The 230686-nt window shown below is 36.0% G+C and carries 208 protein-coding genes, 1 tRNA gene and 1 pseudogene (2 of these 210 cut by a window edge); 64 read left to right on the plus strand and 146 right to left on the minus strand.

The annotated features are described in order from the left end of the window. Window positions 1-139, plus strand: partial view of a YggS family pyridoxal phosphate-dependent enzyme gene (locus tag CLU97_RS12290; RefSeq protein ID WP_121488182.1) — the 3' end only. Its footprint begins 596 nt before the window's first position; only the last 139 of its 735 coding nucleotides appear in the window; its start codon lies beyond the left edge, outside the window; its stop codon occupies window positions 137-139. Window positions 140-604: 465 nt separating this feature from the next. Here CLU97_RS12290 and gcvP read toward each other — a convergent pair whose 3' ends face one another. Then, window positions 605-3463, minus strand: coding sequence for an aminomethyl-transferring glycine dehydrogenase (gene gcvP / locus CLU97_RS12295; RefSeq protein ID WP_121488183.1), 2859 nt, complete (start codon window positions 3461-3463; stop codon window positions 605-607). 429 nt (window positions 3464-3892) lie between these two features. Between gcvP and CLU97_RS12300 the strand changes: the two genes are divergently transcribed. Continuing rightward, entirely contained in the window at window positions 3893-5071 is a 1179-nt protein-coding gene (locus CLU97_RS12300) for a DcaP family trimeric outer membrane transporter (RefSeq protein ID WP_121488184.1), read from the plus strand. Window positions 5072-5309: 238 nt separating this feature from the next. Here CLU97_RS12300 and CLU97_RS12305 read toward each other — a convergent pair whose 3' ends face one another. The 25 genes from CLU97_RS12305 to tpx (CLU97_RS12425) all read right to left on the minus strand — a co-directional run bounded on the left by CLU97_RS12305 (window position 5310) and on the right by tpx (CLU97_RS12425) (window position 23434). Next, window positions 5310-5957, minus strand: coding sequence for a J domain-containing protein (locus tag CLU97_RS12305; protein WP_121488185.1), 648 nt, complete (start codon window positions 5955-5957; stop codon window positions 5310-5312). Window positions 5958-6365: 408 nt separating this feature from the next. Continuing rightward, complete coding sequence (locus tag CLU97_RS12310) at window positions 6366-6623, minus strand: hypothetical protein (RefSeq protein WP_121488186.1); 258 nt, start codon at window positions 6621-6623, stop codon at window positions 6366-6368. 91 nt (window positions 6624-6714) lie between these two features. After that, window positions 6715-7047 (minus strand): hypothetical protein, encoded by a 333-nt coding sequence (locus tag CLU97_RS12315; RefSeq protein WP_121488187.1) that lies wholly within the window; start codon window positions 7045-7047, stop codon window positions 6715-6717. A gap of 11 nt (window positions 7048-7058) precedes the next feature. After that, window positions 7059-7613 carry an RNA polymerase sigma factor gene (locus tag CLU97_RS12320; protein WP_185145132.1) on the minus strand — a complete coding sequence of 185 codons (555 nt, stop codon included), beginning with the start codon at window positions 7611-7613 and terminating at the stop codon, window positions 7059-7061. 443 nt (window positions 7614-8056) lie between these two features. Further along, a complete protein-coding gene (locus CLU97_RS12325; protein ID WP_121488188.1) occupies window positions 8057-10060 on the minus strand; it encodes an alpha/beta hydrolase family protein in 2004 nt (667 codons plus the stop codon). Window positions 10061-10236: 176 nt separating this feature from the next. Continuing rightward, window positions 10237-10695, minus strand: a complete 459-nt coding sequence (locus CLU97_RS12330) for a DoxX family protein (protein ID WP_121488189.1) — start codon at window positions 10693-10695, stop codon at window positions 10237-10239. A gap of 100 nt (window positions 10696-10795) precedes the next feature. Next, window positions 10796-11254 carry an SRPBCC family protein gene (locus CLU97_RS12335; protein ID WP_121488190.1) on the minus strand — a complete coding sequence of 153 codons (459 nt, stop codon included), beginning with the start codon at window positions 11252-11254 and terminating at the stop codon, window positions 10796-10798. A 25-nt stretch (window positions 11255-11279) separates the two neighbouring features. After that, window positions 11280-11708 carry an SRPBCC domain-containing protein gene (locus tag CLU97_RS12340; RefSeq protein ID WP_121488191.1) on the minus strand — a complete coding sequence of 143 codons (429 nt, stop codon included), beginning with the start codon at window positions 11706-11708 and terminating at the stop codon, window positions 11280-11282. A 140-nt stretch (window positions 11709-11848) separates the two neighbouring features. Then, window positions 11849-12682 (minus strand): SDR family oxidoreductase, encoded by an 834-nt coding sequence (locus CLU97_RS12345; RefSeq protein ID WP_121488192.1) that lies wholly within the window; start codon window positions 12680-12682, stop codon window positions 11849-11851. Window positions 12683-12730: 48 nt separating this feature from the next. After that, window positions 12731-13597, minus strand: a complete 867-nt coding sequence (locus CLU97_RS12350) for a VOC family protein (RefSeq protein ID WP_121488193.1) — start codon at window positions 13595-13597, stop codon at window positions 12731-12733. A 138-nt stretch (window positions 13598-13735) separates the two neighbouring features. After that, window positions 13736-13978, minus strand: a complete 243-nt coding sequence (locus tag CLU97_RS12355) for a hypothetical protein (protein WP_228437680.1) — start codon at window positions 13976-13978, stop codon at window positions 13736-13738. Between the two features lie 37 nt (window positions 13979-14015). Further along, window positions 14016-14429, minus strand: coding sequence for an SRPBCC family protein (locus CLU97_RS12360; protein WP_121488194.1), 414 nt, complete (start codon window positions 14427-14429; stop codon window positions 14016-14018). Window positions 14430-14507: 78 nt separating this feature from the next. Further along, window positions 14508-14939: a VOC family protein gene (locus CLU97_RS12365; RefSeq protein WP_121488195.1), complete on the minus strand. Its 432-nt coding sequence runs from the start codon at window positions 14937-14939 to the stop codon at window positions 14508-14510. Window positions 14940-15028: 89 nt separating this feature from the next. Further along, window positions 15029-15805, minus strand: coding sequence for an alpha/beta fold hydrolase (locus tag CLU97_RS12370; protein ID WP_121488196.1), 777 nt, complete (start codon window positions 15803-15805; stop codon window positions 15029-15031). Window positions 15806-15807: 2 nt separating this feature from the next. After that, the gene (locus CLU97_RS12375; RefSeq protein WP_121488197.1) at window positions 15808-16332 is read right to left on the minus strand and encodes a DinB family protein; all 525 of its coding nucleotides are present in this window, start codon (window positions 16330-16332) and stop codon (window positions 15808-15810) included. Between the two features lie 194 nt (window positions 16333-16526). Next, window positions 16527-16988, minus strand: a complete 462-nt coding sequence (locus CLU97_RS12380) for a hypothetical protein (protein WP_121489734.1) — start codon at window positions 16986-16988, stop codon at window positions 16527-16529. 25 nt (window positions 16989-17013) lie between these two features. Beyond that, window positions 17014-17424, minus strand: a complete 411-nt coding sequence (locus CLU97_RS12385; RefSeq protein WP_121488198.1) for a VOC family protein — start codon at window positions 17422-17424, stop codon at window positions 17014-17016. Window positions 17425-17459: 35 nt separating this feature from the next. Next, the gene (locus tag CLU97_RS12390) at window positions 17460-17867 is read right to left on the minus strand and encodes a VOC family protein (protein WP_121488199.1); all 408 of its coding nucleotides are present in this window, start codon (window positions 17865-17867) and stop codon (window positions 17460-17462) included. 77 nt (window positions 17868-17944) lie between these two features. After that, window positions 17945-18535 (minus strand): Crp/Fnr family transcriptional regulator, encoded by a 591-nt coding sequence (locus CLU97_RS12395; protein ID WP_121488200.1) that lies wholly within the window; start codon window positions 18533-18535, stop codon window positions 17945-17947. Window positions 18536-18779: 244 nt separating this feature from the next. After that, window positions 18780-19994 (minus strand): DUF763 domain-containing protein, encoded by a 1215-nt coding sequence (locus tag CLU97_RS12400; protein WP_121488201.1) that lies wholly within the window; start codon window positions 19992-19994, stop codon window positions 18780-18782. Window positions 19995-20077: 83 nt separating this feature from the next. Further along, window positions 20078-21208 (minus strand): FAD-dependent oxidoreductase, encoded by a 1131-nt coding sequence (locus tag CLU97_RS12405; protein WP_121488202.1) that lies wholly within the window; start codon window positions 21206-21208, stop codon window positions 20078-20080. 47 nt (window positions 21209-21255) lie between these two features. Then, window positions 21256-22089 (minus strand): helix-turn-helix domain-containing protein, encoded by an 834-nt coding sequence (locus CLU97_RS12410; protein ID WP_121488203.1) that lies wholly within the window; start codon window positions 22087-22089, stop codon window positions 21256-21258. Between the two features lie 7 nt (window positions 22090-22096). After that, the gene (locus CLU97_RS12415) at window positions 22097-22501 is read right to left on the minus strand and encodes a glyoxalase superfamily protein (RefSeq protein ID WP_121488204.1); all 405 of its coding nucleotides are present in this window, start codon (window positions 22499-22501) and stop codon (window positions 22097-22099) included. A gap of 11 nt (window positions 22502-22512) precedes the next feature. Further along, entirely contained in the window at window positions 22513-22860 is a 348-nt protein-coding gene (locus CLU97_RS12420; RefSeq protein ID WP_121488205.1) for a VOC family protein, read from the minus strand. A 73-nt stretch (window positions 22861-22933) separates the two neighbouring features. Then, window positions 22934-23434, minus strand: coding sequence for a thiol peroxidase (tpx, locus tag CLU97_RS12425; RefSeq protein ID WP_121488206.1), 501 nt, complete (start codon window positions 23432-23434; stop codon window positions 22934-22936). Window positions 23435-23792: 358 nt separating this feature from the next. On the opposite strand from tpx (CLU97_RS12425), the gene CLU97_RS12430 reads away from it, so the two are divergent. Then, window positions 23793-26012 (plus strand): NADP-dependent isocitrate dehydrogenase, encoded by a 2220-nt coding sequence (locus CLU97_RS12430; RefSeq protein WP_121488207.1) that lies wholly within the window; start codon window positions 23793-23795, stop codon window positions 26010-26012. A gap of 163 nt (window positions 26013-26175) precedes the next feature. On the opposite strand, the gene CLU97_RS12435 is transcribed toward CLU97_RS12430, so the two are convergent. Further along, window positions 26176-26535: a winged helix-turn-helix transcriptional regulator gene (locus CLU97_RS12435; RefSeq protein ID WP_228437682.1), complete on the minus strand. Its 360-nt coding sequence runs from the start codon at window positions 26533-26535 to the stop codon at window positions 26176-26178. Window positions 26536-26613: 78 nt separating this feature from the next. Between CLU97_RS12435 and CLU97_RS12440 the strand changes: the two genes are divergently transcribed. From CLU97_RS12440 to CLU97_RS12475, 8 genes are all read left to right on the plus strand, one after another. Beyond that, window positions 26614-27360, plus strand: a complete 747-nt coding sequence (locus CLU97_RS12440; protein WP_183084562.1) for an SDR family oxidoreductase — start codon at window positions 26614-26616, stop codon at window positions 27358-27360. A 172-nt stretch (window positions 27361-27532) separates the two neighbouring features. Then, a complete protein-coding gene (locus tag CLU97_RS24035; protein ID WP_228437684.1) occupies window positions 27533-28111 on the plus strand; it encodes a heme-binding domain-containing protein in 579 nt (192 codons plus the stop codon). Continuing rightward, window positions 28108-28506, plus strand: a complete 399-nt coding sequence (locus CLU97_RS24040; RefSeq protein WP_262690094.1) for a cytochrome P460 family protein — start codon at window positions 28108-28110, stop codon at window positions 28504-28506. Before CLU97_RS24035 ends, CLU97_RS24040 begins: the two co-directional genes overlap by 4 nt. Next, complete coding sequence (locus CLU97_RS12450; RefSeq protein WP_121488208.1) at window positions 28503-28946, plus strand: hypothetical protein; 444 nt, start codon at window positions 28503-28505, stop codon at window positions 28944-28946. Before CLU97_RS24040 ends, CLU97_RS12450 begins: the two co-directional genes overlap by 4 nt. A gap of 80 nt (window positions 28947-29026) precedes the next feature. Continuing rightward, a complete protein-coding gene (locus CLU97_RS12455; protein ID WP_121488209.1) occupies window positions 29027-30040 on the plus strand; it encodes a sensor histidine kinase in 1014 nt (337 codons plus the stop codon). After that, window positions 30021-30779, plus strand: coding sequence for a LytR/AlgR family response regulator transcription factor (locus CLU97_RS12460; protein ID WP_121488210.1), 759 nt, complete (start codon window positions 30021-30023; stop codon window positions 30777-30779). The genes CLU97_RS12455 and CLU97_RS12460 overlap by 20 nt, the downstream gene beginning before the upstream one ends. Before the next feature lie 334 nt (window positions 30780-31113). Next, window positions 31114-31887 (plus strand): DUF1223 domain-containing protein, encoded by a 774-nt coding sequence (locus CLU97_RS12470; RefSeq protein ID WP_121488212.1) that lies wholly within the window; start codon window positions 31114-31116, stop codon window positions 31885-31887. A gap of 22 nt (window positions 31888-31909) precedes the next feature. Beyond that, entirely contained in the window at window positions 31910-32311 is a 402-nt protein-coding gene (locus CLU97_RS12475) for a DoxX family protein (protein ID WP_121488213.1), read from the plus strand. Between the two features lie 305 nt (window positions 32312-32616). Here CLU97_RS12475 and CLU97_RS12480 read toward each other — a convergent pair whose 3' ends face one another. The 4 genes from CLU97_RS12480 to CLU97_RS12495 all read right to left on the minus strand — a co-directional run bounded on the left by CLU97_RS12480 (window position 32617) and on the right by CLU97_RS12495 (window position 36249). Further along, entirely contained in the window at window positions 32617-33609 is a 993-nt protein-coding gene (locus tag CLU97_RS12480) for an MBL fold metallo-hydrolase (RefSeq protein ID WP_121488214.1), read from the minus strand. Window positions 33610-33692: 83 nt separating this feature from the next. Beyond that, entirely contained in the window at window positions 33693-34694 is a 1002-nt protein-coding gene (locus tag CLU97_RS12485) for an aldo/keto reductase (protein WP_121488215.1), read from the minus strand. A gap of 86 nt (window positions 34695-34780) precedes the next feature. Then, window positions 34781-35686 carry a helix-turn-helix domain-containing protein gene (locus CLU97_RS12490; RefSeq protein WP_121488216.1) on the minus strand — a complete coding sequence of 302 codons (906 nt, stop codon included), beginning with the start codon at window positions 35684-35686 and terminating at the stop codon, window positions 34781-34783. A 113-nt stretch (window positions 35687-35799) separates the two neighbouring features. Further along, a complete protein-coding gene (locus CLU97_RS12495) occupies window positions 35800-36249 on the minus strand; it encodes a hypothetical protein (RefSeq protein ID WP_121489736.1) in 450 nt (149 codons plus the stop codon). 338 nt (window positions 36250-36587) lie between these two features. On the opposite strand from CLU97_RS12495, the gene CLU97_RS12500 reads away from it, so the two are divergent. Continuing rightward, window positions 36588-36875 carry a GNAT family N-acetyltransferase gene (locus CLU97_RS12500; protein ID WP_121488217.1) on the plus strand — a complete coding sequence of 96 codons (288 nt, stop codon included), beginning with the start codon at window positions 36588-36590 and terminating at the stop codon, window positions 36873-36875. Here CLU97_RS12500 and CLU97_RS12505 read toward each other — a convergent pair whose 3' ends face one another. Then, the gene (locus CLU97_RS12505; protein WP_121488218.1) at window positions 36876-37973 is read right to left on the minus strand and encodes an MBL fold metallo-hydrolase; all 1098 of its coding nucleotides are present in this window, start codon (window positions 37971-37973) and stop codon (window positions 36876-36878) included. A 172-nt stretch (window positions 37974-38145) separates the two neighbouring features. Between CLU97_RS12505 and CLU97_RS12510 the strand changes: the two genes are divergently transcribed. Beyond that, complete coding sequence (locus CLU97_RS12510; protein WP_121488219.1) at window positions 38146-39684, plus strand: S41 family peptidase; 1539 nt, start codon at window positions 38146-38148, stop codon at window positions 39682-39684. A gap of 42 nt (window positions 39685-39726) precedes the next feature. Here CLU97_RS12510 and CLU97_RS12515 read toward each other — a convergent pair whose 3' ends face one another. From CLU97_RS12515 to CLU97_RS12540, 6 genes are all read right to left on the minus strand, one after another. Then, complete coding sequence (locus tag CLU97_RS12515; RefSeq protein WP_121488220.1) at window positions 39727-40317, minus strand: hypothetical protein; 591 nt, start codon at window positions 40315-40317, stop codon at window positions 39727-39729. 13 nt (window positions 40318-40330) lie between these two features. Beyond that, window positions 40331-40840 (minus strand): RNA polymerase sigma factor, encoded by a 510-nt coding sequence (locus CLU97_RS12520; RefSeq protein ID WP_121488221.1) that lies wholly within the window; start codon window positions 40838-40840, stop codon window positions 40331-40333. 267 nt (window positions 40841-41107) lie between these two features. Beyond that, window positions 41108-43105, minus strand: coding sequence for a M4 family metallopeptidase (locus CLU97_RS12525; RefSeq protein WP_121488222.1), 1998 nt, complete (start codon window positions 43103-43105; stop codon window positions 41108-41110). 111 nt (window positions 43106-43216) lie between these two features. Further along, window positions 43217-44032, minus strand: a complete 816-nt coding sequence (locus CLU97_RS12530; RefSeq protein WP_121488223.1) for a hypothetical protein — start codon at window positions 44030-44032, stop codon at window positions 43217-43219. A gap of 11 nt (window positions 44033-44043) precedes the next feature. Further along, the gene (locus CLU97_RS12535; RefSeq protein ID WP_121488224.1) at window positions 44044-44553 is read right to left on the minus strand and encodes an RNA polymerase sigma factor; all 510 of its coding nucleotides are present in this window, start codon (window positions 44551-44553) and stop codon (window positions 44044-44046) included. Window positions 44554-44704: 151 nt separating this feature from the next. Continuing rightward, window positions 44705-46333 (minus strand): NADP-dependent glyceraldehyde-3-phosphate dehydrogenase, encoded by a 1629-nt coding sequence (locus CLU97_RS12540; RefSeq protein ID WP_121489737.1) that lies wholly within the window; start codon window positions 46331-46333, stop codon window positions 44705-44707. A 220-nt stretch (window positions 46334-46553) separates the two neighbouring features. Here CLU97_RS12540 and tpx (CLU97_RS12545) point away from each other — a divergent pair, with 220 nt between their 5' ends. Next, window positions 46554-47123, plus strand: a complete 570-nt coding sequence (gene tpx / locus CLU97_RS12545) for a thiol peroxidase (protein ID WP_183084563.1) — start codon at window positions 46554-46556, stop codon at window positions 47121-47123. Between the two features lie 524 nt (window positions 47124-47647). Here the strand turns inward: tpx (CLU97_RS12545) and CLU97_RS12550 are convergent. The 3 genes from CLU97_RS12550 to CLU97_RS12560 are packed head-to-tail and all read right to left on the minus strand — an operon-like array spanning window position 47648 to window position 49209. Continuing rightward, window positions 47648-47896 carry a hypothetical protein gene (locus CLU97_RS12550; RefSeq protein ID WP_121488226.1) on the minus strand — a complete coding sequence of 83 codons (249 nt, stop codon included), beginning with the start codon at window positions 47894-47896 and terminating at the stop codon, window positions 47648-47650. A 5-nt stretch (window positions 47897-47901) separates the two neighbouring features. After that, complete coding sequence (locus CLU97_RS12555; RefSeq protein WP_147436477.1) at window positions 47902-48468, minus strand: hypothetical protein; 567 nt, start codon at window positions 48466-48468, stop codon at window positions 47902-47904. A gap of 27 nt (window positions 48469-48495) precedes the next feature. Continuing rightward, window positions 48496-49209: a TonB-dependent receptor plug domain-containing protein gene (locus tag CLU97_RS12560; protein WP_183084564.1), complete on the minus strand. Its 714-nt coding sequence runs from the start codon at window positions 49207-49209 to the stop codon at window positions 48496-48498. Between the two features lie 350 nt (window positions 49210-49559). Here CLU97_RS12560 and CLU97_RS12565 point away from each other — a divergent pair, with 350 nt between their 5' ends. After that, a complete protein-coding gene (locus tag CLU97_RS12565) occupies window positions 49560-51455 on the plus strand; it encodes an AAA family ATPase (protein WP_121488229.1) in 1896 nt (631 codons plus the stop codon). A 160-nt stretch (window positions 51456-51615) separates the two neighbouring features. Here the strand turns inward: CLU97_RS12565 and CLU97_RS12570 are convergent, their stop codons facing one another. Continuing rightward, window positions 51616-53601, minus strand: a complete 1986-nt coding sequence (locus CLU97_RS12570) for a urocanate hydratase (RefSeq protein ID WP_121488230.1) — start codon at window positions 53599-53601, stop codon at window positions 51616-51618. Between the two features lie 291 nt (window positions 53602-53892). Between CLU97_RS12570 and CLU97_RS12575 the strand changes: the two genes are divergently transcribed. Then, window positions 53893-54330 (plus strand): endonuclease domain-containing protein, encoded by a 438-nt coding sequence (locus tag CLU97_RS12575; RefSeq protein ID WP_121488231.1) that lies wholly within the window; start codon window positions 53893-53895, stop codon window positions 54328-54330. Between the two features lie 115 nt (window positions 54331-54445). Here the strand turns inward: CLU97_RS12575 and CLU97_RS12580 are convergent, their stop codons facing one another. From CLU97_RS12580 to CLU97_RS12595, 4 genes are all read right to left on the minus strand, one after another. Beyond that, complete coding sequence (locus CLU97_RS12580) at window positions 54446-54739, minus strand: hypothetical protein (RefSeq protein ID WP_105700882.1); 294 nt, start codon at window positions 54737-54739, stop codon at window positions 54446-54448. Window positions 54740-54788: 49 nt separating this feature from the next. After that, a complete protein-coding gene (locus CLU97_RS12585) occupies window positions 54789-55775 on the minus strand; it encodes a 2-hydroxyacid dehydrogenase (protein WP_121488232.1) in 987 nt (328 codons plus the stop codon). A 270-nt stretch (window positions 55776-56045) separates the two neighbouring features. Beyond that, entirely contained in the window at window positions 56046-56696 is a 651-nt protein-coding gene (locus CLU97_RS12590) for a protein-L-isoaspartate(D-aspartate) O-methyltransferase (RefSeq protein WP_121488233.1), read from the minus strand. A 101-nt stretch (window positions 56697-56797) separates the two neighbouring features. Further along, a complete protein-coding gene (locus CLU97_RS12595) occupies window positions 56798-57445 on the minus strand; it encodes a hypothetical protein (RefSeq protein ID WP_121488234.1) in 648 nt (215 codons plus the stop codon). Between the two features lie 134 nt (window positions 57446-57579). Here CLU97_RS12595 and CLU97_RS12600 point away from each other — a divergent pair, with 134 nt between their 5' ends. The 6 genes from CLU97_RS12600 to CLU97_RS12625 all read left to right on the plus strand — a co-directional run bounded on the left by CLU97_RS12600 (window position 57580) and on the right by CLU97_RS12625 (window position 63295). Further along, window positions 57580-58542, plus strand: coding sequence for a Gfo/Idh/MocA family protein (locus CLU97_RS12600; RefSeq protein WP_121488235.1), 963 nt, complete (start codon window positions 57580-57582; stop codon window positions 58540-58542). Between the two features lie 443 nt (window positions 58543-58985). Continuing rightward, window positions 58986-60716, plus strand: a complete 1731-nt coding sequence (locus tag CLU97_RS12605; protein ID WP_121488236.1) for a cellulase family glycosylhydrolase — start codon at window positions 58986-58988, stop codon at window positions 60714-60716. A gap of 66 nt (window positions 60717-60782) precedes the next feature. Further along, window positions 60783-61661, plus strand: coding sequence for a CGA/CIA family class A beta-lactamase (gene bla-A, locus CLU97_RS12610; protein ID WP_121488237.1), 879 nt, complete (start codon window positions 60783-60785; stop codon window positions 61659-61661). A 32-nt stretch (window positions 61662-61693) separates the two neighbouring features. Next, window positions 61694-62104, plus strand: coding sequence for a hypothetical protein (locus CLU97_RS12615; RefSeq protein WP_121488238.1), 411 nt, complete (start codon window positions 61694-61696; stop codon window positions 62102-62104). A gap of 9 nt (window positions 62105-62113) precedes the next feature. Continuing rightward, window positions 62114-63004, plus strand: a complete 891-nt coding sequence (locus CLU97_RS12620; protein WP_183084636.1) for a 3-hydroxybutyryl-CoA dehydrogenase — start codon at window positions 62114-62116, stop codon at window positions 63002-63004. A 51-nt stretch (window positions 63005-63055) separates the two neighbouring features. After that, a complete protein-coding gene (locus CLU97_RS12625; RefSeq protein WP_002977986.1) occupies window positions 63056-63295 on the plus strand; it encodes a hypothetical protein in 240 nt (79 codons plus the stop codon). A gap of 49 nt (window positions 63296-63344) precedes the next feature. Here the strand turns inward: CLU97_RS12625 and CLU97_RS12630 are convergent, their stop codons facing one another. The 5 genes from CLU97_RS12630 to dnaN form a co-directional block, all read right to left on the minus strand. Beyond that, a complete protein-coding gene (locus tag CLU97_RS12630; RefSeq protein WP_121488240.1) occupies window positions 63345-63755 on the minus strand; it encodes an META domain-containing protein in 411 nt (136 codons plus the stop codon). A 544-nt stretch (window positions 63756-64299) separates the two neighbouring features. After that, a complete protein-coding gene (pheT, locus tag CLU97_RS12635) occupies window positions 64300-66702 on the minus strand; it encodes a phenylalanine--tRNA ligase subunit beta (protein WP_121488241.1) in 2403 nt (800 codons plus the stop codon). A 205-nt stretch (window positions 66703-66907) separates the two neighbouring features. Further along, window positions 66908-67525 carry a DUF417 family protein gene (locus CLU97_RS12640; RefSeq protein WP_121488242.1) on the minus strand — a complete coding sequence of 206 codons (618 nt, stop codon included), beginning with the start codon at window positions 67523-67525 and terminating at the stop codon, window positions 66908-66910. A 62-nt stretch (window positions 67526-67587) separates the two neighbouring features. Further along, the gene (locus tag CLU97_RS12645; RefSeq protein WP_121488243.1) at window positions 67588-68418 is read right to left on the minus strand and encodes an AraC family transcriptional regulator; all 831 of its coding nucleotides are present in this window, start codon (window positions 68416-68418) and stop codon (window positions 67588-67590) included. Between the two features lie 199 nt (window positions 68419-68617). Next, complete coding sequence (gene dnaN / locus CLU97_RS12650; protein ID WP_121488244.1) at window positions 68618-69748, minus strand: DNA polymerase III subunit beta; 1131 nt, start codon at window positions 69746-69748, stop codon at window positions 68618-68620. 184 nt (window positions 69749-69932) lie between these two features. Here dnaN and CLU97_RS12655 point away from each other — a divergent pair, with 184 nt between their 5' ends. Next, window positions 69933-70289 carry a diacylglycerol kinase family protein gene (locus CLU97_RS12655; RefSeq protein WP_121488245.1) on the plus strand — a complete coding sequence of 119 codons (357 nt, stop codon included), beginning with the start codon at window positions 69933-69935 and terminating at the stop codon, window positions 70287-70289. 134 nt (window positions 70290-70423) lie between these two features. On the opposite strand, the gene CLU97_RS12660 is transcribed toward CLU97_RS12655, so the two are convergent. The 12 genes from CLU97_RS12660 to CLU97_RS12705 all read right to left on the minus strand — a co-directional run bounded on the left by CLU97_RS12660 (window position 70424) and on the right by CLU97_RS12705 (window position 82862). Beyond that, complete coding sequence (locus tag CLU97_RS12660) at window positions 70424-70882, minus strand: GyrI-like domain-containing protein (RefSeq protein ID WP_121488246.1); 459 nt, start codon at window positions 70880-70882, stop codon at window positions 70424-70426. Window positions 70883-71077: 195 nt separating this feature from the next. Further along, complete coding sequence (locus tag CLU97_RS12665) at window positions 71078-71410, minus strand: gamma-glutamylcyclotransferase family protein (RefSeq protein WP_121488247.1); 333 nt, start codon at window positions 71408-71410, stop codon at window positions 71078-71080. Beyond that, window positions 71410-72039, minus strand: coding sequence for an SGNH/GDSL hydrolase family protein (locus CLU97_RS12670; RefSeq protein ID WP_121488248.1), 630 nt, complete (start codon window positions 72037-72039; stop codon window positions 71410-71412). The genes CLU97_RS12665 and CLU97_RS12670 overlap by 1 nt, the downstream gene beginning before the upstream one ends. 256 nt (window positions 72040-72295) lie before the next feature. Beyond that, the gene (locus tag CLU97_RS12675) at window positions 72296-72709 is read right to left on the minus strand and encodes a ribonuclease inhibitor (RefSeq protein ID WP_121488249.1); all 414 of its coding nucleotides are present in this window, start codon (window positions 72707-72709) and stop codon (window positions 72296-72298) included. Continuing rightward, a complete protein-coding gene (locus tag CLU97_RS12680) occupies window positions 72690-76385 on the minus strand; it encodes a phosphoribosylformylglycinamidine synthase (protein ID WP_121488250.1) in 3696 nt (1231 codons plus the stop codon). Before CLU97_RS12680 ends, CLU97_RS12675 begins: the two co-directional genes overlap by 20 nt. 26 nt (window positions 76386-76411) lie before the next feature. Beyond that, window positions 76412-77413: a YhcG family protein gene (locus CLU97_RS12685; RefSeq protein WP_228437688.1), complete on the minus strand. Its 1002-nt coding sequence runs from the start codon at window positions 77411-77413 to the stop codon at window positions 76412-76414. Window positions 77414-77641: 228 nt separating this feature from the next. After that, entirely contained in the window at window positions 77642-78613 is a 972-nt protein-coding gene (locus CLU97_RS12690) for a WG repeat-containing protein (protein ID WP_121488252.1), read from the minus strand. 49 nt (window positions 78614-78662) lie between these two features. Next, window positions 78663-80090 carry an adenylosuccinate lyase gene (gene purB, locus CLU97_RS12695; RefSeq protein ID WP_121488253.1) on the minus strand — a complete coding sequence of 476 codons (1428 nt, stop codon included), beginning with the start codon at window positions 80088-80090 and terminating at the stop codon, window positions 78663-78665. Between the two features lie 247 nt (window positions 80091-80337). Next, entirely contained in the window at window positions 80338-80478 is a 141-nt protein-coding gene (locus CLU97_RS23690; RefSeq protein WP_164723266.1) for a bacteriocin-like protein, read from the minus strand. Between the two features lie 763 nt (window positions 80479-81241). Next, a complete protein-coding gene (locus CLU97_RS24285; RefSeq protein WP_317125983.1) occupies window positions 81242-81964 on the minus strand; it encodes a hypothetical protein in 723 nt (240 codons plus the stop codon). Continuing rightward, a complete protein-coding gene (locus tag CLU97_RS24290) occupies window positions 81933-82250 on the minus strand; it encodes an RHS repeat-associated core domain-containing protein (RefSeq protein WP_317125984.1) in 318 nt (105 codons plus the stop codon). Before CLU97_RS24290 ends, CLU97_RS24285 begins: the two co-directional genes overlap by 32 nt. A gap of 384 nt (window positions 82251-82634) precedes the next feature. Further along, window positions 82635-82862, minus strand: a complete 228-nt coding sequence (locus CLU97_RS12705) for a hypothetical protein (RefSeq protein ID WP_121488254.1) — start codon at window positions 82860-82862, stop codon at window positions 82635-82637. A gap of 127 nt (window positions 82863-82989) precedes the next feature. On the opposite strand from CLU97_RS12705, the gene CLU97_RS12710 reads away from it, so the two are divergent. Beyond that, window positions 82990-83757: an IS5 family transposase gene (locus tag CLU97_RS12710; protein WP_121486240.1), complete on the plus strand. Its 768-nt coding sequence runs from the start codon at window positions 82990-82992 to the stop codon at window positions 83755-83757. A 30-nt stretch (window positions 83758-83787) separates the two neighbouring features. On the opposite strand, the gene CLU97_RS12715 is transcribed toward CLU97_RS12710, so the two are convergent. From CLU97_RS12715 to CLU97_RS12770, 12 genes are all read right to left on the minus strand, one after another. After that, window positions 83788-86322 (minus strand): RHS repeat domain-containing protein, encoded by a 2535-nt coding sequence (locus tag CLU97_RS12715; protein WP_121488255.1) that lies wholly within the window; start codon window positions 86320-86322, stop codon window positions 83788-83790. Further along, a complete protein-coding gene (locus CLU97_RS23695) occupies window positions 86323-87216 on the minus strand; it encodes a DUF6443 domain-containing protein (RefSeq protein ID WP_183084565.1) in 894 nt (297 codons plus the stop codon). It lies immediately after the preceding gene. A gap of 5 nt (window positions 87217-87221) precedes the next feature. Further along, window positions 87222-88448 carry a DUF5977 domain-containing protein gene (locus CLU97_RS12725; protein WP_121488256.1) on the minus strand — a complete coding sequence of 409 codons (1227 nt, stop codon included), beginning with the start codon at window positions 88446-88448 and terminating at the stop codon, window positions 87222-87224. A 110-nt stretch (window positions 88449-88558) separates the two neighbouring features. After that, on the minus strand, window positions 88559-91000 hold the full coding sequence (locus CLU97_RS12730) for a hypothetical protein (protein ID WP_147436478.1): 2442 nt from the start codon (window positions 90998-91000) through the stop codon (window positions 88559-88561). Beyond that, entirely contained in the window at window positions 91001-92632 is a 1632-nt protein-coding gene (locus CLU97_RS12735) for a T9SS type A sorting domain-containing protein (RefSeq protein ID WP_121488258.1), read from the minus strand. A gap of 299 nt (window positions 92633-92931) precedes the next feature. Further along, entirely contained in the window at window positions 92932-93339 is a 408-nt protein-coding gene (locus CLU97_RS12740) for a hypothetical protein (RefSeq protein WP_121488259.1), read from the minus strand. Window positions 93340-93460: 121 nt separating this feature from the next. Continuing rightward, on the minus strand, window positions 93461-93859 hold the full coding sequence (locus tag CLU97_RS12745; RefSeq protein ID WP_121488260.1) for a hypothetical protein: 399 nt from the start codon (window positions 93857-93859) through the stop codon (window positions 93461-93463). A gap of 96 nt (window positions 93860-93955) precedes the next feature. After that, on the minus strand, window positions 93956-96283 hold the full coding sequence (gene bglX, locus CLU97_RS12750; protein WP_121488261.1) for a beta-glucosidase BglX: 2328 nt from the start codon (window positions 96281-96283) through the stop codon (window positions 93956-93958). A gap of 80 nt (window positions 96284-96363) precedes the next feature. Then, window positions 96364-97071 (minus strand): prolyl oligopeptidase family serine peptidase, encoded by a 708-nt coding sequence (locus tag CLU97_RS12755; RefSeq protein WP_121488262.1) that lies wholly within the window; start codon window positions 97069-97071, stop codon window positions 96364-96366. A 340-nt stretch (window positions 97072-97411) separates the two neighbouring features. Further along, window positions 97412-98800, minus strand: a complete 1389-nt coding sequence (locus CLU97_RS12760; protein WP_121488263.1) for a glucoamylase family protein — start codon at window positions 98798-98800, stop codon at window positions 97412-97414. 70 nt (window positions 98801-98870) lie between these two features. Continuing rightward, window positions 98871-100295: a RagB/SusD family nutrient uptake outer membrane protein gene (locus tag CLU97_RS12765; protein ID WP_121488264.1), complete on the minus strand. Its 1425-nt coding sequence runs from the start codon at window positions 100293-100295 to the stop codon at window positions 98871-98873. Window positions 100296-100306: 11 nt separating this feature from the next. Beyond that, the gene (locus tag CLU97_RS12770; protein ID WP_121488265.1) at window positions 100307-103135 is read right to left on the minus strand and encodes a SusC/RagA family TonB-linked outer membrane protein; all 2829 of its coding nucleotides are present in this window, start codon (window positions 103133-103135) and stop codon (window positions 100307-100309) included. A 365-nt stretch (window positions 103136-103500) separates the two neighbouring features. Between CLU97_RS12770 and CLU97_RS12775 the strand changes: the two genes are divergently transcribed. Both CLU97_RS12775 and CLU97_RS12780 read left to right on the plus strand, forming a co-directional pair. Continuing rightward, window positions 103501-104172, plus strand: coding sequence for a DUF4197 family protein (locus CLU97_RS12775; protein ID WP_121488266.1), 672 nt, complete (start codon window positions 103501-103503; stop codon window positions 104170-104172). Between the two features lie 40 nt (window positions 104173-104212). After that, window positions 104213-104518, plus strand: a complete 306-nt coding sequence (locus CLU97_RS12780) for a DUF493 family protein (protein ID WP_121488267.1) — start codon at window positions 104213-104215, stop codon at window positions 104516-104518. Window positions 104519-104756: 238 nt separating this feature from the next. On the opposite strand, the gene CLU97_RS12785 is transcribed toward CLU97_RS12780, so the two are convergent. Then, window positions 104757-106784 carry a M43 family zinc metalloprotease gene (locus CLU97_RS12785; RefSeq protein WP_121488268.1) on the minus strand — a complete coding sequence of 676 codons (2028 nt, stop codon included), beginning with the start codon at window positions 106782-106784 and terminating at the stop codon, window positions 104757-104759. Window positions 106785-106878: 94 nt separating this feature from the next. Between CLU97_RS12785 and CLU97_RS12790 the strand changes: the two genes are divergently transcribed. Next, window positions 106879-107358, plus strand: coding sequence for a hypothetical protein (locus CLU97_RS12790; protein ID WP_121488269.1), 480 nt, complete (start codon window positions 106879-106881; stop codon window positions 107356-107358). A gap of 93 nt (window positions 107359-107451) precedes the next feature. Here the strand turns inward: CLU97_RS12790 and CLU97_RS12795 are convergent, their stop codons facing one another. From CLU97_RS12795 to CLU97_RS12910, 24 genes and pseudogenes are all read right to left on the minus strand, one after another. Continuing rightward, window positions 107452-107802, minus strand: coding sequence for an ArsC/Spx/MgsR family protein (locus CLU97_RS12795; RefSeq protein ID WP_121488270.1), 351 nt, complete (start codon window positions 107800-107802; stop codon window positions 107452-107454). A gap of 88 nt (window positions 107803-107890) precedes the next feature. Further along, on the minus strand, window positions 107891-108505 hold the full coding sequence (locus CLU97_RS12800) for a deoxynucleoside kinase (RefSeq protein ID WP_089690558.1): 615 nt from the start codon (window positions 108503-108505) through the stop codon (window positions 107891-107893). A gap of 28 nt (window positions 108506-108533) precedes the next feature. Further along, window positions 108534-109496: a hypothetical protein gene (locus tag CLU97_RS12805; protein WP_121488271.1), complete on the minus strand. Its 963-nt coding sequence runs from the start codon at window positions 109494-109496 to the stop codon at window positions 108534-108536. Next, window positions 109493-109675 (minus strand): hypothetical protein, encoded by a 183-nt coding sequence (locus CLU97_RS12810; protein WP_121488272.1) that lies wholly within the window; start codon window positions 109673-109675, stop codon window positions 109493-109495. The genes CLU97_RS12805 and CLU97_RS12810 overlap by 4 nt, the downstream gene beginning before the upstream one ends. Beyond that, window positions 109656-110681, minus strand: a complete 1026-nt coding sequence (locus CLU97_RS12815; protein ID WP_121489739.1) for a glutaminyl-peptide cyclotransferase — start codon at window positions 110679-110681, stop codon at window positions 109656-109658. Before CLU97_RS12815 ends, CLU97_RS12810 begins: the two co-directional genes overlap by 20 nt. A gap of 101 nt (window positions 110682-110782) precedes the next feature. Continuing rightward, window positions 110783-111805 carry a glutaminyl-peptide cyclotransferase gene (locus tag CLU97_RS12820; protein WP_121488273.1) on the minus strand — a complete coding sequence of 341 codons (1023 nt, stop codon included), beginning with the start codon at window positions 111803-111805 and terminating at the stop codon, window positions 110783-110785. A 35-nt stretch (window positions 111806-111840) separates the two neighbouring features. Beyond that, window positions 111841-112224 carry a VOC family protein gene (locus CLU97_RS12825; protein WP_121488274.1) on the minus strand — a complete coding sequence of 128 codons (384 nt, stop codon included), beginning with the start codon at window positions 112222-112224 and terminating at the stop codon, window positions 111841-111843. Window positions 112225-112226: 2 nt separating this feature from the next. Further along, the gene (locus tag CLU97_RS12830; RefSeq protein WP_121488275.1) at window positions 112227-112727 is read right to left on the minus strand and encodes a GNAT family N-acetyltransferase; all 501 of its coding nucleotides are present in this window, start codon (window positions 112725-112727) and stop codon (window positions 112227-112229) included. A 3-nt stretch (window positions 112728-112730) separates the two neighbouring features. Beyond that, window positions 112731-113156 (minus strand): SRPBCC family protein, encoded by a 426-nt coding sequence (locus CLU97_RS12835; protein ID WP_121488276.1) that lies wholly within the window; start codon window positions 113154-113156, stop codon window positions 112731-112733. Window positions 113157-113262: 106 nt separating this feature from the next. After that, window positions 113263-114875: pseudogene (locus tag CLU97_RS12840) on the minus strand (Na+/H+ antiporter). Window positions 114876-114995: 120 nt separating this feature from the next. After that, entirely contained in the window at window positions 114996-116000 is a 1005-nt protein-coding gene (locus CLU97_RS12845) for a bestrophin family protein (RefSeq protein ID WP_121488277.1), read from the minus strand. A gap of 81 nt (window positions 116001-116081) precedes the next feature. After that, window positions 116082-116759 (minus strand): DUF2490 domain-containing protein, encoded by a 678-nt coding sequence (locus CLU97_RS12850; RefSeq protein ID WP_121488278.1) that lies wholly within the window; start codon window positions 116757-116759, stop codon window positions 116082-116084. A 129-nt stretch (window positions 116760-116888) separates the two neighbouring features. Further along, entirely contained in the window at window positions 116889-117281 is a 393-nt protein-coding gene (locus CLU97_RS12855) for a DUF1398 domain-containing protein (protein WP_121488279.1), read from the minus strand. 165 nt (window positions 117282-117446) lie between these two features. Then, entirely contained in the window at window positions 117447-117896 is a 450-nt protein-coding gene (locus CLU97_RS12860; RefSeq protein WP_121488280.1) for a VOC family protein, read from the minus strand. Between the two features lie 35 nt (window positions 117897-117931). After that, on the minus strand, window positions 117932-118480 hold the full coding sequence (locus CLU97_RS12865; RefSeq protein ID WP_228437689.1) for an SRPBCC family protein: 549 nt from the start codon (window positions 118478-118480) through the stop codon (window positions 117932-117934). Window positions 118481-118496: 16 nt separating this feature from the next. Next, window positions 118497-118868: a VOC family protein gene (locus CLU97_RS12870; RefSeq protein ID WP_121488281.1), complete on the minus strand. Its 372-nt coding sequence runs from the start codon at window positions 118866-118868 to the stop codon at window positions 118497-118499. After that, a complete protein-coding gene (locus CLU97_RS12875; RefSeq protein ID WP_121488282.1) occupies window positions 118865-119269 on the minus strand; it encodes a hypothetical protein in 405 nt (134 codons plus the stop codon). The genes CLU97_RS12870 and CLU97_RS12875 overlap by 4 nt, the downstream gene beginning before the upstream one ends. A gap of 2 nt (window positions 119270-119271) precedes the next feature. After that, window positions 119272-119742: a hypothetical protein gene (locus CLU97_RS12880; protein ID WP_121488283.1), complete on the minus strand. Its 471-nt coding sequence runs from the start codon at window positions 119740-119742 to the stop codon at window positions 119272-119274. Window positions 119743-119754: 12 nt separating this feature from the next. Beyond that, window positions 119755-120210 carry a DUF1569 domain-containing protein gene (locus CLU97_RS12885; protein WP_121488284.1) on the minus strand — a complete coding sequence of 152 codons (456 nt, stop codon included), beginning with the start codon at window positions 120208-120210 and terminating at the stop codon, window positions 119755-119757. Between the two features lie 404 nt (window positions 120211-120614). Further along, entirely contained in the window at window positions 120615-121823 is a 1209-nt protein-coding gene (locus CLU97_RS12890; protein ID WP_121488285.1) for an ABC transporter permease, read from the minus strand. A gap of 66 nt (window positions 121824-121889) precedes the next feature. Next, window positions 121890-122846: an HlyD family secretion protein gene (locus CLU97_RS12895; RefSeq protein ID WP_121488286.1), complete on the minus strand. Its 957-nt coding sequence runs from the start codon at window positions 122844-122846 to the stop codon at window positions 121890-121892. 11 nt (window positions 122847-122857) lie between these two features. Beyond that, window positions 122858-124276, minus strand: a complete 1419-nt coding sequence (locus tag CLU97_RS12900; RefSeq protein WP_121488287.1) for a TolC family protein — start codon at window positions 124274-124276, stop codon at window positions 122858-122860. A 488-nt stretch (window positions 124277-124764) separates the two neighbouring features. Then, window positions 124765-125253 carry a serine protease inhibitor ecotin gene (gene eco / locus CLU97_RS12905; RefSeq protein ID WP_121488288.1) on the minus strand — a complete coding sequence of 163 codons (489 nt, stop codon included), beginning with the start codon at window positions 125251-125253 and terminating at the stop codon, window positions 124765-124767. 157 nt (window positions 125254-125410) lie between these two features. Then, window positions 125411-131287: an alpha-2-macroglobulin family protein gene (locus CLU97_RS12910; RefSeq protein WP_121488289.1), complete on the minus strand. Its 5877-nt coding sequence runs from the start codon at window positions 131285-131287 to the stop codon at window positions 125411-125413. An 18-nt stretch (window positions 131288-131305) separates the two neighbouring features. On the opposite strand from CLU97_RS12910, the gene CLU97_RS12915 reads away from it, so the two are divergent. The 5 genes from CLU97_RS12915 (at window position 131306) to CLU97_RS12935 (ending at window position 135220) form a co-directional block, all read left to right on the plus strand. Further along, a complete protein-coding gene (locus CLU97_RS12915) occupies window positions 131306-132061 on the plus strand; it encodes a hypothetical protein (protein ID WP_121488290.1) in 756 nt (251 codons plus the stop codon). A 3-nt stretch (window positions 132062-132064) separates the two neighbouring features. Continuing rightward, complete coding sequence (gene recF, locus CLU97_RS12920; protein ID WP_121488291.1) at window positions 132065-133162, plus strand: DNA replication/repair protein RecF; 1098 nt, start codon at window positions 132065-132067, stop codon at window positions 133160-133162. A gap of 91 nt (window positions 133163-133253) precedes the next feature. Next, window positions 133254-133547 carry a hypothetical protein gene (locus CLU97_RS12925; RefSeq protein WP_121488292.1) on the plus strand — a complete coding sequence of 98 codons (294 nt, stop codon included), beginning with the start codon at window positions 133254-133256 and terminating at the stop codon, window positions 133545-133547. Between the two features lie 99 nt (window positions 133548-133646). Beyond that, window positions 133647-133814, plus strand: a complete 168-nt coding sequence (locus tag CLU97_RS23700; protein WP_157885754.1) for a hypothetical protein — start codon at window positions 133647-133649, stop codon at window positions 133812-133814. A 182-nt stretch (window positions 133815-133996) separates the two neighbouring features. Next, on the plus strand, window positions 133997-135220 hold the full coding sequence (locus tag CLU97_RS12935; protein ID WP_121488294.1) for an IS4 family transposase: 1224 nt from the start codon (window positions 133997-133999) through the stop codon (window positions 135218-135220). Between the two features lie 58 nt (window positions 135221-135278). Here CLU97_RS12935 and CLU97_RS12940 read toward each other — a convergent pair whose 3' ends face one another. From CLU97_RS12940 to CLU97_RS12950, 3 genes are read right to left on the minus strand one after another with little or no spacing between them, the layout of a single operon-like run. Next, window positions 135279-137309 (minus strand): recombinase, encoded by a 2031-nt coding sequence (locus CLU97_RS12940; RefSeq protein ID WP_121488295.1) that lies wholly within the window; start codon window positions 137307-137309, stop codon window positions 135279-135281. A 13-nt stretch (window positions 137310-137322) separates the two neighbouring features. Next, entirely contained in the window at window positions 137323-137967 is a 645-nt protein-coding gene (gene mtgA, locus CLU97_RS12945) for a monofunctional biosynthetic peptidoglycan transglycosylase (protein WP_121488296.1), read from the minus strand. A 43-nt stretch (window positions 137968-138010) separates the two neighbouring features. After that, window positions 138011-139057 (minus strand): ABC transporter substrate-binding protein, encoded by a 1047-nt coding sequence (locus CLU97_RS12950; RefSeq protein ID WP_183084566.1) that lies wholly within the window; start codon window positions 139055-139057, stop codon window positions 138011-138013. A gap of 60 nt (window positions 139058-139117) precedes the next feature. Between CLU97_RS12950 and CLU97_RS12955 the strand changes: the two genes are divergently transcribed. Next, window positions 139118-139191 (plus strand) — tRNA-Arg (locus CLU97_RS12955). A gap of 215 nt (window positions 139192-139406) precedes the next feature. Here the strand turns inward: CLU97_RS12955 and CLU97_RS12960 are convergent. From CLU97_RS12960 to CLU97_RS12970, 3 genes are all read right to left on the minus strand, one after another. Beyond that, window positions 139407-139925 (minus strand): DUF2911 domain-containing protein, encoded by a 519-nt coding sequence (locus CLU97_RS12960; protein ID WP_121488297.1) that lies wholly within the window; start codon window positions 139923-139925, stop codon window positions 139407-139409. 109 nt (window positions 139926-140034) lie between these two features. After that, window positions 140035-141651 carry a sodium:solute symporter gene (locus tag CLU97_RS12965; protein WP_228437691.1) on the minus strand — a complete coding sequence of 539 codons (1617 nt, stop codon included), beginning with the start codon at window positions 141649-141651 and terminating at the stop codon, window positions 140035-140037. Between the two features lie 100 nt (window positions 141652-141751). Then, window positions 141752-144256 carry a PIG-L family deacetylase gene (locus CLU97_RS12970; protein WP_121488298.1) on the minus strand — a complete coding sequence of 835 codons (2505 nt, stop codon included), beginning with the start codon at window positions 144254-144256 and terminating at the stop codon, window positions 141752-141754. A gap of 529 nt (window positions 144257-144785) precedes the next feature. On the opposite strand from CLU97_RS12970, the gene CLU97_RS12975 reads away from it, so the two are divergent. Continuing rightward, window positions 144786-146003 carry a hypothetical protein gene (locus tag CLU97_RS12975; RefSeq protein ID WP_121488299.1) on the plus strand — a complete coding sequence of 406 codons (1218 nt, stop codon included), beginning with the start codon at window positions 144786-144788 and terminating at the stop codon, window positions 146001-146003. A 459-nt stretch (window positions 146004-146462) separates the two neighbouring features. Here the strand turns inward: CLU97_RS12975 and CLU97_RS12980 are convergent, their stop codons facing one another. Further along, window positions 146463-147008, minus strand: coding sequence for a hypothetical protein (locus CLU97_RS12980; RefSeq protein WP_147436479.1), 546 nt, complete (start codon window positions 147006-147008; stop codon window positions 146463-146465). Between the two features lie 646 nt (window positions 147009-147654). Between CLU97_RS12980 and CLU97_RS12985 the strand changes: the two genes are divergently transcribed. From CLU97_RS12985 to CLU97_RS12995, 3 genes are all read left to right on the plus strand, one after another. After that, entirely contained in the window at window positions 147655-147963 is a 309-nt protein-coding gene (locus CLU97_RS12985) for a helix-turn-helix domain-containing protein (RefSeq protein WP_121488301.1), read from the plus strand. Between the two features lie 135 nt (window positions 147964-148098). Further along, on the plus strand, window positions 148099-150051 hold the full coding sequence (locus CLU97_RS12990; protein ID WP_121488302.1) for a hypothetical protein: 1953 nt from the start codon (window positions 148099-148101) through the stop codon (window positions 150049-150051). A 73-nt stretch (window positions 150052-150124) separates the two neighbouring features. Beyond that, entirely contained in the window at window positions 150125-150475 is a 351-nt protein-coding gene (locus CLU97_RS12995; protein WP_228437693.1) for a hypothetical protein, read from the plus strand. An 11-nt stretch (window positions 150476-150486) separates the two neighbouring features. On the opposite strand, the gene CLU97_RS13000 is transcribed toward CLU97_RS12995, so the two are convergent. From CLU97_RS13000 to egtD, 6 genes are all read right to left on the minus strand, one after another. Beyond that, window positions 150487-151158: a hypothetical protein gene (locus CLU97_RS13000; protein WP_121488303.1), complete on the minus strand. Its 672-nt coding sequence runs from the start codon at window positions 151156-151158 to the stop codon at window positions 150487-150489. Window positions 151159-151541: 383 nt separating this feature from the next. Next, the gene (locus tag CLU97_RS13005; protein WP_121488304.1) at window positions 151542-153467 is read right to left on the minus strand and encodes an amidohydrolase; all 1926 of its coding nucleotides are present in this window, start codon (window positions 153465-153467) and stop codon (window positions 151542-151544) included. Between the two features lie 438 nt (window positions 153468-153905). Next, on the minus strand, window positions 153906-155471 hold the full coding sequence (locus CLU97_RS13010) for an ABC transporter permease/substrate-binding protein (RefSeq protein ID WP_121488305.1): 1566 nt from the start codon (window positions 155469-155471) through the stop codon (window positions 153906-153908). Continuing rightward, window positions 155468-156388, minus strand: coding sequence for an ABC transporter ATP-binding protein (locus CLU97_RS13015; protein ID WP_121488306.1), 921 nt, complete (start codon window positions 156386-156388; stop codon window positions 155468-155470). Before CLU97_RS13015 ends, CLU97_RS13010 begins: the two co-directional genes overlap by 4 nt. A gap of 8 nt (window positions 156389-156396) precedes the next feature. Next, window positions 156397-157587 carry an ergothioneine biosynthesis protein EgtB gene (gene egtB / locus CLU97_RS13020; RefSeq protein ID WP_121489743.1) on the minus strand — a complete coding sequence of 397 codons (1191 nt, stop codon included), beginning with the start codon at window positions 157585-157587 and terminating at the stop codon, window positions 156397-156399. Window positions 157588-157602: 15 nt separating this feature from the next. Continuing rightward, a complete protein-coding gene (gene egtD, locus CLU97_RS13025) occupies window positions 157603-158583 on the minus strand; it encodes an L-histidine N(alpha)-methyltransferase (RefSeq protein WP_121488307.1) in 981 nt (326 codons plus the stop codon). A gap of 352 nt (window positions 158584-158935) precedes the next feature. Here egtD and CLU97_RS13030 point away from each other — a divergent pair, with 352 nt between their 5' ends. Next, the gene (locus tag CLU97_RS13030) at window positions 158936-161278 is read left to right on the plus strand and encodes a hypothetical protein (protein ID WP_228437695.1); all 2343 of its coding nucleotides are present in this window, start codon (window positions 158936-158938) and stop codon (window positions 161276-161278) included. Window positions 161279-161463: 185 nt separating this feature from the next. On the opposite strand, the gene CLU97_RS13035 is transcribed toward CLU97_RS13030, so the two are convergent. The 3 genes from CLU97_RS13035 to CLU97_RS13045 all read right to left on the minus strand — a co-directional run bounded on the left by CLU97_RS13035 (window position 161464) and on the right by CLU97_RS13045 (window position 164901). Continuing rightward, complete coding sequence (locus CLU97_RS13035; protein WP_121488308.1) at window positions 161464-162474, minus strand: S41 family peptidase; 1011 nt, start codon at window positions 162472-162474, stop codon at window positions 161464-161466. 72 nt (window positions 162475-162546) lie between these two features. Continuing rightward, complete coding sequence (locus CLU97_RS13040) at window positions 162547-163605, minus strand: serine hydrolase domain-containing protein (RefSeq protein ID WP_121488309.1); 1059 nt, start codon at window positions 163603-163605, stop codon at window positions 162547-162549. 156 nt (window positions 163606-163761) lie between these two features. Further along, window positions 163762-164901 (minus strand): helix-turn-helix domain-containing protein, encoded by a 1140-nt coding sequence (locus CLU97_RS13045; protein ID WP_121488310.1) that lies wholly within the window; start codon window positions 164899-164901, stop codon window positions 163762-163764. Window positions 164902-165524: 623 nt separating this feature from the next. Between CLU97_RS13045 and CLU97_RS13050 the strand changes: the two genes are divergently transcribed. Beyond that, entirely contained in the window at window positions 165525-166556 is a 1032-nt protein-coding gene (locus CLU97_RS13050; protein WP_121488311.1) for an IS110 family transposase, read from the plus strand. 211 nt (window positions 166557-166767) lie between these two features. Then, the gene (locus CLU97_RS13055; RefSeq protein WP_121488312.1) at window positions 166768-167226 is read left to right on the plus strand and encodes a hypothetical protein; all 459 of its coding nucleotides are present in this window, start codon (window positions 166768-166770) and stop codon (window positions 167224-167226) included. Window positions 167227-167290: 64 nt separating this feature from the next. On the opposite strand, the gene CLU97_RS13060 is transcribed toward CLU97_RS13055, so the two are convergent. Both CLU97_RS13060 and CLU97_RS13065 read right to left on the minus strand, forming a co-directional pair. Beyond that, window positions 167291-168211 (minus strand): helix-turn-helix domain-containing protein, encoded by a 921-nt coding sequence (locus tag CLU97_RS13060; RefSeq protein ID WP_121488313.1) that lies wholly within the window; start codon window positions 168209-168211, stop codon window positions 167291-167293. A 59-nt stretch (window positions 168212-168270) separates the two neighbouring features. Then, window positions 168271-169101: an SDR family NAD(P)-dependent oxidoreductase gene (locus CLU97_RS13065; RefSeq protein WP_121488314.1), complete on the minus strand. Its 831-nt coding sequence runs from the start codon at window positions 169099-169101 to the stop codon at window positions 168271-168273. A gap of 787 nt (window positions 169102-169888) precedes the next feature. Between CLU97_RS13065 and CLU97_RS13070 the strand changes: the two genes are divergently transcribed. From CLU97_RS13070 to CLU97_RS13095, 6 genes are all read left to right on the plus strand, one after another. After that, window positions 169889-170461: a hypothetical protein gene (locus CLU97_RS13070; protein ID WP_147436480.1), complete on the plus strand. Its 573-nt coding sequence runs from the start codon at window positions 169889-169891 to the stop codon at window positions 170459-170461. A gap of 93 nt (window positions 170462-170554) precedes the next feature. Then, a complete protein-coding gene (locus CLU97_RS13075) occupies window positions 170555-173599 on the plus strand; it encodes a DUF11 domain-containing protein (RefSeq protein ID WP_183084567.1) in 3045 nt (1014 codons plus the stop codon). A 20-nt stretch (window positions 173600-173619) separates the two neighbouring features. Continuing rightward, window positions 173620-174120 carry a hypothetical protein gene (locus CLU97_RS13080; protein ID WP_121488317.1) on the plus strand — a complete coding sequence of 167 codons (501 nt, stop codon included), beginning with the start codon at window positions 173620-173622 and terminating at the stop codon, window positions 174118-174120. 468 nt (window positions 174121-174588) lie between these two features. Beyond that, a complete protein-coding gene (locus CLU97_RS13085; protein WP_147436482.1) occupies window positions 174589-175173 on the plus strand; it encodes a hypothetical protein in 585 nt (194 codons plus the stop codon). A 60-nt stretch (window positions 175174-175233) separates the two neighbouring features. Next, window positions 175234-179226, plus strand: coding sequence for a beta strand repeat-containing protein (locus tag CLU97_RS13090; protein WP_121488319.1), 3993 nt, complete (start codon window positions 175234-175236; stop codon window positions 179224-179226). A 20-nt stretch (window positions 179227-179246) separates the two neighbouring features. Next, complete coding sequence (locus CLU97_RS13095; RefSeq protein WP_121488320.1) at window positions 179247-179747, plus strand: hypothetical protein; 501 nt, start codon at window positions 179247-179249, stop codon at window positions 179745-179747. A 118-nt stretch (window positions 179748-179865) separates the two neighbouring features. On the opposite strand, the gene CLU97_RS13100 is transcribed toward CLU97_RS13095, so the two are convergent. Continuing rightward, window positions 179866-180888 carry a helix-turn-helix domain-containing protein gene (locus tag CLU97_RS13100; RefSeq protein ID WP_121488321.1) on the minus strand — a complete coding sequence of 341 codons (1023 nt, stop codon included), beginning with the start codon at window positions 180886-180888 and terminating at the stop codon, window positions 179866-179868. A gap of 463 nt (window positions 180889-181351) precedes the next feature. Here CLU97_RS13100 and CLU97_RS13105 point away from each other — a divergent pair, with 463 nt between their 5' ends. The 6 genes from CLU97_RS13105 to CLU97_RS13130 all read left to right on the plus strand — a co-directional run bounded on the left by CLU97_RS13105 (window position 181352) and on the right by CLU97_RS13130 (window position 184863). Then, entirely contained in the window at window positions 181352-181777 is a 426-nt protein-coding gene (locus tag CLU97_RS13105; RefSeq protein WP_121488322.1) for a helix-turn-helix domain-containing protein, read from the plus strand. Continuing rightward, the gene (locus CLU97_RS13110) at window positions 181753-182088 is read left to right on the plus strand and encodes a helix-turn-helix domain-containing protein (protein WP_121488323.1); all 336 of its coding nucleotides are present in this window, start codon (window positions 181753-181755) and stop codon (window positions 182086-182088) included. Before CLU97_RS13105 ends, CLU97_RS13110 begins: the two co-directional genes overlap by 25 nt. A 53-nt stretch (window positions 182089-182141) precedes the next feature. Beyond that, the gene (locus tag CLU97_RS13115; RefSeq protein ID WP_121488324.1) at window positions 182142-182774 is read left to right on the plus strand and encodes a hypothetical protein; all 633 of its coding nucleotides are present in this window, start codon (window positions 182142-182144) and stop codon (window positions 182772-182774) included. Between the two features lie 10 nt (window positions 182775-182784). Then, a complete protein-coding gene (locus tag CLU97_RS13120) occupies window positions 182785-183420 on the plus strand; it encodes a hypothetical protein (RefSeq protein WP_121488325.1) in 636 nt (211 codons plus the stop codon). 6 nt (window positions 183421-183426) lie between these two features. Further along, entirely contained in the window at window positions 183427-184089 is a 663-nt protein-coding gene (locus tag CLU97_RS13125) for a hypothetical protein (protein WP_121488326.1), read from the plus strand. A gap of 288 nt (window positions 184090-184377) precedes the next feature. After that, window positions 184378-184863, plus strand: coding sequence for a hypothetical protein (locus CLU97_RS13130; RefSeq protein WP_121488327.1), 486 nt, complete (start codon window positions 184378-184380; stop codon window positions 184861-184863). A gap of 61 nt (window positions 184864-184924) precedes the next feature. Here the strand turns inward: CLU97_RS13130 and CLU97_RS13135 are convergent, their stop codons facing one another. The 3 genes from CLU97_RS13135 to CLU97_RS13145 all read right to left on the minus strand — a co-directional run bounded on the left by CLU97_RS13135 (window position 184925) and on the right by CLU97_RS13145 (window position 186649). After that, the gene (locus tag CLU97_RS13135; protein ID WP_121488328.1) at window positions 184925-185383 is read right to left on the minus strand and encodes a MaoC family dehydratase; all 459 of its coding nucleotides are present in this window, start codon (window positions 185381-185383) and stop codon (window positions 184925-184927) included. Window positions 185384-185683: 300 nt separating this feature from the next. Next, window positions 185684-185878, minus strand: coding sequence for a cold-shock protein (locus tag CLU97_RS13140; protein ID WP_121488329.1), 195 nt, complete (start codon window positions 185876-185878; stop codon window positions 185684-185686). A gap of 54 nt (window positions 185879-185932) precedes the next feature. Further along, window positions 185933-186649, minus strand: coding sequence for a DEAD/DEAH box helicase (locus CLU97_RS13145; protein ID WP_228437697.1), 717 nt, complete (start codon window positions 186647-186649; stop codon window positions 185933-185935). Between the two features lie 444 nt (window positions 186650-187093). On the opposite strand from CLU97_RS13145, the gene CLU97_RS13150 reads away from it, so the two are divergent. Beyond that, a complete protein-coding gene (locus tag CLU97_RS13150) occupies window positions 187094-188041 on the plus strand; it encodes a beta-1,6-N-acetylglucosaminyltransferase (RefSeq protein WP_121488331.1) in 948 nt (315 codons plus the stop codon). Window positions 188042-188151: 110 nt separating this feature from the next. Continuing rightward, window positions 188152-189363, plus strand: coding sequence for a winged helix-turn-helix domain-containing protein (locus CLU97_RS13155; protein ID WP_121488332.1), 1212 nt, complete (start codon window positions 188152-188154; stop codon window positions 189361-189363). A gap of 75 nt (window positions 189364-189438) precedes the next feature. On the opposite strand, the gene CLU97_RS13160 is transcribed toward CLU97_RS13155, so the two are convergent. The 7 genes from CLU97_RS13160 to CLU97_RS13190 form a co-directional block, all read right to left on the minus strand. Continuing rightward, on the minus strand, window positions 189439-190947 hold the full coding sequence (locus CLU97_RS13160) for an adenosine kinase (RefSeq protein ID WP_121488333.1): 1509 nt from the start codon (window positions 190945-190947) through the stop codon (window positions 189439-189441). Between the two features lie 138 nt (window positions 190948-191085). Continuing rightward, entirely contained in the window at window positions 191086-191763 is a 678-nt protein-coding gene (locus CLU97_RS13165) for a DNA-3-methyladenine glycosylase family protein (RefSeq protein ID WP_121488334.1), read from the minus strand. A gap of 12 nt (window positions 191764-191775) precedes the next feature. Next, window positions 191776-192291 carry a methylated-DNA--[protein]-cysteine S-methyltransferase gene (locus CLU97_RS13170; protein ID WP_317125985.1) on the minus strand — a complete coding sequence of 172 codons (516 nt, stop codon included), beginning with the start codon at window positions 192289-192291 and terminating at the stop codon, window positions 191776-191778. Continuing rightward, window positions 192288-193700, minus strand: a complete 1413-nt coding sequence (locus CLU97_RS13175) for an MFS transporter (RefSeq protein ID WP_121488335.1) — start codon at window positions 193698-193700, stop codon at window positions 192288-192290. The genes CLU97_RS13170 and CLU97_RS13175 overlap by 4 nt, the downstream gene beginning before the upstream one ends. A gap of 1 nt (window position 193701) precedes the next feature. Then, window positions 193702-194265: a TetR/AcrR family transcriptional regulator gene (locus CLU97_RS13180; protein WP_121488336.1), complete on the minus strand. Its 564-nt coding sequence runs from the start codon at window positions 194263-194265 to the stop codon at window positions 193702-193704. Between the two features lie 149 nt (window positions 194266-194414). After that, window positions 194415-195335, minus strand: a complete 921-nt coding sequence (locus CLU97_RS13185; protein ID WP_121489745.1) for an AraC family transcriptional regulator — start codon at window positions 195333-195335, stop codon at window positions 194415-194417. A 198-nt stretch (window positions 195336-195533) separates the two neighbouring features. After that, window positions 195534-196445 (minus strand): SDR family oxidoreductase, encoded by a 912-nt coding sequence (locus CLU97_RS13190; RefSeq protein ID WP_121488337.1) that lies wholly within the window; start codon window positions 196443-196445, stop codon window positions 195534-195536. Between the two features lie 150 nt (window positions 196446-196595). Here CLU97_RS13190 and CLU97_RS13195 point away from each other — a divergent pair, with 150 nt between their 5' ends. From CLU97_RS13195 to CLU97_RS13225, 7 genes are all read left to right on the plus strand, one after another. Further along, the gene (locus CLU97_RS13195) at window positions 196596-197096 is read left to right on the plus strand and encodes a hypothetical protein (RefSeq protein ID WP_121488338.1); all 501 of its coding nucleotides are present in this window, start codon (window positions 196596-196598) and stop codon (window positions 197094-197096) included. A 107-nt stretch (window positions 197097-197203) separates the two neighbouring features. Beyond that, window positions 197204-198289 carry an efflux RND transporter periplasmic adaptor subunit gene (locus CLU97_RS13200; protein WP_121488339.1) on the plus strand — a complete coding sequence of 362 codons (1086 nt, stop codon included), beginning with the start codon at window positions 197204-197206 and terminating at the stop codon, window positions 198287-198289. Between the two features lie 15 nt (window positions 198290-198304). Beyond that, window positions 198305-201466, plus strand: a complete 3162-nt coding sequence (locus CLU97_RS13205; protein WP_121488340.1) for an efflux RND transporter permease subunit — start codon at window positions 198305-198307, stop codon at window positions 201464-201466. After that, complete coding sequence (locus tag CLU97_RS13210) at window positions 201459-202928, plus strand: TolC family protein (RefSeq protein ID WP_121488341.1); 1470 nt, start codon at window positions 201459-201461, stop codon at window positions 202926-202928. The genes CLU97_RS13205 and CLU97_RS13210 overlap by 8 nt, the downstream gene beginning before the upstream one ends. 220 nt (window positions 202929-203148) lie before the next feature. Next, the gene (locus CLU97_RS13215; protein WP_121488342.1) at window positions 203149-204189 is read left to right on the plus strand and encodes a serine hydrolase domain-containing protein; all 1041 of its coding nucleotides are present in this window, start codon (window positions 203149-203151) and stop codon (window positions 204187-204189) included. 738 nt (window positions 204190-204927) lie between these two features. Further along, the gene (locus CLU97_RS13220) at window positions 204928-205488 is read left to right on the plus strand and encodes a hypothetical protein (protein WP_121488343.1); all 561 of its coding nucleotides are present in this window, start codon (window positions 204928-204930) and stop codon (window positions 205486-205488) included. Between the two features lie 80 nt (window positions 205489-205568). After that, window positions 205569-206264 (plus strand): ABC transporter ATP-binding protein, encoded by a 696-nt coding sequence (locus CLU97_RS13225; RefSeq protein ID WP_121488344.1) that lies wholly within the window; start codon window positions 205569-205571, stop codon window positions 206262-206264. A gap of 39 nt (window positions 206265-206303) precedes the next feature. On the opposite strand, the gene CLU97_RS13230 is transcribed toward CLU97_RS13225, so the two are convergent. Further along, a complete protein-coding gene (locus tag CLU97_RS13230; protein WP_147436483.1) occupies window positions 206304-206594 on the minus strand; it encodes a hypothetical protein in 291 nt (96 codons plus the stop codon). Between the two features lie 165 nt (window positions 206595-206759). Then, window positions 206760-208697, minus strand: coding sequence for an SPFH domain-containing protein (locus CLU97_RS13235; protein ID WP_121488346.1), 1938 nt, complete (start codon window positions 208695-208697; stop codon window positions 206760-206762). A 448-nt stretch (window positions 208698-209145) separates the two neighbouring features. Between CLU97_RS13235 and CLU97_RS13240 the strand changes: the two genes are divergently transcribed. Then, complete coding sequence (locus CLU97_RS13240) at window positions 209146-209583, plus strand: hypothetical protein (RefSeq protein WP_121488347.1); 438 nt, start codon at window positions 209146-209148, stop codon at window positions 209581-209583. A 122-nt stretch (window positions 209584-209705) separates the two neighbouring features. On the opposite strand, the gene CLU97_RS13245 is transcribed toward CLU97_RS13240, so the two are convergent. The 3 genes from CLU97_RS13245 to CLU97_RS13255 all read right to left on the minus strand — a co-directional run bounded on the left by CLU97_RS13245 (window position 209706) and on the right by CLU97_RS13255 (window position 212648). Further along, window positions 209706-210506 (minus strand): patatin-like phospholipase family protein, encoded by an 801-nt coding sequence (locus CLU97_RS13245; protein ID WP_121488348.1) that lies wholly within the window; start codon window positions 210504-210506, stop codon window positions 209706-209708. A gap of 261 nt (window positions 210507-210767) precedes the next feature. After that, a complete protein-coding gene (lpdA, locus tag CLU97_RS13250) occupies window positions 210768-212156 on the minus strand; it encodes a dihydrolipoyl dehydrogenase (RefSeq protein ID WP_047378183.1) in 1389 nt (462 codons plus the stop codon). A 228-nt stretch (window positions 212157-212384) separates the two neighbouring features. Further along, the gene (locus CLU97_RS13255) at window positions 212385-212648 is read right to left on the minus strand and encodes a hypothetical protein (protein ID WP_121488349.1); all 264 of its coding nucleotides are present in this window, start codon (window positions 212646-212648) and stop codon (window positions 212385-212387) included. Between the two features lie 180 nt (window positions 212649-212828). Here CLU97_RS13255 and CLU97_RS13260 point away from each other — a divergent pair, with 180 nt between their 5' ends. After that, window positions 212829-213215 carry a hypothetical protein gene (locus tag CLU97_RS13260; RefSeq protein WP_121488350.1) on the plus strand — a complete coding sequence of 129 codons (387 nt, stop codon included), beginning with the start codon at window positions 212829-212831 and terminating at the stop codon, window positions 213213-213215. Between the two features lie 124 nt (window positions 213216-213339). After that, window positions 213340-214221, plus strand: a complete 882-nt coding sequence (locus CLU97_RS13265) for a hypothetical protein (protein ID WP_121488351.1) — start codon at window positions 213340-213342, stop codon at window positions 214219-214221. Between the two features lie 54 nt (window positions 214222-214275). Here CLU97_RS13265 and CLU97_RS13270 read toward each other — a convergent pair whose 3' ends face one another. The 12 genes from CLU97_RS13270 to CLU97_RS13325 form a co-directional block, all read right to left on the minus strand. Further along, window positions 214276-216939 (minus strand): glycoside hydrolase family 3 protein, encoded by a 2664-nt coding sequence (locus CLU97_RS13270; protein WP_121488352.1) that lies wholly within the window; start codon window positions 216937-216939, stop codon window positions 214276-214278. Between the two features lie 90 nt (window positions 216940-217029). Continuing rightward, a complete protein-coding gene (locus CLU97_RS13275; protein WP_121488353.1) occupies window positions 217030-218475 on the minus strand; it encodes an alpha-L-fucosidase in 1446 nt (481 codons plus the stop codon). Between the two features lie 50 nt (window positions 218476-218525). Next, complete coding sequence (locus tag CLU97_RS13280; RefSeq protein WP_121488354.1) at window positions 218526-219425, minus strand: TIGR01777 family oxidoreductase; 900 nt, start codon at window positions 219423-219425, stop codon at window positions 218526-218528. A gap of 115 nt (window positions 219426-219540) precedes the next feature. After that, a complete protein-coding gene (locus CLU97_RS13285) occupies window positions 219541-220245 on the minus strand; it encodes a YqjF family protein (RefSeq protein WP_121488355.1) in 705 nt (234 codons plus the stop codon). A gap of 15 nt (window positions 220246-220260) precedes the next feature. After that, entirely contained in the window at window positions 220261-220737 is a 477-nt protein-coding gene (locus tag CLU97_RS13290) for an SRPBCC family protein (protein ID WP_121488356.1), read from the minus strand. A 3-nt stretch (window positions 220738-220740) separates the two neighbouring features. After that, window positions 220741-221523, minus strand: coding sequence for a fatty acid desaturase (locus CLU97_RS13295; RefSeq protein WP_121488357.1), 783 nt, complete (start codon window positions 221521-221523; stop codon window positions 220741-220743). A 22-nt stretch (window positions 221524-221545) separates the two neighbouring features. Next, window positions 221546-221908: a hypothetical protein gene (locus CLU97_RS13300; RefSeq protein WP_121488358.1), complete on the minus strand. Its 363-nt coding sequence runs from the start codon at window positions 221906-221908 to the stop codon at window positions 221546-221548. A gap of 130 nt (window positions 221909-222038) precedes the next feature. Beyond that, on the minus strand, window positions 222039-222701 hold the full coding sequence (locus tag CLU97_RS13305; protein ID WP_121488359.1) for a methyltransferase domain-containing protein: 663 nt from the start codon (window positions 222699-222701) through the stop codon (window positions 222039-222041). Continuing rightward, window positions 222694-223638 carry a hypothetical protein gene (locus tag CLU97_RS13310; protein ID WP_121488360.1) on the minus strand — a complete coding sequence of 315 codons (945 nt, stop codon included), beginning with the start codon at window positions 223636-223638 and terminating at the stop codon, window positions 222694-222696. The genes CLU97_RS13305 and CLU97_RS13310 overlap by 8 nt, the downstream gene beginning before the upstream one ends. Window positions 223639-223717: 79 nt before the next feature. After that, window positions 223718-224221 (minus strand): GbsR/MarR family transcriptional regulator, encoded by a 504-nt coding sequence (locus CLU97_RS13315; RefSeq protein WP_047388136.1) that lies wholly within the window; start codon window positions 224219-224221, stop codon window positions 223718-223720. Window positions 224222-224429: 208 nt separating this feature from the next. Next, a complete protein-coding gene (locus tag CLU97_RS13320) occupies window positions 224430-228950 on the minus strand; it encodes a TonB-dependent receptor plug domain-containing protein (RefSeq protein WP_121488361.1) in 4521 nt (1506 codons plus the stop codon). A 3-nt stretch (window positions 228951-228953) separates the two neighbouring features. After that, window positions 228954-230686: the 3' portion of a hypothetical protein gene (locus CLU97_RS13325; RefSeq protein WP_121488362.1), read on the minus strand. It continues 1036 nt past the right edge of the window; 1733 of the gene's 2769 nt are visible here — the last part of the coding sequence; its start codon lies off the right edge, out of view; its stop codon occupies window positions 228954-228956.

Here is a 230686-nt window from a genome sequence, read left to right on the forward strand (position 1 = left end):
GACAGAACTTTCTATGGGAATGAGCGGAGATCTGGAAACAGCCATTGAAGAAGGTGCTACGATTGTACGAGTGGGGACAGCTGTTTTTGGAGCGAGAATCTACCCGGACAGTTATTATTGGAATGAAGAAAAGGCTTAAATTATCTATCAAAAAATCACAAACGAAAATTAAATTAAGATTTATTACAACACTTTTATAGTCTACAAATCCGGTATACTTTTTGATATAAACATTTAATAACCAAACAAATGCATTTATGAATAAAAAATTACTATCGGCATGTCTATTAATGACATTATTATTCTTTTTTTCATGTGAAAAAGAAAACCCACAGATAAAAAGTGGAATTTCAATTGAAACCATTTCAATTATAACCTGCGTTACAATGGGCTTGGCAATTTTACTGGCGTATACCGTTAAAAGAAGATAACAAACCAGAATTTAAATACTAAGGCACCTCTCAGTTTTTGGGAGGTGATTTTTTGAAAAACAAGAACATAGTTGATTATACCAAGCCAGAGATTGGTTCACTTTGCTCGCAATGACCATAAAACAAAAATCCCTCTCATTGCTGAAAGGGATTTGTTATATTTAAAACTAAGATTACATATAAGCTTCAATAGGCTCACAAGTACATACTAAGTTTCTGTCTCCGTAAGCTTCATCTACTCTTGATACAGAAGCAAAGAATTTGTGGTCTCTCACCCACTCTAGTGGATAAGCTGCCTTTTCTCTGCTGTATGGTTTATCCCAAGAATCAGAGATTACCAGCTGCTCTGTGTGAGGAGCGTTTTTCAATACGTTGTTTGTAGTATCTGCTTCTCCATTAGCAATTTCATCGATTTCTTTTTTGATAGAGATCAACGCTTCTGCAAAACGGTCAATTTCAGATTTGCTTTCAGATTCTGTAGGCTCAATCATCAAGGTACCTGCAACCGGGAAAGAAACGGTAGGAGCATGGAAACCATAATCCATTAATCTCTTCGCCACGTCAGCCACTTCAATTCCTAAAGATTTGAACTGACGGAAATCTACGATACATTCGTGAGCTACTCTTCCGTTTTCGTTTGAATACAAAATTGGGAAATGCTCTGCTAAAATTTCTTTCAGGTAGTTAGCATTCATGATAGCATGTCCTGTAGCTTTTTTAAGACCTTCAGTTCCTAACATTTTGATGTAAGAATAAGAAATGTTAAGGATCAGTCCTGAACCGTAAGGTGCAGCAGAGATACCTTCGATAGCTTCTTTAGAACCGATTCTGATATTCGCGTTAGAAGGAAGGAAAGGAACTAAGTGCTTAGCAACACAGATTGGACCTACTCCAGGACCTCCACCTCCGTGAGGAATTGCGAAAGTTTTGTGAAGGTTAAGGTGGCAAACGTCTGCTCCGATGTTTCCAGGACTTGTAAATCCTACCTGAGCGTTCATATTTGCACCATCCATATATACTTGTCCTCCGTGCTCGTGGATAAGGTTGGTAATTTCTTTAATGTTAGCATCAAAGAATCCGTAAGTAGAAGGATAAGTGATCATTACAGCAGATAAGTTTGCTGAATGAATTTCTGTTTTAGCTTTAAGATCTGCGAAGTCGATTTCCCCGTTTTCAAGATTTTTCACGACTACGATTTTCATTCCTGCCATTGCAGCAGAAGCTGGGTTTGTTCCGTGTGCAGACTGGGGAATCAATACTACATTTCTTTGGTGGTCTCCTCTTGAAATGTGATATTCTCTGATCACCATTAGCCCTGCATACTCTCCCTGAGCTCCGGAGTTTGGCTGAAGAGAAGTTCCTGCAAAACCTGTAATTTCTGCTAAGTCTTTCTCTAATTCACGGATCATTTCCTGATATCCTTCAGCCTGATTAACTGGTACGAATGGGTGAACTGCACCCCAGTTTTCCCATGAAAGCGGCAACATTTGAGTGGCTGCGTTCAGTTTCATGGTACAAGATCCCAGAGAAATCATTGAATGAGTCAATGATAAGTCTTTTCTCTCAAGACGCTTGATGTAACGCATCAATTCTGTTTCCGTATGGTATTTATTGAATACAGATTCTGTAAGAATTTCGTCTTTTCTTAAGTTTTCTTCCGGAATACTGTATCCTTCTTTTATTTCTAATTTGAAAGTCTGCTTGTCTTTAAACTGAGCGAAAGAAGCCATCAGAACATTTAATTTATCTAATGTTGTACTTTCGTTGATCGCAATACTTACCACTCCTTCTGTGAAATAGTTAAGGTTTAATCTGTGATCAAGCATCAGTCTTACCAATCTTGCTTTCTCTTCTTCCGGCATTGTAATCTTTACAGTATCGAAGATAGGTTCTTCTACTACCTGATATCCTAATGCTTTAAGACCTCCTTTCAAAGCATTTGCTTTAAAGTGAATCTGATCTGCGATATAGTTTAATCCTTTTGGTCCGTGGTAAACAGCATACATCCCTGCCATTACTGCCAATAGAACCTGAGCTGTACAGATATTTGAAGTAGCTTTTTCTCTTTTGATATGCTGCTCTCTTGTCTGCAATGCCATTCTTAATGCACGTCTTCCGTACATATCCTGAGAAACCCCGATGATTCTTCCCGGAATATCTCTTTTATAATCTTCTCTACAAGCAAAGAACGCTGCGTGAGGACCTCCGTACCCTAATGGAATACCAAATCTCTGTGTAGTACCTACCGCACAGTCAGCACCCATTTCTGCTGGAGACTTTAATTTAACCAGAGCCATCGGGTCACAAGCAACGGCTACCTGAAGATCAAGTTTTTTGTATTCTACGATATCTTCAGTATAATCCAGAACAATTCCGTTTTTACCAGGATATTGTAGTAAAATACCATAATAAGAACCGTCAAACTGATGAGTTTTGTGGTTCCCTACTACGATTTCGATTTCTAAACCTTCAGCTTTTGTTTTTAAAACAGAAACTGTTTGAGGAAGTACAAGGTCTGAAATAAAGAATTTATTAGCTCCTGCTTTTTTCTGATCTTTCGTTCTGTTGTTGAAGAACATGTGCATTGCTTCGGCTGCAGCAGTAGATTCGTCCAAAAGAGATGCATTGGCTAATGCAAAACCTGTAAGATCACATACTACAGTCTGGAAATTAAGAAGAGCTTCCAGTCTTCCCTGTGCAATCTCTGCCTGATAAGGTGTGTAAGCAGTATACCAGCTAGGATTTTCGAAAATATTTCTTTGGATTGCTGAAGGTAAAAGTGTATTGTGGTATCCAAAACCGATATAACTCGTATAATCTGTATTTTTAGATGCCAATTCTTTTGAATGGTTCAACATTTCGTATTCAGAAAGCGGTTCCGAGATCTCAAGATCTTTCTCTAAACGGATAGAGGATGGGATGGTTTGAGAAATTAACTCTTCAATACTAGAAACGCCAAGTTTTTCCAACATCGCCTGCTTATCGGCTTCATTAAGGGAAATGTGACGGCTCACAAACTGTTCTGTATTCATTTTTATTTATTAGATTTTGTTTGTAAAAAAGATTCGTAAAATTACGTTTTTTTGAGCGATTTCGCAACATAGAAAACAACCCTCTATTTTCTTAAAAATTCTTAAAATTCCAGAATAAAGTCTTTTCAAATGTTAAAAAACAAATTTTATTATTTCACTGTTTAATGAAATTAATTTTAGAAAAATTAATTTTTAAGGAATATTCATTTTATTTTCTGTGCAGTTTTTTTAGATTTATGATCAACACTCCTATCAATAACATTAAATTTTTCACTTAAGGCATTTCAGATATCATTTGTACATTCGTATAAACAATCACAATAAGGTGATAAAAACCTGTTAAAAACTATGAAAATTTTAAATTAACAACAGATAAATTCAATTTCTTATGAGAACATAATTTAAATACCATACAAACAGAACACACAGATGACGAGAAAAAAGAGGAGCAGACATATTATGTCTGTGTTCACTACTTTTGCTTTGATTGCATTTCAGTCAAAAGCAAATGCCCAAATAACCATTGCCAATACGGATCCGGATACTGCCGGAAGAAAATGGTCTGCTTATGTAAAAGGATTTATACGTGCAGATGCAATGCTGGATTTTCAACAAGTGGGAGCTAAAGACGGAATTGTGGCTCCTTCTATAGTACTTCCTCAGCACAATTCAATGTCCAGTTACTTCAGCGTGAGGCAATCCCAAATAGGATTAGGTTTTAAACAGACAGATAAAAATGGAGATTCACCGGTTTCTGCCTACGTGGAAATGGATTTTTACGGAGCTAACGGAACCACGGCTCCAAGATTAAGACATGCCTACATTCAGTGGAAAAAATGGTTGATTGGCCAAACATGGAGTAATTTCGACGATGAGGAGATTTTTCCAAACATATTTGATTTTAATGGAGCTAACGGTGCAATGCTTACCCGTTCTGTTCAGGTACGATATTCTGAAAAGCTTTCTGATAAAGAAATTTTATCCTTTTCACTGGAAGATCCGGCTAAAGTAAGTATGATTATACCTTCTTCTCATTCTGCATGGAAGAAAAAAAGTCTGATCCCCATTGCCACAGGGATGTACCGATATGGAAATACCAGAGACTATTTTAAAATAGGAGGAACTTTATCTCCTGTTGACTATGAAAATCAAGAAAATGGCTATACGAAGATTGGATTTGGAGGAATTGTTTCATTCAGAAAATATGTGACGAAGCTTGATGACATCAGATTTCAGACTTCTTATGGAAAAGGAATTGCAAGAAACAATATTGTTTTAAGCGGAGAAGGTTATGATGCTGTATTCAACCCTGAACAGAATACAGCAGAAACGTTGAGTCTGTTCAATATACTGGGAATTTTTGAGCATTGGTGGTCTCCAAAATGGAGCTCGGTGGCTTACTATAGTTATTCTCAGGTGGGCTCCAATCCGGCAGTTGTAAAAACTCTTATGAAACGTTTTCAAAATGCTGCCGTAAATGTTATTTATCAGCCGTATAAAAATTTAAAAATGGGTATAGAGGGAAACTATGCAAAAACAGAAAATTTTGAAGGAATGAAAAGTGATGCTTTCAGGTTTCAGTTTACAACTTCATTTTCATTTAAATAATGCCCCAATTGCAGGCCTAATTTTCAGGTCTGCAATTTTTTATGAAAATTTATTAATTATATTTATTCTAAATTAATATATTTGCAGCATGAATATGATTGTCCCATTTAAAGTTCCGCCATTGGCCCCTTACTCATTCAATAATGAAGAGATGTTCTGTGAAAAGAAATCTTGCTGCAAAAAGTTCAAGAAAGGAAAAAGATGTAAAAAGTGCCCCGGAAGGAAGAAAATGGCATAATCAGCTGAAATTTCTGATCAGCATATAAATTGCAATTGCGATAATGACAATTCCCCAGATCAGCATCATAATTTTAGGCTGACCTGTTTTATTGATTCTCGTTCTCGGTTGTGGTTTAAACATTTCCTCTACCGTATTTTTGAATTTTTCAGAATCATTCTCAAAAACCTCAGTAATGGTAATTCCCTGAACGACGGTTTTGTGCAAAAGAGAATTGGTTACATGAAGAAGAAGCTGGAATTTTCCGTCTTTAAATTCTGTGATCTTAAAGATCCTCTCTCCATACGGCTTTTCTAATCCGAAAGGCAATATCTTCACCACATCGGCATTACTCGTCTGCCAGTTGATGATAATCTCCTCCCCTTTTTTCGCATGAATTTTATTCGCTGTAAAAGTTTTGATTGCAGGCGGAATATTATATCTGAAACTTCGCTGGTGATTTTCAAGATTTTGATCGTAAGCACGTCTTCTGACAGAATCACTCAATGTTTCATAAGCTTCCTGAATCTCACGGAAACGGTCTGCAAAAAAATCGTCGTTATCGTTTTTATCGGGATGGTATTTTAAAGACAGCTTCCGATACGCTTTTTTGACGTCTTCTTCAGAAGCATCCTGGGAAATACCGAGAAAATAGTAGTAATCTTTCATTGAGCATTACAAAAATAAGGATTTATTTTTCTTTGTGTTTGATATTTCCAACAAAAATTTTGTTGAAAATATAGCTCAAAAAAGTCATTGCGAACTGAAGGTAAAACAATCTCATAAGAAGTGAAATGGTTGGTTAATCGCAAAGACGCTAGTCTTTGTATAACAAACTGTATATTTTTAAGGCACTAAGATTTTATCTACGATAAAATTGTATGCTTTTCAATTTCCAAGAATAATTCAACAATATTTTTAGCATTCCGAATAATGCCAGGAATCTATATGTAGTAGTCTACTCACTGATATTTCAACGTAAGCAGATTCTATCTATTTTAAATAAAAAAATTCCGGCTCGGGAAGCAAAGCTTCCCGAGCCGGAATGTAACAATTTCAATTTAGTTTTTACTTTTCTTATGCTTCGCAGGTATTATCCTTTTTGCAGCATCTTGAATGGAATTCTTTTTTGAATTTCCCTTTCAATTCCTGATAGTCTTCTTCATTCATTTCTCTGATTTTATCTGCCAGTCCGAAAGGTGACTTTTCTTTGATTCCGTACTCATCAAAGATACCTTTGATAAATCTTTTTCTTTGTGCTGCTTTTTTTGCAATTAAGGCTACACCTACAACTGCTAGTGCTCCAAGAGCTCCTTTTAATGCTGAATTTTTCATTTTTTCAAAATTTTAAATTTTACTACTTCTTGTTTTTTATAGAGACGAATGAATTCTAATTTTACTTTACTACTTCTTTAAAAATTTCAAATTATTCGTTGTTTCTGTTGAAGAATCCTCCTGAACATCTATTTCTCCATACTTCTTTGAATTTCTCTCTTTCCTCAGGTGACCAGCTTTCCATTTTTTCTCTCATTTTTCTTTCCTTAAAGTCTTTCATTCCTTTTCCGAAATGGAAACCTCCAAAAAGAATCTTGCTTAGGATCAGTATTCCCATTGCCTGCCAGAAGGTAATCGTTTTTACTCCTAAAATCTCTGGGAGAAGGCAATTCCAAAGCAGCATTACAATCCATGTAACTGCGGCTAAAATTAATGGTGGACATAACAATAAAAAAATCCAACCCTTTTTGTGTTTATGATTCATAATTTCTTTTTCTAACTTTTTAAATCTTCGTATAGCTTTCTCAGCCTGTTTCTCAAGTGCTTCACAGCATAGTTTTTTCTACTGATGATGGTTTTGATGTTTTCTCCCTGTTCATCGGCAATCTCCTGGAGTGTTTTGTCGTTCAGCTCATTTTCTACGTAGACCAGCCTTTGCTTTTCAGGAAGTTCATCCAATGCTTCAAACAGTTTTTTCCAGATCTCATCCTGAAACATTTTCACTTCAGGACCTGCACTTTCATCCATCAAAAGAATATCCTTGATAGAAAAACTGCCGTCTTCATCTTCATATACAAAATCTTCAAGATTTTCTGTTTTCTTTTTACGGTAGCGGTCCGTAATTTTATTCGCTGTTACCCTGTATAGCCACCCACCAACATTTACGATCTCCGAAATATTCGTAAGGCTACTGAACTGATACCACACTTCCTGCAGAATATCTTCCGCATCTTCCGTATTTTTCACTTTCGGACGGATATAAGACATCAGCTTCCCTCCGTAGTTGGAAACGGTCTGCGAGATGATACTTTCTTTCTCTTTCTGTGGCATTGTTATTTTTTCGACAACCTCCATACTGCTATGACGGCTGATCTTTTGGTTTTACTTTAATAAATTTAAAATATTTTTCTTACAATTCAATTTTTCTTTTATCCATCAATCTTTATCATCAGAATTATTTGCCTATTGGTCATTATATTACCCCTCACTTTTTATTTTTTAATGAGCTTTTCCCCGCTATCCGCTCATACTCCTCACTCTAAAGCTTTCCCACACTCCAAACCCACCCACTGTCCTGTGCAAGCTGCGGGGTAACCGCTTCTATCAGGGCTAGAATAATAAGTGATGGAGAAAGTCCATATGTATATCAATTTCTAAAGTGTCAATTGAGATTGCTTCACTCAGTTCGCAATGATCTTTTCAGCCTCTAGCAATAATAACAAAGAAAACGGAAGGCTTTGGCCTTCCGTTTTCTTTGTTATCAAATTAATAGTTTATTTGTTAAAATTTTCTGCAAAGAATCCTAACATCGACTTGTAAAGTTCAATTCTGTTCGGTTCTTTTCCAAAACCGTGTCCTTCATCATATTTTACCAGATAAGGAACTTCAAAACCTTTGGCACGCATTGCTTTTACAATCTGATCAGATTCATTGATATTTACCCTTGGATCATTAGCTCCCTGCACTACAAATAATGGTTTCTTGATTTTATCAATCTGGAACACAGGAGAAACTTCTTTAGCAATCTTAGCTTCTTCAGGGTTGTCCAGGTCATACCAGATCTGTTTTACCATTTCTTTGTATGGCTTCCAGTATTCCGGGAAGGAAGCAAAGAAGGTAAAAATGTTGGAAACTCCTACATAATCTACTCCACAAGTATACAGATCCGGAGTTTTGATCAACCCCATCAATGTTGCATATCCACCGTGGCTACCTCCATAAATGGCTACTTTATCTTTATCTACCCAACCTTGTTCAATGGCATATTTTACTCCGTCTTCCACATCATCCATCGCTTTTCTTCCGATTTGTTTGTAACCGGCCTTCTGGAATGATTTTCCATATCCGCCAGAAATTCTGAAGTTAACCTGAAGCGTAGCATATCCTCTGCTTGCAAACAATTGTGTTTCCGGATTGAAACCCCAGCTGTCTCTGATTCCCTGAGGGCCGCCGTGAGGATTTACAATTAAAGGAACTTTTTCACCTTCCAGTGCAGCTTTAGGCAGTGTGATATATCCATGAATGGTCAATCCGTCTCTGCTTTTAAATTCGATAGGTCTCATTTCAGCCATATCTTCTTCTTTCAGCTGAGGCATCAGATTGTATAGAAGCTTGGTCTGCTTTGTTTTTGTATCATATTCATAATACGTTCCGTAGAGTTTATCACTTCCTACAACAACCAAAAGTTTATCATTATTATCATCGGAAGAAACAATTCCAAATTCCTTGTCTCTGAACTGAGATTTTAATTTGTCATCTATTTCTTTATAAAACTTACTTACCGGAACCGTTTCTCCTTTTACACCTTCATAACTGATAAAATCCAACTCATAATTTCTGTTTTTCCCGGCAGTGCTTATAGAGCTTACATCGTATACAGGATTGGAATATATTTCTTTAATCACTGCATTTTTCTTTAAATCATACAATACCACTCTCGCTCTGTCACTATCCAGATTGGTTACCACATAGGCTTCATCCTTATTTTTAGAATTTTCGTTAAATTCTATGATACTGAAGGTATCAGACCAGTCTGCAGATTTAATAAGATTGAATTTCCCTGTCTGAAGGTCTTTATAATAAGTTTTGGTAGTTAATCCGTTTTCGAGAACGCTATAACCTCTCAAATTTCCGTCTTTATCAAAAATATAGTCGTCAATAGGGCTGTTTACATCTTTATTTTCATACAACTGGGTCATTTCCCCGGTAATATAATTGATCTTAAAAGGTTCGAAAATCTGCTTATTGTTTTTATTAAGCGTAACGACAACGAAGTCCGTATCTTTTATAGGGATAATTGATTGTACTTTTACGCCGTCAAATGGTGTTAAATCTTTCTGGTTTCCGCCATCTATGTCTGTAGCATACAAATGAATATTCTCGTTTCCACCTCTATCCTGTGTATAGAATAGACGTTTTTTATTCAGCCAGCCGTAGTTTCTGACAAGGTCGTCTTTTTCTACGATGGCTTTGTTAATTTTTCCTGTTGCAAGATCTTTTACATACACGTGGTTCTTTTTATCCTGATCTTTTTCTTTATAAGACAGGTATTTCCCGTCAGGAGAGATTTTAAATGCTGAAGCTTTTGGTCTTGCAAAATAATCTTCCACTTTGTATTTAAAGTTTCCTTTATCATAAGAAATAAGCTTCTCAAGACTGGCTTTGGAAGATGGCAAAGTAGGATCTCCCGGCAGTTTGGCTGTAGAACTTTGTGCGTTGGTCATAATGGTAGAGAGTACAATAAGGGCTGTACCGAAAATGTTGTGATTTAGGTTCATAACTTATGTTTTTAAAGTTAAAGTTATATAGGCATTCAAGTTTTAAAACAATAAAAAATAAATGCATTTATATAATAAGACATGTCATACCCCTAAAACGTTACAGTATTTTATTAATTAATGGAAAAAAATTATGATTGTATAAAAAAAGACAGCCTTACTGACTGTCTTTTTATCTATTGCAAATAAATCCCGAAATACCATGTCCAGGCGATTAAGATAATCTGCATGGGAATCCTTTGATTGTAAAGATATTTCATCCCCGGACCTGTATAATCGGCTTTAAAAATATTAATCTTTTTTCTGGAAGAATTGATATTGGCTATAAAAACCAACACATAAAAAATAATGAGCAAAATGGCCGTCAGTTCCCGAATAGACGGAATCATAAGCCCAATTCCCGCAGCAATTTCCAGAACTCCCGTAAAGTATACCCAAAACATTTTTGCAGGCATAAAATCCGGGATCATCATGGCCATTCCTTTTTGAAATTTAAAATGAGAAAAGCCAGTAAATAGAATGAAAACAGCCATTCCCAAGTTTCCTGAAAATGTAAAATCCGGTTTTCCCTGAAATAAAAAGGTTCCCAGCAAAGCCAGAATAAATGTTGCGAAAAGTATGACAAGTAATTTCATTGTTAGGTGATAGATTTTAGGTGGAGGTAGCAGGGATTAGGATCAAGGCAGCAGTTCTGAACGTTAAACTTTAAACCCTAAACTTTGAACTTTTAATTCTTTACACAGAGCCAAGGCTTATTCCTTCTGCAAGACTTTTTACGACCATTAATCCTTTCGTAAATCCTGTATTGAGATGATCTTGCCATTCTTTTTCAACCTGAACTTCCGTATGGAGTTTTGTTTTTCCGTCGAAATCTATCAGGAAATATTTTTCAAAGCTGCCACTCCATTCCATTACTTCTTTGCTCTGGGTATCCTCATGACCTTCTTTATCTACCATTCCCAGATGTTTGAAGACGATCTGATTAGGCTCATCCAGGCTGTCTATGGTTGAAACCATTCCTTCTCCCTGTGCATTCAGAAAATAGGTCTTGCCTCCTACTTTCCAGTCGGATTTCATGACAGATCCTGCACCGAAATACTTGGTCCATTCACTATATGTTTCAGGATTCCAAAGGATGTCCCAGACTTTCTGCATGGGAGCATCAATTACTGTTTCATATGATAAGGTTTCCATTTTCTTATTTTTTTAGTGGAATTATTTACAGTTGATTTTCCGAAAGGTGCTTCACAATTGACATTGCTTTCGGAAATTTCTCTTCAAAGAATTCTTTGAACTCTGCAGGCGTCTGAACTTCTGCTTTCAATAAAGTTCCTTCCTCATTTTCCTCAAGAAAATACGCTTCGGTAGCTTCTCCCCAGTCCTGAGGAACTTCAATGCCTTCATAAATTTCTCCCAGATGCAGAAATTTTATTTCTTCATAAGGAATCATTTTTTCTACTTTGCTGTACATCCCGTTGTTTTTGGGATCAAGAAATCTGATAATATTGTTCTCTTCCAGGGTTCCTTCATAAAAAGAACCGTCTGTAAAAGCTGTTGTCCATTGTCTATAGGTAATGTCTCCCCAAAGGACACTCCATACTTTTTCAGGTTCGGCATTGATTTCTATTTCGTATGATAATTTTTCCATATATTTTTTTTAAGGTATTAGGTTGTAGATAATAGGTTGCAGGTGATAGTGTTTGAGACTTTGAGGATTAGAGAGTTTTAGAGTAAGGGAGTATTGAACTGCAATTTTCTAACTTCTTATTTCTAATTTCTAGCTTCTATTTATCCTCCGACGAAATCACCTCCGTTAATGTGAATGATTTCTCCTGTGATATAACTTGCATCTTTGGAAGCGAGAAAAACATAGGCAGGAGCAACTTCTGATGGCTGCCCAGCACGTTTCAGCGGCGTATCTTTTCCAAATTTAGAAAGATCATCAAATGCTTCTTTTACAAGAGGAGTCCAAATAGGTCCCGGCGCAATTCCGTTAACCAGAATCTTTTTTTCTGCAAGATTATCAGCCAAAGAACGGATAAAAGACAATACAGCTCCTTTGGTAGCCGCATAATCAATTAAATGATCACTTCCCCGATAGGCTGTTACAGATGTTGTACAGATAATCCTTCCTTCTTTTTCAATGAGCGGAAGAAAATTTCTGGTGAAAGAAATCATAGAAATGATATTGGTATCAAATGTTTTCTGAATCTGCTCATCTGAGATTTTTTCCAGACTGCTTTTGGAAGTATGAATTCCTGCATTGTTGACAAGAATATCAATCTTTTTCCATGTTGCTTTAATCTTGTCTGCACATTTTGTTCTGAAAGCTTTTTTTGTAAGATCTCCTTTGATCAGCAGGCACTTTTGTCCTTCTTTTTCAACCAGCTTTTTAGTTTCTTTAGCGTCGTCATCACTTTCTTTATAAATGATGGCGATATCTGCTCCTTCTCTGGCAAAATGAACGGCAACAGCCTGTCCTATACCACTGTCTCCTCCGGAAATAACTGCTTTTTTTCCCTGAAGTTTTCGGCTTCCACGGTAATCATTCCGGATAATTTCCGGAAACAGACCTTCTTTAGGGACTTTTGATTTAGAGTCTGATTTGTTCTGTGTTTTCATAGGCAAATCTTTTTCCCTAAATCATATCAAACAATAAGCCGAAATGGATTAAGAATTATAAGCGTCTTCCAAATCCTGTATAATAATTTTCTGCATTTTCATCATTGCCTGTACTACTTTGTAAGCTTTTTCACGATCAGCATCGTTCATTAACTGAATGAGTCTTTTAGGCACAATCTGCCAGCTCATTCCGTATTTATCTTTCAGCCAGCCGCACATACTTTCTCTACCTCCATCTGCTGTGAAAGTATTCCAGTAATGATCGGTCTGCTCCTGATCATCCGTCATTACTACTAATGAAATCCCTTCGTTAAAATCAAACTGATGATCATAAGAATTATCCATGCAGAACAGGCTGTAACTGTCAATCGTAAAATGAGCATGCTGAACATTTTCTCCCGGTTCAGGGCTGTTATGGCCTTCACTTCCTGCTCCATAAGTTAATATATTTCCTATGTCTGAGTTGGGAAAAGTCTTTGTATAAAGTTCCATCGCTTCCTTTGCTTTTCCGTTATTCTGGTGAATAAACATCAACGTAGGAATTATTTTCTGTTCGCTTGCTTTTTCTCCTAAAAACAACTGCCATGTTACACCGTATTTATCCTGAACCCATCCGTATTTCGGGCTCCAAGAGTAAGATCCCAGCTCCATTAAAGCCATTCCGCCCTCCAATAGCTGATCCCAATATTTTTGAACCTCTTCTTCAGTTTCACAAATAACCATGAAAGAAATGGATGCATTTTTCTTGAACTGCGGACCTCCATTCAGAAGCATCAGTCTTTGGCCAAATAAGTCAACATTCATTACAACAGGGGTATCTGCTGTTATTTCACCTCCGAAAACTTTACAGTAAAATTCAGCAGACTGCTTAGCGTCTCCATCATACCAGAGACATGGGAAAATATCGTTATTCATAATTTTATATTTTAATAAGGGGACGAATTTATAATTTTAATTTCTCTATACAACAGCAAAACACATCTTATGCCTTTGCATTGAAACGATATTTTCCGTCTTAGTGCAAAGACACTGCAAAATATTCCAGTTGTATATTTAGTATGCTTCTTTAAAGCATACCTGATTTTCTTTCATGTAATTCTTCAGTTTCATCATTGCATTTTTACCGAAACCATGAAGCTGCATGATTTCTTTCTCGGAATAATCTGAAAGTTTTTCCAAAGAATTTATTTTTTCTTTTACCAAGGCTCTTCTTGCGGATATTGCAAGAACCCCATGAAGGAATTCTGCTTCCGAGTCATAATTAAAAGCATACATAGAATTTAAACTCTTTGACATGATAACTAGATTGATCATGGCTACAAAAAAAATATTGTTAATGATTCTCAACATACTTGTGGAAGTTGTTCAGAATAGCATACCAACCATCCCTCTGCATTTCCACAGAATTTTGTTTTTCCGGGTCGAAAATTTCAATGACTTTCGTTGTAGTTTCGTCTATTTTGTCGAAAATAATTTCTACTTTCCGCCCGTCCTCCATGTGATATTTAATAATCTCATGAGGAATTATTTCATCATATATGCCTTCAAAATCGAATCCGAAACTTTTGTCTTTCGCTTCCATTCTGTGTTTGAATTTGCCTCCTACCGTAAGATTATTTTCAGAACTAGGACACTGCCAGCTTTCATGGGCGAAATTCCATTTCGTGATGTGCTTTGGTTCATTGAAATAATTCCAAACCTTTTCCACCGGTGCTAAAATTGTAATGTCTATTTTAATTGGATCCATCGTTCTATTTTTTTAAAGGTTAAATAAAGAGCTGCCCAAAAATGGACATCTCTTTATTATCATTAGTTAAATATAAGATTATTTTGCATATTGTTCATTATAGTTCACCATCCAATGAACACCGTATTTGTCCTGAAAGCACCCAAAATAGTCTCCCCAGAACTGGTCTTCAATCGGCATTTCTACGTTTCCTCCAGCAGAAAGTTCTTTAAAAATTCTGTCTGCTTCGCTTCTGGAGTCAGGGAAAATGGAAACATAATTATTGTTTCCTACAGTAAGAGTCTGCCCAAAACCGGGTACAATATCGGATGCCATTAAAAGATCCCCTCCAACAGGCAAAGCAATGTGCATTACTCTGTTTTTTTCTTCTTCAGACAGGTTTTCTGTACCGGGAGCATTTCCCATTTTATGAATTCCTCCAACGAATTCACCACCGAAAACAGTTTTATAAAAATTGAACGCTTCCTCAGCTGTTCCGTCGAAATTTAGGTATGGATTTAATTTAGCCATGATTTTTAATTTTAAAGTTATTATTATAAGATATAGTTTCTACTGTTGATCCATTAAGGATTAATTAATTTAATATGAATTAAAAACGCTTAATGGTTTAAAAATTTTTCTACTTCCCTGGCGGTAAAGTCTATTAATTCGGTATCTATACTACCGTCAAAATCAGGCATCATATAAGTACCATGGGTTGCAGGAAGTATCATTAATCTTGAGTCTTTTACCAGGCGCCACATTGCTGTGGTATGTTCCGGTTTCATCACATCCTGATCTCCAGAGATGAATAATGTGGGAGATTGTATGGAAGCCAGTACCTCATCGTCCCAGTCTTCAAACGTCTGCATCCTTGTACAGTCTTTCTCAAAAAGGTTTTCCAGTTTTGAAAAATCCGGATTGAGATTTAAAAAATTGATTTTGAAAGGTTCCGGCATTGAATCGAAAGTGGCTTCCTGCATTCCTTCAAAAAAGCCGTCCATCATACCGCTCCTTTTGTAAAATGCTGAGGCAACAACAAGTTTTTCAACGATTTTAGGATGGCGATGGCCAATCTGCATTACGGTACTTCCTCCATTGCTGAATCCCCAGAATGAAGCTTTTTCAATGTTAAGCTCTGCGAGAAGTCCGGCTACATCGTCTGCATCCTGCTCGAATGTTTCCGGAATATCGCGGTGCTCACTGCGGCCGTGGTTTTGGAGATCAATTCCTATAAGCTGAAATTTCCCTTCCAGTCTCGCGATCACTTCTTTAAAATCAAAAAGGAAAGAAGAACCGCCTCCATGAATCAGAACCAGAGGCTTTCCTGATCCGTAGATCTCGTAATACAATTGGATTCCATTGACTTTTTTATAGCCTGTTTCTCTTGGATTCATTATTAATATTTAAGATTTTCGTCTACGTCATATTTCATTCCCGGATAGTCCAGAATTCTGCGCATTAAGCCTATTTGACCACATAAATAATCTTCACGGCCGATACACATTCCGACAAAATTGAGTTTTGTTTCTTTGATGAAAGGGATGTTCATTCCTATTTCAAATATTTCATCCAGTTCTTCATCGGTTACTTCATAAAGTTTTTCATATACTTTAGCGGAAATTGCGTGAAAATTTTCTTTCAATTCAACCAACGTTGGATATGTAAAGCTTTCATCCAGTGCTTTTCCCTGGAAAAACAGGTCGCTGTAAGGATCTTCTTCCCGAAGTCCAAGTACCCAGCCCAAGCCATAACGCATGTTGACAAAGTTTCCGGCCATCCATACAATGTGATTGGTTTTATTTTCAATTCTTTTCAAAGCATCTTCTTCCGAAATGCCGTCCAGAACATTTATAAAGCTTTGGGAATGCGTTCTGTAAGCCGGAATAACGAGCTCCATTTTTTTTGATTTTGGTGTGTTCATTTTTAATTAGAGATTAGAAGTTAGAGGTTAGTAGGTTGGAGAGACGCTAAGGCGCTAAGCATTTTACAAACTATGCTTTTTTAAGGCGCGAGGATTTTATCTTCGATAAAATTTCATTAACCTAAAAGATAATGCTAATATTTTAAGAGTATACTTGCCATTCTGGGCCAAGCGAAAAATCTAAAAATACAATGTTATTTTATAGCTCCCGGTTTTCCTAAGATTCTTCGGAGATACCCCAACTGCCCACTGTGGTAAATTTCATGAAGGCTGAGAGTGGATATATCTTTAACCATTTCTGGTTTGAAACTTTCAAGCGTATTAAGTTTTGCTTCCAGTTTATCCTGAGATTGTTTCAGATAAGATTGTAAATCCCCGAAGCGTATCAGTTTATCTTTGTGGTCCAAAGCAATTTCCCCTCTGTTGTAGAATGAGAATTTCTCACTGTCCCAAACGGATTCTTCACCAAGAATATTCAGTAAAGGATTTCTGATGTAGATTAAATGTCCAAGGATCCAGTTCATACAATTGGCTTCCCCATTGGGAAAAATCATAGATTCTTCATGGGTAATGCCCTCAATATTCGAAGTAATCACATAATAGGTACTTGCTACCTGATTTTTTATAATTTCTATATCGTTTGATTGTGTTTCCATATGAAATGTGTTGATGTGATAACTGTTATTCTGTAGGCATCTGAGAGGCATCTCCATGCATTACTTCCCACTGGTGACCGTTGAGATCTGCAAAACTGTTTTGATACATCCATCCGTAATCTACAGGCTCGCCATATCTGGAACCTCCGTTTTCGAGTGCTGTTTTTACCATATGATCAACTTCTTCACGACTGTTTACTCCAATCGCAAGCAGTACCTGTGTAGTGTCTCCTTTTGCAAAAGCTCTGTTGGTAAAAGTCTGGAAGAAGTCTTCTTTGAGAAACATGGTGTAGATATGATCTTTCTTCATCACCACACATATTGCTTTATCATTTGAAAACTGTTCGTTGATAGAAAAGCCAAGCTTAGTCCAGAATTCTCTTGTTTTTTGTACGTCTTTTACGGGTAAATTGACATAAATATCACTAATATTCATTTTGTAAATTTTGGTGTGATTTTTTTAGAATTAAATTATTCCGTCGGCATTTGAGACATATCTGCAAAAGTGATATTCCAGCCATGTCCGTCAAGATCCCAAAACGAATTTTGGTACATCCATCCGTAATCTTCAGGTTCTTCATGCTGCCACGCTCCGTTTTCTACGGCAGTGTTTACTACATTATCCACTTCTTCACGACTGTTCATCCCTACTGCAACAATTACCTGACTGGTATTTTCTTTGGCAACAGGTTTACTGGTGAAGGTCATAAAATAATCTTCCTGCAGAAACATGACATAACTTGTATCATTTAAAACAACACAGGCTGCTCTGTCATCTGAGAATTGCTCATTGATTGAAAAACCTACTTTCGTCCAGAAGTCTTTTGTTTTCTGTACATCTTTTACCGGAAGGTTCACATAAATTTGATTGACTTTCATTTTTTATAATTTTAGTATTAATTTCTTATCCAAAATTACCAAGGTGTAATGAAAATCAACTTGTCATAGGGCAAGATTTAATTTTTCTTAGGATGGGAAACAATTTCCTTACGAATACGACTCAGAGAGGTGTCCGTAACTCCCAGATAGGAAGCAATCTGTTTCAGAGGGGCAAATTGTATCACTTTAGATTTCTGCTCCAGCAAATTAAGGTATCTTCTGGTTGCGGAAAGGGTAAACATTTCTACAGATCTCTGTTTATAGGCAAAAAGCTCCTGAGACATCCATGATCTGCCCCATTCTCTGAGATTCGGGATTTTGTGGAAGAGCTCCTGAAAGGTATCATAATCCAGCCTCCAGCATTCACAGTCTGTAATACAAATGATATTTTCCTGTGAGGGAACTCTTTGAAACATGGATAAAACCTCAATAATTACCTCGTTTTCCGTGAAAAAATGGGTGGTTACTTCATTTCCGTTGAAATCATTTACGTAGGAACGTGCTAATCCGCTTTCGAGAATATAATATTCATTGGCTGTTTTTCCTTCTTCAAGAATGAAGTCACCTTTCTGGAATGATCTTTTTTCGTGAGCCTGGAATATTTCAGCAAGCTCTTCAGGGAAAAAAAAGGGAAAATCATAACATATTTCAAGGGCTTTGTTCGTCATTTGGTCAATTTTTTAAGTTTTTAAAAATAAAATTTTTAATTGAATTAAATGCAAAAAACATTAAACAAAGAATGTAATATCTTTATAAAAAGCCATGTATTACACTACAATAAATACTATTTCAAAGCCGATCATATTAAACAGTCATTTAAACCACCCCGTCAAAAATTTTTTTGAATTTTCGCCATCCCTCCAAATGATAGGAATAACTATTTGACAATAGCAGAACTGTCTGACTTTTATTTTAAAATAGGGAAAGCTGTATTGCTTTTGGAGGGTTATTGGGTTTTTGGGCATCCCCAAATACGGTTTTCCCACCAAAGCGCCATGAGTTTTGTCTTTCTTCTTCAATCACCTGCTGAATATCAAAATCCGGAGTAAAATCTTTCTCCGCATCAGTAACAATCTGGTGAAGTTTGTTCAAAGAATTCAGCTTATCAGAATTTCCCAGTCTGGACTTTTCAATTCCTTTTTTGAGAATGCTGATGCTTTCGTCATATGTATTGATCGGGACAGGGAAAGGGTGTCCGTCCTTGCCTCCATGAGCAAAGGAAAATCTTGCGGGATCGGCAAATCTGGATGGTGCTCCGTGAATCACTTCACTTACCAAAGCCAATGACTGCATGGTTCTTGGCCCTACTCCTTCCAGCATCAGTAAATCTTCGAAATTCTGAGGCTGCTGTTCTCTGGTAACATACAGAAGTGCTCCCAGACGTTTTAAATCTACATCTGAAGCCTGAACATCATGGTGGGCAGGAAGAATCAGCCTGGCAAAATCCTTCATCACTTCTGCCGAATCGGTATGGGAAATATCCAGAATTCCTTTTCTGTTTTCCGAAGCTTCGGTATCAGTTAAGTTAAGAATTCTTCCTCTCGAAATTCCATTGATTCCTGTGTGAGGCTTTTCTACAAATGAAGTGATGTTTTCAGAATGCCAGTGATAGCGTCTTGCTGTTCCGTCAGACTCATGCATTCCCTGCTGAATAACGCTCCAGTTTCCATTGTCTGAAAGAATAAAATTGTGCAAATACAGCTGATAACCATCCTGAATGGCTGTATTATCTACTTTCGCAGAAAGTTTGCTGGCTCTTACCAAATCGGTTCCGTTCAATCCGGTTTTATCTGCAATCTGGATCAGTTCTGATGGAGTTTCCCGGGAAAACTTTCCCTTACCACCACAGATATAAAGTCCCAGCGATTGAGAATTAGGGTTAATAGAGCGTTTTAAAGCACCCATAACGGAAGTGGTAATTCCTGAAGAATGCCAGTCCATCCCCATCACCGCTCCAAAGCTCTGAAACCAGAACGGATCTGCCAGTCGGCGCAGTACTTCATCCTTACCATAATCCATCAGAATGACTTCAATAATGGAAAGTCCCAGAACAGACATACGCTCATACAGCCATGGCGGTACTTTGCCATAGTGAAGGGGTAAATCTGCTGTTCCTGAACGTTTCATCCTGTTTTTAAAATGTAAAGGTAAGTTTTATTCATCTTACTATTCAATGATCCGGATCATTAATTATTTTGTTGAATCATCTATTAGCGAATAAGGCTTGTAAAAGAGAAGTTCACATCACGCATTTCCAGCTCATTTTTGCTGGATTCAAGCTGAGCTTCTTTGGCGTAGATCAACATTTCTTTTTCGTATGCATTAATGGATTCAGATATCGTTGGGTATTTTCCTTCTGTTAGGTTTTCTGATAAAATCAAAGCATCCAGCAATCCGGTATTTACGCCCTGCCCTGCAAAAGGAGGCATGAGATGTGCAGCATCACCAATCAATGTTACAGGCAAAGAACGATTATTTTTCCACGGTTTGTCTAATGGAATTTTTCTTGTTGGCAGCCCTACAAAAAATGAAGTTGAGTTAAATAGCTGCTGATAAAGCCCACTCCATGAAGAAAACCTTTCGGCAAGAAAGCGGCGGATCTGTTCTGTATTTTGAAAATCTAAAGTACACCCGTCTTCCCATTCTTCAGGCTTTTTGAATATAACTCCGTAAGTCATGGCACCGTTATTATAAGGATTGGCTACCAATAAATTACCTTCAAAAGCGGTCATTGGTCTTTTTCCGTCACACCAACTGAAAAATTCGGGACACGATTTTTCAGGCTGAGGAATATCTCCCTGAATGATAAAGGTTCCGGTCTCTTCCACTTCGGCTTCCGTGACGTATCTTCTTACTTTGGACATTCCTCCATTAGCTCCGATAACAAGATCAGCTGTCACAGCAGGTTTATCTTTAAAATGAAGCTGCCATCGACCATCATTCTCTTCCATTCCTATAAAATTCATATCCCAGATTATCGTATCATCTGCCAGACTCCCAAGCAGCATTTCTCTCAGATGATTTCTGTTAATTTCAGGATTGTCATGTTGGTTTTCCGGTGTGATTTCTTTTGTAAAAAGAGTATTTCCCTGTTCATCGGCAATTTTGATTCCCATGGGTAAGGCTGTAGCGTAATATTGATCCAACAGACCGGCTTGCTTCATTGCTTTTTGCCCTGATTCTTTGTGAAGATCCAATGTTCCGCCCCAGACTCTTGTCTGTGCATTCAGATCTCTTTCATAGACATTCACTTCAACACCTTTCTGCTGTAACAGAACAGCCATTGTTAAACCAACGGGGCCAGCGCCAATGATGGCGACTTTTTTATGATTCAGTACCATAATTTATCTCTATTTATTATGATACAAAATTCCGGAATACTGTTATATTATGCTTGTACAAATGCGACAAAATCATTGCTTAAGGCCTGCTTTCTTTTTTTGGATTCCCGTGCAAAAACGGCAGGTGTTGTACCACTGTAGCGTTTAAATTCTCTGCTTAAATGAGATTGATCAGTATATCCAAATTCCTGTGCAAGCTCAGCAATGGAAGCTTCAGGACTATTCCACAGACGGTTTCTTATCTGCTCAAAACGCATAATTCCGGAGACATCTTTTACAGTATGCCCAGAAGACTGTTTAAATTTTCTTTCCAATGTTCTGACAGTCGTATGTGCTGAATCCGCCACCTTATTGACAGAGATGGCTCCCTTATTTTTTCTCATAACAGCTCCGGCCTTTGAAAGAAGACTGTCTGTGGTGATGTGGGAATGTAATTTCAGAAAATAGTGCTCTACTTTAGTGATTGCCTCCTGTATTTTTCCTTGAATAATCAAATCATCCAATGCAGATTGAAGCTCTGCCAGAGGGTGTTTAAATGTATGAACTCCATTTTCTGTTTTTTCGGAGGAAAGCCCCAGTAAGTCAAAAACAGCCCATGGAAAACATCTGATTCCGATAATTTCCAGTTGATTTTGAGCATGAAAAAGAGCAGGCTGATTGAGCAGTCCCATGATAAACGGAGAAGGTAAAGCCTGTAAAATGCCTTGATTAGAAATACTGCATCCGCTTCCAAAGTGGAATATGATTTCGGCATAACCGTCCGGAAGCACTGTAAACTCAGACAATTCCTCTCCATAATCCCTGCTGTTGTACCAAAAACATTTGATGGTATCTTTTAGTTCTTCCGGGACTTCAAATTCCTGATGTATATTAGAAAACATATCTTAATCAATCGTGAGAATACAGTTTCAGATCTTTATGCTTTGCTTCGTCATATTCTTCTTCGAAGGTAATTTTATTTCCAAAAGGATCAATTACGGTAAAAGATACGGCTCCGTAAAACGTTTTTTCAAGACCAGGACGGTTGTACTTGTATTTCTTATCGATGAGTTCTTTGTGATATTCAGGAACTCCTTCACCCCAAACAGCAACCCTTGTTCCGGGTGTTCCGTCTCCGTGGTGTTCGCTTAAATGGAAAATGATATTTTCTCTTTTCACTTCCATATAAACGGGAGTGTTTTCATCAAAATAATGTTCCCAAACGATTTCAAACCCTAGCCAATCTACATAAAATTCTTTTGTTTTCTGATAATCGAAGATTCTTAATACGGGAATAATTCTATCTGCTTTCATTATATTTGTATTTATTGGTGAGACAGTATATTGATCAACTTCTGAAACGGATCTTTAACAAAAAATCTGCGGACTCCCCAGTCTTCATTGGTTAGATCATAGGTGATTTCAAAACCTGCATTTTTCATTTTGTGATAGACTTCGTCTACATTATCAACTTCAATGGAAAGGTCGGGAACTTTGGTATCATTTCCTCCCTGTTCGGCAAAGCTGATCTGAATTTTGGCTTCTTCATCATTCCCCAAAGTTTTTATCCAGCCATGATCCATCAAAACATCCAGTTCTAAAATATCCTGATAAAACTGATGGGCTCTGGAAAGATCATCGGTTTTAATATTGGCTACGATTCTTTTTACCATTTTATATTAGTTTTTTATTCAAAAAAAGCCTTGCAAAATTACTTACAAGGCTTCTTTACAAAAATTATTTTTATTATTTTAATGCAGCAAGAGCAGCATCATAATTAGGTTCATTAGCAATTTCAGGAACCTGCTCAGTGTAAACCACCTGGTTGTTTTCGTCTGTAACGATCACAGCACGGCTCAACAGACCTTTCAAAGGAGAATCTGTAATGGTCACTTCATAATCATCTCCAAAGCTGCTTCTGAAGTCTGAAAGTGTTTCTACGTTATTCAAACCTTCAGCAGCACAGAATCTTCCTAATGCGAATGGAAGATCTTTAGAAACATTGATTACCACTGTATTGTCAAGTTTTGAAGCCTCTTCATTGAATTTTCTGGAAGAAGCAGCACAAGTAGGAGTATCAATACTTGGGAAAATATTGAATACTTTTTTCTTTCCTGCAAAAGTTTCAAGCGTTTTTACCGCCAAACCTGAGTCTACCAATGCAAAGTCCTTTACTGTAGTTCCTACAGATGGCAATGTTCCTATTGTGTGTACTTCGTTTCCTTTTAAAGTGATTGTCGTGGACATAATATTTATTTTTTAAGTTTTTCAAATTTAATCAAAAAAGAAAATTTTCCCAGTCTTATTATGGTTAAATTAATCTTAAAGTGAAAATAAAAATCATTCATCTGATATTCAGTTTTTCAAACAAAAATTTTTCCAGATCAATGGTCTGAAGAAACGAAGATCTCTATACAGAAAAGCTCAATCTATAAAAATTATAAAATTGTTTTCAAATAAATGTAAACAGCACCGGAGCATAAATTGTACTGAGATACCATTAAAGATTCAAAAGCCTCTGTTTTTTTTGGAAATATCTTAAATAAAACAATGATATTTACTAAATTTGTGGGACTTAAAATTTCAAATAAAAAATAACAGTATAATGTCAGAAAAATCAAAAATCTATTACACTCTTACTGATGAAGCTCCAATGCTGGCTACTCACTCGTTTTTACCAATTGTAAAAGCTTTCACAAAATCAGCAGATATCGAAATTGCTGTTCCGGATATTTCTTTGGCAGGAAGAATTTTAGCAAACTTTCCTGAGTTTTTAAAAGACGACCAAAAAATTGGTGATGCTTTGGCAGAACTGGGACAATTGGCTACACAACCCGATGCTAACATCATTAAGTTACCTAACATTTCTGCTTCTGTACCTCAATTGGATGCAGCAATTGCTGAACTACAAGGTAAAGGTTTCGCAGTTCCAAACTATCCTGCAGAGCCTAAAAATGATGAAGAAAAGGCAATCAAAGCTAAATATGCCAAAGTATTAGGAAGTGCTGTAAACCCTGTATTAAGAGAAGGTAACTCTGACAGACGTGCTCCGAAAGCTGTTAAAAACTATGCAAAAGCAAACCCTCACAGAATGGGTAACTGGGCATCTGACAGCAAAACCGATGTAGCTCACATGAACAATGGCGATTTCTATGGTACAGAAACTTCTACAACTCTGGAAAACGCGACAAAATACAAAATCGTATTCAAAGGAAATGACGGTTCTGAATCTGTATTAAAAGACTTCGCAGGTCTTCAGGCTGGTGAGGTAATTGATTCTTCTGTAATGAACCTAAATGCATTAAAAGCATTCGTTCAGGAAGCTATTGAGGAAGCTAAGAAAAGAAATGTACTTCTTTCTGCTCACCTTAAAGCAACGATGATGAAAATCTCTGACCCAATCATTTTCGGGGCTATTGTTGAGACTTTCTTCAAAGAAGTATTTACTAAATATGCTGAGACTTTCAAGTCTTTAGACATCAATCCAAATAACGGTCTTGCTGATCTTTTTGATAAAATCAAAGGAAATGCTCAGGAAGCTGAGATCAAAGCTGATATTGAAGCTGCTTTGGCAAACGGACCTAGAGTGGCAATGGTAAATTCTGACAAAGGAATTACTAACTTCCACGTACCTTCTGACATCATTGTTGACGCATCTATGGCTGCTCTTGTAAGAGGCGGAGGTAAGATGTGGAACAAAGACGGTAACGAAGAAGATACAGTTTGTATCATCCCAGACCGTTCTTATGCAGGTTTCTATCAGTCTGTCATTGACGATATGAAAGCGCACGGAAAATTAGACCCTACCACTATGGGATCTGTTCCAAACGTTGGTCTAATGGCTCAAAAAGCTGAAGAATATGGCTCTCACGATAAAACTTTCCAATTAGCTGCTGACGGAACTGTAGAGGTTCAGGACGAGGCTGGAAACGTTCTTCTTTCTCAGAAAGTAGAAAAAGATGATATCTTCAGAATGTGCCAGACTAAAGATGCTCCTATCCAGGACTGGGTAAAATTAGCAGTTAACAGATCAAGATTATCTGATACTCCTGCTATCTTCTGGTTAGACAAAGGAAGAGCTCATGACAGAGAAATCATCAAAAAGGTAGAAAAATATCTTGCTGATCATGATACAACGGGTCTTGACATCAGAATCCTTGATGTAAAAGATGCAATGACTGAAACATTAAAAAGAGCAAGAGAAGGTAAAGATACGATCTCTGTTTCCGGAAACGTATTGAGAGATTATTTAACAGATCTTTTCCCAATCCTTGAGCTTGGTACTTCTGCAAAAATGCTTTCTATCGTTCCATTAATGAACGGTGGTGGTTTATTTGAAACAGGTGCCGGAGGTTCTGCTCCAAAACACGTTGAGCAATTCTTAGAAGAAGGATATTTAAGATGGGATTCTCTAGGTGAATTCCTGGCACTTCAGGCTTCTTTAGAGCACTTGGCACAAACTCAGGGGAATACAAAATCTCAGGTTTTAGCTGATGCATTGGATGAAGCGAATGCTAAATTCTTAGCTACAGATAAGTCTCCTGCAAGAAAAGTAGGTCAGATTGACAATAGAGGTTCTCACTTCTATTTGGCAATGTACTGGGCTGAAGCACTAGCTAACCAGACTGCTGATGCTGAATTGGCTAAACAATTTGCACCAATTGCACTGGCAATGCAGGAAAACGAAGAAGTAATCAATGCAGAATTAATTGGTGCTCAGGGTAAACCTCAAAACATTGAAGGGTATTACAAAACTGACACATACAAAACGTATGCAGCAATGAGACCTAGCACAGTTTTAAATGAAATCATTGACGGAATCTAATTTTTCGTTTTGATATAAATGAAAAGCTCCTTTTTTAAGGGGCTTTTTTTGTGGAACCACCCCGTCAAAAACTCTTTGAATTTTTGCCACCCCTCCAGAGGAGGGGAATACTGAGCACATATTTACTTATCAAGGTCAGCACATCCCTAATCCCTGCAACCTATCACCTATCTTCCACAATCACTCTCCTATGCTCTCTCCCCCAGTTGATCATTTCCATAATGATGTTTCCAAAAGTACGGCAGTATTCTGTGGGTTCATATTCTATTAAAACAGGAGTTTCCGGGTAAACGGTGCGTTTTACCAGTTTGTTCAGTTCCATATCTTTCAGTTCTTTGGAAAGCATTCTGGTGGTAATTCCGGGAATACTTCGTTCAATTTCCCTGAAGCGCCTGTTACCATTACATAGTGAGTTAATGACAGGAATCCGCCATTTCCCTCCGATAAAATAAAGAGTGTCTTGTAATGCTCTAAGTTCTTCTGTCTGATCTCTTTCCATAGTTGTAAAGTTAATTGATATCATGTAATATACTGGTATACTCTGTGATACTGATTACAAAAGTATACCATTTTGAAATAACTTTGTCAAAAAAATTTTACAATGAAAAAATTAACCCATAAACTGGCTATTGTAACAGGCGGAAACAGCGGAATTGGATTTGCTGCAGCCAAAGAACTTATTTCAGAAGGAGCAACCGTCATTATCACTGGAAGACGAAAAGAAGTTGTAGAAAATGCGGCTCAGGAACTTGGAGCCATTCCTTTTATTGCAGATCAGGCTAATCTTGATGATATTGATCTGCTAAAGAAAGAGGTAGAGAAAAAATTTGGAAAAGTAGATATTCTGTTCATCAATGCCGGCATTACAGGAACCCTGACACCTATTGAAAATATGGATGTAGAAAATTTTGATCAGGTGATGGATATTAATTTCAGAGGGGCTTATTTTACGTTAAGCAAATTCATTCCTTTATTAAATGAAGGAGCTTCTGTTATTTTTTTATCTTCTATTGTTGCTTCTACCTATAAACCCAATAGTTCAGCGTATCAGGCAAGCAAAGCAGCTTTGAATTCGATTGCAAAAACAGCAGCAGCAGAATTAGCTCCAAGAAAAATCAGAGTCAATATGATAAGTCCGGGTCCTATAAAAACCGAAATCATGAGTAAGGCCGGACTGGATGAAGAGACATTAAAGAATATTCAAAATCATCTCATAGATCAGATTCCAATGAAAAAAATGGGAACCGCTGAAGAAGTCGCCAAGCTGGTTACTTATTTATCAGATAATGAATCTTCAGGTTATGTCACCGGAACTGAGATTGTGATAGATGGCGGTATGACATTATAAGAAATCAATTCCAACAAGTCCCGGTAGTGCAGCTATCGGGATTTTTCTTGTGTATTTTCAGGGATAAAAATTCCGGATTCGCCTCTTGATTTGTCCAGGTCAGTCTGTTTTCCATTTTACAGCATTCAATACCTACCTACTTTTAGATCAGAAAATAAAAAACAGTACTCATATGGACACCACAAAGAAAAAAAGAAATCCCATTGCCATTGTGTTTCTGGCTATACTAGGAATTTTCGGAGGATTGCAGTTATTCAGTCAGCCATTGGAAGGAAAGAAGGTTACAGGAAAAATTGAGGCACCAAAGGAAGTGATCAGTATCCTTGAAAATTCATGCTTCAACTGCCATTCAAACCAACAAAATTTAAGCTGGTATGATCAGATTGCTCCAGTTTCCTGGGCTGTGAATAAAGATATTAAAAGAGCCAGAGAAGTTTTGAATTTTTCAGAATGGGAAAAGTTATCTCCAGCTGAATATCAGGGAAAAATGTACGCTATTCTCAATATGATGCAAAGTGGAAAAATGCCTCTTCATGAATATACGCTTCTGCATCCTTCAGCGAAAATTAATCAAAAAGATATTGAAATCATTAGAAAATACACGCTTTCATTATCCTCAGTAGAGCCATCAGCACAAAAAAGATGGAAGCACATCAGACTGTATCAACTCAGGCATCAGCAAAACTTCCGGTTTCACCGAACGGAGTTCAATACACCCCTGATTTCAAAAACTGGAAAGTCATCAGTATGAGTACACTTTTTGACAATTCCATCCGTGTGATCTATGGAAATGATATTGCTGTAAAAGCAGTGGAAACGGAAAATTTTCATCCCTGGCCGGACGGAAGCATTATAGTGAAATCTGTATGGAAACAGCAAGAGCTGCCCAATGGCGAAATCAGACCCGGAAAATTTATCAATGCACAGTTTATGGTAAAGGATTCCAAGCAATATAAAGATACTGAAGGCTGGGGATTTGCTAAGTTTTCAGGAGACGAACTTCACCCTACAGGAAAAACATCATCATTTGCGAAAGAATCATGCATTGCCTGTCACAGACAGTTAGCTGAAAAAACAGGCTATCTGTTTGATGTTCCGATGAAAGTAAACACTCAAAGATTAATCCAAAATTTACAGAAAAAATGAAAAATACAATCTTCGTCCTATTGGTAAGCCTTGTTTCTTTTACCGCCTGCAACAAAGAAAATAATAATCAAGATAAGGGTCTTATGAGAGCTGTTTTTGATCCGGGGAATCTTAAATTCATTTCAACCTCTTTAAATCCTAAGAAAGAAATGATGTCGGCTTTATACGGAAATGAAAAAGCACTGGAATCTTTATCCAAAGAAAATCAGACACCGGAAGCTGGTACGGTGATGAAACTGGTTACCTGGAAATACCATGATAATCCTCAATATATTGGCGGAACCATCACCGGAGAATTGGTAAGTATTGAAACTGTTCAAGCCGATCATCTTGGAAAGATTTCCTATGATATAAAAAATAATCTGGCACAAAACAGTTCTCCTGATAAAGAAGAAAGAGTACACTATTTTATGAGCTACCGCCCTGTAAGCAGGCCTTAATAAAAAACTACCGCTTCACTATCTATCATAATATTTTCAATAAAAAAGATTAATTTAACCTTTTCAAATCAGCAGATTTCATGCAACAGCAAAAAATAAAAATTTCACAAGCCATTATCTGGATAAGCTCCATTTTCCTGGGCATTTTATCATCCGTACCTCAGCTTGCATCCCATCAGTTCGACTGGAAAGAAGCCCTGGTCAACTCTGGGATTACAGCAGCATTTTCGGTCATTATGTGGTACATTAATATTTATATGCTGAACCGCACGAAAAAACGAAGACAGCATATTTCCTATTCAAGATTGATGGTGGTACTCGCTTTTGGGATGATAATTATGTTTGGGCTGGCATGGATTCAGCAACTGATTCTCTCCCAGATTAATTTTGGGCCGGTAATGCTGATGATTGAAGTAAGGGGAATTTTGATCAATCTGGTGTGCTATATGTTTCTTAACCTGCTTCAGCATAATTATACGGGACAACAGGTGCAGCTTGAGCTGGAAAAGGTAAAAAGTGATAATCTTGGGGCTCAGTATGAATTATTAAAGCAGCAGATCAATCCACATTTCCTTTTCAACAGCCTGAATACTTTAAAAATGATGGCAGAAACGCGTGATGGAGAAACAGTAGATTTTGTTGTAAAACTTTCTGATTTCTACAGATTTACGCTCGAAAGCAGAAAATTAGACCTGATCAGCGTTCAGGAAGAAATGAAAATAGTAGATGCTTATCTTTTTCTTCAAAAAGCCCGTTTTGGTGATGGAATTATGTTTACCAATCAGCTGGAAAAGGAAATCGGTTCTACGCTTATTCCCCCTTTTACGCTTCAGCTTTTAGTGGAAAATTGTATCAAGCACAATATCGTTTCGCAAAGCAAACCTTTACATATTAAAATTTATACGGCAGACGATCATATTGTGATTGAAAATCCTATCCAGCGAAAGGTAAATCCTGAAGATTCTTTGGGGGTTGGACTTGATAATATTAAAATGCGCTATAAACATCTGCTGGAAAAGGATATTATCATTAATTCGGACGAAAAAACATTTCAGATAAAACTACCATTAATTCATGAATATCATCATTATTGAAGACGAATTCAGGGCTGCAAAATCCCTTCAGAATTTAATCTCAGACTTAAAACCAGACTCAAAAATACTTGGTGTTTACGACAGTATTGAAACAAGTATTGAAGGCTTACAGGAGATAAAACCCGATCTTATTTTTATGGACATCCATCTTTCGGACGGACTTTCCTTTGAAATTTTCAAATCGATAGAAATTACCTGCCCTGTGGTTTTTTGTACTGCTTTTGATCAGTATATGCTGGATGCTTTTAAGAGTAAAGGGGTTGATTATGTTTTAAAACCATTCTCAAAAGAAGATATTGCGGAAGCGCTGCGAAAGGTAGACGAATTGAAAAAATTCTTCCAGAAAAATGATCTTCCGGATTTGGAATCCATCATCCAGAAAATGAATCAGCCTTCGGGTAAAAGCAGTTTTTTAGTTTTTAAAAATCAAAAATATACAACGATTCCTACAGAAGATATTGCCTATTTTTATATCCATAATGAGATTACCCATCTCGTTACGTTTGCCAAAGAGCAGTTTCCTCTTACCCAACCTTTGGGACAGGTGGCAGAACAGGTTTCTGACAAGCAGTTCTTCAGGGTTAACCGGCAATATCTTGTTAATTTCAAAGCAATTAAGGAAATGGAACATTATTTTCAGCGCAAAATACTGGTAAAACTCACCATAGAAACTCCCGAAAAACTTCTTATCAATAAAGAAAAGACACATAGTTTCTTTACGTGGCTGGAGGATAGATGATGTAAGGAAGCTGGAGGCTGGGTGCTTGAAGTACTTTACAGCCAATGCGATTTATGAATGTCTTTTTTAAATAAATTATAGCCCTGATTGATATGATCAGGGTTCTTTTATTTCTTATTGGATTGTATCAATTTATTAAGCTCTTTCCTGCATTTAAAAGACAAACCCTATTACCTTCGGTGCTCCAGAAACTTCCAGCTTCCAGCCTCCTTCTTCCAGCCAAAACATACTTCCCCTCACAATTTCCGGGTTCACCTTTCAATTTGTCCGGTTGAGCCATTTTTACATTCTTTTGCTTCTCCGGAGTATCTACTTTTGAATCAAATTAAAAGACATGATACTAAAAAACTTAATCACAGTAAGCGCTTTTACCGCATTATTATTTGCTACCTCAGCATTTATTTATCAAAATAAAGATCAAAAGACCATACAGCATTCAACTGATGGAAACAATGGTTTCGCGGTGTTGGAGCTTTTCACTTCAGAAGGCTGTTCCAGCTGTCCTCCGGCGGATGAACTGATGGGAAAAATTGAAAAAGAATATAAAGACCAGCCTGTTTATCTTCTCTCCTATCACGTAGATTACTGGAACCGTATTGGATGGAAAGACAGATTCAGTACTGCGGCAAATTCACAGCGACAACAACAATACAGCCGTATATTGAATTCACAGGTTTATACCCCACAACTGGTAGTGAACGGAAAGGCGGAATTTGTAGGTTCTGATGAAAACTCAATCAAAAATGCCATACAGGAAGCCTTATTCATTTCTAAAAAGAACAACATAGAATTATCGGCAGCTGTTTCTCAGAATACAGTTGATGTTCATTACAAAACATCTTCAGATCCTAAGAATATGCTTCTCATTAACTTAGTTGAAAAACATTCTTCTACCCAGGTGGAAAAAGGTGAAAATGAAGGGAGGCTTCTTCATCACTGGCAGATTGTTCATCAACAGAATTCAATCTCATTGAATAAGCAACCGGAAGGAACAACAACTTTCAAACTTCCTGAAGGTTTTTCACCAGAGAACTGGGAAATTATAGCTTTTGTTCAAAATACAAAAACAGGAATGATCTCAGAATCTTCAAAAACAGTTTTTAAATAAATACAATCAATCATCTCTAAAAATGAAAACAAAAACAACAAAAACAACAAAAATCATCTACTGGGCGGGCGTTATTTTTATGTCATTATGGTTTGGAGCAAGTGGCTTTTTTGAGCTGACAAAAAATCCGGTTGTGTGGAATATTACTCAACAGCTAGGTTATCCGTCTCATTTCATTTATATATTGGGCGTTTTTAAAATTTCGGGAGTTCTGGTTCTTCTGATTCCCAATAGGCTATTGAGACTAAAAGAATGGGTGTTTGCGGGAATGTTTTTTGATATTCTATTTGCCTTCTTCTCAAAAATTGCAGTGCTTGGTTTTCCGGCTACGGTAGATGCTATAATTGCTTTTTCTGTTCTTTCGGTGACGTATCTGATGTTCAGAAAGCTTTATTCTCCGGAATTGATATATGGAGAAGCTTAATGTTTATCAAACGCTAATTTTTTCTTATGTTGAAACAGTTCCTCCCATTGTCCGGGAGAAGCTGTTGTTTTATATGTTTGGTCTAAGTTCTTTGTGAAAGCGGACTAAAGTCCGCTGCTATTGATTGGGTTATGGGTATGATTGATTATTCTGTTTAACCACCCCGTCAAAAATTCAAAGAATTTTTGCCACCCCTCCAAGGGAGGGGAATATGGAGCGCATATTTATTAATTAAAGCACCACATCCCTAATCCCTAATCCCTAATCCCTGCTACCTAACACCTCTCACCTGCCATCTGTTTCATCTAATTCATAAAACTTTCGGGAAACCATTCAAATGCTCCTGATTTTGTTTTTGTGAAGCCCAGACCTGGCCATGGTAAGTGATACGCAAATGCTCTGGTTTTAGTATCTGCCAGCTGTTTCAGAAGTTCTTTCCTTGAAGCAGTAGCAAGATCCAGATCGGTGTCTCCAAAATACCCCCATTCAGGATGTGGAAAAAGGATTACATCAGAATGAATCAAATCTGCAATATAAATGAGCTTTTCATTTCCTGAAGTGATTGTTGTAACCGTTAAACCGGGAGTGTGGCCGGGAGCTAGCCGGAAACTAAAATAATCATACAATGGATTATTAAGGTCATAATATTTCAGTTTAGGCTGAATGGTTTTCAGGATATTCTGCACTGCAGGGATAATCTGATTGAGAAATTCAGGTTGTGCTTTCAGCGCGCTGTTGCTAAAGTCCTTGATGGAAGCTTTCATCCAGAAATCGTGTTCTATTTTAGAGATAAAAATATCTGCATTGGGGAAAATAAGCTTATTTTGTTTATCTACAACTCCCCCAATGTGGTCAGGATGGGCATGAGAGATAAAAACATCGGTAATATCTTTGGCGGAAAATCCTGCTTTTTGAAGACTTTTTAATAAAAACCCGGTTCTTTGATCGGCAAAAATACCCATTCCGGTATCAAATAAGATAAGTTTATTCTTTGCTTTAACCAATAGAATATTCATTGCCATATCAATATAATTATCTGGTCTGAAATTATCTTTGAGGATGGTTTTCAATTCTAAAACGGTTCCTCTGGGGGCAAATGAGTTCAGATTCTGTTCATGAATATATCCGTCTGTGAGCACGAAAAGTTCCAGTTCTCCCAATTTTAATTTTTTAAAACCGGAAAGATCTTCCTCTGTTTTTTCAGATAGTGTTTTGCTTTCGCCCATTAAACCGGAAAAAGGGATCATACTGAATGCGCCTACCAACAATCCGTTCTTTAATAGTTCTCGTCTATTCATAGCGTAGCTATTTTTATTTTAAATATAAAAAACAAAAAGCTGAGTTCCTATTATCAGAAACCCAGCTTTTGTATAAATAATTCTTAGTTATTGACCAATTTCATTGAACCTTCAGTATATCTTTCTCCTACATTCGGGTATTTTTTCAGAATAGCATCAATGGTTTCCAGATCGGATTGGGTAAGATCTATGTTGACCGCTGCAATATTTTCTTCCAGATATTTGATTCTTTTGGTACCAGGAATCGGGATGATATCATCTCCCTGATTCAATACCCAGGCCAGTGCCAGCTGAGTTCCTTTTACTCCTTTAGAAGCAGCCAATTCATTGATTTCATTCGCCAGTTTGGTATTATTTTCAAGATACTCCTGCTGATAGCGCGGTAATGATTTTCTGAAATCGTCATCACCAAGGTTTTGAGCATCATAAATATTGGTAAAAAGCCCTCTTGCCAATGGTGAATAAGGCACTAAAGAAATTCCAAGTTCTCTGATGGTTGATAAAATTTCTTTTTCAACATCTTTTGTAAGGATAGAATATTCTGACTGTAATGCAGCAATAGGATGAATTTTGTTCGCTTTTCTGATAGATTCCGCCGAAGCTTCAGATAATCCGATATATTTCACTTTTCCGGCTTTTACCAGCTCTGCCATAGCACCTACAGTTTCTTCTACAGGTACGTTTGGATCTACTCTGTGAGCATAGTAGAGGTCAATAGTATCTATTTTTAATCTTTGAAGGCTTAAATCTACTGCCTGTCTGATCCATTCCGGAGAACCGTCAAAATAAGTTCCGGGAGCTCCGCTGTGGCTTGCTTTACCATCTTTAAACCTAAATCCGAATTTGGTCGCAATAAAAATTTTGTCCCTGTTTGGTACTAAAACTTTAGAAATTAATTTTTCATTTTCTCCGTTGGCATACATATCTGCCGTGTCCCAGAAGTTAACCCCTAAATCTAATGCCCGGTGAAGGGTATTAATGCTTTCCTGCTCATCGGCAGGTCCATAAGCAAAGCTCATTCCCATACATCCTAAACCGATTGCTGATAACTGTTCTTCTGTGTTTCCTAATTTTTTAAATTTCATGATAGGTATGATTTAATTTTATATGACAAAATTAGAACATCCCGAAACCAGCCACGATATAGAATTCAAACTAAGAATTATAAAATTCAAACAATATCCATTCTTAGAGCATTAGGAGTAATTCCGGTTTGTTTTTTAAAGTAATTGGTAAAATAAGCGGGTTCTTCAAATCCTAATCCATAAGCGATTTCAGAAATGTTCCAGTCTGTATGTTTCAGTAAAGCATTGGCTTCCTGAATAATCCTTCCGGTAATCTGCTGGCTGGTTGTTTTCCCGGTAATTTCTTTTACGGAACGGTTTAAAGAATTTACATGAATGGAAAGGCTCTGGGCATAATCATTGGGAGTTTTCAATTTCAAAAAAGCTTCAGGACTGTCGATAGGAAACTGTCTTTCCAACAGTTCCATAAATAAGGAAGCAACTCTTTGTGAAGCATTTTGATAGGGTTCAAAGCTGTCTGCCGGCTGCATTCTCATGGTTTCATGAATCATCAGATGAAGGTAAGCTCTCAGCATATCATATTTGTGAATATACTCAGACTGAATTTCCGTCATCATTTTGGTATAAATCTCAGACAGTATTTTCTGCTGCTCTTCATCTATAAAGAAAACCGGAGTTCCTCCAATCTTGAAAAGCGGAGAATCCTGCAGGTTTCCCATACGGGTTCCATTGTGCAGAAACTGATCTGTAAACAGGCAGAACCAGCCTTTCTGATCTTCATCATCCGCCTCCCAGGAATAAGGAATAATAGGATTGGAAAACAATAATGCGGGACGGTCTACTTTGATCCATTTATCTGCATAATGAAGTTTTCCTTTTCCTATGATCAGTGAAATTTTATAATAATCTCTCCTGCTGTAAGGGGTAAGGGGAGAACAATATTCTCTTGAAAACACATTAAAATGTCCCATTTTATTAACTCCAATACACTGCGATGCCAGATTGGGAGCATTTCTTTCATAAAAACCCTGAAGTGATTCGTGTGATTCCATAGATCAAAGTTATAAAATTCAAACAAAACAAATCAAATAATTATAATAACTGAAAAAATAAAATAGCCGACAAAAGATGCCAGCCATTTAAAAATGATATCATTGATCATGGATTAATCCCAATCATCATGACCATGATGTTTATTTTGCTTTTTATAGTATTTCTCCTGATTTTTATAATATTTTTCCTGTTGTTTACGGTATTTTTTATAGTCGTTCTTATTTCTACCATAAACAATTACCGGGTTTTGACCTCTGTAATATTTCTTTTTAAAGATAATATACTTCTCTCTCCCCATGATTCTTTCCAACTCAGAATAACGGTCTCCTCGCCATCTTCCCGGATCTACCACATATACTCTGTTCCAGGTATCATAATCACGGTATCTGTCATTCAAAACATAAATCTGGTTAGCCTGAGTTGTAGAAAGCAACAGATCAGCAACTACTCTTTGCCAGTTAAGATCTGAAATACTCCTTCTGTAATCATTATAATAATCTGACTGGGCATAGCTTAGACTAAAGGTCCCTATCAAAAATGCTGTTAATAATAACTTTTTCATTTCATTCCTCTTTAAATTAAACATCAAGAAATAGTCAATTAAAGTGCCAATTATTAATTACAAATCCCAATATTTGTTAATAAAAACTATAAATGATTGATTATGTTTGAATTATTTACTTTTTATTTATTAAATTATTGAATAATTTATTGTTAGGTAGGCTAAAGCTCACCGTAAAGAATCTTATCAACAACATCTTTTCCTCATTTATGTTATAAAATTCGTTAAGATTCTTTAAAATCATTATTTCATATTATTTAATTTCGTAATTTTAATGGAGAGAATGTTTTTAAGGAGATTTTCTCCATTTATTTTAATCAACCAAATCTTACATTATCATGGAAAATATAAAGTTTCAGGTATCTCAATATCAGGATGAATTGCAGTTACTTATAGATGGAAAGAAAGCAGGCTATATGTCTATAGAGGTTGACGGAAGACTGCTTATTGTATTTTATACCAAACTTAATGAAGAGCGTGAAGGAAAAGGATACGCTAAACTCTTATTAGATGAGTTGGTACGCTATGCAGAAGAAAAAGATTTGCTTGTAGATCCGGAATGTGATTTCGTAAGACAACAGTTTGAAAACCATCCCGCAAGATATAAAGAAATATGGCATGCCTGATCAGCTTTCCCACCAGGCTGTAAATTTCTGTTCTGACAGATTCAGATCTACTATCTCACCGATCATCGGAGTGAGAATGTTTAGCTTTTGTTCTTTACCAAGAACTGCTATCTTTTGCAGAGGTTCATTCCAGGGATGAAGTGCCAATGCAAATTTTGCAGCATGAACCGGGATAATACATTCTGCTTTCAGATCAATAGCTGCCTGAATAACATCTTCCGGTAATGTGTGGATATATCTCCATGCTTCTCCATATTGTCCATTCTCAAGAACAGCATAATCAAAAGGACCATATTGCTCGCCAATGGTTTTAAAATGGGAATCATAGCCGCTATCTCCTCCCAAGAAAATTTTCTTTGTGGGAGTTATCAGAACGTAAGAACTCCAAAGCGTATCATTCTGCCGGATTCTTCTGCCCGAAAAGTGTCTTGCAGGGGTAAAAACAATTTTTATATCATTTTTCAAATCAATTTCTGCTCCCCATTCTTCTTCAATAAGTGTATTCTCAGCATAGCCCCATCTTTCAAGATGTGCACCTACTCCCAGCGGTATGATCGCCATTTCTGTCCTGTCTCTGATGGATTCTACAGTTGGGTAATCCAAATGGTCAAAATGATCATGGGTTATCACCAGATAATCAATACCCGGAATATCTTCAGGTTTAAAAATATCTGATCCTTTGAAAGCTTTATTAAAATATTTAAAAGGTGAACCATATAAACTCAATACAGGATCAATCAGAAAAGAAACACCATCTGTCTGCAGATAATAAGATGAATGCCCTAACCATATCAATACATCCTCATTTTTATCTATATTTCTTAAATCGGTATGGATGGAAGGGATTTCTTTTAAAGGCTTCAACAGCGGATCTTTCTTTCCTAAAAAGAAATCATAAGTTACTTTAGACATTTTATAGCCTTCAGTAATAGATGGTGTGTGGCTAATATTCTGAAACTGTTTTTTCTTATAACGCTTCGACTGTTTGATACGTTTCAGCCTCTCTCCTTTTGGTACGCCACCAAATGCTTTCATGTTCATCACTATAAAAAAAGTAACCGTCAAAACAGCTACAGTCGTAATAATCCAATAAATCATTGATATAAAATAAGCATCAAATGTATCGACTTTTAGTTTGAAATGAAAATTTATTCCATCCTGCTATAATTTTTAACTAAATTTATCATGAATTTTGGAAAATTTATTATTCATTTAAGTCAGGATTAATTTTAAACTTTCTATTTTAGCACCTTTAAAAAACTCAGATACATTGAAAAATTATTCGGTAATATTTCTTCTCGCTATTTTTTCGTCCTGTGCCTCTATAAAAAAACACAACGAACAGCGGGCTTCATGTATTCCACCGGAGCAACTTAAAGAAGATGTGGACTTTGCGTATTCAAAATTACAGCAAATGCATCCTCAATTATACTGGTATATTCCCAAGAAGGAATTGGACCATAAATTTGACAGTCTTAAACAGACTATTACCGAGCCTCTTACTCCTCTTCAGTTTTATTTTAAACTTCAGCCGGTTATTGCGGGAATCCGGGAAGGGCACCTTTCATTAAGAATTCCCAGAAAGAAATTCACCAAAAGAGAGGTTAAAAAACTAGAGCACCAGAAAGGCATGTTCAGCCGTTTTGAATACTATATTAAAGGAGACCAGATGTACATTGTTCAAAACAGAGATTCTATAGAACATATACAACCCGGAACTGAAATTTTATCTATTAATAATGTTCCTGTTTCAGATTATATAAAGAAATACAAAAGCCTTATCAGCAGTGATGGTGACAATACCACTTTCCATCCTTATTTTTTGAAGGACCTGTTCTTTAATTTTTATACCGCAGAAAATGGTTTTGGCAGCAAAGCCACTCTTGAAACCCTGTATCAGGGTGAGAAAAAAACCTATACTTTAACCCGAGAAATCAAATCTGATTCTGATCTGGAAAAGGATAAGGAAATGAAGAAGAAGACTCAGGAAAAGAAACTGAATGACTATGTAGCGGCAAGCAATTCTTACAACAGAAGCTTTAAATTTCTGGATAAAGACAGCACTATTGCCTATATAAAAGTGAAAAGCTTCTCCAGAGAATATTCTGATGAATTTTATAAAAAGACTTTTGCTAAAATCAATAATGCGAAATCTCCTTACCTCATCATAGATGTCCGAAATAATTACGGAGGTTCTTTATATGAAATTAATAACCTGTATTCTTATTTAGCTGAAGCTCCATTTACATTGATTAAACCATCGCAGTTAACGTCAAGGAATATTCCTCTGCGCACGAATTATTTCAGAAAAAGCAACCCTTTAGAATATGCTCTTAAAAGCATTGCCTACCCGAGTTACTTCTTTGCACAAACTTTCAGTACTTATAAAAAAGATGGAAAAGTTTTCTATAAAATGAAAGCTGATAAGCCAACAAAACCTAATAAGGCTGCCTTCCACGGAAAAGCTTTTGTACTGATTAATGGCGGAAGCTTCTCAGCATCTTCTATTATTACCGCTAAGCTTAAGAATGATAAAAGAGCTACGCTTGTAGGTGAAGAAACCGGCGGTGCCAATGACGGAACAGTAGCAGGATTTTATTCGTACCAGAAATTGCCTAATTCTGAAATCAGGTTTCCTATCGGATTACTTTTGGTACAGCCTAATATTAATTTCTCAGATTCAAGGAAAGGCGTGGTTCCGGATGTTACCGTTACTGAAAGTCTGCAGGATATTATTGATGAAAAAGATCCGCAGCTGGACTGGATAAAAAATGAAATCGCCAAAGAAAAAGAAAATAAAGGACAGTAATGAATAAGAGTTCGGCGGGCTTTCAGCCCGCCGAACTCTTTTCTATCTTTTTAATTCTTCCAAAAGGTCTTCAATATATTTAATATATCTTCCGTAATAGCGGTGAAACCAGAATTTTCCAGCAAAAAAAAGTAAAAACAATCCTCCGATCACTGAACTGATTAAAATCACGGCGATCTTCAGTTCACTCAAAGGCTTTGGCCATGGGATAAATTCCAGGACAATAAGGATCTCACACACCAGAAATGGGGCAAAACTGATGTAGTATGAAAGATAATACTGTTTATTAAGATTCAGCTGCATCACCAGATCTTTCAGAGAATCATAGGTTTTAGGGCTAGGATTGCTGATTTCATTATACAATTTAAAGAACTTACTGAAAAAGAAAACAGTGACCATAAGCATGGACGCAATCAAAACCGTTATATACAATTGAAGCTTGAAAGGTCTGCATACTGAGCAAACCAGAAAGGCAAAAACAAAGATTCCTATCATCCACCAGAATTCCACACGCATATTTTTACGTATTTTTTCAAGGGGAAGATTGAGTTTATTTCTCTGTTCAAGGCTTATTTCAGGAGTTTCCTCCACAATATCTTCATTCCAGGTATTTTTGAATTCATCTATATTCATCGGATTACTGATTTTAATGTTGGTTGATTTTTATTTGGCTTAAGATATCTTTAAGTTTATTTTTTGCCCGGTTCATTTTCACTCTGGCATTTACTTCTGAAATTCCCATCTGCGCTGCAATTTCTTTTCCTGAAAAATCTTCCAGATAGTAGAAAATAAAGGCTTTATCAATGGGATTGAGCAAATGAATAGCTTTATACATTTCCGTCAGGCGTTCTTCTTTACGGTAATCATAGTCTTCCTGAATAATGATTTGGTTAGAAAAATCTTCATGGGCAATAAAGCTTCTTCTTTTCTCAGATTTCAGGAAAATAATGGCTGTGTTCAATGCTATTCTGTATAGCCATGTCGAAAATTCGCTTTCACCTCTGAAACCGGGAAATGCTTTCCAGAGCTGATAGGTGATCTCCTGAAAAAGATCATCACGGTCATCCTTTTCAGTCATGTACATTTTAGAAATCTTAAATAGGATTCCTTTATGCTGTTCAATTTGACTTATAAACTCTTGTTCTAATGAGGTCATGGGCTTTTACTCTATAGAGTTAGTTTTCGTTTAAAAAAATTGTTACAGTATTTTTACAAAAGAAATAAAAAAACCCGACAGAAATATCTGCCAGGCCTCATTATGTGTTTTTTTATTTTACTATTTTCTCCAGGAGAATATGTATTCTAAATAATTTTTGTTAAATTTTATATTTAATAAATTTTTAAAATATATTATTTCTCTTTCTATTTTTGGTTTCAACAGTTAGTAGAAAAAAAGTAAAAATGTTACATTCTTATTTTAATTTTATTCAACAATTATTTTCTTAGTAGAAATAATAGTTCCGTTTGAATTAATTTTTAAAATATAAATTCCTTTTTGAGTTCCATTTAAATAAATTGTATTGGCTCCCTGATTCAATTTCTGTGCAGATTTTACTAATTTTCCTGATGCATCAAATATTTCAACAGAAGCTTCACCCTTATTATTTTCGATAGTAAACACTCCGTCTTTAACAGGATTTGGATATATTTTTAATTGCTTATCCTCTGTATGTACCGCTTCTGCCGTTGATAATACACCGTTTCCTATTCCTACAGCATACCAGGCATTTACATTCTGCTGCTGTTCATTACTTGCTGCACCATACAGATCTGTAACGGCCTGCTTGGTTGCGTTATAAGCATCCAGATATGTTGTATTCGGTGTCATATAATTCATCAGAGCTCTGTAGATAATCTTTTCTGCCTTCTCAATAGTAATACCTGAAACATTATAGGCATTTCCAATATCGTTCGTACCTGAACCGCCCTGTGAAAGAAGGTAGAACCAATAATTTCCTACCCCACTGTTGGTATGAACTCCTCCATGGTCATTCGTATCACTTGTATCTGCTGTATCTACCCAGTTTGTTCCCATATAAGTATCAGGCTGGGGGTTGGAATTTACATTATTAGGATTAGACATATCTCTCATATAGGGACTTGGAGAAGGATCCAGGAAATTGGGTGTAGGAATTCCTTCACCTATTGTCCAGTTAGGAGTAATTCCTGAATAAAATTCGATAGCTGTTCCTAACATATCTGCAATGGATTCATTGATAGCACCGGATTCTGCCTGATAGTTTAATCCTCCCAATCCGTTTCTTCCAATAATTAAGTGAGAATATTCATGCCCGGCAACATCTAAGCCTACCACGGGATTCATTAATGTCAATAGCCCTCCAAAAATTTTCCCGTTACCATACAGCATACAAACTATACCTCCATATAAAGGGGTATCCAAAGCTGCTGCATTGGCGCCACCTGTAAAACCGCCAAAATCAAAATTATAGTAGTTATCTATTTTGGCACCATTTCCATCATAGCTATTTCTGTTATGTCTTGCTATATAATAATCATAAGCATTCTTCATCCCCCAATGTACCTCTACTGCAGGTTTTGTATTATCATCTGTATAGTTTGCAACAGGATTGAGATATTCTTCTACGTTAATAATTCCACCACTGATTGTATCTACATCCAGATTGGTTCCATTCATAGTATGGATATTTCTGGCATTATCCTTCAAACGAAACTGCCCATTATAGGAATCAACAGTAATGGATTGGCTTCCTTTATAATATGTTGTACTTGTAGAAGGAGTATCTGTATCGTGAACTCTTGAGTTTTTCTTAACAATAGTTCCTGTTGCATTATCTATATAATAGGTAAATGCTTTTAATGGTTTAAAAGAAAGTGCCTCTACTTTGGATGTATAATACATCGCAGCTTTTCTCCCTTTATTTACTTTTGTAAGAACTTTTTCAATATCAGAAATCTTGACCTTACCTTCCGAATGGAGATCAGTAATGATGATAGATTTGATTTTTTGTGGAGCCAATTGCTTTTGCCCCGCGGATAAATCAATATCAGTAATAATTTCGCCATTTACATGGATTACCTTTCCAGCTTTATCATGAATCAAAATCATATCATCCATTACTTTAATATTTTTATAGTAATGCTCATAAACTGAATGCCTGATTCCAAGTTCATCTTTACTTTCTTTAATAAGCTTATAGGAATGGTCTCCATTTGTACCTAACCATTCTCCCAAATGCCCTATCAAAAAATCCGGTGAAATATTCGACTTACTAAAGTCTGCATTAAAAATTCCCATTCCTGATGAAACAGAAATTACAGGTAGATTTTTAACTGAAATTTCTGTATTTTCTCTGTTTTGGGCTTTTGCCAAAGAAGCTGGTAAAATCGTAATAACTAAGGCCAAAGCAATGGCTCTAATAATAGTAGTGTTTTTTTTCATATTTATTTCACATTTTTCACAGTTAGTAGAATAAAATATGAAATGTTACAATTTCTTAATAAAAAAAAATAACAAAATATGATCAGGTTTTATATATTGGAAATTAAAATCCTAATTTAGTTTATTTAAAGCTCTCTGCAATGATCCGATATCCAGAAAATCAAGCTTTGCTCCTACAATAATGATGATCAGAAGAACCACTGTCAGAAATAAAATGATCACAAAATACATGGATACAAACCAGATCACTGTATTCAGTATATTTCCTTTAATGCCCATTTTATTCATGAAAAACTTCTGGGAGCGCTCAAACCATGTTTTTTTCTTTTCTGTTCTAGGGCTTACTTCAAGTCCATTCAGTTCGTCTACAAGGCGTACCACATCATCAATATATCTTCCGTACATATAATACATCCAATACCTGATAATAAAAGCGATCAATAATAAGGTAATTAAAAGACTTATTCCGAAGATAGCCAGGTTATATTCCATATCAAAATGGAAATTAATTTTGATCAATGAAAGAAGAAATCCAAGAGGAATGTAGGAAATATAATATGAAATATAAATCTCTTTTGATATGAGCAACTGTGTTTTAAGGTTGAACAAATCATAATTTGTATTAATACTGTTTTTCTGAAGCAGCTTGTAAAGTTTCAGAAACCGTGAATAAAAATAAACGATAATGGCAAGAGTCAGAATGCTGACAAATGCTGATATAATTTTTATATTAGAATCCGTAGAAGCAAATGGGAAACCAGTGAATAGCATAGGCAGCGTTACAATCATCAGCCAAAACTCTGTCTGCATATTCACCTTCAGCATTTGCAACGGAGAATGTATTTCCTTCTGTTTTTCCAGAGAAATTTCAGGGGATTCCTGTCCTGTATCTTTATTCCAAAGCTCTTTAAAGTTTTCTAACTCCATAGTTTTATCAATTAAATGGAACCTGTCTCCTGTCTGGTAATGATCTCTTTCAGTTTTTCTTTTGCCCTTTTAAGTTTTACCCGGGTATTCACTTCTGTAATTCCGAGCTGTACCGCTATTTCTTTACCCGAAAACCCTTCCAAAAAGAAAAATATAAGAGCTTTATCTATGGGGCTCAACTGATGAATGGCTTCATACATCCGCTTCATGTTCATATCATCCGTATCATTATAAGGTTCCTGTCTGGCGCTTAAACCATCCACATTCTGATTCTGTATAAAACTACGTTTTTTTTCACTTCTCAGGAAAACTATTGCTGTGTTAAGAGCAGTTCTGTACAGCCATGTGGAGAAATCACTTCTCTTTTGAAAATCACCGTATGATTTCCAGGCCTGGTAAATGATCTCCTGATAGAGGTCATTCTGATCGTCCTTATTATCCATATACATTTTAGAGATCTTGAAAACAACACCCTTGTGCTTTTCAATTTTCTCTAAAAATTCTTTTTCCGGTGAAGACATGATTTACACACTGATCCTTAGATGATATTCATAAAAAACATCATCTTATTATAACACAAACTCTAATTCCGCTATTAAGTTAAAAAAATCCTCAAAAAACAAAGCAGTTTAATGAGGATTTTTATTTATGTTAAATTCAACAGTACAGGAATCAGAAAATGTAATCAGTGCTTAAAAAGTTAGAATCATGTTCTCTGACGATGGTATTGAGTAACTCTTTGTTAGATTCTGTTAGTTTTGCTGCTACCAGTGATCGAATTGAGAATGAACGAAGTGCATCAAAAACAGAAAGCGTCCCTTCCGCACTGTCTTTTCTTCCGGTAAAAGGAAATACATCCGGACCACGCTGTGCCTGACAGTTGATATTAACCCGGCTCACAAGATTAACAAACGGATCAATCAACTTAGCAACTTCCCGTGGATCTTCACTGAAAATACTTACCTGCATCCCATGTGAAGCATTCACCTGATAATCTATCGGCTCTTCTATATCTTCAAACGGAACTACAGGAATCACAGGACCAAACTGCTCTTCATGATACAATTTCATATCACTGTTTACCGGATAAACCACTGCCGGGAAGACAAAAGATTCGTCGGTATATCCTCCATCCTTATTTAAAACCGAAGCGCCTTTCTGTAAAGCATCGTCAATGCATTCTTTCAGATACGCAGGCTTATTAATTTCCGGAAGTGGGGTTACCTTCACATCTTTTTCCCATGGCAAGCCAGCTTTCAAAGCAGAAACCGCTTCACTCAGTTTCTTTGTAAATTCTTCGGCTATTTCTTTCTGAACAAATATAAGCTTCAAGGCCGTACAACGTTGTCCGTTGAAAGAAAGCGCCCCTAAAATACATTCGCTCACCGCTACATCCAGATTGGCATTTTTAGTAACAATGGCAGCATTTTTAGCATCCAGGCTTAGAATAGCTCTTAAGCGGTTCACTTTCGGATGCAGTTTTTTCAATCCGTTAGCCACCTTACTTGATCCGATAAAGGCCAGTACATTCACTTTTCCGCTCTCCATAATCGGGGTGATAATCTCTGATCCTTTTCCGTATAATGTATTCACTGTTCCTTTCGGGAAGGCTTCTTTAAAGGCATTTAGTAAAGGATAATGAGCCAGCACACCATGCTTTGGAAGTTTAAACAGAATGGTATTTCCCATAATCAAAGCTGGAATCAATGTTGTAAAGATTTCATTCAGAGGATAATTGAACGGCCCCATACTTAAAACCACTCCAAGCGGAGCTCTTCTGATCTGTGCAATGGTTCCTTCTGCCTGCTGAAAACGAGACGATTCCCTGTCTAAATCCTTCAGTGCATCAATAGTCTGGTTAATATAATCTACGGTACGATCAAATTCTTTTGTAGAATCTGCCAATGTTTTTCCAATTTCCCACATCAGCAGCTTAATGATCAGATCTCTCTGCTGGATCATCAGGTACACGAATTTCTGCATACACTTAATACGTCCTTCTACAGACATGGTAGGCCATTCACCCAATCCGTTATCATAAGCTTTTACACAAGCTTCAAGAACTTCCATTGCTTCACTCGGGCCAATATTCGGGATGCTACCCAAAAGTTTTCTTTCCAATCCGTTTTCTGTAGGAATACATACAGGGGAATAAATTTCCGTGACATCTCCTTTCCACTCTACCAGTTCGCCATTCAGAAGATAAGTTCTCTGATGAATGACCGGAACTTTATACTCTTCCGGAATTTCGTTTTCTGCTTTAAAAATGTGATGGAATGATGCTGTATTTTCTGAACTCATAAATCTTTCTGTTTTTTTATGTGACAAGTTTGAGATTATTTCAAAATTTAAATTATTTACCTTTCGTCAGAATGACACCTTTGAAACAACTATATTTTGTAATATAAAGGTAGAGGTAAAATGTTTTGAAAAAAACAATCTGACAATAGATTCGATCTATTTGAATTAAAATTAATCTCAGCTCCTAAAAAAAGAATAATTTAGCTTAAAAATAAATTTCATGTTTTCAAAATTAGTTTGCGGCACACTGCTATTTTTCTCTGTGGTGGGCTTTGCTCAAAAATCTAAAGCGACCAATACTGTTTTAATGGGCGGAAAAGAAGTTCATACCTACGCCAAATTACCGGCTCTGAATAAACCGGCTCCTAAATTTACCCTTACAGATGTGAATATGAATGACCAGACACTGGATTCTTACAAAGGAAAATATGTTATTCTGAACATCTTTCCAAGTGTAGACACGGGTGTCTGCTCCGCCTCTGTACATCATTTCAATGAAGATGCTGGGAATCTTCCTAACACAGTAGTGCTTTGTATTTCTAAGGATTTGCCGTTTGCCCAGAAAAGATTTTGTGGTGCTGAAGGAATCAAAAACGTGGTAATGCTTTCAGATTTCCGTTCAGATTTCGGATGGAATTACGGTGTGGAACTGGTAGATTCTGCAATGAAAGGACTTCTGAGCAGAGCGGTTGTAGTAATAGACCCTTCAGGAAAGATCATCTATGAAGAGCAGGTACCGGATATTTCTCAGGAACCGAATTATGAAGCAGCTATTGCCGCTGTGAAATAATAAATCATATTAAACCATTAAGAAAAATTAAATGGTTAAGAATATTAAGATAAAACATAAGGCTTTTTAAAACATCTTCGATGTTTTTCCTTTACTTACCTTAACAACTTCAATGTTCTTAATGGTTCAAAAAAAATAAAAGAGGCTGTCTCAAAAGTGTCATTCTGAACACAGACTGAAAGTCTGCGAACAAAGTTCTGAAATGTAGTGAAGAATCTCATATGTTTGGTTATAAATGAGATTCTTCCTTCGTCAGAAATCGAAGATTCGACGCAGTCAATGACAAAAGCCAGATTGTTTGACTTTTGAGACAGCCTCTTTTTTATTGATGTTGGAAAACGCTAAGGCGCAAATGATATTTAAAATAGACTGCTTTAAGGCGCTAGGATTTTATCTCCGATAAAATTTCACGCTACCCTGTCATTGCGAACCGAAGGTGAAGCAATCTCAATAGAAAATGAACGTTGTAAAACGCAAAGACTCAAATTGACATTTAAAATATCAAGTTTTAAGAGGCAAGGATTTTATCTCCAATAAAATTGATAATATTTCATTTTCATTAAGGAGAAGAAATCTACTGTATCAGCATCAAAAAGCTCTACATCGTTCTTTAAAAATCCGACATTCTTAATAGTATATTTTTTCGAGTCTAAAGCAATATATTCCTCATATTGAAACAATTTTCTGGTTTCCGTTATCCTTCCGATTTCATGCTGAATGTCCGATACCAAAACCAAGTCTTTTTTTTGATAGTGTGCGGTATATTTTTTCAACGATTTTATTTTTTACTTTCAATCAAAATCACTCCATATTTACCTCTATCACCATACAATTTAGCAGCACCCTCGCCTGAAAGTACTTTTACGCTTTTCACTTTATCTCCGTCTATTTTTTTCATTCTCTCTTCAGATATTTTTTTATTATCCAGAAAGATCAATGGTTGTGTTGACTCAATATCTTCCTTACTTGGCATCCCCAGCCACATGGTTTTATTTAAGGTTTTATTGATGACTTCTACTCCCTGGAACCCTTTTTTAAAATCTACTTTTTTTACTTCTCCATCTTTCAATTCCTGTGCTTTGGCAGTAGTTACCACTCCGCTTGTTGCCAACAGTCCTAATGCAAATTTACTGGCTAATGAAAAATTTAAATTCCGCCCTAGCTGATGATCTGTAAATCTTCCACAAACCTTTTTATCAGCCTTAAAATTCATTAAAAGTTCTTCATCCGAATAGCTTGTAAAATCTGTTACAGTTTTAGAACAAACAGAACAGAATTTTCCTTTCTGATCGCTTGTCATTTTTTCCCAATTCTCATGACAAGGGTTGGGTATGGTTAGTTTCATAGTTATCTCTTTTATCCTCTAAGATAATTAAATCTTTCTTTTCTTTTTAGTAGTAATCACCACTACTCCATCTTTGGCTTTTTCACCATACTTTGCAGACGCAGAAGCTCCTTTCAGAATATTCATTGTTTTTATCAGATTAGGATCCAGTGCTTTTACTTTTTCATAATTACTTAATTTCCCATCTACAATGTACATAGGCTGGTATGCTGCTCCGCTTGATGGAGCCCTGCCAATACGTATACTATTATTCTCTTTAGGAGACTGACCAACCGTTACCCCTGATAATTTTGCAGCCATTTCTTTTCTTTCTTTTTCTTTGTTGTCTAATAAAGCATTAGCAGGTATTATTGAAACTGACCCAAACAATTTCTGATCTTGCTGGTTATTGAATTCAGATAAGAATATGGCTTGTATCTCGTTTGTTTTTAAGATGTCATTAGCAGACTTTTGCTGTGCATTCACCGTAACAATTCCTCCCGTTGTCAGCATAAAACCAACAGCAAATTTCACCAACAGCGTATTCATATAAGAATAATTCAAGTCTCTGTTGAGCTGTGATGGATTAAAATTTCCGCAGATTTCCTGCGAAGCACTGGTAAAAACCTCTATCACCTCATCATCCGAAGATTTCCTGAAATCTCTTACCGTTTTGGAACAGACCGAACAAAATCTTCCTTTTTCATCAGGCGTCATGGTGTTCCAATTTTCATGACAGGGGTTTGGTACCGTTACTTTCATAGAATGTCTTTTCTTATAAAGATGCATTGGTGAAAGAAAAGGTTGGAAGGCATGTGAAATATTAGCAAGATGTTACTATTGTTTTAGGTTTCCTGCGGTGTTGGGATGTTACAAACATATTTGCTTTTAATAATCCTAGGATTCGGGTGATTTGCTTTGCTATTGTTTTAGAGTTTTGGAGGGGTTGGAAGGTTACAAATGGATGTCTTTTGAGGTTGGGAGTTTTTAATTACGGGAAACCGTAAGGTTTTAAAAATCATGTAGTTTATGTTTGATAAAATTTCCGTGAAAATACGGAAATGAATATATTATTAGCTTTTTATATTTAACAATAAAATTCAATTAAATTTATGATTAAAGAAATAACAACAAATCTGATTATTGAAAAACAAGATCAATTAAAAATAATTAAAGAAAAAATTAATTCTCTAAATTCACAAGATCCTGTAATTTTAAAGTATATCGAAAATTTAACCTTTGCTGAAAGTTATTTAAATAAGATTAACACAGATTTAAATGAAGATATTATTCCTGAAACTTTTTATGATAAAGTAAATAATACTATTGCTACACTAAATACAACTGATATTATAAATTTTTTAAACATTGAAAATCAAACAATCGACATCGAACCTTTAAAATATTATTGTACTTCAAAGCCACTTGATGCTGTAGACGCTCTTATCACTTATAAATTTTATAAAGATTTAGATTTTTTTACAGAAAACATTGTAGTTGTCGGAGCAAATGGCTCTGGAAAATCCACACTTGCAAATAGTCTGAAGTCAATAATTAATGAAAGAGATGGTATCGTTATTTCAGCACAAAAATTATTAATTATCCCAACTTTTGATAATATACCTAACTTTAATAGTTCTACTAAAGAATATAATCAGTATCAAAATAACTATATTGACAGTAAGACAACATATAATGCTTCTCGGACAGATGACATCCCTTACGATGAAACTAGAAAATACTCTTCTGAATACAAATATGTATTAAAAGCATTAATAGCCGAAAGAGCTCATAAAAGAAATGTATTTTGTGATAATTTTCAAAATGATGTTAATGTAAATAAAAATGATTTACATAGTAAACTAGATAAAGCAATTGAAATATGGAATTCATTGATTGAGCATAGAGAGATGTTTTTTAGCGAAAATAATGAGATCCTTATTAAAGACACTGTTGGTAATAGTCAATATCCTGCTTATAAAATGAGTGATGGAGAAAAAATTATTCTATTTTTAATTGGACGTGTTTTACTCTCTAATACAAATTCTATGATAATTATTGATGAACCTGAGATGTATCTTCATAAAGTTATCGTTAATAAGCTTTGGGATATGTTAGAAAACTTAAGACAAGAATGTATTTTTGTATACCTAACTCATGATTTGGATTTTGCATCGTCTAGAAAAGCAAAAAAGTATTGGATTAGAGATTTCAAATATCCAATAAGATGGGATATAGAAGGTATCCCGGAAAATGATATTCCTGAAAATCTTTTAATGAAATTACTAGGAAGCAGAAAAAAAATACTTTTTTGTGAAGGGAAAAAAGATAGCCTAGATATACAAATATTTGAAATATTATTTCCTAATTACACAATTATTCCTCTTTCAAGTTGTACAGATGTAATTAACTATGTTCGTTCATTTAATAAAATCCCCAATAAAAATATTGAAGCAATAGGTTTTATTGATAGAGATTTTAGAGTTCAAGAACAAATAGATAAGTTTGAAACTGAAAATATATTCTCTTATTCAGTTGCTGAAATTGAAAATTTATTTTTAATAAAGGACTTTGTACAAAAATATGCAGAATATAAAAAAGAAACTATTGATTTACAAGAATTAGAGAATAAAGTTATCACTCTTCTGGACAGAAATAAAATAACTCAGGCATCTAATTTTTTATCATCAAATATAAATTACAAATTTTCAGAGTCGCATGTAAAGAAAGGTAATAGTTTTCATGAGGCAGAAAGTCATCTAAATACCTTCATTAACGAACTAAATATAAACGATATTTATAATGAAAGAATCACTCTTCTTGATCAAATAATAAATGAAAAAGATTATTCTAAAACAATTTTATTATATAACAATAAAGGCTTAATGAGTGTTATTGAAGAGTTGCTATCTCTTAGATCTAACACTTATCGTTTTAAAGCATTAGAGTTTTTAAACATTGATGAAGATGCTAAAACAATATTAAAAAGAGCTTTACCTAATGTATAAGAACATTAACAGCATCGGGCTTTAGCCCAATATAAAAAAAGAAAAATACAAAATGCTTTAGCTAAAGCCTAATTTTAAGTTTCGGCTAAAGCCAATTAATTATATTACACACAAAAGAAACGGGCTAAAGCCCGTTTCTTTTGAATTATTTGTTTTTATATTACAATAAATTTTCATCCACAAAATTCGGAAGCGTCACTTTCAGATTCGGCTCTGCTTCCATAGCTCTTTTAATGGCGAAAACAGCGCCTTCATTTCTTGCCCAGCTTCTTCTTGAGATTCCGTTGTTGACGTCCCAGAAAAGCATAGACTTTAATCTTCTGTCGGCATCATCGCTTCCGTCCAGCAGCATTCCGAAACCTCCGTTAATCACTTCTCCCCAGCCTACTCCGCCTCCATTGTGAATGGAAACCCAGGTAGCTCCACGGAAACTGTCACCAATTACGTTGTGAATAGCCATATCTGCTGTAAATCTTGATCCGTCGTAAATATTGGAAGTTTCTCTGTAAGGAGAATCTGTTCCCGAAACATCATGATGGTCTCTACCCAATACTACAGGTCCTATTTCTCCATTTTTAATCGCTTTGTTGAAGGCTTCGGCAATTTTCATTCTTCCTTCTGCATCTGCATAAAGAATTCTTGCCTGAGAGCCTACTACCAGTTTATTTTCCTGTGCTCCTTTGATCCACTGGATGTTGTCTTTCATCTGCTGCTGGATCTCTTCAGGAGAGTTTTTCACCATTTCTTCCAATACTGCGCAGGCAATATCATCCGTTTTCTGAAGATCTTCCGGCTTTCCGCTGGAACATACCCAACGGAACGGCCCGAAACCATAGTCAAAACACATAGGTCCCATAATATCCTGCACATAACTCGGATATTTGAATTCTCTTCCTAATGTAGGGTTTTCTGCCATTACATCTGCTCCGGCTCTGGAAGCTTCCAGTAAAAAGGCATTTCCATAATCGAAGAAATACGTTCCTTTTTCTGTATGTTTGTTGATGGCTGCAGCATGTCTTCTTAATGTTTCCTGAACTTTTTCTTTGAATAATTCAGGGTTTTCTGCCATCATGGTATTAGATTCTTCAAAGCTTTGTCCTGCAGGATAGTAACCACCTGCCCAAGGATTGTGAAGTGAAGTCTGGTCTGAGCCGATGTCTATTCTTACATCTTCCTGATCAAATTTCTCCCAAACTTCTACAATATTTCCAAGGTAAGCCAAAGACACGGTTTCTTTATTAGCCTGCGCTTCTCTTACTCTTTTTACCAGTTCATCAAGGTTTTCATGAATTTCATTCACCCATTTCTGATCGTGACGAATTTTAGTAATTTTTGGATTCACTTCTGCACATACCGTAACACAGCCTGCAATATTTCCTGCTTTGGGCTGAGCTCCACTCATTCCACCTAACCCTGAAGTAACGAAAAGCCCTCCTTTTGGTTCTTTTTTAATTTTTCTGAAAGCATTTAATACCGTAATCGTTGTTCCGTGAACAATCCCCTGCGGGCCGATATACATGTAACTTCCTGCCGTCATCTGCCCGTACTGGGTAACACCCAATGCATTGAATTTTTCCCAGTCATCCGGTTTCGAATAATTTGGAATCATCATCCCATTCGTTACAACAACTCTTGGTGCATCTTTATGAGACGGAAACAATCCCATCGGATGTCCTGAATACATCACCAATGTCTGATCATTATTCATTTCCGACAGATATTTCATCGTCAGCAGATACTGCGCCCAGTTTGAGAAAACCGCTCCATTTCCACCATAAGTAATCAGTTCATGAGGGTGCTGTGCCACGGCATAATCCAGGTTATTCTGAATCATCAGCATAATAGCTTTTGCCTGCTCAGATTTTCCGGGATAGTCTGTGATAGGTCTTGCCTTCATTTCATAATCCGGACGGAAACGGTACATGTAAATTCTTCCGTAATCTTCCAGTTCCTGCTTAAATTCAGGAATCAGTTCTGCGTGAAACTGAGGTTCAAAATAACGTAAAGCATTCTTCAATGCCAGTTTTTTCTCTTCTTCCCCTAAAATTTCTTTACGCTTCGGAGCATGGTTGATATTGGTTTCGTATGGTTTTGGCTGTGGCAGCTGACTGGGAATCCCCTGCTGTATCTGTTCTTGGAATGTCATATTACTATTTAAAGGTCTATGTTTTAAACAATGTTTGAAGTCTTAAAGATATTCAAAATAGGAAATATAGGCAAGGGGAAAGGGAAGAATGAGTGAGGGTTTAAGGTTTAGGGTTTAGGGTTTAGGGTTTAGGGTTTAGGGTTTAGGCAAAATTATCTAATCTGTAAATCAACCACCATTTGATATTAAATACTATATTTGAAAATACACACCTGAATTCCCCTCTTCTGGAGGGGTGGATTTCAAAGTTAAAAACTTTGGAAGACGGGGTGGTCAAAAAACAGCACAATCATGAAAGAAATCCTTACCGTCATCAACGGAATTCCGATCCGTAGGAATTTCGTTGAGAACCTACCCTACAATCCCCATTTAAAGGTATTATTAAAAGAAAAACGCAAAGCCCGGATTTTGGGTGAGGTTATATTCTGGAAAAAAGTCCTTGCAAAAAAATTTCATAGGATTGATTTTGACAGACAAAGAATTATTGGAAATTATATTGTTGATTTCTATGTGAAAACGCTGGGGCTCATTATAGAAATAGATGGTTCAAGCCATGATGAGAAACAAGTTTATGACAGGATAAGAGAGGAATATCTTGAATCTTTGGGACTATTGGTTTTCAGAATCAGTGATTTTGATGTAAAGAATAGTCTGAATATTGTGATGAAGGAACTGCAGGATTTTATTATACGTCACTATGGAACCACCCCGTCTTCAAAAATTCTTTAAATTTTTGAATCCACCCCTCCAAGGGAGGGGAATTGCCATTACTAAAATTTGTTGTTATTCAACATAAAAAAACCTTACTGAAATTCAATAAGGCTGGTTTTTGTATCGTCAAAGTTTAGGTTAAAACATCATCATTTTCTTCTTCATGATCATCTTCATTATCGCTGAGACTCCAGTAGTTATTTTCTTCATCTTCCTCTCCTATTTCTTCCATTTCATCATCATCTTCAGCACCTGGAATATCTAAGCCTTTATCAATTTTATCATCATCAAAATCTTCGTCCAGAATAGGGTTCCCGTCTCCATCGAGCGAAATATGTTTTTCTCTCTTAAATATATCTTCATTGGGGTTATAATCCATCTGTTCTAACCTCTTGTTTTGTTCATTACTATTTTTCTCTGGTGCCATACTATTTAAGATTTTAGGTTTATATAATCAGAACAAAAATAATTCCAAGTTATGATGATTGATGAGAATAAACGTCAGGATTTGCACAATTTGGCATTTTCTCGTTTTTTGAAAAGGCGATAATATTTCCTGCTGCCAGTCTCGCCATCCCATTTCGGGCTTCAACTGTTGCCGAACCTATGTGCGGCAGGATACAAACGCTGGATAACCCAAGAATAGGATCGTCCACCGGCATAGGTTCCGGGTTGGTAACATCCAGACCGGCTCCCCATATTTTCTTGTCAACGAGTGCCTGATAAAGATCTTTCTGATTATGAAAACCTCCTCTGGCTGTATTGATAAAAATAGCATTGGGTTTCATCTGCTCAAATATGGACTCATTAAATAATTCTTTCTGCCCAGAAGTGAAATTAGCATGTATACTCAATACATCTGAGTTTTTGATCAGTTCTTCAAAAGAAACATAGGCTGCTCCCAATTCCTTTTCGGCTTCTTCATTGTGATGGCGGTTGTGATAAATGATATTCATTCCGAAAGCCTTCTTTGACTTTTCAGCCATTTCATAACCAATACGTCCCAGTCCGAAAATCCCAAGTGTTTTTCCGTACAATTCCTGTCCCAATGCATGTAAAGGATCAAAGGCTCCCCAGTTATCATCTTTTACTTTCTGGAAATTATAGCTTGCTCTTCTTGCCACAGACTGCATCAGTAAAAAAGCGACATCTGAAGTTGCCCTGCTCAAAACATCAGGGGTATTTCCCACCGGGATATTCCTTTTGGTCGCTTCCTGAATATCTACATGATCAAATCCTACGGAATATAAAGCGATGGCTTTGATATTCGGGCAGGTATCAAAGAAATTTTTATCATACTTAAAGTCTCCGCTTACATTCAGAATGGCATCTGTATTTTTACAGTAGCTAAGCCACTCTTCGTAAGAAAGATTTTCTTTTTCCGGAAAAATAATTTCCAGATCTGCTTCTTCCAGCATTTTAATTCCTGTTTCGGGAATTCTTTTATTGATAAAAACTTTCATTGTATTGTTGATTGATGATTGTAAATAAAAAACCTCACTCGCAAAAAGTAAGGTTATTGAACTTTAATATTAAAAATTTGTTTCTTTTCATCTGAATGTTCTGTTCAGTATCTATTTTATTTTTCCTTTGATGAAAAAATTTCAGGATCGAGGGATTTTAATTCTATCAATTTTCATTCCGAAATGGGCGAAAATATTTTAAAATTGGATTAAAATCAGATGAATTTTATTGATGAAAAAGTGGAATAAACTCTATTCCTATTGATACAATTATTGATTGGTATTTCCCAGCATCGGAACAAATTTATAAGCTCCGAATTCTTCTTTTTCAAATTCTGTAGGGCCTACTTTTGTGAATCTGTATAAAACCTGTTCATCCGTTGGTCCTAATGGAATCACCATTATTCCTCCGACGTTCAGTTGTTTTAAAAGTTCTGTCGGTAATGTGGAAGCCCCACAGGTTACAATGATTTTATCAAAAGGAGCGAAAGTAGGAAGCCCGGCAAAACCATCACCAAAACTTTGGAATTTTGGAAATAAATGAAGCTCTCTAAGCTTCTTTTTAGAAAAATCAAAAAGATCTTTTTGTCTTTCCACTGTATATACATGAGCTTTCATAGCCAATAGAACAGCAGTTTGATATCCGCATCCTGTTCCAATTTCCAATACTTTTTCACCTGGTTTTACCTTCAACAGTTCAGACTGTTCCGCTACCGTGGAAGGATGAGAAATAGTCTGGTGCGCCAGAATGGGAAATGCCCTGTCTTCATAAGCAAAATCTTCAAAAATACTTTCGATAAAAAGGTGTCTCGGAACTTCACTCATTGCCCGAAGTACATTTTCATCTGAAATTCCAATTCTGTTTCGAAGATACTCGACTAAAATCTTTCTTTTTCCTTTATGTACAAACGAATCCTGCATTTGACAAAAGTAAGAAATTAGAAATTAGATTTCAGAAATTGCAGCAAAGAATTATCCACAAAAAATAAGCAATCAAAAAATGACTGCTTTGTTTTTGTTTCTTAATTCCATTTTATAGGATAAGGTCCGTAAAACGCGCTAAAGGTATTATCAGCACATTTTTTTCTGACAAAAAAGTTATAGTTCTGGGTTTTACTTAATCCTGTGTAGATGGCTTTTTGGCCTGTCATTGCTAATTGCCCACTCGCAGGTGGCGCAGAACTTATCGTCAAAACAGTTTCATACGCAGAAACGCCATCGTTATCCCAGGATACCGCAGCATCAAAAGTAGAAGAAAGTGCGGAGGAAGTCGTTTTGGTATAAGTTGCATACGCTGGCTGTACACAAGTTGTCGTATTACCTGCCAAAACAGTAATAGGTCCCGCCCAGTTACTTCGTCCATTGTCTATTCCACAATTTTTTCTTACATAAAGATCATATTTACTATTCTGATAGAGCGGGAGGCTATAGGAATTTTTGTAGGTAACCACTGTTGTCCCATTTCCTAAAGAAAAGCCAGGTTCTCCATACTGCACTTCATAATACCCTTCGCCCATGGTGTTCATGTTCCAGGCAAGAGTATTACTTCCTTTTTCAAATGTTAAATTTGTAGGTGTTCCACATTTAGCCTGCGGATCATATGGACTATCTCCTATGCATCCGACAGTAAATAATGCAAAGAAGAGTAAAATCAAAATTATTCTTTTCATCGTTATTTTTCAGACCGTGAATTTACCGTAATTTCTTTAATGAATAAATGTGCTCAACCTTGAATATATCCAAGTGAAAAGTCATGTATTTTATAAATGTACATTCACTATATTTACAAAAATTTAATACAGCTATGTTAAAAGCAGGTTTGGTAGGTGCCGGACACTTGGGAAAAATACACTTAAAACTTCTTAATCAGTCAGATAGATATGAATTTGTAGGTTTCCACGATAAAGATGTTGAAAACGGAAAGAAACTAGAGGCCGAATTCGGGTATAGATATTTTGAAAATTTTGATGAATTGCTTGAGCAGATTGACATGCTAGACATTGTAACTCCCACAGTTTATCATTATGATTATGCATTAAAAGCCATTGAAAAAGGGCTTCATTTCTTTATTGAAAAACCGGTAACCCAGACGCTTGAGCAGGCCGAAGAAATTCTTCGTTTGTGCCAGGAAAAAGGAATCAAAGCACAGGTAGGACATGTTGAAAGATACAATCCTGCATTTATTGCTACGAAGGAATACATCAGCACTCCGATGTTTATTGAAATCCACAGACTGGCTGAATTCAACCCGCGTGGTACGGATGTTTCTGTAGTATTGGATCTTATGATTCACGATCTTGATATTCTTTTAAGCATTGCGAAATCCAAAGTAAAAAACATCCACGCAAGCGGTGTTTGTGTAGTAAGCAAAACTCCGGATATCGCCAATGCAAGAATAGAGTTTGAAAACGGATGTGTGGCTAACCTTACTACTTCCAGAATTTCTATGAAAGCAATGAGAAAAAGCAGATTTTTCCAGAAAGATGCTTACATTTCCGTTGATTTCCTTGAGAAAAAGGCTGAAGTAATCAGAATGAAGGATGCTCCTGAAAACCCTACTCCATTTGATATGATCATTGAAAATGCTGAGGGAGAAAAGAACCAGATCCTGTTTGAATATCCGAATATACAGCCTAACAATGCTATTTTGGATGAATTGAATTCTTTTGCAGATGCCATCACTGGTGACAAAAATGTAGAGGTTTCTCTTGAAGACGGTACTGAAGCGTTGAAAGTGGCTTTAGAGATTATGAAACTGATCAGCTAAAAATTTACTATTGTATTAACAGCAATATATACAATGCTATCTTATAATCAGAATAAACGGAGTATAAGATAGCATTTTCTATTTTTATAACGCAAAGTTTCCTTTTTGGCTATGAATTATATTGAGTGAGCAAAGGTTGAATCGATTAAAAATCGATTTGATGAAGCCGTAGATTTATTTGATCTATTCGTACTTTTACTTTAGTAATTTACATAAGCAAATAAAAACTTTTCATTAATAATTGCTTATTTATCAATAAAAAAACATTTTCAAACTAAAAAAACAATATATTTGGAAAATAATTCAATACAATATTGAAAGATTTTGTTTTACATATATGGATATCTGACATCATTAATGATCTGAATACAGATTCATCTTGTAATGTCAGCATTCTCTATAATTTCTAATATTTCCCTATTATTTAAACCATTAAAACTACTATGAAAAGAGCCATTCTATTATCCGCAGTTTTATTGTCTCAATTTGGGACATCACAATTACTGAAGACTTCAGGACAGAAAATCGTAAATGATAAAGGTGAAAACATTCAATTGAAAGGCCTTGGCCTTGGTGGTTGGATGCTTCAGGAAGGATATATGCTGAAAACTGCTGATTTTGCAGGCCCTCAGTATAAGATTAAGGAGAAAATTGCAGAATTAATTGGTGAAGACGGAATGAATGAGTTCTACAAAGCATATCTGAAAAACGGAATTACCAAGCAGGATATTGATTTTTTAGCCAAAGCCGGATTCAATTCTATAAGACTGCCAATGCATTACAATCTTTATACGCTGCCTATTGAAAAAGAGCCTGCAAAAGGAAAAGATACATGGCTGGATGAAGGTTTTAAAATGACAGATGACCTTCTTCAATGGTGTACAGATAACAAAATATACCTGATTCTGGATCTTCATGCAGCTCCGGGAGGTCAGGGAAATGATGCCAATATCTCTGATAATGATAAGTCTAAACCATCGCTTTGGGCGAATGAAGAAAATCAGAGAAAAACGGTTGCATTATGGAAAAGATTGGCTGAAAGGTATAAAGATAATCCATGGATTGGAGGTTATGACCTGATTAATGAACCCAATATCAATTTCACAGGAAAAAACCCGAACGGTACTGATGAAATGTCTAATGCTCCGCTTTGGAAACTTCAAAAGGACATCACAACAGCCATCAGAGAGGTTGACAAAAAGCATATTATTTTCATTGAAGGAAACGGCTGGGGAAACAATTATAACGGATTACCGGCTATCTGGGATAACAATATGGCTTTCAGCTTCCATAAATACTGGAATTACAATGATGATCAGACGCTGAAATTCGCACTGGATCTCAGAGAGAAGCACAATATGCCAATCTGGCTTGGTGAGACTGGTGAGAATTCAAACGTTTGGTTTACTGAACTGATCCAGCTTTTGGGTAAACACAATATCGGGTATGCATTCTGGCCGATGAAAAAGATTGATAATATTGCCGGAATTAACAATGTAAAAATCACTCCTGAGTATGAAAAGCTATTGGATTACTGGAAAAATGGCGGTGAAAAACCATCTAAAGAGTATGCAAAAAAAGCTTTACTACAGATTGCCGACAATTATAAGCTGAACAATACGGAGATTAAAAGAGATGTGATTGATGCCATGTTCAGACAGCTTACAGATGCTTCTACAAAACCGTTCAGAAACCATCAGGCTCCGGGAAGAATATTTGCTTCGGAATATGATTTGGGAAGAATGGAATCTGCGTATCTGGATAAGGATTTCATTAATCTTTGGGTAAGTGATCCGGCTAAGAGATCAGAATGGAACTCCGGGCAACAAATGAGAAATGATGGAGTGGATATTTATAAATGTAACGACAAGGTTACGAACCAATATTATGTAGGGAAAACAGAAACCGGAGAATGGCTTCAGTATACAGTCCAGTCGAAAGGAGATAAAAATTATACGTTAGACATCAGGTATTCTGCGGCGGCTGATTCTAAAATAAGAATTGAAACTGCTTCCGGAAAAGTTTTAGCTACAGTATCGCTGGCATCTACCGGTGGAAATGAAAACTGGAAAACGGTTTCAGCAAAAAATATCAGCCTTCAGAAAGGAGAAAATAAAATCAGAATCGTCTTTGAAAATGATGGTGCCAATCTGAATTATTTTGAATTGAAATAGTAATAATTATCTTAAATTGCAGCTCTCTTTTGGTCTTCAGAAGAGAGCTTTTTTAATGATACGATTATGAAAAAAACAACATTCTTTTTTCTTCTGATCTCAGCATTTACATTTGCTCAGACATCTCAGTTAGAACAGAAAGTAAGTTCAATTCTTAAGAACAAGAAAGCAACGGTAGGGGTTTCTGTTCTGGGTTTTGAAAATGGTTTTAAATATGATAAAAACGCAGATAAAAAGCTCCCTATGCAAAGTGTATTCAAATTCCATATTGCAGCAGCAGTTTTAAATTCTGTTGATAAAGGCAGGCTTTCACTGGATCAGAAAATCAAATTGAATAAATCAAACTTACTGGAAAATACATGGTCGCCACTTCGTGATCAATATGCCGGAAAAGATGTAGAAATACCATTAAGTGAAGTGATTGAATATACGGTTGCCAAAAGTGATAACAATGGTTGTGATATTCTTCTCAAATTATTGGGTGGTACTCAAACGGTGCAGAAATTCATGGATTCTAAAGGAGTGAAAGGTTTTCAAATCAAATATAATGAAGAAGCCATGCATAAAGACTGGAATGTTCAGTATCAAAATTACAGCACCACAAACTCTGCAGTCGATGTCCTTAAAAAGTTCTATGACGGAAAATTATTATCCAAAAAATCTACAGATTACCTGATGAAAGTAATGTGGTCTACCTCTACCGGATTAAATAAAATGGTAGAACAGCTTCCGAAAAACACTCCCGTGGCAAGAAAAACGGGATCTTCCGGAAAGAATGATGCAGGTTTAACGGGTGCAGAAAATGAAATTGGGATCATTACTTTACCGAATGGCAAACATTATGCATTAGCTGTATTTGTCAGTAACTCAATGGAAACAGATGCGGTTAACTGCAAGATGATTTCGGATATTTCCAGAGAAGTCTGGGAATATTTTAATAAATAAAATTTTAAGCTTATTTTTAAAGCGATTTTAACATGAAAAAATTAATAGTAACAACGGCTCTATTTGCTTTTACATTCTTTTATTCTCAAAAGAATCAGAATTATTTACAGATAAGCTACGGAAGTGTCTGCTGTGGCCCTGCATCTGATAAGCCTGTGATGAGCTTTCTGAAAGATTTTAAGAATAAAAGCCAAATCAAAAGTATGGAAGTTCTGATCCAAAAAGGAAGAGGCAGAGAAGGCGAATATACCTTGTATGTAGGCACAGATTTTCTTACAAAGAATCAAAAAAATCGTCTTGTAAGAGGATTAACAGCGGCTATTTCTAACCAGAACAACAGTAAGAAAAGCAAAAATGTGGGCAATGTTTTCTTTGATTCTACAGCGGTTGTTACACAATCTGAACTTGCAGACGTAAAAAATTTAACTATCTATAAAAAATAAAGGAAAATGATCAAAAACATTGTAGTTATCGGAGCGGGAACCATGGGGAATGGTATTGCACATACTTTCGCACAAAGCGGTTTTAAAGTAAACCTTGTAGACGTATCCCAGGAAGCTTTGGACAGAGGTGTAAAAACCATTACTACCAATCTTGACAGAATCATTGCAAAAGGAAACCTTACAGAGGAGCAAAAAGCGGAAACTTTAGGTAACATCACTACTTTTACGGCACTGAATGATGCAGTGGGAGCTGCTGATCTTATTGTAGAGGCTGCTACAGAAAACATGGATCTTAAATTGAAGATCTTTGGTCAAATGGATGAACTGGCTCCTGCCAACTGTATTCTTGCAACCAATACTTCATCTATATCTATCACAAAAATTGCTGCCGCTACCAAAAGAGCTGATAAAGTAATCGGTATGCACTTCATGAATCCGGTTCCCATCATGAAACTGGTAGAAATCATCAAAGGATATTCTACATCTAAAGAGACTTTTGATGCTATTTATGACATGAGTAAAACGCTAGGGAAAGTTCCTGTAGAGGTGAATGACTATCCAGGTTTTGTGGCTAACAGAATTTTGATGCCAATGATCAATGAGTCTATCGAAACACTTTATAACGGAGTGGCTGGTGTAGAAGAAATTGATACGGTAATGAAATTGGGAATGGCTCACCCGATGGGTCCGCTTCAGCTGGCAGACTTTATTGGTCTTGATGTATGTCTTGCGATCCTGAATGTAATGTATGACGGTTTCAAAAATCCTAAGTACGCTCCCAACCCATTGCTTGTAAATATGGTGACAGCCGGGAAACTGGGTGTAAAATCAGGAGAAGGATTCTACGATTATTCTGAAAGCAAAAAAGCTGAAAAAGTTTCAAAAATGTTTTTGAAGTAATTTTAAGTCAATAATTTTATTTATCTTTGAGAAAGTTAAAACATTAAAAAAATGAAATTACCAAAGTTTTTATTAGCAGATAATTCGGAATTTCCAGAGGATCTATTCGTAGTTCATACAGAATATCCAAGATTTATCTTAAACGTTGAGGAAGAAGAAGTTGAGTGGTTAGATGATCTTGAAGGTGATGATGAAGAAACAATGGCAGACGAGGCTACTAAAGTAGTAGAAGCAGCATTCAAATGGTGTGACGAAGAGTTGGCTAAGTACGACGAAGAAGAGGAAGATTAATAACACTCTAAACATAAAAAAGGAACTCAATTGAGTTCCTTTTGTTTTTTTATTCTGATTTTGTGAATTTCAATAGTAAAAGATTGTCTTTATACAATTCTAAAGTATTTCCGGAAATCACATATTTATTAGCCTTTCCCATCATATCCATAAAGTTCTGCTCTACTCCAATGTTGCTGCACATCATTTTTGTAGATCCCATCTGTCCAGCTGTAAAGCCGCCTGTAGACGGATCTATAGAAGCCGTTCCGAAATAGTTGTTACATCCCGCATTTCCAGTGATCTTTTCTCCTTCAATATTTAATGTTGGAACCTTACCTTTTACCGTTTCAGCCAATGTCCATTTTGTATTGGCAAGAGCAGGCTGAGCTTTTCCTACTTTAGATGCAGACGGGCTCGTCATAGATCCACATGAAGCCAAAACTGCAGCAGTACATATACTTAAAAAAAGATTTTTCATTTTTTACTTTTTGAATTAACCCAAATTTACGGAAATTATATTATCTAAACGGGTTGCCACGAATTTTATTATTCTTTAACACTTGATATTTTGAATATTTTTCCGGTCAAAAGATGTTATTTATAGAGTTATAAGTTATAAAACGCAAAGACGCGAATTTCTTAATATACAAAAGGTTTAAGGCGCAAAGATTTTATCTCCGATAAAATTCCCCTGTTTGTCATTCCGGGCAAAGCAAGGAATCTATATTCTAATTGGTTTATAAAATATGCTGAGACTGCTACTGAGTGACAAAGGCAGTGGATAATTGCTTTTATACAAAACCTTCCATTTTAAACACTAATAACACTAATATACTCACAAATATCACAAATGCTATTCATAGGAACGGGTTAGCATAGTCGAAGGGAGCCCGTTTACTTAAAACCAATATTCAATTGGCTTTAGCCGGAACATTTTAATACATTTTTATTAAGCCTTTAAAAACAAAAAACGGACTTAAAAAAGTCCGTTTCTTTTATTGTGAAATATATATTTTCAATAATTAAGATCTCAACTCTGCGTTGAATTCTTTCTGGAAAGCTTTGATCAGAGAATCCATTACTTCTGTAATCTCTTTTTCTTCCAGTGTTTTTTCTTCGTTTAACAGCTCGAAGCTCATTGCATAAGATTTCTTGCCTTCAGGAAGATTTTTACCTTCATACACATCGAACAGATTAATATTCTTAATGAATGGAGATTTGTTCTTTTTAGCCGTCTGATATAAATCCTGATAATTTACCGTTTTATCAATTAATAAAGCCAAGTCTCTTCTGATTTTGTTGAATTTTGGAATGTCTTTGAATTTCAATTCATTTTTAGAACGTAATTCCTGAGCATATTCCAGTTCAATTTCTGCATAGAAACACTCCTGATCAATATCAAAGTCTTTCAATAAAGCAGGGGCAACTTTTCCTATTCTTACCAAAGTTTTACCTTCTGCCTCGTATGCCAGCGCATCAGAGAATCTTTCATCAGAAAGAGCCACTTCTTTGTAATCTACAGCAAGTCTTTCCAACAAAACTTTTACATATGCTTTAAGGTTATAGAAACTTACAGCTGATTTTGGCTGAAGCCAGTTTTCTGCAACATCTCTTCCTGAAACCAATAATGCCAATTGTTTTCTTTCTTCATATTTATCTTTTTTGTGATAAATTTTTCCTAATTCGAAGAACTTGATATCCTGATTCTTTCTGTTGATGTTATATACTGTATTCTGAAGAAGTCCTTCCAGTAAAGACTTTCTCATGAATGCCAAATCACCGCTTAAAGGATTCAATAGTTTTACAGCATCTGTTTCATCTTTTACAGAAGTCAATGAGTTGTTCATTACTTCATTGAAACCTATACTCTGTAAAGCTCTTGCCCAGCTGTTTTCAAGTTCATCCTGATCGTTAGCACTTAGCTTAACAGGGGTAAACGAAATTTTCTGTGGAGCGTCAATTTTATTGTATCCGTAGATTCTTAAGATCTCTTCAATAACGTCAATTTCTCTTGTTACATCTGCTCTGTACGCAGGAACTGAGATTTCGAAACCGTTAGGAATTTCATTTAAAACCTGAATTTCCAATGCTTTTAAGATCTCTTTTACTTTTTCTCTGTGAATTTTTGTCCCTAAAATCTGTTCAATTTTAGAGAATCTGATAATCACATAATTATCTTCTATTTTCTTAGGATATTCTTCCAGTAACTCTCCTGCTAATTTTCCTTCAGCAATTTCCTGAATCATTTTAATAGCATGAGTGATAGCCGTTCTTGTAAGGTTTGGGTCTACTCCTCTTTCAAACCTGAAAGAAGCATCTGTATTCAAGCTGTGTGCTTTGGCTCCTTTTCTTACAGCAATCGGGTTGAAATAAGCACTTTCAAGGAATATTGTTTTGGTAGCTTCAGATACCCCTGAGTTCTCACCACCGAATACTCCGGCAATACACATTGGCTTATCTTTACCGTCTTTGATCATGATTTCAGAACCATTCAGTGTTCTTTCCACACCGTCTAAAGTAGTGAATTTCGTTCCCGGTTTTACAACCCCTACTTTCACTTTTTTATCTGCAATTTTATCTGCATCAAATGCGTGAAGCGGCTGCCCGTATCCATGAAGGATATAGTTGGTAATATCTACAACATTGTTAATCGGGCTTAATCCGATCGCTTTTAATCTGTCTTTTAACCAAGATGGTGATTCTGCTACTTTTACGTTTTCAATCACTGCACCAATATACCTTGGACACAATTCTGTATCTTCAATTTCCAGTTTGAAATCGTTTGTTCCCTCGTTATTCAAAGCTTCAGAAGCAACTTTATGAAATTGAGATTTCAATTGATTTGTAGAAAGATAAGCATGCAAATCTCTGGCAACACCATAGTGAGACATCGCATCCGTTCTGTTCGGTGTTAACCCGATTTCAAATACTTCGTCATTAGTAAGCTCAAAATAATCAGCAAAGTTTTTCCCCACTTCATATTTTGTTTCATCCAGCACCATAATTCCTCCGTGATCATCACTAAGACCCAGTTCATCTTCTGCACAGATCATTCCCTGAGAAACCTCTCCTCTGATCTTTGCTTCTTTAATTTCAAAAAAGCTTCCGGTTTTATCATAGATTTTTGTTCCGACAACAGCTACAGGAACAGTTTGTCCTGCCTCTACGTTAGGAGCTCCGCAAACAATGTTCAGCACTTTTCCGTTTCCTACGTCTACAGTTGTCTTCTTCAGTTTGTCAGCATTAGGATGTTTTTCGCAGGTAAGTACTTTACCTACAACAATTCCTTCCAGGCTGCCTCTTACACTTTCAAATTTATCTATCCCTTCAACCTCAAGACCTATATCTGTAAGGAATTCACCGATTCTTTCAGTTTTTGATTCCGTTTTTACAAAGTCCTTCAGCCAGTTGTTTGATATTTTCATTTGTTAATCTATCTACTTATTTAATTCGTCAGATGCCACAAAGGTTTCATCTGCTCTATTTTGAAACTTTTATTTGAGATTCCACACCTCGTTTGGATGTGAATTTTCAAGCTACAAATGTCGTGTTTTTTTGAGAAATAGAGAAATTTAGAAGCCACTTTAAGATAATAAATTTTCGTTAATCTTATGCTTCTGATACGAAAATCTACTGATCGGATGGTCTCAGTACTTTCTTCAGGCTATCCGAAAATAATACGAGCCCTCCGGCCATCATGATCGTATCTTTCAATACAAGGCGTCCTGCTCCGGACAGATAAGGAAATCCATATTGAGGAGTGGCATAATCTCCGCCCAGATTCGGTACATATACTTCCGGAGTGGTAATCAGAAATGACAAAGTAACCAGTGACATTAAAAACGTTAAGGCACCTCCAACTGCTCCGATTTTAGGAAACCAGATTCCTGAAAGCAGCAAAAATCCTATCACAACAATCATTGTTCCCAAAACATAGGAAAAAGTATATGTTCCGTTTTCTTCATTCCAGCTAATATTTTTTTGAATTACCTTTCCTTCCGGATTTTTATACAATGTATATTCTGCAACTAATTTTTGATCTTCATTAATGACTTTATTGTCTGCATTTTTGTAGAAAAAACTCATCAGAGGGCTATTGGCAACGAAAGGTACAATTCCATCTGCTTCATAATGAAATGCTTTCAAGCCTCCAATCCAGGCCATAACGATGAAAATTGAAATTCTGAGAAAATTGAAAAAGTAAGTGTCCCAATGTAATAGTTGGTGGTAAAGTCTGTTATTTTTCATGTGATTTATTTTTACCAAAGGTATTCACATGCCTACAGTACCAACATAGATATTTGAGGACATTACATGGACATTTTCGCCACCACAGAGATTCCTACTTTTTCTCTGTAATTTTTAGGAGAGCAACCAACGGATTTTTTGAAATACCTGCTGAAATAAAACTCATCTGCAAATCCAAGCTCTGAAGCAATTTCCTTTACAGACCTGTAGGTTAAATGCAGCAGTTTTTTAGATTCCAGAATAATTCTTTCATTAATAAGCTGAGTAGGTGTTTTGGAAAATTCTTTTTTTACCACCTTGCTTAAGGTATTATTGGTGATATTCAGTTTATCACTGTAAAATGCCAGTTCTTTTTCCTTTTTAAAATGAGATTCCAGCAACTTCTGAAATTCGGCTGCATTTTTATTGGGAAATTTTTCGCTGGAAACTAAAGTGTTTTCAATGCTGCTTTTTTGTTTGCTTCCAATGGCAAGAATAAGCTGAATATAAGTCTTGATAATAGATTCTGAGAACGGATGTTTCTCCGATTCTTCTTTTTGAATATGATTAAAAAGCTCCAATATATAGTTGTAGTTCTCTTCCGAAAGATCAACTCCCGGATTCAGATAAATATTATTGAAAAGAAGCCCGTTGCATGCTACTTCTTCTTTATGATATTCTATACAGTAATAATCCCCATGAAATAAAAGTACATGAATATTTTCCTCCGTTTCCGAAACCAGTTTCATCTTCTGATAAGGAGAAAGAAACAGAATATTGTATCCACTGTAAGAATAGTTGATATCATCTACAGAGAAAACACCAGAACCATTCCACAAAATCACACTGTAATTTTCTGTCTTGAATTCCGAGGAAAAATCTGAGGTATGATAAGACTGTATTTTTATTTCCATGATTAGGTATTTTAAACACAAATGCTCTAATGTTTCACAAACAACACGATCCGTATGGTTTTCATTTGTGATTTTTGTGAAAAAATTTGTGTAATTCGTGTTTTAAAAAAACATATTTTCTATTCTTTCAGGAATTACCAATATTCCATAAAAACAAAAGCCGGAAAATTCCGGCTTTCTATTATTTGTTATCTTACTGTTACAACCCGATAACCGGCATTGATAACATTAAGATATTTTCGTTTTCTTCAAGACCATCAAGAGGTTCAATGATCCCCGGCCTGTTAGGCTGAGACATTTTCATAGTGATATCATCAGATCCTAAAATCGTCAGCATTTCAGTTAAAAATTTAGAGCTGAATCCTATATTGATATCTTCTCCGTTGTAGTCACAAGGAATCTGCATGTCTGCTTTGTTTGCATATTCAGTATCTTCTGCATGAAGGTGAAGAATATTTCCGGAAAGCTTAAATCTTACCTGATTGGTAGATTTATTGGACATGATAGATGCTCTTTTGATCGCTCCTAATAGAAGATTTCTGTTGATCGTCAATACATTTGGATTTTCTTTTGGAATTACCGCTGTGTAGTTCGGATATTTTCCGTCAATCAGTCTACAGATCCAAATATGCTTACCAAAAGTAAATTTAGCCATATTCTCATTGAAGTCGATGGTAACGTCTTCATTGGAACTTGCCAGGATATTTTTGAAAATGTTCAGAGGCTTTTTAGGCATGATAAACTCCATCGGTTCGGCATTCATCAGGTCTGCTCTTTTGTACACCACTAATCTGTGGGAGTCTGTAGAAACGAAATTGGTTTCGTTTTCTCCAAACTGGAAAAGAACTCCAGTCATTACCGGACGAAGAGAGTCGTTACTTGTAGCGAAAAGTGTGTTTGTCAAAGCTTCAGACAAAACTCCTGCCGACATCGTTACACTTTGTGAAGCGTCGAATTCCGGCAATTCAGGATAGTCATCAGCATTATCTAATGCTACTGCGAAATTATCTTTTTCATCTAAAATCTCAAGCTGGCTTCCAGTACCTTCGGCATTGTCTTTTACAACAAATGTGAGAGGCTGTTCACCATATGTCTTGATAAAATCCTGAAAAATTTTAGCAGGAACAGCAAATTTACCTGTATCATCAGACTTTACTTCCAGAGAAGTAACAAGAGTTGTCTCGCCGTCAGATGCTGTAATGGTAACATTATTTCCGTCTAATTCAAAAAGATAGTTTTCTAAAATCGGTCTCGATTGAGAGCTTGATATTACGCCACTTACAGTTTGCAAAGCCTTCTGCAGTTCACCACTTGAAATAATAAATTTCATAGATTTATAAAATAAGTTTCTACAAATATAATAAATAGATACAATAAAGAAAAGAATAATATGGAGGAGTTTTTCACAAATATCCTTAATCTGTTTTGAGCCTTGACATTATACTTTGATTTCTGCAAAGATTCATTTTTTTATCAATTACAAAACCTATATTTGTGAAAAAAGTTTATAATTCATGCAAAAACCTCCTATTCATAAAAGTTTTCTCAATGCTTTCCGGGGTATTTTCATGATGATAAAAACAGAAAGAAATTTCCAGATCGAGCTTCTGGCCTTCTTTGTTAATCTCTTTCTCATTTTTTATTTAAAATTAAATTATACGGATGCAGCATTGGTTCTTATAGCTTCGTTTGCTGTTTTAAGTGCCGAAATTTTTAATACAGCTATTGAAAAGATCTGCGATATCATTCAACCGGATTTTGACAAAAGAATCGGCTTTATCAAAGATGCTGCTGCTGGTGCTGTTGTGCTGACCGCCATTGCATCTGTGATTGTGGGGATTCTGGTGTATGGGAAATATTTTTTTAGCTGAGCTGAGAGAAAGAAGCTGGAAGTTTTAGACCACCCCGTCAAAAATTATTTCAATTTTTGCCACCCCTCCAGGGGAGGGGAATATCACATCTTCAGTTCGATTTTCTTTGAAAGTTAGAAATATTTTATTTTTTTTTATTTCACAGCGATGAAAATATCAACTTCGGCATCTAAAGGATTTTGTATTTTTTGCCCATAAACTTCAAAATCGGCTGTAAATATTCTTTCCAGATCCATATTCCAGATTTTGATCCATTCATTGATTACCAAATCTTTTGAAACATCTCCTTTTACTGTAAATTTCAGATAATCTCCACCCTCAAAAGAATACCCTACCATTCCTTCCGGAATAGTGTCAAGGTTTTCTACTTCACATCCGAGAACTGTAGTGTATGGTTTTGTGTGGTCTTTTTCGTAGTCTGTATAGATGGAATAAATGGTATTGTCTATCTTATTCGGAATTGAATTGAGAATATCTTCACTGATCATTTTTTCCCATAATACAGGAATATCTTTGGCAGCCTGTCCATTTTCATTAGTTGTTCTCACCGAGATTCCGATTACCTTAAAAGGTTTTATTTTTACGTTATTCATTATTAATTCTTTATGATAGAGCAAAGATAAGGACAGGTTGTGACAGAGGTATGTCAGGAGTTTTATAAGTTTTGACTAAAGCCCAATGGATTTATATTTTTATAAAGTTAGCGGGCTTCTTTCGACTAAGCTCTGGATTATAGCCCACTCCTATTGAATATTAAAAAAGAGATTGCTTCGCTTTGCTTGCAATGACTATTTCCCGACATAGATAAATCCTTTTTTTCCGGATTTAAAAACAGTTTCAATTCTTTTATAATCGTCTACTTCATATTCGTCTGCCTGAAGGATTTCGGCTTCTGTTACTTCAAAAAGCACACCTTCTACCTGGTCATCATCATTTCCAGAAAATTCAATTACTGGATGGTATTTCTGACCGCTTTTCCGAAGTACTTCAGGATTGGTAATTTCAAGCATATTCAATTTATAACCTGATAAAATGTCCTTTTCACCTTGCAAAAGTCTTCCAAAGGTTTCCATTTGAACCTGTTCTTTCTGCAAGGTTCCATAAGAAAATAAATGAGGCATTATAAATATTTTTCAATGATTGGGATTGCGATTTCGGCCATCATTCCGTAGCCTTTTTCGTTGGGATGTACACCGTCTGCGGAAAGCAAGATCTCTTTATCCAGCAGGAAAGCGGAATAGAAATCAATATAGGTCAGAGCATCTTCGGCTGCAATATTTTTCAGAATCTGATTGTAAATAACTACATCCTCATTGATTCTTTTCTTCCCCGAGCTAACCACTACTCCATCTATTGTTTGAGAGAAAGGAAGGATGCTTACAAGGTAAATTTTATTAGAAAACCGTCTGGCATGTGAAACAGCTTCTTTAATATTATTTCTAAATTTTTCAGGATCTACGATTTGTACGCCATCTTTTACCGCAAGATCATTGGCTCCGTAGCTTAGAAAAACGATATTTCCATCAGCTGAATTCCTTGCCCTTAATTCGTGAGGAATTCTTTCCAGTAATCCTTCTGTAGTTTCTCCTCCTATTCCAAGATTGAAGAGAATCAGTTCATCTCCATTTCCTTCATGAAACTTTTGCAGGGCATATCTTTTCAGAATATCTACCCATCCGCCAAAAACTCCATCATATTCTCCATAAGTAATACTGTCACCAAAGAACAGCCCGTAAATAATTTTCTTCATTCAGTTTTGTTATTTCCTGTTTTGTTGAAGTAAAAGTATTAAGAAAAAATTGTTTAATGATCATCAACCGTTGAATTTATAGGAATCTATGCTGAATTTTTATTTGAACCATTAAGATTTTGTAAGGAGTGAAGAATAGTTAAGGGAACAGCTGAAGCTATTATTAAGCAGGCTGCTTTATTCATCATTGATGAATCTTAACTTATCTTAAAATCTTTACTGTTCTTAATGGTTTAAAATCGTTGCTCATTACTCATCATTCTAATCTCAGCGTAGTATTGGTATGTGATTGTATAATTTCTATCAGAATTTCAAAAAGTGTCTGTCCTTTTCCTTCGGTCAATTCATCTAATTTCTGTTGAATCAGCTCTATGTTGAAAGGCTTTCCCTGCCTGATTTTGTTTTCATAAAATTCGCGGGTGGCAGTTAAACCTAAGTCTTCTTTTGACTTCTGTGATTCTTTCCAGACAATTTCAATTTCTTCTTTATTTTCGAAGACTCCGAAACCACCATAAAGAATATCATCAAAGCCGTCCAATGTACCTACTTTCCAATCTACATCTTTCATGAAAACACTGGAAGCTTCTTCGTAGAAACCTCCTAAAGACGAAAAATGACCGCCATGGATGACGATCATTTTTCTTGTATTGTTATTTGAAGTATTCAACACCGTTTTTGAATATGTTGTGATAATTCGCGGTTGGTATATTTTTCATAAGACCTTCAGCAAATCTTTCCGGGTGGCCCATTCTTCCGTAGATCTTTCCGCATGGGCTGGTAACTCCTTCAATTCCAAATAATGAGTTATTAGGGTTGAAAGGCATCCCGTGGGCAATGTTTCCATCAAGATCAATGTATTGAGTGGCAATCTGTCCGTTTTCATACAATTTCTTGATCTCTTCTTCCGAAGCCATGAAACGTCCTTCTCCGTGGGAAATCGGAATGGTGAAAGTTTGACCTTTCATTCCTTTTAACCAAGGGCTTTCATCATTCACTACCTGTACAGTTACCATCTGAGAGATATGTCTTCTGATGGCATTGTGTGCCAACGTTGGGGAATTTTCATCCAGATCTTTGATTCTTCCGTAAGGCAGCAATCCTGATTTTACAAGCGCCTGGAATCCGTTACAGATTCCGATGATCATCCCGTCTCTGTCTAACAATTCGTGAACTGCATTTTTCATTTTCTCGTTTTTCAGAACGTTTACAATGAATTTTGCAGAACCATCTGGTTCATCTCCAGCTGAGAAACCTCCTGAGAATGCCAGAATCTGAGATGTTCTGATTTCTTCTACCCATGCATCAATGCTTTCATCCAATAACTGGTGATTGATATTGATTAAAGGTAAGCTGCTTACTACAGCTCCTTCTTTCTGGAATGCATTCAGCGTGTCATATTCACAGTTGGTTCCCGGGAATACCGGAGCAAACACTTTCGGCTGTGCAATTCCGTGTTTTTTAATAATGATATTTCTTGGGTTGACAGAGTTGTGTTTAGCATCAATTTCAACCGTAATCTTTTCTTTTTCTACCGTTGGGAAAAGGTTTTCGAATGTGTTTGTATTAGCAGAGACAAGATCTGTGATATTGGATTCAAGACCGTTAATTTTTAAAATTCCTGAATCTTTTACTTCCCCGATCAATTGAAGAGCAGCCAAACTTAATTCTTCTTTTGCTTCAATGATTAAGCTACCGATATTTTTAGCTAACAGAACGTTTTCATCTGCAGAGACCTCTGCACCTAATCTGTTTCCGAAGCTCATTTTTGCTAAAGCAACTGCAAGACCTCCTTCTTTTACTGTTTTCACAGAAACAATTTTTCCTGTTTTGATGTTTTCGAAGATGAATTCAAAAGCTTCTTTTAAAGCATTATAGTTTGGAAGTCCGCTTTCCTGAGCGATATGGTTGAAGAAATACAGTTTGTTTCCTGCATTTTTCAATTCAGGAGAGATGATGTTTTCTTTGTCTCCGTTGGCACATGCAAAAGAAATCAAGGTTGGCGGAACATTCAGATCCTGGTACGTTCCACTCATGGAATCTTTACCTCCGATAGCAGCAAGACCTAAATTGATCTGCGCATCATAAGCTCCTAAAAGAGAAGCTAAAGGTTTCCCCCATTTCTCAGGATTTTGTCCTAGTTTCTCAAAGTATTCCTGGAAGCTTAGTCTGATGTTTTTATAATCACCTCCCATCGCTACAATCTTTCCAACACTCTCTACTACGGCATAAGATGATCCTAACAGTGAGTTTTGTTTTGAGATTTCAGCATCGAATCCCCAGCTTGCCAAAGAAACGGTTTTAATATCTTTTGCTCCTAAAATCGGTAGGGTCTGTACACTTCCTTCCATCAGGGTCTGCTGATATTTCCCTCCTAAAGGCATTGCCACTGTAGTTGCTCCAATTGAAGAATCGAACATTTCAAGTAATCCTTTTTGGGAAGCTACGTTTTTATCTTTTAAGATGTTCAGGAAGTTTTCTGCTGTGAAAGCTTTTGTTTCTTCTTTTACTTCTTCAAGGTGAGTGATCTTCACTTCCTGAGATTTTGAACATCCGTTGGTATCTAAGAAAGCTCTTGAAAGGTCTACAATTTTGTCTCCTTTCCAGAACATCTGCATTCTTCCGGAATCTGTTACTTTTGCTACTTCTACGGCAACAATGTTTTCAGCTTCACAGAATTTGATAAACTTTTCTTTATCCTGAGGATCTACTACCACCGCCATTCTTTCCTGAGATTCAGAAATAGCCAGCTCGGTTCCGTTTAATCCTTCATATTTTAAGGGCAATACATCAAGGTTTACTTCTAAAGAGTCTGCAATTTCACCGATTGCTACAGAAACTCCTCCTGCTCCGAAATCGTTTGATTTTTTGATCAGCTTCGTTACTTCAGGATTTCTGAATAGTCTCTGAATTTTACGCTCTTCTACAGCATTTCCTTTCTGAACTTCAGAACTCATGGTGTGGATTGAAGTCTCGTCCTGCTCTTTTGAGCTTCCGCTTGCTCCTCCTACTCCGTCACGACCGGTTGCTCCTCCTAAGATAATGATAGAATCACCGTTTTCAGGTTTTTCACGTCTTACCCAGTCTACTGGAACAGCTCCGGTAACGAAACCTACTTCCATTCTCTTTGCCTTATAGCCTTCGTCATAGATTTCGGAAACCATTGTAGTGGCAAGACCGATCTGGTTACCGTAAGACGAATATCCGTTCGCAGCTTGTTTTGTAATGGTTTTCTGAGGTAATTTTCCTGGTAAAGTTTTGTCAACAGATTCTAAAACGTCTGCAGCACCTGTTAATCTCATCGCCTGGAAAACGAAAGATCTTCCGGATAATGGATCTCTGATAGCACCTCCCAAGCAAGTAGAAGCACCTCCGAAAGGTTCAATTTCTGTTGGATGGTTATGCGTTTCATTTTTGAATAATAAATACCAAGGTTCTTTTTTACCATCGTATTCTGCTTCAATCTGGATGGTACATGCATTGATCTCGTCTGAAATAACAAGATTATCCAGGTTTCCTGTTTTATGAAAATATTTACCGCATACTGTTGCAAGATCCATCAAGGAAATTGGCTTCAGCTCACGGCCTAAGAATTTTCTTTTTTCGATATAATCATTGAAAATGTTTTCCAATGTGTGTTTGAACTGACCTTCAAACTGAATGTCTGACAACTGTGTTTCGAAAGTGGTATGACGACAGTGGTCGCTCCAATACGTGTCTAATACTTTTAATTCTGTTTCCGTAGGATTTCTTTCTTCAGTTTTGAAGTATTCCTGAATGAATTTCAGGTCGTCTAATCCTAATGCAAAACCATGGTTGTTATAAAAACTTTCAAGTTCTGCATCATTGAAATTGATGAAATTTTCGTGGATGATTACTTTTGACGGTGTTTCTTCTGCAGGAATATCCAGAATTGATAAGTCTTTTTCCTGAGATTCTACTTTGTTGATCAGAAGGTCTTTGATTTTAACCAAATCCGCTTCAGAGACTCCTTCAAATTCGATTAATTTTCCACTTCTTACTTTTGATTTTTCATTTTCTGTCAGCAAAGCGATACACTGCTGTGCAGAATCTGCTCTCTGATCATACTGGCCAGGCAAAAATTCCATTCCGAAATGAATTGTTTTTGCAGGGTTTTCTGTGTGTAAAATATCAGTAACAGGGTCTACAAAAGTATTGTTTACCACTTTTTCAAATTCTCCTTCATTCAAATTAAAAATATCATACACATTGTATACTTTCACACTTTGAACTGCCGGAACAACCGCTTTTACTTCATCAAAAATTTTTGGACTTTCAACATCGAAAATTCCTCTTTTTTCTACGAAAATTCTTTTGTTATTAGACATTAGATGTCAGATTTTTAATATTAGATTTATTTTTTATTTTCAAATTTATTTCTTGCTATCTCTATTGAACGATGCAATTTTTCAAGCAAAACTTTTTCAGAAGGTAAGATAAGTAAATATTCTGCTACTTTTATATTATCCCCTTCCAGATTCATGAGTTCTATATGTTCAGAATTTTTTCCCGAGCAAAGAATTAAACCAATAGGTGCATTTTCACCTTCTATTTTCTCATATTTATCAAGATATGAAAGATACAGTTCCATTTGTCCTTTGTGAGCAGCCTCAAATTCTCCTAGTTTGAGTTCGATAACTACTAAAGATTTTAATTTTCTATGATAGAAAAGCAAATCCAGATAGTAGTCCCTATCATCTATTGTAATTCTTTTTTGTCTTGAAAGAAAGGCAAAATCAGCTCCTAATTCAGAAATGAATTTTTGAAGCTCCACGATAATGGCTTCTTCTAAATCTTTTTCAGAAAAGGTATCTTTCAATTCTAGAAAGTCAAGAAAATAGGGATCTTTAAAAACTAAGTCTGGGTTTAAAATATTATTCTCAGACCAGTTTTTCAGTTCTTTATCTATTATTTCTTCGGGCTTTTTGCTTATTGCTGTTCGTTCAAAAAGCAGAGAATTGATTTTTTCTCTCAAGACTCTGACACTCCAATTTTCAATTTTACAAACTTCAAGATAAAAGTTTCTTTTAGTATCTTCAGAAATAGGAATGAGAAGCAGAAAATGAGTCCACGATAATTGTCGCATCGCTGATGCGACAATATTAAAATCACTGAAAACAGACGCAAACTGCATCATTTTCCGGATATTTTTTTCAGAAAATGAATTTCCAAATTCTAACGTAAGTTGTTGAGAGATCTGTACAATGACTTCTTTACCGTACTCTGCTCTCTTATTATCTAAAACATCTTCATTTATTCTTTTTCCCATTTCCCAATACAAAACCACCATTGCCGAGTTTACCTGAGCTGCAACCTGACTTCTTGTCTTGTCTACCAGCTCCTTAAGATCGGTCATTAATTGTTGATGATTTTGATTCTGTAACATTATTAAAATTAGATGTCAGATTTTTAATATTAGATTTATTTTTCTTTTTACTTTTTCTGAATTTAAAGTTTCACTCTTTAAATCCTATTGTTTTTGGAAATTTTTGAAGGAGATTTCTTCTAGCCATTATTCTGTACAAATTTAAAGGAATAAGTCGTATTTTCTTCAAATTTGACCTATAGAATTTCCAATTTTATTTTATTTGTTTATAAACTTATTAGGATTATCCTTATGCTCTTTCTGAAAGTCTTCTGCATTTTTGATTTCTTCTTTCAGCCAGTTTTCAAAAGGAACATTCTTTTCATTAAAATCCTCAATGGCATAAAATGTTTTACCATCTTCTGAGACCAGGAATTTGAAACGATAAAGCATATCCAGGTCTTTCTTCCTGTCATTATAAGTATTCACCTGATAATAAGGAAAGTTTTCTTTTGGCCTTTCTACAATTTCAAAAAACAGATTCTTTTCTTTCTCAGATAATTTATTGTAAAAGTTTACATAATAAAGATCTGCAAGCTTTTTCTTCTGTTTTTCAAAGAAGTGAAGGATATTTTTCTCTTTTTCATTGTATTGAAATGGATTAGGATAATATTTCCCCTCTATTTCAACATCCTGCTCTGTTGATTTCGCCAATGGCTGAACAGTTTGTCCTTTAATATTCATAATACCCCATTTTCCTCCTACAATGGATCTGTGTTCGTCATTTGTTTTTTCCCAATCGCATCCGTCACAAAATGCTGCGTAACCATAATTAAAAGGTGAGGCAAAATCATGCTCAGCTTCAATAATAATTTTGCCGTTACGGTCTGCAAATCCTACTTTACCCTTCTTAACCAATCTTCTCAAGCCTTCGGAGAAGTAATCTGCTCCATTATCATAAAGGAAAGGCTGGTACAGAAATTTTCCATTTTTGTCATACACATATCCCCATGCATTTTTCTCTGATTTCTCACCTTCTTTACTGCCATCAAAAAGAATGGTTTCTCCTTCTACAGGATCTCCATCTTTTAGAAATGAAAAGATTTTAAACTGCGCAGGAACAATTATTTTCCCTGCTTTATCTTTTACTCCCACCAGAGAATCTTTGGATTTAAAATAATACAAATCCTCTTTACTCTGAGAAAAGGAAATAATTGGAATCAATAAAATGGCTACCAGTAGTTTTTTCATATGATGGGGTTGGAAATAAAATATGCAGCCGAAAAGACTGCATATTATTTTATACTTTAAGATCGGCTTCCAATCCTATTAAGTCTTTGTTTTGGTCTATAATCGGCTGTACTTCATTTTTGATGAATTCCTCCGTCTGAATTGGCGCGAAACCAATAAAGTTCTTAGGATCTAAAACTTCTTTCAGTTTTGATTTGTCCAGTTTTAAAGAATTATCATTTAAGATTCTTTCGATAAGGTCATTCTCTTTTCCTTCTTCTTTCACTTTCTTGGAAGCTTCCATAGAGTGAACTCTGATCACCTCATGGATTTCCTGGCGGTCTCCACCAGCTTTTACTTCTTCCATGATGATATATTCTGTCGCCATGAAAGGAAGCTCCTCCATAATATGTTTGTTGATTCTGTTTGGATATACAACAATTCCGTTCATGATGTTGTTCCAGATCAATAGAATTGCATCAACCGCTAAAAATGCTTGTGGAATGGTTAATCTCTTGTTTGCAGAGTCATCTAATGTTCTTTCAAACCATTGCGTAGAAGCTACCATTGCAGAACTAGTTGTCAAAGACATTACGTATTTTGCCAATGCCCCGATTCTTTCGCTTCTCATTGGGTTACGCTTATATGCCATTGCAGATGAACCGATCTGGTTTTTCTCGAATGGTTCTTCAATCTCCTTAAGGTTTTGAAGTAAACGTAAATCGTTTGTGAATTTGTGTGCAGACTGTGCAATATTTCCTAATAAAGCAACAACTTTCGCATCAATTTTTCTATCGTAAGTCTGTCCGGAAACTCCGAAAACTTTTTCGAAACCGAATCTTTTTGAAAGTTCTTTATCTAAATGTTTTACTTTAGAATAGTCACCGTTGAAAAGTTCAAGGAAACTTGCAGCAGTTCCTGTAGTTCCTTTTACTCCTCTGAAACGAAGTGTTTCAAGGAAGAAATCCAATTCTTCGATGTCAAGAACTAAACTCTGTAACCAAAGTGTAGCTCTTTTTCCAACTGTTGTCAACTGAGCTGGCTGGAAGTGTGTGAATCCTAAAGTGGGAAGGTCTTTATACTGAATAGCAAAATCCGAAAGATTTTTCATCACGTTCACCAACTTTTTCTTTAAGATTAAAAGTCCGTCACGGATTTGAATTAAGTCTGTATTGTCTCCTACAAAAGCTGAAGTTGCTCCAAGGTGGATAATTCCTTTTGCTGAAGGCGCCACATCACCATATGCGTGAACGTGAGCCATTACATCATGACGGAATTTTTTTTCGTACTCTGCTGCTTTTACGTAATCGATATTTTCAGCATTTGCTTTCAATTCTGCAATCTGCTCGTCTGTGATATCAAGACCAAGGTCTTTTTCAATTTCAGCAAGAGCTATCCAAAGCTTTCTCCAATTCTGGAATTTATTATTGTGTGAGAAGTTAAATAACATTTCTTCACTGGAGTAGCGTTCTTCCAATGGATTTTTGTAGGAATTCATTCGTTCTTTTACTTTTTAGATGTACAAAAATACGGTTTTTCGGTGAGAGATGAAAATCCTGCTTTGATGATTTTTCACCCTAATTTTATTGATTTGCATAGATTTTACCTTATACTTTTGTCTTGAAATCGAAGATTCGACGTAGTCAAACAAAAGTATACAAAAGTTCAAGACGGGAATCATCCGCTAAAAAAAGCTGCTCCATTTCTGAAGTAACCTGTTCTTTACATTATTTTCATGAATCAGATTAATCAATCAATCCGCATGGTGATCCTACGGGAATACATTTCTTTTCAAATGTACACCAGAAGTATCCTGCCAGACACATTGGGATTCCTCCCTGAACGGTTTTCAATTCTCTTTTTGAAAGTTTTCTTAGGTTTTTCATAGTTCTATTTTTTTGATTTTTCTCCTACTCTATATGCTTTTCGGATTACGCTTTAATTTGGTAGATCCAATATACATATTTTTTGGATAAAAAACATAACCTGTTCATTTCAAATATTTTATACTAAAAACAATCGTTTATTATCATTAACTAATAGTAATATAAATTCTTTATCTTATGTATAAAACTGGAGACTTTGCGTAGCTGGGTCATTGTAATTATCAATACCTCTTTTGATCTCAAAATTAAAATACCCCTCTGCTGTTGGAAAGAATTTTAATACAGAATCTGTATACTGAAAGCCATCCAGATAATCGGTGGTTTCTGTACCGAAAACCTTTCTTATTTTTACTCCATCTGCTCTGTAAAGATAATCTGTTACTTTGAAGTTTTGGGTAATCTTTCCTTGTAAATTTAGATAATTATGTTAGATGGAAATATAATTAATAGAACCTTATTTATGAACAACCCTTGCCATATTTGCAAGGGTTGCTATTTATCTTAAAAACCAGAGGGTAAGTTTATTTAATAGGCTCAAAGTCTGGAGACTTTGCGCAGCGGGGGATTATCTTCTTAATCTTTTCTTTTTAATATAACCCAAATAAAGATATAGGACTATAGAAATTAGAATTACAATTACTATTGCAAGATATGTTTGAAAAGGAATTTTGTGACTGCTTGCTAATGCCATTAATAAAAAAAAGACAAAAATTAAAAAAGAAATAATACAAATGGCTTGCAATATGTTTAGTATAATTTTCATTTATTGATATTTTACTGTTCCTTGAAACCCACTTTTTAACAAAGCTTGAACGAACTGCTTAAACTGGTCTTTAGATATACCACGAAAATCTAGAGTTTCTCCTTTTTTAAAATCTACTTTTTGTCCTCTAATAACGTCTACAACTATAAGAGCAGATTTAGTAAGAAGTCCTGCTTCTTGTACTGAACCATACATATCATTAGCTATTTCTTTAGCTGATGAAATATTAATTCCTAAATGATCGTGTGTCTTTACTCCTTTATGCGCTATTGCATCTTGTAGAGCATGTAGACCTTGTCCTAAATTTCCAATTTTTGAATCATCAGATGAATTTGCATAGGCAAATATATTATCCCATCCAAAACTCAATCCTCTTGACATTGCTTGATATTCAGTCATTCCATTCTCAGCCTCTTGGTCACTCATCATGGAATGCCATTTACTATTAGATTCGTCTTGAGATTTACTTGTTATATCATAATTTATTCCCATACCCGATCTATAAGCAGTAGGATTTCCATTTTTAAGATGAAGAGCCCCATCCCAAAATTGCACATTTTTACTAGGATGATCCGCATATGTACTTGAGTAATGAGCAACTAAATCAGCTCTACTTTTCGAATATCCTAATCTCAACATTTGTTTATATGTTATATCATAATGAACAGATACTGCATAATCTCCGTTTTTCTCAATAAATAAAATTGGATTTGTTTGAAGCATAGCTATAGACCGAACTAAGTGGAAACTTTTCACTAAATCTATCTAATACTCCAAATTTTCCTAAATCCGGCATGTAAAATCTCGCTCCATAATCATACATACCAGTCTCCTGAAGCTCCTTGCCATTGTACTTGTATTTATATGCTGGATTTCCTGTCAACACATTATACCCCTCATGCTTTAATCCAAACGGATAATAATTACTTTCTTCAATGATCTCTGTTCCTACTCCATTCTTAGCATAACTTAGCCTAACATTTCCAAGATGATCCGTATAATTGTACACATACTTTCCGGTCTCAACATTAAAGTACCCTTCTGCTGTTGGGAAGAATTTTAATACAGAATCTGTATACTGGAAGCCATCAAGATAATCAGTTGTTTCTGTACCGAAAACCTTTCTTATTTTTACTCCATCTGCTCTGTAAAGATAATCTGTTACTTTGGCGTTTTGGGTAATTTTTTCTGGTAAATTTAGATAATTATATTGGATGGAAATATAATTAATAGAACCTTATTTATAAACAACCCGTGCAAATATGCAAGGGTTGTTATTTATTGGTAAGTTTATTTATAAGCTCAAAGTCTGGAGACTTTGCGCAGCAGAGTGCAAGGGTTGTTATTTGCTTTACAGTGGACATGAGCAAGATACTTGCACCAGAAGAGGATCCTATTTCTGATTTTTTATTCTATTCATAAAAGGAAAACTTTCATTGTACTCTACCAAAACTGTATCACCTATTTTATAACTTTCATCATAACTAGGATTAGAATATTTCTTATTTCTCACAGAAAATTCATAATAATAATTAAATGCTCCTGTTATAAAGCCTCTTCTTTGCGATTCTTTTTCATTTATAATCAATCCTTGAGTTTGTTTTAGGGGAATGATTTTCATTAGAGGTCTATACACTATAACATTTCTATTTAAAAAAATAATAAATAGAAATATTAAGAGCCTGTTTAAATTTTCGTAGAAAATTTTGTTAAGAGGCTTTCAGAGGTTGGATATTTGAAAAAAAAAAATGAAATACCCAACCGATTTAACTGAAAACCAGTGGCAATATATAAAGAAAACGATGAACCTAAAAGAGAGAAAGAGAAAATATCCTCTTCTTTTGATTTGGAACTCCTTAATGTATTTGATAAAAACAGGTTGCCAGTGGCGTATGCTTCCTAAAGATTTCCCCAAATGGCAATTGGTTTATTACTATTATATCCGTTGGACGGAGTTGGGATATTTTGACTTAATTCTAGAAAAGCTACGAATGAAAGTTCGTATAAAAAAGGGTCAGCGAGCAGAAGCCTCCTTAGGAATAATGGATAGCCAAAGTGTACGCTGGGGCAATAATAGAGGTCTTCATGGCGTAGATGGAAATAAGAAAATAAAAGGAATAAAACGCCATGTGCTAGTAGATAAGAATGGATTTTTAATCGCAGTGATGGTTTGTGTAGCCAATATTCATGATAGTAAGGCTGGATTGCTTTTGCTTAGATTACTCAGGGAAGAGCTGATGAATTTCAAGTGTATTCTTGCTGATGCAGGCTATAGAGGAGATTTTCTAGATAAAGCTCATAGCCTTTATTCATACCTGGTAAAAGTGGTAAGTCGGGATAAAGAAAAACAAGCTAAAAAAGAGTTTAAACCCGTAAGTAAACGATGGGTAATAGAAAGAACTTTTGCTTGGTTTGATAATGACAGAAGGCTTTGTAGGAACTATGAACTACTGCATGAGTCTTCCGAAAATATGACCAAATTATCCGCTATAAAATTATTACTCAATAAAATTTAAACAGGCTCTAAAATTAAAAAAATTTTTTTTTTAGTCATTTGTCATATCTTTTACTTTATCCACTTTATTCTTAGTTGCTGCATTAGTAGAATTTTCAACAGTTTTATTGGTAAAGTTTTTAACCCCATTACTTAACTGCTTTGAAACCGCCTTTATATCAAGTTTTTTTGAAATATTATTTGATGTTCTCGAGCTAAATCCAGTTATTTTTTGAACAAAACTTTTAGCTTTGGCATTACTATTTAAATTAACTTTAGTAGCCAATTTCTCTATCTTTCCTAATTTTGCAGTTTTAGCTAATCCCCCAATTTTTTTAGTAATACCTCCAGCTGCAGCATCTATAAGGGTATTTTTTGCAACATTCCGAAAATTAGTTTCCATTTTAGCTCCTTTTGTTGTATTTACTTCTACAGTATTTTTTGCTATCATTACTGTTGTCTTTATTGCAGCTTTTCTTAGTGCACTACTGCCTTGTGTTAATCCCCCTTCTACAGCAGATAATGCAATTGATGAAAGAGAAATATTGTCTGTCCACTTATTTTTGACTTCAGGATCGAGATAGTTTGCTGCTACCTGCAATCCATATTCTGTAGCAGCTCCAACCAAAGCTCCAACAATACATGTAGGACATCTTCCATCAGGGTCATCAAATTTTATTGGATTGTTATATCCATAAGAGTAAGGACTAAGGTTATCAGGATTGAAAATTCCACCGCCATTACCCAAAGTAGTTTCAATTGCACTACCTACTTCATCATCATCGTCATCATCAATATTATTAGGGTCAAAAGTAAAATCTAAATCCTTTATCAGTGGGTCTGATTGCATCCAACGACCTATATCCGGCATGTATTGTCTCCAACCATAATCATACATTCCTGTTTCTTGTAGCTCCTTTCTATTGTACTTATATTTATACGCTAAATTCCCAGTCAAAACATTATACCCCTCATGCTTCAATCCAAAAGGATAATAATTACTTTCTTCAATGATCTCTGTTCCTGCTCCATTTTTAGCATAACTTAGCCTAACATTTCCAAGATGATCCGTATAATTGTATACATGCTTTCCGGTCTCAACATTAAAATACCCCTCTGCTGTTGGAAAGAATTTTAATACAGAATCTGTATACTGGAAGCCATCCAGATAGTCAGTTGTTTCTGTACCGAAAACCTTTCTTATTTTCACCCCGTCTGCTCTGTAAAGATAATCTGTTAACTTAGCATTTTGGGTAACTTTTTCAGGTAAATTTAGATAATTATATTGGATGGAGGAAATTCCTTTATCCAATTGGGGCATCATGTTTCCATTACTATCATAGGTAATTTCATTACCTCCTATAGGATAGCCAGAGGGGTTCATATAAGCATCGGCTACTTTATCAAGTCTGTTTCCCGTATAGCTGTATATCAGATTATCAACGGCAAAAGCGGTAGTGTTTCCAGAAAGTACTTCCTGGGTTCTTATCAGGTTTGTAATATTTCCATTCAGATCATAAGCAAAAAGTTCATTGTATTCTTTGCCAGAAGGATTAGTATCTTTTTGATAGAAACCTGCTGTAAGCCTGTTCAATGTATCATATACATAACCATATCTTCTCAGATTGCCATTAGAGTCTGTAGCCGTTTTCCAGTCGACTTCTGCTATGTTTCCATTGTATTTAGCCTGTACTTTTTGATTAGGATAATCGGTATTAGGAACTTCAAGACCTTCTACTTTGTTGTATTTTATTTCATATCCAAAAAGGTTTGTTCCTAAATTTTTAGGATCATTAATTTTGGTCATCCAGCCACGGATGTTATATGCATAACTGATATTCTGCAATGGACTTGAAAGTGTACCGCCTACTTTTTTAGATACTAACTGAGAAAGTTCATTGTAGCTGTTTTGAACCAGAACTTCTTCAGGATTATTATCAATTCTATGTTTATGTACCAATAATCTGTTCTGGTTATCATACTCAAAGTTTTCTGTAATCACTCTTTCCGCATCCGTATTTAAGCGTTTATGCTTGGTAATGGTTTGCTGTGGAAGGCCTGCAAAATCCAGTCTGGATTCTGTGTGGGTATATCCTCCCAAGTAATTTATAGAGTGGCTCCCAATGGCTCTCCCTTTCTGATCGTAATAGGTATAATTCTTCGTCCAGTTGTCATCCTCAATATTCTTTACAAAGCTCATGACAGGAAGTCCTTTGGTACTTCTTCCGTCTGTGGTAGGAGTTCCTGTTAAAATAGTCACTTCAGGTGTATTAGCAGGAAATGCAGGATTGAAATCATATCCTGGGTAGCTGTCATAATAGTTTAAGGTCAATAGAGTAACCCAGGTAGGAGATTTGGGATAAGTAAGGTCAGAACTGCCATAGTAGACACCCATTCCTTGTCTGTAAAAATAGGCCACATTTCCACGGTCTACGCTATTGGAACCAAAGGTATTGGCATCGGTCTGCTCTGCAACTCTTGAAAGTCCTACGTCAAGACTTGTGTTAAGCCCTGTTTTAATACCTGTATAGGCTACTCTTCCAAACTGGTCATACTTTGTGTAGAGCCATTGTCCTTTCAATCTCATTTATGAATCCTGGCTGGCCACCAGCCTATCCTGCTTATCATACACCATAGATTCCCATCCCTTTCCAGGAAGTTTCTTTTCTACCAATCTACCTCTACCATCATAACGATATTGGTAGCACAAGGTATCGAGCAGATCATCTGTAAGGGGCTTGTGAACAGCCATGGGAGGAATGACAAAAGCCAGCTGATCATATTCATTATAGACATAATACGTGTCTATATGTTCTGCATAACTTTTTATTTTTCTTACTAATAGAACCTGACCTCTTCCATTTTTAAATTCTATCGTTTCATTTCCGTCTTCATCTTTTACCGAATTTTTATAAAGCTGACCAGGAGCATAGATCGTTGCCGGTGATAAACTTATTTTACTTTTCGTTGCTCCATTTTCCCAGGTAGTGGTAGTGGTGAACTGATACACCTCATTCACACCATTAGCATCAAACTCAAATTTAACAGGTTTGGTACTCCAATCATTCCCCACCTGAATCTGCTGCTGAATTCTGTCCAAAGGTGATTTTTCCAGAATCTTCTCAGAATAGATCTTTTCTGAACCATACGTATTGGGATATACTCCCAGTGGCCCTGAGTAAATAGCCCCGTTGGAAGTCCCCATCTGCGGCACAGGCAGATATTCTTTCACCTGCTTTCCAAAACTATCGTATTCAATATGGGTAACCACATCTTTTCCCGTAGGGGATGCTAATGCATTGATGATCTGTTTTGGTCTTCCTAATCCATCAAAATACTGAACGGTTAAGGCATTCTTCGCACAATCTGCACTCAGACAGGTTTTGCTGAAGATATAGTTTTCCGTTATACTCGGTGTTATTTGTGCATGAAGTAAACCTGCTACAAAAAATGTGCTTATAGGAATAATTATTTTTTTCATAATTGTTATTTTTGGTATTCGAATCGTAAATTGATAGGATTAGATGAAGATGCATCTACAGTTCCAGATAGCAATCTTAATGTACAATTACCTGCCGTATCTATAAAAACTCGCCACTGGCGGTTAGCAGTTTCAATGTAAATAATTTCTTTATTAGATGTAGGCTTACATTCACCCCCAATTGTTCCGATATTTAACCCGTCTGCCCAATTTTGCCAAATTCCATAAGCAGAAAAAGAAACGTTAAAACTAACATTATTGTTTGTAGTTGTTGTACCATTGTATTTGTATGGAACATTGTTAGTTAGCGAAGAAAATGTAAATGGACATGAAACAATAGGATAACAAGGTCCATTTTGATTTGCTATATTTTGTCCATTCAGATTGATATCATCTAAAGCTTTTTGATTAGCTGCTAATGTACTTACTGTAGAAAAGTAGCTTCCTGCTGGTACTATATAATTGTAAGTACCTCCTATCGTTGAAGCTGTTGGACAATTTGTTCTTGTAAAAACTTTACTTTGTTCCTCATTAGGAAAATTTGTTGAGCCACTACTGGCATAATGATAATTAAATTCTTTCAGTATTTTATTATTAACATCTACAATTTTCTCTAATCTATTGGTGGTATCATACTTGTAATATTCTCTTAACCCTGACGATGGCGTAATACTAGTTACTCCAATTAACGGATCATAAGTGTATGTGGTGATTTGATAATTATTTAATATACTATTCTTTCTAAGGTTATCTTCTGCAGTCAATAGTAAATCTTCTTTAACAGGATTGTTCGCATCTTCGTTAGATAATGTAATAATATTTTGAACATGAGTGCTAATATCATCGTATTTAGCTCCCTCAATTTTAACTATTGGTAAAGAACTATTATATCCCCAAACAACTGACACCGGTAAACCCTCTTTTGTTGTATACTGAATGAGATTTCCTTTTGTATCGTATTTATCCAATGTTATTTCTGTAAAGTAAGTTGAACTACTTGAAATATCTTGTGACTTTATAGATTTTGGCAAAATAAAATTACCAGTTTGAGCATCTGGTATTGAAGTAGGATAAATAGTTTCTATTTTTGATAAAGTTTTGGTTACTCCATTGTCAGTTTTTGTTACAATAGTTTCCAATGGAATGTCAACCATGTTTTTATTCACCATCAACTGATTTCCCTTTTCTACTGCATAATTATAAGTGGTTTCATTAAATGATAAATCGGGCAAAATTGTCTTTTGAATGCTTGGCAGATATTTATTATTGTAAGTTGTAGAGCTCTTTGTTTCAACAAAACTACTGGATCCTGCAGGAAAATATTCTTTTGTAATTGTTGACTCTAATAAAGATTTATACTATAATTATGGATCAAGCCGGCAATAGGTTCATCAATACGAGCATCTCCACCATATGATACGTTGTTTCCATACATTGAAATTAAAGGTTTTGAAACAAATGAGGTTACAGGCTCTAAAATTGCTCCTGAGATAAAATAAGTATTTTGGCTATCTGGATAGTTGAATTTATATTTGTATGATAATTCTTTAATTAGTTTATTATCATTGTCAAAATAACGTTGTTTTATTATATCGCCATTTCCAATGGACAGATAACCACCTCTAGGTTTCATACTGAGACATGTTTGATTATAAACATTGGTAAAATAAGTTTCAATTTTACCTTTTCCTGTAATCTGCTCTATTACTTTTGAGTATCCTACGTGGCTACCTTGAGGAAGTGTAGATATGCCTTGAGACGGCAATCCTTCGTAAATTGATAGCTTGAACCTGTTTTTAATAGAAGAGCAGCCTGGCTCAGAAATAAATTGTGTATAGGCATCGCCTACCTCGCCCATACTCGCAACTAAATAATCATCTTTTCTATAGCATCTATTTTCAATCTCATAAAATCTTGGTAATTCAGCTAAATTTCCATTTGAAATTATTTTTGTCCCATCCTCAGAGACTTCATCATACACATAGTTTTTAAGTATTGGTATAGATCCTGCTTTTTCTGTTGACTTTATACTTTTTATTCTTACACCTCCTCCAAAGCTATAGTCACGTGTAATGTTTGTATTGGTATTATCTAATAAAGACTGTAAAGGAAAATTGGAAAATGTATTAAGTTCGTATTCAAATTCTGTTTTGCCTCCTGTAGGGTAAGAAATACCTGTTAAAATCCCAGCCAATGATGCTAACGATGATCGCCTGTCGGATAGGTAGTGCTTTCCGTCAGAAGAAAAATTAAAGTATCCCTGACTGCTATCAAATGAATCTGATCCTGAAGGTGCATATATTTCCTTATACCAATATCCTGTCTGATCATTATTAAATGACGTTATATTAAAAATAGTCTGTCCTTTTAGATATTTAGTAGGATCTGGAATAAAAGTATCTCCATTATTTTGTCCATTATAATATCCCCAGAAATCGCTTGAGAAACTTAATTTATTGGGTAGATTATGTGCTGAATTATAATCAAATGTATATTTTTCGTTGGTTAAAGATTCGGTAATTCCAAGTAATTTTAAACGATGTGTGAAAATTTTATTAGTAGCACCTGACCAACTTGACAATGGATTTGAATTCAGCCAAGTTACTAATGAGCTTGTATTAAGATTATCTGTAGCAACAAAGTAATCATAATTAAAATCATACTGTTTAATTAATTTATAATTATTATAGATTTTAATTGATGACAATTTTTTTGAATTATTAACATCTTCTCTTTGTGACCAAATAAACTCTATTCTTCCGTTAGTAAATTCTATTTTCTCTATGAAACTTTCGTCTATTGATTCTTTACTACAGTGAGTTAACCCATTTTCTTTTATTTCCGATATATTCCCAGAAAAATCAGAAGAATAAAGAATACTCGCTCTTGTATTTCTACACCCTGCTAGCCTGTCACTACGTAAAACAGGAGTATAATAGAAATTAACTTTTCTTCCTGCTAAATCTTCAATTTTCGTAAGATATTTAGATACTCCAGTAATGGCTCCATAAGTACCTAGTAAAGGAATGCTGATTTCCTCTGCTCCATCAAAGGAATAAAGTGTACCTTTTTCATCAGCTACTTTAAAGTTATTTCCAGCATTACTTGGCACATAACCGGAAGTAGGAATTAATTTAAAATCAATATTTGCTTGTTCAGCTATTGCAAATTTGGGATAGTCGGTTTTAGTTGTTTTTGACATATCCAAATAAGCTTTATAGGCTTTATTAGGTAAATTTATCTGAAATAAATCAGGTTGAAGATCCCAACCTGTGTAAGTGCCCATATTAGCATTATTAATAAAGAAATTATTAGTATAAAAAGAATTTGTAGCAGTACTATTATTCCATGAAGGTGCGAGACAACCTGATATTGATCCTACATAACCTGATGCATTTTTTGGATAAATGTTATAGTATCCATACATATTAAAATCATTTGATCCCGCTACGACTTGCGATACTCTTCCTCCTGCATTTAAATTCCAACCTAAACCGACTGAAGAAGCTTCATCATTTACCTTTATTCCTCCTGCATGATAAGAAATGGAAATTGGGACTTCAATATCTCCTTCTTTAATCGTATAAATAGGAATACTAATATCTGGAACTCCAGTATATAGCGAAACTGGAGTTTCCGAATATCTAAATAGTGCGGCTGCATTTGGTGATTGTACCGCAGTATTTCTGACCGCGTTTTGTATAATAGATTTTGAAGCAGCTTGAATTTGAGCCTGAATTACCATTGTAGATAAACAGGAAATCAATAGGATTATTTTTTTCATTTATTTCTTAATTAATTTGGCATTAGCTGTTTTACTAGTATCAGTTTTTATCGTTACCAGATAAGCTCCCTGAATGAGTGCCTGAGTATTAATCTTGGTAACTTTATTTTTGGTTTTTATACTTTGAAGCTGTCTTCCACTCATGTCATACAATAGAATATTCGCATCTTTAAAGTCAAAACCAATTTCTATGTAAGCATAATCTGAAACAGGATTTGGATAGATTTTGATGTCATATTTTTCGATTAACTGATCAACTTGTTTGTCGCCCAGCTTTACAATCTTCCAGTTTTCTTTACCCAATTCTTCCGCACTGGTTCCGGCTAAAACAATTGAACCATCTCTGTTAAGCTTTACATCAGAAAGCCTTTCTTCTTTTTGTCTGGATTCTCCTTTCACGTGCTTTCTCCACTGCTCATTTCCGTTTTGATCTAAATACAGCATCCAGAAAGTCTCATCATCGGTTTGTATTCTTCCTTCTGCCTGGGTATAGCCTCCCAGCAGAATACCTTTAGACTTCTCGCTTCCATCTTCCAGCCTCCCGCCTACAACACTCATTCCCATCAAAATATCACGGTTTTTGAAATTGTAAGACTTCTGCCATTGTTCATAACCTCTTTCATTTAAAGAAATCAGCCAAAGGTCTGTTCCTTCTTCAATGCCTACTGTTTTGTTTCCTGATCTTTCTGATCTTGACTCTCCACCAATGATAAAGCCATTTGAAGTTAAAGCCAGGGTTCTGATATGATCATCCCCTTTTCCTCCAAAGTTCTTTTCCCATTCTACTTTTCCGTTTTTGTCCAGCTTAACGATCCAATAGTCGCCTTCACCGAAGTTATCGCTTTGCTTTGAGGTTGCAGATAGTAGGTTATAGGTTGCAGTTCTTTCAGACGGAGTATTTGTATTGATCGTTGATTGCTGATTATTTGTTTTAACAGATGTACTTCTGGAATAAATTCCCAGTAATGCTCCGCCATCTCTTGTGGGAATCATTTTTTCTACCTCATCTAAGCCTTTTCCACCTAAAATTAATTGTGAAAGTTCTTTTCCGTCTTTATCCAATTTTGTGATTAAAACATCTTTGGAACCATAGCCTTTTGAAGAATTTTGAACATTTCCAGCAACAAAGAATCCTAAGTCTGTCGTTTGAATAACAGCTCTTGCTTCTTCATCGGAAGAGCTTCCCAATGTTTTCTGCCACAATTCATCCCCAAATTCATTGATTCTGATGAGCCACATATCAGATCCTCCTTTGGAATCCTCTTTTTTATCCAATCCTTTTCCCGAATACGAGGTTCCTGACAATAGAAATCCGCCATCCTGAGTGGTGACTGTTGCTGACAGATAATCATGGTTTTGTCCTGAAAAGTATTTTTCCCAGACTTCTTCTCCCTGCTGATTGAGTTTAACCAAATGGAAATCATAACCGTTATTCTGCTTATTGCCTTCTGCCTGTAGCTTATTGCTCTGAATTGAGCTGCCTGTGACCAAATATTGCTGGTCAATAGTTGTGGTAATCTGGCTTAGAAAATCCTGGGTGGAGGATTTGATGTCTCTCTGCCAAACTACTTCCTGAGCAGACATGCTCAAGACTGTGCATACAGTAAACGCACCGAGATAAAGTTTTCTCATTTCAATGTTGTTTTTTTGGAGTTATTAATCCGTTTATTTAAAATTGCGCGAATTTAACATTTATTAACACATCAGAAAATATGCTCATCCTATTTAACATAAATTCTACTATTAATAATAAATTCTTATTTATGATATATTAAATCTGTTTTGTTACGGTGTAAAATTATTTCATCGCTGCGACAGAACATGTCGTATTAAATTTTTATATAACTCAATGCAGATAATTTAAAGCTACTTTATTCATATCCATAAAAAAACCACTCTTCCGAGTGGCTTCCTATTTTTGAGAATTTGTCTTACTGATAAATTACTTCATCATTCTTTTTGATCTGGTAGCTTTTTTTGTACGGTGTTAAAACATAGCTGTCTTTCACGTGAGTTCCGCTTTTCCAGACTTTTCCTTTTCCCTGTTTGTCCAGAATAATACTTTTTGCTGCCCCATCCGGAATAAATATTTCAGCTTTTGTCATGCTTTTATTGAAAATCACTGCGGTGCCTGAAGTATAACTTTTATCTGTACTGACTTCCTTAAGTTTAATCTTCTGATTGAAAGTTTTTATACAATTATTTTTAAGCTGCGAGTAGGTATACCCTGCAGAACCAATGCAGCCATGAACATCTCTGTCACCTCCTAAAACAGGAGATTTTTGAGCAAAAATACATGTACCAAGGAGCATTGCACTGAATAAAATAGTTTTTTTCATAGTTTAAATTTTTGTTTTCTGACTGATTAAAGATATCACAAAAATGTGACATGAATTAATTTCTCTCTAAGTTACAAAAAAACCACTCTTGCGAGTGGTTTTTCTTTCATGAAACCTGATCTTACTGATAGATCACGATATTATCTTTTTTAAGCTGATATCCGTTTTTTTTGTAAGGGACCAACACATAGCCATCCTTTTTCCAGGCTTTGGCTTTACCTCCAGCTCTGGTTAGGATGATACTTCCTGAATCGGCATCTTTAACAAAAACCTCAGCTTTTTTCATGTCTTTGCTGAAGATTACTGCAGCTATTGAAGTATAACTTTCTTTAGGAGCTACTTCTGTTAACTTAATCTTTTGTTCAAAAGTTCTTACACAATCCTTTTTAATTTGGGAATAGGTATAACCTGCTGAACCAATACAACCATGTGCATCTCTGTCACCTCCAACAACATGGGTTTGCTGTGCGAATACTAATGAACCCAGGAACATTGCGCTAAGGAAAATTGTTTTTTTCATATTGATTTTTTTATATAATAATAGTTATCCAGTTATTATTAAAAATCATGCCAAATAAACCATAACACACATTTCTGTGAATAAATTTCTTTTTTATTACTTAGTCCAATTGATCTTTGAATGCTTTACATCAGCAGAGCTGGTACCAATCATAATATCAAACTCACCTGATTCCCAGTCATATTTCAAATCTCCGTTATAGAATTTAAGAGTTTCAGGGGTGATATCAAAAATAACTTTTTTAGATTCTCCTTTTTTCAAAAATACTTTCTGGAAACCTTTCAGTTCTTTTACCGGTCTTGTAATGCTGCCTACCATGTCTCTGATATATAACTGAACTACTTCTGCTCCGTCATAATTACCATTATTTGTTACTGTAACAGATGCCTGAACCGTCTGATTTCCTTTCGGATTGGCATTAGAAACCGCAATGTCAGAATATCCAAATTTTGTATAACTTAAACCAAATCCAAACGGGTATAATGGTGTATTACACTCATCCATATAGTTAGAGCGGAATCTTTGGTATTCACATTTATCTGTTAATTCCTGGCTTAGCGGGCGGCCTGTATTTTTAGCATTATAATAAATTGGAACCTGTCCAAGGCTTCTTGGGAAAGTCATCGGAAGTTTTCCTGATGGGTTTACTTTTCCGAAAAGAACGTCTGCAATAGCATTCCCTGCTTCAGAACCTGCAAACCATGCATTAAGAATAGCATCCGGCGTATCTTTTACATTTGTTAAAGCTAATGGACGGCCTGTGAAAAGAACCACAGCAATTGGTTTTCCTGTTTTCTTTAATTCATTTAAAAGATCTACCTGAGACTGAGGAATGGTAATTTCTGTTCTTGAAGAAGATTCACCACTCATTTCTGCAGATTCCCCAATAGCCAGAACAATCACATCTGCTTTATTGGCAACATCCACCGCCTCTTTTAATAATTCTTCTTTTGAACGGTTGTCTCTGTCGGTTTTCTTACCGTGAGCTGCGTAAATATCTTCTAATTTAGCATCATAATCAATATTGGCTCCTTTAGCAGAAAGGAATTTTACTTCTTTTCCATAGTTAGCCTGAAGTCCCTGCATCAGATTTACCGCTTTATCATGTTTTGCAGCAACGCTCCATGTTCCGGCCATGTTTAAAGAATTGTTTACCAATGGTCCTATCACCGCAACAGTTCCTGACTTTTTCAAAGGAAGCACCTGGCTTTCATTTTTCATTAAAACCATCGACTGAGCAGCAGCATTTCTTGCAATATTTCTGTTTTCCATGCTGAAAACTTCTTTTGCAGCAAGTTTCGCATCTCCATATTTGTATGGATCCGTAAATAATCCTAAGTCATATTTTGCTTCAAGAATTCTTTTTGCTGCAAGATCTATTTCAGCCTGTGTAACTTTTCCTTCGGATAAAGATTTTTTTAATGTGGTTAAAAATCCTTCTCCTACCATATCCATATCAACACCTGCTTTCAAAGCTAATGCAGAAACCTGCTGAAGATCTCCCATCCCATGGTCTACCATTTCGTTGATTCCTGTGTAGTCAGTTACTACAAAACCTTTAAAGTTCCATTTGTTTCTTAGAACTTCTGTCTGAAGCCATCTGTTTCCGGTTGCCGGAACGCCATCCACTTCATTGAAAGATGCCATTACAGAAGCTACCCCAGCATCAACAGCTGCTTTGTAAGGTGGGAAATATTCATTGAACATTCTCACATGGCTCATATCAACCGTATTGTAATCTCTTCCTGCTTCACCTGCTCCGTAAAGTGCAAAGTGCTTCACACAAGCCAGAATAGTATTTCCAACGGATAAATCTTTGCCTTGATACCCATAGACCATATTTTTTGCAATTTCACTTCCTAGATACGGGTCTTCACCGGAACCTTCGGAAACTCTTCCCCATCTTGGTTCGCGGGAAATGTCCACCATTGGAGAAAACGTCCAGTTAATCCCATCAGAAGATGCTTCTTTAGCAGCTACTCTGGCTGACTGCTGAACCAGGTTCATATCCCATGAAGCGGCCAACCCTAATGGAATTGGGAATGTAGTTTCATAACCATGAATAACATCCATCCCGAAAATCAAAGGAATTTTCAGACGGCTGTTTTCCACTGCTACTTTTTGAACGGCTCTGATTTTCTCCGCTCCTTTTATATTGAATAGTCCGCCTACTAAACCTTGTTCTACTTTTTTCCCGATGTCTGAACTCTTAGCCAGACCTGTGGTAAAGTCGCCGGAACTAGGTAAATTCAGCTGACCTATCTTTTCATCCAATGTCATTTTAGATAAAAGATTGTCTACAAAAGCTTTCTTTTTGGCCTGATACTGTGCTGTCTGATAAGACTGAACGGGCTTATCTACCATTTCCTGCGCCGAAAACACAGGAGCTAATGCTAAAGTGGCAATTACAATTAACTTTTTCATAAATCTATCTTCTTAAATTATTGTTTTTATATTTTTAGTTTTAATTCGATGGGATTATCTTCTGATTATTTTCTATTGTGCTATTTTCCTTTCTTTTTAGACAGCATCCATTCATAGAACTGTGGATTTGAATAGGTAGAATCCCATGAATTATGATTATCATTCGGGAAAATTACCAATTCTGCAGTCGGATTTACAGGATGTAACTTCTGATAAAAATTAAAAGCATTGGCAGGCAGTACAATATCATCCATTCCGCCTTGGAATATTTTTATATTCAAATCTTTAAATTGATCAATATTGGCGGTCATAATCTGATCAGTAGGTGCACAAACTGAAGCTACAGCGGCAAACATCTCCGGATGCTCCATAGCCAGTTTCAAAGTTCCCCATCCTCCCATAGAAAGTCCTGTAAGATAAATACGGGAAGCGTCAATTTTATATTTTTGCTGAATTTCTTTGATCAGATTATATAGGGTCACGGTATCCCACCACATCCCTTCCGGACATTGCGGAGCGAGAATAGCCACCGGTTCTTTGATCAGGTTTTTATAGGTAAATGGGCTGTGGGCTTTTACCAGATCCAGATTGGTTCCGCGTTCTCCTGAACCGTGAAGAAATACAATCAATGGAACGTTTCCTTTTGCATTCTGGGGATAATCCAGAATATAAGACATTTTTTCCTGTCTTTTAATTTCTTTATTCAGTTCTGCTTTTATTTCCTGAGCATTCATTTGTAATGAAAATGGCAGGAGTAAAAAAAGTAAATGGTTTATATTCAAATTCATTTTTAATATTTTAAGATGAATGTATAGTAATTATCTGTAATGTAACTTAAACTGATGTTACAAATAATCCAAATATTATTATAAACACTAATAAATGTATTATGAAAGGTAAAATATAGGTTTTATCATTTTTAAAAAGCTTTACCAAACATAATAGAGAAAAAATAAATGCAAGGATCATCGCTAAAGGAATAATGAGAATTCCAAACCCCGGAGTACAAGCCCCCCCTGGAAAAAAATAATCTAGAATTAGCAGAGTTAAGTAACAAAATATATAAAGTATTATGCTCTGAAATGTTATATTTCTAAAAACCTGTATCATATTCTAAACTATATTATTCTACCATCCATACTTTTTGGAATGAAAATCCAGCTTCTTCAATCCCTGCTGGATTTCCGGAGCATTCATAAACAGTTTCCAAAGGAATCCGGATCTGTAGTTTTCAATCATTGGAGCAATAGTTCCCTGATCAATAGCCAGATACCTTGGGGTAAACCAATTGTTGTAATTGATTGAAGTGGCATCATAAGGACCTGCTGACCCTATAAATTCTGGTTTTTGAGTATAAATGAATCTTAGGAAAGCCATTGATTCTTTAGGTGTATACGGGAAGCTGCTCAATGCGGCTGTAGGCGTTATAACTCCATTATCATTGCTTGGCATGTGGGCAGTGTATCCTGCGCTTCCGTCCTCATTTCTGGTATAGCCAGCTGTCAGTCCCCAATAGTTGGGTCCATACCCTTTCCATTGTTTTGGATTTTCAACACAGTATTTGTAATCGATGAGGGTTTGATTTTTATTGATATCGAAGAAATTTTTCACAAGTTTATCAGACAATCCTGTAGGATCAAGCCCGATGTATGAATATTGTGCCCAGAAAAGCGGTCCACCGTATTCTTCGGCATAATTATGTTTTACATACAGGGGTAACCCGTATTTTGTTTTGTCTGTAAGGTAGGTTCCGTTTCTCGTCCAGCCTTTATAATAGGTTTCGGCATCAATGGAATAGGTAGGTGAAGATGCTGCCAGAATATAGGTAATCAGACATTCGTTATAGCCCTCCAGAGGAAAGTTCATTTCCCATTGGTATTCCGGTGACCAGTGCCAGTAAAGGACTTTTTGCCCTCCTTTGGTGTACCAGTTCCACTGAATTCCTTTCCAAAGCTCGTCACATTTTGCTGCCAAAGCTTTTTCTTCCGGGGTTCCGTTTTTGAAGTATTCACGAACCATCAGTATTCCTGAAGTAAGGAAAGCTGTTTCTACAAGATCTCCGCCATTATCTTTTTTACCAAAAGGAACCGTTTTTCCGGTCTCTCCATTGATCCAATGGGACCATGCTCCTTTGTGGCGGTCTGCTTTTGCAAGAAAATCCATGATATGAGTAAGTCTTTTTACCGCTTCTTTTCTCGGAACAAATCCTCTTTCTACTCCTACCAGAATAGTTGCCAGCCCGAATCCTGAACCACCTGTAGTAACTACGTGCTTGTCATTATCCGGATAGACATTGTCTTCATGATAACGTTCTCTTCCCAGCATTGAGTTAGGCTCAGCATAATCCCAAAAGTATTTAAGGGCATCTTTCTGTACTCTGTCCATCAGCTGTTCATCTGTAATATTACTTTTTACCGCTTCAACTTTTCCGGCTTCCTGTTGGGCTACAGGAGTATTTTTACAGGAATATACAAAGAATAAAGAGGTGACAGCGATTGATAATATGTTCCTTTTCATGAGATCTCTTATTATAGGTTTCTAAAAGAAGAGGAGAACTTTCATTCTCCTCTAATGTTTATGATTTATTTTAATAGCCAGGGTTTTGAACGAAAAGTCCGTTACTCTGGTTCATAGCGTCCAAAGGAATTGGGAAAAGTTCATTCTTCCCTGTTTTAAATCCTTTAGGTCCTAAATAAGTAGCAGCCTGACCTGTTCTTACTAAATCCGGGAATCTATCCATTTCCATAGCCAGTTCTACCCTTCTCTCCTGCCAGATTGCAGTTCTGAGAGCACCCTGACTGGAAGCTGTAGTATTTCCAAGCTGAGCTCTGTTTCTTACTTTATTAATATTTGTAATGGCAACAGCTGTATTTCCTAATTCATTCGCCGCTTCTGCATTAATTAAGAGAATGTCAGCAAATCTTAAGATTCTTATATTCTGAATAGAACCGTAACCACATGCATTATTATTTAAAGATGATGGCACATACACCTTTTGGTTCCACATATTTCCTGCCTGAGGGTCTCCTTTCTTAATTAAATCTCCTTCAAGGGTAGTTTCTCCTTCTCTAAGAATACTTAATTCTTTTCTGATATCTCCAGGTTCAAATGCATTTTCTAATTCCTGAGTAGGTGTAAAGAAGCCCCATCCGAACTGGTTTCTTACTCCCTGAACTTCTGCATATTGGCTGCCTCCAAATTCTGCAGAACAATCACAGTTCACTTCAAAAACAGATTCTGACCCAAATTCTCCAGCTGGTCTGAACAAATGGTTGAAATCAGGATCTAATGAATACCCCATACCAATAACCTGATTAGAAGTATCATAAGCTTTTTGATAGTCTTTCATATAAAGATATACTTTTGAAAGTAATCCCAAAGCGGCACCTTTTGTTACTCTTCCACGATCTGCAGCAGAATAAGTCTGAGGTAACACCTGAGAAGCGGCAATAAGATCAGAAGCGATAAAGTTATACACTTCTGCTGTTGAATTTCTTGCTTTCAGATAATTTCCATCTGCTGGCAATCCGTCATATATAGGAACTCCACCATAGATTCTTACCAAATTGAAATAGAAATAAGCTCTCAGCATTCTGGCTTCAGCTACCAATCTGGTTCTAAGTGTAGCATCCATGTCTATCTTAGGAACATTGGTAATCACCTGGTTAGCTCTGTTTACAGCCTGCCACTGCCCGATCCAATATCCTCTTACTCCATCATCACTTACTGTAAAAGTAAAATTATCATAAGCATTAATAAACGATGCATCTCCAGGATTAGATCCTTTTTCTACATCATCACCTGTTACTCCAAATACATATTGTGCAGGGAAACCTGAGTTCTCCCAACTTCTTAAAAAGCTATAAATAGCATTTGTAGCCTGCATTGCATCATCCTGTGTTGTAAAGAAGTTTGCTACATTCGTTTGCCCTTCATCTTTAATATCTACAAAATCGTTATTACAACTTATGCTTAAAGAAAGTATGGAGAGTGTTAAAAATATTTTTTTCATAATTTTTTTAATTAAAATGTTAAGTTCATACCGAATGTATAAATAGCAGAGATTGGGTAGATATTATTATCAATTCCCATCTGTACTCTGTCTGTATTTGTAATCTCTGGTGAGAACCCATTATATTTGAAGCTTGTCCAAGGGTTTTGGGCGCTTACATATAATCTCAGCTTGGTTAGTGATAAAGATTGCGCAAGAGATTTCGGTAAGTTATAACCAACCTGAACATTTCTTAATCTGATGTAGCTACCGTCTTCTACATAGAAACTGTTGGGTAAAATAATAGACTGGTTAGAGGTAATCATTGCATTGGTATTAGAAGTACCTGCTCCATGCCATCTGTTGTTATACATATCCAAATCCCATGTTTCGTTTCCAAAACGCTGCTCACGGTTGTAGTTGTATATTTTGTTCCCAAATACGCCTTGGAAATCAACCGCGATATCAAAATCATACACATTAAAATTAACTCCAAATCCATAAGTTCCTTTAGGAATTGGACTTCCTAAGAATGTTTTATCTCTTGAGTCAATAGTTCCGTTACCATCCTGATCTGCAAATTTGAACCATCCTGCTTTTGCTCCCGGCTGTCCTGAAGCTGCCGCTTCTGCGTCTGTCTGGAAAACGCCTGCAACCTGATATCCGTAGTAAGAACCTACTGGCTGGCCGCTTTGTAATCTAACAATAGAATTTCCGAATAAACTGGCTCCTGTTTCTAAATAAGATCCACCATACACCGATGTGATTTCATTTTTAAGGGAAGTAAAGTTTCCGTATATTCCAAAAGTAACATGCTCACTCAATTTTGTATTATAATTAACAGACACTTCAAAACCTTTATTATTGAAAGAATAAGCGTTTGTTACAAAATTATTCCAGTTACTTGCACCGGAAACAGTTCCCTGGTTTACACCATAAACTACATTTTTAGAGTCTTTATTATAGTAAGCCGCATCAATTTTAAGCTTATTATTGAATAAAGCCATTTCCAACCCTACATCTTTACCGGTTGTTGTTTCCCAGCCAATATTTGGATCAATAAATTTATCAATAGTCTGTGCAGGATACCCTGTATTTCCATAGTAAGCTCCACCACCAATAATAGTTGTATTGGCTGAATATCCTCTTCCTACATTAGGATTTCCTAATTCACCATAACTTGCTCTCAGTTTTAATAAATTAAAAACATTCTGCTCACTCATAAAGTCTTCTTTAGAAATTACCCAACCTGCACTAATTGCCGGGAAGGTTTTAGATCTATCAACATTAATTTGTGAGCTGGCATCTCTACGTATAGATGCGTTGACTAAATATTTACCTTTATAATCATAGTTAATCCTTCCAAAGAAAGACTGAATTCTTTGTTGATCCTGGAAAACTCCGGAAACAACAGCATCATCCCTATCTACACCTTCTACATGAACAAGGTCTGTTCCGTTGGCAATATTTAAAGATCCATTTGTTCCGTCGTAATTAACATTCTTAGCAGCCCAGTAGTCTTGTGATAAAGAAGTTCTTGTTCTCGAAAAACCTGCAAGGATGTCAAAATTATGATTACCAAAACTCTTTTTCCAGTTAATTGTATTATCCCAAACGTAATTTCTATTTCTAAAATTTCTTGTAATTAACGAAGATGCTACCTGGCTAGAGATAGGAACATAATTAAGTGTAGGAGTATACTCATATTGGCTTGGGCTATAATTATCACTAGAGTAACTGATTCTGAATGTAAAATCTTTCAGGAATTTTAATTCTCCCCAGATATTATTAAGCAATCTCTCCTGCCTTACCTGTGAACGATATAGATCTAGTCTTGCTCTTGGGTTTGGTATAGAATATCCGTTGAAAAACTGATAATCTCCTGTAGCAGGATTCATTACAGAAAATATAGGAGGTGCATTATAGGCATTCAGCAAAGGATTCTGTGCTACATCAGTACGCATCTTGGAAAAACTGAAGTTATCTCCAATGGTAATGTTATCTGTAATTTTATAGCTAAGGTTTAATTTTGTATTAAATCTGTTAAAACCACTTCCTGAGTTAATTCCGTAACCCGCTGCAAGGTTACCTTCATCCTGAAGATATCCTACACTACCATAATAATTAAGCTTTCCTATGCTTCCGGTTGCCGAAAAATCATTAGAATTAATGATGCTTGTACGGAAAATCTCATTATACCAGTTGGTATCTGCAGGGAAATTAGCTCTTGAAATTGATCCTGTAGGGTCTCCGTTGTTATCATTAAGCAGCTTCTCATTATAAAGCTCAACATACTGATCAGAATTAACCATTTTAGGAATGTTGGTCACCTTTTTAATTCCTAGATATGAATTCACACTAAAAACAGGTTTTCCTTTTCCAGTTTTGGTCTTGATAATCACAGCACCATTGGCAGCCTGAGCTCCGAAGATAGCTAAACTTGACGGATCTTTCAGGACACTCATAGATTCAATATCCTGAGGGTTAAGGAAAGAGATATCAGTTGTTATCATACCATCTACAATAAAAACAGTATTTCCTGATAAGGAACCAACTCCTCGGATGTCTACTCGCGGAGAACCACCAGGTGTACCAGTGTTTGTAATGTTTACCCCTGCAAGCTTACCCTGTATAGAGCTTACCGGGTTAGCGTTCGGTTTATCAGCCAGATCTTTTGCAGAAACCATTCCGATACTTCCGGTAACGTTTTCTTTTTTCTGAGCCCCATATCCGATCAAAACCACTTCTTCGATCTTCTGCTCTTTAGTAGCAGTATCTTTTTTAGCAGTCTGCGCATTGACATTCATACCGAAGTACAGAACAGCAATGAGACATGAGTACTTTAAATTACTTTGTTTCATATAGTTTCAATTTTATTCAAATAAATTCAATTTTTTCTGTCTCTAAATAGTGGAGTTATTTAAAATCTCAAAAAAAGACATTAGCCAAAAATATAAAAAAAATCGAACAATGTTAAATTATCTTAAACATTTATGCATTCCCTTGTTTTATTGTATTGAAAATGACAAATATTCAAATATTATAATTTTATGCTCAAAATAATTATCAATTAACCACCATTTCACTAATGTTAAATTAACATATTTAGTCTAAAAATTCACCAAATCTGCTCCTGAATTTAATATTTTGTTAAATAGAGAATAGTAATTACCTTTGGTGCAGTTTTTGAGAAATGCTTTTACACAATTATCAAGTAAAAAGATCAATGAAAAAATATATCATTGCAGCCGCTCTTGTGATCGGGACCGGTGCCGTTATTACTACAAGTGTACAATCCTGTACAACACTGGCCACATCAGACATGGGGCTTTCTATTATTAAAAGAATCCTGCTGAATGGTATTGATAAAGGAATGGGAATTTATGGAAATAAAGAGGCTTTCCTTCAAAATAATATGGTAGACAAAGCGCTTCCGAAAGAATTAAGAGATATCAACTCTACGCTGGAAAAAATTGCTCCGTCATTAGTAGCCAAAGAAAGAGATTATATAGCACAGGCAGCAGCTTATACGATAAATACTTCAAAACCAATTTTAGAAGATGCTGTAAACAGCCTGAACGCTCAGGATGTAACGAGAATTATGCAGGGAACCACCGCTACACAGGTTCTGAAAGAAAAAACATCCCAGCAGCTTATTGCAGCCATTGCTCCTAAAGTAGATGAGAAACTGAATGAATATGGGATTGTAAAAACCATCAATACCGCATTATCAGGAAGTAATTTCCTTGGAAATCTTTTAGGAGGAAATAAAAACACCGTCAATTCAGGAGGGCTAAGCCAGCTTGCCTCTGAACAACTGGTAGCCGGATTGTTTAACATCATTGAAGATTACGAAAACAAGAACTCCAAATCCCTCCTTGGGCCATTTGGAAAATAGGAAAAATTTCGTTATATTTATATTATATTAATAATTGCAGATGGATATATTACAAGGAAATCAACACGCAAATCCTGAAGATTTTTACAAGTCTTTAAAGGATAAACTGGAGGATCATCATGATTTTCCTGAAGATTATTTATTTAAATTTATTATTCCTACAGACCAGTCAAAGCTTACTGAAATTTACAAGGTTTTTGATGGTATTAAATTTACATTGGGAAACCGCGAAAGTAAAAATGGAAAATACACTGCCTGCAACATTAACGCATTTGTTTTAGATGCCAATCAGGTTGTGAATCTTTATAAAGAAGTAGCAAAAATAGAAGGCGTTATTCTATTGTAAAAACAAAAGCCGTTTCATTATGTGATGAAGCGGTTTTTTATTGTACTGACATTCTCCCAATTTTTCTTCTCTGCATTGTAACTTTTCATCCTAATTCATATTTACAATTTATACTATCTCAATTGTATTCTTTACTTTGAATTCTTTTTCCTATTTACATTCCTTTTCAGTTTTAAAAAAAAATCCACCTCACTATAGAGGCGGATCATTTATGTTAAAAACTGATTATTCTGTATGATTACTTCTTAACAAATTTAATACTTTCTGAAGCTTTAGCATTCTGTATTGTAACGACATACACTCCTTTTACAAGATCTACTACACGAATCTGATTATCATTAATTTTCCCTTTCTTAACAATTTGTCCTACAGCATTATGAATTTCAAATTGAGATTCTCCGGAAAGTCCGGTAATGTTAAGAATATCATTAACCGGATTAGGATATATACCAAATGTATTATTCTTATTAGCCTCTGCAGTTCCTAATGATTCCCTTGTGGTAAATGTTTTAGTCTCATAAGCAAATTCATTTTCTAAATGAAATATGGTCTGTCCGGTACTTGTAGTAAGGTCTACGTATCCATTCTCCAATCCGTCACCAAAGTCATCAGACATTGTAAACGCATAACAATCCTGTGGCAAATTCCACACTTGAGTGATGAGAGCCGGAGTAGGCTGCCCTGGCTGAGTATTGCTATATCTTCCTTCTTTTACAATTTGTCCTGCACTGTTTTTCAGGTTCCATCTCGTTTCCTGACCATACTTGTCTCTCTGCATCTTAAAGGTAACAGTAGTTGTTGAAAAATACTGAGGTGCTACAGGCTTTACATAATTACCGCTTGTAGAGTTATTTGTACTTCTTTGATCTGCAGCTCCATTTACAGACGTAATAGAGAAGGAAACAGGAGAAGATGCTACAGAACCATTTACAGGGATATTAATTACTCCCGATTTGTCTTGAGTCAGGTTACCCGTCCAGTTATAAGTTTGAGCTGCTCCCCCACTTATTGAATAGGAAATAACAGCTGATGTCAAATTACTCGTACCCCTGTTGGTGATAAGCAAGCGAAGTACTCCTTCTCCACAATTAACGACTCCTATTGAACACCCTCCGTCAAACTTGATCTCAGCATCATTGGCAAACAAAGGAATAGGTGAATCTGCATTGGATGCCTTAAGCTCCATTCTTCTTGGAGAATTGTCCATCACAGCTCTTACTCTGGTTTTTTGATCACTGGTATAAATATTCATACAAGTATCGTTTGTATAATCCATATAATTCTGAACCATTTCAAAAACCGCAGGATTATCACAACTTGGGATAGAAGGATCACACACATAATTTTCCTCATGTGCTGTTGGAGTATCTGCACAATAATCAGTACCACACGTTGCATCTCCCCAGATATGTCTAAGCCCAAGAAAATGGCCTACTTCATGGGTCATTGTTCTTCCTCTGTCATAACCAGCCTGCATTAAAAATGTACCATCATTATAATCCATACTTCCAAAAGTAGCATATCCTGCCACTACCCCGTCTGTACTGGCAAGACCTCCATTCGCATCAAGGCCCTGAAGACCGGAGCTAGAAGGAAACTGAGCAAATCCCAACAAACCATTATCTGCAAAGTCTACACTCCACATATTCATATATTTTGTAGGATCCCAAATTGTCCCGGTTTTTACAACATCATTGATAAAATTTGGAAATCCATATTGTGGAGCTCCATTCGCCCAATAGTCTCTACAAAGATTCACTCTGTCGATTCCATTAGTTGGATTTCCATTAGGATCTACCTTTGCGAGTACAAACTGTATTTCAGTATCTGCACCTACAGGATTTGTATTATATCCCGGAGTGTTAATTTTTCTTCTAAAATCATTTGTCATTACTGTAATCTGAGACATCACCTGAGCATCTGTAATATTAGGAGCAATTCCTACATCCTGACCACTGTGAATAACATGCACTACAACTGGAATTGTAATTACAGTTCCATTCTGAGATTTATTAGCACTGGCCTTTTCAATCAAAGGGGCAAGCCACTTTTCAAACTGTTCTGTTGTAAGCCTCTCTGGAAATTTTCTTTTCAAATTAGCTTCATATTCAAGCGTTCCGCATTTTTCAATTCCATTAGGATCCAGCTTTTGTTCTGTAAGCCTTTTCGGAGATTTTACACCTTCTCTTATCTGTGCATTTGAAAATCCAATTCCCATAAAGAATAGGGCTGCTAAAGAAGATTTCGAAATAATAGAGTTATTCATTAATTATATTTTTGTATTTTAGCAAACATACAAAAAAAACCCATATAAAAAGATTATAACCTAACAAAACACCAAATAGCATAAAAATAATTCAATGAAACTACAATTTATAACAATTAATATTATTACAATTTTACTAATTATTGGTTGCATTAATCAAAATAAAAACAACATTAGCAGTAAAAATTCAACTGTAATTGCAAAACAAAAGAAAATAGAGAAAATAGAATTAACAGAAAGAACCCGGGGAACCAACCGGAGTGTTGCATATACACCCAACCTTATTACCGCTACATTCAATGGAGATTCAACTCAAACGGCAATGTCCCTTTCTGAATGGGAGAATATTTCCAAACAGGCAGAAGCTCTGGACCTAACCAAAATATCAAATCTTCAGTCTCCCACTACAGACAGATACAGCGACAGGGCGTTAGCTTCTACTATTATTATCACTTCCAATGGAGTCACCTATACTTCAGCTACTTTTGACTCTGGTATTCCACCAAAAGAACTGGAAGCTTTATATAATACTTTGCAAACACCAAAAGAAAAGCGAAAGAAACCTCTTAAATAGAAAATCAAAGGAAAAAAGAGAATATATGTTATATATCAAAACAAAAAAATCCGCCCTTTAAGATAAAGAGCGGATTTTTTTATGATTTAATCTTTACTTTTCAATAAAAAATTTTACATTTTCGATAGGTCTCCCCAACATGGCTACAGAGCCTTTTACCAAAATAGGTCTTTGTATCAGGGATGGATTTTCTGACAGAATTTTCAGCCATTCTTCTTCCGAATAATTTTTATCTGCATAGTTTTCCAGATACAGTTTATCCGTTTTACGGATGATATGAAAAACACTCTGATTCAGTTTTTTCAGCACCGTTTTTAGCTCAAGAATACTTAGTGGATCTTCAACAATATTAATGATCTCAAAGGTCACTCCATTTTCATCAAGATACTCTAATACAGCATTTGATTTCGAACAATTTCCGTTATGTAAAACTTTAACTACCATGATCTATTATTCAAAAAAGTTAAACTTTCTTTCAACAAATTTAAAAAGAATTACCCTGAGTCTGTCTTAATGTACTGATAAAAATATGTTAAAACAATCCGTGAAGCTCAGCCTCAATTTTTTCCAGAATAAACCCGAAATCTTCTGGCTTTTCTACAAAATCAAGATCATCCACTTCCACAATCAGAAGTTTTCCTTCTGTGTAATTGGAGATCCATTTTTCATATTTCTGATTCAGTTTTGAAAGGTATTCAATACTGATAGATGCTTCATATTCACGGCCTCTTTTGTAGATTTTTTTAACCAGATTGGGAACGTCTGATTTTAAGTAAATCAACAGATCCGGAGCCGAAACAAAAGATTTCATCAGATTAAAAACGGAAGAGTAATTATTGAAATCCCTGTCTGAAAGGAGATTCATATCATTCAGGTTTTCTGCAAAAATATGGGCGTCTTCATAAATGGTACGGTCCTGAATAATGTTTTTGCCACTTTCTCTGATTTCCTTTACCTGACGGAATCTGCTTCCCAGGAAATACACCTGCAATGCAAAGCTCCATTTGCTCATATCGGAATAAAAATCTTCCAGATAAGGGTTGTGATCTACGTCTTCAAATTGTGCATCCCATCCGTAATGCTTAGAAAGCATCGTCGTCAAAGTTGTTTTTCCTGCTCCAATGTTTCCTGTAACTGCAATATGCATAAATATTCTTTTTCCTTGTATTTAGTGATTAATTGATAAGTTTTTCCAGCCTGTCAGTCTGAACTTCGGAAACCTCTTCAATCAATTTCTGTAATGTATTGTCTGAAGTTTTTTCTGCTGTAGTCTCATTGGGTTTCTCTTTTGTTTTTTCTACGGGATTTTCCGTAGGCTGCTGTAGGGATTCCGGCTGAGCTTCGAGCTGTTTTTGCTGTTTGGCTTTCTTTACTTTTTCAAGGCTGTAAAGATAGAGTTTGTTGCCCTTGATTTCAAAATAAGAAAGCATATTTTTATCCACAATTTGTGCATCCTGATCTTCGAAAACAGTCGTCATCCCTTTTTCAGGAATGTATTGTGAAATGAAATTATTGGCCACCACAAGAATGGCATCATTTTCTCTTCTAAACCTTTTCCCGTTATCCAAAGGAGCTTCAAACAGTTTCTCAAATTTCAGGCTGTAAATTCTGATGTGTTTTCTTGTTAGAATATAGACCTTATTTTCATACACCAGCATATCCATCAGGTCTTCAAAACTGATATCAAAAGGATATGAATTGATGGTGGTATCATTTCTGAAATTGTATTGGATCAGACGTTTCGTACTGTCCTCCAGAAGCCACAGCTGCTGCAGATCTTCGGCATAGGCCATTTTGATGAAACCAAATTTTTGCTTAAAATCAAGTCTTTGAATTTCATTCATATTCTGATCTATAAACTTCATTTCCTGAGCATTTTCAGAAAATAAAGGGACATTCAGAGGATTTTGTACGGTCTGTACTTTATAAGGAACAGTAAGCATCATTTTCCCAATCTGTTTTCCTAAAGAATCGTATTTGGTAAAACTAAAATCTTTGTTTTTATAGATATACAGGTTTCCGTAGTCATCGGCAAGCATATCCTTAGCTTCCTTGAGTTTCAAGGTATCTAAAGGAATAATATTCTGCGCCGGAGCCGTACAGAAAAGGAGAAAAAATAGTATGTTTAAAAACTTCACTCTGCTTTTTTAATGGGGTCAAGATACTGAAAAATAATTTCATCCAAAAGAGGATTAAATCCGGTAAGATCTTCTTTTATACCCATCAAAACCGAGACCACATTACTGTTAAAAAAAGAACGGTTTTCCCCAATTTCAACCATGGAAGCATCGTTCAGTTTATTGAAAAGAAACTTCATAAATTTTCGGCCAGTTTTTTCCTGTTACGAGCATATTTTCACCTTTAAAGGCAATTCCATTCAAAACATGTTCGCCGTCACCACGGCTATTCTCTTTTGTGAGCTGGGTAAAATCAAACTTCCCTGCTACGTCTCCGGTTTTGGGATTAATCTTTAGGATAACAGGTTTATGCCAAACATTTGCATAGATAAAGCCATTGTGGTATTCCAGCTCATTAAGCTGATCATAAATATTTTTGCTTCCGGCTACACAGACAGTCTTCACTACTTTTGACGGATTATCAACATCCAGAAAATAGAGATTTTTTGTACCATCTGTAGCAATCAGATTTTTCCCGTCATAAGTAAGCCCCCATCCTTCTCCGATGATATTGGGCAAAGGGAATTCTGATATTTTCTTTAACGTGTTTTTATCGTAAATAAAACCGAGCTTATTTCGGTAAGTCAGCTGATAGATTTTATCTCCTACGATTGTACAGCCTTCAGAGAAAATCTCAGCGGGCTGCTTTGCAACAATTTTTGGTACGGATGATCCTAGAGTATATTTTATCAGTTGGGATGTATTTTCCATCCCATCACTTTCGTATACTGTATTTCCTTCTACTACAAAGCCCTCAATGAAGTTTTTTGGATCGTGGGGATAATCAGCTACTATTTTATAAGGAATATCCTGTTCTTTGATTTTTGAGAATACATTGATGGTAGCATCCTGATTCAGGACTTCACCACCTTTTGTTTTGATAATAAAGATGACATTGTTATCTCCCAAAGTAAAAAACTTCGGATCAATCGTTAAATCTGTAGTTTCTTTATCTCCAAGGCTAACTGCAATGCTTTCTGTATTTCCTGTAATTTCTTTCGGCAGTTTGATTTTATCTCCGAAATGATAGCCTTTTTCTTCTTTTGCATTATTATAATCTGCCAAAGAATCGAGCATTTTTTCATTGTTGCTGCAAGAAGCAAGTAAAAGAAATGCAGCAAAACCAACGTTAATATTTCGCTTAATAAAGGTATTAATCATGCCTCAAAAATACTAAATTTTAGTCCTTACAACGAAAATAGCGCTCCCAAAGGAACGCTACTCAGTTATTTTATTCGTCAATCTGATTACTTGATCTGAACTTCATAAATTTTTGACCAGTTTTTACCTGTTACAAGCATATTATCGCCTTTGAAAGCAATCCCGTTCAGGACGTCATCACTTCCTTTGGTGTTCTGTTTTGCAATTTCAGTAAAATCAAAAGTTCCTACTACTTCTCCGTTGGCCGGGTTGATCTTTAAAATAATCGGTTTTTGCCATACGTTGGCGTAAATAAATCCGTTATGGAACTCAAGCTCATTCAATTGGTCATATGCCTGAGAACTTCCTGCCACTGCAATATATTTGATCAGTTTTGAAGGGTTGTTTACATCAAGAAAATAGAGAAGCTTACTTCCGTCAGAAGCAATTAAGTTTTTCCCGTCATAGGTTAATCCCCAGCCTTCTCCCAATACATTAGGATAAGGGAATTCTGACAACAGTTTTAAAGAACTTTTATCATAGATATATCCTTTTTTACTCTGCCATGTCAGCTGATACACTTTATCTCCAACGATGGTACTTCCTTCCGAAAAATCTTCCTGAGCCTGTTTTGTAGAGGCAAGCGGAGTGGTTGTTCCAAGCGTGTATTTTAAAATCTGAGAAGATCCGTTCTGCCCGTCACTTTCATAAATTGTATTTCCTTCAATCTGGAATCCCTGTACAAAGTTTTTAGGATCATGCGGATATTCTGCTACAATTTGGTAAGCAAGATTTTTTTCCGGATTTTTTGCAAATACATTGATGGTAGCATCCTGATTCAGGACTTCACCGCCTTTAGTTTTGATGTTGAATGTAACAGCGTTGTCACCCAAAGTAAAAAATTTGGGATCAATTGTTAAGTTCGTTGTTTCTTTATCTCCAAAGCTGATGGTTACGCTTTCTGCATTTTCTGTTACCTCTTTCGGAAGCTCAAGCTTATCTCCGAAATGGTATCCCTTTGCCTCCATTGAAGTATTATAAGTGTTTAATGTATTAAGAATCTCTTTATCCTTATTACAAGACGCCAATAATAAAATCGCTGCGAAACCTACTATTATACTTTTTTTCATTTAATTTCTAAATATTTCTCCAAAAATAGCAAATTTTATTCCGTATTGCCAATATTATCTACGGGTTCACCAAATTGTAATATGTAACCGTTGTTATCATAGATGGCAAATTCTCTCATTCCCCATTCGAAAGTTTCTATTTCATAGCAGACTTTGGCTTTTGTTTTAAGGTCTTCCCAAAGATCATCCACTTTATCTACATTGAAATAAAATGACCCGGAAAATCCAATGGAAGTATTGTTTTCATGCTCATTAGGCTGAGAGAGCATAATGTATACTTCGTCTTTTCGAAGGGAAGCCCACTGCCAGTCATCATTCCTGCCCATGAGGGTAAATCCGAGAATATTCATATAAAATGCTATAGTCTCATCCAGGTTTTCTGTCCAGAAAATAGGACGAAGTGCAGTAAACTGTGTCATAATTATTGCAATTCAAAAGTATTTTTATGGATTTTCATATTGAGTGAAACCCATGTTTCCTGATCAATTTTTGCTTCGCTTTTAACGTCCGGATCAAAAATGAAACCTACTTTCCTGTAGCATTCAATGGCTCCGGTATTCCAGTCGTAGACGTTCAGTTCTGCAGTTTCTTTATCAAAATGACTGAAACCATATTTCAAAAGTTCCTGCATTACTTTCTTACCATATCCTTTCCCTCTGTTGTTTTCATCCCAGATCAGGATTCTTCCCAACAGGAATGTTTTTTCTTTTAGAAAAATCTGGGCATGACCAATTGCAGTTCCGGTTTGATCTGTAATTTTAAATAAGGTTCTTTTTTCATCATACAGATCCGTTTCCAGTTGTTCTTCTGTGAGAGGAAAGCGGTATACAGGTCCGGCAAACTGAAGGAGCATTCTTTCGTCTTTTATCTTTGAAATAAGCTGTAGAGCATCTTCTTCTGTAAAAGGTTGTAATGTAATCATCGTTTACTTTTCTAAATATTCTTTTAAACTTTGTCCTATAATAGTGTTCCAGCCTTCTGTAAAGTTTTCTCTTGAAAACCCTGCTCCTAAGTCTTTGAAATTTTCAATGTCATCATGGGTTAATTTTACTAAAGTCTTTCCATCTTCAGACTGTAATTCCCAGGTTACAATTGTCTTAAGTGTTGAAAAATCAGGATAAGACCATGTGTGTTTCAACTTCTGATTCGGGATTATTTCTAAAATCTCACCGTGATGATGGTATTTATTTGCGCCTCCGGGTTCATAGAAATTAAATTCTTTCCCGGTTTCCAATACAAAATCCTGAATATCAAAATACCAGGATTTCATTTCATTTTTATCGGTTAATGCTTTCCAGACTTTTTCGGCCGGAGCATTTATTTTGTACTGAACAGTGATTGGTGTGATCATAGTATAAATTTAACAGGTTTAAAATTAAACATTTTGCCTATACTATTTAACGACAAAAGCCACAAAAGAAAAAACTTTTGTGGCTTTTGTCGTTATTTAATCTTAATTACCCATGTGAAAAACCAGTGATCTTGGCTTCATCAAAATCCAGCTGCATTTCAATGGTTCTCATCACGTGATCATCAAATATCTTTTCTTTTTTCATTCTATGCAGTTCATTTCTCTGTGCCTGAATGATCTGTCGAAGGACATCTTTATTTTCATTAATTGCCGAAACATAATCTCCTGTGGAAGCCATACATTGGGCTTTATCCGCCATTAGCATCATTTCATTTTCCAGTTTATGTTTTTGATGGCGCACCAGACTGTTTGTTACGGCTAATTCAGAAAAATCATTATCCAGTTTGTGCAAAGCTGTTTCTTTCAGCTTACGCATAAGAATTACTTCCTGTTTTTCTTCCGGCAGCTCACTTCCCGCATCCTGAATATTTAACAATTTCAAGATCGGGCTCAGCAATAATCCCTGCCCTACCAACGTAATTAATATGATAACGAAAGTAACAAATAAAATAATATTTCTGTGTGGAAATGCTTCTCCGTTGGGTAAAAAAGCAGGAATAGACAAAGCTGCAGCCAGTGAAACCACTCCTCTCATTGCTGCAAAACTAATGATGAACGGCTCCCTCCAATCTGGTTTAGGAACTTTTAATCTTAATTCTTTGGAGCAGACTCTTGGGAAATACATCAATGCATAACTGTATAGAATTCTTGTTCCGATAATCGCTCCACCAATCACTACACTGTAGAAAATACCTTCTGAAATAGTGTATTCTTTCATTCCTTCCACTACAATAGGAAGTTCAAGGCCAATCAGGATAAAGATGATGGTATTCATCAAAAATATCAGAACACTCCATACATTTCCGGATTGTATCCTTGAGGTATGACTTAGATAACAATGAGAATTGTAGGACATCAGCAAGCCTCCGGCCACTACGGCCAGTACTCCTGAAAAATGAAAATGCTCTGCTCCTACATACATGATGTAAGGTACAATAAGGGTAATAATGGTGTCTATATTGGAATTGGTAGGAATAATTTTCAGCAAAGCTCCAAACAGAAAGCCTACTGCGACTCCTACGGCAATTCCTCCAATGGCCATGGTAAAGAAATCCTGAACAGCGTCTCTCCAGATAAACTGTCCTGAAATAACCGCTGCAAGAGCAAATTTAAAAACAATTAAGCTGGATGCATCGTTAATCAAACTTTCTCCTTCCAGAATATTGGTGATCTTTTTAGGAATTTTCATGTGCTTCAATACTGAAGTAGCCGCCACCGCATCCGGTGGAGAATTTACACCTCCTAATAAGAATCCCATAGCTACAGTAAGCCCTGGAATAATGGAAGATGAGAGATAAGCAACGACTATGGAGGTTAAAAATACCAGCCCGAAAGCCATTGAAAAATCTGTTTTCTCCATTTATGAAAGTCCTGCCATGAAGTGAACCAGGCGGCTTCAAACAAAATAGGTGGCAGAAAGATCAGGAAAACAAGATCCGGTTCTATTTCAATACGCGGCATTCCTGGGATAAAGCTTATCAGCAATCCTGCAATCACCAGGAATATAGGGTAAGCTACTTTTAGTTTCTGGCCGATCATTACCAATATCATCACAGACAGCAGTACTGCAATCGATATTATAACATAGCTGTGAATCATTTTAAGTAAGTTTTTTAAGTGTTATTTTCTATTTCCGGATAATCATTTTATTACTATCCAAACTTTTCCAAACCTTATAGGTTTAATTTATCCTCTAATTTCAAGCACTTATTAGTTGAATTAAAGCACAATATTATTCTTCGGCGTGATAGCTGGCGGAAGATCAGATTCATCCAGCATATCTCTCATATCAATTTCTATGGTTCGGCTGATCTGAGTGATCGGAACATCGTTAGGACTTCCTTCAAATGGGTTTACGGAAGCTTCACCTACACTGTCTAAGGTGTGAAAACACCATGTTACGAGTAAAGAAAACGGAATATTAAACCATAATGTCCAGCCTTCAACTATGGTTCCGTCTCCTAATTTATCAAGTTCTTTCAACAATCCGAAAGGCACAAAAACGATGAATAAAAGCAAAAGATAAGTGGTAATTGAAGAAAAGTTTCTTGGGTACGGAAAGTTTTTAATTCTTTCAGCTTTCCCCTGATCATCGGTAAACTTCACCAATTGCTGATTGATTTGTGTCCATTGAAAATCATTAAGTTCTCCCTTTTCATAAGCTTCAGACAATGCCTGGCTCTGTTTCGCCATCAATTGTGTTGCTCTGTTTTTTTTGCTTAAAATATATTGAAGTTCAGATTCAGAAAGGTATTTTTTTAATTCATCATCCAATTTGGTAAGCCTCTCCGGAATGTCATATTTTTTAGCATATTCATCAAACTGATCTGTCCCCATATTTTCCCATACTCTTGGTTCACGAAGCTGAAACCTCAAAGCTGTAAGCCAGGCATAATGACGAAGAAACATTTCTTTTACTTTACCCGGATCTTTAGAAAGCAGGGCATCTCTAAGAATGTATCCAAAACTGCGGCTGTCATTGATAATAGCTCCATAGATCTGTCTGGCTTCCCAGAGTCTGCTGTAGCTGGCATTGTTTTTAAATCCGACAATAAAAGCAACTGCTGTTCCCATGATGGCGATGGGCTGCCAGGGAACGGAGAGAAATTTCCAGCCAAAAAAATACAGGGTTGTAGGAATAGCTGCTAATACAAGCAGCGCATAAATACTCCGTCTGGTCCACATAATGAACTCGCGGGCTCCAAATCTTTTTCCTGAATGCATAGGTGTTTATTTTTTTATGGTGTTTATTATTTTTAATTTTCAAATAATGGTTTTCCTCAGGGCATTCGGCATCGGTTCTGGTTAGTTTTTTGTAAATGGAATATTATTATAAAAACCAATCTGGATCTGTCCGCGGTTTCTGTTCTCCTGAATCTGGTTCATATACCCGGCTTCAATCCTCATATTTTTGTTAATGACATATCCTAAAGCTCCATAAACTCTGTTTCTGTCAAAAACAGGACTGTCGAAGTGCAGAAAAATTTCATTATATACTGAAGCGTAAAGGGTTTTCGGCAGCATTTCTTTTTGGGTAATCGGAATGTTCAATCCCAGCATATACCGGAATCTCATTCTAAAGTCATCCTGCAGAAAACGTTCTTCCAAACGGTAACGGTGCTGAAGATAGAAACGTCCAAATCTCTGCTTGGTAATATACTGCTGAAAAATTCGGTGTTCTATATTTTCTTTTTTCTCTCCGTTCACATAAGGCTGGCTTAGAATGAAACCGTATCCCAATAAAACATTGTTGTTGTTTTCGGTAAGATCATACCCGATCCCTGTACGGATCAGTAACTGTTCCAGATCTCCAACGGCATCGAAATTACGGTACTGAATTTCATTGTGCCAGTTTAATTTTTTACTGATTTTGTTATTTCCAAAATACATATACCATGCTCCCAGATCGTTTTTTTGAGCAAATGTCAAAATGGATCCCAAACCTAATACTGTGAATGCCAACTTCGTAAAAACCTTTCTCATGCTTATTAATTACTATTATCTATCGTTTTTAACAAAATTAATATTTTAAATCAATAATAGCAAACAATATTTTATCACATGATGGAAAGAAAACCGGATGAAATTTTCCATCCGGTTTTCTCTAAAATATTATCCAGGAACCTGTTCTGTCAGTACATCGTTTTCATTTTGATCGAAGTAAGTACAGGTCATTGCATGAAGATCCATAGCCCAGCCTTTGATTCCGTTTTCAGCGCAATCGTTACAGAAGGTCATATAATCTGTACCACCCTGTTGATGAAGCTTCAATCTTGCTTTAAAGTTTTCAAGGTTTAAAGTATCAGAAACAGTAAGGGTATCATATTTCTGTCCTGTCTGAACGGATTCGTTCTCACTATTAAAATATTCGGTATTTCCGTCTGAAACGTAAGCTTTGTAATGAGAAACCCCCAGCGCTTTTATAGCCTGAATGTATTGAGGAAAATCGGCTCCGCTTTTTACTTTTTGATGTTCTGCTTTAATGTTTTCAATTGTAAATTTCATTTTTTATGTTTTTTTATGTTTAAAAAATATTTTTTAATTGATGATGACTGATCTTTTCTCTCATCAAATTTAAAAATTTCCGGGATGCAAATATAGAGCAAATAAAAAACCGGCAATCTAACTGCCGGTAAGTTTTAACTATATTTCGAATACAAAATATAAATCTTATGGGTGCTGCTGCATTTTGGCAGGATCATCATAATTTACCATCCAGTTGATTCCGAATTTATCCGAAAACATTCCGAAATAAGCTCCCCAGAAAGTATCTGCCATTGGCATTGTTACCTGTCCTCCTGCAGAAAGACCTCCGAATAATTTGTCTGCTTCTTCTTTAGATTCTGCATTTACAGAAATAGAGAAGTTATTTCCAGCCTTGAAGTTGGAAGACCACTCACCTCCTGTATCACTTCCCATTAGAATGGTTTCTTTAGAGATTGGAAGTGAAACGTGCATAATCTTGTCTTTGTCTTCTTCAGATGCTTCTTTTCCTTCCATTGGAGGCATTTCTCCAAATGTTCCGATGTAAGGATATTCTCCCCCGAAAACAGATTTATAAAAGTCGAATGCTTCTTTGCAATTTCCGTTGAATGTAAGGTAAACGTTTACTGTTGCCATAATTGTCTTGTTTTTTTAAGTTTAATTTGTATTTTTTATTGAGGTTTTTCAGATAAAGTTTTTAACCTTGAAAGTCCCTTTTGATAGTCTTTTCCTACTGCGTCTTCCATATTCATAAACAGCTTCATCAGAGTAAACGGATAAGGAATCTGCGAGGTAAATCCCCACGTTGCCTTGCTTCCGTTTCCTTCCGGTACTACTGTTACATAAGCGTTTGCTTCACTTTCATATGGAGTAAGAAATTTAAGTTCTGTGTCTACTCTTTTACCTGCTTCATCTACTTTTTTCAACTCCTGACAACCTTTTCCTGCATTTTTGTTTTTACTGTCCCAGCAAACTTTTTCTCCAGGCTGCCCTGCTGTACCAGTCCAATCCTTTTTCATATTAGGATCAAGATCATTCCATGGGCTCCACTGATCCATTGCTTTGAGGGAATTGGTATTTTGCCATACTTTATCTACCGGGGCATTGATCGAAATTGTTTTTTCATACTTGCAGTCTCCTGAAATAAACGCAGCAACCACTAACAGAATGATTAACAATGCGGCTAAAAATAGTATAATTCTTTTAAATATTTTCATCATCTATGTATTTTAATTATTATCTGTGCTGATCTATAAGAATCATATTTCCATCAGGATCTTTCAGGTAAATATGTTCAGGTCCTGAAGTGGTTTCATCGGCTTCTTTTCCGATTTCTATTCCACTTTCTTTTAATTTTCTCTGAATTTCACGCACATCGTCAAAAGATTCAAGATTCTGTGCATTTTCGTCCCATCCGGGATTGAAAGTAAGCATATTTCCATCAAACATTGCCTGAAAGAGTCCTATCAATGTAGAACCGTTTTTCATGATCAGATAATTACTTTCTGCTGTTCCTGCCATGGTTGTAAACCCAAGCTTCTCATAAAAGTCTTTAGATTTCTGAAGATCTTTTACACTTAAGCTGATTGAAAAAGCTCCTAATTTCATATTTTTTTTGTTTTTAAAGCGAGTTGATGCCCTACGAAAACCAGTCCCCAAACAAGGATTCCCAAAATCCAAAACCAGATGGGAGTAGGCAGAGAAACCATCATGTAGATGGTTATCAGTAGAAAAACAATTCCACAGATTAATGCTGCTGTATTTTTTCCGTTATTTGAAATTTTTGATGCTGTAAATCCGGAAGCAACTGCTGCCAAAGCATACGCCAGAATAATAAAAAACAGAGCCATAAAAGGAGCTTCACTCACGTAGATTTTCAGTGCATTCATATCTCCGGCGCCTACTTCTGCAGGAGGAGGATACAGATAATGTCCAATATTTTCTACTCCGGCAATACAAATAGAGCCTACAATAAGCCCGGCCAACACTGCTAAAATTCTTCTCAGCATACTTATTGGTTTTTTAAATGGGTCTTAAAGTCTATGGTTCCGTCATAGCTTTTCCAGTCTCCAATAAGTTCAATATACTGACCTTCTATTTTTTCTGTTTTTCTGTTCCATTTGAAGTTATAGACAAACTTACCTTTGAAAATTCCGGAATGCTTTCCTTTGTTTTCTTCTGCAAGTTCATATTCACCAAAGACGGTTCCCTGTTTTTTGGAATCTTTATATTTTGAAATGATTATTTTACCTTCAAATTTTGAATAGTTGGTGTCCACAAGAGAATATCCTGAAACGAAATATTCCTGATCATTTTTCTTATTCTGTTCAGAAATATTGATCTTCAGTTTCAGTTCCTGCCCCTTATTTCCAATGGTTCCTATATAAGGTTTGCTGTTATTCAGCCAGGTATTCGAGATATCAGGCATCTGTCCTAATGCAAAATTGGCAGCAAGAATGAGGAATAATAAAAGTTTTTTCATATTGTGTGATTTTTAAACGCCGAATTGTGCCAGATGGTGGTTCAGATGTTTTGCAAACATATTGTTCCATTCCTGAGCATTCAGCTTTCCGAAAGAAAAAGATTCTTTACCATCAAACGCATCCGCGCCCAGCTGCTGTGTTTTCTGAATAAAACCAATCAGTCTTGTTTTTTCTTCATTAAAATTCTTTCTGGTAGTGATCAAAAACTGTGGAGCGGTAGGAGAATCTCTTGGATAAGCTTTTTCCCCCACTACTTTAGGTTTTACGAAAGTTTTTAATATAAATTTTGCAATAGCTCCCGGCTTTTTGTGCTTTTCCGGCTCATAAATCATTTCATAGGTAATAGAACAGTGTGCCAGCATCTGGTCTACCGTCATTTTCCCCCACAAACCATGGGTATCTTCTACCAGTCTGTTGATTCTGTCAATATAGTTTTGAGCATCTTTTGCATCAAATACATTTTCCATATAATTTCTATTTTACTATGGACAAATATATCAGTTTTTTTGTTTGATTTTATCGTTGGTTGAAAAAATTGAGTGTTGGGGGTGAGAGGTTATTAGTTGATGGTTGCTAGTTGATGGTTGCTAGTTGCTAGTTATTTGTTGATGGTTGTGGGATTTGGGTTAAGTGTAGGGATGAATGGGAAGCCAGAGTTTAGGGATCACGCAGTTTCGGGGTATGAGAATGTAGAGTCTGGGTGATATGGTTGTTTTTTGGGCTATTTTTTTATGCTATTATTCGAATCGCTTCATATCAATAGTATAGCCAGAAAACCAACATAACGAACAAGCATATCCATTCAACTAGAAAAACCAGCAACCAGTAACAATTTAACTGTCAACCAGCAACCCAATCAATCAAAAACAAACTACTCAATCTCTTCCTGAGAAGTATTCTCAGCAGTGATTTCCTGTGGCGCTGATTTTTTGAAAATAAACCAAAGCTTGATCTTCAAAGCAATCCAGCCTATAATAGCGTATATTACTAAAAGGATACTTAGGTGTTTCAGATAAGGAAAAGTAAGTTCTACAGACCCTTTTTGAATCAATAAAATTTTGAAAGCCTGTAAAAAGGGAGTTAAGGGAATAATATTCGCGATAAATTGTACAAAAGCAGGCATTGCACTCAAAGGCCATGTAAAACCACTGATAATGAAGGCCGGGGATGCAATAACCATCAGGATTTGTGTAGCTTTCAAAGCATCCGGAATCAGAATACTGATGAATACCCCTAAAAATGAAACGGATCCTACGAAAACGGCTGTCAGAAGAATAAAATTAAGAATCCCTTCCGGCATCGGAACCCTGAAAATCATATGCATAAAGTAGTAAACACCTACAATAAGAATAGAAAATACCCAGATTGGAATCACTTTTATCAGCATGGTTGGGAAAGCCCATTTTTTCATTTTCAGGTATTCTTTTACGAAAGATCCTCTTTCAAATTCGGCGGCAAAACTTACTGCCATTGCCAACAGAATTACCTGTTGTAATACCACAGCCAGCATCGCAGGCCACATAAAAATCAGATAGTTTCCGGTAGTATTAAAAAGGGTAATATAATTGGCTTTGAAAGGTTCATATTGTGTAGCAGCTTTTGCAGCGGGCATTCCTGCTTTTTGAAGGGCTTTAATGGAAGCTCCGGCAGAAAATGTTCCTATGGTGAGCTGAAGTGCTTTGGAAGCAAAATTCGCCGTTAAAACATTTCCTGTATTGATATAAACATTCAGTTCAGGATATTTTTTCTGAAGCATATCTCCTTCAAATCTTGATGGAATAATCACCACAGCTGCTGCTTCATGTCTGATCACCTCATCTTTGATGCTCAGAGGTTCCTGCAGATATCTGATAATTTTAATGCTTTTATTATCAGACAGCATTTCCGTCAATTGATTGGACAAAGGTGTATTATCTCTATCCACGACCAATACAGGCGTATTTTCAACTTTTCCGCTTTTGTAGACAAACCCCAGCAAAGTCGCATAGAAAACCGGTGCCAAAAAGAACACTGTTCTTAAGGTAGAATTGCCAATAAAAAGTTTGAACTCACGTTTCAAAAGACGGAAAAATTCTTTCATCTGTATATTTTTATGTGTTGAAGAACAAAATGAAGCTCAATACAAGCTCCATCCCTTCTTTTCAATTTATTTCAGGATTACGTTGGCATTGACTAAAATACTTTTAGCCTTATTCATGTCTTTGGGCTTTACTTTGATCTCGTAAATCGCATCCTGCAGCTGATAGTCAGGGTAAGCTGTTGTGATATCTGCATACTTTGTAAGCTGTTTGATGTATACAATATTTCCTGTCAGGTTTTCTTTGTTATACACCACCTGCATGGTCACCTCCTGCCCTTTTTTGTATTTTGAAATGGCACTTTCCGGGATGGTAAATCTGAAATAAGTACTTTCCGGAATATATCCGTTGAACAAAGCAAAACCAGCTGTTGCCAATTCACCCGTATTTAAGCTGATGGTTTCTATTTCCATGTCATTGGTGGCAATGATATATCTTTCGGAATAGGCTACATTGGCTTCCTGCAAAGCTCCTTTTGCCTGTGAAGCCTGCCCTGCTGCCATTTCTATTTTTTCGACGCGGGTTCCTCTGTTTACATCATCCAGTTCTGCTACTACAGCATCATACTGGGCTTTTGCTCCTTGTAGTTTTGCATAGATTTCATCATGAGCCTGTGGTGACATTAAGCTGTCTCGGAACATATTGTTAGCTCTTTTGTAAGATTTCTGGGCAAATTCATATTGTTCTTTGAGTCCCTTATATTTGGCCTGAAGCTGTCTCAGCTGATCGGCTGTAGCTCCGTTTTTAGCCATCTGCTCCTGAGCTGAAGCAGCATTCACTGCACCTTGCGCCTGTGCAATTTTTGCAGAAACCTCAGGGACATCAAGCTGAGCCAGCGTATCTCCTTTTTTCACGGTCTGACCTTCGGAAACATATATTTTCAGAATTCTTCCGGTAACTTTAGGAGCAAAAGAGATTACATCCTTTTTAGTTTTTCCTTCAGGTTCTTTGATTTTTTCATTTTTTTTGTCACAGCTCCCCAGTAAAAACAGAGCAGCGAAGAGTATAGATATATTTTTATGCATCATTTAAATTTTTAAGGGATTAAATAAAATTTGGTGATATCCAGCTCCTGGGTAGACCTCATGAGTTCTATTCCCGCTCTTCTTTGGTTGAAAATGGCATTCTGATATTCCAGTTCTGAAGCTTCAAGATCATTTTCTGCATCAATAAGCTGGGAAGATTTGCTCATACCATATCTGAATTCTTTTTCTGCCTGTACCAGCGCATTCTTAGCCAATTCTTTTTCTTTAGCTTTCAAGATAATCTGTGCGGAAGCAATATCATAATTGGTTTGATTATTGGCCAAATTCAGTGTCAGTTTTTTCAGAGCATCTTCTTTCTGATTCTGTAGCACTTCTTTTCCTACTTTGGCGGTTTCTTCTGCATGTTTTCCTTCTTTCCCGTCAAAAATTTCCCATTTAAAACCAACTCCTGCCGTAATTAAAGGAAATACGTTGATATTATTGGGTCTCCAATCCAGCTTTTTCCCTTCATATCCAAGAATTGGAACTGCAGGAATAACATTTTCTGAGGACTTTATTCTGTTACCATACAAACCGATATAATAAGCGGAAGCCATCAATTGTACTTTAGGAATCATCCACGTTCTTTCTGCTTTTATTTTATAATCTGCGGCACTTATTCCATGCTCCAGAGCGCGGATTTCAGCTCTCTGCTCTATTCCTTTTTCTGCAGCCAGCAATTCTACCGGAGATAGCACCGGATCAATCATTTTGAGCCTTTCTCTTTGAATTCCGGTTAAAATATAAAGCTGGGTAAGAAGCAATTCTTTTTTTCCTTCATATTCTACCATCTTGGCATCTAAAGTCGCCTGAGCCAGTTCGATTTTCTTATGATCATAAGGAGTGATTAAACCATAACCAAGAGCTTTATCTGCTGTTTTTCTATTAATATCAAGTCTTTTTTTACTTTCATCCAACACTTTTTTAGACTGATGAATCAAAGCCAGTTGATCGTATGCTTTAGAAATAGTGGCTATAACCTCATCTTTTGTTTTCTCCAGAAGAATATCTTCAGACTTTTTCTTTTCTTCCACCGCCTTTTTCATGTATTTTACCTTTCCTCCTGAGTACAGAAGCATCTTGGCATCTGCCTTGGCAATACCTGAAAATCCTGAAACATTGAAATTATTGTTGAAAGCCCCTTCCGGAATATTGATAAAGGGAGCCAGATTGAATTCCGGTGACGTCAGTCTTGCTGTTCCGTTAAGATAGCCGGCTTTACCGCTCAATTCCAGAGTTGGAAGAAAGATGTCTTTCAGTTTGTGTTCATCAAGATCGGTAAGTTTGTTTTGGGTAATCTGCATTTTGAGGTTCGAGTCCCGAACCATAGCACTATCCAGAAGTTCTTTAAAATCCGGCGCAGACTGTGCCCAGCCAAAAGCAGGGAAAGCAAAAAAACTAAACGTAAAAATCAATAAATTGTTTTTCATGGTTTATGTTTATAACAAATATAATGCAAAAAAAGATAAAATACTTAAAGATAATTCTACAATGTAGTGAATTTAAAGCAAGTTTAAAATACGTTTAATTATAAAGCCTTATAAAATATAGTTTTGCCCAAAGTGTTTAAATGTTAATTAAAACTTAAAAAATTTTGAAAAAATATTTAACTCTACTTTTTTCACGGCATTTTCATTGTACTTTTTCGAGTAAATAAAGGGTTAAAACAATATTTTATGTAAAAACATGCTGTATATTTTATTTTGAATTTTGGAGGCTAATTCCTGCCTGGGCGGATAGGCCTTGGAAAAATACCGCTAAGTTCACAAAGTATTTATTAGAAGAGAGATAAATGCTTTCGTAAAGGTATTCTACTTAGCAAAGATGGTGGTAAATCATCTTTCCTTCTGTAAATAAAAAAATGAAACTCCCCACGCTGCTGTGAGGAGTTTCCCGTTTATCATTATAATAAGCTGATTTATCTTTGAACCGCTTGTTTCATACCAGCATCAGGACGTAAAATTCTATAACGAACTTCAATGTCTTTTGGTACGTAGAATACTAGTGGAAGCTTACTGTTGTATCTTACCGTTTCAGGTTTTAAGGTAACAAACTTCTTAGTCTGTTTTTGGCCTGGACATCCCATCAGTGTTCCGGCTGTTTCGCCTTTAGATTCTACTTCATAATAGTTGTATCCCCATCCCTGAAGATCCTGAGTTTTTATTTCTCCCATCAGGAAATAGTTGTTACAATCTACCATTTTCTCAGCGCCTACAAAAAGTTCAACTTTTAAATCGTTTTCGTTTTTGGCTACAGGAAGCTGAATATATACTTGTTTATAACCTTCTTTTGCTTTTGGGAACATTTCAATCTGTAGTTTTTCAAACTTTTCTGCTTTCTTTTGTGCGAAAGCATTTACTCCAGCCATTAATACTAATCCTGTGATTAAAGTTTTAGAAAATTTCATCTTTTAATTATTTTTTTAATTGATACTACCTTAATTCCAAAAACCATTCCAAAATTAAACATTTGTTTGATTTTTTGATTTAATTCTATTTGTATTTGAAATCTTTCAACAAAAAAAAACTGCAGTAAAAAAATTACTACAGTTTTTTGTTTATCATTTATTCTGAAATGGCAACATTACTTCCCTTTGTATGAGCATTCATCTGCGGGGCATAATAATTCTGCATTGTTGTAATTCCGTTGGAGAATTTACCGGATGCATTGGCTACTACATCATATTCAAAGACATATTTTCCTTTCGGCATGTATTGAATATAGAAATTCGTAGAGGCATCTTTGGTTGACTGATAATATCCAAGGTTATTTTTCCATTGATATCCTGAAAGTATATCTATCGGCTCAAATCCTGCAGCACGCATATCTTTAATATGAATGAATTCCATGGCTCTGTCTGTATTCAGAATCATTCTTACCGTTACTTTATCTCCTACTTTCAGTGGTGTTTCTGAAGAAATTTTCTGAAGCTCCTCTCCATTTACAGTTTTCACTTTTTTGTAAAGTTCTTTTATTACAGAGATATAATTTTCAGAAGATTTGATTTTATCAAGGTCTTCATAATATTGCCAGAATAATCCTCCCTGAATAATTCCGGGACCAGGTTTGGTAACAGTTACGGTTGCTAAGTTCTGATCTACAGCTTCTGGTTTCACCGTTGATTTAATGTAGCCTGTAGCTTGTGTCTGAGGAGCTAATTCTTTTCCACCCCAAATGATTGCAGCTTTATCACTTTCAGCTCCTGTCCAGGATTTTCCTGAATTTAAAATCGTGAAGATTACTTCTGCTGTCCCTCTTGAGCTTCCCCATGAGTTAACCTCTTTTTGAGTTACCAGCCAGATTTTTATGTCTTCAATAAAGTTTTGGTCGTTAGATTGCAACTTATTGAAAGCTTCCAATGCTCCGGCATGGTTAACTACTTTTGAGCCAAACCATCCCCAATCATTTAGGTTTTGCTTCCAATAGACACCTTGGGTTTTAGTATCTGTAGAAGTTTCTTTAAGATAAGTCATTAATTTAGAAGACACATTTTTCAGACCATAATCGTTCATCAATAAAGCTGCGCGGTGAAGCCCGAAGAATGTAAAGTCCGTGATTTTTGCAGTTTTTGCTTTTTGTTTTACCAATGTTTTCAGCGTAGCTCCTTTTCCTTTTAAAGGATATTGCTGTTCCCAGTAATTTCTGGTATCAAGATAATCTATTGCCCAGTTGTTCCAGACATTTCCTTTCTTCACATCGAAATATTTGCTCACCTCATTGTCTACATACTGAATCAATTTTGCTACAATCGTTTTCTGTTCTGAACTTTGGTAGTCTTTCACATTATCTTTTAACCATGAATTGATTTTTCCTAAGTTTTTAAGAATATACAATGACGTTCCGTAAGAACTTGGATAACCAGGATACCACGAGAATCCGCCATCAGGATTCTGCAGCTTTTTGAAATCATCCCAATCCTGACTGATAGAATTTTTCATTGTATTTGCATCAAATAATAATGCCAGCTTCTGCATCTGTTCGCCTTCATTTTTACTTTCCAATACCCAAGGAGTTTCTTCCAACAACAATTGTTTTAATTCCTGATTTTTTTCAAGATTTGAATTCAATAATCCTTTGCTCTGATATTCTTCAAAAACCGTTTTCATTTTCGGATTGGCTTTGAATATTTCTGAAGCCAGCACGTCTGCAAACCATTTATTAAAGATCACATCCGCAGAGCTATTCTGATCATTTTTCAGACTTGGAAGGGCAAACATAATTTCCCAGATAGGATTGGTTGTCAGTTCCAGCGTATTAGAAACATTAGAAGCTGTTGTGGATGTATTGTTTTTAAGATTATCCAGTACAAAAGTCTTGGTTTCACCTTCTTTCACAAAAACAGGAACAGCATCTGTCACCAGCATTCTGTTCGGCAATACGGCTACTGCCTGCTGTTCTCCATCGGAATAAGCTCCTGCTTTGGCAACTATTTTAAAAATAATGGAAGAAACATTTTCCGGAACTTTCAAATTCCATGTCAATGCGTTGCTTCCGTTTTCATTCAGGCTGAAGTTTTGTGTACCCGAAGTGATTCCGAATTTCGAAGATATATTTTCATTGGTAAAGGCATCCAGAATCTGTAATTCGGCAGAACCATTAAGCTTTTTATCGGTAAGGTTTGACAGTTTCGACTGCAGATTCAGTTCGTCACCTTCTCTCAGGAATCTCGGATAGTTTGGCGTTACTGAGAATTCTTTCTGAGTGACCACTTCTTTTTCCAAGGTAGCTGCTCTTGCATCCTGAGTATGTGCAAGGAACATTAATTTCCATTTTGTCAGTGCTTCCGGAGAAGTGAACTCGAAGCTTACATTTCCTTCTGCATCGGTTTTCAGATCCGGATAGAAGAATGCTGTTTCATTCAGGTTTTGACGAACAGCTACTTTATCCAGTTCTTTTGGTTTATCATCCTGATCTATCACTCCGTCTGCATCAGGTGCCATTATGTCTATCGCTGCATTATCCACAACTTCTTTTGCCACAGATGCTCTGGCAGTTTTAAATCTTGCTCCTGCAATTGGTGATGGTGGAGCCATATTACTTTCAACCATCACTGCGGCTGCCCGTCCCTGCAATGTGTACAAAAAGTCGCCATCAAACCAGTTAAACTGCGGAACAGCAATATATCTATCCTGAAAATATTTCAATCTTTTCTGATAATTTTGCTGCTGCAAATAATTTCTGACCGCATAAGAAGTAACGATGATAAATGGTGTGTACAGTTTTCTCCAACTAAAATTATTTACGGCAAACTGATCCAGAGACAGATCATACATATTGGCCAATACCTCTGCATTGATCTTTTCTTTGTCATTTCCGGTTACTTTTACCGTCCATTTTTCTTTAGCATTTGGCTCCAGTTTATCTCTGAAGGTTACTGTTTCGATTTTTAAAGGCTTTTCTGTGTCTTTTATTTTTAAGGAAACAGATTCTGTATTCACATCATTGAATGCTACCAGCTGAAACTGAAGGTTCAGATCTGATACACTTTTATCTTTGGGAATTTCAGCAGTATATTCTAATATTCCTTTTTTCATCTGATGAACTTCTGAAACCGTTTTTCCAGACCCGTCCTGTACAAAAACATTGATTAAAGCATCGGGAACTGCTGAGAAAATATAAACTTTTACTTTTTCTCCTCTCGACAATTCTTCTTTCGGAGCGATTACTGTAAGGAATGTTTTCTGATTTGGTTTTAAAACTGTTTTATCCCAAACGCTGAAATACTGTGAAGTTTTGATCGTATCTTTTCCTTCCATATTGAAAAGCTCCAACTGATAATCTCCCGTTTCCAGTTTTCCAAGGTCAAGCTTAGAATTATCAGCGGATGGCTGCTGTTGTCTTTCAATCAATACTTTCTCGGTTTTCCAGTTTTTGATCTCGTCATTTTTATCAAAAAGATCGTGTGGGAATTTGCTGATAAATTCTTCTTTTGAATATTTTGGCAGATTCTGAACATCAGATTTGAAATTATCTCTGAAAATCCTATCAGGAGCTTTCAGTTTTGACAACTTAACATGATAGGATTTCTTAAGATTCTGATCGTTGTAATTCTTGGTTTCTACCTTCACTTCCACATTTTCATCTGTGAAAATATTGCTGATGTTTTCTGCCTGAATGTAGTGAGAAACTGAAGCTACTTTTAATTGTGTATTGGCAGTTTGTGTTTCTCCATTGATATCTGTAACAGAAGCATTGATCGCATAATTATCAATCTGGATTCCTTCCAGCTTTTCATCTTTTTTAAGTTCCAAATGAATGATAAACTCTCCTTTTTCATTGGTTTTTGCTTCGCCCAGAATAGAATTTTCATTATCATCATTCTGCGGATACCAGCTGAAATATCTCCATCTGATATTTTGTTTTTTGATTTCATAATTTACAGTCGTATTGCTTAGCGGAACACCGGAAAACATGACGGCTTTCCCTTTTAAATCAATAGTCTGACCATATTTATATTCATCTTTTACAGGATCAAAGGTTACTTCAAACTTTGGTCTTTTGTATTCTTCTACCCTGAAATTCTTATATCCCTGGCTTTCCCCATCTATTCTCAGATAGAAATTACCGTTTAATTTTCCTTTCGGAAGAATAAAACTTCCGTGATAAGAACCGAATTCATTGGTGGTGAATTCCTGTGAAGAAACCTCTTCACTATTGGTATCCAATAACGTGATTTTTTGTTTTAAACCAGAAAGAGCCGCTTCAACTTCTTTATCCATTCTGGTATTAATAACCTTAAAATAAACCGTTTGACCGGGACGATAGATTCCTCTGTCAATGAAAATCTGAGCCGTTGAACGGGTCTGTTTGTTAGGGTTATAATCTTCAACAGATCCTCTGTTACCGTATACCTGCATGATTTGAAAATCATTGGTTTTAGGCTGTTGAATCAGGAATGTTCTGTAATATTCTTTACTTTCTGTGGCAGGAAACTTAAATACACCGTTCGCATTGGTAGTTCCTTCAATTTTATTTAATGTATTGTTGGAAACAAATTCATAAAATCTAAGACCTTCGTTAACCAAAGGTTTTCCATTTTCGCTGTTTACCAATTTCAGCTCGTCAGAAAGAGGATTTCTGTCTGTTTTGGACTGATAAATGATCCTATTTCCTGAAACCAGAAAGTGAAAATTCTGTCTGGAATCTGTATCTTTCATATCTGCTCCTGCAACAGAAAATTCTGCCACATATACTCCGGAAGGAAGCGGTTTCACCTCCAGAGAAGTTTTATGATTCTGATAATCTTTTGGATCCGGAAGCTGGAATGTTTCTTTCCTAACCAGATTCTTTTTTAGTTTCCCAAAACTATTGGAGTAAGAATTCTGAACATATTGAAGAAGGGATGTAAAATCTTCTTTCACTTCATATATATTCAGGGTAAATTCTGATACATTCTGATATTCTGCCACAAAATGAATCGGCAGATTATTCTGAGTCTGGGATTCGTATTTTAAGTTAAGATACGGATTAACAATCTGAGCTTCTTTGCTTTTAATATTTTCAAGGAAAAGAGATTTTGGATATTCGCTTTTAGCCTGTGCAGCCAGCGCAAGAGCTTCCTTAGGTTTCTTCTGATTGGTAAGTTCATCCATAACATCTCCCATGATCATCACTTTATAATCTCCCTGCACATCAGATTTCAAGAGATTCTGAAGCTGTTGAAGCTTATCTTTACAATGATTGAAATTACAGTTTTCCGTAATCTTCTCTTTCATGAAATACAGTTTTGCATTCCCGCTGTTCTGTGCAATCAGTTCATCATAAATTGCATTGATTGCTGTGCGGTTGGCCGTCAGTTCATTCTTGGTAAAAATATTATTTTCAGATAAAAATGCTATTTTCTTCACAGCATACCAATCTGATAATGTAGGGAAATAAGCCATATCTCCCGTTTCTGAAAAGATATTCTTATACTTTTCCAGAGAGATCTTTTTCATTTCAGGCTTCTCCTGATCAAGCTCTTGGAAATTTTTCGTCAGATAATTTTTGAAATCAAGCTTACTCCAGGTTTCAATCTGTGAAACATCCTGAGAATTGATATTGGTTCTTCCGTTTATTTTCCATGAATTCTGATTGTAATAATCCATGAAAAAACCATTCAACAGGACTTTGTATACCAATTTCCCTTCTCCGTTTATTTTGCTTTCCGCATCTTTAAGTTTCTTGAAAAACTGAGAAGCGGCATCATTCTGATCATCATCCACAGTTTGGTTTACAATACTGAATTCCGCTTTCAGAGATCGGATCAGCTCGAACGCATTATTTTCTTTCATGGCTTGTTTTTGTATGTCTAAAATAATGGGAAGATTAGATTTATAAGCTCCTTTTGTACTGTTTTCGGCCACTTTTTTCCATTGGGTATCATAATATTTCTGTGCGGATACCGTTGAAAAGCTCAGCATTACAAGCAAAAGCAGAAAAATCTTGGAAAATCTTTTCATATATATTAATTTTGATAAATGAACATCTTAAAAATACTGAAAAAAACTGTCATAGACAGCCAGATTTATGTCTCTCTTATGGGAACTCTTTTTGCAGTATTTTTCATGAAAGAGCAAAACACATTCCGTTTCCCTACTGTTGCACTTATTTTCATCACTTATTTCAGTGGTTATCTGTATACTAAGTATCAATATACCAGGCATTTTTTCAAAATAGTGGTCATCAATGCACTTGCAGGAATTGCTTGTGCTTTTTTAATCATTCATAATCATAATGAAATAAGGCTTCTGAAATGGTTTATTATTGTAATATTAGGACTCCTTTACAATAGCTTTTTTCTTGATATTTATATCCGTAAAATCCCTTTGCTTAAAGTTTTTTATGTAGGATTGGTGTGGGCATTGGTAAACTGCTGGCTGACGCTTCCGGAATTCAGCGTACCTATTTTTCTGATCAGCTTTTTCTTCATCACGGCTCTTGTTCTTCCTTTTGATATCCGGGATATGAACAGTGATACAGTAAAAACCTTTCCTATGCTGATAGGCGTAGATAATACCAAATACATTGCATATGCCCTTGTTTTTATCAGTAATATCATTGGGATCTTTTACCTGGATTTATCTTACACCATAGCTTTTTTTATGGCCAGCATTGTAACTTATATTCTTATCTATTTCTCTGATAATAAAAGAGATGACGCTTATTATTCATTCGGGGTTGAAACTTGTTCGGCACTTCCTTTTTTATTTTTACTAATAATGGAGTATTTTTGACGAATGATTATCAAAAAGCTTTCCCTCTACAATTTCAAAAACCACTCTGAGAAAAAATTTGAATTTTCCCCTCAAATTAACTGTTTTGTGGGCAATAACGGTGTGGGAAAAACCAATATTCTGGATGCATTACATTATTTATCGGTAGGAAAAAGCTTTTTAGGAAATACTGACTTTAACAACATTAAACAGGAAGAAGATTTTTTTACGATTGATGCTGAAATTCAGAATGAGGACAGTGAAGATATCATCAGAATCACCCAGCCTAAAGAGGCTAAAAAAGTGATCAAAAAGAATGATAAAAGCTACGACAGGCTTGCAGATCATATCGGTTATCTCCCAAGTGTCATGATTTCTCCTTATGATTCTAATCTTATTTCGGATTCAGGAGAAAGCAGACGTAAGTTTTTGGATGCTATGATTTCACAAACAGATTCTGAATATCTTTTTGATCTTATCCAGTATCAGAAAACCATTCAGCAGCGAAATGCTTTACTGAAATACTTTGCCAAAAACAGAACCTGGGATAAAGATTCACTGGAAATCTATGATGATCCAATCACCAGATTCGGGACAAAAATTTTTAAGAAAAGAAAAGAGTTTGTAGAGCAGCTCAACCCAATTGTTCAAAACTTCTATCAGATCATTTCCGGTGGAAAAGAAACCGTCTCTGTTATTTACGAATCTCATTTACTGGAAGATACTTTTGAAAATCTTTTAAAAGAAAGCCTTGAAAGAGACCGCATGCTGACATATACTTCAAAAGGAATTCATAAGGATGATCTTCTTTTTGAAATGGATTATGTTCTGATCAAGAAGATTGGATCGCAAGGACAGCAAAAATCTTTCCTGATTTCTTTAAAACTGGCTCAGATGAGTCTTGTAAAAGAACTCACCCAAAAGACACCTATCCTATTGCTTGACGATATTTTTGATAAACTTGATGACACCAGAGTTTCACAATTGATAGAACTGGTAAATAAAGAAAGCTTCGGTCAGATTTTCATTACAGATACTCATAGGGAAAGAACTGAAAGTGTGGTAAAAAAATTAACGAGGAAAGTATCATTTTTGAGGTCTAGTTTTTTTAAAAAAATTTAAACCTATTTCTCCAAATTATAGTATTTTTTATCTTAACTTATCATTCGAAACTCCATCCTGAATCACGCATCCCGAAACCCACTCCCCCACTATGAAGAAGAAAAAACGTGAATATCAATCCTCTGAACTGGTCAAATCTTTTGCCAGAATTTATGGCTTTGAGCACAAACTTATTGCTTTTGACATTAAAGATTTCCTTGAAGAATATCTTGATGAAAGCCTTTTTAAGGAAATAAGAAGCGTCAATATTGAAAATAAGTGTATCGTAATTAAAATTGATTCCCCTTTACTGAAGCATGATTTTAAGATGCGTAAAAGCTTTTATCTCAAAAAATTTCAGGATAAATTTGGAGTGGAAAAATTTAATGATATTCAAATATTATAAGAATACACAAACACAAATAATTCACTAACATTGAAATTATTTCATTTTTTTTTTGCAATTTAATATGTATTTTTAATGCACTTTAATAAATATTTAACCATGAAAAAATCAATTGCATCTAAAAAACTGACAAGAAAAACTTTAAAAACAATACAGGGAGGAGGTGTTGGACAGATCTGCTGTGCCGTGAGCTGTGCTAATGAAAACGAATGTGCTTACTGGACAACTTTACCAACAAAGTGTCCTTTGCTTCCTATTTGTCTTTAATCTTTACAACAATAAAAAATGCTGCCCGAGGGCTAGTCATGGTCGGAAGATTTTTTCTTCCGACTTTTTGTTTTTAGATATTCAATATTATTATTGTAATTAATTGATTATCAACTATTTAATTTGTTTTATTGTTTCATTTTTTCATTTTTTGTATCTTTATTGCTGATAATCAATTGTTTATGTCAGTTTTTAAAGATCACAAAATATCACTTAAAGATGTTTTAGAATTTATTCCCGAAGCACTTTTAAGTCACCTTTCCGCAAGTACAAAAGTGGATTATTATAGTAAAGTTTTGCATGGAAGAAAAATATTCTACCTGCTTTTGTATTGCATATTTGATAATGAAAAATTAAGTCAAAGAACACTCGAAGATACTTTTAATAGCAGTGGATTCAAAGCGTTATTTGGCTTAGGGGAAGAGGAAAAGATTCGAAGGAGTTCAATTTCTGAGAGGCTTTCAAAAATTGATTCCAATTATTTCCTAGAAATCTACGAACAGATGTACGAAAGATTTTCGGAACTTTATTCCAAGACAGAAATCGAAAAATACAACTTAATCAGAGTTGACAGTACCATTGTAGCTGATACATGTAACAAGCTTAAAGAAGGAATTGATCAGAAAAGTGGAAAAAAATTAGTGAAATTCAGTTTTTCATTTGACGGAATTTTGCCATCAGCGGTAGATGTTTTTACGGGGCAAAAATACTCAACAGAAGATAATGCTCTTGCCCAGGCTGTTCTGAACCAGGTGAAAAAAGAAGATCATCATGATAATATTTATATCATAGACAGAGGGATCCAGTCTACAAGAACGATGAAAGATTTTGAAGAAAAGCTTCTGAAATTTATTATCCGTTCCAAAGAAAACAGGAAATATGAAGAGATTGAATCTTTTATTAAAACAGAACCCCCAATAAAATGGGATGATTGGGGAGTTATTAAAGACAGCAAAGTGAAGCTTTACACCGGAAAACCCATCCAAAACAAACGGGGAAATATTCATCATCGTGAAGAAAAAGTAGAAACATATTTTCGGTTGATCGTTATCAAAAATGAAAAAACAGCTAAAGAATTTTGGTTCATAACCAACGAATTTGAACTTTCTGCCAAAGAAATATCGGATTATTACCGTAAAAGATGGGATATTGAGGTATTCTTCAGATTTATGAAACAAGAGTTGAATTTAAGCCATCTTGTTTCGCTCAATAAAAACGGAATTGAAGTAATGCTCTACATGACAATGATTGCTTCTATGCTGCTCTTGATTTACAAAAAAGTAAACAATTTAGGATATAAAACAGCTAAAAGACGCATCGCTATGGAACTTCGGGATATGATTACCGCAATTCTAATAATATTTGCGGGGGGGATCCTGCAAAAGTCTTCAAAACTTAAAACATAAAAAATGGTCGGAAATTTCTTCCGACCATGACTACCCGAGGGCAGCATTTTTTATTGTATTAATGTTCATCTGATTTATTGGAAATAGTACTGCTCATCAAATCATCTGCTTTTTTATCTAATCCGGAACGTAATGGCAGGAAGAATTTCAGAGGATGCTTTGTAAAGTACCTGAAAATTTCTTTATAGATTTCACTTACCTGTCCGAAATTCATTTTTCTTGATCTGAATGCCAGAAACATCGATAAACTGAAACTTACTAAAAAGTTGAAAAAACCTATTAGAAATACCGTAATAAAAGACATCCAGAATGTATAGGAATCTACGGAGAAGTCTTTTCCATATAACCCTAAAGCAAAGTTTCCGGCTGCAAAGGTAATGTGTCTGATATCCAGATCCAGCCCGAAAAACATTCCTACCGGAGCTGTTGCCCCAAGGAAAACTCCGAACCAGAAATTAGAAACAATTCCCGGCCAGTTTTTGGCATAATATTTTGAAAGTCCTTTTGCGAATTTCTTTCCAAAGAAACTTCTGATAGAAAGGTTTTTAGCAATTCTCTCCGGAATCTGATAAAACACGGAATTGTTCCCGATATTCCCCGAAATAATTCCGGAAATAAAAAGATAAAATCCGGCAATACTGGCATGCAGAATGGCTTTCGATTTAAAGGGATCAAGATCTTTTAATAATTTATCAGAACGCTCTACCGCAAGGTTTTGTGAGAAAAATACATCCAGTCCGTAAATGATGGCAAGCGCTACCGGAAAAGCAAGCAATACATTTCCTACAAAGGCAATAAACTGGCTTCTGAATAGTTTGGAAACCAAATGGGCAAATTCCGTATTGTTCCTTTGGGCATTTCCTTCTTCGGATAATACTTTTGTCATCGTAGCGGCAGTCATTGCAGGCTGTTTTGTAGCTAAAGTAAAACCCATCAGATAGATCATCACAAATCCCATGGCATAATTCATGGAATACAAAAAGGCGTGTGAAAAATCACTTCCGGGAATGTATCCGTAGAGCATTTTCAGTACGCAAAGCGCTCCTACAATAATCCCTCCACCACTCGCTTTGTAGAACATGGTCATATATTCTTTTCGGGTAGAAGTAATATAATGGGTCCCTGTTTCTGCGGTGTGGTTGGTAATAAGGTGTGAAATTAATCTCGTACTGTCATTGATCAGGTCTGAAATATTATTCTTGTGAGATTTGTAATTCAGAATATTAAAGATCAGCTGTTTAGATTTTATCAGAATATCTTCGTCATTATCAATCACGAGTAACTGAACAATTTCATAAATTCTTTCCGTCTGCTGACGGATTTTTAAAAGAGACTGATTAATTTTGCCGGAAATACCATATTTGGCTGAATTTTTAAAAGCAATATTTACAAATTCCTGGCATTGTTCCGCGTAAATTTTAATCTGCTTATATCGGCTGTCTTTGGAATGCAGCTGAAGCTCAGGGTCTTTTACCAAATCTTCGGCTAATGTTTCCAGTTCGTTCTGAAGGGCTAGAAACGGGTTATCCAAATTCCTGTACTGCGGAGCCATTCTTACCACTTCCACTTCCATAGCCATGCCTGTGACCCTCCATGAAAGAATATTCATAGAAAAAATGAGCTCTTTTTTCACATTAGGCTTCACAATAAAATCTGAAGCTCCTAATAGGTTTAAAAATTCATTAATCTCATTTTCCGGAAGATTGTGCAGGTATTTCAGATCCTTTTGGGGTCTCATACTGACATTATCAATCATATACCACACTGTTTTTTCATTTTCAACAGGTGGTAAAACCTTGTTCAGGATTCTTTTTTTAAGCTCCGGAAAGAAAGCATTTTCTGAAAGAATATTGGCTTCAGTGAGTGAAAGATTGAAAGGCCGTCCTCTAAAAATATTATGAATGTAATATTTAAAATTTTCAGCAGAATTAGGATTGCTTCTGAAGAAATTGAGCACATCTGTGAAGTCTGCTTCCTTAATGGTCTCTAAAAACTCTGCAAAGGGTTCTAAAGAAAGGGTTTCATTCTTAAAAGAAAAGTATTTTTTAAGAACTGACTCAAAGTTTGTGCTGGAATTAAAGAATTTCATTAGTACAAAGATACTATTTCAAACTCACATTCCTCATCTGTCTCATGATCCAATTATGTTTCTTTCTTAAATAAGGTGACGGATTTTTAGGATCATATTTCTTTGGATTAGGCAATACAGCAGCAATCCAGGCTGCATCTGAAGTACTTAGATCTTTGGAAGATTTTCCAAAATAATATTGTGCGGCAGCTTCCACTCCAAATACGCCCTGCCCCATTTCAATAGAATTAAGGTATCTTTCAAGGATAATATCTTTACTCCATACTTTTTCTATGATGAATGTGTAAACGGCTTCCAACCCTTTTCTCACCCAGCTTCTTCCCTGCCAGAGAAATACATTCTTTGCAGTCTGCTGGGAAATGGTGCTTCCGCCTCTTATTTTTTTGCCTTTCTCATTGTTTTTCATCGCTTTTTCGATGGCTGTATAATCGAAACCGTCATGATCAAAAAATTTCTGATCTTCAGAGGCTATCACTGCTTTTTTCACATTGCTTCCCATCTCGTCATAGGAAATATAATCCCTGTGCAGTTTTCCGTATTCAAAAAGCCCTCCTATCTGGGTAAGCGTGATGGGCGGATTAAAAAATCTGCCCCAGATAATGAAAACTACATTCAAAACGAGAATGATGAAAATAAGCTGTTTAATTTTTTTCCACATAATTTGATAACAAGGAAAGGCAAAAATAAGCAAATACTATGATTTACTGCAATTCTTTCATATAAGTAAGCTGATAATCCTGTAAAAGTTCCGGGTGGAAGATCTTGATGTAGTCTTTAAGGATTAAATCTGCTCTTACAACACCACTTTCGAAGAAGTCATTAGCCTTCAAATTTTCTTTCCCGGCTATCGTATAGATTTTTCCTTTATTGAATACATCCAGTTTTCCGTAGAAAGGATTCATTCCCAGCATTTCTTTTTTTGAGGTATGACTTCCTGCATTCACCCAGTACTGAACGCTTCCCGCTTTGGCATATACTTCTTCAAAACTCATTGTCAAAGCTTTTTCATCTTTATTGTCCTTCATGATATAATTGGCATTGGCATCCGAAATATAATGGGCAACAGAAGTATTTCCACCAGGAAGATACCAGACATCTCCATACATTTCATTAGCAAGAACAACAGGTTTTTCTCTGGCAGTGGAAGCAAGCTTCTTCAAATCATTATAGTTTTTCTCAACTTCCTGATATTTGGATTCAGCTTCTTTTTCTTTTCCTAATAACTCTCCGAAAAGTTTGATATAAGCCGTTTTTTCCAAAGGCTTCTGCTCCATATATTCATCCAGAAATATTACCTGAATTCCGTTGTTTTTCAACAATTCATATGTATTGTCAAAACTGGCAATATGATTGGTAAAAATAGCATCCGGCTTCATGGAAATGATCTTTTCCACATCATATTTCTGCTCACTTCCTACATTTTGAATTTTTCCTTCTTTGATAAGGTTCTGAATTTTTGCTGAATAAATATATTCCGGACTTGAAACACCGATGATTATATTTTCTGCTCCAAGCTCTGAAATATATCCGGCCATACTCGCATTGAGTAAGATTATTTTCTTAAAAGGAGTTTGATTTTGCTTAAAATTATACGCGTAATTTCCCGATTTCAGCTCCAAGATTCCATCATGTTCCTTAAATTGGGTACGGGCAGAGATATTAGTCCAATCTGAGGACGAAATTTTTGATTCTCTTTTACAAGCTGTTAGCGCAAAAACCGTAAATAAAAGTAAAATTCTTTGTTTCATCTTTCAAAGAACGGAAAAAAGTGCTATATTTGCAAACCTTTAAACAACAAGGTAACACAAGGCCTCGTGGCGCAACTGAATAGCGCATCTGATTACGGCTCAGAAGGTTACAGGTTTGAATCCTGTCGAGGTCACTTAAAGAGACAACTATTTTTTAGTTGTCTCTTTTCTTATCCATAAACATCTCTATATTAAATTTTTACAATTTAACATTTAGTGTTTAATATTTTAAGTGTAAAACCGTTATCCTTTTTGAAATAAATTGTCTTAAAAAAACACTTCAGTAATCTTTCATACAATAAACAAAAAAATCCCGTATTAACGGGATTTTAATTTCTGAGATCTAAATTTATTTAATCTCTACAGGAACTGAGATTTTATCCCAATCCATTGTGAATCCGTTATTGTTTATTTTATAAACTAAAGTTTCCTGTGTTGCTGGTAAAGCCTTTGTTTTTACATCAACACGTAAAGCATCCTTTGCTTCCTCGTATTTATAAGCGCCCCATTGTTTTGGCTCTTTGTTAAAAATGGCAGTCCAGGTTCCACTTTGTTTAGGGATTAAGAAAAAGCTGTATTTACCTGCAGGAAGCTTTTTACCCTGAATGGTAATATCTTTATCTGTTTCGAAGGTAGTGGCTTCATTGGCACCCGCACGCCAAACTTTATCGTAAGCTTCTAAACCACCCCATATGGTACGTCCTTTAACAGAAGGGCTGCTATAGGCAATGGTAATGTTTGCATCTTTAATTTTTCCCGTAGCAGTAGCCGGAGGACTGGCAGGCTTTTTAGTCTCCTGCGCAAAAGCATTCACTGAAATCGTCATCGCAGCAAAAAGTACGGTAGCAGATTTAATCATTGTTTTCATATTATTTTTATTTGTTCGTTTTTGTTATTATTTATTTACGAATTTACTTCTTTCTGTTTATAAAACAGTAATCCGATTGTAGAAAATATAATGACTGCCGCTGCGCCTATTACATTAAGCCAAAGAAAAGAAACAATATCGAACTGATACACGGCAATAACCGCAATTTCAGATAAAACTGTTGCAATAAATACATTAGAACCTTCGATTTTTTATAGTAAAATGCAACCAGGAAAATCCCTAATATCGGTCCGTAGAAAAGAGAACCCAGTACATTAACAGCTTCAATAAGGGAGCCCATTTGAGTAGCAAACATCGCTACACCGATTGAGAAAATACCCCATGCTAAAGTATGCAGACGGCTATACTTCAATTCGGTTTTCTCATCAGGAATTTCTTTTTTAAATATCAGATGAACATCTTTCAGGGAGCAGGCGGCAAGGGAATTCAGTGCTGCCGAAATAGAACCCCAGCTGGCCAGAAAAATGACGGCAAAAAGTAAACCGATCATCCCTACAGGCAAAGTATTTTTTACGAAATACAGGAAAATGTAATTGGTATCCGTTTTCTCGGCATTATAGTTTGAATTATTGATCGCTTCCTCTACCCTGCCGTGCAATGCCTTTACTTGGGTTTGTGTGCTTTTAAAATCCTGAATCGTTTTTGTGAGCTTGGGTGAATGAGTTTCTTTCAGCTCTAAAATTTCTTTCGATTCTGCATTGAACTTTATCTGTAAATCCTGATGCTCTTTTTCAAAGATTGCAGCCTGTTCAGGTTTTACTTCTTTTAAATGTTGATAAGAACGTTCGTTAAAATAAATCGGAGCCGGTTTTAGAGAAAAGAATGCAAAAAGCAAAGCACCAATCAGAAGAATTGCAAACTGCATCGGAATTTTAACCAATCCATTTAACAGCAAACCCATTTTTGCATTAGTGTTGTCTTTCGCAGTAATGTATCTCCCCACCTGACTCTGATCTGTCCCGAAGTAAGAAAGCGCCAGAAAAAAACCTCCAATTAAACCACTCCAAATATTGTATTTATCTTTCCAATCGAATTCTGTAGTGATTACGTTCAGCTTTCCGGATTTCCCCGCCAGATAAAGCGCATCATTAAAACCAATTCCATTCGGCATATTTTGAATAAGTAAATACCCTGCAAAAGCCATTGTTCCCAGAATAATGAGAAACTGTAATTTTTGGGTATGGGCAATTGCTTTTGCTCCTCCAACATAGGTATAGATCAACAGAATACCACCTGTTAATACATTGGTTAAATAAATATTCCAGTTTAATACGCTTGATAAAATGATACTGGGCGCGTAAATGCTGATTCCCGTTGATAATCCTCTGGAGAAAAGAAAAAGCAGTGAAGTAAGCACTCTTGTTTTTTTATCAAAACGATTTTCTAAATACTCATAAGCCGTGTAAACATTTAAGCGCTGAAAAATCGGGATAAAAGTGATACAGATCACAATCATTGCCAAAGGCAGACCAAAATAATACTGAACGAAACGCATGCCGTCTGTATATGCCTGTCCCGGTGCCGAAAGAAAGGTAATAGCACTTGCCTGTGTCGCCATAATCCCTATCAGCACAATATACCAGGGCATTTTATTATCTGCTTTCAGGTAAGATTCATTACTTTTTTGGCCACGGCCGATGAATACACCGTACACCACCACTGCAACAAGTGTAAAAATAAGAACTGTCCAATCTATATTACTCATGCCCAGAATTTAGTAAAACCATAATAAAATGCGATCTGTAATACTAATGCAACGGCTAATAGTATATACCAGAGGTTCCAGTTTTTAAGTTTATTGTTCATCAGTTTTTCTGTGCAGATAAAAAGTTAAAAAATAAACGCGCTGCACCCACATTTCCCGCAGGCAGCTGTCTGAAAAACGCCAAAGGGGTATAAATAAAATTACCCTTCCCGTATTTGGCATATAAAGTGGAACCCTTCAGTGGTTCTTCATCTGTATCATGCATTTCAAAAAGCGGTTCATACGCTGCATCCCATTGAGCAGGGAAATAGGCGCCACGCTCCTGTACCCAGCCTTTAAAATCATCTGCTGTAATTTTATTTGGAAAGTTCAATAATTTATGATTTGGATTTAAAAAAGTAACCGCAGCATTTTCTTCAGTAACACGCTTATTAGCAATATTAAAGTTGTACATCCCCAATTGGTCAACGGTCGTATCCTGATTGGTGTTATACTGCATCACTAAATTACCTCCGCCTTTTACATAAGACCATAAAAAAGGCATCCAGCGGCCCAGCTTTTTCTCGGTATTGTTTGCACGAACCCCCAAAACGATAGCATCATATTGTGATAGTTTGTTTTGACTGCCGTTTCCGCCGGATCCATCTAAGCTGCCATAAAAATCTTCATCTTTCAGCACATCTACCTGAATACCTGCAATGCGTAGGAATTCAGGAATGAAATCGCCAGCACCTTCTATATAACCTACTTTTTTAACCTTTGCCTGAATATCACCTTTCATTATGGTTACAGCAGCAGGCGCAAAATATTGCAAGAAAGGCAAATGCGGATACTGAATTAATATTTGTTTTTTATTGTAAGTTATTCCACCTGCAACAAAACCGGCATCCAGCTGCAAACGATCCGAATGTATTGAGGCAAGCTTATTTTTTGGAATCACGTAATCGATAGTAGTATCTTTTCCATTGATCGAACTTATATTAGTACTCCCTAATTGTTCTCCATTATACATCAGGTTTAATTTACCATTGTTGAACTGTTTATTGGAATTAACCTTAAAAATTAAACTCAAATGCAAATCTTCATTTTCTTTGGCTAAATAAAGCGGCTGTGTAAATTTCAGTTCCAATGCAGGAACAATGCGCAAGGCTTCAACTACATCACCTCGAACCGGATCTAATTTCTTGAAAGATAGAGGAAGTTTAACCTGAAAATTTTCTGAACCAATTTTTAAACCAAGCAAAACATTCAGTGGTGATTCTGCCTCAGGCAAACCGATTAAAGTATCATTTGGAACAGAGAAAGTGGCCGCATTCGTGGGCGGTTTTGCTAACCAATAAGGTTCTGTGATTGCTGCATCTGCAGGAATCTGAATATCATGCTGAATGGTAATTAAAGAATCTTTTGAGAGCTTTCTGTTGAAGTTTTCTGATTGACTTAACCATTGTACATTTTCTAAAACGACAGGATTTGCAGCTCTTGAAATCAGATTTAACCTGAAATTATAATGATCTCCGGCAACAGCTTCAGCCTGATTGGTAACCACCTCGCCCATAAACCCGGCACAGCTTAAAATGATATTATCAAGAGATTTAATTTTATCCTTTTTCAGTTCTGCATCTTTTAGTCCCATTACTTTTTTTCGTAAAGCAAGCAAAGCTGGTAAACTCTGGTCTGGGTTATTGAAATTGAAAGATGAGATAATTTGATCTAACGATTGATCAATATCAGCGTTTCCTTGTGAAGTCCAGCTTTTAACGACTCCATCGAAAAGTGTTGTTTTTGCCGGCTCACCGACAACATGGGAAAAATATTCGGTTCTGATACCGGCTACAGATTGTGTTCCTGCACCCTGGCTTTTATGTAAACTTCTGCTTAACCCTGCCAATTCACCATAGCCCATTCCCAATTGTGCATCGTATTGCCCTACTGTTACTTTCAGTTGATTTTCAGCTGTTGTATTAACTGAACCAAACCGGAAAGTATTCCACAGTACTCGTTTTGGCTGCCATACATTTACATATTTTAGCTGATCCGGAAAAGCTGTTTTGTCACCTGCCAGTTTGAAAGCTTTTTCTGCAACCACCGCCGAAGCCGCATGCTGTCCGTGCCCTGCCGCAGCAGTAGGTGGAAAACGACAGATAATCACATCCGGACGGAATTTTCGGATTACCCAAACTACGTCTGCTGTAATACTGTCTGCATTCCATTGCTTAAAGGTATCAGTCGTGTTTTTAGAGAACCCGAAATCAATCGCCCGGGTAAAAAACTGTTGGGCTCCGTCTAACTTTCTTGCCTCTAAAAGTTCATGCGTTCTGATCAATCCCAACGCAGCACCTTGCTCTGTGCCTAATAAATTCTGACCGCCATCTCCTCTGGTTAAAGACAAATAACCTGTTTCTACATTTTGGTCATTGATTAACCAGGAAAGCAATCCTGTATTTTCATCATCGGGATGAGCTGCAAGGTATAAAACTTTAGGCAGCTGTTTCAGGGTTTTGATTTCGCGGTAAATTTCAGATGATTTTGAGGGCCGGACCTGTTGGGCCGAACAAAAAACCGTATAAAATCCAAGGATAAATACTGTACTTACTTTTTTGAACATTTAGATTTGCTTTGCGGGGCAAATATAAGTAAATCATCTTTCTTTCAATATTAAAAAGAAAAAGCAATGAACAATTCAAACATTTTATTATATTATCCCTAATAAGAAAGCAAAAGCTGGTAAATGGGAGATTGTTTGTATTGGGTTCATTGAAATTTATAAAATTATTTTTGATTAAAAGATTATCGCAAAGTTCATTAATCATTCTTTTGTATTGTAAGCGGGCAAGGAATGACACTTTTAAGACAGCCTCTTCTATCCTTTATTTTCTTAAAATCAATAATTTCAAAAAATATAAACCTTACGTCAGAAAAACTCGTAATTAACGCGACATCTTTTCAAGCAAAGAACAATCAAAGAAAGAATTCAGAGAAAAACAGATTTTTGATATAAATAATTTTTAACCTAAAATAAAATACTAAAATTAAGCAAAATATTACTAATTCATTAATTATTTATCAATTATAAATAATTTTCTTTATTATTCATAAAAAAAAGTTATATTTGGATTAACAAATCACACTTTAACATGAAAACAAAATTTACACAAATCAGTGCTATTCTTATTTCCGGATTTTCATTAGCTCAAGTTGGTGTCAATACAGCTTCACCAAAAACAACAGTGGATGTATCTGCTAAAAGAGATACTTCAGGATTGATTGCGGATAACACACAAACCTTCGGATTACAGGCTCCCAGACTTACAAGAACTGAGCTTACAGCCAATACTGGTACCTATAGCAGTGATCAGACCGGAGCATTAATTTATATTACAGATGTTACGGGTGGAGATACTGCCGGACAACGTGTTAATGTTACTGCTACAGGTTATTATTATTTTGACGGAACAGTATGGCAAAGACTTACACAGGCAACAAATGCCGTTGCCCCTGCCATTTCTGCATTACAATGTACCACAGCTTATTTAAGTCCTTCTACTTATGTTGCCGGTACTCCTTACAGCGGAAACCTGAAAATGAGCTATACCCAGGGAAACGGAGGCGCGTATAATTCAGGAGCTTCTTTTATAGTAAACGGATTAACTTTCCAGCTAAGACCCGGAACTTTAGAGTTTGGTGATGGCGAATTGGTATTCTCAGTGAGTGGAACTCCTACCACCGCTAATGACATGACGCTTCCTATAACCAGCACTGCAGTTCCTTTCTTAACAGCAGGACAAAACTGTACCGCTACAGTGGGAAACAGCAGCCGTGCAGACATTGCAACTGTGGCTGCGATGGGATACCCTACGCTAACCACCGATGCCAATGGGAAACAAGCCTATACCTTCCCTCTTGCCAGCCCGGATGGCAAATATTCCATCAGGGTAATATTTGATACTACAAGTGGTACAACGCTTGCCAATCCTAATGTACAGCTGTATAATAATACAGGTGCTACCGTTAACCTATACTGGAATTATAATACCGAATATGGTGGATATATTGGTTCGGCTGTAACTACCAACAATATTACTTCAGGAGTATGGGGCGGTATGGGAGATTCATCTGCTACGTGGTTTCCTCAAGGAACGGGAGCACTAGGAAGTTCTTACTGGGGGAACATAGGGATTATAGATGGATCCGGCGGCGGACCTGAGCATAGAAGATATACCTGGATAGACAGTAATTCTGCTTCAAAAACCGCTTACACCGCAACCATTATGGCAGGAGCCCCTACTTCAGGCAATTCCCAGCCTAACCTTACTAAAATATTCATCAAGCTGGAGCAGGTAAAAGCACAGTAATATAATACTTCTAAAATAGGTTTGCCCCCAAAAAGTTAGACACTTTTTAGGGGCATTTCTTATTAAGGCACGAAGTTTACGGTATATGTATCGATGTAAAATCATAAGTGGTATCCGTATCACTTACTCTCCGAAATCTCCTGACTTTGGAGCAATTTTAAGGGAAATAATCTTACGACTTTACCAGCTCAGCGGGAGATATATTTGAAATTATTTATTGATTAAAGAAATAAACGCAAAGTTTATGAATCATTACGCTTTATTCAAAATAGGCAAAGTGATGCGACTTTGTCGCTGATGAAGCAGTACGCTTAAGACATACGCTTAGACAAAGCAACGAAGTTGATTCTGCCCTTTGCTCTCTTACAATCAAAAGTTTAAAGAATAAAAACCTTTGCGTCTAAAAAACATATCATCAGCACATGAATCATCTGAATCAATAATTTATACACAATCCTCTTATCTTGAATGGGTATCAGCCATCTTTTTTTCTCTCTTTCTCTGAAGAATAAGATGTGCAGCATCCAGCATTTTAACCGTATGAATGTAGGGCATCACGATATTCCTTTCCGGCAGATTTTCATAGACGCCCATTGAGAAATAGACAATTCCGGACATAAAATAATCAAATTCTTTGAGGGTGTATTCCCGGAATGCTTTTTTGAAAACCAGCAGAGGATTCCGGTATTCTTTCTCCGAAAGCAGACCAAGAACCCATGGGGAAATCTTTTCCGGCTGCGTTTCAACCGTCCATTTTCTTTCTTTCAGCATCATGAGATAGCCTCCCCGGATTAAAGACCTCATCGACTGATGAAACTGGAAGATCTCCGCGGGATCTTCATTGATCCAACTATTTCTCTTTACGGCATAATTCATAATGTTGCTGAGCCTTTCTTTGGAAACATCCAGCTCATTGAACTGAAAGAAAGTTTCCATCAGCTGCAATCCGGAGCGCTTCTTACCTGCTCGAAACCGGGGGTCAAAGTTTGTTTTGCTTTTTTTCATGGGTTTGTATTTTTTATTTTTGAAATTTTCTGAACCATTAAGATTTTTTAAGTGATTAAGAAACATTAAGAGCATAGCTGAAGCTATTTTTAAGCGAAATGCTTTATCCATCTTTGATGAACCTTAACTTTCCTTAAAATCTTTATTTTTTTTAATGGTTTATATTTTCTTCTTGTGCACGATAAAGTTTCCAGCCTACCGATGTACGCCAAGTTTTATGGTAAATGATGAATAGATATATAATCTGTGTTCCCGTGAAAGCCCTGAAGCCGCAATGGATTGTACACTCCATTGTATCCTATCATGATACTTTATGTAGTGAAGCAGCTTAGAAAAAAAATGATTGTAGAAAAGTAAAACAGCATGAAATAAAAACGGCATGAGACTCTACAATATCCGATTCGGGGCACTGGTATACCTTGCATACAGATAAGAGAGCCCACGCCTAGGTCGTGAGCTTCCTGCTTATCGTCTCGTATGCTAAAAATTACCAGTTTTCGAATCGAGATTCTAAGCAATAGCTTCTATTTTTCTTTGAAGTATCGCAAAGCTACTTTATTGTAGCTTATTGTACAAATGTAAGAAAAAAACAATAAAACACATATATGTGTTGATGAAAAATTTTGGAAAGCTCAAACTTTACTAAATGTATAAATGGGAAATAGAAGAATTAAAATTTCAAATTGGAAAACTTATTCAATTATATAGATTAAAAAGGGGATTTTCACAGTTCCAGCTTGGAAATGAGCTCAATATCTCAAGTAACCATGTTGGTAGAATTGAAAGAGCTGAAACTAATCCAACCATTGAAAGTCTTGTTACATTCTGCAATTTTCTTGAAATAGATATGTTATATTTATTTACAAAACTAAACGAAAAAGAATTAAAGAAGATTGAAAGTGAAATCGATCAACTACAAAAAGAATTTAAAAATCAAAATAAGAGAAAATCCTGACGAAAGTTGGGATTTATTTATTTTGTAAAAGGCTATAAATTAGTTTAAGCGTTTTTACTTACTTCTCCTCTATACTATTAACGCTAAAACAAATAATAATATTTTAGATAAATTTGAAAAACAAAAACCAAGAAAATGATAACAGAAAAGGTTAAAAATATATTTTATTTTATCGATTTTTTACATTCAAATATTGAAAATTTTAACAGACAAAAGTCTTTACTCAACGAAATTGCTGATTTAAGAAGAAAGTATAATGATTTAGACCCTAAGATAGACTATAATCATAAATTTGAGAGGGAAACAATAGCAGAAAAAGGAGATAAGCTTACTGACGTTTTTCGTAAAGAATGCAAAAATATAATTAATGAAAAAATAAATGAGCTAGAAATAACCGACTTAAATAATATTGGTAATAACCACTTTTATAATATTGGTGAATTTATAATACTCGTTGAAACTCAAAAGTATAATAAAGAAGATGCCCAATTAATCCTAGAAACAAAAAAAAAGTATGTCTCAATCTTTGAAAATCTACAATTAAGTTTAGATAATTTTTTACCCTATGATTTGGTTAAGGATTTTAACGAAACTTTGTTTGACTGTTTTAAACCATTTCTATCTTTAGATGACAAACTGAAGATAGAGAAAAGTAAAGAAATACAGGCTAATAGAAATAAAGTAACTATTGAAAGCTTAGATACAAAAAGTATTCTAAATGCTATTAATAAATTAAAATCGATTGAATTCGAAAATTTATCAGAATCGAAGAAATATGAACATTCAAAAAGAGTTTTTAGCAAATCAACTAAAGAAGATATTGAAAGAATTCCATTTGGGAAACAAATCGGAATGAAAGAAGATTATGAGTACTCTCAAATCCCAGAACCCAAAAACAGAGAGGAAGCAATTGAGAGGTTTAAAAAATATGATGCCCAGAAAAGATTTGAATATCTAAAAGAAATTTTTTCACAGAAATATGGAAATAATATAAATGTAAAAATAATCGAAGATGAGCTAAAGCCCATATACAAATTTATAGAGGAAGCAAATAAATTGTCAACTCTAGATGCTTTTGAAAATAAAGATAAATCAGATTATTTAGAATACTTGCGACTAGCAAACAGCTATTATGAAAATATTAATTTAGTATACTATAGTTATAACACATACTTTAATTATGGACAAAAAAACAATTCTTTATTGATATATGCAAAGTATTTTCTTTACAAATCATGGTTAGAAGAAAAAAGAGAAATTTATACTAAAAAAAATACACAGACCATTGGTTATTTTTCGACACCTTATGACTTTAATATTGATGATGATTGGGATACACGGAAAAAAAAATGTGAAATGCATAACCAATCGATTTACCGGAGATATGAAAAGAATTTAAAAAATGGGGACGAACAACTCTCAGATTTGGTTTCGAAAATGTTAGTGGCAACAGAAGAGCCATTACAAACCTCTGAATATGATTTATTAGAGCGCCAATTTAATCAGATAAAAAGTATTTGTTCCATTGCATTAAATTCGAAAATAGATAAAGGCTGTGTGATTGAAGGTGTAGACAATTCTCTTATTGAAAATAAATTCAACGAACTACAAGAGTTTTATAAAAAGTCAATAATTGATGCAGACATACATTTAAAAACTTTAGAAGGATTAAAGAAAAGAGATCTTGATATAAACTACGATTCAAAACAAACTGAAAAATTACAAACAAAAACGCAAATATTGAACGAAATCTTATACAAATATGGTTTTTTTGAACTTGAAAAAATAAAACAACTTTCAGAAAAAAATCAGAATATTTTAGTTCAATTGATAAGTGACAGTAAATTACCTTATGTAATAGCTATGCTTGATTATTTAGATTATTTCACCTACTTAGAGAGAAACCACTTTAAAACTAAATATAGATTACACATTGAAGTTTCCAAATGGTTTAATAGTGATAAGAAAGGCAGAGCAGTTAGAGGTAATATTAATTGCCTTTTGAAAAATTCAACTGAAAACAAAAAGCGTTACACAGCCTTTAAACATAAAGAAAAAGTAATAAAGGACTATGAAGAATTAAAATAGGGAGTACTCCCCTATTGATGCCCCTAAATGCCCCCTATAATATTGCAAAGTATAACAATAAATACTTTGTATAATGAAAGCATTAAAATTTAAGCATTTCCCAAAAACAGAAATGCAACTAGCTAAAGAATTTGATAATCCAAAAGTTTTTCTTTATCAAAAGAGTAATCAGCATTTATATTTTGAAAATCAATTGAAAATAATATTTCAATATTTACAAAGCAATATTGCTACAGCTTCAATGATAGCTAAAGCAACAGGCATTCCTCAAAAAAATATTTGTAGGTACAAAAGACATCTAGAAAAAGCAGGAAAGCTTTGGGAATTGGAAAAAAAGAAATGTAAGGAAACAGGCTTTAAAGCGTGGTACCTCACAACAAATCCTAAATATTTGTCAAAATTTGAACAATTAAGTTTATTTTAAAACAATTAATGTTATCTTTTCCCAACTACATTCCGCGTAAGAAAAATATAATTAAACATACAAAACGTTGCTATCGCCCCGAAAGTATGCCATAAAAAGTGGGTTCCGAAGCTGAACCATTCCCATTTGTCAGCAATACGGAAGGTCAGCGCCAACACAAAAGACAATAGGGCGAAGCCTACCCATTTGCCGGCTTTCCAATGGGTATAGATTAAATATCTTATTACCGAGAAAAGTACAAATGAGGCCATGATTGCATAATTCAGGTTGATGAAAAGAGAAGTTTTATCTGCCAGAATCCAGTTTCTCAAAGCAAACATAAGAACCAGATATCCCAGAACCATGGCTCCAGCATAATACCATCTGGTGCTCTGTGCTACAAAATAAAATCCGGCAGAAAGGCATAACAGCATAATGGGCAGCCAATCCATCATAATAAATGCCGGCCATTGCCTGAAAGAATGGTAAACTGTTCCTCCTATGGCACCAATGTATAATAAAACCAGGCAGTAGGTTAAAAAAGGATATTCTTTGAAATTACCTTTTATTTTAAGGGTCCAGAAAATGGCTATGGCTAAAAAAAGCACTGCAGTTACTGCATTTAATGGCTCAGGGAAAAACTGAGTCAGATCTGTTTCTTTGTATAACATGCCTCCGTCCGGAGGGATTTGGTTTATCGGCATTGTCTTTTTTTATTTTATATTGACAGGCATGTTTTGGAGTGTAAGATACAAAGACAGGCCATTTTACTAAACATCAGTAAAACACTAAAATACATCTTTTAAAATATAGAAAAAAATTATCTTTTATTAACATCAGACAAAAGGATCCGCACATTTGGGATAAGTTAGAGTGCAGTTCATTCTTTTAATCCTGAACTCTATCCATAAAACAGTTTAATTATAGTATAAAATCTTTTTGATACAACAAAAATTGATTGCAGAAGCATCAGGAGTAAGCAAAAAAGAAATAAAAGGAACAGAGATTAAAAAAAACACAATCAGAGTAGAAAGCATCTACCCTGATTGTTTCAACTAAAAAAAATCGTCCACATTTTCAGAAACAGCTATAAGCTATCTGACACAACCCTGTTTTTTTCGGACACCGCCTTTCCATTTTGACTTGTCTTTTGATCCGGCGTATATACACAGATCCCTCCTACCCAGGTTTCCAACACCGGAATATTTCTCATTTTCATATATTGCTGAGATTGAGACGTTAAAGAAAGAGGATCCTGTCCTAATATTACGAAATCGGCAAAGTAGCCTTCATTTAATGAACCTACCCATTTATCTGCATAACACTGCCATGCAGCATCGTAGGTAACCGCTATCAGGGCCTGTTCCGGAGTAAGACATTCGGCACTGTTCAAAACGTCAATGCTTGTTGTTTTTTTCTCCATAATTCTGGTAATGGATTGTTCCATCATTCTTAAAGGACCTAACGGACTTACTTCATTATCACTATGAAGGGTAATTCTCATCCCGACAGCCAGCGTAGATCCGCAAAGATCCAGCATCTGCGCCTTTTCACCGAATATCACTTTTTTAAAGGCATATCCCCAATACCCAACATGCCCGATAAGAAAACTTGGCGAAACGCCCATTTGAAGCATATTGGTAATTTGATCCGGAGTCAGCAGTGAGCAATGCTCGATACGGTTACGAAGTTCGGGACCTTTATACTGAGCAAGAGCGCTTTGATAAGCATTGATTGCAAATGCTACCGCCTGATCTCCATTGGCATGAACCATCAGAGGCCAGCCTTTAGCAGCCACCACCGTATTAATCAATGTATTATAACTCGGTGGAATGGTATGCGCGGGAATGCCGGTCTGCGGAAAATTGAATATCCCTGTATTATTAGCAGGATCACACAAATACGGAGCACTTTGATACCCGGTCAATCCCTGATTAGAACCATCAGAAACCACTTTTACGTGTCCGTAATAAACAGGTTTATAATCATCAGGCTGCCTATAAGCACCCAAATTATTGGCATCTTCCTGACTTGAACAAATATATGCTCCACCCGTTCTTACCAATTCAGGATGAATCTCAGAATATAGCCTTAAAAGTGTTTCAAAACCTTTATTCAGTCCGGCATCATACATGAAAGTGACTCCCCTGGAATTCGCCAATTGGAAAAGTTCAGTAAGATATTTATTAATATGAACGCTCATCGCAATAATCTGCAGCATAACCACTTTCAAAGCAGGTGTCATCTCCGGACTTTCCTGAAGCTGGCCTTTCGTTTCCAAAATATACTGATCAACTGTCTTGTACTGTTTCTGAATCTCACTGCTTTTTTGGAATACATGCTGCAAAGCCTTAGTATTTAAATAAAGAGTGTGCATAGAAGCACTTAATAGCATGACAGGCACTTCAGAATTAATACTGTCAAGCACCGTATTATCAATAGTCTGAAGTTCTTTTGTTCCGTCAGCTTTTACCACAAAAGGCATTAGTGACGGATCCAGCCCTCTTCCCAAAATAACATAACCAGGAATTTTAGGAATATTTTTGTTGATAATTGCTCCCACAGAAGTTAAATCGTAGACAGGCAGCAAATCCTGACCATTGAATGGGCTTACATCCAGCCAATCAGACATCATTGCAGTAGGAACCATATGAACATGGGGTTCTATTAAACCGGGAAGCAGAGTCTGAGTTCCGGTTAATACCTTTTTTTGATATTTTGGATGATTTTTAAGCATAAATTTTTCTACAGATTTTTGATCACCGGTGATCACCACTTTCCCATTGGCAAATCCAACAGCTTCAACAGTATCAGTGGATCCGCCAATCATAGGACGGATGGTTCCTCCGCTCACCATAAGAGCTTGCGGTTTTTGGCTGGTTTTTTTTCCGGAAACGGATTTCATTTTTGCCACATTTTCCGGACTGAAAAGTTCTTCTTTAAGAATTTCCAAAACAGGATTATTGCAGGCACAATGCGTGCAGCCATGTGTGTGTTTGTGTAATTTTTCCATAAGAGTAATTTGGGTTTAGGTGTATATTCAGGTTTAATTATATCCGTATAAATGTTCTAATTTCACCTTGCTTTTATGCCATAGAAAAACAAGTCTACAGCAAAACAAGACTTTGTAACATTAAAGTAAAAATGGATTATTTTTAGTAAATTATATTTACATAAATATTTATATGCGAATATTTTTCATTTATTTCCATGTATTAGTTTGTTTTATAAAAATAATAAAATTATTCTTTCCGTGCATTTTTTTCTCACCGATTATTGATTAATTTTTTGTAACTAAAGTTTTATATCAGTTAGATACCATTAATACAGTCAACAATTCCCATCAACAATAAGCGCCAATTTGTAAAAATTGGCGCTTATTGTTCATTTTATTATGGATTCTTTTTTCTTCGGTTTCGTTGAAATCAGATTGTAGTGTACTCTAGATTTATTATTTTGAATCCAGATAATTCTTCAGGTCTGAAATGGTTTTAATGTTAAGTTCTTCAGCCTGTTTTCTGCGCATCATTAAGGCATAAGCATTATTAAACCCGAGCGGATTCAACCACCGGATTCCATATTGTTTTTGGAATTCAAGGTTGACATAATCAAATGTTTTTTCCGGGCTTTTAGAAACTTCTTCTATTGTTTCTGCAGATGGTTTCAGCAAGACCAAAAGTCCGGTTCCTGTATATTCGGGATAAAAATCGATGGCATCATTCATCAGTGCATCAAAACAGATTTTTGTTCCGCCAAGCCCTGTCTTCGTTTCCACTTTATAATCGGTATAGCCTTCGATGAGCATTTTGTAAATTTCAGCAAGAATATACTGTTCTCCAAAAATTTTTGAGCCGATTTTTATAGTTTGTAAATTTCCTTTACGCGAATCTTTATATAAATTCGTTTTGATTAAAAAATCTTTGGCTATTTTCTCAGGACTCTGTTTGAGGTAATCTGCTTTGTAATTCAAATCCGTCATGATAGAATCATTGAATTTCCCTGATAAAAGATTCAAAGTTTTTTCTAATTCCGGAAACTTTTCCAGTGTTTTTGTTTTGATCACCGGAGCAGCAAAATAAGGCGGAAAGATCTTCTTATCATCATTCAGTACAGAAAGATCAAAAGCTTTGATCCTGCCGTCTGTAGAATATCCGCTGATCAGATCCAGTTCTTTCTCATAGGCTGCTTTATACATAATGGCATCGCTTACAACCAAAGGATGCACATCCAATCCATATACCGAACGAAGTCCAAGATCACCGTCCTGCCTACCCATAAATTCTGGTGTAAAACCTGCTTTAAGTTTATGACCCGAAGCAGAATTCCAAAAATAAATACCTCCAATAATAACTAATGCAAGAGGAATGATATATTTTAATTTCTTTACTGACTGATAGCTTAATTTCTGTAAAACCGCAATGGTTTGATCCAAAAGAACTGCTAATAATGCGGCTGGTATAGCTCCTGCAAGGATCATATTGGTACTGTTGAGAGAAATTCCACCAAAAATAAATTCACCTAAACCTCCAGCTGCCACAAATGATGCTAAGGTTGCAACCCCAACGTTAATAACTGCCGCCGTTCTGATTCCTGCAATAATGACAGGCATAGCCAAAGGCAGCTCCACTTTGAAAAGCATCTGTTTCCTGTTCATTCCCATTGCTTTTGCAGCTTCAGTTACTGCCGGATCTACTTCTGTAATTCCGGTATAGGTATTTCTGATGATGGGTAACAGGGCATAGATGAGTAATGCAACAATGGCCGGAGTAGCTCCGATCCCGAAAACAGGAATCATAAAACCCAGCAAAGCAATACTGGGAATGGTCTGCAAAACGCCTGCAACTCCTAAAACAGAGCCTGACAATTTTCTTTTTCGGGCAATTAAAATTCCTAAAGGCACACCAATTATAATGGACAGAAACAAAGACAAAAATGTAAGTCCAAGGTGCTGTACAACCTGAACCAGCAATTTCTCATGCTGTTCTGTAATAAACTGCCATAAACTTTGTTCACTCATACAGCCTGAAATTTTCGGTATTCATTAAAAGCTTTTACCAGATTTTCGTAATCTTCGGAAAGTGAACCGTCTGCACTCAGCTGCTGCAGAGCATCCCAAATTCCAGTGTTTTCTGAAAATTGAAGTTCTTCGAAAAAACGATTGTTATCAATCATAGATTCCACATCTTTCATTTCGGCTACTTTATATTCCAGAAATAGCCTGTTTTGGGCAAAGAAATTTTTAACAAAATCATTTTTCGGCTGATAAAGCATTTCTTTTGGGGTTCCTGACTGAATAATCTTTCCTTGATCCATTAAACAAATTTTATGACCTAAGTCAAAGGCTTCCTGAACATCATGGGTGACAAGAATAATGGTTTTATTTTTAAGTTCTTCCAACGATTTGAATTCTGCATGAATGTCAGCTTTGGTAATATTGTCCAATGCTCCGAAGGGTTCGTCCATCAGTAAAACAGGTGAATCTGCAATCAAAGCTCTGGCAATCCCTACTCTTTGCTGCTGGCCGCCGCTCAATTCGCTGGGAAACCGGGAAAGCAGTTCTTCCGAAAGATGAAGTTTATATAATAATTCGTGTGTTCTTTCTGCTGTCTTTTTTTTGTCCCATTTTAATAAATCAGGAATCACTGCAATGTTCTGTTGAATAGTATAATGAGGAAACAACCCGGAATGCTGCATAACAAAACCAATTCCCATGCGCAATTCTTCTGCTTTTTGGGATTGAATATTTTTACCATCAATCAAAATATCTCCGGAATCTACTTCTATGAGGCGGTTAATCATTTTAAGCATAGTGGTTTTTCCGCATCCGCTTGTTCCTAACAGAACCAGAATTTCCTTATCGTTGGCCTGAAAAGAGATCCCATCGACTGCTTTTTTTCCGTTAAAACTTTTTGAAACCGATTCTACTGTAATCATAGGCAAAATTATTGTGCAAGCCGGATTCCGGTAAACTGCCACTGTAAATGGGTCTGGAAAAAATTACGGTAGGTATTTCTGCTGTGTCCCGGCGGGGTTGCTATTGAAGCTCCACGAAGCACCATTTGGTTCACCATAAATTTACCGTTATATTCTCCTACAGCTCCGGCTTCTTTTTTGAATCCGGGATATGGAAGATAGGCGGAATTGGTCCACTCCCAGCGTTTTCCCCAGTCAAAATATCCTGATGCTGTCTCCCATTCAGCTTCGGTAGGCAGGCGTTTTCCTTTCCATGAAGCAAAAGCAGAGGCTTCGAAAAAACTGATATGACAAACAGCTTCTTCTAAATCAATTTCCTGAAGACCGTTCAAAGTATAATTCATCCATTTACCATCAATAAAATGCCAATATAAAGGGGATTTTGCATGGTTTTGCGTTACCCAATCCCAACCTTCGGCATGCCAGTGACGGAAATCTTCGTAACCACCGTCTTCTATAAACTCTAAATATTCTTTATTGGTCACAAGCTGGCTGCAAATTTTAAATTCATTCAGATAGATTTTGTGTCTTCCAAGCTCATTATCAAAGCAGAAACCTACACCATGAAAACCAATTTCGTAAATTCCTTCTGAGAAACTGATCATTTCTGAGCTGCCAGAATTTTGTTTTTTTGAAATATTTTCTTTTTTGTAAGCGGGAAATAAAGGATTGTGTCCTAAAATATATTTAATATCCGTCAGTAATAATTCCTGATGCTGCTGTTCATGGTTTAAGCCTAATTCCAGCAATGATTCCAGTGATTCTGTAAGATATTCACTCTGAAGAAATTCATCCATCTTTTGGTCTACATATTCACGATATTTAAAAACATCTGAAACTGACGGACGGCTTAAATTCCCCCTGTCAGTACGGATTACACGCGCTCCTATGGTTTCGTAATAACTGTTGAACACAAAATTATACTGGGGATCAAAAACTTCATACCCCGGAAAGTTAGGCTGCAAAATAAAAGTTTCAAAAAACCAGGTGGTATGTCCCAAATGCCATTTTGGAGGACTTACATCCACAATGGGCTGCACCACATAGTCTTCAATCTCTAACGGGCCGCAGATCTCTACGGAATGATTCCGGATATCAGCGTACTTTTTGATCCAGTTTTTATGAGGATTTGCTTCTACAAGCAATGCATTCTTTTTCATAAAAATCATTTTAAATTATACCATCCAGATAGAATCTACAAACCAGTTTTTGGTGTCTTTAATCTCTACAAGAATATGAAATCCTAAATCTCCTGCCAGCTTTTTGATATCCTGTTCTGAAAATTTCTGAGAAATTTCCATATCTATCCACTCATCTTTTTTAAAGCGGAACAAATGCTTTCCCACTTGAACTTCCTGATCGCAAAGGCTTACCAGAAAACTTCTGCAAGCCCCTGAAATAGGATCATAATTTTGATAATGCTGGAAATTATCCACGTTGAAATCACCCTTCAGCTCTCTGTTGATTCTTGTCAGAAGATTAAGATTGAATGAAGCGGTAATTCCCGCAGGATCGTTGTATGCAGCAAGAATAGTCTTCGGATTCTTTTTGAGATCAAAACCTACAAGAAACAAATCTCCTGCATTCAGTTTTCTTTTCACTTCACTGCAGAAATGTCTGGCTTCTTCACTTTCCATATTGCCAATATTTCCGCCTAAGAAAAGAACTACTTTTTTTCTTTTCGAAATTCCGGCCGCTTTATCAAGCATACTAAAATACTCTCCTTCTAAGGGTACTATTTTAAGCTCCGGCAGCTTTTTCGTTAGATTTTCCTGCAAAACAGAAAGAATATTCCCGGAAATATCAATGGGCATATAAGTAAAATCCATCCCTTTATCTACTAGATTTTTGAGTAGGTAAGATGATTTCATGGCATCGCCTGCCCCCAATTCTATAAGATCAAAAGATTCATTGATATTGGAAATTGCTTTTGCGAGTTCTTCTGTTTTATTTTGAAATATATCCAGCTCACAATTGGTAAGATAATATTCCGGCATGGCCATAATCTGCTGAAAAAGACGGTCGCCAGTTTTGTCGTAAAAATATTTTGAAGACAATTTCTTCGGATAAGTGGACAATCCTTTTAAAATATCCGAGCCGAAATTGTCGGTATAATCATTATTAAAACGATAATCCTGTTTTATCTGTACGTTCATAGTTTATATTTTGGTTGGGTGATTCATTGAATACAACTATCTTGCCGACACTTTTAATTACTTTTTGTCAGACTGTAAGCTTCTCCAATTCATATAATTAAAGATAGGCTTTATTAATGATTTTATGCTACCACATCTTATTTTATTGATGAAATTCTGAACATTTTTAAGTACTACACCTTGATACAATTGCATTTTCAGGGCTTTTTTTCCTAAAAAATTAATTATAGAATTGGTAATTAAAACCTCATCTTCAAAATCTAAGAGAAATACACCTTAATTTAAATCAATATCAGTTTTCGAAGTCTTTAAATCATTAAATTAGCACAGAATTAAATGCGCTAAGATTTCTATGAAAAATATGTTCTGTGTATTGCTCCTTTCTTTGGTACAACCTGTACTGGCACAAACCAAACTGGAAAAAGCAATTACCAATCTTGAAGATCATTACGAGCAGGAAAAAGTATATCTCCTTACAGACAAATCACAGTATGCTGCAGGTGACAAAATCTGGTTTAAAAGTTTTGTTTTCGACGGATATAACCGTTCCACATTGTCTACTACCCTATTTGTTGAATTGTACAGTTCTGATAAAAAACTAATCGACTGGAAGACTATACTCCTTACCAATGGTGAAGGCAGCGGAGATTTTCAGCTGAAAGAAGATCTTCCTGAGCAGGTTTACTTTGTGAGAGCTTATACTCCTTACATGACGAATTTTAGTGAAGATTTTCAGGTCGTAAAAGCACTTCCGGTTTACAATCCGAATTCCAAGGAAGCACTGGTGGTTTCCAAAAGTTCTGACTGGTCTGCCAAAGCTTTTCCGGAAGGAGGAACTTTTATCAATGGTATGCCTACAAAATTTGCGATAAGATTATCTGCTAACGCATCTCTGCCGGAAAGCTGGTCGGGAAAAGTAATTGACACGCAAAATCCTAAAACTCCTATAGCAACCTTTAAATCTTTTGATAAAAATGTTGCTTCGTTTAAAATAACTCCGGCATCCGGAAAGAAATACCAGGCTGTCATTCAGGATAATACAGGAAAAAGCCAGACCATAGATCTTCCGCAGGTAGCAGACACGGGTCTTACTATAGAAGTTAACAGTTCCAAAGAAGGCATTAAATATACTTTGAAAGGTGTTAATTTAAAACAACAGCTTCAAGGGTATAAAATTGTCGGATTTATCAATAACCACCTTGCTTACAGGGCAAACATCAATCATCTGACCAATGATGCATCCAGTCTCATTCCTACAAAAGTGAGCAATGGAGCTAATGCTGTTTTTCAGCTGGCCGTTTTTGATGATCAGGATAATCTTGTTGCCCAAAGACTTTGTTTCATAAGACCGGGTAATTTAAAGATTGAAAAAGCAGAAATAGTAGGTCAGAGCTTAAAACCTACTCCAAGAGCTTTCAACAGCATTGATCTTTCTCCGGAATCTTATTTCAAAAATTATACTGTTCTGGTAAGTGAAGATAATGGCACACAAAGCCCGGACGAAGAAAATATTCTGAGCGGACTTTGGTTAACAGGAGATTTTACTTCAAAAATAGACAGCCCGGCACAATATTTTTCTAAAACCGCCAATACTGAAGCTTTGGATGCTCTGCTTATTTCCGAAACCTGGAAAAGATTTGACTGGAATTCTGTCCTTAGCGGTTCCGCACCTGCCATTAAAACCGTTTCTCAGCAGTTTCTTTCTTACAGGGTGAAACCTATTAAGAATAATGCGCTAATGGTCAATTCTACAGTAAATTTAGTATTGAGAGCCGGTAAAGGAGAACCTATTATTAATCAGTTTCAAACGGATCAAAACGGATATGTTTATTTGAATAACATTAACACGGATGAACCTTTGAATGTTTCATTATTTGTGAACGCAGAAAAAGACAAAGATTCCGGTAATGATAATCTTTTTGTCACAGTAGAACCCTTGGTGAATCCTACCGAATTTAAAGGAAATTTCCCAGGCACAAAATACACATTGGTAAAATCCGGTGAAAACAAAACGCTTCCCCCAGCCATTGCCAGAGCTATCAATACTCAGAAAAACATTAAAAAGAATGAGAGTAATGATATCCAGATTCAGGAAGTAGCATTGGTAGGAAAAAAGAAAGACCCAAAAGAAGAGCTGGATAAACAACTTTCCACCGGAATGTTCAGCTCCCTCAATTCTACGGTATTCGACTTCGTTAATGAAGACCAGCATGCTGCAGGATCAATGAATATTCTGGACTGGCTTCAGGGAAAAGCTGCCGGATTAACTTTTCAGAGAAATAATTCCGGGGTGAATGTACCTTACATCCGTGGTCAGCAGGCTAAGCTGTTTTTAGATGAAGTATCAACAGATCCCAGTATGATCGCCAGCCTTCCCATTGATAACATCGCGATGGTAAAAATCATTAAAGGATCAGGATTAATAGGTGATGCCGTAGCCATCTACACAATGAAGGGCAATATGAAATCTAAAAGTACCCAAAAAGAAACCTCTAATAATAACTCAGCGGTCATTAAAGGATATGACAGACCTTCTGAATTCCCTATTGAAATGATAGATGATAGTGCCAAGGAAAAAATTGAAAGTGATACCCGCGAAACCCTGTACTGGAATCCTAATTTATTTGACAGTGATTATGTTCCGCCAAGAATTAAATTTTTAATAATGACAGTGCGAAACAATTTAAAGTACTGATCATAAGCTTTGATGAAGATGACAATCTTCTTTTTGATCAGCAGATTATGAAATAATATTTTTCTTATAAAAGGATCCGAAAATGATTCTACGTTAAACACATATTGGGACAAGTCTACACTCAGACATGTCCCTTTTTTTGAATGGATTTTCAAAAGCCCCATCACATAAACACTATGGATGGTTTATTTTTCTAATCTATGAATAAGGTTTTTTATTTCAGATGGATTCAATTCTGTTTTCGTTTCTGTGGCTAAAATATTTTTTAAAATGGTGATCTGAGCCGCTTTTAAAGCATCTTTGGCTTTTACCTCCTGGTCCGGGCTCACACCAATATGCTCCCAGTTTTTATGATCTACCACAGAACTTACTTTCCCTGTAGGAACAAGCAATAAATATTGATTCTGAATGACAAAATGATCTACCGGATTGGCTGCTCCAGGTGTTTTCTCACCTATTATTTCAGCCAGTTTATGCTGCTGCAAAAAGTAAGCAAGTGCTTCCGCTGCGGAAAAAGTATTTTTACTGGTAAGGAGATAGATTTTTTTATGGAGATACTTTGCTCCCAAAACATCTGGTTGTGTACTGTTCATCACTGTTTTATCCTCATGTCTGAAATAGGTGGTATAGAGATTTGTCTTCTTATCAAAAAAATAACTGCAGAACAGGAGAAGCATATCATTATCTCCTCCTTGATTTTCTCTGAGATCAATAATCAAAGCGTTCGTATTGGCAACAAAATTCATAGCAGCAGCTAAGGTATTGGTACTGGATTTCAATGAAGCAAAGCCTTTATAACTAATATACCCTATATTCCCCTCCAATCGCTGAACACTTTCAAAACCAAAATTCTCAAGACTGTTGTGAAAATCATGCAGTTTCTCCTTTTCTTTTTCATCCATTACCTTTTCGGGGCTATAGTTTTCCAGATATCTGAAAGAAAAATGGTAGTCTTTTATCTCCGATCTCAGTTTCCTGCCGAGAAGCGATGCAAAATCATTTTTATTCAATCTATTAAATGTTCCTTTTTTAAGATCGCTTTGAAATAGCGAATCCACTTTTTTGTAAGCTTCTTTATCAATATAATAACGCTTCACTTTTTCTGTAATTTCAGAAAGAACGATCGTTTTTTCATCCTTCTGTGCATACGATAACAGGGAATGAAAAAGAACAATTCCGGTCAGTAATTTTTTCATGGGAAATGGGTATTGACATTTAATAAATTGAAATTCTCTTTACTTGTAAAAGATTCATTTTTCATGTTACAGTTATTTCAGAACATTATCATAAATATTATTCAGCAGATCCTGTCTCATTTTTGAATTTCTCTGATCAAGAAGGATGATAATGCCCCATTTTTTAGCCCTGTTGTAACATATAATGGAAGACTGTCCCATAGAATCCCCGGATTTTAAATAAAGGGTATTCTGATCATCCGTTGAAATATTTAGCCCTAACCCCATTTCTCTTTTTTCATCTTTGTAAAAGATTTTTTCCTCCATTGCGGAAGCCTGCCCTATTCTGGTCTTATCATTCAAGACAGCTTTTAAAAACCTGATCATATCAACGGCATTAGATTTCACTAATCCCGCAGGTGCTGTAACATTCCAATTGAAGAATTCCTGGATTCCTCCTTCCGGATTGTGGGCCGTTGTTCTGTTTTTCACATTAAAATCTTTGGTTAGTGTCGTTTTCATTTTCAATGGATCTGTCATCTTTTCTCTGATAATGACATCATAGCTTTTACCATATATTTTTTCCAGAATCTGCCCAAGTAAAGTATATCCAATGGTAGAATACCGGTATTTACCATAATCTTTAAGCTCATTACAGTTATTGATTAAAGATGTCAATGTATTTTGGGTAACACTGCTTACAGGCTGCTGGGGGTTCAGTTCTATTAATTTTGGAAAGTCTATATCGGGTAAACCAGATTGATGTGATGCGAGATCTGAAATCCTGATTTTGTTTTTAAGATTTTCATTTAATACATATTCTTTGGGAAGAAAACCATCTATATAATCATCCAGCTTTATTTTACGCTCAATAACCGCCTGGGCAATTAAATTTGAAGTTAAAATTTTAGTGATTGACGCAATTTCAAATAGAGAGTTTTTGTCAATTTTAGCCTGGCTTTCCGCATTTAGCTTACCATAGGAAGTATAATATTCTTCGGTATCATTAATGAAACCAACACTGATCCCTACACCTGGATTTTTTTTATAATTATCCTGTATAATAGAATCAATCTTTGTGGAAATTTTTTGTCCAAAAGAAAAGCTGCTTAGGAATAACAGTACTGCTAAAAATTGAAATGATGTTTTCATTGTATCGTTTTTTTTAATGTTAAAAATTTATTTCGATACAAAGATGTGGAAGACCCTGAAGTTATGCGACCGAATAAAAGTAATCGTTCTCATTTGCCCTGGAAAATAAGTACTAATCTTTCAGAAAAAGAGTACGAATAATTACAAACAACTGAATTACAGATTCTTTCGATAGTAAGTTGGCGTATTACCAGTATGCTTTTTAAAAGCAGTATTAAAGGACGATTTTGAATTAAAACCAACTTCATACAGAATTTCAAGGATTGTTACCTTACTTTTAGTTTCATCTTTCAAGATAGCCATTGCATTTTCTATACGATAGCTATTTACAAAATCATAAAAATGCTGCCCCAACTGATGATTGATTAAAAGAGACAAATCCCGGACAGGAATTCCAATTTCACCAGAAATATCCTGAATCGTGAGTGAAGAATTAAGAAAAGGTTTTTTATCGATCATATAATTTTTTAATCTCAAAATCTCCTCCTTATATTCCCTGTCATTGGTTACAGATTCTTCATTACTTTTTTCTTCTGAAACCATCTCAGCCACCAGTTTCAATTTTGAATCTACGTTTCTGAAAAGCTCCGGATTATTTAATGCCTTGAAAAGATACCAGCAAATAATGAAAAGTGATAATAACAAAAGCCCAGCCTTTATCAATTCTGAAATGTGTACATAATCTGAAAATTTAAGAATATTTTTTAGAAGAGCTATAGCATATACAATGCACAAAACAATCGTAAACTGGAACAGCCAATTGTAAGAATTTAGACTTTTCCCTGCATAATTTTCAAGATAAAGCGTCTTCGATTTTCTTAATACCCTGAAAACCGCAACGAAATAGATAACCATCTGAACGTGCAGCAGAATATGATTAAATTTCAGTTCTATCATGCTCTGTCGGTTTTCAATAAAGTGAATTTTTGATGCCGTATCTACACCATAAAAACGAGGCAGTAAAGCCAGATTAGCTATTAAAAACGGTAGTGCGTGCAGCAGATGTTTGGGTTTAAGTTTAAAATCTGAATAACAAACGGATAAAACGTAGAGATAAAAAACCGGGATTTGCAGGAAAACAAGCATATTTTTAAATATTCCCGGATTGGATGGCCCATCCACAAACAAATTAAACAAAGGTTCACTAATATCTATAGCGTTAATCATAAGAAAAACAGCAAATAAAACATTGCTTACCCTGTATTTGGTTTTTACGGTAACGAGGAAAATAGCAAGAAGCACTGAAATGAATACAGAAACCGAAGCTACAATAATTAATAAATTATTTTTATCCATTCCTGATTCTTCTTTGTTTCTGGTTATTTTATTTTACGTTTTTATGGGAATTCCGGTAGTCTTTTTACCATTCAAAATCCAACACGTGCAAATATAAAAATTAGATTGATATGGTCTGAATTTTTTACCAATCATATGATGAGGTTGGAGGCTGGAAGAGTGAATATATGAAGGTATAAATAATAATTTTCTGCATTTTTATAGTGGTCTTCAATAACGATAACCGTTACAATCTTTATTTTTTAAACGCAAAGATAAATTCAATCTATTTATTCAAAAGGAAGCAAAGAGAATCGACAAAGTCGATGATGAAGCCGTATGGCTATGCAACCGCTTAAAAAAATCAACAAAGTTGAATCCTTCTTTGTCCCCTCAAAATAGTACCAATACATTATAAACCCTTTAGTTTGTACTTATAAAGTTAAATTAAAGATTATTAGCTTTCCCGTTATTAATCTTTTCACAAGAAACAGGGTGAATCATTACATAAACAAGGTTCTCAGACCTATGCAAAGATTATGACCCCTGTTTCTTTGAGAGTAAGGTCATAATAGAAATTCAGGTTAACGACCTATTATCAAGGGCTTAGACAACACTCTCATTGTGGAAAAAACATTTTTCTTATGAAACAAAAATACGTAATAGGAATTGATGTGTCCAAATCAAAATTGGACTGTACTGCAATAAGTTCCACTTTACAAATTCAGAGTGAAACAGTTATTGCCAATAATGAAAAAAGCATACAATCTTATCTGAAAGAAATGCTAAAAGTACTAAAGGTCAAAAAAGAAGATATACTTATTTGTTGCGAAAACACAGGTATTTATAATCGTCCTTTAGAGAGAATTTGTGTAAAATCAGGTCTCAATTTATGGGTAGAACATGCTTTGAGAATTAAGCGTGCAAGCACTGATATGCGGGGCAAAAGTGATCGTAAAGATGCACTTCGAATCGCTGAATATGGAGTAAGATATAATGACAGGGCTATTATTTATTCCGAGCCTTTAGATCATGTAAAACAAATGCAGATTCTGACTAAGAGCAGGGAAACCTTACTATCTCAAAAAATAGCTATCCATAATCAATTAAGGGAAGCTGTAAGCCATGATAGATTCGAATATAACCTACTGGTTCAATCTTATAAAAAAGTCTTGAAAACCCTGGAAGTCTCTATTAAAGAAATAGAAGAGAAAATTGAATTACTCACCAATGAAGATCATGATATAAGACGCAGTAAAGAGCTTTTAACTTCTATCCCAGGAATTGGAAATATATGTGCTGTCAATTTAATAGTCATTACAAATAATTTTCAATCATTCAGAAATGCAAAGCATCTGGCATGTTATATCGGAGTTGTTCCATTCAAAAATGAATCGGGAGGAATTATAAAAAAAGAAAGAGTATCAAAAATGGCCAATACTAAAATTAAAAAACTACTTCATATGGCTGCAATGGCTACCATAAGATCAGATCAAGAATTAAAAGCTTACTTCCATAGAAAAGTAAGCCAGGGAAAAAATAAAATGAGTGTTTTAAATGCCGTAAAGAACAAACTTGTCCACAGGATTATCGCGGTAATTAATCGAAATGAGCATTTTATCTCAAAAAACGAATTAACACTAAATGAAGAAAAAAATTCTTGCATATTAACATAGAAATCCTTTAGTGTGGTCTCGATATTATCAATTAAACAATATACTCTCGTCAAGGCTTAAAACTTTGACGAGAATATCAATAAAGTCTCAAATTATAAGAACCATTTCTATCTACACCCCAAGCCAATACAATTCCCACAAAAATTTCAAAAAAAACATCATCTTTCAAAAGAAACTCCCAAATATTCCGTTTAATTCTTAAATTTGGCTCATGCGAAAGAATTTTTATCTCATCACTATCTTATTTTCCCTTACCAGCTGCTATACCTATCAGGTAAAAAAGCCCGTGGATCCGGCGCAAGATCCTAAAAAAAATACCGCTCCTACCAATACAGCTTCCCCACAAATGAACAGTACAGGCGCGGCACCTCAAAACCTGAATGCAGTACAGGCATCAGCTCCGGTGAATGTGCAGGAGAAACTTGCGCCTGGTAAAAATGTTAAAATTGAAGTCAATGGTAAGAGTTATAAAGTAATCGTTGACCGATGGGAAAGCGACAGCCTGGTAGCCCACCCTGTTCGTAATGCTAAAACAAGTCTGAAGTTCCATAAGAACCAGATCAACAGCGAGAAAATTGCAGAAAAACGCTTTTCACAACCCATTGCAGATATTCTTACCGTGACCGCTTATACCGCCATTGGTGTTGGAATCTATCTTCTTGTCCGCTAGTTTTACACAAGATCAGAAGATTTCGCACAGCTGAATTCATATTAACCGGATGACAACCATCCTGTTAATTAAAAGACTTCCTGAATTCTAAAGGAGAAAGCTTGGTTTTTGTTTTAAATAAATTACTGAACGATTGGGAATGCTCAAATCCCAGTGCATAAGCTACCTCACTCACAGATAAGCTTGTGGTGGAAAGCATTTCTTTGGCCTCACTGATCAGTTTATCATGAATATGCTGCTGGGTACTCTGCCCTGTTAAAGAACGCAGCATATCACTTAAGTAACTTGGTGAAAGATGAAGATGCTCCGCAAAATAACTCACCGTGGGTATTCCTTTACTAAGAGACATTTCATCTTTAAAATAAGCATCCAGCAAGTCTTCAAATTTCTGTAATAGGGTGCTGCTGGTTGCTTTACGGGTAATAAACTGGCGTTTATAAAAACGATTGGCATAGTTAAGCAGCAATTCAATCTGAGAGATCATCACATCATGGCTGAAATCATCAATACGGCTGTTGAGTTCAGATTCAATAAAATTGAAGATAGAAAGTACCGTATTTTTCTCCTCTTCAGAAAGGTGCAGTGTTTCCTTTGTAGAATAGGAAAAAAAGCCATACTGTTTGATTTTTCTGGCGATGGGATATCCCAAAAAGAAATCGGGATGAATGAGCAAAGAATATTGGGAACAGACCGTATCACTGTTTCCGTTCCCTCCTATTACCTGGCCTGGTGCTGCAAATAATAATCCGCCTTCATTAAAATCGTAATAGCCCTGGCCATATTCTATTCTTCCGTCTAATTTAGGTTTATAGGAGATCTTATAGAAGCTCAAAACATGTCTTTGAGACAATTTATCCGTCAGCACCAGATTATGCGCCCCATTCATTAAGCTAATGAGAGGATGCTTGGGTTTCGGCAGTCCAAAAAACTGACTCGCTTCAAACAGGGATTCGAATTTTAATGGCGTTTGATCTGTCTTTTTCATAAATAGTATTTTAAAGGTACAAAAAACCGATTATACACAGATAACCGGTTTTATAGTTTTTACTCTCCTTGTGCAGCACTGGAAACCTCGTCCCACGCTTCCCATAGACTGATTCTGTCTGCATATACAGCTTTCACCTGTGGAAGATTATGGCTTCCCAAATGAAAACGCAACGGTGGATTTTCAGCATCTACAACCTTGAAAAGCGCCTGTGGTGTTGCATTGGGATTTCCTCTTTCATAAGATTGAATGGTCTTTATAAACTCTGCTTTAAAATCATTGTACGCGTCCAGATTTTGAGAAAACTTCAGGGAGTCCTGGCTTCCAAATTCTGTGGCGTAAGCTCCCGGTTCTATAATGGTTACTTTAATCCCGAATTGTTTTATTTCTTCTGCAAGACTTTCGTGGATGGCTTCAAAAGCCCATTTAGAAGAGCTGTAATACCCAATAACAGGCAGTGTAAAATGTCCCAGATTACTTGAAGTCCCTAAAATATGTCCATGCCCTTGTTCTCTTAATATCGGCAGTGCCGCCTGAATTACACTTACAGGACCCAGAATATTGGTTTCATATAAAGCACGTATTTCATCTGCACTGGCCTCTTCTATGGTTCCTACCAGTGAATATCCTGCGTTATTCAGTACAATATCCAGTTTTCCAAAATGCTGATGCGCTTTATTTACGGCTTCTTTCACCTGATCAGGATGGGTAACATCAAGTTCCAGGGTCAGAACATTATCACCGTATTTCTCTTCAAAGTCTGCAATGCTTTCCTTTTTTCTGGCTGTTGCCACAACTTTATCACCACGTTCCAATGCTGCCTCTGTCCAGATGCGTCCGAAACCTCTTGATGCTCCGGTTATAAACCAGATTCTATTTTGCTGTATCATAATTTTAAATGTTTTATTTACAGAGCAAAGTTATACAGCCTGCCTTCCGGAATTGTAGGCTAATCGCAGACCTTTGTAGTCGAATTGAGGATCTTTATTTCATACCCGCTATGATATCAGACAAAAATGTAATATTTTATATATAACCAAATTGTAAGTAAAATTCACATTTCACCATTTGAAACATTTATTTATTTTATTGAGAGAGGTGAACAGCCTTTTTATTTTAAATCACTTCTGCTTTTCTACGTATTAGGAAGATAAAATGAGACCTGTTTTATCTTCTTTTAAAAATCAGACATTCTATAATTTGACTTATCAGGGAAAATTTGCTTTTTAACTTATATAAAGAACTGAAAAACAAAAACATAAATAATATAAATAAATTTCCTAAAATGGCTTAATATTACAAACAAAATTGTAAAAAAGCTATTAATATTAGTCTAATTTTACCACAGAAAGCAAAATGTAAAATCAACAATCTTTTAGACTAAAACTTGCATTAAATAAAAGTTTCATTAATAAAACACATAAAAAAAACAGTATCCATTATAAAAAATTTACATCATGAAAAAAATTTATTCTTTTTATTCTTTTAGAAAAAATATTTTTCTAACCTAACATTCCCAAGCCCTAGAAAACATAACTGAATTTTATCCGGTTATATACGCTTCAAAGATCCCTTAAAAACCTTAATTCCCTCATCATATATGATTTAGACCTTTTTCCTGAATCAAAAATGTTCTGAAACACCCCCTATGTTTCTTACAGGCATAACACACACACAATGAAACCCTTACAACAACAAATGAAGCTATTTTTCCCTTTATACAAATGGGCTTCTTTGTTGTTGTTTTTATTTTTCGTATCTCCTGTACAGTCGCAGGTTCTCTATTATGCAAAGGGAACCGACATTACTGTTGGAGAAAATACAACAATTTACGTTGCCAATTTGGGAGAAATACGCCAGGCAGACCTGAAGGATTTCGAAGAAAAAACCTCAGAAAAGAAAGGCATACCTAAATTCAGAAAACAAAAGAAATCGGCATTCAACTCTAAGAAAACCATAGCCAGCCATTCTGCAGAGAAAACAAAAGCCTATCCAAAAGTAAAGCCTGTTCAGTTTGCTATACCCCAGCCTGATGATTTCTTTTTATTACACTCAAAAGGACAAGCTATTTCAGCATCAGTTACGGTTCATGAATATGCAAATTATTTCATTGAAAATAAAAGACTGAGACTTCCCCCCGAATATCCAAACTTTATTAATAATAAGATCATCAGCAACAGTTTTATTGTTTTTAAAGACTATTACTGGTTTCAGTATAAAAACCGCCCTCCTCCATCTTCATTTATTTAAAAAAGAGATCTGTGCTAATATTTAAATTTTAAACAAATTGAAGTGAAAAAAAACAATATACTAACGGGTATATTCTTAATAATGAATGTATTCATGCTCACAAAAGCTCAGGCTCCGGGAGGCGTTACCGGAGGCTTGAAATATTGGTATGATGCTGGTGTTACAGCTACTTTAACCAATTGGACGGACAGAGCCAGCGGGTTTACCCTCAACCAAAGCGAAAGCGGAACTGTTTTATTATCCAGCGGAGATACCAACAGTAATTATAATCCGTTTTATACCTTTAATGCAACTGATGCTGTACACTTTACGGGTGTAGTAGATCAGACGGTTTTGGGCAGATTACATACTACTTTTGCTGTAGGGGCAAAATCCGGAAATACCAATGCCATTTATAATCACATTTTCAGATTTGCCAATATCCCTACAAGTGGAGCAGCCCACAGTTTTGGGTTGGGTATTGATAATACATTCAGCCCGATAGGAGATTACGTAACGCTTCACTATATTGACGCAGCTGTACCTAATGTACAGAATACGTCTGTTTCTCCGGTTTTAAACAAAATGATTTTAATGGGAGCACAGGCAAGCTCCATAGTAAGCGGTAATAACAAGCAGGTGGGCTACAATGGAAATTTCGCAACATTTTCAGGGGCTATCAGTGACGGAAGTCTTTATCCTAATCTTCAGGTGGGTGGCGGCATATATGGTTTCGCAGGAAGAACACCGGAAATTGCCTACTATAATGTGAGCTTATCTACACAAGACAGAGATAAGGTAGATTCTTATTTTGCAATAAAGTATGGTATTACACTAGTACAGCCGCAAAATTATATTAATTCTGATGCAACGGTTGTCTGGAATTCTTCTACCAATACAGCATTCAACAATAATATTTTTGGTATCGGAAGAGATATTGCCGGTGCTCTTGATCAAAAAATATCCCACAGTATTAATGACAACAGTATCCTTACCGCATCAACGATTAATGATTTCACTTCACCTAACTCTATAGTGACAAGAACTTCACTGGCAGACAAAGGCTTCATAATGTTTGGTGATAATAACATCAATACAGGAACCACTCCGGTAAGCTGCCCTGCACTGGAAAGCGGTACTGAAAGAATCAATAAAACATGGCTGGTACAGGAAACCGGTACTGTAGGTGCGGCATATATCCAGGTTGATATATCTTCTTACAGCGTTAACAGTGAAATTGCTTTATACGTTGCTGATGACAGCGGATTCACAACCAATACAGCCTTTGTTCCTCCTGTAAGTGTAAGTGGAGGAAAAGCTACATTTTATTATAACTTTAAAAACGGACAGTATTTTACCGTAGTGGGTAAAACAGGCCCTGTTACATGCCAGACCTGTAATGGAGGAAAACAAACGCTTCAAAATGCACAGGCATGGTTTAACGGTGGAACAACGGGTATGAATAACAATACGTTAGCCAATGTACCATTAGCCGGAACAGCGCCTACAAGCGGTGCATTATCTGCCGACATCAGTGTTACCTATCCGTCAGGCGTTGAGTGGATCCCTACTTTTTTCCCCAGAATGTTTGGTACATGGACTCAACTGTCCAGATATGATGATCTGGATGGTGCTGCAGGTAAGGTATCTTATACTGTCAATTTAAAAGATGTAAGCGGAAGCAAAGCTGCTAAGGCCAGCTTCCAGGTTGCGGGTATCACCAGGCTGGCAGGACAAGCTGCTGTAGTAAAAATAATAGGCTATTGCGGAACCACTCAGGTTGCTCCAAAACTTAATTATGCCTACAATGCTACTCCTGAGCTTAATGCTTTACTGAGAAGATATACTATCGACAATTCAACGGGTACAGCTATAGGAACTGAACCATTTTTAGATTTTCTGGACTTTGCAACGGTAAATGTAGACTTTGAAAAACCGGTTGAAAAAATTGTGATAGAATGGACGATCAATAGAGAGCAAGTGTTCAATAAGGTAGATTTCCTTTATATTGGTGATATGTCATTTGTATGCGTAAATCCTATTGAACCTAATGCTGATAACGTAAACCTTATTGCATCTTATGTGGAAAGCCAGCTGCCAACATGTGAAGAAGGAACATTAAAGGTTAATATTAAGAACAATAACTGTATACCTAAAACCATTAACATCAATAATGTTTTACCAGCAGGATTACAGTACGTAGCAGACAGCTATGTAGGACTCGGAGCAGAAACTCCGGCTTATTCCGGACAGAATTTCTCATTGAATAACCTTACTGTACCATCAGGAAACTCTTATATTTATATCAAAGTAAAACCTTCTGGTGCAGGAACATATGCTACTTATTTCAATTATACGGTAAACGGAGGAATTAACAGCCCTAATCCTTACAGAAGTGATGATGACAGCGGTACCACAGGATTCCAGGATACCAGCATTACTTTTACTCCAAGCACTGTCATTACAAAACCAACGGTAACCAAATCTGTGGACAGATGTTTCGGAACGTCTTCTACTGAGCTGGAATACACAGTGAATATCACGAATAATGATGCAAACCCTATTACCAATGTTGAATTTATGGATAATCTGGATGCTGCTCAAACTTATGTAGCCGGATCTCTGGTTCAGAGTAACTTTACAGCCAATGGAACTGCTACCTTCACAGGAGGCCTGCTTTATATTACAGGAATAAGCATAGCACCGGGACAAACCGCAGTGGTTAAATTTAAGGTAGATACCAATAACTCCGCAACAATGGCTTATACCGATACTAACGGAAGCAAATATCTCAACAATCAGGCTACGGTTTCTGTAGATCCTCAGTCACAGTGCGGGGCTGCCAATTCTGTAGCGTCTAACCTGTTAAAAATACTTGCATGTACTTTCTGTACAAAAGATCCTAATACCTCTCCTGCCGATACGATTACGAAAATCGGTATTACCATCCAGGCCAAACAGAACGGATGGCCGGAAAATATTCCAAACGGAGCAGTAGCCCTTGAATCTAAAACAAAAGGATTCGTCATCACACGTACTCAGAGTTCAATGATTACCAATCCTGTAGAGGGCATGCTTATCTACGATACCGTGGATAACTGCATAAAGCTTTACAACGGAACCACCTGGAACTGTGTAGTAAGAAGCTGTAATGAATAGTAATTTTTAATAAATCAAAAATGAAAAAAGTAATCATATTAGCGCTTGTTTTGGCCGGCCTTTCTTCCCTGAAATCCCAGGTGGGCATGGGTAAGGCTTCTGTAGACGGAGATGCTATTCTGGATTTCCCTCTATCTAACACAGGTATTATTCTCCCGATTGTAGAAACGCTTCCAACAGGAGCTGCGGCAACCAACGGAACATTTTTACTGGATAAAAATGATATTACGATAAAAATGCGCCAGAATAATTTGTGGGTACCTTTATCAGATTCCGGCAACCTTACTGGTACAATGCCTAATACTTCAGCTGAACAGGGAGGCGGTATTATTATTGGTGCCGCAAGCTCACCCGCTCAGGGAGTACTTGTATTGGAAGCTAATAATAAAGCATTAGTTTTACCCAAAGTGAATGATCCTGTAGCCAACATGAAAAGTCCGGTGGCAGGAACTATGTGTTATGACACCGTAAGTAAAACAATGGCTGTATTTGACGGATTGAAGTGGAGTTTTTGGAAATAAAAAGCTCATGAGATTATAGTTGTGGATCCCGGCACCAAAGGTGCCGGGATTTTTATTTCCATGACAAAATCATTTTCTGATCACTACGAATAGCTCCACTTTATTCAAGTGATTAATGTATTTATTGACAGGTAATTTATTCAGCTATATATTGGTACCCTTCTTAGTAAATACAACATCAGGAAAATTTAACAGCTTTTTTCAAATTAATTTATATAAAATATTGATTATCACTACATTGATACATATAAGCCAAATTTAAAATTACACTTAAGCTCTTTTTTTTTGATTGCTTATAACTGCTAATTTCGCTGAAGGAAAATTTTAAACCTCAAAGCATTGAATATCTAAAAGTTATAGACGTTAGATTCATAGATCCGGAACAAAAAAATAATCCTTCCATATCCCTCCTTTAGAATAGAATTTATTGAGCCTAGTTTTTGGGCTTAAAATATTAAGAACACATTGATGAAACCCTTACAACAGCAGAAGTCCATTTTGTCCTTTTATAAAAGGGCTTCCATGCTGTTGTTTCTCTTTTTCTTTATTTCTAAAATTAATGCACAGAAGCTTTATTACCAGGAAGGTACTGAAATTACCATCCGTGAAAATACAATAGTATATGTCACTGATTCAGGTATAGTAAATGAGCAAAGATTAAAAAACTTTAAAGAAGATCACATTGTTTCAAATAAAACGGAAAACGTTGCATGTAATAAAAAATCTAAACCTCTTCCGAAAAAGATAAAAAATTCATGGGCTGCTAATATTTCTGAAAAAAAGATAAAAACAGAGCCTAAATCTGAACCTATTCAATTCATAACACCTTCTCCCGATAATTTCTTTTTGAATTATCAGAAAGGAGAAGCAATCTCTGCTTCGGTAACTTTCCATGATCACCCAATCTATTCAATTAGTAATAAAATATTTAAACTTCCATACGGATATTTAAATAATGATAACAATAAAATAATCCGAAAGAATTTTTTCTTTTGTAAAGATTCTTATTTATTTCAATATAAAACACGTCCCCCACCTTTTGAACTGATTTAAAACGAACATGTATTAAAATTAAATTCAAAATAACTTAAGGTGAAAAAAAATAATATCTTAATGGGTATATTGTTAACGGCCAGTATATCCATTTTCACAAACGCTCAAACCCCAGGTGGAATTACACCTCAACTATGGTATAAAGCTGATGCAGGGGTTAATTCTTCGTCAGGAACCGTAAATCAATGGAATAACAGTGCTTCTCCGGGAACTTATGATCTTATTCAACAGGGAACTACTACTTTGCCTGCTTATAATACCAGTCAGATTAACTTCAATCCTTCGGTAAGATTTGATGGTGTAGATGACCGCTTAGCAGCAGCAAATGTTCCACAAAATGTAACAGTAAGTTCAGCAACTCCTTATCAGTCATCACAATATATAATATACAGACAGGTAGGAAGTACTTTAAATCCCTTATACAATCATTCTAATGGTTTTGGAGGAACATGGAATGTCGGCGGAAATTCCAATGCGGGTATGCTTATTACAAACCGTAGTGTAGGTACCACAGCTCCTGTAGTCAATGAAATCAGATTACAATCAGCAAATGGAACCTCAAATTCAATAAACGTCTATGTGAATGGCCAATTCAAATCATCTACCTTCTCAAATGGGAATGCTACAGTTGCCGCAGGCACACAGTCTTTCTGGGTAGGAGGTCAGGGACTTAATAATTTTGTGAATGCCGATATCGCTGAAATCGTGATTTACAATACAACAAAGACCTTGGAACGTCCTCAGATAGAAAGCTATCTTTCTCTGAAATATGGAATTACAAAATCCGGTGATTATATTGCTTCTGACGGAACTACAACCTTTTGGAGTTCCACAACAAACAGTGCATATAGCAACAATATAGCAGGTATTGCAAGAGATGATAATTCGGCTTTGTATCAAAAGCAGTCGATGAGTGTTAATTCCGGGCAGCAGCTTTTGATAGGGCTTACAGGAATGGCCAATACCAATACCGCCAATACCGGAACATTAACAAACATGCAGTCACTGGTCGTTGGAGATAACGGACTGGCCAAAGCACCTACAACATTTGTTACCAACATTCCGGGGGTTAATTCTATTTTCGGCTCTGTCTGGAAAGTTCAGAACACAGGTTCTGTAGGAACGGTAAGAATAATGTGGCCGCAAGGACTGAATAATTTAAAATTGGTTCAGAACAGCTCAGACCCTACTTTTGCTTCAGGAAATACAATAACTGATATGTCGGCTAATACGCAGACCATCAACGGGGTTGTTTACAACTATGCGGATGTTTCGCTGGCAGACGGACAGTTTTTTACCCTGGCTGCTTTTGTACAGGCTCCGGGAGGGGTTTTGTCAGGCCTTAGGCTTTGGCTCAAATCAGATTTGGGAGTAACAACTTCAGGAACTGCTGTTACAAACTGGAATAACCAGTCTGTAGCTGGATTGTCTGCAACACAAGCAACTGCAGCAAAACAACCTGGTTTTGTGAGTAACTATATGAACTTTAATCCGGGGATTAATTTTGCTAACAACCAGGAAATGGCTCTTCCTAATGGAAGTTCTACCATATTTGGAACAACTAATCCAATTACATCTTTTTACTTAGGAAACTCTACCAGTACAACCGGCAGCCGAACCGTATTGGAAATGCATACATCCAGTGGTGATAACCCTACTTTTGAATGGAGGGGAACTTCATTTGGAATGGACCTTGATGGAACTTCATTCCAGGATAATGGTTATCATGCCTCTAAAACTGTTGCAGCCAACACTCCTTATATTATATCATCAGGATTTAATAATCTGAATGCAGGCGGCCAGATATTCAATATGTTTAACGGTGCTTTCCAGAATATAAGAACCGGAAACACTAATATATCGGCTATCGGAGCTAATATTTACGTTGGGGGGGCTAACGGTGGAGAATATTTCCAGGGAAGTTTACCTGAAATAATCAGCTACAATACCTATGTCAACAATAACACTGATATCCAGAAAATTAACAGTTATCTGGCAGTGAAATATGGAATGACATTAGATCAGACAACGCCTCTGGATTATCTTAATTCAGCGGGAACAGTGATATGGAATGGAACAACCAATGTTGCATATAACCAGAACATTGCCGGAATTGAAAGAGACGATGCCTCCGCATTGAATCAGAAACAGTCAATGAGTGTAAATAGCGGCCCGCAGGTTACTATAGGAATTGCAGGGGCACTAGCTAATACAAACTTACTTAATACTAACAGCTTCACTTCCGACTATAATTCTGTAATGTGGGGTGATAACGGGCTGGCAAAAGCACCTTCAGTAACTATTTCTGGAATAGCCGGGGCTAATTACCGTTTCGCTTCTGTCTGGAAGGTTCAGAATACAGGCTCTGTAGGAACGGTAAGGGTAATGTGGCCGCAGGGGCTGAATAATTTAAAATTGGTTCAGAACAGCTCAGATCCTACTTTTGCAGCAGGAAATACAGTGACTGATATGTCTGCCAACACTCAGACTATCAATGGAGTTGTTTATAACTATGCGGATGTTACCCTTACCAATGGTCAGTTTTTTACTTTTGCAGCTTTTGCACAGGCTCCGGGAGGGGTTATCAGTAACTTACGTGTTTGGATAAAAGCAGATGATAATCCTAACGGAAACACTACTGATAACGTAGCTATAAGCACATGGCCCAACAGATCGCCAATTGGTGGAAATTTCTCTGGAGGGGCAGCTTCTCCTAATACCATTGCATTACAAACTACTGGTCCATTGTACAGAAACTCTTCAGCAATGAATATCAATTTCAATCCTGTGGCACAATCTACATCTACTTCAGGACTTGGTATGATCAATGCATTTGCAACTGCAGGAGATGATTATACTATGATTGCCCTGAATAAAAATGCCAATCTTGGAGGATTTAGAAATATGTTCAGTTTCCATGGTGGATCAAGCTTAAACTCAGTAAGTGGCTCCGCTGGATGGTTTGGATCGTATATCAATACACCTATTGCATGGCCAAGTGCCGCAGGAACTGCTGCATATACCGTAAATATTCCTGCAGTTACTACATTTTCAGCTACGGGAGCGGGAACTATTGCTTACCAGGTAAACAGTGTATCAAAAGGCAGCGGCGGTACCCTTGCAAAAAGCGGAACCAATTTAGTAATAGGAGTAGATGCTGATGGCGGACCTGACGATGGTGTAGATATTATCATGCCTGAAAACATTATGTATAATTCTGTACTGAATGCTGCAGATTACAACAAGGTAGTATCCTATGTAGCTATTAAATACGGTGTAACGTTAGGTGCATTTGCTTCTCCGGTGAACTATACCAGTACTAACAGTACAACGGTATGGTCTACGGCTGCAAGCACCTACCAAAATAACGTAATAGGTATTGCAAGAGATGATATAGAAACTTTACATCAGAGAATTGCAAAATCACAGGATGCAACGGCAGATATTATTACTATAAGTACCAATAATGATTTTACAAGTGCCAATACAAGTGCAGCCCATTCTGATATTACAAATGATCAGTTTTATTTTATGACCGGGAATAACGGTGCTGCAACTACATACAATGCGCAAAACCTAATGCTGCGCAGATGGAAAGTACAGTCTACAGGTACGGCACAGAATCTATATATTAAGACTTCTGACAGCCAGGCAACCAATCTTGTGTATGCAGATGATGCTGCAATGACTATCAATGTTGTAAATATTAGTCTTACAGGTGGTTCCACTCCTGCTATTCAGATTCCGAATGGTAAATTTTTCACGTTTGCGAAATTTACTTACTGTACACACGCGCCTAATAACTCCCCTTCTAATATGATTACCAAAATCGGGATTACGACTCAGTCTAAACAAAACGGATGGCCTGAAGGTATTCCTAACGGAGCTGTTGCTCTGGAATCGAAAAGTAAAGGTTTTGTTATTACGCGTACGCAAAGTTCATCTATTGCAAACCCTGTAGAAGGAATGCTTATTTATGATACAGTAAGCAAGTGTATGAAGCTTTATAACGGAACCAGCTGGAACTGTGTAGTAAGAAGCTGTAACCAATAATAATTTTTAATGAATCAAAAATGAAAAAACCAATCATATTAACCCTTATTTTTGCCGGCCTTTCCTCCCTGAATGCACAGGTGGGCATGGGCAAAGCTTCTGTAGACGGAGATGCTATTTTGGATTTCCCTGTTTCTACAACCGGAATTATTCTTCCTATAGTAGAAGCTCTTCCTACGGGTGCAGCGGCTACCGACGGGACGTTTCTTCTGGATAAAACCGATCTTACAATAAAAATGCGACAGAATAATTTATGGGTACCACTATCTGATCCTGGAAGCCTTACAGGAACAATGCCCAATACTTCTGCAGAAACCGGAGGTGGAGTAATTATAGGAGCGGCAAGTTCTCCTGCACAGGGAGTTCTGGTTCTGGAATCTACCACCAAAGCTTTGGTTTTACCTAAAGTGAGTGATCCGGTAAACAATATGAAAAGTCCGGTGGCAGGAACTATCTGTTATGACACTGTAAGCAAAACAATAGCAGTCTTTGACGGAATTAACTGGAGTTTCTGGAAATAGAAACTTTTGATATCATGATGATGGAGTCCGGCACCTTTGGTGCCGGACTTTTTTATGATGAATTCATTTTTTAAATTCAAGCCATTAAAATAGCAATAACCTGGAGTCTTATATACTTTTACTCTTCAATGTTTAAATTGGACAGATATTCTGAAGGAGTAACGCCTTCAATCTGTTTAAATACCCTATTAAATGTGGATTGATTGGAAAATCCTGATTCTGTGTAGATATACATAAGCGTGACTTTGCTGATATCATTCTCCTGAAGCAGCTTCTTCACGTTTTCTATTCTGCAGGTATTAAGATAATGACTGAAATTTGAGAATCCGTTTAATTTAATGGCCTTGGATATGTACAGATTATTGGATTTCAAAATATTAGACAATTGAGAGATGGTAAAACCTACATCTTTATAATAGCCTTGGTATTCTACAATATCCTGTATTTCATTAAACAGGAGGTTATATTTTTCTGTATTTTCAAGGTTGGGATAAGCTACTTTATCTTTTTCGGTGAAGGCTTCTTCTTCGGATATATTAAGATTCTCCTCTTTTTCGGGAAACCCTATTTTAGTCAAAATATTTGCTTCAATTTCAGCTTTCCTTATCTTTTCATTATAATAAAGCAAAAGACCAAATACAGCTATATTGGAGACTCCTACAAAAGTATCTGAGGCTACCATCACTTTCACATCATTCAAAATAAAATAATCAAATACAAAGAAGCGGGTGAGGATACTTACAGCCACAATGATCAGTAAAATATATAAGGTATAAATGTATATATACTTTTTCCCGAGAAAAATGTGAGCACCAAGGGGTACAGGGAGAAGCCACATGGCTGTGGCAGCAGAAAATTTCCAGAAATCCAGCATGATAAACCCGGCAAATAAAGGAGCATAAGAAATATAGAGATGCACCAACACTTTAATATTATAACTTTTCCGGATTATCATAAAGGAATAAAACATGGTAACACAATAGGCCAGCATACATCCCGCAAAAAAAGCATCTTTTATAATAAAATAGAATACAACAGAATAAGCCAGCAATATGCCGGACATGAGATAAACATATTGCGAAATAAGTTTTCTCTTAAGATCATCTACAGATTGATCTCTGAATTCTTTATCATCTGTCATTCTAGTGTATTTCAAAAAATAGCTCACGCAAAATATTAGATATCAAATCATTATAAAATTAAATGAATTTAAAAATTCAATTGAAGCATTCAATTTTTGATTGTTTTTATCTCTTAATTTTGCTAAAGTAAGTTACAAATTTAATAATATATGATTACATTCAAAATGATGGATAATATAAATCAATTTTCAAATTATCATATATAAATCATTATACAAATATAAATGTTGATTATTTAACTCAAATATTACACAAAACCAACATTTAAATCAACCAATATCATATTTAGCGAAAAATACGAAAAAAACGAATTATAGATAATTTAACAAACGATCAAGTTGGTTTATGTCTATGCTTTTCTAAACACACAAAGGATTAAAAAAATTAAAATTTATGATAAAAAAACATTATTTCGAGACTCGCAATTACTTTGTTACACCCCCATTTCAAATCCCTGCTTAGATGAAGTTCAAGAATATACACATTGGTTCAATGATCGACAAGCGGGTAAAGGAATGTGAAACTCCCATGCCCAGAATCTGCAAATTTTTCAACTGTACGGAAGAGGACATTTCGGAAATGTATGCTTCTAAAAGTCTGGATACTGAAATTCTCCTGAAATGGAGTAAAATTTTGGAATATGATTTCTTCAGATTCTATTCTCAAAACCTGATTTTCTATTCTCCCGCATCACCTGCTGTAAAAAACAAAAAAGATAAATCAAACTCAGAGATGCCATATTTCCGGAAGAATATTTATACCAAAGAGGTTATCAATTTTATGCTGGAAATGATTGAATCCGGGAAGAAAACCAAAAGCCAGGTGATCAGTGAATATAATATTCCTAAAACTACTTTATACAAATGGATAGAAAAAAACAAAAAATAGAGCAGCCTTACTATAAAAAGATCTATACGGATATTCTCATCGCGAAGTTCCCGGAAAAACTTGATGAATGTAAATCTATACTCTCGAAAGAAAAACTGGGGGTTTTGGATATTATTCAACTCAATCAGAGGATTTTCGGATCTGAAGAAATCTCTTCAGAAAACCAACGTCTGCGTTCTTATGATGATGAAACCATTATACAGATTTTAGAATATCAGAAAAAATATAAGCTTAATAACACCCAGCTGTCTAACCACTATAAACTCAGCAGAAACACCATTACAAAATGGAAAAGCTGCTTCAAAATTTAGTTTCAGCTTACTAGTTTCCATGCAAACAATATCTTACATTTAACACAACATTAATGAATAAAATTATTTTGACAGTACTGCTCGCCGGTGCTATCATTCCTGCGTGTGCACAAAGCACAGGAAACGTGGGAATCAATACAACCAACCCCGAAAAAGAGCTTACGGTAAATGGTACAATGAAAACATCAGGTATGACCTTAAAAGATCCTCTGGAAAAACTTGGGGCAGATGAAAATTATTCTTTCTTAATTAAATCTCCCGCTCCCCAAAATAAAATCACTTCTTATAATGAGTCTTTTGTACCCACTACCCCGGCGCCTATTAATCTGATTCAGTACAAAATCACTTGTAATAGTGCAGACAAAGATTGGGTAGATGAATATGACACTAAAATTAATTCAAATAAATTTTTAGTTGTTATTGCCTCATATGGCTTTACGCAGCCCGTATTCACTTATACCTCAACTGTAATTACTCCTGTACCCGAAATTTATGCCTACAATACCAATGGTACATGGAAACTCAAAGCTGATTATGTAGGGTTTTCAACAGATGATTCTTTACCTGATGGGGTCTGGACACTCAATTTACTGGTTTTTGACAGAGCTTATGCAAAAGAATTTACCTCTACGCAAACCGTTAACACCTCAGGAACAGGCGCTGCTTCTGCTCCTTTAATCCAATAATAAAAAGAAGATGAAAAAAATAACCACACTTTTATTTGCAACATGTACTTATTTTGGAGCCAGCGCACAAGTGGGAATAAATACAAAAAATCCGCAGGGGATGCTGGATGTTCAGGGAGGAACACTTATTGAATCTTATGTCATTGATACCGCTAATTCAGATGCAACGGGTAACTATTATCTGCTTACGCGTTCAAAAGATACAACACCAGTAGGAAAGGTCAAGCTTCTTGATATTTCTCTTCGAAATGTAGCTCCTGTTAATACATATACTATTATACTTAAAAATGTGAGCCAGACAGATGTTGTCAACCTTAACACAGGCCTGGAAACGGATAAATATGTAGTAGCCATTACCGGAGCCGTTTTCACAGATGCTACAGCGGGGGTAAATACAACAACAAGCGTCACATCATATGGAGCCTATTCTACAGAAATAACCCATGTGTCAAGCGGAGGAAAAACGTATAATGCTGTTAACCTAGGTTTTAAGGGAGCAGGCACAACCTCTGCGCAGAACGGAACCTGGACACTTACACTTTGCGTGTATGAAAAAGCACTCATTAAAGACTGGGGAACTTACACAGGAAGTGTAGACGATTCATTTACAGGAACTTCAACTAACACACCAATAGGACTTCAATAAAATAATATGAAAAAAGTAATTTACAGCACAATTATATTTCTTTTAGGAATATATATTAATGCTCAAAATACAAAAATAGGAATCAATACCACAACACCAGCAGAAACCCTTGATGTAAACGGTTCAAGCCTTACCAATTCTTTATATTTAAGAAATCCTGGTGAACCAGATAAAACGGGAGGTCGTTTCCTTGCTACTTCTAAAAACACCCTGGATTTGTATAATCCTGCGCTTGAAACCAGCGGATTATTTAATTATATGAAGCTTACCATTTCAGGAGTTCCTTCCACAGGCATTACAGATTATGATACTAAAATAGATGCCACTAAATTTCTGGTAGTAGTGCATAATTATTCATTTCAACTTAATAATGGTTCTACAAAAGTTGCTCTTGACTATGGCAGTAACGGCGTTAATGATAACAAACAGGGGTCTCCGAATGTAAATACCTTTAAAAGTAACGGAACCTGGCACATCAGAGCAAATTTTACGAATAGCAGATTAGAACGTTATACCAACCCGAATGGCGCTTACAACAGTTTTAAAGTTGATCTTTATTTAATGGCTTATAAATATCTAATCACAAAACAGAATATTAATGATGATTCCAAAGATCTGGGTGGTACAAACGGATCCGCACAAGTACTGAGCAAGCCTTCCGGTTTTTAATTATTTAAAAAATTAATTTCCGTTCATCAATTTCTAAAAATCTATACAACATCCAAGGCTACTCAGCCCCTGAATCTCCAAGGTCTCATGACTGCGGAGATTTTTTTATCCTGTCAAAATTTAAAATCTTTCCAAGAGTAAGCTCCCAATTTCCTTTATATTAAATTTTCGCTTTACAGATAAAAAACATTCGCTATTTTTTTAGAATTTTTATTTTCCTGAAATAACCTGAAAACTCAATAAATTCAACACTTTTTAAGTATTTTTACCTAATAATATAAATAACTTATGAAAAAATTCATATTGGCGGGAATAGTGACTTTGGGAGGGTTTCTTACTGCAAGTGCACAGTGTAAACCTGTAAACACATTGGTAGAAAATTTCGATGCATGGAAAGACATCAACAAATGCTGGACCACTCAAGGGGGAAAAGCAATGCTTTATGCAAGTGACAAAAAGATTATCTTCTATTCCATGACCAGTCCTGGAGAGAATATGTATCTGGTAACTCCGGAAATAAAAGCAGGCAATTATACTCTAAGCCTTGATATTTCGGATAACGGTGGAGAAACTTCACTGGAGATTTTCTCAGTAGGCAATGCATCTGATGCAAAATCTTACACATCCATTGCTAAAGCCTCTAAAATTTCGGGAGAAAAGAAAACCTATACCATTTCTATCAAAAAAGATACGCATCTGGCATTGAAAGTATTACTGAACGGTGTACATCAGGCTGTTTATGTAGATAATTTCTCTTTGACCCCTAAAAAATAAAGATCACAACATACTAAAAATCATTACACTTAAAAGTATCATTGCTAGCAATGATACTTTTTTATAAAAAGTGATAAAGGAAAATAACATCTCCGGTATAAGCAGGCTTTATATGACCTTTAATCAATAATTTAGCTTCCACAACTGCTTTTACGGTCCCTCTGAGATTCATTACAGACTGTACAGTTGCCTGAAGCCTTACATCGTTATTTACAAGAACAGCATCTCCGAATTTAAAATTCTCTATTCCGTAATTAATTTCCATTTTCACATTTCTCACGTCTGCAATCTGTTTCCAGAGATAGGGAATCAAAGATAATGTTAAATAACCATGCGCAATAGTTGAGTGAAAAGGACCTTCTTTTTCAGCTTTTTCCTGATCCGTATGGATCCACTGATGATCCAAAGTAGCATCTGCAAACCTGTTGATCTGATTCTGATCTATCCTGTGCCAGGAAGACTCTCCAATCATCTTCCCTTCAAGAGACTTATAGTCATTAAAACTATTAATAATTATCATATTTCTGTACCTTAGGATTAAAATATTTATGACAGCTGTTATTCTGCTGTAATAATTGTACCAAGTCTGTATAATAGATTTTATAACCACACTGTTCTCCTCTCTTTTCAAATTATTTAAAAAAACCTCTCACAAAAAGTAAGAGGCTAATGAACGTCATGAAAATAAAAAGTAATTTATATTTCATCAATGTTCTTGTAAACAATATATCCAGATACTGAATCATGGATTTTAATGAGAAAAAATATAAATATGATACTTTATATGGATATCACATAAGATATCCGCTGCTTAAATTTATTATGCCAACTTTACGTTAACAGCATTTAAACCTTTATCTCCTTTTTGTACATCAAAAACTACTTTATCATTTTCACGGACAGATCTTGTGTTTAATCCTGAAGAATGTACAAATATATCTTTACTTCCGTCTGCCGGAGTAATAAAACCGAAGCCTTTTGCTTCATTGAAAAATTTTACGGTGCCTTCTTGCATAGTAATTGTTATTAAAAATTGTGTATTATGATCTGTAAACGCTACAGATTTTATTTATGATACTCCGACAGATATAGTACTGCCTATGAGCGGTTGAATATTTTTAAGTTTCGGATGCTTCAACGTCTTTATTGCTGAAGAAACCGGACCCACCATAATTTCTACAGGATTATTGAGGATCATTTGGGCAAAATGTTTTATGCTTCCAGACATTGTAGCCGAAAAAAACAGGGTTTGCCTTCTTTGGGAAATGAGATCCAATACTTTTTTTATGTCATTAATAAATCCCATATCAAGCATCTTATCTGCATCATCTAGTACGAACAGTTCAATTTTAGAAAGATCAATATGTCTTAGATTTTCTACATCAAGCAGTCTTCTTGGTGTTGCGACCAAAACATCTACCCTTTTTCTCAATGCAGCAAGCTGACTTCCGATAGAAACCCCTTCATATAGGGAAAGCTGAGATAACGGTAAATATTTACTGTAAATTTTAAGATCTTCTTCTATTTGTATCGCCAGTTCTGAGGTAGGGGTAAGTATTAAAGTCCGTATTTCTTTATGATCCGGAGTCTGTCTTTTCAGCAGCTGCAAAATAGGCATAGCAAATGCAGCTGTTTTCCCGGAACCTCTGTCCGCAGACACTGCAACATCTCTTCCCGCCAGAATATGCGGAATTGCAGAATACTGTATTTCAGTAGGTCTGGAATATCCGGCTTCTGTCACCGCACGGATAATGGGATTGATTAGATTTAAATTTTTAAAATTCATTATAAATTCCGGTTTTTCCGGTATTTTACAAACAAATCTGACGATCAGAATTTGATTGGGTATATTATAATGATAAACAAAAAGAGGGTCTTTTTCTGCTCATCCTTTTCTTGCTTCAGCTTCAATAATACTTTTAGATATTAGGGATTACCCGGCAATAACGTGTCGCTCTTATCTACAATAGAACTTTATAATCTTTTATTCGCGTTACGGAAATCAGGAGTATAAATTGGTAGCTGAAAAAGCAAACTGAAAGAAAAAATGTGATTTTAAACTATGCAGAATAGCAAAGGCAGTGACCTGTTTTTATAAATGTTCAGCAAACTTACAATAAAAAAAGACAAACATCACTGTATTTAATTAACTGATAATCAAAAATATATTCGTACCTTCTGCAAATAACCCGAATTGTTTGGCAGCGCAGATGATTTTAAACTACGAAACATGCAGACTTCTTCCCCACTAGCAGCACCCTGCCCCCAAACATCAGACTCACAAACTACACCGCATGTAAGAATTGCCTATTTCATTATGGTACACCATAAGCCTGAAATATTTAAAGACATGTTTCAGAAGATCTATGCAAGGGATCAGTTTTATCTTATCCATATTGACAGAAAAGCCAAACCTGATTTTATAGAAGAAATACAGCAGTATATCATTCAGTTTCCCAATGCTTACATTCTGGACAGTATCAATATTGTTGCAGGAGGATTTAATATAGTTCAGGCTGAACTGAATGCTATGGAATTTCTTTTAAATGTAAGCAAAGAATGGGATTATTTTATTAATCTAAGCGGTGAAGATTATCCCCTGAAATCACAAAATATCATCCGTAAATTTCTTACCCTCAATAAGGGCCGAAATTATCTTTTCTACTATGACCAGAAGTTTTACAGGCCAGATACCCTGCAGAGAATACAAAACCATTTTACGGAATTAGCCTATATTATTTCAACTTTCATCTACAAAAGAGCTTTTATGAAGGATGTGACACCTTATATTGGTGGAAAATGGTTTATTTTCACCAGAGAAACCTGTACATTTCTGACCAATAATAAAATGGTAATGGATTTTGAGGATTACTATCTCCATACTTTTTTACCAGCAGAATCTTTTTTTCAGACTGTCCTTATGAATACATCATTTAATGATATTATTATCAATGACGATAAAAGAGCGGTACTTGAGAAATCCATTTTTCAAACAACACAGAGTATATCTAATTATATTAAATCTTTAAAATCCGGCAATCAGCTTTTTATCAGAAAAGTCAACAAGAAAACGGATGAAAGTATCAGAAAATACATGAACGAAAATTATCTTACCCCCCTTCCCTATGTGAATGAAATTGAAAGGGAGCTAAAAAGGGATAATCGTCAAAACAATTGATTTTTGACCAGCTCATCCAGAGTTTTTAAAACAGATCCCGCTCAATGTTTTTGCGCTAAATCATTATATTTGAAAAAACATCATAAAACCTGTTTTCTCCGAATAAAAATATGGAAAAAAAGCTGACACCGGAACATTTAAAATTGATAACCTTAGAAAGTCAGGGATTAACACGAAATACACCTTTCGGAGCCGGAAAAACTGCAGTTTTGAATACTTTGGAACACCTCGGATATATACAGATTGATACGTTATCTATGGTAGAACGGGCTCATCATCATACGCTTTGGACAAGAATCCCGGATTTCCAGGCAGATTATCTGGAAGAACTGGTGGAAGAACGTAAGGTATTTGAATATTGGTTCCATGCTGCTTCCTACCTTCCCATGAAGGATTTCCGGTATGTTTTGCCCCAAATGCTGGTCATTAAACGAGGTGAATCCCGTTACTATAATGCTGATCCTAAAGTGATGGAATATGTAACAGATACCATCCGAAATGAAGGGCCTAAAAGAGCAAGAGATTTTGAAAATGAAAGTCATAAAGCAGGTAGCTGGTGGAACTGGAAACCTGCTAAATTAGCTCTTGAAAGACTTTTCATGCAGGGTGATCTGATGATAAGCGGACGTTCCGGAATGCAGAAAACGTATGATCTTGCGGAGAGAGTATTACCGTCTTCCATTGATACTACAGAGCCTACCTCACTTGAACTTGCAGAATATCTGGTAAAAACCAATCTGAGAGCTTACGGATTTACCACTTTAAAACAAATCACTCATCTTCGGAAAGGAAATGATTTAAAGAAAAACGTTACTCAGGTTTTACAGGCTATGCTGGAAGAAGGATCAATATCTCAGGTCAAAATAGAAGGATTGTCTTCTGCTTTTGTTCAGAATGATGTCTTTGAAAAGACATTTAATCTTAAAAATTCCAATATCTGGCTGCTGTCTCCTTTTGATAACGCTATTATTCATCGAGATAGAATCAAGCAGGTCTTTGATTTTGATTTCCGCCTGGAATGTTATACACCAAAGGAAAAAAGACAATACGGCTATTTCTGCCTGCCTATTTTGTTTGGAGATCAGTTTATCGGAAGGGTTGACTGTAAAGCACACAGAAAAGAAAAGAAGCTGGAACTTATTCATTTACATATCGAAAACAGTGCGATAGAAACTGAGTTATGGCTTAAACCTTTCGTAGAAACATTACGGCGTTTTGCCATTTTCAATAACTGTGAATCATTGGTTCTTACAAAGGTAAGCCCATCAAAATTGGGTGCTAGTGTAAAAAAAGAATTGTCAGGATTAAAGTTTAAAAAGTAATAGGTGGCTATTTAAAAGACAAATCACATTATTGACTTCAATAATGTGATTTTATTTTTTTCAGGATGATCCCGCTTAGTTTAATTTCTGATTTGTTTTCTGAACAAAATCATTCCATTGCTGATTCAGGTAACTGACTGCTTTCTTTTTCTCATTATCATTCAAAGAAGAGTAATTAATAGAATTGAATACCAGTTTTTTTAATGCTTTCACACCCAGTTCCCAATAGACCTGTGTCACCCAGAAATCATAGCTCAGTCCTGTGTATCCATATACAGACGGATCATCACTGCTGATCGAGCATTGCACTCCATTGCTTAATAAAACCCTTGCAGGGTGGTTTCTCAGATCACTTACATATCCTAAGATCTGATTACTAATCGGACTTACCTCTACCAGCTTGTTCTGTTTTCTGATCTGTTCCATGGTTTTTGGGAAGTAAATAAGATTCAGTCCGTGACCAATTCTTTTATTATTTAACAGAGCAACATCCAGAATATTTTTATTCAGGATAGAATTACTTTCTCCGGCATGAAGGAAAAGAGGCAGTTCTACTCCGTACTTTTTACTAAGTCCACTCATTTGTGTCCAGCTTTTCTCAAAAAAGCTGATGTTATGCCCGGCAGCTTCATCTGCTACAAGATCAAAACCTGAGATCATATCCGGAAATTCTTTTTTCATTTCAAATGCCGTTTCCAGCTGCTTCTCAATGCTTTCATTATCCAAGAATTTAAAACTTGAATAGATTAATTTCAAAGTGAACTGCGGATCAGATTTGTGTATTTCTTTAAGAATATCCTGCAGATCCGTGATGGACGTTTTCAAAGGATATTTCCCGTGCTGAAAATCATAAAGTTCATCAAAGATATACCTGATTTCTACGTGCTGTACTTTGTCTTTTATTAAATCCTGAAATCCTTTCAGATAATATTCTTTAAAGAAAGGACGATATGGAAGCAGCAGACTGATGCGTTTAAAACGTTTTTCAAATTCAATCCAATAATCTGTGTAAGAACATAAACTATCTCTTTTCAGTGTTAGAAGATCTTGTAATTCTTTTTCAAAACCGGGTGTTGAAGCCAGTTTTTTCTCAAGGCTTACAAATCCGGCCGGGACTTTTCCCTTTTCAAAAAATCCAAGCTGTCCGAAAATAAACTGGTCATTATCTTTCTGATCGAAAACATAGCATTCCTGATATTTTCTCGCTGCCGAAATAATCCATTTCACATCTGTAATTCCTCCGCTATGTGTATGCAGCAATCCTCCTTTTGGCATGGTCTGAAGAACTTCAAACAGCTTGCTGCCTTCTATTAATGGTTTTAATTCATTAAAAGAACTGTTATATAAAGATATTTTCTTTGCATCTGTATCACTAAGAAGCTGTTTACGGAGCTGGAATAGTTTTTTGTCCAACGCCATTTCTGCATCGGATAATTGTATATCAGCATCAAATGCCATCGCCTCGTTTTCTTTCTCTGACAGCGACAGGTTCTGCTGGTATACAGATTTTTCATTCACTTTATTTTGTCCCCAAAATAAGGGTGCTCCCAAAAGTGATATATAGATAAGGTATTTTTTCATCATAATATAGGTGGGGTTTGTACTATCGGTTATGTCTTAACCGATAAAAGTAGCTTGTTACAGCAAAAATTGTGCAAAATAAAGCTATTTCAAAAATAAGATTAATTTTTCTGTAAAAAACCTTCCTATATTTCTTTTCTATTACAAATGATTCTTTGTTTTTTTGCGGGGATCTGAAAGATAATAATGCCATAATATCATAGATGCTACTGACCGGAAAGGTGTCCATTGTTCCGTAATTTCCAGAATTTCATCTCTGGTAACTGTGGGAGAAAGCTTTTTCAGACGCTTTAATGCATTGACAGCTGCGAGGTCTCCAATAGGAAAAATATCTGTTCTTTGGAGTGTAAACATTAAATAGACATCAATGGTCCAGTTTCCGATGCCTTTTAGCCGGATTAATGTTTCCCGAACTTCATCATTAGACATTACTGCTATTTTTTCAAGGTTGATTTCTCCATTTACAATCGCCTGAGCCAGCCCTCTTATATAAATTGTTTTCTGACGGCTTACGTAGCACGCTCTCATTTCATCATCGCTGAGTTTTAGGATCTGCTCCGGGGTTAATTCTTTTGTTTTTTCTTTTAACTGTTGCAGTGCTGCCAATGCTGATGCTAATGAAACCTGCTGTTCCAGAATAATATGAACAAGCGTTTCAAAAGTATTTCCTCTTGTCCACATTGGAGGATAGCCATGGGCTTCAAGAACTGATTTTAAATCATGATCATAATGGGCTAAATGCTCACACAGATTATGGAAATTTTCTGAGTTGAATGTTTCAGCTTCTATTTCAGGATGTTTAATATTTTTATTCATCATAGGTATTTTGGGTTAAAATAAAGAAGGCATTGTAAATCCCTTTTCCAGATCCAGAAGAATGGATTTATTTTTTAAACCTCCTGCAAAACCTGTAAGTTTTCCGGACGCTCCAATGATCCTGTGGCAGGGAACGATAATAGATATCGGATTTTTGTTTAAAGCGCCGCCTACAGCACGAACCGCTTTCACATCACCCAGAATTTTTGCCAGCTCACCATAGGTTTTTGTATTTCCGTATGGAACTTTTAATAATGATTCCCAGACTTTTACCTGAAAATCGGTTCCTTTAAAATCCAGCGGTACGGTAAAAACGGTTCTGCTGTTTTCAAAATATTCTTTCAGCTCCTTTTCTGTTTGTACAATAATCGGATGATCATCTTTTTTTAAAGGATCAGAAAGTTTTGTTCTTATATAATCTTCTCTTTCCCAGATAATGGCAGCAAGACCTTTATCAGACGCAATAACTCTGATTAAACCTACAGGCGAGTTTACATCTTTATAGAACAATTGAATCGGATTTTCCATCATGCTTTTATAACTTTTTGATTATTTTCTTTTACGGGCTCAGAAGCGGGTAATATTTGCAGCATCAGCCCTACTATTGCCAGACAGATGAGTACACAAATAATTCCAAAGTGATAGGCCGTCTGCCAGCTTTCCTTCGAAAAATAGAAAAATACTCCGCCAATCACGCTTACACCTAATGCTGAAGCGGTCTGCTGAAAGGTAGAATATATTCCTGCCGCACCTCCTGCATATTGTGGCGGAACATTTTTAAGGGCAACATTCAGTAATGAAGGAAGAACAAGACCATTTCCGAACCCCCATACTGCCATCAACCCTATTACCAATCCGGTACTGATTCCAGGTTTCCAAAGCGTCATCTGGAGATAAAATGCGATGAAAAGAATTACTACTCCTACCTGCAATACTCTCTTCCCGTATTTTACGATCAGACGTGATGCCATTACAGACGAAACGACAAACAGAATTCCCGGTGCAATAAAATATAATCCGGAATCCAACGCTGAAATTCCAAGCCCGTTCTGAAGATACACAGCACTTAGTAATAAATAGGCGGTATGAAGCATAAAGTGAAACAAAACTGCTGTGAGCCCGATATTGAAGTCTTTTATTTTGAATAACCTGACATCTATTAAAGGGTTACCGTTTTTACTCAACTTATTTTTTTGGTTATAGATAAAAATACCAAACAGAATAAAGGACAGAATCAAAAGTGCGAAACTCCACAAAGGCCATCCGGATTCCCTTCCCTGAATCAGCGGGTAAATAAGGGAAAAAAGCGCAAACGTTAGAATTATAATTCCTGTGTAATCAAATTTTGTATTTTCATGTTTGGGGGTTTCAGTGACATATTTATGGGTTGCCCAAAGAGTAATAATTCCTATGGGAAGATTAATAAAGAAAACCAGCCTCCAGCCTTCTATCACCCAATGGGTGTCTGATAAATATCCTCCGAGCACCTGGCCAATTGCGGCAGCCGTTCCCAGTGTAATTCCATAGAGTCCAAAGGCTTTTGCCCGTTCTTTTGTATCTGTAAAAAGCACCTGAATGAATGCAATAGTCTGCGGAACCATAAATGAAGCACTTAATCCCTGAAAAAAACGTGTGACATTCAATTGTAATGCTGATTGTGACAATCCGCATAAACAGGACGCCACTGTAAAAGCCAGCATTCCCCAGAAGAACACTTTTTTCCTGCCAAAATGATCTCCTGCCCTTCCTCCGGTAATCAGAAATGCGGCATAACCCAAAAGATATCCGGCAATAACAAACTGCATTTCGCCATCGTTAGCATGAATTCCTTTTTTAATAGTAGGAATGGCTATATTGATAATAAATACATCAATCACAGAAAGTAAAGGGGCAGCCAAAACAATAATCAGTTCCAGCCATTTATTATTGGTAGTTTTCATTTTAAATCAGTTTTTGAATAATTTTCTTTGCAGACTGTATCTCGTCCGGCTTTTTAAAAACCGATGCTGTAACGATAGAACCTTCCAGCATTACATAAATTGTTTCAGCCAATTCTTCGTCTGAGAGGATCTTTTTATGGTCTGAATTTTTAACAAGCATTTTTATAAATTCTTTACTGTGAATTTTAGTTTTCTGAATTTCTGCCAAAACCCTCGGGTCACTTGTTCCGGCTTCATCATTGGCTTTAACAAACGGGCAGCCACCATACTGTCTGATTTCCTGCCTTTGAGTATGATGATCAAAAATGGCTAATAGCTTTTCTTTTGGATCATGAACTGCATTTAGACTGGCTTCCAATCTGCTGAACCAAAGTTGATGCATACGCTGAATATAGGCAATCAGTAAGTCTGTTTTTGTTTCAAAATGCTTGTATAATGAAGCTTTTGCAATATCAGATTCGCTGATAATCTGATTAATTCCGGTATTACTATACCCCTGTTCGTAGAATAATTTTTCTGCGGTATCTAAAATTTTGTCAATAACAACCTGACCTCTCTGTTTCATAAAACAAAGATATGCATTAAATAGACAGATTTGTCTATTTAATGTTTTAACTTTTCTCTATTTATTTCATTGATTATTTCTTTCATTATTCAAATAAGTCCATAACATCAATGCTATGGACTTATATTTTTAAAATTATTTCAGATTTTTTACTGAAAAGAAGTTCTGAATTCTAATGGGGAAAGCCGGGTTTTATTTTTAAACAGTTTAGTAAAAGACTGTGGATGCCCAAAACCCAATTCGTAGGCAATCTCACTTACGGATAAGTCCGTTGTAGAAAGCTTTTCTTTTGCCTTTTCAATCAGTTTTTCATGGATCAGCTGCTGGGTACTTTGCCCGGTAAGCGTTTTCAAAAGCCTGCTGAGATAATTGGGAGAAATCCCGAGTTCAACAGCAACCAACTGCACTGTAGGCAATCCTTTTAAAATCAAATCCTTATCATTTAAATAATCATCTAACAAAACTTCCAAACGGTCCAGAATGGTATGATTGGTCATTTTTCTGGTGATAAACTGGCGTTCGTAGAACCTTTCGGAATAATTGAGCAGTGTTTCAATATGCGAAATGATAATATTCTGACTGAATTTATCGATAACCAAATGATATTCCTGTTCAATATTTTCTATAATTCCGTTAATGGTAAGTTCTTCTTTTTTTGAAAGAAACAGGGCTTCATTCACAGAATAATCAAAAAAATCATATTGCTTTATGGTCTTGCCCAGTGAGGTATGCCACAGAAAATCCGGATGAATCAGCAGCATCCACCCAGATTGATTTTCCTGTACATGGGAATCTGTTTCAATTCTAAAAATCTGGTTCGGGGAAATAAAAAATAGCGTTCCTTCATCAAAATCATACTCCTGTTGACCGTATTTTAATTTTCCGTTCATTCCTATTTTTAAAGAAATCTGGTAAAAATCCAGAATCCAGTTGACTTCGCCTATATCGGCGGGCCGTTTTACCTCTTTATAATCAATCACGCTAATCAACGGATGTTCAGGAGGTGGTAATCCTCTTGAACGGTGAAATTCTGTGATGGTTTTTATTCTTTTAACAGCCCGCTTTTCCATATCTATAAAATTACAAATTGTTTTTACAGTGAACACTGTCCATTTCTTCTGAATGTAGTTTTCAACTTTTGTGGTTAAAGTAATAATTTGCTTATTCTTAAACATTTTAGAAACTTAGATAAACTTCTTTCATGAAAGAATATTTTCTTCATCCTATTAAAATGTTTAAAAACTTTTGTGACTTTTGTGGTTTGATATTTACTCTTCATCATTTTTATAAACAGCAGCAAATTCCTTTGCAAAATCTTCCAGTTTTACCTTTCCTAAAATGGGTTGATGCTGATTATAATCTTCATATAAAATTCCGCTTCCCTGACTTGCCTGAGTTTCTACAAAACCTTTAGCTACCTGCTCATTAAATCCAATTTCCAGCCAGTTTTTCAATAATTCTTCATCTGAAATCACTTTCCACTGAAGATCTGGTTTTCCGATGGCATCACCCAAAGCTTTTGCAATTTCATTAGGAGAAACTTCATCACTGGCTACGTACCGTACCGTTCTTCCTTCAAATGACTTTTCAGTTTCCTCTGCTACAACGGCTGCAATATCCAGCGGAGAAACCCAGGACTCTTTCCGATCTCCTCCCCAGTTGGAAATAATAGCCCCTTTGTTTTTGATCGTGCTGATGAATGAAAACATATTGAAATAAATACCTACCGGACGAATAAATTTAATGGCAACATCATCCGGAAGCTGCTCTAGGATCTGCTCTACATAATGATGAAATACAATAATCCCCGTTCCTTTATCTGTATGAGCTCCAATACTGCTGAGATGGATAATTTTTTTCACTCCTGAACGCTCTACAGCAGTTTTGTAATGATGACCAATTTCACTGATCTTTCCGATAAAATCAATGTTTTTATCAAATAAATCACCTGCCGCTTCCATGGTTTCCATAAGATAGACAATATCTGCTCCGGTAAATGTTTCGGTGAGAAAACCTGGATCAAACATACTGCCTATAGCGGCTTTTGCGCCTAAAGCTTCAATAGCTTCCCTTCTCTTTTCATTACTGCTGATCACCGTTACCGAGTGTCCTTTTTCTACCAGTTCTTTGGTAAGCGGCTTTCCAATGTTCCCGATGGAACCTGTTAAAACAATATTCATTTTTTTATTTTTTTGTTGGTGTAAAATTCCGGAATGCTCCTAAAGAAAACTTCGCCGGATCTATCTTCTTCTTAGTCAAAAAGAAAATCTGAAAAATAAATGTATTTTTTTCATCAAACAAGGCACTTTTTAACACTTTTTTAATCTACAATGGTTGCACCTGGTGGTAACTTTGCCTACCTTTGTACTGGGATGCGGAAAAGGTTTTATCAATATTTATACAGTCTGTTGTTTGCGTGGCTTACCGTTTTAGGTTGGTATTACGGGCAAATTCAGCAGTATATTTCAACAGATATTTCTTCAGGCCTTCACTTTACTACTGATCTTCTGGTTCATCAGAAAAAAAGCATTGATGATTCTTTTGCGTTTATCAATAACCATGAGGCCAATGATGCTTACAATATCAGCCACCCCCGCTACAACAAAATCAGAGCAAATCTTTCTGAAAACGACAACGAAAATGATGAAAATGTAGAAACATTCGGTTCTACAGAATTTCTTGCGCTTTTCAAAGATGGGTTCTGGCACTTGATTTCGGGCTTCGTCACTACTTTTCACAACAGACAAATTGCTGTTTCACTCGCTCAGTCAGAACATTTAAAACCTTTACACGATGATCTGTACATCCAGTACAGGGTCATCAGACTGTGATTTTATACTAATTTTTCCGAAAACTTTTTATTAGGCTTTCAAATCTTATTTGAGAGCTGGTAACTCTATTTTTTCAATTATAAATTATTATAAAAACAATATTTATCATGGTCAAGAAAAGTCTCATGTATATCAACTTGTGCCTTATTTTCTTGTTTGCAGGCTGTCAATCTGAAAAAAAAGAAAAAACAGAAGCAGCGTCATTCAACGTTACAAGCCCGCTTATAAAAGATACTTTGGTTAACAAAGATTATGTTGCGCAAATCCGTTCTATTAATCATATTGAGCTTCGTGCACAGGAAAAAGGATACATCCAGTCTATTTATGTAGATGAAGGGCAGTTTGTACAGAAAGGACAGCTGATGTTTAAAATCATGCCTAATCTTTATGAATCTGATGTAAACCGCGCCAAAGCGGAAACCAAATATGCAGAAATCGAATATCAGAATACCAAAAACCTTTCCGATAAAAACATCGTTGCTCCTCAGGAAATGGCTATGGCTAAGGCAAGATATGAAAAAGCTCAGGCCGAGCTTTCTTCAATGAATACCCATTTGAGATTCACAGAAATTCGAGCTCCCTTTACTGGTATTGTAGGAAAATTACATGTAAGAAAAGGAAGCCTTGTAGATGAAGGCGAGCTGGTAACTGAACTTTCAGATAACAGTAAAATGTGGGTATACTTCAATGTACCGGAAGCTGAATATCTTAATCAGATGGATGCTAAAAAAGATAACAGTCCAATGCATGTACGCCTGAGAATGGCCAACGGCAAAGAGTTCACCCAGGACGGTATTGTACAAACCATTGAATCTGATTTTGATAATGAAACAGGAAACATCGCTTACAGGGCTACTTTCCCGAATCCAAAAGGACTTTTGAGATACGGTGAAACCGGAAATATCGTCATCACATCACCTTATGCCAATGCCATGATGATTCCACAGAAAGCTACTTTTGAAGAGCTGGAAAAGAAGTATGCCTATGTGATCGGTAAAGATGGTGAAGTACATGCAAGAGAAATAAAGGTTGCTGCTGAACTACCACACATTTATGTAGTTTCTTCAGGGCTTGGAAAGGATGAAAGAATCCTTCTGGAAGGTCTTAGAATGGTTCAGGAAAACCAAAAGATCAGCTCAAAGTATCAAAACCCTGAAAAAGTAATGTCTAATCTGGATCTGTACGCCGAGTAACCCAAAATCAGCATTATGTTTAAAAAAGTAATACACCGACCGGTTTTCGCCATTGTGATATCGGTTGTCATCCTGTTTATGGGAGGTATCGCCATGAAGCAGCTTCCGACGGAACAGTTTCCAAAAATTGCCCCTACCACAGTAGCTGTTTCCATTGCCTATCCGGGTGCTAGTGCAGACGTTTTGGTAAAATCTTCTTTGATTACGATTGAAAATGCCATCAATGGAGTTCAGGGAATGCGTTACATCACTACTGATGCTACCAGTGCGGGAGAAGCCACAGTAAATGTTGTCTTTGATCCAGGAACCGATCCCAACGAAGCGGTGGTTCTGGTAAAAACCAGAGTAGATCAGGTAATGCCTTTATTACCGGAGCTTGTACAGAAAGAAGGAGTGGTTGTAAACCCGATTCAACCGAGTATGCTGATGTATGTAAATCTCTACAGTACCAATAAAAGTATGGATGAGAAATTCCTGTACAACTATTCTATGGTGAATATCATCCCGGAAATAAACCGTATTCACGGGATTGCAAAGTCTCAGATTCTGGGAAGCCGTAGATATGCAATGCGTATATGGCTGAACCCTGACCGTATGCGTGCTTATTCTATTTCTGTAGATGAGGTGATGAAAGCTATTGGTGAACAAAGCATCATCGGACGTCCGGGAAGAATCGGGCAAAGTTCCGGTATTGCAGCACAGTCGCTGGAATATGTATTGACTTATAAAGGACAGTACAACAAACCGGAAGAATATGAAAATATTATTGTACGTTCCAATGCAGAAGGAGAAAATGTAAAGCTAAAAGATATAGCCAAAGTAGAGCTCGGGAGTGAATTCTTTGATATTTATTCCAATCTTGATGGGCACCCTTCCGCTTCTATCGTTTTAAAACAAAATTATGGAAGTAATGCCAATGACGTAATCAGAGATGTGAAAGCGAAACTGGTAGAAATGAAAGGAAACTTTCCACCGGGTGTTGATTACAAAATCAGTTATGACGTTTCACAATTTCTTGATGCTTCTATTGAACAGGTAATGCATACGCTAAGAGATGCATTTATCCTTGTGGCTATTGTAGTTTTCATTTTCCTTGGTGACTGGCGTTCTACGTTAATACCTATTATTGCCGTACCTGTTTCTTTGATTGGAACTTTCTTTGTAATTCAGTTCTTCGGATTAACCATTAACCTTGTTACCCTTTTCGCATTGGTATTAGCAATTGGTATTGTGGTTGACAACGCGATTGTAGTAATAGAAGCTGTTCACGCCAAAATGGAAGACAGTAATATTACACCTTACAAAGCGGTAAAAGAAGTAATGGGTGAAATTGCAGGGGCTATTATTGCTATTACAGCCGTTATGGTAGCTGTTTTCATTCCTATTTCATTTATGACAGGCCCGGTGGGAACTTTCTACCGTCAGTTTTCCATTACGATGGCTAGTTCTATTGTGATTTCAGCGGTAGTAGCGCTTACTTTAACTCCGGTTTTAGCTGCAATGCTATTGAAAAATCATCATGGTAAGCCTAAGAAAATCAATATTTTCACAAAAGCTTTAGACTCATTCAATAGCGGGTTTGATAAAATAACAGGAAAATACGCCTCATTCCTTAGAAAAATTGTAAGCCGAAAGGTCGTAACATGGGGAATTCTGATTGTTTTCTGTGCCGGAATTGTGATGATTAATAAAGTGCTTCCAGGCGGATTTATCCCTAATGAAGACCAGGGAACCATTTATGCTATTATCCAGACTCCTCCGGGTTCTACACTGGAGCAAACCAATAAGGTTTCCCGAACATTGCAGAAAATATGTATGGAAGTAGACGGTGTGGAATCTGTATCATCCCTGGCAGGGTATGAAATCATGACAGAGGGACGAGGCTCAAATGCAGGAACCTGTTTAATTAACCTTAAAAGCTGGAACGACCGTGATCATTCTGTAAAGGAAATCATGGAAGAACTGGAAGAAAAATCAAAAGACCTTGGAGCTACCATTGAATTCTTTGAGCCACCGGCAGTACCAGGATTCGGGTCTTCAGGAGGTTTCTCCATGAGACTTCTGGACCTGAACAGAACGACTGATTATCAAGAGTTTGATAAAGCCAATAAAGATTTCATTGCACAGCTTAAAAAACGAAAGGAACTTTCAGGAGTGTTCACCTTCTTTGCGGCCAATTATCCTCAGTATGAACTGGTATTTGATAATAATGCAGCAATGCAGAAAGGTGTCTCTATCGGAAAAGCGATGGATAACCTCAACATTCTGATCGGTAGTACCTATGAACAGGGCTTTATCCGTTTCGGACAGTTCTTTAAAGTCTACGTACAGTCGTCTCCTGAATTCAGAAGACTTCCTACGGATATTATGAATCTGTATGTGAAAAACGACCGTGATGAAATGGTTCCTTATTCAGCATTTATGACGATGAAAAAGACACAGGGACCTAACGAAATCACCCGTTACAACATGTACAATTCAGCGGCAATACGTGGACTTCCGGCTTCAGGATATACAACGGCTGATGCTATTCAGGCCATCAATGAAACCGCTGCCAAAACACTTCCTCACGGATACAAAGTAGCTTGGGAAGGATTGTCTTACGATGAGGCACAGCGTGGTAATGAAGCCATTTATGTCTTCCTTGTTGTTCTGGTATTCGTTTATCTGGTTCTTGCAGCTCAGTATGAAAGTTTCCTGATTCCGTTTGCAGTACTCTGCTCTTTACCTGTGGGAGTTTTCGGGTCTTTCTTATTATTAAAAGCCATGGGACTTGAAAATGATATCTATGCACAGGTAGGATTGATCATGATTATCGGATTACTGGGTAAAAATGCGGTACTTATTGTGGAATTTGCCGTGAAAAGACGTCAGGCTGGAGATTCTATCCTTGATGCTGCTGTAGAAGGCTCCAAGGCCCGTTTCAGACCAATTTTAATGACCTCTTTTGCCTTTATTGCGGGATTGGTTCCGCTTGTTTTTGCAAGAGGTGCCGGAGCCATCGGAAACCACACCATTGGAGCATCTTCACTGGGAGGAATGCTGATAGGAACGCTATTCGGAGTGATTGTAATTCCGGGGCTCTACTACATATTTGCCAAATGGTCTGATGGCAAAAAAATGATTAAAGACGAAGATGAATCTCCATTAAGCGAAGACATGATCCATTATGAATAAAAGAAAAATATATCAATATGCAGGTCTGGCAGTCTTCTTACTAAGTCTTACTGCCTGTAAACCTATCGAAATAGAACAGCGTGCTGAAAATAAAACCGTCCCTGAAAAATACGGCTCAGCAGAAAATGACACCATCAATACAGGAAAAATGAAGTGGAATGAGTATTTTAGTGATCCTCATCTTCAGGAGCTGATCAGTCAGGCTCTTCAAAATAATCAGGAACTGAATATTGTCCTTCAGGAAATTGAAATGTCTAAAAATGAAATAAAAGCCAAGAAAGGTGAATATCTTCCGTCTGTAGGTTTAAAAGCCGGAGCCGGAGTAGACAAAGTAAGCCGATACACCAATATCGGAGCGATGGAAGCCAATACTGAAATAGAGCCCGGCAGAGAAATGCCGGAACCTTTATTTGACTTTGGTGTCGGTGCCCAGGCACATTGGGAAACAGATATCTGGGGAAAACTCCATAATGCTACAAAAGCACAAATACAAAGGTATCTTGCAAGCATTGAAGGAAAGAACTTCATGACGACTCATCTTATTTCTGAGATTGCAGATTCTTATTATGAACTGCTAGCAATGGATAAGGAACTGGTTATATTGAATCAGAATATCAAAATTCAGAATGATGCACTGGATATTATCAAAGAGTTAAAAAAGAATGCCCGTTCCAATGAACTGGCTGTACAGAGATTTGAAGCCCAGGTTCTGAAAACTCAGGGAATGCAGTATGACATCCAACAGAAGATTGTTGAAACTGAAAATAAGATCAATTATCTGGTGGGAAGATTTCCTCAATCTGTGGAAAGAAGTCAGAACTCTTTTGATTCTGTTGTTCCGCAAGCAGTGTATGGAGGGATTCCTTCTGAACTACTGGAAAACCGCCCGGATATCAAACAGGCTGAATATGAACTGGCGGCTGCCAAGCTTGACATCAAAGTAGCCAAAGCAAGGTTCTACCCTTCTCTTGATCTTTCTGCCGGAGTGGGATTACAGGCTTTTAATCCGTTGTATATCATCAAACCTCAGTCGTTTCTGTTTTCTCTTGCGGGAGAACTTACAGCTCCCCTGATCAACAGAAGAGCAATTAAAGCAGCTTATAATAATGCTAATGCAAAACAGATTCAGGCAGTGTATCACTATGAACAGACTGTTTTGGGAGCTTATATTGAGGTTGCGAATCAGTTGTCTAAAATCCATAATCTGGAAAGCAGCGTGAATATCAAAACAAAGGAAGTGAATGCTTTAACCAAGTCCATCGATATTTCCAACGATTTATTCAAATATGCCCGTGCTGATTACATGGAGGTTTTACTGACTCAAAGGGATGCCCTGGAATCAAGATTTGAGCTGGTAGAAAAGAAAGTGAACCAGCTTAAAGCAAGTGTTGCTGTATATAGAGCACTTGGTGGCGGCTGGGATCAGAAACCTTTGGATGTTCCGGATATTACCAAACAATAAATTCTTTTCAATCTTGTTTTTATAGGAGTCTGCCGAGAGGCAGGCTTCTTTTTTAAGCTTGCGTTAAAGCCAAATGAAGTTTTTATTCTTTATTAAACCGGCTCCCTTCGACTAAGCTCAGGATACTGATCCGTTCCTATTCAATACTACGGTTTTAATCACATATGTTTAATAAATACATATATTTGGAAATATTTCAGCTTTTTCAAAAAACAGATAAATGATAACCATTAAAAAATTGTTTCTCACAGGTGTATTTTCTACCCTGTTATCTATCACAGCAACAGCTCAGAAAAAAGACACTTATACTCATAAAATTGACAGTATTATCACTGCTTCCAGCCCAATACAATTCAACGGAGTGGTTTTGGTAGCGCAAAAAGGAAAAGTACAATACTTGAAAACGAATGGCTACAGGAATTTTGAGAAAAAAATTCCGTTGAAAGCAGATGATCAGTTTGAAATTATGTCGAATTCTAAACAGATAACTGCTGTTTTGATTTTACAGGCCGCAGAACAGGGAAAACTGAACCTTCATACTCCTATCAAAAAATACCTTCCTTCTCTTACACAAACCTGGGCAGATACGGTTACGATACATCATCTCCTGAACCATACTCACGGTATCACAGATAAGGAAAAACCCTCAGTCTTTAAAGCAGGTTCCCAATTCAAATATGGCAACCTTTCCTATATGATGCTTGGGGAAATCCTAAAAAACACAACCGGAAAAAGCTTCACAGAACTTGCCAATTCCCTTTTCAAAAAATTGAAAATGAATTACACTTTTGTTTATAATACAAAGAATAAACAATCTCCTGTTCCCGGATATATGAACGAAAATAATCAGTTTGAAATAGTGAAAGAATCTTTTCTTAATGATAATATAGTTCCTGCTGCAGGAATTATTTCTACAGTTCAGGATCTTGCAAAATGGGATCAGGCATTGTTTAAAGGAAAACTTCTGTCTCCGGAGTTTCAAAAACAGATGCTGACACCTTCCACCAGCTCTCAGCATAATGTATTTGGAAAAGAAAGCATGGGATTTGGGTATAATGTAAGGTTTATCAAAGAAGCTGGTCTGGATTATTACGCAGTGACGGGGCTTGGTGATGGCTTTACCTGCCTGAATGTGTACTTCCCTTCCACAGATACCACTTTGATCATCCTTGAAAATCAAATGCCTGAAAACCGTGAATACTGGAGTTTTAAAGAAGCCGCAATAAAGAATGCAGTTCTAAAAGCAATTACGACCCAGTAAGCAAATCAAAAGATTCTCTTATAAAGTAACTGCTATAAGTTTTTAAATAAACACTATTAAATTTTATCGGAGATAAAATCCTTGCCTTTTATAGCAACTTTTTAATAATATTTTGCGCCTTTGTGATTTTCCAATTAAATCTTTCATAGTTATGTTTTTTAGAAAACGTAAAGGCGCAAAGCTTTTTTAATTCTATATGTAATTTTAAGCCGCAAAAAAATCAAAAATTTTCAGCAAGGATACCAGGATAATACCTCAATTTTTGAACATCTATCCTGAAAATTCTAGAGATTATACAATTTTTTTCAAGACTTTCATTTTAATTATTTTCAGTTTCCAGAAATAAGTTATTATAAAACTGTTAATGACAGTTTCAGCATTAGGTTTTCCGCTTATTTTATAGTAGTTTATCTATAAAACCGCATTTTTAACATTTATTTCAAATTAATTTTAGATTCAGCTGTATTCAGTCAATATTCAATCTGTTTTTCAGTACATTACATACTGTTAACTATTATAAACTTGGTTATGGTTAAAATCTACACTTCTGCATAAAAAACAATTAATAAAATGATTATCAATACATTAAATAAACAATGAAATCCATAGCATCAACAGATAATCTCCTATCGATATTAAAAAAAAATATTACTTTTGCCTGAATTAATAAAGTTGCTTTTTTGCTTTTTTATTAGTAAATTTATGTACACCAAGTAATAAAACATTAAAATTCATTTTATGAGAAAAATAATTCTACTTATTACATGTATGTTCGGTATTTCAGTTTTCTCACAGATTAAAGTGTTGAAGAATGAAAGTTTGGTGGAAATTGGTAAAGATAATTCCGTTGGTCTATATAAAAAGGAAGATAAATTTACATTCAACTACCAGGATCTGAACACCAGCAACCTGAATACAATCCGATCTTTTTCTTTCCAGAACCTTAATGGTGATGTTTCCGGGTTATATAAAATGATCATGGATGGCTTTATTAGCCCTCCAGATGAGAATATTGTATTGGAGCTTCCTAATGATATCATAGAACTTCATTACGAAAAAAACTACGGCCAGCAGACCGTACAGTTTATTCAGGTCATCAACAAGAACCGAAAATACATCGGAAAATCACAGTTTTTGACCCAAAAACAGGTAGAGAAGGTTTTCGGAAGAACCAATGGTAAGTATGCCATGTATGATAAACCTGCTTCTGTAAACCCGGCAGTCAATAAAGGAAACGGAAATACAGCATCTACTGCAGCTCCTGCAACCGGCGGAACCAAGAAAAAATCAAGAAAATAATTATATTTTATAAATATTGTGAAACTCATTCTACCGGATGAGTTTTTTTATTTTATTTTTGCAAAAAGACATTCAAAATTATGCCGCTTCAGATAATCAATTTAACCAAAAAATTTGGTGAGCAGACTGCCCTAGACAACATCAATATTTCTATTGATAAAAATGAGATCATCGGTCTTCTCGGCCCTAATGGTGCCGGAAAATCGACCCTGATGAAATCTATTGTCGGAGCACTGAAAATTGATCAGGGTGAAATTATTTTTAATGGAAAAAATATCTCAGACCATGAGATTGAAAGCAAAAAGAAAATAGGTTTTCTTCCTGAAAACAATCCTCTTTATCTGGAAATGTATGTAAAAGAATACCTTCAGTTTGTAGCCAATATTCATAAAATCTCTGAATCCAGAGTAGATGAGGTCATAGAACTGGTAGGTATTACTCCCGAAAAGTCTAAAAAAATCGGTCAGCTGTCTAAAGGATACAAGCAGCGTGTAGGATTGGCACAGGCTATCATTCATCAGCCTGATTTACTGATTCTGGATGAACCTACCAATGGTCTGGATCCAAACCAAATCATCGAAATCCGTAATGTGGTAAAAGAAATCGGACAGCAAAAGACGGTTTTATTATCCACTCACATCATGCAGGAAGTGGAAGCGCTTTGTTCAAGAGTAATTCTTATTCACAAAGGGAATATACTTCAGGACTGCCCTATTGATGAATTTAAAGGCAAATTTGAAAGCCTGGAAGATGCTTTTGCAAGCTATACCGCATAAAAAATATGAAACCGCCCGAAAGTTTTTCGGGCGATTTTTTTAGTTTTTTATTATATATCCTACAGGTGCTGTAAGTTTTAAAATCTCATACTTTTTATAGTGAACCCAGAATTTATTTTTATCATGAAAATCCTGATTCATGTAAAGGGTATCTTTCTGAGGCAGAAGTACTATAAAAATATTTTTGTCAACCACTCTTATTTTCTCACTTACAATATGAATATCTGACAGTTCTTTTTTTGAAAAAAATGAATTTTCCTGTTCTATTTTTGAAGTTTTTATATTTTCTACAAGTTCATTTTTAACCAAATGATTGCGTACTGTAATCATTAAAAAAAATAAAATTAAGCTAATAAGCATTCCAAAATAAGCTCTGGATTCTTTTCTTACAATCTTACAATAGATTTCAATAATGGAGAAAATAAAAAAACTAATTACCAAAAGTGTTATAATGAGCTGAACAATATAAATCATTTTAAAACCTTAAAATTTAAGTTAAGAATTGTTATCTGCTTTTTCTTCTGTTACAGCAACCGTTTCAACATTTTTCTTCTGAACCTGCTCCAACAGCTGAAGTCCCAAAAGTCCGCTGATACCTCCATTCGCAGAATCCCCGCTTCCTCCGATTAATACTTCAGGCATTATTCTTACGTTTTGGCTGGCTATGTTTTCCATGATTTTTAATTGAGTAAAATTATTGCCGCCCATTGCTTCTACAGACAATTTGTAAGATTCTGCATTAGATTTACCGATAGCCAGAATTTTTTCTGCTTCTGCATTACCGGTTAATGAAATCTGTTCAGCGCTTGCCTTTGCCAGCAATTCTATTTTTTCTGCTTCAGCTTTTGCCAAAAGTCTTGTTTTTTCGGCTTCTCCGGTTGCAAGCAGCTTCAATCTGTCCCCTTCTGCATTCGCCTGTAGTCTTACAGAATTAGCGTCTCCGGTTGCTTTTTTCACAGATGCATCTGCTATTCTTTCTGCAATTACAACCCCTTGATCTGCTTTTACAATTTCTTTCTGCATATCAGCAACAGCTGTTTCTTTTTCCAGAGCCTGGCGTGTCTCCTGAGCCAGCATTTCAGTTTCGTACGTGATTTTCTGTTCTTCTGCCAGTTTTCTGTCTGTTAAGGTTTTCATTAAACTTTCCGGCGGAACAATGGCACCAATCAAGGTATCAACAGCGTTCACGTTATATTGTTCCAAAACACTGCTGATATGGTCTTTGGCAGATTGCTGTCTTTCTTTTCGGGTTCCTAAGAATGCAATCACATCACTGTCCTGTGCTGAATTTCTGAAATAGTTCCCAATGGTTGGCTCTAAAACCTGACTCACAAGATTGATCATATTTCCAAAGCGGGCAATCACTTTTGGAGCTTCATAGGTAGGAATATGAATAATTTGTGAAACATCCAGATTAAAAGGGAAACCATCTTTACTTCTTACTGTAATGGTTGAAAGATTTTTGTCTAGTTGGTGAGATTCGCTTCTTTCATATGCCCAATTCAATACCAAATTGGTGGTTGGAACAAGCTCAACCTTCATAATATAAGGATTAATTGGATATTTTCCGGGACCAATAGGTTCAGCCCAAACTCCTTTATGCCCTTTCTCTACAATATTTCCATGTTTAAAATCAACACCGCTCAAGTCTTTTCCATCTTCTCCCACATAGCTGATAATAACGCCCACATGGCCAATCGGGATTTCCGTCATTTTTACCATTTCTACTTTTGTGAACCAAGGGTTCAGGAAATAAGTTCCGGCAAGGATTACCTGCTCCTGAAGACCTTTATATCCTCCATTGTTTAAAAAGGTATCAACATCCTGAAATTTATTATGATCACTGATAATTTTACCGGCAATCTGACCTTCTTCCAGAGGACTTCCTTCCATTGTGGTGATAATTCCCACTGCATTATCAGGAATTTGGGTCATATCTGTTAATTCTATTTCAAACAGTAACGTATTGATCCTATAAGATCCGGGCGCAATAATTGCGGTCTGGCGGCCTTTTCTTCCTCCGTTTTTTAAAAAAGCTTCGGCATCCTGAAAAGAATCACAATCCACTTTTCTGGCTAAAATTCTTCCTGTTTCCAGTTCTATCCCATCTTTTGCCAGTAATAGCCCTATTTTACCCGTTGGTATCACTGTAAAAGATTGGAACTCTATAGAATACTGCCATATCCATTTTCCAAAATAGACTCCCGGAGCTAATGTCTGAGCCTGAAAACCTGCTTCTCCGCTGGTTGCAATTATCCTTCCTTCCGGAAGTTCCTGTTTACCAAGCAGCACAAATTTTTTGGTGACCAAACCAATTTTGTCCTGGGGAACAATGATTAATCCAAAGAAAATTCTTAAAATAAATTTGTAAAAAAATACGCACAAAAGCGCAATTACGGCCGGAACCATCCAGCCATGAAAAGCTAATTCCATAATTTGTTTTTTTGTTTTTTGATTAAAATTTGAAAACAGAGATTGTGCTCTGGCTTTTCTGAATATGAAAAAGCAGAGTACGAATGATATAATAATTCTTTCGAAAAAATTAAGAAGTTACTGGAGGAGATGTATTAAAAATCGTGAAGATGATTTCTGATACTTTTAATAGAAAAAACTTAAAGTTAATTAGTTTCATTTTGATAATAAAGGAACGAGATCCTTTGATGGTACAAATGTACATAAGAAAAGTATTCAGTTGTTTCAGAAATTCGCAATATTTTATCAATAAAACAATAATCAATTGAAAATCAGTATTATTATTTTCTAAAAATACCTGTTCAGCAGTTGTAAAAATCTAATTTCCAGTACTCTATATTTATATTCTAAATGGAAAAATGGCTTTATATTTGATAGAATCTAAAATGTTAACCAATAACCAATTCATATGATAAAGCATATTTTATTAGGAGCCTTCTGCTTAGCTCAGTTTTCATTCGCCTATGCCAAAGAAGTTCCGAATCCGAAAACAGATCATTTTATAACCACATCTGCTCTTCAGCAGGTACCCAAAACGGTTATTATTAAAACCAAAAAGTTTAAGATCAGAATTGACAAGCAGCCAAACGGCAAATACCTTTACCAATCGTGGAATTCCAATGCAAAGATTACTGCTAAACCAAGCATGATCATCAGTGATGGAGAACTGATTCCTGATGGCACGGGAGGGAATTATTACATTAACTTCAATAATGAAGGACACAGCTATCAGATCTGGAGAAATTACCTTACAGATTCTGCAAAAAAAGCTCCTTACACATTGGTTGTCAACGATGCTAATGACCGTGAAATTGTTCGTCAGGACGGGTATGTAGTGAAAAATTAAGAGTGTATAGGCTGGAAGATGGAAGAGAGAGGCTGGAAGTTGATAGTCTCATTTTTAGAATCTGCGGTCTTTCCAACTCTTCATATAAAATAAAAATCCTGTATTGATTGATACAGGATTTTTTACGTTCCGGATTGTCTTAATTCGGTAAAAAAAGCACTTTCTTCGTAGCTTTCTTTGGCTGCTTTGTAGCCGATATTGAAAATCTCTTCCAGTCTGTCTTTTCTTCGTTCAAAAGTTCCATAAGAAGATAGTTTCTGGGACGAAATGAACCAGTCGCAGTAATCAAATTTCACTTTTTCTATTCTGTAGGAAAGAAGATCATAAGAGCGGGAAACAATTGCTTTAATGGAGTTTAGGTCTTTAATCTTAGCTTCGTTGGGCGGAGACACAAATACACCGATCAGTTTATCACAATCTTCTCTGATGATATCTGCCGGGAAGTTATTCAACACTCCTCCATCACAGTACATTTCATCATCAATAATATAAGGTGTTGTGATTCCCGGGATGGAGCATGACGCAATAACAGCATCTACAATCTCAAAATCTTGGTCAAAAATCTTTTGGGTTCCGGCTACAAGTTCTGTGGCTACAATCTTTATTTCGATATCCAAATCTCCTAATTTCATATCATGGAAAATAGGTTTCAGATAGTTCCTGAAGATCACCGAAGAAACCAGCCCTGGCTGATTGAATGTGAAATGCTTCCAGTTGAAAAAATACACCGAATTAAAAAATTCCAGGATTTCTTCCGGCGTTTTTCCGATAGCATGCAGGCAGCCTACAATAGATCCTGCGCTGCAACAGGAAAGGATATCTACTTCAATACCTTTTTCCTGTAAGAATTTTAATACTCCTGCATGAGCGATTCCTTTGGTACCGCCTCCTGATAAAACAAGTCCTACTCTGTCAAAATTCATAGAATAAATGTAAGAAAACGGCCTGAGATAATTAAGTTAATTTTTATAAATATGCTGATTTTAAAATTATTTTAAGAAAAACCATTGTATACAAGTTAAAATTTAATCAGAAACCTTTTAAGAAAAACAGATAATAAGCATTAAACCTAACAGGTTTTTGAAACCTGTTAGGTTTAATTTACGTATATTTCTGATCAGCATCAAAGAAAAAAGCCCGGATAAATCCGGGCTTTTATCATATATATTTCTGTATATTTCAGATTAAATGTGAATCACTTCACCGTAAGCAGCAGCAGCAGCTTCCATAATAGCTTCAGAAACTGTTGGGTGCGGGTGAATAGATTTGATGATCTCGTGACCAGTTGTTTCCAGTTTTCTAGCTACAACAGCTTCAGCAACCATATCTGTTACTCCTTCACCAATCATGTGGCATCCTAACCACTCACCGTATTTAGCATCAAAAATTACTTTGATAAATCCGTCTGTATTTCCATTTGCAGTAGCTTTACCACTTGCAGAAAGAGGGAATTTACCCACTTTGATTTCGTATCCTTTTTCTTTAGCCTGCTTTTCAGTAAGACCTACAGAAGCTACTTCAGGGTGGCAGTAAGTACAACCAGGGATATTGCCATAGTCGATTTTTTCAACATGCATTCCTTTGATTTTCTCAACACAAGTGATTCCTTCTGCAGAAGCTACGTGTGCCAATGCCTGAGTTGGAATGATATCTCCGATAGCATAGTAACCCGGTACTGAAGTTTCGTACCATTCGTTTACCAATACTCTTCCTTTATCTGTCTGGATTCCAACTTCTTCTAAACCGATGTTCTCGATATTAGCAGCAATACCTACAGCAGATAATAAGATATCAGCTTCCAGAGTGATATTTCCGTTAGCTGTTTTTACAGTAGCTTTTACGCCTTCACCACTTGTATCAACGCTTTCTACAGATGCATTGGTCATGATCTCAATTCCTGTCTTTTTCAGAGATTTCTCTAAGTGTTTAGAGATTTCTTCATCTTCTACAGGTACGATGTTTGGCATAAATTCAACAACAGTTACTTTAGTTCCCATTGTGTTATAGAAGTCAGCAAATTCTACCCCGATAGCTCCAGAACCTACAACGATCATAGATTTTGGCTGCTCAGGAAGAGATAATGCCTGTCTGTATCCGATTACTTTTTTACCATCCTGTGGTAAGTTTGGTAATTCTCTTGAACGGGCTCCTGTAGCGATAATGATATGAGTACCTGTATATTCGGTTACTTTTCCTTCTTTATCTGTAACAGAAACTTTTTTACCTTTCTGTACTTTTGCAGTACCAAGAATTACGTCAATCTTATTCTTTTTCATCAAGAACTCGATTCCTTTGCTCATTTTGCTGGCAACACCACGGCTTCTCTGAATCACATTCGGGAATTCAAAGCTTGCCTCCACTTTATTCAAACCATAATCTTCAGCATGGTTGATATAATGAAAAACCTGAGCAGATTTCAATAAAGCTTTAGTCGGAATACATCCCCAGTTAAGGCAGATTCCTCCTAAATTTTCTTTCTCGATAATTGCGGTTTTGAAACCTAATTGTGCTGCTCTGATCGCAGTAACATATCCACCAGGACCACTTCCAATGACAATAATATCGTAATTCATTACTTTAAAAATTTTTATGCGAATTTAAGGAAAAATATTGGATGTTTCATGTTTCTGCAAACTGATCTTATATTGCATTAATAAAGCTATTTTTATTCAATTTTAAACAAAGAAAGAGAACACAAAATGCGTTCTCTTTCAATAAATTTTCTTTTACATTGAAAATTTCTCAAATTCCCATCTATAAAAAACGGCTTTTCTTGTTTTAATTACCGCAAAAATTCTGTATTATTTTGCCTGTCTAAGTAATCGCTTTTCAGTAGCATATCTTTGATTTAAGGCTTTCATCTGATCTCTCTTCATCTGTTTGGTGGCAAGAGGGTGATTAAGGATGAGTTTTTTCTCTGTATTATATTTTTTGGTAAGCTCCTGCATTTTGATATTTACCAACTCATTTTTTGTAGGATGTGGTGGAACTGGTGGATGTTTCTGTGCTGAAACATTCATTGACAAACCAAGTAACAATACCATTGAGATTAATAACTTTTTCATAATGTTCTTATTTTTTGAATGATTTCAATAAATTCTATTTTATTTAATTAAATTCATTCCGGTTCATCATGAATCTTGCATATATCATACCAAGATTTTTTATAACCCGTAAAAAACATGATGTAATATTAAAAGATGCTCTATTTTTCATACATTTATTTATCTTTTAAATAGGCGTTTATGAAGACTTCCACGAAAAAAAACAATCAAACTAAAGACAGTATTTGGATGAAAGAACCGGAAGATCACGATTTTCCTGCAGCACTGGATTATCTGGAACTTCTTTTCGTACCGGATGAGGCACAGAAAATGGTTGACCAACTTAAGACCGCTCCTACTATCACCAAAAAGTCAAAAGATATCTTAAGAGCCAGCAAGCTTGCTTTGCTTCCTGAAACCAATATTCATGTAAAGGAAAATCTGAAAAAGGTAGAAAAAAACAAGAAGCTTTCTCCTATACTGCTGGTAAGAGGTCAGCATGAGCTCATTATTGCAGATGGTTATCACAGATTATGCTGCAGCTATTATCTTACTGAAGATCTGGAAGTCCCCTGTCGTTTGATCTAAAATATTATTACTCCTAATTAACAACATAAAGAATTATTAGTATTAAAAACATATAAATAATTCTTTACAAGGTGAATTTTACATCATAATTTTTATATTTTTGCCTGAAACCAATTATATAAATATGAAAAAATACATCTCAATCCTTTTATTTGGTACTTTGCCTCTGTATGCACAAGTAGGTATTAACACATTAACTCCCAACAGTACTCTTGCTATCAATGGTTCATTAAGAGCTGGTTATACTCAAATCACTGCTACATCATATAATATTTTATCAACAGATCATTATATTACCTATAACGGAACAGCTGATGCTACTTTTACACTACCTGTTATCGGAACGGGAACAACCAGTTTTACAGGGAGAATTTATAAAATCAAGAATATCTCTGCCAACGCCATTACGCTGCAGGCTTCCAGCGGTAATACCTTAAGGATTGATAATACTCCCGTTGCTTCTTTTGTAATTCCTACAGGAGCTTATGCTGAAGTGGTAAACAACAGCAATACAACCGGGGGAACATGGGACTTATCTTTTACCGTTCTTCCAAAACCAAGCAATGTGGAAATCTATGGTACACAGCTTTTTATTCCGCCCCATGCACTGGGAACTACAGCTATTGCAGACTGGACGAACCATTTTAATCCTGCCTATGACTCTGGTTCTGCTACTGACAGATGGTGGATTGTGAGTAAAGCGTCTGTAGACAATGCACATTCTTCGCTTTATACCAATGCAAGTAGAATGACCCTGGTCTATGAATATCAGGGTACCCCGTTTAATGTTACAAATATGTATCCTATCCTTACGGCAGGAAATAACTCGAGTTTTCCGGATGTATTTACGGCTTCGTTTGTGAGTCTTGCTAACAATGGTACTGCGGGAAGAACGAGACTTACGGTTTCCGTAGCTCGTGTTGACTTTATGGGGAACAATGGTTCCAATAACAGTAACTGGACAGGAACTTTCTTACTGAACGTTCTTTTGGCGAGAAAATATTAGAAAATCTCAAAATATATACGAAAAAAGAGCAGAAATTTCTGCTCTTTTTTATGATTATAAAACTTCAATATTCTGTTTTAAAGGAAGGTTTTTTGATGAGTTGCCTATCATAATTCTGTAGGTTCCTTTTTCTACTGTCCATTCCTTTTTTTCATTTAAAAACTGTAATTGCTTTACCGGGACTTCTATGGTGACTGATTTTGATTCTCCGGCTTTCAGTTCTATTTTCTGAAATCCTTTGAGCTCAATAATGGGTCTTGAGACTGATGCCAACAAATCTTTTACATATAACTGAACGACTTCACTTCCTGTTTTTGAACCTGTATTTTTCACATTCATTTTAGCAATGATGGTATCATTTTCTGAATACTGAGTTTTATTTAACTGTAAATTGGAGATTTCAAAAGTAGTATAACTCAAACCAAAACCAAACGGATAAAGTGGTTCACCGCTCAGATCATAGTAGTCATTTCCTCTTCCAGTCGGATGATGATTGTAAGTTAAAGGTAATTGACCTTCCTCAATCGGAAAAGTAACAGGAAGCTTTCCTGATGGGTTTTCAACTCCGAAAAGCGTTTTAGCAACGGCATTTCCGCCTTCTTCACCCGGATACCAGACGTCTAAAATGGCTCCTACTTTATCTTTCCAGGTTGTAGTTTTTATGGCTGAACCTCCCACTAAAACAACTGTAGTCGGCTTATTTAATTTTGCAACTTCATGAATAAAAGATTCCTGATTTCCCGGCAGACTCAGTGATGAACGATCCTGAAATTCTCCTTCATGAATTCCGGCTGTAACAATGATATAGTCTGCTTTTTGAGCAAGATCTAAAGCTTCTTTAAAATCTTTCTGATAATTTTGCAGGCCGTAGTTCCAGATCAGCTCCAGATTGGCTTCACCACGATTTTCATGGAATTCAATCCTAAGGTCATATTTCTTTCCTTTTGTAAAGTCTACCTCAACTGTTTTGGAAGAATAACTTAGTTTTTCCCATTGATCAATGAGTAATTTTCCGTCAAGATATAATCTGAACCCATCATTTCCACGCAGCCCCAACTGATATTTCCCGAAATCCGGAGCTTCCAGTTTACCCGTCCAGCGAATACTATAATTATCCGGCTGAAGCTTTTCAGGATTGGGAGAATATAAAGTCCATTTAAAATTAAACTGTTCATCTTGTTTTTCAAAGGTCGGATTTCCCTTTAAATCTGTATTGGAAAAGTAACTTCCTTTTAGTCCTTTTTTATTTTCGGAGGTTAAGTATTCATTTGAAATGGTGGTAAACTCTTTTAGATTCCAATCAATACCTTTGGAGTACATGATTTCAATGTCTTTATTTGGGGTATAATTTTTAAGCCCATCCAGAATATTTACTTTCTTATTTCCCGGCCCTGAATAACCGCCTAATCTTGCATCCACAGCATCTGTACCCACCACCAGAATCTTTTTTACAGTCTCAGGAACAGGAAGTGTCTGATTATTATTCTGAAGCAAGACAAAGGATTCTGCAGCTGCTTCTTCTGCTAAAGGCTTATGATTTAATTTCTTTAATTCTTCAATTTCTTTAGTCGAAACATAAGGATTTTCAAATAATCCGAGCTCGAATTTAGCTCTCAATACTCTTGAAATAGCATCATCAATTCTTTCTTTTGAGATTCTTCCGTCCAAAAACGGAGGCATAAAAAGTTTGTAATGTTTATATTCTGTCTGAAAAATCACATCAAGCCCTGCATTGATAGCCTGTGCAGAAGCATCATCATAATCTTTTGCCGTAAAATGCAGCACATTCGCACCACCCACTGCGCTTGCATCACTGATGATGAATCCAGTGAAATTCCAGTCTTTTTTTAATTTTTCTGTGAGCAGCCAATGATTTGCGGTGGAAGGTCTTCCGTCAAGCAGATTATAAGAAGTCATCACTGAACGGCTTTTTCCTTTTGTAAAGGCAGTATGAAAAGGAATTAAATGAGTTTCCTCAAGGTATCTTTTGCTCCAATGAATCGGGTATGAATCTCTTCCTCCTTCTCCCACATTGGCTAAAAAGTGTTTTGGAGTGGTAATAATTCCCTTATTTTCAAATGAAGTGACAAAGCTGACTCCCATCACGGATGTCAGAAAAGGATCTTCACCATAGGTTTCTTCTGTTCTACCCCACCTTACGTCGCTAGCCAGATTAATTACCGGTGTCAGAATCTGACGGATTCCTCTTAATTTTGATTCTTTGGCAATAGCTGTTGAAACCTGAGCCATCAGATCTGTATTAAAAGTGGCAGCCAGAGCAATTGATTGTGGAAAAGCTGTCGCCCCTTCCCGAACCAATCCGTGCAAGGCTTCATCAAAGGGAATAATCGGAATTCCCAATCTTGATTCTTCCACAAAATATTTCTGAATGGCGTTGATTTTTTTTGCTAATTTCTCAGCATCTTCATTTGCATTATACTTCAACAATTGTCCAGCGACTCCGTCCCCAAGATTTCCTGCACTTACCTGCAATCCAAAAATTCCGTGGGAATATTGTCCTTTCGGGACGTTATCCAAATCTCCGGGAATCATAAAGCACTGCCAGAATTTTTCTTCGGGAGTCATTCTCTTCAACAGATCCTGAATTCTGATTTCAATGGGTTGTTTTGGATTTTTATATATAGGTTTTTGAGCAGAGATAAATACTGAGCCCAATAAGAAAATTCCTATAATTTTAAATCGAAGTTTAAGATACATCTCAAGAATAATTTAGTTTAAAATTTTTTCTTTTACCTTGAAGCAAAAGAACAAAAAGTTCAAGTCTTGGAAATTTAAGTCACCAATCAACTATTGCATTATTTGAATTACAGCAGCATATTTCAGATTTTCTCTTTCTTCAGGTAATTTAATTTCGAGGATGTTTTCTGCTGTTTTTTTCCATTGAATTTTGTTTGATAATCCTAAAACTTTCACTGATTTTGGTTTAAAATTTTCGGGAATAGAAAAGGTAAGAACTGCCGGAGCGTGATATTCTGACTGTTCTTCAAGATGAAATACATTCAATGTATGGTGATCCTTGCTTTGTGTATAATAGTAATTTCCTTCGTGATACGGCGCAATGCTTCTGGTTGCAAAAATCGCAGACTGGTTTTTCTCCATCCAGCCGGAAATCTGCTGTAGTCTTTCATAAACAATCGAATCGTAATCTCCAGTGGGTCCAGGGGCGATATTCATGAGATAATTCCCTCCTCTTGTAATGATTTTAATTAAGGTTTCAATTATTTTTTGAGAAGTTTTATAATTGTCATTCGGAACATATGAGAAGGAATCTCCCATCGTGATGCAGCTTTCCCAGGGAATGGAAAGAGCATGCTCCGGTACGGCCTGCTCAGGAGTCACATAGTTTTCCCACCTGCCGGGAACAGTACGGTCCACAATGATAATCCCAGGCTGGTTTTTTCTGGCCATTGTTCCTATTTTATCCATATCAATATCCTGTTCTACTTTAATGGTACGCTGCCATTCCACTTTCTGGTCTATGGTGTTAAAAGGACGTACCCAGCCTCCATCCAGCCAAAGAATATCCACTTTACCATAATTTGAAGTGATTTCGTTGAGCTGATTGAAGGTGAATTTTTTAAAGTTATTCCATCTTTCCGGATATTTCTTCGGATCATAATTCACATTTCTGTCTTTTGGCGGAAAGTAAGACCACCAGTAATCATCAGAATGCCAGTCAGGTTTTGAAAAGTAAGCTCCTATTTTAAATCCTTCTTTTCTGAAGGTATTGAAAATTTCTTTTGTCACATCTGCTTTTGGATTTTTTGAAAATGGTGTCTTGGGAGATGTGATTTTATAATCTGACTGTTGGGTATCAAACATGGCAAAACCATCGTGATGTTTGGTGGTAAAAACCACATATTTCATTCCTGCTTTCTTCGCTGCGTCAGCCCATTTTTGCGGATTGAACTGGGTTGGATTGAAAGTGGTCTGAAGGTTTTCATAATTTTTCACATATTCGTAGTAAGATTTCCCGTTTTCAGGTTTTCTCTGTGTCCATGATTCGTCTTCGGGACATAAACTCCAGCTTTCTACAATTCCCCACTGGCTGTAAGTTCCCCAATGCATAAAGAGCCCGAATTTCATATCCTGCCACTGCTCCAGATTCTGAGCAACCAAAGGATCTGTAGGCTTCTGATAGCCGTCAGACACATTATGAGCCTGCGAAAATGCTATTGAACTTATTAAAAAAGAGGAAAGAAAAAAAGGTTTTATGTTGGATATAACCGGCATATGGAATAGTTTTCCGCTAATTTAATTATCCTTTGTGAAACCCGCAAACATTAGGATTCCAAGAGATTAAGAATGGCTTCATCAAATCCTGGATATGAAAACTGAAATCCATTTTTTATGAGTTTTTCCGGATAAACATTCCGGCTTTTTAAGAGCAATTCTGTTTCTGTATTCAGAAATAAAGATGCTATTTCCAGCTGCCACACTGGTGCATTGAGCCCAAAAGGCATTTTCATTTTATGTCTCAGTTTTTTCATCATATTTTCATTGGAAAGCGGAACCGGAGCGGTTACATTGACAATCCCTGAAATAGTCTCATGCTGAATAATCCAATCTACTGCTTTGCAGAAATCGTCAATATGAATCCAGCTTACCATTTGATTTCCTCTTCCCTGTTTTCCTCCCAGGCCAAGCTTTGTAATGATTTTCAGTTTTGGAAATGCGCCACCGTTTTTTCCGAGAACAATAGAAGTGCGAAGGGCAGCTTTTCGTATATCGTCATTTTTAACTTCGAAAAATTCTTTTTCCCAGCTTTTGCAGATATTCATAGAAAAGTCATCTCCTATAACTCCGTCTTCTTCTGTATTGAGATGCTTTTCGGAATGAACATAAATAGTTGCAGAGCTTGCATTCAACCAGATTTTTGGTTTCTCAGAACACTGATCTACAGCTTTCTGTAATATTTTTGTGCTCTCGATTCTTGAAGAATAGATTTCCTGTTTATTTTTCTCATGATAACGGCAGTCGACAGATTTTCCTGTCAGGTTGATGAGGACATCTGCTTTTTCAAGACTGTTTTTCCATTCGCCTATGGTTTGAGCATCCCAAAAGATTTCATTTTTACGTTTAGGATTCCGGGTAAAAATGTAGACCTGATTTCCTTTTTCTGTAAAGTATTTGTCTAAGTTTTCGCCAAGGAATCCGGTGCCTCCGGCTATGATTATTTTCATTGTTAAAGGTTTAAAGTTTTGAGTTCAAGGTTTAAGGTTTAGGGTTTAACCACAAATGACACAGATTTTCACAGATGTTTATGAATAGAGCATGATGTTTTAATCTCTTTATTTTTTAGCTGATGTATTTTTTTGTTTTGACTTGAATTTCTGAACCTTCGGCAAGCATTACTGAAATAGGCTTTTGGTGATTTAAATATTCAAAATCATTTCCGTAGATTTTTCGAAAATCAATTTCCAAATGATGTTCTTTTACGGTGTACCAACTCCATTTTGGATGGCAAACTTCATACTCAGAGGTTGCATTTTCCTTTTTTGTAAATCCAAAATAATGTTCTGTAATAAATTCAAATTCCGAGTTTTCCTCCATTGGTTTTGTTGTATTTTCTGCCATAATCTGGATAGAATGCCAGCTTTTATCTTTCCATGAATACCGGATCAGAAGTTCACCATCTTTTTCATCAATCTGGTTTTTCATGGGCATGGTATGATAATTTTCTTTGTAAATGGAATTGGCGACAAAGCTTAATGCAGGTTTTGGAACAATCTCTTTGATGAACACCACACCTCTTTTCCAGATTCCGTTTTCTTTTTTCTTTACATAAAATCTTAGATTCACTTCTTCAAAATTCCGGTGAAAAGGGATTGGAAACCCTAATAATCTTGTATTTAAAAACATAAATCCCACAAGACTTACATAACATTTACCGTTATAAAAATCGAGTTCCGTTCCTTTTGGAAGATAGGGCAATAAGATTTGAGGATCAATTTCGTAATTGATGATGGCTAATTTTCGCCATTCTGCCTGTAAAAAATTCATAACTGTTTTTTTTGGTTAAAAAATGGCTATTCCTTCACGGGTTGAAGATTCTGCAATAGCTTTGATCATTTCGTTTCTTTTAAGTAAAAATTTTCTGAGATATCCTGTAAGAAAAATGGCATTAAATAATTTCCCAATGATGCCCAGCGGAGATTCAAATTCAAAAATATCTGTCATGAGAGTTTTTCCGTTTACCGTTTTAAAAATATGCCGGTGGCGCATGGATTTGAAAGCGCCTTTCTGCATCACATCTATGAACTGGACTTGTTTTTCCATGCTGACAATTTTTGTTGTGAGATTTTGATACACTCCCAGATGTTTTGCACGCCAGGTTACGGTTTCATTTTCTTCAATCAGCCCTGAAGTACGTCCTGCAATTGCTTTTTCATGAGATTTTGAAGTAGACTGCTGATGCAGATCAATATTTCTTGCGAGATCAAAAACATAGTGAATATCTGCTTTGATGACTGTATTTAAATAGATTGTTGACATTTTTTAAAAGGTTTGTTTTTTATTTAATTCCGGTAAAATTTTATCTATTCTCTCTGCAAGCTCCGGAAGCTTTATGGTGGGTACAGCAGGAAAAAGATGATGTTCCATATGATAAAACATACTGAAAGTGAGTTTGTTCTTCCAAAATCCACGCTGTGTCCTTGCAATATCCGGATGTCCGTGGGTATCGTGATGAACGGTCCATACGGCAAAAAATGCCATCAGAAATTCACCTAAAATCATGACCAATACATGATACATCATAAAATGAATTTGAAAATAAAATACAAAGGCTATGAGAATAGCTATAGATCCCAGTTCCAGCAACAGATTTTGCTGATATGCCTTATTTGCTTTTTTGAAAGTAACCCAATGAATCAGGAACATATGTCTGGGACCATACAAAATAGCCTGATACCATTTCATAGAAGCTGATTTCCCTTCATAATCATCTTCTGAAAGACAGAATTTATGATGTCTTATATGATTGAATTTTACGGCATGAATAGAGGCCATCATAGTTAAACTGTTAAGATATAAAGACAACCATGTTAGTCTCTTACCAATCCCTAAAGAATTATGAAAACCATTATGCACCTGTCTCAATGCTGTAAGAAAATAAAAACCTGAAAACGGTAATGCCAGTATATAATATTGTTGATAAGCCAGGAATATTGAAATAAAAAACCATGGCAGACTGATATTATTTTCAATCAGCATTTCTTTAAAGGAAAGATGTTTCAGGTCTTTCCATTGTATTGCTCTGATAACTTCAAGATGATTCATTTTTTATTTTTTTAAATGGTTTTCAGAATGATGATTGGTAAGATTCATAAGTGCTGTAACAATCATAAACATATGCTGCGGCCATAACTGGACTATATAAAAGAGATGCCATCAAAATATATCCAAAAAAATCATTGATATTTTTCTCTATAAACAACACTGTTACAATAATCCAAATTGGTATTATTACAATACCATATGCGATATAGAACACTGACTTTTTTTTTCCAAGAAATAGCTTGATCAGGAAACTTATCAATTGTGGAATTCCTACGATGAAATAAAACAGAACAAATCCCGACAAACCAGCAAATGTAAAAGCCTGAGGTCCTATTATGATGAAGAACAGCTGAACGTAATAATCATATTTTACAAATGCTTTCATGGTTATAAATATTTAAAGTGATCCTTTTCTTCTGAAATAAATAATCAGGAATAAGTGAATGATTAAATTTTTCATACTTATATTTATTTAATATTTTCAGTAATTTTTGAAATATATTTTCAAATAAAAATCAGTTTCTTTTCACATGAAGAATTTCAACCAGGTCCAGGTATCTTTTGTGAGATATGATAGAAAGTTTATTTTTAACAAACTGGTTTTTAAGATCTTCAAGACTTTCATTTTTATTGATATAATGGAAAAGTTTTCCAAATTCGCTTCCAAAAAGCGTCGAAACAAGCACTTCGATATACCATTTCACACAGCTGAATCTCCACTTTATTTTCGGTTTTACAAATTCTACAATGATGATTTCACCTTTTTCATCAATAATCCTTGACAATCTATCGGCAAAAATCGGTTTCTGATGTTCTTCTATCGTCTTTGTTCCGTAAAAGCAGAGGATAATGTCCATAGAATGATCCGGAATTTGGCTTTCAAAAAAATCTCTTTGAATTTGCTGTACTGATAGTTTATTTCCAAATGTTGCAGCTAGTTTCATATGCATTGCTGAAGAGTAATCCAATGCTACAATTGCTGTATTTTTATTATGTGACTGTATAAATTCCAGGTTTTCTCCCTGTCCGCTCATCAGATCCAAAACTCTTTTATCTCCATAGCTTTTCACTTTTTGAACGGCCATCTTTCTGAACAGTCTGGTAAATCCTAAAGATGCAATTTCATTAATATAATATCTGGGTTGCAGCTGGTCAAAATATTGTTGCAGATCATTCATTTTCAGATTGTGTTTTTATAGATTGTAATACATGGGCTTGCATTTTATCAATAATATAGCCTGACCATTTTTTCCAGTACCAGTTGGGTGCTATTTTATAACTGTATTTTGTTTTTGCAATGATCTTTGTTTTATTTTCTGATAGTTTGTCTAAGGTAATTTCGCCATATTTCACAATAAAATAATCATGTAAATGTTTAGCATCAATATTTTCATAAGGTGTTATTTCTTTCATTGGAACGGTCTGATTTTCCAGAGAGAATTTTACTTTTTTATTTTCTATAAATTCATCAATATTAAGACGTAATTCATCATTATTGGTCTTACAGCTATAACCAAATTTTCCGTTTTTATTCACCAGTTTTATATTTTTTGGATAGCTGACTCCCTTTTCAAAAAGAATAAAATCAGGGGCATTGAAACTGATTTGTGTATTTAAAAGCTTCCAGACCTTCTCGTTTGGTGAGTTTATAATCATTTCTGTTGTAACAATCTCTTCAATAGGCTTTGTATAGGTATCAAAAATATAAGATGCCGGATTGATGAAAAGAATAAATGCTATAACGCTCCCTGTATGTCTTTTCTCATCAAGAACCCCAATAATAAAACCAATAGTGAATCCCACGAACATAGCAAATCCGATAAATGGGATAGCCATAATAATGCAAATAGCCCCTTCTGTTCCGGCTGCTATCAGGAGCAGAGAGAAAATAACTAATCCTAATACTATTTTAAAGATCGTCTTCAGAATATTCGAAAATCCAATTTTTTTGAAATACTTTACATATCCAATGATAAATCCTATAGAAACCGGAATAGTAAAAAATAGAGTTACGCCATATTCGCCTTGGGCAACCAGAAAAAACCACACTCCAACAATTAAAACAACTGCTAGAAATAAGCTTAAATAAAGGTATTGTTTAAAAAAATTCTTCATGATATTATAAGTTTTATATTTTCAGTAATTTTTGAAAATTAAATTGAAATAAAAAAGGATTTTCATCCTCTTTTGTTCTTTATTTCAGCAGATTGGTAATCTTCCCTACCAGCCAATGATCATCACTTTTTATCGCCAGATCCATGATGTTATTGATTTTTCCGGTTACAGAACTGAAATCGTTCATCAGTTTAATGAATTCCTGAGCTTCTTCCGAATCTTTATCCTCTATATTTTTTAATTCTTCAAGAAAAGAAATCACAGGTTCTATTTCTCTTTTTCTGCGTTCTTTTGTAATTTGTTTGAACAGGTACCAGACATCTTTTTCTGCAACAAAATATTCTTTACGGTCACCTTTCACAAACTCTTTCTTCACAATTCCCCAGTCTATCAAGGCACGAAGGTTCATATTGGCATTTCCTCTTGAAATCTCGAGCTGTTCCATCACTTCATCGGTAGAAAGAGGTCTTCCACTTGCCAAAAGCAGTGCATGCACCTGTGCCATCGTACGGTTGATTCCCCAATTGGTAGCAAAGGTTCCCCAGGTCTGAATGTATTTTTCTTTTGCCTCTGAAAGTTGCATTGTATTTCTCTTTTTTAATTTCTATGGCAAATGTAATTATATTTTTTGAATTTTCAATAATTTTTGAAAATTAATTTAAAAAACATTCACCCTTTTAAATTTTCACACATAAGAATTTTGTTTTACAATGCTTTCCGGAAGTAATCCTTGTGAAGAATAAAAAGCAGACATCCTTGAGAATGCCTGCTTAGGATTGTAAAATTTAAGACTAAGGTTCTATTATCGTAGTGATTCCCTGGTTCCAGTATTGGGCTTCCGGCATATAGTACAGATATACATTGCTGGATTTTCCGGTATAGGTTCCTGCAAATTCTACTTTAAGATCAAGATTGATGGTTTTTGTTTCCTCTGCATTGAAATGTTCCCAGTACAATACCAGATAATTGTCGAAAATTTCATAGTAAGAGACTTGTTTCTTATCAATCAAATCTTTCAGCAGAGCATTCTGAAGGGTAAGTCCTGCCGGAATACCTATTTTCGCTATTGTCATTGGCAGCTGGCCGTTTATTTTGTTTTTAATGATAACGGTCATTCTATTGGTCTCCCCTACTTTTGAGATTCCGGACTTTAGTTTTGTTTCCATGGTAACCGGAATATCTTTGCTTTCCGGAGCCTGTAAGGTGTAATATTGGTATTCCAGTTTGTAAGGCAATCCTTTTTGAGTGGGATAACGAACACTAATTTTATTTTCTCCAACTTTAAACGCGGACGAAAGGCTCATCATCGTTGAAGTCTGTGCCTGGTTAATTTTGATAATCGGCTTTTCAGTTCCATACAGCTTCTCATTTTTGGAAAAGAAATCTGACAGCGCCTGTACTGCTAGTGTTGTTGCCTGAGTAGAACCGAATCCAAAATAGCCGTTAAAACCAATAAGCTGGTCTGCAGTTTCTGCAATTTTCAGCTGGTTTAGTTTTTCATCTTTCTGAAGTGCCATAATATATAATGAAAGCGTTTCCGCATCCGCAGATATTCCCCATGAGCCTGTAAAAGTAACTTCAGATTTTACTTTCTTCGTTTCATATTGTATGTCCAGAATTTTCATCAGATCGTCATATTCCTGCTGTTTTCCTAGATTGGAAGCTGCGTTGGCAAGCAAAGCCAGCTGATAGGTATCTTTTGTAGCCAGAGCTCTTTTCAGCGTTACCTGAAAGGTATCTTCAATTTCATTTTTGAAACCTAATTTGGATAAAGCATATACAACGTACATATTTCTCGACCATGAATATTCGGAGTATGTTTTTTTGGATTCATAGGGTCTTCTCACTTCAAATAACCCATTTCCACTTTTTCTGGATAAAATAAATGAGGAAAGTCCCTGAATAATCTTCACATCCGGATTTACATATTTTTTTAAATCTGTAAACTCTAATAATGCAAATGCGGAAAGTGCAACATCTGATTCTTCGGAACTGAAATATCCGAAACCTCCGTCTTTATTTTTATAGCTCAGCATTTTCTGGAAGCCTCTTTTCAGGTTTTTAACTATCTGATTTTCTGTTGCTGCATCAATTTTCTTTTTTGATTTTAAATAATCCAGGATAAAAATATTCGGATATACTGTTGAGGAAAGCTGCTCAAAGCATCCGTGAGGCTCTCTTTTCAGCTGCTCCAGGTCTTCAAATAGTTTCAAAGCTGTGTTTTCAAATACATAATAGGATGAATACAGGCTTCCGTTGATATATTCCGGGATATTGATTTTAAGATCTTCTGTTCTATTATTAATGATAGAAAAACGGTGTGGGAATCCCTTCTCTTCTACTTTAAACGGAAGAATCATGGTTTCTCTGAAATCTCCTGATCTGACAGAAAACTGGATATCAGAATTGATAACCTCATCGGTCTGAATTTTGACAAACAGCCTTCCTGATTCTAGTGGTTTTAAAGTAATAATACTGTCAGAACTGACTAGTTTTACATGATTAGGAACAATCACATCCATGGTCATTGTACGGATTTCGGAAGAATTATTTTTAATGACTACAGGAATTGTCATCTGATCGGTTCTTGTCAGGTACTGCGGAATTTTAGCATCAATAGAAATAAGACTCTGTGCAGCATAGGTGGTTTCATCTCTTCCTAAAAGTCCGGTTGCAGAAATACCTTCTGTCATTACTCTAAAGGTGGAATTGGCATCTGAATTATAAAACTCCACCTTAGCTTTTCCGTTTTTATCGGTTTCTACAACTGGATTCCAGTAAAGTGCTTCCCTGTAATCAAAACGGTAGGAAGTATTGGTGGTTTCATATTCCGGATAGGCAAATTCTCTTCCAGCAGCATATGATACCAATCTTCCGGATGGTAAACTTTCTACAGCAATATACGATTTTGGAGTGATATCCCATTTGATTTGTGAGCCGCCATTTTTATAGGAAGTAATAATAACCACTCCATTTGAGGCTCTGCTTCCATAGATGGTGGTAGCAGCAGCATCCTTCAGAACGGTAATGCTGTTGATATCATTCGGGTTGATAATGGTATTAAAATTTTCTACAGGAACTCCATCTACAATTAATAATGGAGCTTTATTGGCAATAGAAGCAGCACCTCTGATATTAATTGGAGTTCCTGCTCCGGGAACTCCAGAAGAAGTTACCGTTAATCCTGCCACTTTCCCGCTTAGCAGAGAAGTTATATTGGGGTTTTGAGTTTCTAAAGAAGATGTTATGGTGGTAGAGGCCATCGTATTCTTATCCTTACTCATTGAACTATAGCCTATTACAACTACTTCTTCAATACTCTTATTTTTACTGATTGTATCAGTTTTTGATCTTCCCGGACGGTTTATCTGGCTGGTATTGTTTCTGTTTTCTTTTGTTTCTTCCTTTTTTTCGGCTTCTTTTACTATTTCTTCTACATCTATATTGGACAACTTTTGTTTTTCTAAAGGATTAATATCAAGATCATAAGATAAAATTCTGATGTTCAGTTTTTGTTTAGGCTGATAAGATTTTGCAATAATTTTGTAATAATTTCCTGCATCTAAATCTGAAAAATAAAACTTCCCGTTTTCGGCAACAGTCTGTTTCAGGATCTTTTTATCATTGGTACCTACAAGAAAAACGTCTGCTTTCACTGCTTTCCTGTGCTCATCTTCCACTACACCATAAATGGTATTTTTCTTTTCGGGAAGGTATTTGTATTTGTTAGTTTTCAGAACTTCCGGGATCAGTTCAAAGTATCTGTAACCGTTGGTCAGCATTACAAGATCCAAGCTTTTATCTGCTTTTTCTTCTTTTTTATCGAAATAAAATTGAGGCTTTTCAATTTTACCTTTCAGCTCAGAGTCCATCAGGAGCCATGAGATGAGATGGTTCTGCTTGTCATCTGCGTACGTCCAAAGTTTGTCATCCACCACACTTAGTCCCAGATTTGCCGGAATGGGTTTACTATTTTCATCGGTAGTTTCAATATTCAGAATTACTTTTTCTCTTGGCTGGTAATGTTTTTTTACAGGAGTAACTTTTATATTGAGCTGATTCTTTTTATTGGTGAAAACCACACGTTCTGCCAATGGAATATTATTTTCCAGAATTGTGAATCTGCAAATGCCTACAGGAAAATCTTTCTCCTCAACTTCCAGAGAATTCGTACCGTTTTTCAGTAAAATAACTTTGTTGTACAGTTCTTTTCCTCTGAAACTTCCTTTCAGGGTAATTGATTTTTCCCGTGTTGAAATGATAGTAAAAGCCAGTTTTTTGTTTCCACTCTGAACATTTAAAACCACTCCTTCATCTTTTGCGGCCGGAAAATTAAAAGTCTGAGCTATATTCTCCGGTTTCAGCACTTTTGCATAATAGGTTTCTCCTTTTTCAGGGGTAAACCGGAAGCTTCCCATCCCGAAATTATAGGCTGAAATTTCTTTTATCTTTTCATGATTTTGATTGTATACAGCCAAAACAGCATCCACAGGTTTTTCAAATTCATCCAAAATTTTAAACGCGATATTCTGTTCTATTCCGTTGATAAAAGTTCCTCCTTCTGGTAAAAATTTCACATCCAGATTATTCAGAACAATGGGGATATTTCTGGAAATAGATTCGGTAAATCCGTCAAAATTCACTTTGATATTTAAAAGGGCATCGGAGGATTTCAAAGCATCAGGAAGTTTAAAAGTCAAGAGTTTTTTTCCTTCTTTATCAGTAATAAATTTTCCTTCTGAAATGGTTTCTCCGTTGTGCATTACAGTATAATCTGCTTCATAAAAAGGAATGGGAAGATTGCTGAGGCTTCGCATTGAAAAATCAGCGCTCACCTCATCGCCCGGGCCATATCCTTTTTTAGGAAAATCCAGCTTCATTAAAATTCTGGGTGATACAATTTTCTGAAGAGTAATTTCTTTTTCGAAAGCATTTTTTCCTTCTTCATTTTGCATCCAGTTCGTAAAAGTCCGGATTTTATAAATTCCACCCTTCATATCACTGTCAAAATAGAAATATCCCTGAGCATATCCATTGGTAATTTCATATTTCAATTTTCTTACGGTGCTTCCTGCCGGATCTATGATTTCAAAATTAACCACTTTACTGTCTTCTGCCGGAAGGTTATTATTGCCTTTTACCACGTATATTTTAAAATACATTCCTTCACCAGGCTTATAAAAAACATGGTTAGTCTGAATATAGGTTTTCTCTTTCTCAAAGTCCTGAAATGTTTGCTGGGCTTTCAAAGAAACCGTTGATAACAATAAGCTCAGCAGGATGATACAGGTTGAAATAAATTTGAAATTCATAGGTTAAAATCTAAGTGAAACAATGCATCCAAAAGTTTTAAAAGAAGGAAGGTTGAAAAAATCCAGCCCTCTTCCGTTCTCCATATCATAAAAATTCTGATTGGAATCTACACCTTTATTGGCCTGCCAAAGCATTATATTATTTACGTAAAATGTCAGCCTGAGGTTCTGTTTCCTGTTGTTAATCGGAAAATCAGAAGACAAAGAGATATTGTTGATTCTTATATAATCTGCCTTTTGAATATAGTTTTCTGCCACTCCCAGATAGCCGTACCTCGACCATCTGTTTTCCTGAACGCTGTGATTGGGGTCATAAAAATCAACAGGAGTCTGATTGGCAGTTCCATTCGCCTGTACGCCTTCGAAAATATAATTTTTAATATTCCTTTCTTCACCAGAGTTGTCAGAACGGCCGTAATAATCAAGAACTGCCTGGGTTCCGTTCCAGAGGTGACCGCCTTTTTTCCACTCCCAATTGAGATCTAAAGAAAAGTTTTTATACACAAAATTATGGTTGAATTTCATTACAAAATCCGGTGTAGGATCTGCAATAATTTTCATTCCGGCTGCCTTTTCAGGAAATCCGAACTCATCAATAATCAGTTGCCCCGCTGCATTTCTTTCAAAATAACTTCCCATCACAGCTCCCAGAACCTGCCCTTCCGACAAGGTTTTATAAATGTCTTTAAACCCTGAAACCGCCAAATCCTGATATCCGGGAGCTACCCGGTCTACAATGTCTTTATATTTGAAAAATGAAACTTTATGGGTCATATACATATCATATCCCAAACGCAAACGTTCGTAGGCAAAATTGAATTCGTACCCACTGTATGTATGATCTGCAATATTTTTTAATCTTAACTGATTGTTTTCAAAAACAGGAAATGCATCGTCTGTATTTTTTCTATTGAAATACTCACCATCTAGACTTACTTTATAGCCAAGGTTTAATCTGGCTCCTATTTTCCATTCTTTAGTATTGATATTGGATAAATTTCTGAAACTTTCAACTTCCTGTACAGGGAAATATTGGTTATAGTTTTGTGCATTCAGTAAAGTGGTTGAATAGGATGCATAAGACCTTGTAATTTCAGGTTCTGCGCTTAATTGAGTGTAACTTCCAACCAGTTTAAAATCATAATTATTCCAATCGAATATATCATTGAATTTTACATAAAAGTTAGCTTTTGGAAGCCAATAATTATTTTTAAGAGAGGTATTAGAAATGTAAAATGAATTTCCCAGGTTAAAGCCTGCTTCAAAATCATACTCATTAATCTCCATATTATAATTAAAAATATGATCCTGAGAAGTTCTTTGATAAAGTGATTTTTGATTCACAAAACTATTATAAACATCAGATTTTCTATCATTCAAAATAAAATTCAGACTGAATATATTTTTAAAATCATACTGCCCCAACGTATATGTTCCCAACAGATTAGAATGGTACAAACTGTTATTCTGAGTCCTTTCATTAAAAACCCTATTGGCAAAACCATAGGTAGAAGATTTGTACTGATCCCAGTTCGTGATATTATCATTTTCATAAGACTGGCTAAGATTCAATCTGAAATCTCCCCAGGTTTTCATAACATTCAGACTAAACTGTCTTTGACGGTTCTGATACCGGTATTTGCTATCCTGCTCAAAAAGAAAGGAAGGGTTGTCTGCGTATTGGCTGTAGCTTCTTTGGGAGCCATTACTCAGGAAAGTGTTTTGTTCGTTGGAAA

Source organism: Chryseobacterium sp. 7, from assembly GCF_003663845.1.
In the GTDB taxonomy this organism is placed as follows: Bacteria; Bacteroidota; Bacteroidia; order Flavobacteriales; family Weeksellaceae; genus Chryseobacterium.

What these genes read in the sequence shown, in the direction of transcription:
- CLU97_RS12435 (WP_228437682.1), bottom strand. Translation starts at nt 26,535, where the DNA reads ATGATATCAATTAACTTTACAACTATGGAAAGAGATCAGACAGAAGAA.
- CLU97_RS13205 (WP_121488340.1), top strand. Translation starts at nt 198,305, where the DNA reads ATGTTTAAAAAAGTAATACACCGACCGGTTTTCGCCATTGTGATATCG.
- CLU97_RS23700 (WP_157885754.1), top strand. Translation starts at nt 133,647, where the DNA reads ATGAAAAAATCAATTGCATCTAAAAAACTGACAAGAAAAACTTTAAAA.
- CLU97_RS12555 (WP_147436477.1), bottom strand. Translation starts at nt 48,468, where the DNA reads ATGAAACTAACCATACCCAACCCTTGTCATGAGAATTGGGAAAAAATG.
- CLU97_RS13170 (WP_317125985.1), bottom strand. Translation starts at nt 192,291, where the DNA reads ATGATGGAAAATCCGATTCAATTGTTCTATAAAGATGTAAACTCGCCT.
- CLU97_RS13065 (WP_121488314.1), bottom strand. Translation starts at nt 169,101, where the DNA reads ATGATACAGCAAAATAGAATCTGGTTTATAACCGGAGCATCAAGAGGT.
- CLU97_RS13085 (WP_147436482.1), top strand. Translation starts at nt 174,589, where the DNA reads ATGAAACCCTTACAACAGCAGAAGTCCATTTTGTCCTTTTATAAAAGG.
- CLU97_RS12540 (WP_121489737.1), bottom strand. Translation starts at nt 46,333, where the DNA reads ATGAGTTCAGAAAATACAGCATCATTCCATCACATTTTTAAAGCAGAA.
- CLU97_RS13245 (WP_121488348.1), bottom strand. Translation starts at nt 210,506, where the DNA reads ATGAATTTTGACAGAGTAGGACTTGTTTTATCAGGAGGCGGTACCAAA.
- CLU97_RS12670 (WP_121488248.1), bottom strand. Translation starts at nt 72,039, where the DNA reads ATGAAGAAAATTATTTACGGGCTGTTCTTTGGTGACAGTATTACTTAT.
- CLU97_RS13045 (WP_121488310.1), bottom strand. Translation starts at nt 164,901, where the DNA reads ATGGATAAAAATAATTTATTAATTATTGTAGCTTCGGTTTCTGTATTC.
- CLU97_RS12325 (WP_121488188.1), bottom strand. Translation starts at nt 10,060, where the DNA reads ATGAACCTAAATCACAACATTTTCGGTACAGCCCTTATTGTACTCTCT.
- CLU97_RS13035 (WP_121488308.1), bottom strand. Translation starts at nt 162,474, where the DNA reads ATGAAAAAATTACTGACCGGAATTGTTCTTTTTCATTCCCTGTTATCG.
- CLU97_RS13240 (WP_121488347.1), top strand. Translation starts at nt 209,146, where the DNA reads ATGATAAAGCATATTTTATTAGGAGCCTTCTGCTTAGCTCAGTTTTCA.
- CLU97_RS12830 (WP_121488275.1), bottom strand. Translation starts at nt 112,727, where the DNA reads ATGATTACATTACAACCTTTTACAGAAGAAGATGCTCTACAGCTTATT.
- CLU97_RS12885 (WP_121488284.1), bottom strand. Translation starts at nt 120,210, where the DNA reads ATGGAAAATGTATTTGATGCAAAAGATGCTCAAAACTATATTGACAGA.
- recF (WP_121488291.1), top strand. Translation starts at nt 132,065, where the DNA reads ATGATTATCAAAAAGCTTTCCCTCTACAATTTCAAAAACCACTCTGAG.
- CLU97_RS12855 (WP_121488279.1), bottom strand. Translation starts at nt 117,281, where the DNA reads ATGAAATTTACAATTGAAAACATTAAAGCAGAACATCAAAAAGTAAAA.
- CLU97_RS12585 (WP_121488232.1), bottom strand. Translation starts at nt 55,775, where the DNA reads ATGAAAGTTTTTATCAATAAAAGAATTCCCGAAACAGGAATTAAAATG.
- CLU97_RS13150 (WP_121488331.1), top strand. Translation starts at nt 187,094, where the DNA reads ATGCAGACTTCTTCCCCACTAGCAGCACCCTGCCCCCAAACATCAGAC.
- CLU97_RS13305 (WP_121488359.1), bottom strand. Translation starts at nt 222,701, where the DNA reads ATGAATGATCTGCAACAATATTTTGACCAGCTGCAACCCAGATATTAT.
- CLU97_RS12655 (WP_121488245.1), top strand. Translation starts at nt 69,933, where the DNA reads ATGCAAAAACCTCCTATTCATAAAAGTTTTCTCAATGCTTTCCGGGGT.
- CLU97_RS12705 (WP_121488254.1), bottom strand. Translation starts at nt 82,862, where the DNA reads ATGAAAATCATTCCCCTAAAACAAACTCAAGGATTGATTATAAATGAA.
- CLU97_RS12350 (WP_121488193.1), bottom strand. Translation starts at nt 13,597, where the DNA reads ATGAATAACGATATTTTCCCATGTCTCTGGTATGATGGAGACGCTAAG.
- CLU97_RS13295 (WP_121488357.1), bottom strand. Translation starts at nt 221,523, where the DNA reads ATGAATCATCTTGAAGTTATCAGAGCAATACAATGGAAAGACCTGAAA.
- CLU97_RS12590 (WP_121488233.1), bottom strand. Translation starts at nt 56,696, where the DNA reads ATGCAGGATTCGTTTGTACATAAAGGAAAAAGAAAGATTTTAGTCGAG.
- lpdA (WP_047378183.1), bottom strand. Translation starts at nt 212,156, where the DNA reads ATGAATTACGATATTATTGTCATTGGAAGTGGTCCTGGTGGATATGTT.
- CLU97_RS12865 (WP_228437689.1), bottom strand. Translation starts at nt 118,480, where the DNA reads ATGATGAAAATATTTAAAAGAATTATACTATTTTTAGCCGCATTGTTA.
- CLU97_RS12455 (WP_121488209.1), top strand. Translation starts at nt 29,027, where the DNA reads ATGCAACAGCAAAAAATAAAAATTTCACAAGCCATTATCTGGATAAGC.
- CLU97_RS12740 (WP_121488259.1), bottom strand. Translation starts at nt 93,339, where the DNA reads ATGAAAAAAACTATTTTATTCAGTGCAATGCTCCTTGGTACATGTATT.
- CLU97_RS12935 (WP_121488294.1), top strand. Translation starts at nt 133,997, where the DNA reads ATGTCAGTTTTTAAAGATCACAAAATATCACTTAAAGATGTTTTAGAA.
- CLU97_RS13185 (WP_121489745.1), bottom strand. Translation starts at nt 195,335, where the DNA reads ATGGAAAAGCGGGCTGTTAAAAGAATAAAAACCATCACAGAATTTCAC.
- CLU97_RS13040 (WP_121488309.1), bottom strand. Translation starts at nt 163,605, where the DNA reads ATGAAAACATCATTTCAATTTTTAGCAGTACTGTTATTCCTAAGCAGC.
- CLU97_RS12730 (WP_147436478.1), bottom strand. Translation starts at nt 91,000, where the DNA reads ATGAAAAAAATAATCCTATTGATTTCCTGTTTATCTACAATGGTAATT.
- CLU97_RS12345 (WP_121488192.1), bottom strand. Translation starts at nt 12,682, where the DNA reads ATGAAAACACAGAACAAATCAGACTCTAAATCAAAAGTCCCTAAAGAA.
- CLU97_RS13225 (WP_121488344.1), top strand. Translation starts at nt 205,569, where the DNA reads ATGCCGCTTCAGATAATCAATTTAACCAAAAAATTTGGTGAGCAGACT.
- CLU97_RS12770 (WP_121488265.1), bottom strand. Translation starts at nt 103,135, where the DNA reads ATGAAACAAAGTAATTTAAAGTACTCATGTCTCATTGCTGTTCTGTAC.
- CLU97_RS12645 (WP_121488243.1), bottom strand. Translation starts at nt 68,418, where the DNA reads ATGGAAATAAAAATACAGTCTTATCATACCTCAGATTTTTCCTCGGAA.
- CLU97_RS12765 (WP_121488264.1), bottom strand. Translation starts at nt 100,295, where the DNA reads ATGAAAAAAATATTTTTAACACTCTCCATACTTTCTTTAAGCATAAGT.
- CLU97_RS12320 (WP_185145132.1), bottom strand. Translation starts at nt 7,613, where the DNA reads ATGCCACAGAAAGAGAAAGAAAGTATCATCTCGCAGACCGTTTCCAAC.
- CLU97_RS12685 (WP_228437688.1), bottom strand. Translation starts at nt 77,413, where the DNA reads ATGACCGATCTTAAGGAGCTGGTAGACAAGACAAGAAGTCAGGTTGCA.
- CLU97_RS12315 (WP_121488187.1), bottom strand. Translation starts at nt 7,047, where the DNA reads ATGAATCATAAACACAAAAAGGGTTGGATTTTTTTATTGTTATGTCCA.
- CLU97_RS12405 (WP_121488202.1), bottom strand. Translation starts at nt 21,208, where the DNA reads ATGGTACTGAATCATAAAAAAGTCGCCATCATTGGCGCTGGCCCCGTT.
- CLU97_RS12745 (WP_121488260.1), bottom strand. Translation starts at nt 93,859, where the DNA reads ATGAAAAAAACAATTTTCCTTAGCGCAATGTTCCTGGGTTCATTAGTA.
- CLU97_RS13310 (WP_121488360.1), bottom strand. Translation starts at nt 223,638, where the DNA reads ATGAAGAATTTTTTTAAACAATACCTTTATTTAAGCTTATTTCTAGCA.
- CLU97_RS12565 (WP_121488229.1), top strand. Translation starts at nt 49,560, where the DNA reads ATGATTAAAGAAATAACAACAAATCTGATTATTGAAAAACAAGATCAA.
- CLU97_RS12780 (WP_121488267.1), top strand. Translation starts at nt 104,213, where the DNA reads ATGGATATATTACAAGGAAATCAACACGCAAATCCTGAAGATTTTTAC.
- CLU97_RS12420 (WP_121488205.1), bottom strand. Translation starts at nt 22,860, where the DNA reads ATGGTAAAAAGAATCGTAGCCAATATTAAAACCGATGATCTTTCCAGA.
- CLU97_RS13030 (WP_228437695.1), top strand. Translation starts at nt 158,936, where the DNA reads ATGAAAAATATGTTCTGTGTATTGCTCCTTTCTTTGGTACAACCTGTA.
- CLU97_RS13175 (WP_121488335.1), bottom strand. Translation starts at nt 193,700, where the DNA reads ATGAAAACTACCAATAATAAATGGCTGGAACTGATTATTGTTTTGGCT.
- eco (WP_121488288.1), bottom strand. Translation starts at nt 125,253, where the DNA reads ATGAAATTTTCTAAAACTTTAATCACAGGATTAGTATTAATGGCTGGA.
- CLU97_RS23690 (WP_164723266.1), bottom strand. Translation starts at nt 80,478, where the DNA reads ATGAAAAACCTAAGAAAACTTTCAAAAAGAGAATTGAAAACCGTTCAG.
- CLU97_RS12605 (WP_121488236.1), top strand. Translation starts at nt 58,986, where the DNA reads ATGAAAAGAGCCATTCTATTATCCGCAGTTTTATTGTCTCAATTTGGG.
- CLU97_RS12680 (WP_121488250.1), bottom strand. Translation starts at nt 76,385, where the DNA reads ATGTCTAATAACAAAAGAATTTTCGTAGAAAAAAGAGGAATTTTCGAT.
- CLU97_RS12995 (WP_228437693.1), top strand. Translation starts at nt 150,125, where the DNA reads ATGAAAGCATTAAAATTTAAGCATTTCCCAAAAACAGAAATGCAACTA.
- CLU97_RS12395 (WP_121488200.1), bottom strand. Translation starts at nt 18,535, where the DNA reads ATGACGAACAAAGCCCTTGAAATATGTTATGATTTTCCCTTTTTTTTC.
- tpx (WP_121488206.1), bottom strand. Translation starts at nt 23,434, where the DNA reads ATGTCCACGACAATCACTTTAAAAGGAAACGAAGTACACACAATAGGA.
- CLU97_RS13095 (WP_121488320.1), top strand. Translation starts at nt 179,247, where the DNA reads ATGAAAAAACCAATCATATTAACCCTTATTTTTGCCGGCCTTTCCTCC.
- CLU97_RS12735 (WP_121488258.1), bottom strand. Translation starts at nt 92,632, where the DNA reads ATGAGAAAACTTTATCTCGGTGCGTTTACTGTATGCACAGTCTTGAGC.
- CLU97_RS12795 (WP_121488270.1), bottom strand. Translation starts at nt 107,802, where the DNA reads ATGGTAGTTAAAGTTTTACATAACGGAAATTGTTCGAAATCAAATGCT.
- CLU97_RS12515 (WP_121488220.1), bottom strand. Translation starts at nt 40,317, where the DNA reads ATGAATATAGATGAATTCAAAAATACCTGGAATGAAGATATTGTGGAG.
- CLU97_RS13075 (WP_183084567.1), top strand. Translation starts at nt 170,555, where the DNA reads ATGCTCACAAAAGCTCAGGCTCCGGGAGGCGTTACCGGAGGCTTGAAA.
- CLU97_RS12860 (WP_121488280.1), bottom strand. Translation starts at nt 117,896, where the DNA reads ATGGCAACAGTAAACGTTTACCTTACATTCAACGGAAATTGCAAAGAA.
- CLU97_RS13015 (WP_121488306.1), bottom strand. Translation starts at nt 156,388, where the DNA reads ATGATTACAGTAGAATCGGTTTCAAAAAGTTTTAACGGAAAAAAAGCA.
- tpx (WP_183084563.1), top strand. Translation starts at nt 46,554, where the DNA reads ATGTTTTCAAAATTAGTTTGCGGCACACTGCTATTTTTCTCTGTGGTG.
- CLU97_RS12810 (WP_121488272.1), bottom strand. Translation starts at nt 109,675, where the DNA reads ATGAAGTTTCTTTTCAATAAACTGAACGATGCTTCCATGGTTGAAATT.
- CLU97_RS12925 (WP_121488292.1), top strand. Translation starts at nt 133,254, where the DNA reads ATGAAGAAGAAAAAACGTGAATATCAATCCTCTGAACTGGTCAAATCT.
- CLU97_RS12800 (WP_089690558.1), bottom strand. Translation starts at nt 108,505, where the DNA reads ATGCATATTGCAGTTACAGGAAACATTGGAGCAGGAAAAACAACTTTG.
- CLU97_RS12950 (WP_183084566.1), bottom strand. Translation starts at nt 139,057, where the DNA reads ATGAAACAAAGAATTTTACTTTTATTTACGGTTTTTGCGCTAACAGCT.
- CLU97_RS13290 (WP_121488356.1), bottom strand. Translation starts at nt 220,737, where the DNA reads ATGTCAACAATCTATTTAAATACAGTCATCAAAGCAGATATTCACTAT.
- CLU97_RS13060 (WP_121488313.1), bottom strand. Translation starts at nt 168,211, where the DNA reads ATGAAAAAGACAGATCAAACGCCATTAAAATTCGAATCCCTGTTTGAA.
- CLU97_RS12715 (WP_121488255.1), bottom strand. Translation starts at nt 86,322, where the DNA reads ATGAGATTGAAAGGACAATGGCTCTACACAAAGTATGACCAGTTTGGA.
- CLU97_RS13145 (WP_228437697.1), bottom strand. Translation starts at nt 186,649, where the DNA reads ATGAATTTTAAAAATTTAAATCTAATCAATCCCATTATCCGTGCGGTG.
- CLU97_RS12915 (WP_121488290.1), top strand. Translation starts at nt 131,306, where the DNA reads ATGAACATCTTAAAAATACTGAAAAAAACTGTCATAGACAGCCAGATT.
- CLU97_RS12660 (WP_121488246.1), bottom strand. Translation starts at nt 70,882, where the DNA reads ATGAATAACGTAAAAATAAAACCTTTTAAGGTAATCGGAATCTCGGTG.
- CLU97_RS12600 (WP_121488235.1), top strand. Translation starts at nt 57,580, where the DNA reads ATGTTAAAAGCAGGTTTGGTAGGTGCCGGACACTTGGGAAAAATACAC.
- CLU97_RS13130 (WP_121488327.1), top strand. Translation starts at nt 184,378, where the DNA reads ATGAAAAAATTCATATTGGCGGGAATAGTGACTTTGGGAGGGTTTCTT.
- CLU97_RS24040 (WP_262690094.1), top strand. Translation starts at nt 28,108, where the DNA reads ATGAGTACACTTTTTGACAATTCCATCCGTGTGATCTATGGAAATGAT.
- CLU97_RS12415 (WP_121488204.1), bottom strand. Translation starts at nt 22,501, where the DNA reads ATGAAAGCAGATAGAATTATTCCCGTATTAAGAATCTTCGATTATCAG.
- CLU97_RS12980 (WP_147436479.1), bottom strand. Translation starts at nt 147,008, where the DNA reads ATGAAAAAAAGCAAAACAAACTTTGACCCCCGGTTTCGAGCAGGTAAG.
- CLU97_RS12490 (WP_121488216.1), bottom strand. Translation starts at nt 35,686, where the DNA reads ATGGAATCACACGAATCACTTCAGGGTTTTTATGAAAGAAATGCTCCC.
- CLU97_RS13285 (WP_121488355.1), bottom strand. Translation starts at nt 220,245, where the DNA reads ATGAATTTTTTACAGGCAGAATGGCGAAAATTAGCCATCATCAATTAC.
- pheT (WP_121488241.1), bottom strand. Translation starts at nt 66,702, where the DNA reads ATGAAAATATCAAACAACTGGCTGAAGGACTTTGTAAAAACGGAATCA.
- CLU97_RS12875 (WP_121488282.1), bottom strand. Translation starts at nt 119,269, where the DNA reads ATGCTGAGAAGAATTTTAGCAGTGTTGGCCGGGCTTATTGTAGGCTCT.
- CLU97_RS12595 (WP_121488234.1), bottom strand. Translation starts at nt 57,445, where the DNA reads ATGAAAAGAATAATTTTGATTTTACTCTTCTTTGCATTATTTACTGTC.
- dnaN (WP_121488244.1), bottom strand. Translation starts at nt 69,748, where the DNA reads ATGAAATTTATTATTTCAAGTGGTGAACTGCAGAAGGCTTTGCAAACT.
- CLU97_RS12530 (WP_121488223.1), bottom strand. Translation starts at nt 44,032, where the DNA reads ATGGAGTTAGAAAACTTTAAAGAGCTTTGGAATAAAGATACAGGACAG.
- CLU97_RS13120 (WP_121488325.1), top strand. Translation starts at nt 182,785, where the DNA reads ATGAAAAAAATAACCACACTTTTATTTGCAACATGTACTTATTTTGGA.
- CLU97_RS12440 (WP_183084562.1), top strand. Translation starts at nt 26,614, where the DNA reads ATGAAAAAATTAACCCATAAACTGGCTATTGTAACAGGCGGAAACAGC.
- CLU97_RS13135 (WP_121488328.1), bottom strand. Translation starts at nt 185,383, where the DNA reads ATGATAATTATTAATAGTTTTAATGACTATAAGTCTCTTGAAGGGAAG.
- CLU97_RS12390 (WP_121488199.1), bottom strand. Translation starts at nt 17,867, where the DNA reads ATGAAAGTCAATCAAATTTATGTGAACCTTCCGGTAAAAGATGTACAG.
- CLU97_RS12340 (WP_121488191.1), bottom strand. Translation starts at nt 11,708, where the DNA reads ATGGAAAAATTATCATACGAAATAGAAATCAATGCCGAACCTGAAAAA.
- CLU97_RS13320 (WP_121488361.1), bottom strand. Translation starts at nt 228,950, where the DNA reads ATGAATTTCAAATTTATTTCAACCTGTATCATCCTGCTGAGCTTATTG.
- CLU97_RS12375 (WP_121488197.1), bottom strand. Translation starts at nt 16,332, where the DNA reads ATGAACACACCAAAATCAAAAAAAATGGAGCTCGTTATTCCGGCTTAC.
- CLU97_RS24035 (WP_228437684.1), top strand. Translation starts at nt 27,533, where the DNA reads ATGGACACCACAAAGAAAAAAAGAAATCCCATTGCCATTGTGTTTCTG.
- mtgA (WP_121488296.1), bottom strand. Translation starts at nt 137,967, where the DNA reads ATGTGGAAAAAAATTAAACAGCTTATTTTCATCATTCTCGTTTTGAAT.
- CLU97_RS13090 (WP_121488319.1), top strand. Translation starts at nt 175,234, where the DNA reads ATGGGTATATTGTTAACGGCCAGTATATCCATTTTCACAAACGCTCAA.
- CLU97_RS12300 (WP_121488184.1), top strand. Translation starts at nt 3,893, where the DNA reads ATGACGAGAAAAAAGAGGAGCAGACATATTATGTCTGTGTTCACTACT.
- CLU97_RS13010 (WP_121488305.1), bottom strand. Translation starts at nt 155,471, where the DNA reads ATGAGTGAACAAAGTTTATGGCAGTTTATTACAGAACAGCATGAGAAA.
- CLU97_RS12535 (WP_121488224.1), bottom strand. Translation starts at nt 44,553, where the DNA reads ATGTCTTCACCGGAAAAAGAATTTTTAGAGAAAATTGAAAAGCACAAG.
- CLU97_RS13280 (WP_121488354.1), bottom strand. Translation starts at nt 219,425, where the DNA reads ATGAAAATAATCATAGCCGGAGGCACCGGATTCCTTGGCGAAAACTTA.
- CLU97_RS12975 (WP_121488299.1), top strand. Translation starts at nt 144,786, where the DNA reads ATGAAAACAAAATTTACACAAATCAGTGCTATTCTTATTTCCGGATTT.
- CLU97_RS13105 (WP_121488322.1), top strand. Translation starts at nt 181,352, where the DNA reads ATGAAGTTCAAGAATATACACATTGGTTCAATGATCGACAAGCGGGTA.
- CLU97_RS13190 (WP_121488337.1), bottom strand. Translation starts at nt 196,445, where the DNA reads ATGAATATTGTTTTAACAGGTTCCATCGGGAACATTGGAAAGCCGCTT.
- CLU97_RS13275 (WP_121488353.1), bottom strand. Translation starts at nt 218,475, where the DNA reads ATGCCGGTTATATCCAACATAAAACCTTTTTTTCTTTCCTCTTTTTTA.
- CLU97_RS12960 (WP_121488297.1), bottom strand. Translation starts at nt 139,925, where the DNA reads ATGAAAACAATGATTAAATCTGCTACCGTACTTTTTGCTGCGATGACG.
- CLU97_RS13270 (WP_121488352.1), bottom strand. Translation starts at nt 216,939, where the DNA reads ATGTATCTTAAACTTCGATTTAAAATTATAGGAATTTTCTTATTGGGC.
- CLU97_RS12410 (WP_121488203.1), bottom strand. Translation starts at nt 22,089, where the DNA reads ATGTTTTCTAATATACATCAGGAATTTGAAGTCCCGGAAGAACTAAAA.
- CLU97_RS12460 (WP_121488210.1), top strand. Translation starts at nt 30,021, where the DNA reads ATGAATATCATCATTATTGAAGACGAATTCAGGGCTGCAAAATCCCTT.
- purB (WP_121488253.1), bottom strand. Translation starts at nt 80,090, where the DNA reads ATGAATTCCTACAAAAATCCATTGGAAGAACGCTACTCCAGTGAAGAA.
- CLU97_RS12790 (WP_121488269.1), top strand. Translation starts at nt 106,879, where the DNA reads ATGAAACTACAATTTATAACAATTAATATTATTACAATTTTACTAATT.
- CLU97_RS12330 (WP_121488189.1), bottom strand. Translation starts at nt 10,695, where the DNA reads ATGAAATTACTTGTCATACTTTTCGCAACATTTATTCTGGCTTTGCTG.
- CLU97_RS12520 (WP_121488221.1), bottom strand. Translation starts at nt 40,840, where the DNA reads ATGACCTCATTAGAACAAGAGTTTATAAGTCAAATTGAACAGCATAAA.
- CLU97_RS13000 (WP_121488303.1), bottom strand. Translation starts at nt 151,158, where the DNA reads ATGCCGATAAACCAAATCCCTCCGGACGGAGGCATGTTATACAAAGAA.
- CLU97_RS12385 (WP_121488198.1), bottom strand. Translation starts at nt 17,424, where the DNA reads ATGAATATTAGTGATATTTATGTCAATTTACCCGTAAAAGACGTACAA.
- CLU97_RS12630 (WP_121488240.1), bottom strand. Translation starts at nt 63,755, where the DNA reads ATGAAAAATCTTTTTTTAAGTATATGTACTGCTGCAGTTTTGGCTTCA.
- CLU97_RS12785 (WP_121488268.1), bottom strand. Translation starts at nt 106,784, where the DNA reads ATGAATAACTCTATTATTTCGAAATCTTCTTTAGCAGCCCTATTCTTT.
- CLU97_RS12355 (WP_228437680.1), bottom strand. Translation starts at nt 13,978, where the DNA reads ATGTCAAAGAGTTTAAATTCTATGTATGCTTTTAATTATGACTCGGAA.
- CLU97_RS12820 (WP_121488273.1), bottom strand. Translation starts at nt 111,805, where the DNA reads ATGAAAAAAAGTATAATAGTAGGTTTCGCAGCGATTTTATTATTGGCG.
- CLU97_RS13260 (WP_121488350.1), top strand. Translation starts at nt 212,829, where the DNA reads ATGAAGACTTCCACGAAAAAAAACAATCAAACTAAAGACAGTATTTGG.
- CLU97_RS13100 (WP_121488321.1), bottom strand. Translation starts at nt 180,888, where the DNA reads ATGACAGATGATAAAGAATTCAGAGATCAATCTGTAGATGATCTTAAG.
- CLU97_RS13180 (WP_121488336.1), bottom strand. Translation starts at nt 194,265, where the DNA reads ATGAAACAGAGAGGTCAGGTTGTTATTGACAAAATTTTAGATACCGCA.
- gcvP (WP_121488183.1), bottom strand. Translation starts at nt 3,463, where the DNA reads ATGAATACAGAACAGTTTGTGAGCCGTCACATTTCCCTTAATGAAGCC.
- CLU97_RS13215 (WP_121488342.1), top strand. Translation starts at nt 203,149, where the DNA reads ATGATAACCATTAAAAAATTGTTTCTCACAGGTGTATTTTCTACCCTG.
- CLU97_RS12895 (WP_121488286.1), bottom strand. Translation starts at nt 122,846, where the DNA reads ATGCATAAAAATATATCTATACTCTTCGCTGCTCTGTTTTTACTGGGG.
- CLU97_RS12430 (WP_121488207.1), top strand. Translation starts at nt 23,793, where the DNA reads ATGTCAGAAAAATCAAAAATCTATTACACTCTTACTGATGAAGCTCCA.
- egtB (WP_121489743.1), bottom strand. Translation starts at nt 157,587, where the DNA reads ATGAAAAAGAATGCATTGCTTGTAGAAGCAAATCCTCATAAAAACTGG.
- CLU97_RS12560 (WP_183084564.1), bottom strand. Translation starts at nt 49,209, where the DNA reads ATGAAAGTAACGGTACCAAACCCCTGTCATGAAAATTGGAACACCATG.
- CLU97_RS12900 (WP_121488287.1), bottom strand. Translation starts at nt 124,276, where the DNA reads ATGAAAAACAATTTATTGATTTTTACGTTTAGTTTTTTTGCTTTCCCT.
- CLU97_RS12845 (WP_121488277.1), bottom strand. Translation starts at nt 116,000, where the DNA reads ATGCATTCAGGAAAAAGATTTGGAGCCCGCGAGTTCATTATGTGGACC.
- CLU97_RS12365 (WP_121488195.1), bottom strand. Translation starts at nt 14,939, where the DNA reads ATGGCTAAATTAAATCCATACCTAAATTTCGACGGAACAGCTGAGGAA.
- CLU97_RS12495 (WP_121489736.1), bottom strand. Translation starts at nt 36,249, where the DNA reads ATGAAAAAGTTATTATTAACAGCATTTTTGATAGGGACCTTTAGTCTA.
- bglX (WP_121488261.1), bottom strand. Translation starts at nt 96,283, where the DNA reads ATGAAAAAGTTAATTGTAATTGCCACTTTAGCATTAGCTCCTGTGTTT.
- CLU97_RS12665 (WP_121488247.1), bottom strand. Translation starts at nt 71,410, where the DNA reads ATGCCTCATTTATTTTCTTATGGAACCTTGCAGAAAGAACAGGTTCAA.
- CLU97_RS13080 (WP_121488317.1), top strand. Translation starts at nt 173,620, where the DNA reads ATGAAAAAAGTAATCATATTAGCGCTTGTTTTGGCCGGCCTTTCTTCC.
- CLU97_RS12380 (WP_121489734.1), bottom strand. Translation starts at nt 16,988, where the DNA reads ATGGAAACACAATCAAACGATATAGAAATTATAAAAAATCAGGTAGCA.
- CLU97_RS12580 (WP_105700882.1), bottom strand. Translation starts at nt 54,739, where the DNA reads ATGGCACCAGAGAAAAATAGTAATGAACAAAACAAGAGGTTAGAACAG.
- CLU97_RS12335 (WP_121488190.1), bottom strand. Translation starts at nt 11,254, where the DNA reads ATGGAAACCTTATCATATGAAACAGTAATTGATGCTCCCATGCAGAAA.
- CLU97_RS13235 (WP_121488346.1), bottom strand. Translation starts at nt 208,697, where the DNA reads ATGGAATTAGCTTTTCATGGCTGGATGGTTCCGGCCGTAATTGCGCTT.
- CLU97_RS12360 (WP_121488194.1), bottom strand. Translation starts at nt 14,429, where the DNA reads ATGGATCCAATTAAAATAGACATTACAATTTTAGCACCGGTGGAAAAG.
- CLU97_RS12775 (WP_121488266.1), top strand. Translation starts at nt 103,501, where the DNA reads ATGAAAAAATATATCATTGCAGCCGCTCTTGTGATCGGGACCGGTGCC.
- CLU97_RS12400 (WP_121488201.1), bottom strand. Translation starts at nt 19,994, where the DNA reads ATGAAACGTTCAGGAACAGCAGATTTACCCCTTCACTATGGCAAAGTA.
- CLU97_RS12970 (WP_121488298.1), bottom strand. Translation starts at nt 144,256, where the DNA reads ATGTTCAAAAAAGTAAGTACAGTATTTATCCTTGGATTTTATACGGTT.
- CLU97_RS12310 (WP_121488186.1), bottom strand. Translation starts at nt 6,623, where the DNA reads ATGAAAAATTCAGCATTAAAAGGAGCTCTTGGAGCACTAGCAGTTGTA.
- CLU97_RS12640 (WP_121488242.1), bottom strand. Translation starts at nt 67,525, where the DNA reads ATGAAAAATAACAGACTTTACCACCAACTATTACATTGGGACACTTAC.
- CLU97_RS12575 (WP_121488231.1), top strand. Translation starts at nt 53,893, where the DNA reads ATGAAAGAAATCCTTACCGTCATCAACGGAATTCCGATCCGTAGGAAT.
- CLU97_RS12570 (WP_121488230.1), bottom strand. Translation starts at nt 53,601, where the DNA reads ATGACATTCCAAGAACAGATACAGCAGGGGATTCCCAGTCAGCTGCCA.
- CLU97_RS12690 (WP_121488252.1), bottom strand. Translation starts at nt 78,613, where the DNA reads ATGAAAAAACTACTGGTAGCCATTTTATTGATTCCAATTATTTCCTTT.
- CLU97_RS24285 (WP_317125983.1), bottom strand. Translation starts at nt 81,964, where the DNA reads ATGCTTCAAACAAATCCAATTTTATTTATTGAGAAAAACGGAGATTAT.
- bla-A (WP_121488237.1), top strand. Translation starts at nt 60,783, where the DNA reads ATGAAAAAAACAACATTCTTTTTTCTTCTGATCTCAGCATTTACATTT.
- CLU97_RS12525 (WP_121488222.1), bottom strand. Translation starts at nt 43,105, where the DNA reads ATGAAAAAAAACACTACTATTATTAGAGCCATTGCTTTGGCCTTAGTT.
- CLU97_RS12450 (WP_121488208.1), top strand. Translation starts at nt 28,503, where the DNA reads ATGAAAAATACAATCTTCGTCCTATTGGTAAGCCTTGTTTCTTTTACC.
- CLU97_RS12850 (WP_121488278.1), bottom strand. Translation starts at nt 116,759, where the DNA reads ATGAGAAAGGTTTTTACGAAGTTGGCATTCACAGTATTAGGTTTGGGA.
- CLU97_RS13070 (WP_147436480.1), top strand. Translation starts at nt 169,889, where the DNA reads ATGAAACCCTTACAACAACAAATGAAGCTATTTTTCCCTTTATACAAA.
- CLU97_RS13125 (WP_121488326.1), top strand. Translation starts at nt 183,427, where the DNA reads ATGAAAAAAGTAATTTACAGCACAATTATATTTCTTTTAGGAATATAT.
- CLU97_RS13255 (WP_121488349.1), bottom strand. Translation starts at nt 212,648, where the DNA reads ATGAAAAAGTTATTAATCTCAATGGTATTGTTACTTGGTTTGTCAATG.
- CLU97_RS12480 (WP_121488214.1), bottom strand. Translation starts at nt 33,609, where the DNA reads ATGAATAGACGAGAACTATTAAAGAACGGATTGTTGGTAGGCGCATTC.
- CLU97_RS12910 (WP_121488289.1), bottom strand. Translation starts at nt 131,287, where the DNA reads ATGAAAAGATTTTCCAAGATTTTTCTGCTTTTGCTTGTAATGCTGAGC.
- CLU97_RS12880 (WP_121488283.1), bottom strand. Translation starts at nt 119,742, where the DNA reads ATGAAAAAACTTTTATTATTCCTCATTCTTGCTGCCAATTTTGCATTA.
- CLU97_RS13160 (WP_121488333.1), bottom strand. Translation starts at nt 190,947, where the DNA reads ATGATGAAAAAATACCTTATCTATATATCACTTTTGGGAGCACCCTTA.
- CLU97_RS13115 (WP_121488324.1), top strand. Translation starts at nt 182,142, where the DNA reads ATGAATAAAATTATTTTGACAGTACTGCTCGCCGGTGCTATCATTCCT.
- CLU97_RS13165 (WP_121488334.1), bottom strand. Translation starts at nt 191,763, where the DNA reads ATGATGAATAAAAATATTAAACATCCTGAAATAGAAGCTGAAACATTC.
- CLU97_RS12835 (WP_121488276.1), bottom strand. Translation starts at nt 113,156, where the DNA reads ATGATCACACCAATCACTGTTCAGTACAAAATAAATGCTCCGGCCGAA.
- CLU97_RS13055 (WP_121488312.1), top strand. Translation starts at nt 166,768, where the DNA reads ATGCGAAAGAATTTTTATCTCATCACTATCTTATTTTCCCTTACCAGC.
- CLU97_RS13230 (WP_147436483.1), bottom strand. Translation starts at nt 206,594, where the DNA reads ATGATTACAGTACGCAATCATTTGGTTAAAAATGAACTTGTAGAAAAT.
- CLU97_RS12470 (WP_121488212.1), top strand. Translation starts at nt 31,114, where the DNA reads ATGATACTAAAAAACTTAATCACAGTAAGCGCTTTTACCGCATTATTA.
- CLU97_RS12755 (WP_121488262.1), bottom strand. Translation starts at nt 97,071, where the DNA reads ATGAATTTGAATATAAACCATTTACTTTTTTTACTCCTGCCATTTTCA.
- CLU97_RS12825 (WP_121488274.1), bottom strand. Translation starts at nt 112,224, where the DNA reads ATGACACAGTTTACTGCACTTCGTCCTATTTTCTGGACAGAAAACCTG.
- CLU97_RS12990 (WP_121488302.1), top strand. Translation starts at nt 148,099, where the DNA reads ATGATAACAGAAAAGGTTAAAAATATATTTTATTTTATCGATTTTTTA.
- CLU97_RS12625 (WP_002977986.1), top strand. Translation starts at nt 63,056, where the DNA reads ATGAAATTACCAAAGTTTTTATTAGCAGATAATTCGGAATTTCCAGAG.
- egtD (WP_121488307.1), bottom strand. Translation starts at nt 158,583, where the DNA reads ATGAACGTACAGATAAAACAGGATTATCGTTTTAATAATGATTATACC.
- CLU97_RS12305 (WP_121488185.1), bottom strand. Translation starts at nt 5,957, where the DNA reads ATGAAAGATTACTACTATTTTCTCGGTATTTCCCAGGATGCTTCTGAA.
- CLU97_RS13220 (WP_121488343.1), top strand. Translation starts at nt 204,928, where the DNA reads ATGAGAAAAATAATTCTACTTATTACATGTATGTTCGGTATTTCAGTT.
- CLU97_RS13200 (WP_121488339.1), top strand. Translation starts at nt 197,204, where the DNA reads ATGGTCAAGAAAAGTCTCATGTATATCAACTTGTGCCTTATTTTCTTG.
- CLU97_RS12505 (WP_121488218.1), bottom strand. Translation starts at nt 37,973, where the DNA reads ATGATTTATTGGATTATTACGACTGTAGCTGTTTTGACGGTTACTTTT.
- CLU97_RS12985 (WP_121488301.1), top strand. Translation starts at nt 147,655, where the DNA reads ATGTATAAATGGGAAATAGAAGAATTAAAATTTCAAATTGGAAAACTT.
- CLU97_RS12890 (WP_121488285.1), bottom strand. Translation starts at nt 121,823, where the DNA reads ATGAAAGAATTTTTCCGTCTTTTGAAACGTGAGTTCAAACTTTTTATT.
- CLU97_RS13315 (WP_047388136.1), bottom strand. Translation starts at nt 224,221, where the DNA reads ATGCAACTTTCAGAGGCAAAAGAAAAATACATTCAGACCTGGGGAACC.
- CLU97_RS13050 (WP_121488311.1), top strand. Translation starts at nt 165,525, where the DNA reads ATGAAACAAAAATACGTAATAGGAATTGATGTGTCCAAATCAAAATTG.
- CLU97_RS12485 (WP_121488215.1), bottom strand. Translation starts at nt 34,694, where the DNA reads ATGAAATTTAAAAAATTAGGAAACACAGAAGAACAGTTATCAGCAATC.
- CLU97_RS13210 (WP_121488341.1), top strand. Translation starts at nt 201,459, where the DNA reads ATGAATAAAAGAAAAATATATCAATATGCAGGTCTGGCAGTCTTCTTA.
- CLU97_RS12940 (WP_121488295.1), bottom strand. Translation starts at nt 137,309, where the DNA reads ATGAAATTCTTTAATTCCAGCACAAACTTTGAGTCAGTTCTTAAAAAA.
- CLU97_RS13005 (WP_121488304.1), bottom strand. Translation starts at nt 153,467, where the DNA reads ATGGAAAAATTACACAAACACACACATGGCTGCACGCATTGTGCCTGC.
- CLU97_RS13155 (WP_121488332.1), top strand. Translation starts at nt 188,152, where the DNA reads ATGGAAAAAAAGCTGACACCGGAACATTTAAAATTGATAACCTTAGAA.
- CLU97_RS12370 (WP_121488196.1), bottom strand. Translation starts at nt 15,805, where the DNA reads ATGAATCCAAGAGAAACAGGCTATAAAAAAGTCAATGGAATCCAATTG.
- CLU97_RS12870 (WP_121488281.1), bottom strand. Translation starts at nt 118,868, where the DNA reads ATGAAATTAGGAGCTTTTTCAATCAGCTTAAGTGTAAAAGATCTTCAG.
- CLU97_RS13140 (WP_121488329.1), bottom strand. Translation starts at nt 185,878, where the DNA reads ATGCAAGAAGGCACCGTAAAATTTTTCAATGAAGCAAAAGGCTTCGGT.
- CLU97_RS13300 (WP_121488358.1), bottom strand. Translation starts at nt 221,908, where the DNA reads ATGAAAGCATTTGTAAAATATGATTATTACGTTCAGCTGTTCTTCATC.
- CLU97_RS12475 (WP_121488213.1), top strand. Translation starts at nt 31,910, where the DNA reads ATGAAAACAAAAACAACAAAAACAACAAAAATCATCTACTGGGCGGGC.
- CLU97_RS12615 (WP_121488238.1), top strand. Translation starts at nt 61,694, where the DNA reads ATGAAAAAATTAATAGTAACAACGGCTCTATTTGCTTTTACATTCTTT.
- CLU97_RS13110 (WP_121488323.1), top strand. Translation starts at nt 181,753, where the DNA reads ATGGATAGAAAAAAACAAAAAATAGAGCAGCCTTACTATAAAAAGATC.
- CLU97_RS13195 (WP_121488338.1), top strand. Translation starts at nt 196,596, where the DNA reads ATGGTTGCACCTGGTGGTAACTTTGCCTACCTTTGTACTGGGATGCGG.
- CLU97_RS23695 (WP_183084565.1), bottom strand. Translation starts at nt 87,216, where the DNA reads ATGAAAAAAATAATTATTCCTATAAGCACATTTTTTGTAGCAGGTTTA.
- CLU97_RS12760 (WP_121488263.1), bottom strand. Translation starts at nt 98,800, where the DNA reads ATGAAAAGGAACATATTATCAATCGCTGTCACCTCTTTATTCTTTGTA.
- CLU97_RS12965 (WP_228437691.1), bottom strand. Translation starts at nt 141,651, where the DNA reads ATGAGTAATATAGATTGGACAGTTCTTATTTTTACACTTGTTGCAGTG.
- CLU97_RS12710 (WP_121486240.1), top strand. Translation starts at nt 82,990, where the DNA reads ATGAAATACCCAACCGATTTAACTGAAAACCAGTGGCAATATATAAAG.
- CLU97_RS12500 (WP_121488217.1), top strand. Translation starts at nt 36,588, where the DNA reads ATGGAAAATATAAAGTTTCAGGTATCTCAATATCAGGATGAATTGCAG.
- CLU97_RS13265 (WP_121488351.1), top strand. Translation starts at nt 213,340, where the DNA reads ATGAAAAAATACATCTCAATCCTTTTATTTGGTACTTTGCCTCTGTAT.